At 40.8% G+C, this 230,686-nt stretch carries 215 protein-coding genes, 6 tRNA genes and 15 pseudogenes (2 of these 236 running past the window's edge); 104 read left to right on the forward strand and 132 right to left on the reverse strand.

Going from position 1 to position 230,686, the window contains the following annotated elements:
* The 20 genes and pseudogenes from rpsE to C3Y93_RS07800 all read right to left on the reverse strand — a co-directional run.
* On the reverse strand, positions 1–205 hold the beginning of the coding sequence (gene rpsE / locus C3Y93_RS07705; RefSeq protein ID WP_004974725.1) for a 30S ribosomal protein S5. It extends 293 nt beyond the left edge of the window; 205 of the gene's 498 nt are visible here — the first part of the coding sequence; the start codon lies at positions 203–205; its stop codon lies off the left edge, out of view.
* Between the two features lie 2 nt (positions 206–207).
* A complete protein-coding gene (rplR, locus tag C3Y93_RS07710; protein WP_004281497.1) occupies positions 208–558 on the reverse strand; it encodes a 50S ribosomal protein L18 in 351 nt (116 codons plus the stop codon).
* Positions 559–572: 14 nt separating this feature from the next.
* Positions 573–1,106: a 50S ribosomal protein L6 gene (gene rplF, locus C3Y93_RS07715; RefSeq protein ID WP_004974722.1), complete on the reverse strand. Its 534-nt coding sequence runs from the start codon at positions 1,104–1,106 to the stop codon at positions 573–575.
* Between the two features lie 16 nt (positions 1,107–1,122).
* Entirely contained in the window at positions 1,123–1,518 is a 396-nt protein-coding gene (rpsH, locus tag C3Y93_RS07720) for a 30S ribosomal protein S8 (RefSeq protein ID WP_004974720.1), read from the reverse strand.
* Between the two features lie 12 nt (positions 1,519–1,530).
* The gene (gene rpsN / locus C3Y93_RS07725; RefSeq protein WP_004825185.1) at positions 1,531–1,836 is read right to left on the reverse strand and encodes a 30S ribosomal protein S14; all 306 of its coding nucleotides are present in this window, start codon (positions 1,834–1,836) and stop codon (positions 1,531–1,533) included.
* A gap of 9 nt (positions 1,837–1,845) precedes the next feature.
* Positions 1,846–2,382 carry a 50S ribosomal protein L5 gene (gene rplE / locus C3Y93_RS07730; protein WP_004974719.1) on the reverse strand — a complete coding sequence of 179 codons (537 nt, stop codon included), beginning with the start codon at positions 2,380–2,382 and terminating at the stop codon, positions 1,846–1,848.
* A 16-nt stretch (positions 2,383–2,398) separates the two neighbouring features.
* A complete protein-coding gene (gene rplX, locus C3Y93_RS07735) occupies positions 2,399–2,716 on the reverse strand; it encodes a 50S ribosomal protein L24 (RefSeq protein WP_004974717.1) in 318 nt (105 codons plus the stop codon).
* Positions 2,717–2,725: 9 nt separating this feature from the next.
* Positions 2,726–3,094 carry a 50S ribosomal protein L14 gene (rplN, locus tag C3Y93_RS07740; RefSeq protein WP_001982634.1) on the reverse strand — a complete coding sequence of 123 codons (369 nt, stop codon included), beginning with the start codon at positions 3,092–3,094 and terminating at the stop codon, positions 2,726–2,728.
* A gap of 91 nt (positions 3,095–3,185) precedes the next feature.
* Complete coding sequence (rpsQ, locus tag C3Y93_RS07745; protein ID WP_004974714.1) at positions 3,186–3,443, reverse strand: 30S ribosomal protein S17; 258 nt, start codon at positions 3,441–3,443, stop codon at positions 3,186–3,188.
* The gene (gene rpmC / locus C3Y93_RS07750; protein ID WP_004650482.1) at positions 3,440–3,637 is read right to left on the reverse strand and encodes a 50S ribosomal protein L29; all 198 of its coding nucleotides are present in this window, start codon (positions 3,635–3,637) and stop codon (positions 3,440–3,442) included. Before rpmC ends, rpsQ begins: the two co-directional genes overlap by 4 nt.
* Positions 3,637–4,050: a 50S ribosomal protein L16 gene (rplP, locus tag C3Y93_RS07755; RefSeq protein WP_004691317.1), complete on the reverse strand. Its 414-nt coding sequence runs from the start codon at positions 4,048–4,050 to the stop codon at positions 3,637–3,639. Before rplP ends, rpmC begins: the two co-directional genes overlap by 1 nt.
* A pseudogene (rpsC, locus tag C3Y93_RS07760) lies at positions 3,990–4,806 on the reverse strand (30S ribosomal protein S3). Before rpsC ends, rplP begins: the two are co-directional and overlap by 61 nt.
* Position 4,807: 1 nt before the next feature.
* Positions 4,808–5,137, reverse strand: a complete 330-nt coding sequence (gene rplV / locus C3Y93_RS07765) for a 50S ribosomal protein L22 (RefSeq protein ID WP_001982638.1) — start codon at positions 5,135–5,137, stop codon at positions 4,808–4,810.
* An 11-nt stretch (positions 5,138–5,148) separates the two neighbouring features.
* Positions 5,149–5,424 carry a 30S ribosomal protein S19 gene (gene rpsS, locus C3Y93_RS07770; protein ID WP_004673001.1) on the reverse strand — a complete coding sequence of 92 codons (276 nt, stop codon included), beginning with the start codon at positions 5,422–5,424 and terminating at the stop codon, positions 5,149–5,151.
* A gap of 19 nt (positions 5,425–5,443) precedes the next feature.
* Positions 5,444–6,268 (reverse strand): 50S ribosomal protein L2, encoded by an 825-nt coding sequence (rplB, locus tag C3Y93_RS07775; RefSeq protein WP_004974706.1) that lies wholly within the window; start codon positions 6,266–6,268, stop codon positions 5,444–5,446.
* Positions 6,269–6,279: 11 nt separating this feature from the next.
* Complete coding sequence (gene rplW / locus C3Y93_RS07780) at positions 6,280–6,600, reverse strand: 50S ribosomal protein L23 (protein ID WP_004974703.1); 321 nt, start codon at positions 6,598–6,600, stop codon at positions 6,280–6,282.
* Positions 6,597–7,199 (reverse strand): 50S ribosomal protein L4, encoded by a 603-nt coding sequence (rplD, locus tag C3Y93_RS07785; RefSeq protein WP_070153323.1) that lies wholly within the window; start codon positions 7,197–7,199, stop codon positions 6,597–6,599. The genes rplW and rplD overlap by 4 nt, the downstream gene beginning before the upstream one ends.
* Positions 7,200–7,210: 11 nt before the next feature.
* On the reverse strand, positions 7,211–7,849 hold the full coding sequence (gene rplC, locus C3Y93_RS07790) for a 50S ribosomal protein L3 (protein WP_026438075.1): 639 nt from the start codon (positions 7,847–7,849) through the stop codon (positions 7,211–7,213).
* A 59-nt stretch (positions 7,850–7,908) separates the two neighbouring features.
* Positions 7,909–8,220 (reverse strand): 30S ribosomal protein S10, encoded by a 312-nt coding sequence (gene rpsJ / locus C3Y93_RS07795; RefSeq protein ID WP_000070912.1) that lies wholly within the window; start codon positions 8,218–8,220, stop codon positions 7,909–7,911.
* Between the two features lie 278 nt (positions 8,221–8,498).
* Positions 8,499–9,236, reverse strand: a complete 738-nt coding sequence (locus tag C3Y93_RS07800; protein ID WP_104852584.1) for a type 1 glutamine amidotransferase — start codon at positions 9,234–9,236, stop codon at positions 8,499–8,501.
* Positions 9,237–9,396: 160 nt separating this feature from the next.
* Here C3Y93_RS07800 and C3Y93_RS07805 point away from each other — a divergent pair, with 160 nt between their 5' ends.
* The 6 genes from C3Y93_RS07805 (at position 9,397) to C3Y93_RS07830 (ending at position 15,830) form a co-directional block, all read left to right on the forward strand.
* Complete coding sequence (locus C3Y93_RS07805; protein WP_104852585.1) at positions 9,397–10,590, forward strand: PLP-dependent transferase; 1,194 nt, start codon at positions 9,397–9,399, stop codon at positions 10,588–10,590.
* A 60-nt stretch (positions 10,591–10,650) separates the two neighbouring features.
* Positions 10,651–12,234, forward strand: a complete 1,584-nt coding sequence (locus C3Y93_RS07810; protein WP_104852586.1) for a helicase HerA-like domain-containing protein — start codon at positions 10,651–10,653, stop codon at positions 12,232–12,234.
* Positions 12,235–12,473: 239 nt separating this feature from the next.
* Positions 12,474–13,685: an NO-inducible flavohemoprotein gene (gene hmpA / locus C3Y93_RS07815; protein WP_004974691.1), complete on the forward strand. Its 1,212-nt coding sequence runs from the start codon at positions 12,474–12,476 to the stop codon at positions 13,683–13,685.
* A 92-nt stretch (positions 13,686–13,777) separates the two neighbouring features.
* A complete protein-coding gene (locus tag C3Y93_RS07820) occupies positions 13,778–14,221 on the forward strand; it encodes an RrF2 family transcriptional regulator (protein ID WP_004974689.1) in 444 nt (147 codons plus the stop codon).
* A gap of 130 nt (positions 14,222–14,351) precedes the next feature.
* Complete coding sequence (yihA, locus tag C3Y93_RS07825) at positions 14,352–15,200, forward strand: ribosome biogenesis GTP-binding protein YihA/YsxC (RefSeq protein ID WP_104852587.1); 849 nt, start codon at positions 14,352–14,354, stop codon at positions 15,198–15,200.
* Between the two features lie 216 nt (positions 15,201–15,416).
* Positions 15,417–15,830 (forward strand): VOC family protein, encoded by a 414-nt coding sequence (locus tag C3Y93_RS07830; protein WP_104852588.1) that lies wholly within the window; start codon positions 15,417–15,419, stop codon positions 15,828–15,830.
* A 78-nt stretch (positions 15,831–15,908) separates the two neighbouring features.
* On the opposite strand, the gene C3Y93_RS07835 is transcribed toward C3Y93_RS07830, so the two are convergent.
* Entirely contained in the window at positions 15,909–17,150 is a 1,242-nt protein-coding gene (locus tag C3Y93_RS07835; protein ID WP_104852589.1) for a dicarboxylate/amino acid:cation symporter, read from the reverse strand.
* Positions 17,151–17,315: 165 nt separating this feature from the next.
* The gene (locus tag C3Y93_RS07840; RefSeq protein WP_004974677.1) at positions 17,316–18,188 is read right to left on the reverse strand and encodes an acyl-CoA thioesterase; all 873 of its coding nucleotides are present in this window, start codon (positions 18,186–18,188) and stop codon (positions 17,316–17,318) included.
* Between the two features lie 304 nt (positions 18,189–18,492).
* Here C3Y93_RS07840 and plsB point away from each other — a divergent pair, with 304 nt between their 5' ends.
* A complete protein-coding gene (gene plsB / locus C3Y93_RS07845; RefSeq protein WP_104852590.1) occupies positions 18,493–21,057 on the forward strand; it encodes a glycerol-3-phosphate 1-O-acyltransferase PlsB in 2,565 nt (854 codons plus the stop codon).
* A 53-nt stretch (positions 21,058–21,110) separates the two neighbouring features.
* On the opposite strand, the gene C3Y93_RS07850 is transcribed toward plsB, so the two are convergent.
* Complete coding sequence (locus C3Y93_RS07850) at positions 21,111–21,932, reverse strand: NAD-dependent epimerase/dehydratase family protein (protein WP_104852591.1); 822 nt, start codon at positions 21,930–21,932, stop codon at positions 21,111–21,113.
* 36 nt (positions 21,933–21,968) lie between these two features.
* On the opposite strand from C3Y93_RS07850, the gene recG reads away from it, so the two are divergent.
* The gene (gene recG / locus C3Y93_RS07855; RefSeq protein ID WP_104852592.1) at positions 21,969–24,014 is read left to right on the forward strand and encodes an ATP-dependent DNA helicase RecG; all 2,046 of its coding nucleotides are present in this window, start codon (positions 21,969–21,971) and stop codon (positions 24,012–24,014) included.
* An 18-nt stretch (positions 24,015–24,032) separates the two neighbouring features.
* Entirely contained in the window at positions 24,033–24,668 is a 636-nt protein-coding gene (locus C3Y93_RS07860) for a ComF family protein (protein WP_104852593.1), read from the forward strand.
* A 74-nt stretch (positions 24,669–24,742) separates the two neighbouring features.
* Here the strand turns inward: C3Y93_RS07860 and C3Y93_RS07865 are convergent, their stop codons facing one another.
* Positions 24,743–25,153, reverse strand: coding sequence for an NUDIX hydrolase (locus C3Y93_RS07865; RefSeq protein ID WP_004974664.1), 411 nt, complete (start codon positions 25,151–25,153; stop codon positions 24,743–24,745).
* A 1-nt stretch (position 25,154) separates the two neighbouring features.
* Positions 25,155–25,757 (reverse strand): TIGR00730 family Rossman fold protein, encoded by a 603-nt coding sequence (locus tag C3Y93_RS07870; RefSeq protein WP_026438479.1) that lies wholly within the window; start codon positions 25,755–25,757, stop codon positions 25,155–25,157.
* Positions 25,758–25,911: 154 nt separating this feature from the next.
* On the opposite strand from C3Y93_RS07870, the gene C3Y93_RS07875 reads away from it, so the two are divergent.
* A complete protein-coding gene (locus C3Y93_RS07875; RefSeq protein ID WP_096901036.1) occupies positions 25,912–26,925 on the forward strand; it encodes a CorA family divalent cation transporter in 1,014 nt (337 codons plus the stop codon).
* 226 nt (positions 26,926–27,151) lie between these two features.
* Here the strand turns inward: C3Y93_RS07875 and C3Y93_RS07880 are convergent, their stop codons facing one another.
* From C3Y93_RS07880 to dxs, 8 genes are all read right to left on the reverse strand, one after another.
* Positions 27,152–27,439, reverse strand: a complete 288-nt coding sequence (locus C3Y93_RS07880) for an STAS domain-containing protein (protein WP_104852594.1) — start codon at positions 27,437–27,439, stop codon at positions 27,152–27,154.
* Positions 27,440–27,451: 12 nt separating this feature from the next.
* The gene (locus C3Y93_RS07885) at positions 27,452–28,087 is read right to left on the reverse strand and encodes an MlaC/ttg2D family ABC transporter substrate-binding protein (protein WP_004974651.1); all 636 of its coding nucleotides are present in this window, start codon (positions 28,085–28,087) and stop codon (positions 27,452–27,454) included.
* A gap of 15 nt (positions 28,088–28,102) precedes the next feature.
* Complete coding sequence (locus tag C3Y93_RS07890) at positions 28,103–28,780, reverse strand: outer membrane lipid asymmetry maintenance protein MlaD (protein ID WP_096901228.1); 678 nt, start codon at positions 28,778–28,780, stop codon at positions 28,103–28,105.
* Positions 28,780–29,559: a lipid asymmetry maintenance ABC transporter permease subunit MlaE gene (gene mlaE, locus C3Y93_RS07895; RefSeq protein WP_104852595.1), complete on the reverse strand. Its 780-nt coding sequence runs from the start codon at positions 29,557–29,559 to the stop codon at positions 28,780–28,782. The genes C3Y93_RS07890 and mlaE overlap by 1 nt, the downstream gene beginning before the upstream one ends.
* The gene (locus C3Y93_RS07900) at positions 29,556–30,374 is read right to left on the reverse strand and encodes an ABC transporter ATP-binding protein (protein WP_104852596.1); all 819 of its coding nucleotides are present in this window, start codon (positions 30,372–30,374) and stop codon (positions 29,556–29,558) included. Before C3Y93_RS07900 ends, mlaE begins: the two co-directional genes overlap by 4 nt.
* Before the next feature lie 389 nt (positions 30,375–30,763).
* Positions 30,764–32,614, reverse strand: a complete 1,851-nt coding sequence (locus C3Y93_RS07905; RefSeq protein ID WP_104852597.1) for a DEAD/DEAH box helicase — start codon at positions 32,612–32,614, stop codon at positions 30,764–30,766.
* 483 nt (positions 32,615–33,097) lie between these two features.
* Positions 33,098–33,928 carry an inositol monophosphatase family protein gene (locus tag C3Y93_RS07910; RefSeq protein ID WP_104852598.1) on the reverse strand — a complete coding sequence of 277 codons (831 nt, stop codon included), beginning with the start codon at positions 33,926–33,928 and terminating at the stop codon, positions 33,098–33,100.
* A gap of 104 nt (positions 33,929–34,032) precedes the next feature.
* The gene (gene dxs, locus C3Y93_RS07915) at positions 34,033–35,943 is read right to left on the reverse strand and encodes a 1-deoxy-D-xylulose-5-phosphate synthase (RefSeq protein ID WP_104852599.1); all 1,911 of its coding nucleotides are present in this window, start codon (positions 35,941–35,943) and stop codon (positions 34,033–34,035) included.
* Positions 35,944–36,250: 307 nt separating this feature from the next.
* On the opposite strand from dxs, the gene ribA reads away from it, so the two are divergent.
* The gene (gene ribA, locus C3Y93_RS07920) at positions 36,251–36,853 is read left to right on the forward strand and encodes a GTP cyclohydrolase II (protein ID WP_104852600.1); all 603 of its coding nucleotides are present in this window, start codon (positions 36,251–36,253) and stop codon (positions 36,851–36,853) included.
* Positions 36,854–36,898: 45 nt separating this feature from the next.
* Here the strand turns inward: ribA and hemN are convergent, their stop codons facing one another.
* Positions 36,899–38,272, reverse strand: coding sequence for an oxygen-independent coproporphyrinogen III oxidase (gene hemN, locus C3Y93_RS07925; protein WP_104852601.1), 1,374 nt, complete (start codon positions 38,270–38,272; stop codon positions 36,899–36,901).
* A gap of 236 nt (positions 38,273–38,508) precedes the next feature.
* Here hemN and hemF point away from each other — a divergent pair, with 236 nt between their 5' ends.
* From hemF to aroE, 3 genes are all read left to right on the forward strand, one after another.
* Positions 38,509–39,453 carry an oxygen-dependent coproporphyrinogen oxidase gene (hemF, locus tag C3Y93_RS07930; protein WP_104852602.1) on the forward strand — a complete coding sequence of 315 codons (945 nt, stop codon included), beginning with the start codon at positions 38,509–38,511 and terminating at the stop codon, positions 39,451–39,453.
* 318 nt (positions 39,454–39,771) lie between these two features.
* Positions 39,772–39,978 carry a hypothetical protein gene (locus C3Y93_RS07935; RefSeq protein WP_004974627.1) on the forward strand — a complete coding sequence of 69 codons (207 nt, stop codon included), beginning with the start codon at positions 39,772–39,774 and terminating at the stop codon, positions 39,976–39,978.
* Between the two features lie 96 nt (positions 39,979–40,074).
* Complete coding sequence (gene aroE / locus C3Y93_RS07940) at positions 40,075–40,863, forward strand: shikimate dehydrogenase (RefSeq protein ID WP_104852603.1); 789 nt, start codon at positions 40,075–40,077, stop codon at positions 40,861–40,863.
* Positions 40,864–40,965: 102 nt separating this feature from the next.
* Here the strand turns inward: aroE and C3Y93_RS07945 are convergent, their stop codons facing one another.
* Positions 40,966–43,356 (reverse strand): hypothetical protein, encoded by a 2,391-nt coding sequence (locus C3Y93_RS07945; protein ID WP_104852604.1) that lies wholly within the window; start codon positions 43,354–43,356, stop codon positions 40,966–40,968.
* A 225-nt stretch (positions 43,357–43,581) separates the two neighbouring features.
* Between C3Y93_RS07945 and C3Y93_RS07950 the strand changes: the two genes are divergently transcribed.
* On the forward strand, positions 43,582–45,405 hold the full coding sequence (locus C3Y93_RS07950) for an acyl-CoA dehydrogenase C-terminal domain-containing protein (protein ID WP_104852605.1): 1,824 nt from the start codon (positions 43,582–43,584) through the stop codon (positions 45,403–45,405).
* A gap of 95 nt (positions 45,406–45,500) precedes the next feature.
* On the opposite strand, the gene hemW is transcribed toward C3Y93_RS07950, so the two are convergent.
* Positions 45,501–46,607, reverse strand: a complete 1,107-nt coding sequence (hemW, locus tag C3Y93_RS07955; RefSeq protein WP_265735111.1) for a radical SAM family heme chaperone HemW — start codon at positions 46,605–46,607, stop codon at positions 45,501–45,503.
* A 169-nt stretch (positions 46,608–46,776) separates the two neighbouring features.
* Here hemW and C3Y93_RS07960 point away from each other — a divergent pair, with 169 nt between their 5' ends.
* From C3Y93_RS07960 to C3Y93_RS07970, 3 genes are all read left to right on the forward strand, one after another.
* Positions 46,777–47,238, forward strand: a complete 462-nt coding sequence (locus tag C3Y93_RS07960) for a DMT family transporter (protein ID WP_104852607.1) — start codon at positions 46,777–46,779, stop codon at positions 47,236–47,238.
* Between the two features lie 38 nt (positions 47,239–47,276).
* Complete coding sequence (locus tag C3Y93_RS07965) at positions 47,277–48,641, forward strand: MATE family efflux transporter (protein WP_004974603.1); 1,365 nt, start codon at positions 47,277–47,279, stop codon at positions 48,639–48,641.
* 145 nt (positions 48,642–48,786) lie between these two features.
* Positions 48,787–50,085: an ABC1 kinase family protein gene (locus tag C3Y93_RS07970; protein WP_004974602.1), complete on the forward strand. Its 1,299-nt coding sequence runs from the start codon at positions 48,787–48,789 to the stop codon at positions 50,083–50,085.
* 218 nt (positions 50,086–50,303) lie between these two features.
* Here C3Y93_RS07970 and C3Y93_RS07975 read toward each other — a convergent pair whose 3' ends face one another.
* Both C3Y93_RS07975 and C3Y93_RS07980 read right to left on the reverse strand, forming a co-directional pair.
* Positions 50,304–50,564, reverse strand: a complete 261-nt coding sequence (locus C3Y93_RS07975; protein ID WP_104852608.1) for a hypothetical protein — start codon at positions 50,562–50,564, stop codon at positions 50,304–50,306.
* Positions 50,564–50,845 (reverse strand): type II toxin-antitoxin system RelB/DinJ family antitoxin, encoded by a 282-nt coding sequence (locus C3Y93_RS07980; RefSeq protein ID WP_004974600.1) that lies wholly within the window; start codon positions 50,843–50,845, stop codon positions 50,564–50,566. Before C3Y93_RS07980 ends, C3Y93_RS07975 begins: the two co-directional genes overlap by 1 nt.
* Before the next feature lie 277 nt (positions 50,846–51,122).
* On the opposite strand from C3Y93_RS07980, the gene C3Y93_RS07985 reads away from it, so the two are divergent.
* Positions 51,123–51,371: a type B 50S ribosomal protein L31 gene (locus C3Y93_RS07985; protein ID WP_004974599.1), complete on the forward strand. Its 249-nt coding sequence runs from the start codon at positions 51,123–51,125 to the stop codon at positions 51,369–51,371.
* Between the two features lie 175 nt (positions 51,372–51,546).
* On the opposite strand, the gene crcB is transcribed toward C3Y93_RS07985, so the two are convergent.
* Positions 51,547–51,924: a fluoride efflux transporter CrcB gene (gene crcB, locus C3Y93_RS07990; protein WP_104852609.1), complete on the reverse strand. Its 378-nt coding sequence runs from the start codon at positions 51,922–51,924 to the stop codon at positions 51,547–51,549.
* Positions 51,925–52,158: 234 nt separating this feature from the next.
* Here crcB and C3Y93_RS07995 point away from each other — a divergent pair, with 234 nt between their 5' ends.
* Entirely contained in the window at positions 52,159–52,491 is a 333-nt protein-coding gene (locus C3Y93_RS07995; RefSeq protein WP_104852610.1) for a HopJ type III effector protein, read from the forward strand.
* A gap of 149 nt (positions 52,492–52,640) precedes the next feature.
* Here the strand turns inward: C3Y93_RS07995 and C3Y93_RS08000 are convergent, their stop codons facing one another.
* A complete protein-coding gene (locus C3Y93_RS08000) occupies positions 52,641–53,051 on the reverse strand; it encodes a protease inhibitor I42 family protein (RefSeq protein ID WP_104852611.1) in 411 nt (136 codons plus the stop codon).
* Between the two features lie 9 nt (positions 53,052–53,060).
* A complete protein-coding gene (locus C3Y93_RS08005; protein WP_171287417.1) occupies positions 53,061–53,627 on the reverse strand; it encodes a hypothetical protein in 567 nt (188 codons plus the stop codon).
* Positions 53,628–53,802: 175 nt separating this feature from the next.
* On the opposite strand from C3Y93_RS08005, the gene C3Y93_RS08010 reads away from it, so the two are divergent.
* On the forward strand, positions 53,803–54,429 hold the full coding sequence (locus C3Y93_RS08010) for a class I SAM-dependent methyltransferase (protein WP_104852612.1): 627 nt from the start codon (positions 53,803–53,805) through the stop codon (positions 54,427–54,429).
* 133 nt (positions 54,430–54,562) lie between these two features.
* Here C3Y93_RS08010 and C3Y93_RS08015 read toward each other — a convergent pair whose 3' ends face one another.
* Positions 54,563–55,036 carry a Holliday junction resolvase-like protein gene (locus C3Y93_RS08015; protein WP_096901246.1) on the reverse strand — a complete coding sequence of 158 codons (474 nt, stop codon included), beginning with the start codon at positions 55,034–55,036 and terminating at the stop codon, positions 54,563–54,565.
* A gap of 117 nt (positions 55,037–55,153) precedes the next feature.
* Here C3Y93_RS08015 and C3Y93_RS08020 point away from each other — a divergent pair, with 117 nt between their 5' ends.
* The 4 genes from C3Y93_RS08020 to C3Y93_RS08035 all read left to right on the forward strand — a co-directional run bounded on the left by C3Y93_RS08020 (position 55,154) and on the right by C3Y93_RS08035 (position 58,386).
* Positions 55,154–55,798 (forward strand): ParA family protein, encoded by a 645-nt coding sequence (locus tag C3Y93_RS08020; protein ID WP_004974554.1) that lies wholly within the window; start codon positions 55,154–55,156, stop codon positions 55,796–55,798.
* A 108-nt stretch (positions 55,799–55,906) separates the two neighbouring features.
* The gene (locus tag C3Y93_RS08025; protein ID WP_104852613.1) at positions 55,907–57,043 is read left to right on the forward strand and encodes an AI-2E family transporter; all 1,137 of its coding nucleotides are present in this window, start codon (positions 55,907–55,909) and stop codon (positions 57,041–57,043) included.
* 217 nt (positions 57,044–57,260) lie between these two features.
* Entirely contained in the window at positions 57,261–57,749 is a 489-nt protein-coding gene (gene sodC, locus C3Y93_RS08030; protein WP_265735112.1) for a superoxide dismutase [Cu-Zn] SodC, read from the forward strand.
* A 340-nt stretch (positions 57,750–58,089) separates the two neighbouring features.
* Positions 58,090–58,386, forward strand: a complete 297-nt coding sequence (locus C3Y93_RS08035) for a DUF3817 domain-containing protein (RefSeq protein WP_104853261.1) — start codon at positions 58,090–58,092, stop codon at positions 58,384–58,386.
* Between the two features lie 123 nt (positions 58,387–58,509).
* Here C3Y93_RS08035 and C3Y93_RS08040 read toward each other — a convergent pair whose 3' ends face one another.
* The 3 genes from C3Y93_RS08040 to C3Y93_RS08050 form a co-directional block, all read right to left on the reverse strand.
* Positions 58,510–59,739 carry an MFS transporter gene (locus C3Y93_RS08040; RefSeq protein WP_104852615.1) on the reverse strand — a complete coding sequence of 410 codons (1,230 nt, stop codon included), beginning with the start codon at positions 59,737–59,739 and terminating at the stop codon, positions 58,510–58,512.
* A 461-nt stretch (positions 59,740–60,200) separates the two neighbouring features.
* Positions 60,201–60,572 carry a hypothetical protein gene (locus C3Y93_RS08045; protein WP_104852616.1) on the reverse strand — a complete coding sequence of 124 codons (372 nt, stop codon included), beginning with the start codon at positions 60,570–60,572 and terminating at the stop codon, positions 60,201–60,203.
* Between the two features lie 157 nt (positions 60,573–60,729).
* Entirely contained in the window at positions 60,730–62,139 is a 1,410-nt protein-coding gene (locus C3Y93_RS08050; RefSeq protein WP_004974544.1) for an FAD-binding oxidoreductase, read from the reverse strand.
* Between the two features lie 341 nt (positions 62,140–62,480).
* Between C3Y93_RS08050 and serA the strand changes: the two genes are divergently transcribed.
* Positions 62,481–63,713 (forward strand): phosphoglycerate dehydrogenase, encoded by a 1,233-nt coding sequence (serA, locus tag C3Y93_RS08055; RefSeq protein ID WP_104852617.1) that lies wholly within the window; start codon positions 62,481–62,483, stop codon positions 63,711–63,713.
* Positions 63,714–63,871: 158 nt separating this feature from the next.
* Positions 63,872–64,750 (forward strand): EamA family transporter, encoded by an 879-nt coding sequence (locus C3Y93_RS08060; protein WP_104852618.1) that lies wholly within the window; start codon positions 63,872–63,874, stop codon positions 64,748–64,750.
* 13 nt (positions 64,751–64,763) lie between these two features.
* On the opposite strand, the gene C3Y93_RS08065 is transcribed toward C3Y93_RS08060, so the two are convergent.
* Both C3Y93_RS08065 and truB read right to left on the reverse strand, forming a co-directional pair.
* Positions 64,764–65,222, reverse strand: a complete 459-nt coding sequence (locus C3Y93_RS08065; protein ID WP_104852619.1) for a hemerythrin domain-containing protein — start codon at positions 65,220–65,222, stop codon at positions 64,764–64,766.
* Positions 65,223–65,430: 208 nt separating this feature from the next.
* On the reverse strand, positions 65,431–66,336 hold the full coding sequence (gene truB, locus C3Y93_RS08070) for a tRNA pseudouridine(55) synthase TruB (RefSeq protein ID WP_104852620.1): 906 nt from the start codon (positions 66,334–66,336) through the stop codon (positions 65,431–65,433).
* A gap of 144 nt (positions 66,337–66,480) precedes the next feature.
* Between truB and C3Y93_RS08075 the strand changes: the two genes are divergently transcribed.
* The 3 genes from C3Y93_RS08075 (at position 66,481) to C3Y93_RS08085 (ending at position 69,985) form a co-directional block, all read left to right on the forward strand.
* The gene (locus C3Y93_RS08075; RefSeq protein ID WP_104852621.1) at positions 66,481–67,509 is read left to right on the forward strand and encodes a lipase secretion chaperone; all 1,029 of its coding nucleotides are present in this window, start codon (positions 66,481–66,483) and stop codon (positions 67,507–67,509) included.
* Between the two features lie 413 nt (positions 67,510–67,922).
* Positions 67,923–68,840 carry an esterase/lipase family protein gene (locus tag C3Y93_RS08080; protein ID WP_225531238.1) on the forward strand — a complete coding sequence of 306 codons (918 nt, stop codon included), beginning with the start codon at positions 67,923–67,925 and terminating at the stop codon, positions 68,838–68,840.
* A gap of 176 nt (positions 68,841–69,016) precedes the next feature.
* The gene (locus C3Y93_RS08085; RefSeq protein ID WP_104852623.1) at positions 69,017–69,985 is read left to right on the forward strand and encodes a lipase family alpha/beta hydrolase; all 969 of its coding nucleotides are present in this window, start codon (positions 69,017–69,019) and stop codon (positions 69,983–69,985) included.
* Positions 69,986–70,052: 67 nt separating this feature from the next.
* Here C3Y93_RS08085 and rplS read toward each other — a convergent pair whose 3' ends face one another.
* From rplS to ispH, 12 genes are all read right to left on the reverse strand, one after another.
* The gene (rplS, locus tag C3Y93_RS08090) at positions 70,053–70,424 is read right to left on the reverse strand and encodes a 50S ribosomal protein L19 (protein ID WP_004974529.1); all 372 of its coding nucleotides are present in this window, start codon (positions 70,422–70,424) and stop codon (positions 70,053–70,055) included.
* Positions 70,425–70,600: 176 nt separating this feature from the next.
* Entirely contained in the window at positions 70,601–71,347 is a 747-nt protein-coding gene (gene trmD, locus C3Y93_RS08095) for a tRNA (guanosine(37)-N1)-methyltransferase TrmD (protein WP_104852624.1), read from the reverse strand.
* Between the two features lie 42 nt (positions 71,348–71,389).
* Positions 71,390–71,938 (reverse strand): ribosome maturation factor RimM, encoded by a 549-nt coding sequence (rimM, locus tag C3Y93_RS08100; protein WP_104852625.1) that lies wholly within the window; start codon positions 71,936–71,938, stop codon positions 71,390–71,392.
* A 28-nt stretch (positions 71,939–71,966) separates the two neighbouring features.
* Positions 71,967–72,224: a 30S ribosomal protein S16 gene (gene rpsP / locus C3Y93_RS08105; protein ID WP_104852626.1), complete on the reverse strand. Its 258-nt coding sequence runs from the start codon at positions 72,222–72,224 to the stop codon at positions 71,967–71,969.
* A gap of 138 nt (positions 72,225–72,362) precedes the next feature.
* Positions 72,363–72,821 carry a type IV pilin protein gene (locus C3Y93_RS08110; RefSeq protein WP_104852627.1) on the reverse strand — a complete coding sequence of 153 codons (459 nt, stop codon included), beginning with the start codon at positions 72,819–72,821 and terminating at the stop codon, positions 72,363–72,365.
* A 1-nt stretch (position 72,822) separates the two neighbouring features.
* Positions 72,823–73,320: a type IV pilin protein gene (locus C3Y93_RS08115; protein WP_104852628.1), complete on the reverse strand. Its 498-nt coding sequence runs from the start codon at positions 73,318–73,320 to the stop codon at positions 72,823–72,825.
* Positions 73,321–73,331: 11 nt separating this feature from the next.
* Entirely contained in the window at positions 73,332–77,576 is a 4,245-nt protein-coding gene (locus C3Y93_RS08120) for a PilC/PilY family type IV pilus protein (RefSeq protein WP_104852629.1), read from the reverse strand.
* Between the two features lie 25 nt (positions 77,577–77,601).
* Complete coding sequence (locus C3Y93_RS08125; RefSeq protein WP_104852630.1) at positions 77,602–78,411, reverse strand: hypothetical protein; 810 nt, start codon at positions 78,409–78,411, stop codon at positions 77,602–77,604.
* The gene (locus C3Y93_RS08130) at positions 78,411–79,379 is read right to left on the reverse strand and encodes a PilW family protein (RefSeq protein WP_104852631.1); all 969 of its coding nucleotides are present in this window, start codon (positions 79,377–79,379) and stop codon (positions 78,411–78,413) included. The genes C3Y93_RS08125 and C3Y93_RS08130 overlap by 1 nt, the downstream gene beginning before the upstream one ends.
* Positions 79,379–79,888, reverse strand: a complete 510-nt coding sequence (pilV, locus tag C3Y93_RS08135) for a type IV pilus modification protein PilV (protein ID WP_171287391.1) — start codon at positions 79,886–79,888, stop codon at positions 79,379–79,381. The genes C3Y93_RS08130 and pilV overlap by 1 nt, the downstream gene beginning before the upstream one ends.
* Positions 79,888–80,376, reverse strand: coding sequence for a pilus assembly FimT family protein (locus C3Y93_RS08140; RefSeq protein ID WP_104852633.1), 489 nt, complete (start codon positions 80,374–80,376; stop codon positions 79,888–79,890). Before C3Y93_RS08140 ends, pilV begins: the two co-directional genes overlap by 1 nt.
* Before the next feature lie 166 nt (positions 80,377–80,542).
* A complete protein-coding gene (gene ispH / locus C3Y93_RS08145) occupies positions 80,543–81,493 on the reverse strand; it encodes a 4-hydroxy-3-methylbut-2-enyl diphosphate reductase (protein WP_104852634.1) in 951 nt (316 codons plus the stop codon).
* Positions 81,494–81,627: 134 nt separating this feature from the next.
* On the opposite strand from ispH, the gene gmk reads away from it, so the two are divergent.
* The 6 genes from gmk (at position 81,628) to bfr (ending at position 86,518) form a co-directional block, all read left to right on the forward strand.
* Entirely contained in the window at positions 81,628–82,251 is a 624-nt protein-coding gene (gene gmk, locus C3Y93_RS08150; protein ID WP_004974513.1) for a guanylate kinase, read from the forward strand.
* A gap of 76 nt (positions 82,252–82,327) precedes the next feature.
* Positions 82,328–82,609 carry a DNA-directed RNA polymerase subunit omega gene (gene rpoZ / locus C3Y93_RS08155; RefSeq protein WP_004809957.1) on the forward strand — a complete coding sequence of 94 codons (282 nt, stop codon included), beginning with the start codon at positions 82,328–82,330 and terminating at the stop codon, positions 82,607–82,609.
* A gap of 222 nt (positions 82,610–82,831) precedes the next feature.
* Positions 82,832–84,934 carry a RelA/SpoT family protein gene (locus C3Y93_RS08160; RefSeq protein WP_104852635.1) on the forward strand — a complete coding sequence of 701 codons (2,103 nt, stop codon included), beginning with the start codon at positions 82,832–82,834 and terminating at the stop codon, positions 84,932–84,934.
* A 122-nt stretch (positions 84,935–85,056) separates the two neighbouring features.
* Positions 85,057–85,440: a RidA family protein gene (locus C3Y93_RS08165; protein ID WP_004809961.1), complete on the forward strand. Its 384-nt coding sequence runs from the start codon at positions 85,057–85,059 to the stop codon at positions 85,438–85,440.
* Positions 85,441–85,611: 171 nt separating this feature from the next.
* Positions 85,612–85,806 carry a bacterioferritin-associated ferredoxin gene (locus C3Y93_RS08170; protein ID WP_004974511.1) on the forward strand — a complete coding sequence of 65 codons (195 nt, stop codon included), beginning with the start codon at positions 85,612–85,614 and terminating at the stop codon, positions 85,804–85,806.
* Between the two features lie 247 nt (positions 85,807–86,053).
* Positions 86,054–86,518 (forward strand): heteropolymeric bacterioferritin subunit Bfr, encoded by a 465-nt coding sequence (bfr, locus tag C3Y93_RS08175; RefSeq protein ID WP_096901270.1) that lies wholly within the window; start codon positions 86,054–86,056, stop codon positions 86,516–86,518.
* 165 nt (positions 86,519–86,683) lie between these two features.
* Here the strand turns inward: bfr and C3Y93_RS08180 are convergent, their stop codons facing one another.
* The 21 genes from C3Y93_RS08180 to C3Y93_RS08290 all read right to left on the reverse strand — a co-directional run bounded on the left by C3Y93_RS08180 (position 86,684) and on the right by C3Y93_RS08290 (position 110,511).
* Positions 86,684–86,977, reverse strand: coding sequence for a type II toxin-antitoxin system RelE/ParE family toxin (locus tag C3Y93_RS08180; protein WP_070153485.1), 294 nt, complete (start codon positions 86,975–86,977; stop codon positions 86,684–86,686).
* Positions 86,970–87,212 (reverse strand): type II toxin-antitoxin system ParD family antitoxin, encoded by a 243-nt coding sequence (locus C3Y93_RS08185; protein WP_004974509.1) that lies wholly within the window; start codon positions 87,210–87,212, stop codon positions 86,970–86,972. Before C3Y93_RS08185 ends, C3Y93_RS08180 begins: the two co-directional genes overlap by 8 nt.
* Before the next feature lie 218 nt (positions 87,213–87,430).
* On the reverse strand, positions 87,431–89,062 hold the full coding sequence (locus C3Y93_RS08190; RefSeq protein ID WP_104852636.1) for a PglL family O-oligosaccharyltransferase: 1,632 nt from the start codon (positions 89,060–89,062) through the stop codon (positions 87,431–87,433).
* Positions 89,063–89,539: 477 nt separating this feature from the next.
* Complete coding sequence (locus C3Y93_RS08195) at positions 89,540–90,265, reverse strand: hypothetical protein (protein ID WP_104852637.1); 726 nt, start codon at positions 90,263–90,265, stop codon at positions 89,540–89,542.
* A 91-nt stretch (positions 90,266–90,356) separates the two neighbouring features.
* Positions 90,357–90,755, reverse strand: coding sequence for a hypothetical protein (locus C3Y93_RS08200; RefSeq protein WP_104852638.1), 399 nt, complete (start codon positions 90,753–90,755; stop codon positions 90,357–90,359).
* 236 nt (positions 90,756–90,991) lie between these two features.
* Positions 90,992–91,693, reverse strand: coding sequence for an IS1-like element ISPa14 family transposase (locus tag C3Y93_RS08210; RefSeq protein ID WP_104852640.1), 702 nt, complete (start codon positions 91,691–91,693; stop codon positions 90,992–90,994).
* A gap of 63 nt (positions 91,694–91,756) precedes the next feature.
* On the reverse strand, positions 91,757–92,491 hold the full coding sequence (gene tfpZ, locus C3Y93_RS08215; RefSeq protein ID WP_104852641.1) for a TfpX/TfpZ family type IV pilin accessory protein: 735 nt from the start codon (positions 92,489–92,491) through the stop codon (positions 91,757–91,759).
* A gap of 115 nt (positions 92,492–92,606) precedes the next feature.
* Positions 92,607–93,140: a pilin gene (locus C3Y93_RS08220; RefSeq protein WP_104852642.1), complete on the reverse strand. Its 534-nt coding sequence runs from the start codon at positions 93,138–93,140 to the stop codon at positions 92,607–92,609.
* Between the two features lie 618 nt (positions 93,141–93,758).
* Positions 93,759–94,319, reverse strand: a complete 561-nt coding sequence (locus tag C3Y93_RS08225) for a TPM domain-containing protein (RefSeq protein ID WP_104852643.1) — start codon at positions 94,317–94,319, stop codon at positions 93,759–93,761.
* Positions 94,313–95,419, reverse strand: a complete 1,107-nt coding sequence (locus tag C3Y93_RS08230; RefSeq protein WP_104852644.1) for a TPM domain-containing protein — start codon at positions 95,417–95,419, stop codon at positions 94,313–94,315. The genes C3Y93_RS08225 and C3Y93_RS08230 overlap by 7 nt, the downstream gene beginning before the upstream one ends.
* Positions 95,420–95,439: 20 nt before the next feature.
* Positions 95,440–96,030 carry a LemA family protein gene (locus tag C3Y93_RS08235; protein ID WP_019836149.1) on the reverse strand — a complete coding sequence of 197 codons (591 nt, stop codon included), beginning with the start codon at positions 96,028–96,030 and terminating at the stop codon, positions 95,440–95,442.
* 291 nt (positions 96,031–96,321) lie between these two features.
* Entirely contained in the window at positions 96,322–97,743 is a 1,422-nt protein-coding gene (locus tag C3Y93_RS08240; RefSeq protein WP_104853262.1) for an FAD-dependent oxidoreductase, read from the reverse strand.
* A 91-nt stretch (positions 97,744–97,834) separates the two neighbouring features.
* A complete protein-coding gene (gene gltB, locus C3Y93_RS08245; RefSeq protein WP_171287392.1) occupies positions 97,835–102,310 on the reverse strand; it encodes a glutamate synthase large subunit in 4,476 nt (1,491 codons plus the stop codon).
* Between the two features lie 543 nt (positions 102,311–102,853).
* Positions 102,854–103,699, reverse strand: a complete 846-nt coding sequence (locus C3Y93_RS08255) for a hypothetical protein (RefSeq protein WP_104852646.1) — start codon at positions 103,697–103,699, stop codon at positions 102,854–102,856.
* 10 nt (positions 103,700–103,709) lie between these two features.
* Positions 103,710–104,789 (reverse strand): 3-dehydroquinate synthase, encoded by a 1,080-nt coding sequence (gene aroB / locus C3Y93_RS08260; RefSeq protein ID WP_104852647.1) that lies wholly within the window; start codon positions 104,787–104,789, stop codon positions 103,710–103,712.
* Positions 104,790–104,819: 30 nt separating this feature from the next.
* The gene (gene aroK / locus C3Y93_RS14445) at positions 104,820–105,350 is read right to left on the reverse strand and encodes a shikimate kinase AroK (RefSeq protein ID WP_104852648.1); all 531 of its coding nucleotides are present in this window, start codon (positions 105,348–105,350) and stop codon (positions 104,820–104,822) included.
* A 37-nt stretch (positions 105,351–105,387) separates the two neighbouring features.
* Positions 105,388–107,526: a type IV pilus secretin PilQ family protein gene (pilQ, locus tag C3Y93_RS08270; protein WP_171287418.1), complete on the reverse strand. Its 2,139-nt coding sequence runs from the start codon at positions 107,524–107,526 to the stop codon at positions 105,388–105,390.
* Positions 107,527–107,586: 60 nt separating this feature from the next.
* On the reverse strand, positions 107,587–108,111 hold the full coding sequence (locus tag C3Y93_RS08275; RefSeq protein ID WP_104852650.1) for a pilus assembly protein PilP: 525 nt from the start codon (positions 108,109–108,111) through the stop codon (positions 107,587–107,589).
* Positions 108,111–108,821: a type 4a pilus biogenesis protein PilO gene (locus tag C3Y93_RS08280; RefSeq protein WP_104852651.1), complete on the reverse strand. Its 711-nt coding sequence runs from the start codon at positions 108,819–108,821 to the stop codon at positions 108,111–108,113. The genes C3Y93_RS08275 and C3Y93_RS08280 overlap by 1 nt, the downstream gene beginning before the upstream one ends.
* A complete protein-coding gene (locus C3Y93_RS08285) occupies positions 108,818–109,453 on the reverse strand; it encodes a PilN domain-containing protein (RefSeq protein WP_104852652.1) in 636 nt (211 codons plus the stop codon). The genes C3Y93_RS08280 and C3Y93_RS08285 overlap by 4 nt, the downstream gene beginning before the upstream one ends.
* Complete coding sequence (locus C3Y93_RS08290; RefSeq protein ID WP_104852653.1) at positions 109,453–110,511, reverse strand: pilus assembly protein PilM; 1,059 nt, start codon at positions 110,509–110,511, stop codon at positions 109,453–109,455. Before C3Y93_RS08290 ends, C3Y93_RS08285 begins: the two co-directional genes overlap by 1 nt.
* A gap of 169 nt (positions 110,512–110,680) precedes the next feature.
* Between C3Y93_RS08290 and ponA the strand changes: the two genes are divergently transcribed.
* Positions 110,681–113,233, forward strand: a complete 2,553-nt coding sequence (ponA, locus tag C3Y93_RS08295; RefSeq protein WP_104852654.1) for a penicillin-binding protein PBP1a — start codon at positions 110,681–110,683, stop codon at positions 113,231–113,233.
* A 123-nt stretch (positions 113,234–113,356) separates the two neighbouring features.
* Here ponA and C3Y93_RS08300 read toward each other — a convergent pair whose 3' ends face one another.
* From C3Y93_RS08300 to C3Y93_RS08335, 8 genes are all read right to left on the reverse strand, one after another.
* Complete coding sequence (locus C3Y93_RS08300; protein WP_104852655.1) at positions 113,357–114,160, reverse strand: putative RNA methyltransferase; 804 nt, start codon at positions 114,158–114,160, stop codon at positions 113,357–113,359.
* 71 nt (positions 114,161–114,231) lie between these two features.
* Positions 114,232–115,350, reverse strand: coding sequence for a phospho-N-acetylmuramoyl-pentapeptide-transferase (mraY, locus tag C3Y93_RS08305; RefSeq protein WP_019836136.1), 1,119 nt, complete (start codon positions 115,348–115,350; stop codon positions 114,232–114,234).
* Positions 115,351–116,760 (reverse strand): UDP-N-acetylmuramoyl-tripeptide--D-alanyl-D-alanine ligase, encoded by a 1,410-nt coding sequence (locus tag C3Y93_RS08310; RefSeq protein WP_104852656.1) that lies wholly within the window; start codon positions 116,758–116,760, stop codon positions 115,351–115,353.
* 9 nt (positions 116,761–116,769) lie between these two features.
* Complete coding sequence (locus C3Y93_RS08315) at positions 116,770–118,263, reverse strand: UDP-N-acetylmuramoyl-L-alanyl-D-glutamate--2,6-diaminopimelate ligase (RefSeq protein WP_104852657.1); 1,494 nt, start codon at positions 118,261–118,263, stop codon at positions 116,770–116,772.
* 10 nt (positions 118,264–118,273) lie between these two features.
* Positions 118,274–120,097, reverse strand: a complete 1,824-nt coding sequence (ftsI, locus tag C3Y93_RS08320; protein WP_104852658.1) for a penicillin-binding protein PBP3 — start codon at positions 120,095–120,097, stop codon at positions 118,274–118,276.
* Between the two features lie 12 nt (positions 120,098–120,109).
* The gene (ftsL, locus tag C3Y93_RS08325; protein WP_104852659.1) at positions 120,110–120,439 is read right to left on the reverse strand and encodes a cell division protein FtsL; all 330 of its coding nucleotides are present in this window, start codon (positions 120,437–120,439) and stop codon (positions 120,110–120,112) included.
* Positions 120,440–120,450: 11 nt separating this feature from the next.
* A complete protein-coding gene (gene rsmH / locus C3Y93_RS08330; protein WP_096901290.1) occupies positions 120,451–121,362 on the reverse strand; it encodes a 16S rRNA (cytosine(1402)-N(4))-methyltransferase RsmH in 912 nt (303 codons plus the stop codon).
* 197 nt (positions 121,363–121,559) lie between these two features.
* Positions 121,560–122,573 carry a sulfate ABC transporter substrate-binding protein gene (locus C3Y93_RS08335; protein WP_096901291.1) on the reverse strand — a complete coding sequence of 338 codons (1,014 nt, stop codon included), beginning with the start codon at positions 122,571–122,573 and terminating at the stop codon, positions 121,560–121,562.
* Between the two features lie 504 nt (positions 122,574–123,077).
* On the opposite strand from C3Y93_RS08335, the gene C3Y93_RS08340 reads away from it, so the two are divergent.
* The 5 genes from C3Y93_RS08340 (at position 123,078) to C3Y93_RS08360 (ending at position 125,756) form a co-directional block, all read left to right on the forward strand.
* Entirely contained in the window at positions 123,078–123,365 is a 288-nt protein-coding gene (locus C3Y93_RS08340) for a hypothetical protein (RefSeq protein ID WP_004974433.1), read from the forward strand.
* Positions 123,366–123,506: 141 nt separating this feature from the next.
* A complete protein-coding gene (gene gltX, locus C3Y93_RS08345; RefSeq protein WP_096901292.1) occupies positions 123,507–125,015 on the forward strand; it encodes a glutamate--tRNA ligase in 1,509 nt (502 codons plus the stop codon).
* A 57-nt stretch (positions 125,016–125,072) separates the two neighbouring features.
* Positions 125,073–125,148: transfer RNA gene (locus tag C3Y93_RS08350), tRNA-Ala, on the forward strand.
* Positions 125,149–125,184: 36 nt separating this feature from the next.
* A tRNA-Glu gene (locus tag C3Y93_RS08355) sits at positions 125,185–125,260 on the forward strand.
* 154 nt (positions 125,261–125,414) lie between these two features.
* Complete coding sequence (locus C3Y93_RS08360; RefSeq protein WP_004974430.1) at positions 125,415–125,756, forward strand: hypothetical protein; 342 nt, start codon at positions 125,415–125,417, stop codon at positions 125,754–125,756.
* A gap of 128 nt (positions 125,757–125,884) precedes the next feature.
* Here the strand turns inward: C3Y93_RS08360 and ettA are convergent, their stop codons facing one another.
* Entirely contained in the window at positions 125,885–127,546 is a 1,662-nt protein-coding gene (gene ettA / locus C3Y93_RS08365) for an energy-dependent translational throttle protein EttA (RefSeq protein WP_104852660.1), read from the reverse strand.
* A 281-nt stretch (positions 127,547–127,827) separates the two neighbouring features.
* On the opposite strand from ettA, the gene C3Y93_RS08370 reads away from it, so the two are divergent.
* The 4 genes from C3Y93_RS08370 to C3Y93_RS08385 all read left to right on the forward strand — a co-directional run bounded on the left by C3Y93_RS08370 (position 127,828) and on the right by C3Y93_RS08385 (position 131,207).
* Positions 127,828–129,105: an O-acetylhomoserine aminocarboxypropyltransferase/cysteine synthase family protein gene (locus C3Y93_RS08370; protein ID WP_004974425.1), complete on the forward strand. Its 1,278-nt coding sequence runs from the start codon at positions 127,828–127,830 to the stop codon at positions 129,103–129,105.
* A gap of 307 nt (positions 129,106–129,412) precedes the next feature.
* Positions 129,413–130,300 carry an SDR family NAD(P)-dependent oxidoreductase gene (locus tag C3Y93_RS08375; RefSeq protein WP_004974423.1) on the forward strand — a complete coding sequence of 296 codons (888 nt, stop codon included), beginning with the start codon at positions 129,413–129,415 and terminating at the stop codon, positions 130,298–130,300.
* 199 nt (positions 130,301–130,499) lie between these two features.
* Complete coding sequence (locus C3Y93_RS08380; RefSeq protein ID WP_004974421.1) at positions 130,500–130,796, forward strand: hypothetical protein; 297 nt, start codon at positions 130,500–130,502, stop codon at positions 130,794–130,796.
* Between the two features lie 99 nt (positions 130,797–130,895).
* Positions 130,896–131,207, forward strand: a complete 312-nt coding sequence (locus C3Y93_RS08385) for a hypothetical protein (protein WP_019838218.1) — start codon at positions 130,896–130,898, stop codon at positions 131,205–131,207.
* A gap of 88 nt (positions 131,208–131,295) precedes the next feature.
* On the opposite strand, the gene C3Y93_RS08390 is transcribed toward C3Y93_RS08385, so the two are convergent.
* Positions 131,296–133,647, reverse strand: coding sequence for a Tex family protein (locus C3Y93_RS08390; protein WP_096901295.1), 2,352 nt, complete (start codon positions 133,645–133,647; stop codon positions 131,296–131,298).
* Positions 133,648–133,994: 347 nt separating this feature from the next.
* Here C3Y93_RS08390 and ompR point away from each other — a divergent pair, with 347 nt between their 5' ends.
* From ompR to C3Y93_RS08405, 3 genes are all read left to right on the forward strand, one after another.
* On the forward strand, positions 133,995–134,759 hold the full coding sequence (ompR, locus tag C3Y93_RS08395; protein ID WP_104852661.1) for a two-component system response regulator OmpR: 765 nt from the start codon (positions 133,995–133,997) through the stop codon (positions 134,757–134,759).
* Positions 134,760–134,927: 168 nt separating this feature from the next.
* Positions 134,928–136,388 (forward strand): ATP-binding protein, encoded by a 1,461-nt coding sequence (locus C3Y93_RS08400; RefSeq protein WP_004974413.1) that lies wholly within the window; start codon positions 134,928–134,930, stop codon positions 136,386–136,388.
* Between the two features lie 308 nt (positions 136,389–136,696).
* Positions 136,697–138,220 carry an acetyl-CoA hydrolase/transferase family protein gene (locus C3Y93_RS08405; protein WP_004974412.1) on the forward strand — a complete coding sequence of 508 codons (1,524 nt, stop codon included), beginning with the start codon at positions 136,697–136,699 and terminating at the stop codon, positions 138,218–138,220.
* 106 nt (positions 138,221–138,326) lie between these two features.
* Here C3Y93_RS08405 and C3Y93_RS08410 read toward each other — a convergent pair whose 3' ends face one another.
* The 5 genes from C3Y93_RS08410 to C3Y93_RS08430 form a co-directional block, all read right to left on the reverse strand.
* On the reverse strand, positions 138,327–138,722 hold the full coding sequence (locus tag C3Y93_RS08410) for a hypothetical protein (RefSeq protein ID WP_104852662.1): 396 nt from the start codon (positions 138,720–138,722) through the stop codon (positions 138,327–138,329).
* Between the two features lie 98 nt (positions 138,723–138,820).
* Positions 138,821–139,405 (reverse strand): class I SAM-dependent methyltransferase, encoded by a 585-nt coding sequence (locus C3Y93_RS08415; protein ID WP_265735103.1) that lies wholly within the window; start codon positions 139,403–139,405, stop codon positions 138,821–138,823.
* Between the two features lie 191 nt (positions 139,406–139,596).
* A tRNA-Phe gene (locus C3Y93_RS08420) sits at positions 139,597–139,672 on the reverse strand.
* 134 nt (positions 139,673–139,806) lie between these two features.
* Positions 139,807–139,882, reverse strand: a tRNA-Phe gene (locus C3Y93_RS08425).
* A gap of 525 nt (positions 139,883–140,407) precedes the next feature.
* A complete protein-coding gene (locus C3Y93_RS08430) occupies positions 140,408–140,785 on the reverse strand; it encodes a GNAT family N-acetyltransferase (protein ID WP_096902643.1) in 378 nt (125 codons plus the stop codon).
* A 96-nt stretch (positions 140,786–140,881) separates the two neighbouring features.
* Between C3Y93_RS08430 and hisB the strand changes: the two genes are divergently transcribed.
* From hisB to C3Y93_RS08460, 6 genes are all read left to right on the forward strand, one after another.
* On the forward strand, positions 140,882–141,475 hold the full coding sequence (hisB, locus tag C3Y93_RS08435; protein ID WP_096902642.1) for an imidazoleglycerol-phosphate dehydratase HisB: 594 nt from the start codon (positions 140,882–140,884) through the stop codon (positions 141,473–141,475).
* Entirely contained in the window at positions 141,475–142,092 is a 618-nt protein-coding gene (gene hisH / locus C3Y93_RS08440; RefSeq protein WP_104852663.1) for an imidazole glycerol phosphate synthase subunit HisH, read from the forward strand. Before hisB ends, hisH begins: the two co-directional genes overlap by 1 nt.
* A gap of 169 nt (positions 142,093–142,261) precedes the next feature.
* Positions 142,262–142,726: a DUF805 domain-containing protein gene (locus C3Y93_RS08445; RefSeq protein WP_104852664.1), complete on the forward strand. Its 465-nt coding sequence runs from the start codon at positions 142,262–142,264 to the stop codon at positions 142,724–142,726.
* A 165-nt stretch (positions 142,727–142,891) separates the two neighbouring features.
* Entirely contained in the window at positions 142,892–143,569 is a 678-nt protein-coding gene (locus C3Y93_RS08450) for an exonuclease (protein WP_104852665.1), read from the forward strand.
* A 67-nt stretch (positions 143,570–143,636) separates the two neighbouring features.
* Positions 143,637–144,368: a 1-(5-phosphoribosyl)-5-[(5-phosphoribosylamino)methylideneamino]imidazole-4-carboxamide isomerase gene (gene hisA, locus C3Y93_RS08455; RefSeq protein ID WP_104852666.1), complete on the forward strand. Its 732-nt coding sequence runs from the start codon at positions 143,637–143,639 to the stop codon at positions 144,366–144,368.
* Between the two features lie 94 nt (positions 144,369–144,462).
* Positions 144,463–145,371, forward strand: coding sequence for a DMT family transporter (locus C3Y93_RS08460; RefSeq protein ID WP_104852667.1), 909 nt, complete (start codon positions 144,463–144,465; stop codon positions 145,369–145,371).
* A gap of 55 nt (positions 145,372–145,426) precedes the next feature.
* On the opposite strand, the gene C3Y93_RS08465 is transcribed toward C3Y93_RS08460, so the two are convergent.
* The 3 genes from C3Y93_RS08465 to C3Y93_RS08475 are packed head-to-tail and all read right to left on the reverse strand — an operon-like array spanning position 145,427 to position 147,464.
* A complete protein-coding gene (locus C3Y93_RS08465) occupies positions 145,427–145,831 on the reverse strand; it encodes a DUF4870 family protein (protein ID WP_004974391.1) in 405 nt (134 codons plus the stop codon).
* Positions 145,832–145,871: 40 nt separating this feature from the next.
* The gene (locus tag C3Y93_RS08470; protein ID WP_096902640.1) at positions 145,872–146,501 is read right to left on the reverse strand and encodes a DUF1294 domain-containing protein; all 630 of its coding nucleotides are present in this window, start codon (positions 146,499–146,501) and stop codon (positions 145,872–145,874) included.
* A gap of 12 nt (positions 146,502–146,513) precedes the next feature.
* On the reverse strand, positions 146,514–147,464 hold the full coding sequence (locus tag C3Y93_RS08475) for a homoserine kinase (RefSeq protein WP_104852668.1): 951 nt from the start codon (positions 147,462–147,464) through the stop codon (positions 146,514–146,516).
* Between the two features lie 113 nt (positions 147,465–147,577).
* Between C3Y93_RS08475 and hisF the strand changes: the two genes are divergently transcribed.
* Positions 147,578–148,336 (forward strand): imidazole glycerol phosphate synthase subunit HisF, encoded by a 759-nt coding sequence (hisF, locus tag C3Y93_RS08480; RefSeq protein ID WP_004974384.1) that lies wholly within the window; start codon positions 147,578–147,580, stop codon positions 148,334–148,336.
* Positions 148,337–148,680: 344 nt separating this feature from the next.
* Here the strand turns inward: hisF and C3Y93_RS08485 are convergent.
* From C3Y93_RS08485 to C3Y93_RS08495, 3 genes and pseudogenes are all read right to left on the reverse strand, one after another.
* Positions 148,681–149,031: pseudogene (locus C3Y93_RS08485) on the reverse strand (transposase); the annotation flags it as partial.
* Between the two features lie 411 nt (positions 149,032–149,442).
* Positions 149,443–151,146, reverse strand: coding sequence for a carboxypeptidase regulatory-like domain-containing protein (locus C3Y93_RS08490; RefSeq protein ID WP_158660396.1), 1,704 nt, complete (start codon positions 151,144–151,146; stop codon positions 149,443–149,445).
* Between the two features lie 234 nt (positions 151,147–151,380).
* Positions 151,381–151,752 (reverse strand): annotated as a pseudogene (locus C3Y93_RS08495) (transposase); the annotation flags it as partial.
* A 33-nt stretch (positions 151,753–151,785) separates the two neighbouring features.
* Between C3Y93_RS08495 and aqpZ the strand changes: the two are divergent.
* A pseudogene (gene aqpZ / locus C3Y93_RS08500) lies at positions 151,786–152,364 on the forward strand (aquaporin Z); the annotation flags it as partial.
* Positions 152,365–152,516: 152 nt separating this feature from the next.
* On the opposite strand, the gene C3Y93_RS08505 reads toward aqpZ, so the two are convergent.
* Positions 152,517–152,762, reverse strand: a complete 246-nt coding sequence (locus C3Y93_RS08505; protein ID WP_004974374.1) for a hypothetical protein — start codon at positions 152,760–152,762, stop codon at positions 152,517–152,519.
* Between the two features lie 49 nt (positions 152,763–152,811).
* The gene (locus C3Y93_RS08510) at positions 152,812–153,888 is read right to left on the reverse strand and encodes a DNA/RNA non-specific endonuclease (RefSeq protein WP_004974371.1); all 1,077 of its coding nucleotides are present in this window, start codon (positions 153,886–153,888) and stop codon (positions 152,812–152,814) included.
* A gap of 344 nt (positions 153,889–154,232) precedes the next feature.
* Here C3Y93_RS08510 and C3Y93_RS08515 point away from each other — a divergent pair, with 344 nt between their 5' ends.
* Positions 154,233–154,838 carry a hypothetical protein gene (locus tag C3Y93_RS08515; RefSeq protein ID WP_004974369.1) on the forward strand — a complete coding sequence of 202 codons (606 nt, stop codon included), beginning with the start codon at positions 154,233–154,235 and terminating at the stop codon, positions 154,836–154,838.
* 83 nt (positions 154,839–154,921) lie between these two features.
* On the opposite strand, the gene C3Y93_RS08520 is transcribed toward C3Y93_RS08515, so the two are convergent.
* On the reverse strand, positions 154,922–156,802 hold the full coding sequence (locus C3Y93_RS08520; RefSeq protein ID WP_104852671.1) for a potassium transporter Kup: 1,881 nt from the start codon (positions 156,800–156,802) through the stop codon (positions 154,922–154,924).
* 119 nt (positions 156,803–156,921) lie between these two features.
* Here C3Y93_RS08520 and C3Y93_RS08525 point away from each other — a divergent pair.
* Positions 156,922–157,012 (forward strand) — tRNA-Ser (locus tag C3Y93_RS08525).
* 853 nt (positions 157,013–157,865) lie between these two features.
* Here C3Y93_RS08525 and C3Y93_RS08530 read toward each other — a convergent pair.
* Complete coding sequence (locus C3Y93_RS08530) at positions 157,866–158,516, reverse strand: response regulator (RefSeq protein ID WP_004974358.1); 651 nt, start codon at positions 158,514–158,516, stop codon at positions 157,866–157,868.
* Between the two features lie 243 nt (positions 158,517–158,759).
* On the opposite strand from C3Y93_RS08530, the pseudogene C3Y93_RS08535 reads away from it, so the two are divergent.
* The 9 genes and pseudogenes from C3Y93_RS08535 to C3Y93_RS08575 form a co-directional block, all read left to right on the forward strand.
* A pseudogene (locus C3Y93_RS08535) lies at positions 158,760–158,930 on the forward strand (secretion protein HlyD); the annotation flags it as partial.
* 346 nt (positions 158,931–159,276) lie between these two features.
* Positions 159,277–160,398: a bifunctional 3,4-dihydroxy-2-butanone-4-phosphate synthase/GTP cyclohydrolase II gene (gene ribBA / locus C3Y93_RS08540; RefSeq protein WP_104852672.1), complete on the forward strand. Its 1,122-nt coding sequence runs from the start codon at positions 159,277–159,279 to the stop codon at positions 160,396–160,398.
* Between the two features lie 11 nt (positions 160,399–160,409).
* Positions 160,410–160,880, forward strand: a complete 471-nt coding sequence (gene ribE, locus C3Y93_RS08545) for a 6,7-dimethyl-8-ribityllumazine synthase (RefSeq protein WP_004974350.1) — start codon at positions 160,410–160,412, stop codon at positions 160,878–160,880.
* A gap of 4 nt (positions 160,881–160,884) precedes the next feature.
* Positions 160,885–161,334, forward strand: a complete 450-nt coding sequence (gene nusB, locus C3Y93_RS08550) for a transcription antitermination factor NusB (protein WP_104852673.1) — start codon at positions 160,885–160,887, stop codon at positions 161,332–161,334.
* A 25-nt stretch (positions 161,335–161,359) separates the two neighbouring features.
* On the forward strand, positions 161,360–162,289 hold the full coding sequence (thiL, locus tag C3Y93_RS08555; protein ID WP_104852674.1) for a thiamine-phosphate kinase: 930 nt from the start codon (positions 161,360–161,362) through the stop codon (positions 162,287–162,289).
* The gene (locus tag C3Y93_RS08560) at positions 162,255–162,776 is read left to right on the forward strand and encodes a phosphatidylglycerophosphatase A (protein WP_104852675.1); all 522 of its coding nucleotides are present in this window, start codon (positions 162,255–162,257) and stop codon (positions 162,774–162,776) included. The genes thiL and C3Y93_RS08560 overlap by 35 nt, the downstream gene beginning before the upstream one ends.
* Positions 162,777–162,794: 18 nt before the next feature.
* On the forward strand, positions 162,795–164,159 hold the full coding sequence (gene glmU, locus C3Y93_RS08565; RefSeq protein ID WP_104852676.1) for a bifunctional UDP-N-acetylglucosamine diphosphorylase/glucosamine-1-phosphate N-acetyltransferase GlmU: 1,365 nt from the start codon (positions 162,795–162,797) through the stop codon (positions 164,157–164,159).
* Between the two features lie 12 nt (positions 164,160–164,171).
* Positions 164,172–166,013 carry a glutamine--fructose-6-phosphate transaminase (isomerizing) gene (gene glmS / locus C3Y93_RS08570; protein ID WP_104852677.1) on the forward strand — a complete coding sequence of 614 codons (1,842 nt, stop codon included), beginning with the start codon at positions 164,172–164,174 and terminating at the stop codon, positions 166,011–166,013.
* A gap of 299 nt (positions 166,014–166,312) precedes the next feature.
* A tRNA-Gly gene (locus tag C3Y93_RS08575) sits at positions 166,313–166,388 on the forward strand.
* Between the two features lie 245 nt (positions 166,389–166,633).
* Here the strand turns inward: C3Y93_RS08575 and C3Y93_RS08580 are convergent.
* The gene (locus C3Y93_RS08580) at positions 166,634–166,882 is read right to left on the reverse strand and encodes a helix-turn-helix domain-containing protein (RefSeq protein WP_004644833.1); all 249 of its coding nucleotides are present in this window, start codon (positions 166,880–166,882) and stop codon (positions 166,634–166,636) included.
* A 116-nt stretch (positions 166,883–166,998) separates the two neighbouring features.
* Between C3Y93_RS08580 and C3Y93_RS08585 the strand changes: the two genes are divergently transcribed.
* The 9 genes from C3Y93_RS08585 to C3Y93_RS08625 all read left to right on the forward strand — a co-directional run bounded on the left by C3Y93_RS08585 (position 166,999) and on the right by C3Y93_RS08625 (position 176,277).
* Positions 166,999–167,208, forward strand: a complete 210-nt coding sequence (locus tag C3Y93_RS08585; RefSeq protein WP_004644831.1) for a hypothetical protein — start codon at positions 166,999–167,001, stop codon at positions 167,206–167,208.
* A 12-nt stretch (positions 167,209–167,220) separates the two neighbouring features.
* Positions 167,221–168,402, forward strand: coding sequence for an Arm DNA-binding domain-containing protein (locus C3Y93_RS08590; protein ID WP_104852678.1), 1,182 nt, complete (start codon positions 167,221–167,223; stop codon positions 168,400–168,402).
* On the forward strand, positions 168,395–168,640 hold the full coding sequence (locus C3Y93_RS08595; protein ID WP_104852679.1) for a hypothetical protein: 246 nt from the start codon (positions 168,395–168,397) through the stop codon (positions 168,638–168,640). The genes C3Y93_RS08590 and C3Y93_RS08595 overlap by 8 nt, the downstream gene beginning before the upstream one ends.
* Before the next feature lie 709 nt (positions 168,641–169,349).
* Complete coding sequence (gene dndB / locus C3Y93_RS08600) at positions 169,350–170,471, forward strand: DNA sulfur modification protein DndB (protein WP_104852680.1); 1,122 nt, start codon at positions 169,350–169,352, stop codon at positions 170,469–170,471.
* Positions 170,472–171,965 carry a DNA phosphorothioation system sulfurtransferase DndC gene (dndC, locus tag C3Y93_RS08605; protein WP_104852681.1) on the forward strand — a complete coding sequence of 498 codons (1,494 nt, stop codon included), beginning with the start codon at positions 170,472–170,474 and terminating at the stop codon, positions 171,963–171,965.
* Positions 171,962–173,968, forward strand: a complete 2,007-nt coding sequence (gene dndD, locus C3Y93_RS08610) for a DNA sulfur modification protein DndD (RefSeq protein WP_104852682.1) — start codon at positions 171,962–171,964, stop codon at positions 173,966–173,968. Before dndC ends, dndD begins: the two co-directional genes overlap by 4 nt.
* Positions 173,949–174,308, forward strand: coding sequence for a DNA sulfur modification protein DndE (gene dndE, locus C3Y93_RS08615; RefSeq protein ID WP_104852683.1), 360 nt, complete (start codon positions 173,949–173,951; stop codon positions 174,306–174,308). The genes dndD and dndE overlap by 20 nt, the downstream gene beginning before the upstream one ends.
* 134 nt (positions 174,309–174,442) lie before the next feature.
* Positions 174,443–174,985, forward strand: coding sequence for a hypothetical protein (locus C3Y93_RS08620; RefSeq protein WP_104852684.1), 543 nt, complete (start codon positions 174,443–174,445; stop codon positions 174,983–174,985).
* A gap of 17 nt (positions 174,986–175,002) precedes the next feature.
* On the forward strand, positions 175,003–176,277 hold the full coding sequence (locus C3Y93_RS08625; RefSeq protein WP_104852685.1) for a DNA phosphorothioation-associated DGQHR protein 1: 1,275 nt from the start codon (positions 175,003–175,005) through the stop codon (positions 176,275–176,277).
* 4 nt (positions 176,278–176,281) lie between these two features.
* Here C3Y93_RS08625 and C3Y93_RS08630 read toward each other — a convergent pair whose 3' ends face one another.
* From C3Y93_RS08630 to C3Y93_RS08650, 5 genes and pseudogenes are all read right to left on the reverse strand, one after another.
* Positions 176,282–176,608, reverse strand: a complete 327-nt coding sequence (locus C3Y93_RS08630; RefSeq protein ID WP_104852686.1) for a hypothetical protein — start codon at positions 176,606–176,608, stop codon at positions 176,282–176,284.
* 12 nt (positions 176,609–176,620) lie between these two features.
* On the reverse strand, positions 176,621–181,876 hold the full coding sequence (gene dptH / locus C3Y93_RS08635; RefSeq protein ID WP_104852687.1) for a DNA phosphorothioation-dependent restriction protein DptH: 5,256 nt from the start codon (positions 181,874–181,876) through the stop codon (positions 176,621–176,623).
* The gene (gene dptG, locus C3Y93_RS08640; protein ID WP_104852688.1) at positions 181,857–183,167 is read right to left on the reverse strand and encodes a DNA phosphorothioation-dependent restriction protein DptG; all 1,311 of its coding nucleotides are present in this window, start codon (positions 183,165–183,167) and stop codon (positions 181,857–181,859) included. The genes dptH and dptG overlap by 20 nt, the downstream gene beginning before the upstream one ends.
* Positions 183,168–183,169: 2 nt before the next feature.
* Entirely contained in the window at positions 183,170–184,774 is a 1,605-nt protein-coding gene (gene dptF / locus C3Y93_RS08645) for a DNA phosphorothioation-dependent restriction protein DptF (RefSeq protein WP_104852689.1), read from the reverse strand.
* Between the two features lie 328 nt (positions 184,775–185,102).
* Positions 185,103–185,940 (reverse strand): annotated as a pseudogene (locus C3Y93_RS08650) (IS5 family transposase); the annotation flags it as partial.
* 598 nt (positions 185,941–186,538) lie between these two features.
* On the opposite strand from C3Y93_RS08650, the gene C3Y93_RS08655 reads away from it, so the two are divergent.
* From C3Y93_RS08655 to C3Y93_RS08690, 9 genes and pseudogenes are all read left to right on the forward strand, one after another.
* Positions 186,539–187,036, forward strand: coding sequence for a hypothetical protein (locus C3Y93_RS08655; protein WP_104853263.1), 498 nt, complete (start codon positions 186,539–186,541; stop codon positions 187,034–187,036).
* The gene (locus tag C3Y93_RS08660; RefSeq protein ID WP_104852690.1) at positions 187,033–189,213 is read left to right on the forward strand and encodes a hypothetical protein; all 2,181 of its coding nucleotides are present in this window, start codon (positions 187,033–187,035) and stop codon (positions 189,211–189,213) included. Before C3Y93_RS08655 ends, C3Y93_RS08660 begins: the two co-directional genes overlap by 4 nt.
* Entirely contained in the window at positions 189,210–192,167 is a 2,958-nt protein-coding gene (locus tag C3Y93_RS08665) for a site-specific integrase (protein WP_104852691.1), read from the forward strand. Before C3Y93_RS08660 ends, C3Y93_RS08665 begins: the two co-directional genes overlap by 4 nt.
* A gap of 222 nt (positions 192,168–192,389) precedes the next feature.
* Positions 192,390–192,650, forward strand: a pseudogene (locus tag C3Y93_RS14450) (ISNCY family transposase); the annotation flags it as partial.
* Between the two features lie 220 nt (positions 192,651–192,870).
* Complete coding sequence (gene antA, locus C3Y93_RS08670) at positions 192,871–194,286, forward strand: anthranilate 1,2-dioxygenase large subunit (RefSeq protein WP_104852692.1); 1,416 nt, start codon at positions 192,871–192,873, stop codon at positions 194,284–194,286.
* Between the two features lie 2 nt (positions 194,287–194,288).
* Positions 194,289–194,780 (forward strand): anthranilate 1,2-dioxygenase small subunit, encoded by a 492-nt coding sequence (gene antB, locus C3Y93_RS08675; protein WP_104852693.1) that lies wholly within the window; start codon positions 194,289–194,291, stop codon positions 194,778–194,780.
* 11 nt (positions 194,781–194,791) lie between these two features.
* Positions 194,792–195,826, forward strand: a complete 1,035-nt coding sequence (gene antC, locus C3Y93_RS08680) for an anthranilate 1,2-dioxygenase electron transfer component AntC (protein ID WP_104852694.1) — start codon at positions 194,792–194,794, stop codon at positions 195,824–195,826.
* Positions 195,827–195,926: 100 nt separating this feature from the next.
* Positions 195,927–196,847: a catechol 1,2-dioxygenase gene (gene catA / locus C3Y93_RS08685; protein WP_104852695.1), complete on the forward strand. Its 921-nt coding sequence runs from the start codon at positions 195,927–195,929 to the stop codon at positions 196,845–196,847.
* Positions 196,848–197,309: 462 nt separating this feature from the next.
* On the forward strand, positions 197,310–198,518 hold the full coding sequence (locus tag C3Y93_RS08690; protein WP_228153795.1) for an OprD family outer membrane porin: 1,209 nt from the start codon (positions 197,310–197,312) through the stop codon (positions 198,516–198,518).
* Positions 198,519–198,882: 364 nt separating this feature from the next.
* Here C3Y93_RS08690 and C3Y93_RS08695 read toward each other — a convergent pair whose 3' ends face one another.
* Positions 198,883–199,815, reverse strand: coding sequence for an IS5-like element ISAha3 family transposase (locus C3Y93_RS08695; RefSeq protein ID WP_004812228.1), 933 nt, complete (start codon positions 199,813–199,815; stop codon positions 198,883–198,885).
* A gap of 850 nt (positions 199,816–200,665) precedes the next feature.
* Between C3Y93_RS08695 and C3Y93_RS08700 the strand changes: the two genes are divergently transcribed.
* Positions 200,666–201,652, forward strand: a complete 987-nt coding sequence (locus C3Y93_RS08700; RefSeq protein WP_104852697.1) for an AraC family transcriptional regulator — start codon at positions 200,666–200,668, stop codon at positions 201,650–201,652.
* Positions 201,653–201,720: 68 nt separating this feature from the next.
* On the opposite strand, the pseudogene C3Y93_RS14555 reads toward C3Y93_RS08700, so the two are convergent.
* From C3Y93_RS14555 to C3Y93_RS08715, 4 genes and pseudogenes are all read right to left on the reverse strand, one after another.
* Positions 201,721–202,038 (reverse strand): annotated as a pseudogene (locus tag C3Y93_RS14555) (IS3 family transposase); the annotation flags it as partial.
* 228 nt (positions 202,039–202,266) lie between these two features.
* Entirely contained in the window at positions 202,267–203,706 is a 1,440-nt protein-coding gene (locus C3Y93_RS08705; protein WP_104852698.1) for an MFS transporter, read from the reverse strand.
* Positions 203,703–204,779, reverse strand: coding sequence for an MBL fold metallo-hydrolase (locus tag C3Y93_RS08710; protein WP_104852699.1), 1,077 nt, complete (start codon positions 204,777–204,779; stop codon positions 203,703–203,705). The genes C3Y93_RS08705 and C3Y93_RS08710 overlap by 4 nt, the downstream gene beginning before the upstream one ends.
* 224 nt (positions 204,780–205,003) lie before the next feature.
* A complete protein-coding gene (locus C3Y93_RS08715) occupies positions 205,004–205,495 on the reverse strand; it encodes a cupin domain-containing protein (RefSeq protein WP_104852700.1) in 492 nt (163 codons plus the stop codon).
* 169 nt (positions 205,496–205,664) lie between these two features.
* On the opposite strand from C3Y93_RS08715, the gene C3Y93_RS08720 reads away from it, so the two are divergent.
* Together C3Y93_RS08720 and C3Y93_RS14560 are read left to right on the forward strand one after the other, a co-directional pair.
* Positions 205,665–206,021, forward strand: a complete 357-nt coding sequence (locus C3Y93_RS08720) for a YidH family protein (protein ID WP_104852701.1) — start codon at positions 205,665–205,667, stop codon at positions 206,019–206,021.
* A 3-nt stretch (positions 206,022–206,024) separates the two neighbouring features.
* Positions 206,025–206,354 (forward strand): DUF202 domain-containing protein, encoded by a 330-nt coding sequence (locus tag C3Y93_RS14560; RefSeq protein WP_104852702.1) that lies wholly within the window; start codon positions 206,025–206,027, stop codon positions 206,352–206,354.
* Between the two features lie 17 nt (positions 206,355–206,371).
* Here the strand turns inward: C3Y93_RS14560 and C3Y93_RS08730 are convergent, their stop codons facing one another.
* Positions 206,372–207,208 (reverse strand): alpha/beta hydrolase, encoded by an 837-nt coding sequence (locus C3Y93_RS08730; RefSeq protein WP_104852703.1) that lies wholly within the window; start codon positions 207,206–207,208, stop codon positions 206,372–206,374.
* 242 nt (positions 207,209–207,450) lie between these two features.
* On the opposite strand from C3Y93_RS08730, the pseudogene C3Y93_RS14580 reads away from it, so the two are divergent.
* A pseudogene (locus C3Y93_RS14580) lies at positions 207,451–207,573 on the forward strand (helix-turn-helix domain-containing protein); the annotation flags it as partial.
* Positions 207,574–207,674: 101 nt separating this feature from the next.
* Positions 207,675–208,397: an IS30 family transposase gene (locus C3Y93_RS08740; protein WP_104852704.1), complete on the forward strand. Its 723-nt coding sequence runs from the start codon at positions 207,675–207,677 to the stop codon at positions 208,395–208,397.
* A 261-nt stretch (positions 208,398–208,658) separates the two neighbouring features.
* On the opposite strand, the pseudogene C3Y93_RS08745 reads toward C3Y93_RS08740, so the two are convergent.
* The 3 genes and pseudogenes from C3Y93_RS08745 to tet(39) all read right to left on the reverse strand — a co-directional run.
* Positions 208,659–208,973: pseudogene (locus tag C3Y93_RS08745) on the reverse strand (exodeoxyribonuclease VII large subunit); the annotation flags it as partial.
* A gap of 258 nt (positions 208,974–209,231) precedes the next feature.
* Positions 209,232–209,819, reverse strand: a pseudogene (locus C3Y93_RS08750) (recombinase family protein); the annotation flags it as partial.
* 235 nt (positions 209,820–210,054) lie between these two features.
* A complete protein-coding gene (gene tet(39), locus C3Y93_RS08755) occupies positions 210,055–211,242 on the reverse strand; it encodes a tetracycline efflux MFS transporter Tet(39) (protein WP_087551687.1) in 1,188 nt (395 codons plus the stop codon).
* Between the two features lie 65 nt (positions 211,243–211,307).
* Here tet(39) and C3Y93_RS08760 point away from each other — a divergent pair, with 65 nt between their 5' ends.
* The 4 genes from C3Y93_RS08760 to C3Y93_RS14455 all read left to right on the forward strand — a co-directional run bounded on the left by C3Y93_RS08760 (position 211,308) and on the right by C3Y93_RS14455 (position 213,224).
* A complete protein-coding gene (locus C3Y93_RS08760; RefSeq protein ID WP_004787586.1) occupies positions 211,308–211,949 on the forward strand; it encodes a TetR/AcrR family transcriptional regulator C-terminal domain-containing protein in 642 nt (213 codons plus the stop codon).
* Between the two features lie 280 nt (positions 211,950–212,229).
* Positions 212,230–212,541 carry a BrnT family toxin gene (locus tag C3Y93_RS08765; RefSeq protein WP_104853265.1) on the forward strand — a complete coding sequence of 104 codons (312 nt, stop codon included), beginning with the start codon at positions 212,230–212,232 and terminating at the stop codon, positions 212,539–212,541.
* Positions 212,504–212,818, forward strand: a complete 315-nt coding sequence (locus C3Y93_RS08770) for a BrnA antitoxin family protein (RefSeq protein WP_038350244.1) — start codon at positions 212,504–212,506, stop codon at positions 212,816–212,818. The genes C3Y93_RS08765 and C3Y93_RS08770 overlap by 38 nt, the downstream gene beginning before the upstream one ends.
* Positions 212,819–213,026: 208 nt before the next feature.
* The gene (locus tag C3Y93_RS14455) at positions 213,027–213,224 is read left to right on the forward strand and encodes a hypothetical protein (protein ID WP_004897314.1); all 198 of its coding nucleotides are present in this window, start codon (positions 213,027–213,029) and stop codon (positions 213,222–213,224) included.
* 93 nt (positions 213,225–213,317) lie between these two features.
* On the opposite strand, the gene C3Y93_RS08780 is transcribed toward C3Y93_RS14455, so the two are convergent.
* Positions 213,318–213,608: an addiction module antidote protein gene (locus tag C3Y93_RS08780; protein WP_004969304.1), complete on the reverse strand. Its 291-nt coding sequence runs from the start codon at positions 213,606–213,608 to the stop codon at positions 213,318–213,320.
* A 1-nt stretch (position 213,609) separates the two neighbouring features.
* Positions 213,610–213,906, reverse strand: a complete 297-nt coding sequence (locus tag C3Y93_RS08785) for a type II toxin-antitoxin system RelE/ParE family toxin (protein ID WP_005175534.1) — start codon at positions 213,904–213,906, stop codon at positions 213,610–213,612.
* A 171-nt stretch (positions 213,907–214,077) separates the two neighbouring features.
* Between C3Y93_RS08785 and C3Y93_RS08790 the strand changes: the two genes are divergently transcribed.
* Both C3Y93_RS08790 and C3Y93_RS14585 read left to right on the forward strand, forming a co-directional pair.
* Positions 214,078–214,347, forward strand: coding sequence for a hypothetical protein (locus C3Y93_RS08790; RefSeq protein WP_039048204.1), 270 nt, complete (start codon positions 214,078–214,080; stop codon positions 214,345–214,347).
* Between the two features lie 70 nt (positions 214,348–214,417).
* Positions 214,418–214,534: pseudogene (locus C3Y93_RS14585) on the forward strand (transposase domain-containing protein); the annotation flags it as partial.
* A 341-nt stretch (positions 214,535–214,875) separates the two neighbouring features.
* Here the strand turns inward: C3Y93_RS14585 and C3Y93_RS08800 are convergent.
* From C3Y93_RS08800 to C3Y93_RS08820, 5 genes are all read right to left on the reverse strand, one after another.
* Complete coding sequence (locus C3Y93_RS08800) at positions 214,876–215,766, reverse strand: LysR family transcriptional regulator (protein WP_026438256.1); 891 nt, start codon at positions 215,764–215,766, stop codon at positions 214,876–214,878.
* A 52-nt stretch (positions 215,767–215,818) separates the two neighbouring features.
* Positions 215,819–217,171: an MFS transporter gene (locus C3Y93_RS08805; RefSeq protein ID WP_019838314.1), complete on the reverse strand. Its 1,353-nt coding sequence runs from the start codon at positions 217,169–217,171 to the stop codon at positions 215,819–215,821.
* Between the two features lie 268 nt (positions 217,172–217,439).
* The gene (gene catA / locus C3Y93_RS08810; RefSeq protein WP_033917443.1) at positions 217,440–218,360 is read right to left on the reverse strand and encodes a catechol 1,2-dioxygenase; all 921 of its coding nucleotides are present in this window, start codon (positions 218,358–218,360) and stop codon (positions 217,440–217,442) included.
* 99 nt (positions 218,361–218,459) lie between these two features.
* Positions 218,460–219,749, reverse strand: coding sequence for a salicylate 1-monooxygenase (gene salA, locus C3Y93_RS08815; protein ID WP_019838315.1), 1,290 nt, complete (start codon positions 219,747–219,749; stop codon positions 218,460–218,462).
* A 200-nt stretch (positions 219,750–219,949) separates the two neighbouring features.
* Positions 219,950–220,846: a LysR family transcriptional regulator gene (locus C3Y93_RS08820; protein ID WP_158660397.1), complete on the reverse strand. Its 897-nt coding sequence runs from the start codon at positions 220,844–220,846 to the stop codon at positions 219,950–219,952.
* Between the two features lie 105 nt (positions 220,847–220,951).
* Between C3Y93_RS08820 and C3Y93_RS08825 the strand changes: the two genes are divergently transcribed.
* Both C3Y93_RS08825 and C3Y93_RS08830 read left to right on the forward strand, forming a co-directional pair.
* Complete coding sequence (locus tag C3Y93_RS08825) at positions 220,952–222,481, forward strand: aldehyde dehydrogenase family protein (RefSeq protein WP_104852707.1); 1,530 nt, start codon at positions 220,952–220,954, stop codon at positions 222,479–222,481.
* Positions 222,482–222,553: 72 nt separating this feature from the next.
* The gene (locus C3Y93_RS08830) at positions 222,554–223,645 is read left to right on the forward strand and encodes an NAD(P)-dependent alcohol dehydrogenase (protein ID WP_019838318.1); all 1,092 of its coding nucleotides are present in this window, start codon (positions 222,554–222,556) and stop codon (positions 223,643–223,645) included.
* Between the two features lie 86 nt (positions 223,646–223,731).
* On the opposite strand, the pseudogene C3Y93_RS08835 reads toward C3Y93_RS08830, so the two are convergent.
* Positions 223,732–223,896: pseudogene (locus tag C3Y93_RS08835) on the reverse strand (S-(hydroxymethyl)glutathione dehydrogenase); the annotation flags it as partial.
* A gap of 62 nt (positions 223,897–223,958) precedes the next feature.
* Here C3Y93_RS08835 and C3Y93_RS08840 point away from each other — a divergent pair.
* Positions 223,959–224,663 carry an IS6 family transposase gene (locus C3Y93_RS08840; protein WP_019838320.1) on the forward strand — a complete coding sequence of 235 codons (705 nt, stop codon included), beginning with the start codon at positions 223,959–223,961 and terminating at the stop codon, positions 224,661–224,663.
* Positions 224,664–224,957: 294 nt separating this feature from the next.
* Here C3Y93_RS08840 and C3Y93_RS08845 read toward each other — a convergent pair whose 3' ends face one another.
* From C3Y93_RS08845 to C3Y93_RS08860, 4 genes and pseudogenes are all read right to left on the reverse strand, one after another.
* Positions 224,958–225,524 (reverse strand): recombinase family protein, encoded by a 567-nt coding sequence (locus tag C3Y93_RS08845; RefSeq protein ID WP_005102078.1) that lies wholly within the window; start codon positions 225,522–225,524, stop codon positions 224,958–224,960.
* 479 nt (positions 225,525–226,003) lie between these two features.
* Complete coding sequence (locus tag C3Y93_RS08850) at positions 226,004–226,318, reverse strand: hypothetical protein (RefSeq protein WP_000723215.1); 315 nt, start codon at positions 226,316–226,318, stop codon at positions 226,004–226,006.
* 2 nt (positions 226,319–226,320) lie between these two features.
* A complete protein-coding gene (locus tag C3Y93_RS08855) occupies positions 226,321–226,734 on the reverse strand; it encodes a hypothetical protein (RefSeq protein ID WP_005020944.1) in 414 nt (137 codons plus the stop codon).
* Between the two features lie 183 nt (positions 226,735–226,917).
* Positions 226,918–227,286: pseudogene (locus C3Y93_RS08860) on the reverse strand (IS1-like element ISAba3 family transposase); the annotation flags it as partial.
* A gap of 80 nt (positions 227,287–227,366) precedes the next feature.
* On the opposite strand from C3Y93_RS08860, the gene C3Y93_RS08865 reads away from it, so the two are divergent.
* The 4 genes and pseudogenes from C3Y93_RS08865 to aph(3'')-Ib form a co-directional block, all read left to right on the forward strand.
* Positions 227,367–228,209, forward strand: coding sequence for a carbapenem-hydrolyzing class D beta-lactamase OXA-58 (locus C3Y93_RS08865; protein WP_002002480.1), 843 nt, complete (start codon positions 227,367–227,369; stop codon positions 228,207–228,209).
* A gap of 90 nt (positions 228,210–228,299) precedes the next feature.
* Positions 228,300–229,006, forward strand: a pseudogene (locus C3Y93_RS08870) (IS1 family transposase).
* Between the two features lie 292 nt (positions 229,007–229,298).
* Positions 229,299–230,003, forward strand: a complete 705-nt coding sequence (locus C3Y93_RS08875) for an IS6-like element IS1008 family transposase (RefSeq protein ID WP_001067790.1) — start codon at positions 229,299–229,301, stop codon at positions 230,001–230,003.
* Between the two features lie 74 nt (positions 230,004–230,077).
* Positions 230,078–230,686: the 5' portion of an aminoglycoside O-phosphotransferase APH(3'')-Ib gene (gene aph(3'')-Ib, locus C3Y93_RS08880; protein WP_001082319.1), read on the forward strand. 195 nt of this gene lie beyond the right edge of the window; the window shows 609 of its 804 coding nt (coding positions 1–609); the start codon lies at positions 230,078–230,080; the stop codon falls past the right edge of the window.

Below are 230,686 nucleotides of genomic sequence, written 5' to 3' on the forward strand. Positions count from 1 at the left end.
TACGACGTGCAGCTTCAAGTGCTTTAGAAATAGCAGCTGGAACTTCACGTGCTTTACCACGACCAAAACCCACGCGACCATTACCATCACCCACAACAGTTAATGCTGTGAAAGAGAAGATACGACCACCTTTAACAACTTTGGCTACGCGATCAACGGCAACCAGCTTTTCAACAAGACCTTCGTTTTGTTCAACTTTAGCCATGATTAGAACTCCAAGCCGTTTTCACGAGCAGCATCAGCCAAGGCTTTGATACGACCATGATATTTAAAACCAGAACGGTCAAACGCAACTTTAGTTACGCCAGCTGCTTTCGCGCGTTCTGCAATTAAAGCACCTACTTTTTGAGCTGCTTCAACGTTACCAGTTGTACCAGCACGTAAAGTAGCATCTAAAGTTGAAGCTTGCGCTAAAACTTTGCCACCATCTGCTGAAATAACTTGAGCATAGATGTGACGCGGCGTGCGGTTTACACACAAACGAGTCGCACCCAATGCACGGATGTGCAAGCGTGTGCTTTTCGCACGACGCAAACGGGATTGTTTCTTTTCGTTCATAAGAACCTCGCGCCTTATTTCTTCTTAGCTTCTTTACGAAGAACAACTTCATCCGAATAACGAACACCTTTACCTTTATATGGCTCTGGTGGACGGTATCCACGGATATCCGCAGCAACTTGACCTAAAGCTGCTTTATCAGCAGATTTAAGGATAATTTCAGTTGCAGTTGGAGTTTCTGCAGTCACACCTTCAGGAAGGGTGTAATCGATTGGGTGTGAAAAACCAAGGTTAAGGTTAACAACGTTACCTTTTACCGCAGCTTTATAACCAACACCAATCAATTGCAACTTACGTTCGAAGCCTTCGCTCACACCTTTTACAAGGTTGTTAAGCACAGCGCGAGCAGTACCAGCTTGCATCCAAGCGTCTTTCGACTCAGCTTTAGGAGCAATAGCTAAAATACCGTCTTCCTGTTTTAGCTCGACCAGCGCATGCAGGTTGAAAGACAATGTACCTTTGCTGCCTTTCACTTCGACCTGCCGGCCGTTCTGAGTAACTGTAACACCGTTAGGTACAGTTACTGGGGCTTTAGCCACACGAGACATGAGGAATCACCTATTATTAAGAAACAAAAGCAATAACTTCACCACCGATACCTGCAGCACGTGCAGCGCGATCAGTCATGATGCCTTTGCTTGTAGAAACGATTGCAATACCTAAACCTTGCTTAACGCTTGGAAGTGCATCTTTACCGCGATACTGACGTAGACCTGGACGGCTTACGCGTTTCACAGTTTCGATAACTGGTTTGCCTTCATAGTATTTTAAAGTAATCGTTAATGTAGGTTTGCCTTCGTTGTCAGCCACTTCTACATTTGCAATATAACCTTCTTGTTGAAGTACGTTTGCAATAGCAACCTTCAACTTAGAATTAGGCATAGAAACAGTTTGTTTCTTTGCCATTTGGGCGTTACGAACACGCGTTAGCATGTCGGCAACGGTATCTTGCATACTCATTTATAGTGCTCCTTACCAGCTTGCCTTAACAACGCCCGGTACATCACCTTGCATTACTGTGTCACGTAATTTGTTACGGCTTAAACCGAACTTACGGAAGTAACCATGAGGACGACCAGTTAAACCACAACGGTTACGAAGACGTACTGGAGACGCATTACGTGGTAATGCTTGTAACTTCATCATCGCTTCGAAACGCTCTTCGTCGCTTGCATTTACGTTTGCAATCGTTGCTTTTAATTCAGCACGTTTTGCAGCGTATTTCGCAACAGTAGCTTCGCGTTTCAATTCGCGATTAATCATACCTTTCTTAGCCATATCGACCTCTTATTTGAACGGGAAGCCGAATGCACGCATAAGCGCACGGCCTTCGTCATCGGTGCGAGCAGTCGTAGTGATGGTGATGTCCATACCACGAATTTGATCAATCTTATCGAAATCGATTTCAGGGAACATGATTTGTTCCTTGAGACCCATAGAGTAGTTACCACGACCATCGAATGATTTCGAAGAGAAACCACGGAAGTCACGGATACGAGGGATCGCGATAGAGATCAAACGGTCTAAGAATTCGTACATACGTTCGCCGCGTAAAGTAACTTTACAACCAATCGGCCAACCATCACGGATTTTAAAACCAGCGATTGATTTACGAGCTAATGTTAAAACTGGTTTTTGACCAGCAATAGCTTGCATATCAGAAAGAGCGCCATCTAACAATTTCTTGTCAGCAGCTGCAGCACCAACACCCATGTTGATGGTAATTTTAGTGATGCGAGGGATCTCCATCACATTCTTAACGCCCAATTGTTCTTGTAATTGAGCCTTAAGTTCGTCGTTGTAACGTGTTTTAAGTCTGGCCATTGCCTATTTCAACCTATTACTTCGCCACCGCCACTGATTCACCATTCGATTTATAAACGCGAGTTTTCACGCCATCAATCGTTTGGTAACCAACACGGTCAGCCTTTTGGGTTGTAGCATTAAAAATTGCCACGTTTGAGATATGAAGCGAAGCTTCCTGCGTTACGATACCGCCTTCAGCGCCCGTAGCACGGTTTGGCTTCTGGTGCTTCTTAACCAAGTTAAGACCTTCGACCTTAACACGGTCATTAGAAACTGACAGAACAGTACCCTGTTTGCCTTTTTCTTTACCTGCGATCACAATTACTTGATCGCCTTTTTTAATCTTAGCCATGATTGCCTCTTATAGAACTTCAGGAGCCAATGAAATGATTTTCATGAACTGTTCAGTACGAAGTTCACGAGTCACTGGTCCGAAAATACGAGTTGCAATCGGTGCTTTGTTGTTATTCAAAATAACAGCAGCGTTATCATCAAAACGGATCACAGAACCGTCTGGACGACGAATACCGAACTTTGTACGTACAACAACAGCATTCATCACGTCACCTTTTTTAACACGTGCGCGTGGAATAGCTTCTTTTACAGTAACTTTAATAATGTCGCCAACAGAAGCATAACGACGATGTGAACCACCTAGTACTTTAATACATTGTACGCGGCGAGCACCACTGTTGTCAGCTACGTCAAGCATCGTTTCGGTTTGAATCATTGCCCTACTCCAAAACCGAGCATCACCGGTCACAATTTCGAAAGGCTCAAAGAGTACTCGAAATTGACCGATGATGCAACAAGAACGTTAATTACTCAGCAGCAGCTTCAACAACTTCAACTAAAGTCCATGACTTAGTTTTAGACATTGGGCGGCTTTCTTTGATGGTTACAACATCACCAATCTTGGCGGTATTGTTCTCATCATGAGCGTGTAATTTGGTTGAACGGCGAATCAATTTGCCATACAACGGGTGTTGAACTTGGCGTTCAATAAGGACAACAATAGATTTTTCCATTTTGTCGCTTACAACTTTGCCAGTTAACGTGCGGACTGTATTTTGACTCATTGCCCGTTCCCCTGTTTTTCGGTAAGGAGGGTCTTGATGCGTGCAATAGTTTTACGAGTAAGCGCAACTTCATGCGATTTACCCAATTGACCAGTTGCTTTCGCCATACGAAGACGGAATTGGTTAAGCTGTTGCTCATCAAGCAAAGCTGTCAACTCTTCTACCGACTTTTCACGTAGATCTTTAGTTTTCATTACATTACCGTCCGAGTCACGATAGTGGTTTTAAACGGAAGTTTAGCAGCAGCAAGCGTAAATGCTTCACGTGCCAATTCTTCGTTCACACCATCAATTTCGTACAAGACTTTACCTGGTTTGATTTGACAAACCCAATATTCCACAGAACCTTTACCTTTACCCATACGCACTTCAAGAGGCTTAGAAGTAATTGGTTTGTCTGGGAATACACGGATAAAGATCTTACCACCACGCTTAATACGACGGCTGATTGTACGACGTGCCGCTTCAATTTGACGCGCAGTCATTTGACCACGTTCAACTGATTTAAGAGCGATAGTACCGAAAGATACTGAGCTACCACGGTGCGCTAAGCCAGTGTTACGGCCTTTTTGCACCTTACGGAATTTAGTACGTTTAGGTTGCAACATGGATTATTCTCCTTTTTCAGCAGAACGATCATTGCGACGACCACGACGCTCTTGACCTTCACCACGACCGCGACCGCGTTTAGCTGGACGTTCTTCAGCAGGTGCTGGGTTCATGACTTGTTTCATGCCACCCAAGATTTCACCACGGAATACCCAAACTTTAACGCCAATCGTACCGTAAGTAGTTTCAGCACGCATAGTTGCATAGTCGATGTCCGCACGAAGTGTATGCAAAGGTACACGACCTTCACGATACCATTCAGTACGTGCAATCTCTGCACCACCTAAACGACCAGAAACTTCAACTTTGATACCTTTAGCACCAGCACGCATAGAGTTCTGTACCGCACGCTTCATAGCACGACGGAACATTACACGCTTTTCTAATTGAGAAGCGATTGCTTCAGCAACTAAACGAGCATCTAAGTCTGGACGGTCAATTTCGTTGATGCTTACTTGCGCAGGAACACCCATAATAGATGTTAATTCGCGTTGTAATTTCTCAATGTCTTCGCCTTTTTTACCGATTACGATACCAGGACGCGCAGTGCTAATTGTTACTTTAGCAGCACCCGTTGGACGTTCGATAAGAATATTGCTTACCATTGCGTTCTTAAGTTTTTTAGTTAAAAACTCACGAACTTGAAGGTCTTTAAGCAAGTATTCAGCGTATTGTTTCGGATTCGCATACCAGTTAGCGTTATGACGTTTCACAACACCTAGGCGGATACCGATTGGATGAACCTTCTGACCCATATCAAACCCCTACCTTAACGGTGATGTGACAAGTACGCTTAGTAATACGATCTGCACGGCCTTTCGCACGTGGCATAATACGTTTAAGGCTCATGCCTTCATCAACGTAAATCGTAGATACTTTCAAATCGTCTACATCTAAACTGTTATTGTGTTCAGCATTTGCAATTGCAGATTCCAATGCTTTCTTAACTAAAACAGCAGCTTTTTTGTTGCTGAAGTTTAAAATGTTAAGTGCATGCGCAACAGATTTGCCGCGGATAAGATCTGCAACCAAACGTGCTTTTTGTGCCGAGATAGCGGCACCGCGTAATTTAGCAGTTACTTCCATCATAGCACCTATTAACGTTTAGACTTCTTGTCAACACCGTGACCACGATAGGTACGAGTTGGCGCGAATTCACCGAGTTTATGACCAACCATATGTTCAGAGATAATCACTGGAACATGGTTACGACCATTGTGAACAGAAATTGTTAAACCAACAAAATCTGGGAGGATCATCGAACGACGCGACCAAGTTTTGATCGGCTTACGGTTATTAGCCGCGATTGCCGCTTCAACCTTAGCGAACAAGTGCGCATCGACGAATGGGCCTTTTTTCAGAGAACGAGGCATTGTCAGATTCCTTTACTTGTTACTTAACGCGACGGTCGCGAATAATCATCTTAGTCGTACGCTTGTTGGTACGTGTCTTGTACCCTTTAGCTTTTTGACCCCATGGGCTTACAGGTTGAATACCTTTAGTACGCCCTTCACCACCACCGTGTGGGTGATCAACCGGGTTCATCGCCATACCACGAACGGTAGGACGAACACCACGCCAGCGCGAAGCACCTGCTTTACCAAGTGAACGTAGGTTGCTTTCTGAGTTAGATACTTCACCTAACACAGCGCGGCATTCAACGTGCACTTTACGCATTTCGCCTGAACGTAGACGAACGATTGCGTATGAACCGTCACGACCCAACAATTGAACTGAAGTACCAGCAGAACGAGCTAATTGCGCGCCTTTACCGATTTTAAGTTCGATGTTGTGAAGAGTAGCACCGATAGGCATGTTACGAAGTGGTAAGCAGTTACCTGGACGAATTGGAGCATCGTTACCAGATTGAACTTGATCACCAGCACGTAAACCTTTAGGCGCAATGATATAACGACGTTCACCGTCAGCATACTTCAACAATGCGATGTGTGCAGTACGGTTTGGATCGTATTCAATACGCTCTACAACAGCAGGAATGCCATCTTTGTTACGTTTGAAGTCTACGATACGGTAGTGTTGCTTATGACCACCACCAACGTGACGTGTAGTAATGTGACCGTTGTTGTTACGACCACCAGTACGTTTTTTAGCTTCTACCAACGGCGCATAAGGCGCACCTTTGTGAAGATGGTCGTGAACGACTTTCTCTACAAAGCGACGTCCTGGAGACGTTGGCTTACATTTTTGAATCGGCATAAATTTCGTCCTTATTCCGCTGCGCTTTCAGCGGTATCGCCCAAGTCAGCCATTTCAACATCTTGGCCAGCTTTCAGGGTGACGTATGCTTTTTTAACATCAGAACGGCGTCCCAATGTACGACCAAAGCGCTTAGTCTTACCTTTAGTGATAGTCGTGTTAACTTTAACAACTTCCACACCAAATAATTGCTCAACTGCTTTTTTGATTTCAAGTTTGTTTGCATTTAATGCAACTTTGAATACTTGAACACCAGCAGTTTCACCTAAAACTTGTGCTTTTTCTGAAAATACAGGTCCTTGTAGGACTTGATATAAACGTTCGTTGTTCATCCGAGTTCTACCTCAATTTTCTTAGCAGCAGCAACAGACATGACAACTTTGTCGAACGCGATCAAGCTAACAGGATCGATTGCAGTAGCATCAACCACATCAACGTGTGGAAGGTTACGCGCTGCAAGATATAGATTCTCATCTACAGCTTCAGTTACGATCAATGCGCGAGTTGCATTCAAGTCGTTAAGTTTTGCAAGCAACTCTTTAGTTTTAGGAGCTTCAACAGCAAACTCTTCAACCAATACAAGACGATCTTGGCGAACAAGTTCAGCTAAGATACATTGCATTGCACCGCGGTACATTTTGCGGTTAACTTTTTGAGACCAATCTTGTGGACGAGCAGCAAAAGTTTTACCACCACCAACCCAGATTGGGCTACGAATAGAACCAGCACGAGCGCGGCCAGTACCTTTTTGACGGAATGGTTTTTTACCACCGCCAGAAACGTCTGCACGTGATTTCTGAGCTTTAGAGCCTTGACGACCACCAGCTAAGTAAGCTGTAACAACTTGGTGTACAAGTGCTTCATTGAATTCACGACCGAACGCAACTTCAGATAACTCAACAGCAGAGCCGGAAACAGTATTTAAATTCACGTTATTTCCCCTCAAGCCTTGATCGTAGGACGTACAGTTACGTCACCACCAGTCGCACCAGGAATCGCACCTTTAACAACAAGAACTGAACGCTCTGTGTCGATAGATACAATTTCAAGACCCTGTACAGTTACGCGTTCAGCACCTAAATGGCCAGCCATTTTTTTGCCTTTGAATACGCGACCAGGAGTCTGGTTTTGACCTGTAGAACCTAGAACACGGTGAGAAACAGAGTTACCGTGAGTAGCGTCTTGAGTACGGAAGTTCCAACGCTTAACACCACCTTGGAAACCCTTACCTTTAGACTGACCAGTAACGTCAACGATCTGACCTACTGTGAACAAATCTACACCGATAGTTCCGCCAACTTCACGACCTTCAAGGTCAGCTTCTGTAGCACGAAATTCTTGAACTAAACGACCAGCAGCAACACCCGCTTTAGCGAAGTGACCTTTCTGAGCGTTAGTTACGCGAGATTCGCGACGTTCACCAGTAGTAACCTGAATTGCTTGATAACCATCTGTTTCAAGCGTTTTGATTTGAGTGATGCGGTTAGGATCAACCTCAATCACTGTAACAGGTACAGAAACACCAGCATCTGTAAAGATACGGGTCATACCGCACTTGCGACCGACTAAACCAATAGCCATGTGCATAAACCTCTAAAAAAGCGGCCTAATTAACTTAGAGTGTTAATTAACCGAAAGCCTTAACCCAATGCAATCTGAACATCAACACCAGCTGCTAGATCTAATTTCATCAACGCATCAACAGTTTTATCTGTAGGTTGAACGATGTCGATCAAACGCTTGTAAGTACGGATTTCATACTGGTCGCGCGCATCTTTGTTTACGTGTGGTGATGTTAAAACGTTGAAGCGTTCGATGCGAGTTGGCATCGGGATTGGACCACAAACTTGTGCGCCAGTACGCTTAGCGGTTTCTACGATTTCTTGAGCAGATTGATCGATCAGACGATGATCAAAAGACTTCAAACGGATACGAATTCTCTGGTTAGACATACCAGTTAACTCCAAGCCAAATATATAAAGAATCACCCTTGACGCATCTCACCCCACTAATTTAAGGCAAGTGTCAAAGGCAGTGAATTATCACTAAGGTCATGATCGATGCCACGACTGTCACGATGTTAACTACTTTCTTCGCAGTTAACCCCCTTGCATAAAGGGTCGCCCATTATAACGATTGTTTAATGCATAAGCAAATCCCTTTTAGCCTTTATTGCTTTATTTTTCATGTTCTACCAATTTAATGATAGATCAATTCCAGCCATTAGCTCTCAAGTGTTTGTTTGTGCGAGTAAATAATCAATTGCTCGATTTAGTAATTGATTACCCGGCTGAAACTGACGACTTGTGCTGCGTTTCAATTCATCGGCCGCTTGTACATACGCGCCAGAAAAGATATTTTTCTCCGCATCATTATCTAAAAACAGTTGCAGTACCTGTGGGGTGATTTCAGGATGGAACTGAAAACCGAGGACATGGTTGCCTATTTGATAGAGCTGATTGGTACAAACGGGGTTAGTTGCTAAGCGTATAGCACCTTTAGGCAGTTCAAAGGTTTCACCGTGCCATTGCATCACCTTAATTTGGTCAGGCAACTCAAAACAGGAAGCAGGTACATCGCTGACCTTATACACATCATGCCAACCACGTTCTTGTTCAGGATTACGACTGACTGCTGCGCCAAGTGCGTTGGCAATTAATTGTCCCCCCAGACACAAGCCAATTGCAGGCTTACCCAAAGACAAATAGCGACGAATCCAGCGTTTTTCTATTTTCAACCATGGGAAATTGGCCTCATCGTTTACACTCATGGCACCACCCATCACTATCAACAAATCGACATCTTCTACCCGTGGCAAGGCTTCAATTTCGATATTTTGTTCTGGCGGCAAGGCAAAAAATTCTGTTGCACTGATTTGTGCCTGCATCTGCTTTAAATAGGAATAGCAACTTCCGAACCCTTCTCCAGCAATGTGCTGAAAATAATGCACTCTTAATGGCGCTTGCATTTTACTCACCCTTTCTCATGTCTACCCCTGAGCTTCTGCAAAAATAGCGCCAACTTCAACAGTCATGTTGTATTTTTAAACAGTTCCGCTTTTTTATAGCCTAAAGTCTGTGTTTCTCTTAAGCTAAAGCCAATACAGACTGATTTACCTGAGTGAACCTGTGAAAAAAAATGCTCAAACTGCTTTAATTCATGCACCAAGACGTGCCCCACAATATATTTCGAGTGTACAACCTCCCCTATTTCGTGCATCGACCATTATTTTTGAAAACACCGATGCCTTATTTAACCGCCATTGGACCGACGCTTATGACTATAGTTATGGTACGCATGGCACACCCACCACCTTTACGCTTGGTGATCAGATTGCACAAATAGAAGGCGGGCAATATTGCTTACTGGCGCCTAGCGGCTTGTCTGCAATCAATTTGGTCAATTCCTGTTTTTTAAGTTATGGCGATGAAGTTTGGGTGGCCGACAATATTTACGGCCCTAACATGGAGCATTTGCGTAATTTAGAGCAGCGTTACGGCATTACAGTTCAGGTGTATAACCCGATTGATGCCACAAGCTTTCAACCCTCTGAAAAAGCCAAACTCATTTGGCTGGAAGCAGCAGGCTCCGTCACACTGGAGTTTCCTGACCTCACCGCTTTAGTCAAAAAAGCCAAGGCACAGAATATCCTCACCGCTTTAGATAATACCTGGGGTGCGGGCTTAGCATTTAATGCTTTCGACTTTGGTGATGAACATTTAAGTATCGATATCAGCGTGCATGCCTTGACCAAATACCCAAGTGGTGGTGGCGATATTTTAATGGGGTCGGTGGTGACACGCGATCAGCATTTGCATCATCAATTATTCCGTATGCATGCAATTCAAGGCATTTGTGTGTCGGGCGATGATGTTGCACAAGTTCAGCGCAGTCTGGCATCTATGCAACTACGTTATGAGCACCAAGCAAAAAGTACGATTGATTTACTCAACTGGCTAAAAGTACAACCGCAATTTGCTCAGGTGTTGCATCCTGCCGATGCCACATCTGCAGGGCATGTGTATTGGAAAGAAATTTGTCGCGATGGGCACAGTGCAGGTTTGGTTAGCGTAATTTTTAAGCCTGAATATGATTTAGCCGCTGTACGTCAATTCTGCGATGCTTTATCTTTATTTAAGCTCGGCTTTAGCTGGGGCGGCCCTGTAAGCTTGGTGATGCTTTACGGTCTCAATTCCATGCGTACCCTAGCGCACTCTCACTTGGCTGAGGGATTATTAGTGCGTTTTTGTATTGGGCTAGAACATCCTGCAGATTTAATTCAAGATATTCAGCAAGCCTTGCAGCATTTGCCCAATCCCTAAAAATTAGGTCTGACGTCAATACTTTCAATTTTAATAATAGTGACAGATTAAGGATAAAATATGAGTACAGCCATCGTCATTGCTAAAAAAACTGCCGATGTTCAACAAGATGTGGTTTTACATTCTCAATTTGCCAACCGCCATGGGTTAATTGCAGGGGCAACAGGTACAGGTAAAACTGTCACGCTTAAAGTCTTAGCAGAAAACTTTTCCCGCATTGGCGTGCCTGTATTTTTGGCCGATGCTAAAGGTGATGTATCTAGTCTTGCCAAAGCAGGTAGCAGCAGTCCTAAGTTTGAAGCACGTATTCAAAGCTTAGGCATTGAAAGTATTCCATTTGCTGCATCACCTGTAGTGTTTTGGGACTTATTTGCCGAACAAGGCCACCCGATTCGCACCACCATTTCTGAAATTGGCCCATTATTATTGGCGCAAATGCTGAACTTGAATGACACCCAAGAGGGTGTGTTGTCTGCGGTATTCCGTATTGCCGATGATCAGGGTTTATTGCTGATCGATTTTAAAGATTTAAAAGCCATGCTGACCTATGTCAGTGAACATGCCAGTGAATTTAAAGCCGAGTATGGCAATCTTTCTCCAGCCAGTTTAGGTGCAATTCAGCGTAATTTACTGGCTTTAGCCGATCAGGGCGGTGACAAATTCTTTGGTGAGCCGAGTTTGGATATTTTGGATTTTATTCAGACCGATAGTCAGGGACGCGGCAATATTAATGTCTTGGCTGCAGACAAACTCATGAACACACCAAAACTGTACGCCACCTTTTTATTATGGATGTTATCGGAACTGTTTGAACAATTGCCTGAAGTGGGCGATATGGACAAGCCAAAACTGGTGTTCTTTTTTGATGAAGCACACTTGTTATTTGACAATGCCAGCAAAGCCCTGCAAGAAAAAATTGAGCAAGTGGTACGCCTGATTCGCTCTAAAGGCGTGGGGATTTATTTTGTGACCCAAAACCCGCTGGACTTGCCTGAAAGCGTATTGGGACAATTGGGTAACCGCGTTCAGCATGCCTTACGTGCTTTTACACCCAAAGACCAAAAAGCAGTAAAAACTGCCGCAGATACATTCCGCGCTAACCCAGATTTTAAAGTTGAACAAGCCATTACCGAACTTGCGGTAGGTGAAGCCTTAATTAGCTGCTTAGATGAACAAGGCACACCGCAAATTGTAGAACGTGCTTGGGTAATGCCGCCCTACTCATCGTTTAGCCCAATCAGCACAGAAGAACGACAAGCCTGTATCAGCCAAAGTGTCATTGCAGGCGTGTATGAGCAGCAGCTAGATCGTGAAAGTGCTTATGAAATGCTGCAACAAAAAGTTGAGCAACGTCAGCAACAAGCGGCAGCAGCAGAACAAGCAAAAATTGAAGCCAAGGAAGCTGAAGCTCGCGCCAAGCAAGAGACTAAAGAAGCCGAAGCACTCGCCAAACAACAAGCGCGCGAGCAAGAGCGTCTAGCCCGTGAACAGCAAAAAGAAGTAGAACGCGCTGCCAAACAGCGTGAAAAACTGACTCAGGATATTGTGGGAACCTTTGCCAAAAGTGCAGCACGTAGCTTAGGCGGTTCTACTGGGCAGAAAATTGTACGAGGTTTGTTAGGGTCATTATTTGGTAAGAAATAGCATGTTATAAACGATGAGGTTTGTATAAATTTCATTCATGGATGCACCACCCAAAACCTGAATGAACACTTAAAAACCTCTCGCTGTCACATCTACAAACTCCATAAAAACTTTAAAAATTATGGGATATTCTTATAATACATAATTTTTTTAAGGTTTTTCCAAAAATTGGTTGCAATCCTTATTTATAAGATATATTTTAAATACATCTTATAAATAACAGCCATGAGAGATCGAACATGACTCCACAGCAAATTGACCTTGTAAAAGCAACTGTTCCTGTACTGCGTGAAAATGGTGTCGCACTCACAGGTTATTTCTATAATCGCATGTTGGGGAATAATCCTGATCTAAAAGAAACCTTTAACATGGGTCACCAACGTAGTGGTGCGCAGGCTCAAGCGCTTGCAGGTGCTGTATTGGCTTATGCTGAAAATATTGAAGATCCATCTGTACTTGCACCTGTCATTGAGCTGATTGCCCACAAACACGTGAGCTTAAACATTCAAGCACCTGACTATAATATTGTGGGCGAAAACCTGCTGCATTCTATTAGTGAAGTGTTGAATATTTCGATGGAAGATCCTCTAATTGATGCATGGGCAGCTGCTTATGGTCAGTTAGCAGAAGTGTTTATTAATGCTGAACGTGCAATCTACGAACAACACGAACAAACTAAAGGCAGCTGGTTAGGCTGGCGTAATTTCAAAATTGCCAAGAAAGTTGTAGAAAGTGACGAAATCACTTCAATCTACTTCGAGCCAGTAGATGGTGGCGATTTACCAAAATACGAAGCAGGTCAATATATTTCAGTACGCGTATTTGTACCTGAACTTGGCTTGAAGCAACCACGTCAATACACGCTATCGACTAGCCCACAACAAGATTACTTACGTATTTCTGTAAAACGTGAGCCAGGCAATGGTGCAGATAAGGTTGCAGGTTGGGTATCGAACGTATTGCACCAATTACCAGAAGGTTCTGAAGTTGAAGTATCTGCACCAACAGGCAACTTCTTCCTCATCGACAGCAACAAACGTAATGTCTTCATTAGCGGCGGCGTTGGCTTAACCCCAATGATTGCGATGTTGAACCAATTGGTGACTTTAGATGTACCACAACCTGTGACATTCATTCACGCATGTCGTAGCAAACAAGTACATGCCATGAAACAGCATCTACAAGACTTAACTGCGAAATGTCCACGTATTCATACGTTGACTGCGTATGAGTTCCCGAACGAAGGTGATGTACTGGGTCAAGATTACGATGTTGCAGGTCGTTTAGACCTCAGCACTGTAGATGCAGCGCTGTTACCAGCCGATGCAGATTACTACTTATGTGGTCCAATGCCATTCATGGCAGAACAGCGTAAAGCTTTACTTGCGCGTGGCATCAAAGATGAGCAAATCCATAGCGAAGCGTTTGGTACAGGTGGTGTTCGCCACTAATCTAAAGCGTTAAAAGCTAATAGGTAAGGCTAGTCTAGTTATGCTAGACTAGCCTTAATTTATTTGTATTTTAAAAAAACATCTGTGCGATCATGCAATTAAATAAATTCACCGACTATGCGCTGCGTATTTTAATGTATATCTCGCGTCCTCGAGATGTACCCTATACCATTGCGGAAATTGCACAGGATTTGCATGTTTCCCAGAACCATCTGGTAAAAATCGTTCACTTTATGGGTAAGCAAGGATGGCTAATTACCACTCGTGGTAAAGGTGGCGGGATTCGCTTGCATCCTGAAGCATTGCCTTTGCGTTTAGGTCATGTGGTGAGAATCCTGCAAGGTGAAAATCAAATTGTAGAATGTAATACCCCGCCCTGCGTGCTGCGTGCGCAATGTGGACTAAAAGGCATTCTCAATCAGGCCATGGAACAGTTTTATCAAAGCTTAGATCAATACAGCTTGGGTGAAGTATTACAGCCTGTACCCAATTTACAGTTCAGTACACAATCTCCAATCCCACTGATTCATCTTTAAAGCAGCTTAAACCGCTAAAGCAACATCATCCTAGATGTTGCTTTTTTCGGACATTCAGAGCGCAAAGGTCGCTTGCCTGTATGACTTGCTTTATAATGCCTGTTTGTAGACCATGAATTGAAGTTAAGTTATGCACCATAGCAGAGGAAAATCGAAAAACAGTAAGGCAGCAGCACAGCCACGGCAGAAAATTAGCTACGAGAAAAAAGTAGATCCTGCCATTACTGAATACTCTGTTCGCGCCTTAAACTGGCTGCGTAAAGCCGAGTTTTTAATGAGTGCGCCTAAACTAAATTTATGTGTAGAAGATACTGGCTACGAAGTGGCTTTTGCAGGACGTTCCAATGCAGGTAAGTCCAGTGCAATTAATGCCCTAACTAATCAAAAACAATTGGCACGTGCTTCTAAAAAACCGGGGCGCACCCAAATGATCAACTTCTTTAGTTTGGGCAACCCCGAACAGCGTTTGGTCGATTTACCCGGTTATGGTTATGCAGCCGTACCTGAAGCCATGAAAATTGTGTGGCAAAAAGAACTCGAAAATTATTTGATTCATCGTAAAAGTTTACAAGGCTTGGTGTTACTGATGGATATTCGCCATCCCTTACAGCACTTTGATGTGATGATGCTGGAATGGGCGTATTCGCGTAAATTGTTCGTGCATGTATTGCTCACCAAATCGGACAAACTCAACCGCGGCCCTGCCAATAAAGTATTGCTTGAAGTCAAACAGCAGTTGAAAAAGATGAAACTAGATTTCTCGATTCAATTGTTTTCATCACTCAATAAGCAAGGTTTGGAAGAACTTGCGAGTGTGATGGGCGGACGTTTGAACTTTACCTTAGAACAAGCGCATCAATTTGATTTAGACAGCATTCCAGAAGCGACTGGCGATGATGTTGATGTTGATGTTGATGTTGATCAGCCTGAATTTTTAGAAACTGACGATTTAACCGCATCTGATACCGAAACCAAATAGTCCGTTAAATTACTGACTATTGGTCTATAACATAAAGTCCTATTCGCTCAATCTCGAATAGGACTTTTTATTTGTATGTCCACTTTCAGTTTTACGCCGTAATCACAATCTCCCTCTCCACCAAAGTTGCACTTTACAACGCAGCCAGAAATGCCCTACTGTCAAGATCATAACAATTAAACGTTTAAACAATTACATAAGATAAGGAGATCAAACATGCAGGCACACATTTCAGTGATTACCTTAGCGGTAGAAGATTTACAACGTGCACTCGATTTTTACCGCGACGGCTTAGGACTTGTAACTGAAGGCATTATTGGACAGGAATTTGAACCAGGTGCGGTGGTCTTTTTTGAACTGCAAGCAGGCTTAAAACTGGCTTTATGGTCTAAACAAAGTTTGCAACAAGATACAGGCTTAGCAGGTACAGCCAGCAGTGCTGCACAAATCACTTTAGGACATAATGTTCATAGCCCACTTGAGGTCGATCAGGTATTGAAACAAGCAAAAAATGCAGGTGCGAAAATTTTAAAACCTGCACAGAGCACCTTTTACGGCGGTTATGCAGGTTATTTTCAGGACTTAGATGGTCATATTTGGGAAGTGGCCTACAGCCCATGTTGGGATTAATCTGCTTTGGCTCATGTCTTTACATAGCACAATAAAACAGGATGATGCTGAAAACTTGATTCGATTTTAAACCCATTATCAGGAATGCAGTGCAGGGTCATCACGAGTATGCCGATCGACCACCACACTAATCATCATATCGCCCTGCACATTGACCACAGTACGCACAGTATCCAACAAACGGTCGATCGGCAATAAAATCGCAATCGCTTCTGCAGGCAAGCCCACCGATTGTAATACCATAATCATCGTCACCATACCTGCGCTTGGAATACCAGGCGCGCCCAAAGAAGCGATCATGGCTGTGGCACAGACAATTAATTGCTGTCCTAAACTTAAATCCAGCCCCATTAAATTGGCAACAAACAAAGCCGCTGCAGCTTCATACAATGCCGTTCCATCCATATTCAGTTGTGTACCTAACGGGATCACAAAGCCTGCAGTTTGCGGACGCACACCTAAATTTTCCTGCGCACATTTCATCGAAAGTGGCATAGTGGCAGAACTGGAACTGGTGGCAAAAGCCGTAATTAAGGCAGCACGTGTGCCTTTAAAAAAGGTGATCGGATCCATTTTGCCAAATATCCACAACAGCAAAGGCAAGACCACCACACCATGAAAAATCGTGGTGCCCGTGACCACTGCAGCAAACTCTGCCAAACGACTCAGGACTGAAATATCTTCGGTTGCAACCAACTTAGCCAATAAAGCAAAAATCCCCAAAGGTGCCAGTTTCATTACCCAGCCAATCATCAACATCATAATTTCAAAAAATTGCTGACTGAGTTTACGTACCGTTTTAAAGTGCTCCCCGCCTTTGACCAGCGTCACACCCACCAATAAGGCAAATATCACCACTGCCAAAACATTACCCTCGGCAAAAGCTTTAAACGGATTGATTAAGGTGTTTTGAATGAAATTGGTAAAAAACGAAGACGGCGTAAGCGTGTCTGGGCTTTGATGCTGCGCCATAGCATCTTGAAACATCACAATATCTACGCCTTTACCCACTGCAAATAAATGCGCACACGCCAAACCTAAAATTAAAGCCAAAGTCGTGGTGGTGACACAACACGCCAACGTAATTTTCCAGACTCGACTCAATTGCCCTACAGCCTGTAAGTTCGACACACCGACCACAATTGAGCTAAAAATTAGTGGGATCAGCAGCATTTTCAGTAAACCAATAAAAATACTGCTCATTAAACCAATGCCATACAAACTGGCGCTAAAAAATGTGCTGTCTGGAAATAGATTCAGAATAAAACCAAACACCACACCCAAAATTGCGGCAATTAGAATTTGTGTATTGAGGCTCATACGCAATTGAGTTTTTTAATGTGATGTGTGGACTATGCCATGTGGCTGAAATTGAATCGAGTATTATTTTTCTAGCGCACTTTGATTAGGTTCAGATCGTGCTTCAGGATGTAAAAAAGCCGACATGAATGTCGGCTGATGAATGTAGATTTTAAAGGCTATATTTTATTGCGTTTCGATTTCACGTAAACGAATCAAGCCTTCCTGACTGGTGCTACACACCAATTCACCATTTTGCCACATGCGCCCAAAGTTCAAACCACGCGAACTAGTGCTAATGGTGGCTTCCATGTCGTACAGCATCCAGTCATCCACACGGAACGGTTTATGGAAATACATGGCATGGTCAATACTGGCACACTGCAAACTTGGTGATAAATAGCTCAAACCATGCGGACGCAGTGCTGTGGTCATTAACGTGAAGTCTGAATAAAATGCCGCAATTGCCTGATGCAAAGACACTTCATCCACCTCTGGTGAAATGCTGTCATGGGTACGAATGTAGTGTGCATAAGCAGGTGCTTCAGGCTGCGGTAAAAATGGATTGCTCGGATTAATCGGGCGAATCTCCACCAAGCGATCACGCATAAAACTGGCACGCACATTTTCAGGTACAAACTCGACAATATGCTGTTTGAGTTCCGCTTCGTTTTTTAAAGCTTCTGCTGCAGGATAGTTTGGCTCTGAAATTTGATAATTCAGACCGTCTTCCAACGGCGCAAAGGACACCATCGCAGTAAAAATGGTACGCCCATGCTGAATGGCACGTACTTGACGGCTAGAAAAACTTTTACCATCACGCAAACGGTCAACTTCATAAATAATAGGTGCGTTGACATCGCCACCAAACAAGAAATAGGCATGCAATGAGTGCGCAGGACGATCAGTGGTATAAGATGCAGCACGTAAAGCCTGTCCCAAAACCTGTCCACCAAAAACACGTTTACCCACCAAGTTACGACTGATACCTCGGTAGATATTTTCTTCTAACTTTTCTAAACAAAGAAGTTCAACCAGCTCTTGTGTGAGTGCGTTCATAACTAACCTATGTATGGCGGAAATTGGGGATGCGGGATCGAAGTCGATGAAAAAATAAATCGTCAAAATAAACTGACTATTTTAAGCCTGCTATTTTGCCATAGATTCTGCATCTTTTACCCATCAAAGACTGACCGCTGTGTCACAACTTAGCCGATCAATTTTGCTAAAAATACGATTTTTAACGATAAAATCTAACAATATTCATGCAAATTATCTAAAAATGCAGCGCGATTATTAGATACAATGACGCAAAATAAATTCCCTACTGGCTAGGGACTTAGGTGATGAAGTAGGAGTGAGTATGTCCAAGCGTGGTTTTGGTCAAATGTATCGTCAGCTTTCTGGTAAGCTGCTTGACCTTGTGGTGACACCGCATGTTTTGGGTGAAGTCCCTGTCAAGGATGCGCAAAGTGTAGACTCAAATGCCACTCGCACCAAGATAACTTGCTACGTATTGCAAAATCACTCACGCAGCAATGCCTTGGTGGTCGATGGCGAAACACGTCGCTTAAAACTCACGCCTGCGCTTGATCCATTGGTGATGGGTTCACATAAAGAAAAAGCCTCGATTCTGTTTTTACAGCATCACGATGAGAACAACCTACTCAATCCACCACCTTATGCTTTTCCGCCACGCTTGTTACGTTTAATTGAACAATTAGAACAACACCCAGAACTTGATATTGAATTGGTACCTGTGACCGTGTTGTGGGGACGTTCTCCAGACAAAGAGGATTCGTGGTTTAAACTACTGTTTACCGATACGTGGGCAACGCCTGGCACAGTCAAGCAGTTAATGAATATTGGGGTGCATGGTCGTCAGTCTTATTTGGAATTTCACGAGCCACAATCATTACGCGCTTTAATTGAACATGCCAAAACTGAGCATCCGAACCTGTCGCCTGCGACCTTTATTGTTAACACTCTAAATAATTACTTAGATGGACAACGTGAAGTCGTACTTGGCCCAGACTTGTCTGACCGCCGCAATGTCATGCTCAGTCTGATTAAATCTCCCGATGTGCAAGATGCCATTCGTCGTGAAAGTTTACGCAGTAAAATTAGCGTGATTGAAGCCGAGCGTCGTGCGATTGGTTATTTAAATGAAATCGTGTCGGACTACTCTCATGCAGCGGTACGCTTTGCCGATATGGCACTGACCCGCTTATGGACACAATTGTACGATGGCGTGGAAGTGCATAATTTTAGTACCGTGCGCGAACTGGCCAAAGACTATGAAATTATCTATACCCCATGTCACCGCAGTCATATCGACTATTTATTGCTGTCTTATGTGATTTACAAACGCGGCATGATGGTGCCGTACATTGCTGCGGGCGATAACCTGAATATGCCATTTGTAGGTCAATTGCTTCGTGGTGGCGGTGCGTTTTTTATCCGTCGTACTTTCCGTGGCAACGGCTTATACACAACCGTCTTTAAAGAATATTTATTCAGTATTTTGTCGCGTAACACGCCGCTTGAATACTTTATTGAAGGTGGACGTTCACGTACAGGCCGCTTGTTGCCACCAAAAACAGGCATGCTCGCCATGACCATTCACAGTCATTTGCGTGGTCGTGCTAAACCGATTGCTTTTGTGCCAACTTATATTGGTTATGAACGCCTGATGGAAGGTTCAACCTATGTCGGTGAAATGCAAGGCAAGCCAAAAGAATCTGAATCGCTAATGGGCATTTTAAAAACCATGCGCAAGATTGAACGGATTTTTGGCAAGGTGCATGTCAATTTTGGCGAACCTGTGTTTTTAGATGATGTTCTAAAACAACACGATGCCGAACACATCAGCATTGAAAAAAATGATGATCCTATTCCACCACAAGTGTCAGATGCAGTGAATACTTCAGCACATGCGATTTTGGAAAACATTAACCGTGCTGCGGTAATTAACCCGGTATCTTTGTTATCGCTGATTTTACTGGCAACACCAAAACATACCTTGGATGAAGAAATTTGTGTGAAGCAGTTAGACACTTACCGTAATCTGCTCACTGCCCTGCCTTATGATGAGCGCACTCAAGTCACACCATTATCAGGTAAAGAAATTATTGCCTACGGCTTAAAACTCAAACTGATTAAACGCGTACAGCACGTATTGGGTGATATTATTGCAATTGCAGATAATCAGGCGGTACTGCTCACCTACTTCCGCAACAACATTTTGCATGCCTTTGTTTTGCCATCATTAATTGCGGCGTTGGTAGAACACAACGGTTCGATTCGTCGTGGCGATCTCATCAATGTCATTCGTACTTTATATCCATTCTTGAAAGCTGAATTGTTCTTAAAATGGCAAGATCAAGAGCTTAAAGAAAAAATTTGTGCCTATGTAGAAGCTCTAATTCAGGCCAAATTGATTTCTGAAGATGCTGAAGGCAATTTAATTTCTCCTGCACCAAACAGTGAAGATCATAACCAGTTGGTGGTCTTAGCTGCACCTGTAATGCAGAGTTTAGAACGTTATTACATGACCTTGGCTTTAATCACACAACGTGGTTCAGGCAATATTTCGGCACGTCAGGTCGAAGAATTGAGCCATTTGGTCGGTCAGCGTTTATCAGTTCTATATGAATTCAACTCACCTGAGTTCTTTGATAAAGCTTTATTCCAAAGCTTTATTAAAGTGCTGACGCAACAGGGTTATATCAGCACCAATAGCGACAATGCGATTGTGTTTGACGACAACTTTAAAAATGTCGCGCAATATGCCAACTTGGTTTTAGATGATGTGACTTTGCAAATGTTACAACACATCACCACCTTCAGTGATGAAGAGTTACGTGAAGCCTTAGATGCACTGGCTGCACAACAAGCGAAGAAACGTTTGAAACGTAAAAAGAAATAGTTTTTAAAGTTCCTTCTCTTGCACCCTATATGGCGCAAGAGAAGGAGTTTTTATTATTCTATTTCTGCGAATAACTTTGCATAATCCTCCAAGCAATCTACATATTCTAACTGAAATCCTATTTTCTCCATCCGCGTAGCAAAAATCCTTTTCCCTGTTTCACGCTCACTTTCCAGCACCAACTCAGCTAAAGCACATGCGCGCTGAATCTTTAAAATCATTTCATGCAAAGGCTGAGCTTGGTTATTGCTGCAAATATATGATGGTTCTGGATGTTCCACGTGAAGTAAATGTGCCAAAAAACCTGCCAAATCATCAATATGAATCCGATTTGACCAATGTATATTCGGGTAACTTTGTGTGCTTTCCGCAAGTTTGAGCATGCGTGCAGTCGAAGTGCCATAAATACCCGAAGGACGTACGATCACACATTGTTCAGGATAAGCCTGTTGCCACAAGTGTTCCATCTGCAACAACAACTGCCCTTGTACATCATTCGGCTTAGGCACAGTATCATCATCAATACATTCACCTGCGTTTTCGCCATAAACCCGTGTAGATGAAACCACAATAATTCGCTTTACAGGATGATCTTTTAATGCAGCGACAATCGGCTGCACAGAATCTACATAAGTCTGTTGATACGCTTCTACAGAACTCAAAACCGTATTCCGAGATGGTGCAAGTAATACATAAACGGCATCAACAGGTTGAGTCTGTGATAAATCGAGCTGTTGAATATCTTGAAGCAGATGCGTCATATCAGGATCTGTTTTCAGACTGCGGCTAATTGTGGTAATTTGATGACCGAGCGTAAATAGTTGTTTTGCAACACGCTGCGATGTTTTACCATAACCAATAAATAGAATATGCATTCAGCACCTAATCATAGCATTTGAAGTTGAGGGGACATGGCTGCAGTCCATCAGTTGCAAGGGGTAGGCTCTGCCTCTGCTGCATTACTCGAAAAACTAAATATTTTCACCACAGATGACTTGTTGTTTCATCTACCGCGTGACTATGAAGATCGTAGCACGATCATTCCCATGAACCAATTAAATGTGGGACGCAGCTATTTACTCGAAGGTGTGGTTAAAGGGGTCGATTTTCCACCGGGTAAACGCAAGTCAATGGCGGTCAATTTAGAAGATGAATTTGGCAAAATCACCTTACGTTTTTATCATATTTATAAAGGCATTACAGATCGTGCCAAACTCGGCAATCGTTTAAGAGTATTTGGCGAAGTACGGGTTGGAGCGCGTGGTCTGGAAATGTATCATCCCGAATTACAACTCATTACTGAACATACTGCACTGCCTAAAACCCAACTGACCGCTATTTACCCAAGCACCGATGGGCTGACCCAAGCCAAATTACGTGAATATGTCAAACAAGCTTTGGCACAGCATAGTGATGATTTACCTGAACTCTTGCCTGAAAAAATGACCAATGGTTATGCACTCAAACAGGCGCTAGATTATATTCACCATCCACCTTTAAATGCCAATATGCTGCAATTGGCACAAGGCTCTCACCCTGCACAGCAACGCTTGATTTTTGAAGAGTTGGTGGCGCATCAAGTCAGCTTGCTAACCCGACGGGCTTATATTCAGCAAATTTCCTCACCTGCATTTTCCCCAAGTCAAAAACTAGCGCCTGCGTTACTCGGCAACATGCCTTTTCAAATGACAGGCGCACAGCAACGGGTTTCGCAAGAAATCATGCAGGATTTGCAGGGTAATAAACCCATGCTGCGCTTGGTACAAGGTGATGTAGGTGCAGGTAAAACCTTGGTCGCTGCAGTCGCAGCTTGTCATGCCCTAGAAGAAGGCTGGCAAGTCGCGCTGATGGCACCCACTGAAATTTTGGCAGAACAACATTATCTGAACTTTCAAAAATGGTTTGAGCCGTTGGGCTTAACAGTGGCGTGGTTGTCTGGCAAACAAAAAGGCAAAGCACGCGCAGCGGCTGAACTGAGCATTCAAGATGGTAGCGCCAATTTGGTGGTTGGGACACATGCGTTATTTCAGGACAATGTGCAATTTGCCAAATTAGGTTTGGTGATTATTGATGAACAACACCGTTTTGGGGTCGATCAACGTCTGGCTTTGCGCAATAAAGGTGCCAATCACACTACACCGCATCAATTGGTGATGACTGCAACGCCTATTCCGCGAACTTTAGCCATGTCCGCCTATGGCGATTTGGACACTTCGGTGATTGATGAACTACCGCCAGGACGTACACCTATTCAAACGGTGACTATTCCGCTAGATCGGCGTGAAGAAGTCTTACAACGCATTGCCAGCAATTGTGCCGAAGGCAAACAAGCCTATTGGGTCTGTACCTTGGTGGAACAGTCGGAAACCTTAGATGCGCAAGCTGCCGAGGCGACTTTTGCTGAAATTAAAGAACGCTTTCCTGAACTGAATATTGGGCTGGTACACGGCAAAATGAAAGCCGATGAAAAACAAGCCGTCATGCAGCAATTTAAAGACAATCAATTACAGTTGCTGATTGCCACCACAGTAATTGAGGTCGGGGTCGATGTACCGAATGCTTCAATTATGGTGATCGAAAATGCCGAGCGTTTAGGACTTTCACAGCTACATCAGCTACGTGGACGAGTCGGACGGGGTGCCAAAGCCAGTTTTTGTGCCCTGTTGTATAAAAATCCACTTTCGCAAAATGGACAAGAACGCTTGCGGATTATGCGGGAAACCAACGATGGTTTTGTGATTGCAGAAAAAGATTTAGAACTGCGCGGCCCAGGTGAACTCTTGGGAACCAAACAAACGGGAGATATGGGCTTTCGGGTGGCTAAATTAGAACGGGATGATCATTTGCTGGCACAGGCGCATCATGTGGCACAGCAAATTTTAAACGATTATCCTACACATGCCGAAGCTTTGCTAAAACGCTGGCTGCCTGAGGCACCACGTTATGCCTATGTTTAAACGGATTGCAGTCCTAAGATGACTCAGCCGATCAATCTACTACAATGCGGCATACAATGGCTGCGCCAACTGCAACCGTGTCAGCTCTGCCATAGCGACACGCAATGGCAACATTCAGTCTGTCAAACCTGTTGGCAACAATTACCGTGGCGTAGCCAAGCGGTACAACGACAAGAAATACAGATTCAAGTCGCCTTTGATTATCACTATCCAATTAATCGCATCATTCAACAATTTAAATATGAACAGCAGTTACATTACCAACTGCTTTTAGTAGGCGCGCTAAAACAACTGTCTTATCCTAAAATCCAAGCCATTGTACCGATGCCAATTTCCACTGCCCGCTTGACTGAACGCGGCTACAATCAATCTTTATTGTTAGCAAAAGGACTAGCGCGGCATTTAAATGTCCCGATTTGGCAACCTGTGACCCGCTTACAACAGCACGCGCAAAAAGGCTTAAGTCGCTTAGAAAGATTGGAAGACATCCAACAGCAATTTCAAATTCAGAATGCGCCTAAAATCCGTTTTCGTCGGGTTTTAATTGTGGATGATGTGGTCACGACGGGCAGTTCAATTCATGCACTCAAACAGCAGTTGCTCAAGCTCGGCTGTCAAAAAGTCGAGGCGGTTTGTCTGGCCAGTGCTGAATAAAAAAACTATTCGGTTGAATATGCTCAACGCATTAAAAAGTTGAACTTAAAATATAGAAGAATGATCAACTGCTCTTAATTTTGTTGTAAATATTGTTTTAACCACGGCATCACCACTTCACGGGTCAGCGGTGCCAACAAAGTATCTTGATCATCCAAATCTACCCACTTCATTTCGGCAATTTCAGCAGCAATTTTTGGTGCCTGATCAAGCTGAACCCAATACACATAACTGACCAAACGGCAGTCGGGCTCATTGGCCGTTGCTGTTTCATAGCGTCCAATAAATTGTTGAATTTGCGCCTGACAGCCAATTTCTTCGGCAATTTCTCGCAACATGGTCGTTTCAGGCGCTTCATTGGGTTCTAATTTGCCACCGACCTGCATAAAACACGCGGTATGCTGTTTACGCACCACCAATAACTGCTGTTTGACATTTAAAATAATTGCAGCTGCAACGGTAATGATGTTGTTGATCTCAGCCATTTTATTTCGCCAGTTCCTGCTGCACCCACTCTAGCTCAGGCACTTCCCATTTCATTTCAGGAACACGGTATTGTTCAAATTGCTGCAAAATATTGTCAATACAATTCGATACAATCAATGCCTCACAAAAACGTGGCTGAGTAAAACCTTTTTCAGAGGTCTGTCTTAAAAACTTCAGCAAATCATCATAAAAGCCAGCTACATTAAAAAAGGCACAGGGTTTTGAGTGAATTCCTAATTGTGCCCACGTCCATTGCTCAAAAATTTCTTCTAAAGTTCCAGAACCACCCGGCAAAGCAATAAAGCCCTCGGCCAATTCTGACATTTTTATTTTGCGGGCATGCATGTTTTCTACGATGTGTAATTCGGTCAAATGCGGATGCGCCAATTCATGCTCTGCCAAACTTTCAGGCATGACACCAATTGCACGCCCACCTGCGGCCAAAGTACTATCTGCCACCACACCCATTAAGCCTGAGCGTCCACCGCCATAAATTAAAGTTTTGCCTTGTGCAGCCAATGTTTCACCCACTTTTCGTGCATTTTCAACAAAAACTGAATCTTTTCCTGGGGCAGAACCACAGAAAATAGCAATTGACGACATCATTTTTTCACCATGTTATCTGGCTGTCATGCCATAAAATTAAACTTCAGGGAGATTTTTAAATAAAATAGCATTCTGAGCAGTGTATTTAGTAAGATCCTTGTCTAAAATACACCCATCCACAAAACCCATACTGCGCAAGGAGAAAAGACGAATGCTTGAAGCCTTTTATGCCACAGAGCGCGGTAGTCTGGAAGATGCCACCATTAACGGTGGTTTTGATTTGCATCCAGATCTGGTCTGGATTGACCTGATTGCCCCTTCACAAGAAGAACAGCAATGGGTACTAGACGCATACTCACAAAATTTACCAACCTTAAAATCTTTGGAAGATATTTCATCTTCAGCGCGATTCTACCGTGATGATGACGGTATTTTACACATTAGTACCTATTTTTTAACTAAAAATAAAAACTATCAAGTCGATGGCGAAACTGAAGACAATTCCAGTATTTTAGCCACTGTGCAAACCGTCGCCTTTATTTTACATAAAGAACACTTGTTTACCCTACGTGGTGAAAAATTAGTGGCGTTTCGGGCATTTCGGGCGCGTGCACGACGTAACGACTACGAAATTGACTATAAAGACCCGACTTGGGTACTTTTGGGCTTGCTTGAAGCCAAACTGGACGAACTTGCGGATATCTTGGAAGATATCCACAAGGACTTGGAAAAGTATTCCACAGAAGTTCTGAATAACCGCCATCGTGAGCAAATTTTAGACCTCGATGACATGATTACCCGACTGGCACAATTAGAAGACATGCTTGGAAAAGCACAACTGTGTTTGATTGATTTACGTCGTGTCCTGACCTTTTTGGCACGTCCGCGTGCGTTGGGTAGTCATATTTACGATGCCGACATTCGAGAACTCAGTGAAGATGTACGCTCACTGGTCGAACACGATGCCTTCTTATTCCAAAAAGTGCGCTTCTTGCTCGATACCACTTCAGGCTTCATTAACACCGAACAGAACGACACGATTCGTCGATTCTCGATTTTGCCGAGTATGTTAGCGCCACCGATGTTAGTTGCCAGTGTTTATGGTATGAACACCGACGTGTTACCTTTTGCCAAAGGCACCACCAGTTTTATAGTGGTCAGTATTATTTTAATTGGCTTCTTTATTGGCCCATTAATTTACTTTAGATGGAAAAAATGGATTTGATGCCTTTTATTCCCTCTCTTTTTAGGTTTAGGAGAGGGTTAGGGAGAGGTTTGCAATCTTTTTTCTCTCCTTTTAGAAGCGGGTTAGAAAGGTTTGCAATCTTTCTTCTCCTTTTAGCAGCGGGTTAGAGAGCTTTGCAAGCCTACCTCACTTGAATAAAGCGGGAAACTAAACGCAATAAAAAAGCACCTTACAAGAAGGTGCTTTTTTGATGGTTTTTTCAGTTTTAGACGATTAGCTGCAAATCATCTTGCAAATGACAGGCTTGAATGATCTTCATCATTTTTTCAGGAACCGCTTTAAACTGTAAGCCCTTGGCTTCAGGCGTCTGACGCAACCATTGCACCAAAACGGCCAAAGCTAAAGTACTCTCGTGTTCTAGCTGCGCCAAATTAACCACCAAAGGCAACTGCTGCTTACGAATCAACTGCAGACCTTTTTGGTAATATTGCTCTGCATTACTGAAATCTATTTTTCCAGAAACACATAATTCCTGATTTGATAATTCAATCACGCCACACCTAACCTATTTTTTCTTTTCAACCGCAGCTTCTGCATCTGGCTTAAAGGTTGCAATGGCTTTATCAATATTGCCGCCATTACGCTTCACGTTCGCTGCAAACTGGTTACGGAATTGCAAACCTAAATCAATACCCGACACGTTAATGTTACGGATTTTCCATTGGCTGCCTTTGTCTGCCAACTGGAATGACACAGGAATTTTTTCACCATTATGCAAGAAATCAATGGTCACCACTGGGTTCTTGCTGTTGGTCGCCTTATAAGGACGCATGGTGTAGCTTTGGTTGCTAAATTTCGCAAACGCTGTGCCATAGTTCTCAATTAAGGTTTCACGGAAGTTTTTCTCAAACTGCGCGCGTTGTGCTGCTGAACTGTATTGGTTCGTCGCATAAGTCCCCATCACAATACGGGTAAATGCCTGCGCATCTACATACGGATCAAGGTTTTGACGCACAATCGTTTTGACCAATGCTGGATTGTTCTGCAATTTAGCATGATCTGCTTTTAAACGTGCAATCAAGCTATCGGCAACTTTTTTCACAAAAGCTGGTGGCGCTTCTGCAGGTGCAGCAAATGCAGTTCCTGCCAACATGGTTGAAAGTACACTTACCGCCAGAGTTTGCTTTAAAAGTGTTTTCACGGACAATCTCCTTCATTACTCAACAAATGACACTTCTGCATCTGTTGTTTCAGCTGTCGCTGTGTCTTTATCTGCGTCTGACGCTGCGTTGGATGTTTTCGCTGCACCGCCAGTAATAAACTTACTGATTAAATCTTCTAAATCCATGGTGCCTTGCGTGTTGGCAATACTTTCGCCACGCTTCACAAAGTTCAAACCACCACCTGGAACCACTTTGAGATATTTCTCACCCAATAAACCATTGGTTGCTACCATTATGTAAGCATCTTCATCAATACTGGTGATGGATTTCATGTTACCCAACAGTTGTTGTTCCATTTCTTTTTGTTGCTGAGGATTTGCTTCTTGGTATTCTGCACTGTAGCGCAATTCTTCAAGCGCATAATTTTGCACTGTTTTTAGTTGTTCAGGATTAAAACTGGTCAACTTGCCATCTAGTTCAAATTCAACTGTAGCCAAACGCGATACAGGGTCTAAAGTAATATCATTGACACGACCAATGGTGACACCGCTCATAGTAACTTTGGCGCGTGGTTTTAAACCATTCACGTTGTCAAATGTTGCTGTCATATTGTAACTGTCACGCAAATTGGTACCCACCAATCCACTGACTTTCATGGCCAAGAAAAACAATGCAATGCCTGTCAAAATGACAAATACACCTACGGCCAGCTCACTTGTACGTGATTTCATTAAACACCTCCGAACATGACCGCAGTCAACACAAAATCAAAACCTAAAACACATAATGAAGAATACACCACGGTTCGTGTGGTCGACGTCGCAATGCCTTCCGATGTTGGAACACAGGCATAGCCTTGATATACTGCAATCCAAGTACAAATTAATGCAAAAACAAAACTTTTAATAATTGTGCCATTAAAAATATCTTTAAAGAACTGCACGCTGCTTTGCATACCGCTCCAGAAAGAACCTTCATCGACACCTAGAAAATCGACCCCAACCATTTTGCCGCCCATAATGCCAACCGCAGCAAAAATAATGGAGAGCATTGGCAGGCTGACAATTCCTGCCCATAAACGTGGTGACACAATACGCTTGAGTGGGTCTACCCCAATCATTTCCATACTGGCCAATTGTTCTGTGGCTTTCATCAAACCAATTTCTGCAGTTAAGGCAGAGCCTGCACGTCCTGCAAATAACAGTGCAGCCACTACAGGTGCCAGTTCACGCAATAAAGTCAAAGACACCATGGTGCCTAACATGGCTTCTGAACCAATATTGACCAAAATAGAGTAGCCTTGTAAGCCCAATACCAAACCAATAAATAAACCCGACACCGCAATAATCAATAATGACATCACGCCAACACGGTACATTTGGTATATGAACAGCTTCACCCCAAGCAGAGTTGGCATGGAAAATAGAATTTGCAACAACATTTGGGTGGCGACACCAATGCCACGAACACGCTCAATGACGCGTTGACCTAATGCGGCAATAGCATTCATGAACGCACCTCATCACTTAAATAAGCCCGATGGCTAAATTGATAATCGACAGGCCCTTCGGCAGCGCCTGTTAAGAACTGACGTACAAATGCCGATTCATGCTGTTGTAATTCCGCTGGTGTACCCTCGCCCTGAATCACGCCTTCTGCGATAATGTAAATGTAGTCAGCAATCGACAGCGTTTCACCTACATCATGCGAGACGATGATGGTGGTTAAATCCAAAGCTTCACGTAAAGAACGAATTAAACGAGTCAGTACACCTTTTACAATCGGGTCTTGGCCTGCAAATGGCTCATCGTACATGATCAATTCAGGGTCTAACGCAATCGCACGTGCTAAGGCCACACGACGGTTCATCCCGCCCGATAATTCTGCAGGCATGAGTTGTTCAGTACCACGTAACCCCACTGCTTCAAGTTTCAACGCCACCAGTTCTGCAATTAAATGCTCCGGTAACTTGGTATGCGCACGCAATGGAAATGCTACATTTTCATACACGCTCATATCGGTAAATAACGCACCGCTTTGGAATAACATGCCCATACGTGCCCGTGCAGCAAACAACTCCTGACGTGACATATCTGCAAGGTTTTTTCCATCCAGTAAAATATCACCATGATCGGGTGCCAGTTGACCACCAATCAAGCGTAATAATGTGGTTTTACCTGTACCAGAAGGTCCCATAATGGCCGTAATTTGCCCACGGCGAATCTTTAAACTGACATTTTCAAAAATGACACGTTTCCCTCGTTTAAAGCTCAGTTCATTGACTTCAATCAATGACGGCTCATGTTGAGGCATTGGATTATTCATAGCTGAGGGTCTTCCTGCATTTTTTCAGCACGCATACTATAAAGGATCGAAGCATAAAATGTTATCTAGCAAATTTTTTAAAACTGTGCACGTATTGTTCAAGCAGTCTTATTATTGTTATTTAAATCACTTTTAGGACAGCAACAATTTAAAAGTAAGAAGAAATAATATAATACATTAAATTGCATAAGATGAGTGCTAAACCAATATACGGCATCATTCCCTCTCTCGTCTGCATGAGCAATCGTAAGCTATTGATGTTCATAATTAGCAAATAGAGTTAAAAACGTGACTTATTATACATTTTATTTATCTAAAACAAAAATATTTAACATAAAAAAACCAGTGCTGAGCACTGGTTTTTCTTTATACAAATTGCTATCGCGATCTTAGTCGTTAAATTTACGACGTGGGCGATCAAAACCACCTTCACGGCGTGGACGATCTGAATTGAACTCGCGACGTGGACGATCTTCACCACCAAAAGAACGCTTAGGACGATCATCAAACGAACGTGGTTGACGGTCACCAAAACCACCTTCACGACGTGCAGGACGATCACCAAAATCACGTTTTGGACGGTCACCGAAACCACCTTCGCGACGTGGTTTATAGTCTACGCGGTTGCCACGGTTGTCATCAGTCGCATCAAAGCGTGGTTTATCGTTGAAACCACCTTCGCGACGTGGACGGTCTGAATTAAATTCACGACGCGGACGATCTTCAAATGAACGTTGTGGACGGTCACCGAAACCACCTTCACGGCGTGGACGGTCTGAATTAAATTCACGGCGTGGACGGTCTTCAAATGAACGTTGTGGACGGTCACCAAAACCACCTTCACGGCGTGGACGATCTGAGTTGAACTCGCGACGTGGGCGATCTTCACCAAATGCAGGACGTTCACCACGTGGTTTGTCATCGAAGCTACGACGTGGACGATCATCACCACCTTCACGACGTTTAAAGTTGCTTTCGCCTTCAAAACGACGACCGCCACCAAAACCGCCACGACCACCGCGACCGCCATCACGACGACCACGACCACCGTCACGACCAGAACGTGCTGGTGGTGGAGATGGCTCTAAGCCTTCAATTTCAGAAACACTTAAACGTGCATCTAAGAAATCTTCCAAAGCACGGATTTTGCCACGCTCACGGTAAGTTGCCAAAGTAATGGCATTACCGGTACGACCCGCACGACCTGTACGACCAATACGGTGTACATAGTCTTCATTTTTCATTGGTAAACCAAAGTTGATCACGTGAGAAATCGTTGGTACGTCTAAACCACGTGCTGCTACGTCAGTTGCAACCAAAATTTTTGCACGACCTTCACGAATGCTACGTAAACGACGGTTACGTACAGTCTGTGGCATTGCACCGTGTAGAGCAACGACAGAGTGACCTGCTTCAGCCAATTCTTCAGCCAACATGTCGGTATCTTCTTGAGTCGATGCGAATACAACCGCTTGGTCTACACCTTCATCAGACAACCAGTGTGACAATAATTTTTTCTTGTGCTCAAAGCCATCTGTCCAGTGTAAAGTCTGGGTGATGTCCATGTTGGTTGAGTGACCTGTTTCAATTGCAATACGCACAGGTTCATTCATCATACGTTCTGCAAGCGTGATAATACGGCTTGCAAAAGTAGCAGAGAACATTAGTGTTTGTTTACGGTTAGCAGCCAAGTCGCTAATGGCTTCTAGGTCTTCAGAGAAACCTAGGTCAAGCATACGGTCAGCTTCGTCTACAATTAAAGCATCAACTTTATCGAGCTTAATTTGACGACGGTTCACCAAGTCAAGTAAACGACCTGGAGTCGCTACAACCACTTGTGCACCTTTTAATTGTTGGATTTGCTTACCAAAAGGCATACCACCCATAATTGCTGCAATACGTACACCTTTCATGTGACGTACAAATGCAATCGCATCTTGGCTCACTTGTTGCGCCAACTCACGTGTTGGGCAAAGTACCAAAATAGATGGCTGAGTAATGGCTTTCATGCGTTCTTTAAAAGGAACGAAAGTATCTTGGTTAGCAAGCGCGTTTAAAGTTGGGAGTAAGAACGCAGCAGTTTTACCAGAACCTGTTTGGCTAGACACCAATAAGTCTTTACCTTCAAGTGCCGCTGGAATCGATTGTTCTTGAACAGGAGTCGGCGTAGTAAAGTTCAAGCCTTCTAAAGCTTGTTGTAAAGATTCGTGTAAAGAAAAATCAGCAAAAGTTTTGCTCATAGAGATTTTCACCCTGAAAATGGGTGCTCCATTAAAATAAAGTCAGATGGACATCGGCAAAAAGCGGTACAGCAATTATCGCTGACAATTTAAGATTCAGCGGCGATCCGAGTAACGACGATGTGATATAACGCACGCATGATTACGGCTTAACCTGAAGGAATCGCTTTAGCGATTGGGGCGCGAGATATCGTCCTCTCTTTGGACCGCACGCGCATACACAATGATTAGAAGAGAAATGTTCAGGTAATGAACAGAAATTAAGTGCGTGGGCGGATTATAGCAGGATTATTTTAAAAGTCACCTTATTTAATCTACTTTTGCATTTTTTTGTGTAACCCGTGATATATCCTGCTTTTTAGCGAGTATACCCACAATCAAAATGGGTCTTAAATTAGCTATTTTAGACCAGTCGATAAAAGAAAAGCCCTCAAGATAGAGAGCTTTAATCATTTTTGCGATGGCGTAGATGGTGTGATCTGATTATTTAGCCGCTTCACCCCAAGCAGGTACAACGGCTTTCATAAGTGGTTTTAACATTTTCATTGAACATGCCAAAACTTGACCATTTTCCATAGAGTCGCTGCCACCACGTGCATCGACTACTGTACCACCCGCTTCTTTCACAATCAGCTCACCAGCAGCAATATCCCACGGTTTTAAGCCAAGTTCAAAATAACCATCTAAACGGCCTGCAGCCACATAAGCCAAGTCTAAAGCAGCAGAACCTGCGCGGCGGTATTGTGCGCCAGCTTCGGTTACATTCAATAAACTTTCAAAATGGTTTTTGGCATAAGAGATGATTTCACCATCACGCTTGGCACGATAAGCATGCCCAACGGCTAAGAAGGTGTTGTCTAAACTGTCTTTTACATTTACACGAATACGACGTTGATTCATCATCGCACCACGGCCACGGCTCGCAGAGAACAACTCATCTTTTACAGGATCGTAAATAACACCGTGCTGTGTCACACCTTTGTGTTGCACTGCAATCGAAATACAGAAATGAGGGAAACCGTGAACAAAGTTTAGCGTGCCATCTAAAGGATCAATCACCCAACACCAGTCGGCATCGTGACCTTTGCCTTCCTGCATGCCAAATTCTTCGCCCAGGAAGCTGTGATTTTTATAACTTTTGCGTAATGTATCAATGGTCAATTGCTCGAGGTAACGATCTACGCGCGTTACAGGACCATCAATGCCTTTTTCTTCGACTTGTAGATCGAGTTTATGACGATTCTGATGCGCTTTTAAAAGCTCTTGACCAACTGTTTGAGCCGCACGCGCAGCCATCACCACCATAGGTTCCATTGAACACCCACTACAAATTTGAAGAGTTTGATAAAGAATAATGCATGAAAGCCCCAATATTTTAGCAAATATTGAGGCTTTTGGGGAAGAAGTGTTGCTAAAAATTAATTCAATATAGATTGATGCAGTTTTTGCCAAGCATTTTGCATTGATTTTTCAATGCCTTGTGCATCTAAACCTGCCTGTTGCAGCATTTGACCATGTGTCGCTTGTTGCATAAAGCTATCTTCTAAACCTAAATGAATAATCGGTTTGACAATCTGGGCCTTCGCCAAGTATTCACTCACGGCACTGCCTGCACCACCCATAATCGCATGCTCTTCTACAGTGACGAATAATGCAGTGCTGTCTGCAATCTCAGCTAACAGTTTTTCATCCAATGGCTTCACAAAACGCATATTCACCACACGTACTGCGACATCATGCTGCTGAGCAAATGCTTCTGCCGCCTCAACTGCCGCTTGCACACGGCTACCAAAAGCCAGCACTGAAATATAGTCATCATACTGAGTATTGAACTGTGCCACAATTTCCGCTTGCCCTAATGGAATTGCGGTCATTTGTTGCTGAATTTCAACACCTAGGCCATTACCACGTGGGTAACGCACTGCTGCAGGACCGTTGTATAAATAGGCTGTATGCAGCATCTGACGACATTCATTTTCGTCTTTTGGCGCCATAATGACGATATTTGGCACAGTACGCATATAGGCATAATCGTATGCCCCCGCATGCGTTGGGCCATCTTCACCAACCAAACCTGCACGGTCAATACCAAAGGTCACATCTAAATTTTGTAAGGCCACATCATGAATGAGTTGGTCATAACCACGCTGTAAGAAGGTCGAATAAATTGCGACCACGGGCTTTAAGCCTTCACAGGCCATGCCTGCGGCCAAAGTCACTGCATGCTGTTCGGCAATGGCAACATCAAAAAAACGTTCAGGAAATTGTTTGGCAAACTGTACCATACCCGAACCTTCACACATGGCTGGCGTAATGGCCAACAAACGTGAATCCTGTTCGGCCTGATCGCATAACCACTGTCCAAACACATCGGAATATTTTGGTGCTGTAACAGCCGCAGCTTTGGCATGGATTTTAGTTATCGCGTGATATTTAATTTGATCGGCTTCTGCCGGAACAAAGCCTTTGCCTTTTTTTGTGTAAACGTGAATTAAACGTGGGCCTTTACGTTTTTTCAGGGCATTAAAAACTTGCGCCAATTGTTCAACATCATGCCCATCGAAAGGGCCGAAATAATCAAAACCGATGGCTTTAAATAAGTTGTCTGCAGCTTCGGTAGCAGCACAATGCAAACGTGAGTTGTACGTCCACTTCGGATGTGGCTGCACGTAGGCTTCACCTGTTTCACTCACATGAACGGATTCACCACGTTCCCAAATTGCAGCAAGGTGTTTGGCAAAGCCGCCTGTGCTGCATGAAATAGACATATCATTGTCATTCAGCACCACCATCATATCGGCCTGATGCGCAACTGCATCATTCATGGCTTCAAAGGCCATCCCTGCCGTCATAGCGCCATCACCAATAATTGCTACCACTTCACATGGGTTTTGCTGATAACGACGTGCCAATGCCATCCCCAAACCTGCAGAAATGGCTGTTGAGGAGTGACCAACACCAAAGGTATCGAATATAGATTCTTCACGTGCAGGAAATGCCGCTAAACCATCTTTTGCGCGAATGGTGGTGAGTTGTTCGCGGCGTCCTGTCAATGCTTTATGCGGATAAGCCTGATGACCGACATCCCAAATCAGGCGGTCTTTTGGGGTATTAAAACAATAATGCAGCGCAACGGTCAGTTCGATCACGCCTAAGTTTGCGCCAAAGTGTCCTCCACTTTGACCTGCGGCATACAAAATGAATTGACGTAACTCATCCGCCACTTGTGGAAGCTGGCTTTGCGCGAGTAAACGTAATTGCTGCGGATGGTCAATCGCATCGAGCAATGGTGTTACAGGGCGTTGAGTTGGAATTTCTGTATACAGCATATGTGGCAAAGCCTTCTAAAGCCTGGCAAATCCTAAGCTAGGTCAATGGGAATTACTCGATCATATAACCGAATGGTATCACCTTCAATCAGCCACATTTCTAGCGGTGTAGTTTTGAGCAATGATTTCAGTTGGGCACACGTTGGGTGCGTAGATTATCCTGAATAATCTAACTATTTATCAACCATTATCGTGTGCTTTATACAAAAAAGAAAATCTTCTGTATAAATTCGTGTTTGCTATTCTACTAATGTCTGAGCATTACGCTATACTTTAAACAATTTATCGACTATTCACGAGTTAAACAGTGCCGATTAAGTTTGTCGCAACCTCACGATTACCGACTGCATTTGGTGAGTTCAAGATTACGGTATTTCAAGATCCTGAAACTGGCGAAGAACATGTGGCATTATCCAAAGGTTTAGACACCGCACCTAGCGAACCTGTTTTAGTACGCATCCACTCAGAATGTTTAACTGGCGATGCTTTCGCGTCTTTGAAGTGCGATTGTGGCCCGCAGTTACAAGCTACTCAGCGCCTGATTAATGATGCAGGACAAGGGGTGATTTTATATTTACGCCAAGAAGGCCGCGGCATTGGCTTGACCAATAAAATTCGTGCTTATGCCCTGCAAGATCAAGGACATGACACCGTCGATGCCAATTTGATGCTGAATTTACCTGCCGATGCACGTCGCTATGACATGTGCAGCATTATGCTAGATCATTTGCAGGTCAAGGCTGTACGCCTAATTACCAATAACCCGTTGAAAATTCAAGCATTGCAAGAACAAGGAATTACTGTAGTAGACCGCGTACCACTCACTGTGGGTTTGAATCCATTCAATGAGGAGTATTTGCAAACCAAGCATGAGCGTATGGCGCACATGTATGATAAAGGTGACTTCTAAGTCACCTTTTTTAATTAGGGATGCCGCAATTTAGACCTGATTTACTTAAATCGTCATCGAAAAAATACGGTTATTTGGCATACGGCGTTTTAAGCGCAAATCAAAGGCCATACAAATATTGCGCACAAAGGGTTTGCCTTTTTCCAGAATTTGAATGCGCTGATCTTGAATCGACAGCAATTCATCTTCTTGCATTTCTTGCAATTGCTGTAATACCTGCTCAATTTCTGCAAAGTTCAGTTCGGGATTAGCCCAAGAGGTTTCAAAGCTGCACATTAAATTCAAAATATGCTGACGAATCACCAAATCTTCCCGATTCAACACATGCCCTTTAAACACAGGAATCTCGTTGCGTTCTAAACGTGCGTAATAATCTTCAATACTTTTTTCATTTTGGGCAAAGCTATACCAACTGTCGCTGATTGATGAAACACCTAAACCAATCATGACCTGTGTTTTAGACGCGGTATACCCCATAAAGTTACGATGCAAACTGCCATTTTTAAATGACTTATACATACCATCACTGGCTAAAGCAAAGTGATCCATGCCAATTTCATGGTAACCATGTGCCAAGAGTCGATTTTTGCCCTCTTCATAGCACTGACGTTTTAATTCATCTTTAGGCACATCTTCATCTTTAAAACCACGTTGACCATTGCCTTTAATCCAAGGCACATGTGCATAGCTATAAAATGCCAAGCGATCTGGCATTAAACGATGGGTCTGTTCAATGGTATTCAACACATCATCTAAATTCTGAAATGGCAAACCAAACACTAGATCATGTGAAATAGAATCATAGCCAATTTCACGCGCCCACTCGGTCACACGTTGTACATGCTCAAAAGGTTGCAGTCGGTGAATAGCACGTTGTACTTTTTCATTGTAGTCTTGCACACCATAACTGACCCGACGAAAACCCAAATCATATAAAGCCTGTAAATGTTCGCGGGTGGTGTTATTGGGATGACCTTCAAAACTGAATTCGTGTTGCTCAGCCACTTTGGCTTTAGCCAAAATGCCTTGAATCAACTGCGTCAGGTGTTCCACTGAAAAGAAAGTTGGTGTGCCACCGCCCAAGTGAATTTCTTTAATGATGGGAGTGCTTTCGAGTAATTGGCAATATAAGTCCCATTCTTTTAATACCGCCTGGATATAAGGCTGTTCAACCTCATGCCTCTTGGTAACCCGCTTATGACAGCCACAAAACGTACATAAACTTTCACAAAATGGCAAATGAATATACAGACTGATACCTTCACTGGCATTGGATTCATCAAAAGAACGCTTCAGGGTTTGCTGCCATGCCTCTGCTGAGAATGTTTCGTCATCCCAATATGGCACGGTTGGATAACTGGTATAGCGTGGTCCAGGCACATTGTATTTTTGAATTAAAGAATTTGCCTGCTGTGTCATCCCATCTGCCTCATCCAGTGAATTAGCGCCCTGCAAAATTTGCTTTGGCCTGCAAACTATTGTGCTGAGCTTGTAAGTGGAAATCAACCTAGTCTTTTGCTCGGAATACTCTGGATAAAATGCTCTATTTACCTCATTCACAGAATAGTTTGCTAAGACAATTCAGACAAAGCGCTTAATTTTTAGAGGCTTTTATGTTTTGATGTAAGCCATTTTATTTTTATGCTGAGGTGGTCATGTCGCATCCTACTCACGCGGATATTCAGCGGGTACGTGAATTTCTTCTCGATTTACAGGCGCGAATTTGTGCGGCTTTAGAACAACAAGAACAAGCAGGTGGCGGAAACGCACAGTTTGAAATTGATGACTGGCAACGTCCTGAAGGTGGCGGTGGTCGTTCCCGTGTCTTACAAAACGGTACGGTGATTGAAAAAGGCGGGGTGATGTTTTCGCACATCAATATTTCCAAACTGCCTGCTTCTGCAACTGAACGTCATCCAAATATTGCAGGTGCACCTGCGCAGGCGATGGGCGTGTCATTGGTGATTCACCCGAAAAACCCGAATGTGCCAACTTCACATGCCAATGTGCGTTTATTTGTCGCTGAACCTGAAGGACAGCCGCCAATTTGGTGGTTTGGTGGTGGTTTTGACCTGACACCATTTTATCCAAATGATGAAGATGTGTTGGCATGGCACCAAACAGCACATGACTTATGTGCGCCTTTTGGCGATCAAGTCTATGCAGAACATAAACAATGGTGTGATGACTATTTTTATTTAAAGCACCGTGATGAACAGCGTGGCGTGGGTGGTTTATTTTTTGATGATCTGAATCAATGGGACTTTGACACCTGTTTCAACTATATTCAGGCGGTGGGTAACGGTTATTTGGCTGCAATTCTGCCTATTTTTGAGCGTAATCGTGACAAAGCCTATACCGAAGCACAACGTGAGTTCCAGCTTTACCGTCGTGGACGTTATGTGGAATACAATCTGGTCTATGACCGTGGCACTTTATTTGGCTTGCAGACAGGTGGACGGATTGAGTCCATTTTAGTCAGCTTACCGAACTTGGCGGGATGGTCGTACCGTCCTGAATGGGCAGAAGATTCCGCAGAGAAAAAACTCACCGACTATTACTTAAAACCACGCGATTGGTTAAATCTCAAGACGAGTTAAAGCTCGCGACTGGTGAAACCTTGCGTACATCGCAGTGTAAAAAAGATCACATTCAAGGTTCAAAAAAGCGACTCTTCCACGAATCGCTTTTTTACTTACAAACTTTATTGCTTATTTTCAAATCAATAAATATGCACAGCATGAATTAACTGTCATGATAGTGCGGATGGATTTTAATAGATGATGTGACCGCGCACCCTATTCGACCATGCACAAATAGGATTTAACTATCCATACATCAAACCATGAGTCAAAGGCGAATTCATCAAACTGTCAAAGCCTTATGTTACACTGCGCCACATCTGTCAGGAGATCCGCATGTTTAGCCCGCTGTTCAAACACAAAATCTTTTTATTTTGGGCAACCTTTGCCATGTTACTTGGCTCAATTTGCATGACCTTTATTTTTGAAAGTCATCTTTCAGATGGCTTAGCCATTAGTAGCAGCATTTTAGCGGGCATTGCCATGTTCGTGATTGCCACTATTTTGGTATTAGAAACCGTTTTAGAGATTTGTAATCCTTAAGTCCAAAGACTCCCACCGTTTTATACCACCATAGGCTTTAGTCCGCGCTGAATTTGACGTATATTGATGCACATTTCAGCACATGGATTTTGGCAAATGCGCAAACAATTTGCCGTGATTGGCAACCCAATTGAACAATCACGTTCTCCTGAACTGCATCATGCCTTTGCAGAAAAAACAGGCATTGACCTGCAATACAGCAAACGCCTTGCCCCTCTTGATGGTTTTAGAGACAGTGTTGCAGACTTTTTTAATCAGGGCGGTGTAGGCATGAATGTAACCGTGCCTTTTAAAGAGCAAGCATTTGCCCAATGTGGCGTATTAACCGAACGTGCCAAAATTGCCAAAGCAGTCAATACCTTGTGGATGCAAGATGGTGTTTTGCATGGCGACAATACCGATGGTCAGGGTTTGGTTGATGCCATTCGTGCTTTGGGCTGGAATTTAGAGCACAGTGATATTTTGATTATTGGCGCTGGTGGTGCAACCCGCGGGGTAATTTATCCGTTGGTACAAGCAGGCGCAAAAAAAATTGTGATTGCCAACCGCACCCTTGCCCGTGCTGAACAACTGGTTGCTGACCTACAAGCTGCCGTACCGCAAGCAGAATTACAAGCCATGGCACTTACCGATTTAACAGGTCAATTTGATTTAGCCATTAATGCGACGTCTGCCAGCTTAACGGGAGATGCCCTCACCTTGCCTGAGTGTTTGCAGTTTAATTTTGCTTATGAAATGGCTTATGGCAAACCTTCGAGCTTTTTAGAACAAGCCAAAGCGCGTGGCGTACCGACATCGGAAGGTTTTGGCATGCTGGTCGGACAGGCGATTGAATCTTTTTATATTTGGAATGGCGTGAAACCTGAATTAAAAGATTTCCTCTAAATCATCACCAAATAAAAATAGCCCTTGAGCAGCAAAGGGCTATTTTTTTATTTAAACTGGGCAATCTTGTTGAACGCTGATTGCCCATTTTTCACCCACGGTTTATTTTACAAATTTCTGCATATCTTCATACACATCCATATATAACTCATAATCAATCTGTTCAGCCTGATCTTCAGTTAAAGTGCGAATTGAATTTTGGCTCAATTTGCCCTGCTGACGATCAACATACGTCTGCCCCAAAATGTGTGCCGTTTTCTTTAAATTCTCCAAGTCAGGCACATCCCAATCATAAGCTGCTTCATAGGCTTTTAAATATTGCTGAGCAAATATCTGTTGTGGTTGCTTGTATTGCTGTTTCAGCTTACGCCATTCAAGTGCGACTTTATTTTCATCGACTGCATCTTCAGTCAAATTATTGATACGACGACCAATTGCATTATTGAATTGCTCATCTTCTTCTAAATGATGCTTGGCTTGTAAAGCTTCAATCCGTTTTAGCGCGGCACCTTTCGGGTCATAGTAGCGCTCATCACTGAACCAATAGGCATACACTTCTGCCATTTCCTGCAAGGTTTGTGGACTAAGATTTTTTACCCACGTACTTTGCTCTGCTGCCATGTGCACTAAAAATAAAGTCTGATAAGTCTGACTAAAAGATTCTGTTTGTTGATAGGTTTTTTGCGCCAACTGCGCCAATTCTTCATCATAACTTAAGGCAGGTTTTACAGTGGTCTTATCTTTATTTTCTGCAGTTTCCTGCTCCAAAGTCCGCCCTAAATTTGTCACCCATTTTTCTAAAATTGAGTCTTTGCTGACCTCTTGAATGGATTTGGCTTGACGCAGCGCACTACGGTCAATTTTGCTGGCTTGCCCATAATTCGCAATGCTGACATCGTTATACACATGAATTGTGCCGTAATTTTCGCGTTTAAATTGCAACGCATAATCAATTTTTGCAGCACGCCCCTGATCATCTAAAGCCACATCAATTTGAATCGGTGTTTTTTTATCTTTAGGTGTAGCGTTCATAATCTGCTGAATTTCAGCCTGATGTTTTTGCCACAAAGCTGCAAAAGCGGCGGCATCGACCAATTGTTCCGAACGGTATGGTTCAAAAACTTTAGCTAGCTTTTCTTGCGGTGAAGCAAAGTGCTCATCTAAAACCGATTGTGCCTGCTCAGCACGACTTGGGCTAAATGCTTCTAATTCATAGGCATAAGCACAGTAGGTTAAATCTCCAACTTTGGCTGTTTTTGCTGTTTCGATCAAACGCTGACAGTCTTGTTCGCTTAGCATACTTGCGGTGCTTGCTGAATCTTCTGCCTGCTCAGCAGCCGCTTCAACGGCTTGTTCAGCTGCGATCATGGCATCTTCACTGGCATCTGCTGAATAATCTGCCACATTACTCACTGTCGTTTCAGTTGCATAAAATTTCTGACTGACCAAATCACGTAAAGCAAGGGTGGCTTGATACGCCACAAAAGCCTCTTGGCTCATGCCATAATCTTCAGCAGTTTCATTGTGTTTCAAGTAGTCTTCAACACTTTCTTTGGCCGATGTATCTTGCGTAATTTCAGCTTGTTCAGCAGCATCTTCGGTTGTGGTCGCCTGCCCCAATACAGTCTGTTGCAAATACGGTGCATTGACCTGATCAAACATGGCAAGCTGCAGCAACATATCTTCCAAGCTACTGTTCAAACGTATTTTTTCACTAATTTTTTGCTGACGTTCTTGTGCAGTTAAAGATAATTTTTGAATGTGATTAGAATCTGCCAATACATACGGCACCGCATTCATGGCTTTTAAGTATTCGGCAAATTGTGCCACTTTAATCCGCTCAAAATCGGCTTTGTATTTAGAAAAGTCGATATAGGCAAAGTCATTTTGACTGTCTTTATTCACCAAATAAGGCAACAAAGAAAAATAGTTGGTATAGAACTTATATTCATTAAAATCGACCACCATCGGTACTTTCATTTGCACCAAAAGTGTCGGTTTTTCATAGCGTGCTGCCACATTCAAAGCAGCAATTTTTTGCCGATAATGCACCGAGCCATCGTAGCTAAACTCAGTATCATTCAATACATTCAACAGAAAATTAAAAGGACTCGATTTTTCGATTGCCCCTGCAGCATAGGAAGCAGAGTTTTGTTCCTTAGCCATTGCCGTATATAAGTTTTGTTTTTCTTGTGTACTTAAACGGACTTTTTGCTGTTTTAAATACTGATCTAATTGCTTTTTAAGTACAGGATCAAGTGTGGTAGGAGCAATATCCGTTACTTTTGGTGTTGCTTCAACTAAATTGCTCTGTACCCGTAATTTGCCCTGAAAATCATAACTAGGTGTTTCAAAGATGGCATTTAACCCCGTAATTGCCTTTTGTTCTATACTTACCGTCTGATTGGAATTGGTCTTAATGACATGCTGCGAACAACCTGTAGCAGCTAAACTAAAAAGACATAAAGATAAATATTTTAATTGTATCTTCATTGCTAAACACCTTATATTCATTATAGATTGGTCTGTTCAAACGTACAGATTATGATACATTGTAACATAACACTTCATTCGTTTTTGTAAGGTGAATAATTTTCAGTATTCGCATTTCTGACATTTTTATTCGCTATTCTTATCAATGTTTTTTGATCATGAGTGTGAATAATCAACATATCGATACAGATAATCCAAAACTATTTCTAAATTAGGATTAAGACTATGCCAGCATATAAAGCCCCATTACACGATATTCGTTTCTTAATGAACGAAGTGCTTGATTACCCGACCCATTACAAAAATCTTTCTAACGGTGAACTTGCGGACGCAGATACAGTCGATATGATTTTGGAAGGTGCAGCAGATTTCTGTGAAAATGTACTTTCTCCACTCAATCAATCAGGCGATGAAGAAGGCTGTCATTTTGAAAATGGCAATGTGACCACACCGAAAGGCTTTAAAGAAGCCTATGACCAATTTGTGCAAGGTGGCTGGCAAGGTCTGTCTTATCCTGAACAATACGGCGGTCAAAACCTGCCAATGTCGCTAAACCTCATCAAATCTGAAATGATGGGTACAGCAAACTGGTCATTCCAAATGTATCCAGGTTTAAGCGTGGGTTGTATCAACACCATTATGCAATTTGGTACAGACGCGCAAAAAGATACCTATTTACCGCACTTGGTTGCAGGTACTTGGTCAGGCACCATGTGTTTGACTGAACCACAATGTGGTACCGACTTAGGTCAGGTCAAAACTAAAGCTGAACCTCAAGCCGATGGCACCTATGCTATTTCAGGCACCAAAATCTTTATTTCTGCAGGTGAACACGACCTGACTGAAAACATTATTCACATTGTTTTAGCACGTCTTCCAGATGCACCTGCGGGTACGAAAGGTATTTCGTTATTTATCGTACCGAAGTTCTTGCCGACTGCAGAAGGCGCTGTGGGTGAACGAAACCCTGTAACTTGTGGCTCTATTGAGCACAAAATGGGGATCCGTGCTTCTGCAACTGCGGTTTTAAACTTTGACAATGCGGTGGGTTATTTGATTGGTGAACCAAACAAAGGCTTACATGCCATGTTTACCTTTATGAATACTGCGCGTATTGGTACAGCAATCCAAGGGATTTGCCATGCAGAATTGGCTTTCCAAGGTGCTTTACCGTATGCCAAAGAACGTATGTCTATGCGTGCACTTTCAGGTAAAAAGGACCCTGAAAAAGCAGCTGATGCAATTATTCACCATGCCGATGTACGTCGTATGCTGTTGACTCAAAAAGCAGTAGCTGAAGGCGGTCGTGCCATGATTTATCATGCTGCACAATTGGCAGACAAAATGAATGATGCCTTAATGCGTGGCGATACCGCTGCCTTTGAAGCACATGATGACCATTTAGGTTTCTATACCCCTATCTTAAAAGGCTTCTTGACTGAAATGGGTTATGAAGCAGCCAACCACGGCATGCAAGTCTATGGCGGTCATGGCTATATTAAAGAATGGGGCATGGAGCAAATTGTACGTGACTCACGTATTTCAACACTTTACGAAGGTACCACTGGTGTTCAGGCACTCGATTTGATTGGTCGTAAAGTCTTATTAAGCTCTAAAGGCAAAGTAATTCGTGACTACACTGCTGAAATTTTAAAATTCTGTGGTCAGCACGCACGTAATAAATACATGCGTCGTTTTGCATGGGACTTGACTAAGCTATGTGCACAATGGAATGCATTAACCGTGCGTATTATGTTGGCAGCACGTAAAGACCGTGACATCGTTTCTAGTGCTTCGGTTGATTTCTTGATGTTCTCTGGCTATGTGATGATGGCTTATTTCTGGGCGCAACAAGCGGCTGTGGCTTCGACCAAATTGGCTGAAGGCAATGGTCAGGAAACACCTGAATTCTATAAAGCCAAAATCAAAGTTGCCGATTTCTACTTTGAGCGTTTATTGCCACGCACCCAAGGTCATGCAGAAGCAATGGTGAATCCATCTAAAACCATGACCGCTTTAGCACCAGAACATTTTAGTTTTGATTACTAAGATTTTCTAAATAGAAGCAAATAAAAGAGCGCAATATGCGCTCTTTTTTTATTTACATCACAATATCTCAGATCTGAATCTTTTTCGGCCACGCATCAAAGAAACGCTTCCAACACCGAATTTAAAAACACATGCCCTTGCGCAGTACATGCCAATCGCTTCGGATCATCCTGCAACAATTGCCGCTGACGCAATGTATTTAAAATATCCTGCAAATCATCCAAGTTTAAACCTGTGCGGGCAGTATACAAGTTTGCCTCACCCCCATCATTCAGGCGCAGTGCATTCATCATAAATTCAAATGGCAACTCATCGGCTGCAATTGCTTTAAACTGCAAGTTTTCCGCAGGTACTTTGGCTAAGTAATCTTTCGGCAAACGGGTTTTTTGGAAGCGATACACACCATCATGCAAAGTCACTTTGCCATGCGCCCCCGCACCTATCGCCAAATAATCGCCAAACTGCCAATAATTTAAATTATGTGCAGACGGCAACTCTTTACGCCATGCAGACACTTCATAATTCACAAAACCTTGCGCAGTTAAATAGGCTTCACCCTGCGCTTGAATTTCTTCCAAGACATCATCTACAGGTAAAATTGGCTGAGTGCGGAAAAAAACAGTATTAGGCTCAATAGTCAATTGATACCATGAAATATGCGTTGCACCATGTTCCACTGCCAGTTTTAAATCCTGCAGTGCTTGCTGCAAAGTCTGTTCAGGCAAGCCATGCATTAAATCGACATTAATTCGCTGAAAGCCCGCTTCACGCGCCAAGCCAATTGCGGCAATCGCATCATCATTGGAGTGAATACGCCCTAATTTTTTTAAATGCTCAGTATTAAAACTCTGCACGCCAATCGACAAACGGTTAATGCCTGCAGCCAAATAATCTGCAAAGGGATCATGCTCCACTGTACCTGGATTGGCTTCCAGCGTAATTTCGCAGTCATCCTCAAAAGCAAGCACGGCTTTCAGCTGTGTAAATAACCATTGATAACCCTGTGCTGAAATCAGCGAAGGTGTACCACCGCCAATAAAGACACTGTGGATTTTTCGACCCTGCGCAAACTGAGTCTGAGTTTTAAAATCTTCCAGCAAAGCCTGTAGATATTCCTGTTCTAAATCTAAACTCAACTTACCGTCAGGCACAGCATGTGAATTAAAATCACAATACGGACACTTACGCACGCACCACGGCATGTGAATATATAAAGATAAAGGAATATCAATGGGTTGAAGTGGATTCAAAGACAGACTCAATGCAAAATCAAAACAGTGATACAGATTTTAACATGACTACAGCAGGACACTGATGTATTCCCTAGAATTTGCTTTAGACTAGAGTCTATGAAATAAGAAAAATGTGCAAATGATGAAAATATCCAGCCAATTACTCTTAATTTTGCCACTGGCGATGGGCATCGGGATTGCAATGGCATTTCAAACTGCAATCAACAGCCAATTGCGTGAATATTTATATTCTCCGCTACAAGCTGCCCTTTTCTCTTTTTTCGTTGGTACAATAGTTTTAGCCATACTGGTATTTTTTCAACAAGTCGAGAAACCCAACCTCAGCACCTTGCTCAACATTCCTTGGTATTTATGGATTGGCGGATGTTTAGGAGTTTATGCTATCAGCATGAGTATTTATAGTGCTCCCAAACTAAGTTTGCTTACTTTGTCTGGGGTGATTATTTTTGGACAAATGGTCACCTCAATGCTGATTGATCATTTTGGGTTCCTGGGCACTGAAAAAGTTGCTATCAACTGGCAACGTCTTTTAGGTAGCGTGGTGATTTTTATTGGTGTGCTTCTCACTTTACAACGCTAATACCCAAACGCTAAGCACCTCAGGCATTGAGATTTTTTGTGTCAAATATACATTCTGTGACCACGACCCGTTTTGAATTAAAACAGCTTTTTCAACTGATGATTCCAATTTTGGTCACACAATTTGCGCAAGCAGGTTTAGGTCTGATTGATACCATTATGGCAGGTCACATGTCTGCCACCGACTTAGCTGCTATTGCCGTTGGGGTTGGTTTATGGATGCCCATTATGCTGCTGTTCAGTGGCATTATGATTGCCACCACACCCTTAGTCGCCGAAGCCAAAGGCGCACGTACCCCAGAAAAAATTGCCACCATCGCCCGTCAATCTTTATGGATTGCATTTATTTTAGGCGTGATTGCAGGACTGATTTTACAGCTCATGCCTGCACTATTACCGTTATTTGGTGTGCCTGAAAATTTACAGCCCAAAGCAGGCTTATTTTTACATGCCATCGGTTTTGGGATGCCTGCCGTGACCATGTATGCCGCTTTGCGCGGTTATTCAGAAGCACTGGGCTATCCACGCCCTGTGACCGTAATTAGTCTGTTGGCATTGGCTTTATTGGTTCCACTGAACTTTATGTTTATGTATGGTTGGGGGCCTCTGCCTGAACTGGGCAGTGCGGGTTGTGGTTTTGCCACTGCTATTTTGCAATGGTTAATGTTTATAACTTTGGCATTTTATATTTTTAAAAGTCGCGCCTATCAAAGCACACAGGTATTTAGCCAATGGGAAGCGATTGATGCGGTCTGGATTAAACGCATTTTGCTATTAGGACTACCAATTGGTTTAGCCATTTTCTTTGAAGTGAGTATTTTTAGTACTGCCGCCATTGTAATCAGTCCTTTGGGAGAAACCAAACTGGCAGCCCATCAAATTGCCATGTCAGTCACATCTCAGTTATTTATGATTCCCATGTCTTTGGCAATTGCCCTGACCATTCGTATTGGCACATATTATGGCGAACAAAATATTCACGCCATGCGTAAAGTACAAGGCTTAGGCTTTGCAACTGCAACTGTATTTGCCTTTTCTACAATGACGCTGATGTGGTTTTTCCGTCCTGAAATCATTTCAATTTACACCCGCGACCCGCAAGTGGCGCAAGTGACGATGTCTCTATTATTATTTGCGATTGCCTATCAACTCATGGATGCATGGCAAATTAGCGCAGCAGGTTGTTTGCGTGGCATGCAAGACACTCAGGGCCCAATGTGGATTACCATGCTTGCTTATTGGGTTGTGGCTTTCCCCATTGGCGTGTATTTAACTCGTTACAGCAGTATGGGCGCTGCAGGGGTTTGGGTCGGGCTGATTGTCGGTTTAAGCATTGCCTGTGTGTTACTTCTGACCCGTTTATATTTCAACAATCAACGACTGGAACGCCAATTTACAGCATAAACCTCAGCCTACTCACCTACATGCCAAAATACGTTTTGGCACGTGGGTCTTGTGATCAAAAAATACTTTAACAATTAAAAGTAGGCATTTTGCTCACGAACACTTATGATCAAAAGATAGTAAAGATGATCTTGAGGAACATCGCATGGCAAAAACGGCGCGTACACCTGGTCGTCGCTTTATGAAACTTGCGAGCATGACAGCAAGTATTGCAACCAAAACGGTATCGAACTCGATTAAAAACCTCACCGCAGATGAAGAACAAAAAAATGCGGCACGCAGCCAATTGTTTCAGGATATTGGTATCCAAATTGCTGATACCTTAGGCGAAATGAAAGGTGCGGTGATGAAAGTCGGGCAAATTGCCTCGCAATATAAAGATATTTTTCCGCCTGAAGTTGCCAAAGCCATCAGTAAATTACAGCGCCAAGCACCTGCCATGCCTTTTGCTGAAATTAAGGCACAAGTTGAAAAAGAACTCGGTAAACCGCTCGACAAAATTTTTAAACACTTTGATGAAACTCCGTTTGCAGCCGCATCTATTGGGCAAGTGCATAAAGCCATTTTACCCAATGGCGAGCAAGTGGTGGTCAAAGTGCAATATCCTGGGGTCGATGAAGCCTGCGAAAGTGACCTGAAACAAGTCCGTTTGGCACTGCGTTTAATGGGTGTACTTAAAATAGACCGTAAATTACAAGACCGTCTATTTCAGGAAATTCAGGAAAGTTTAGACAATGAGCTGAACTACCAGATTGAGGCACAAAACCTAGAAGTAGCGCGTACCTTTCACGCGGCTTTGGATGATAAAATTATTATCCCACAAGTGTTTAAAGACTATTCTTCGCGGCATATTCTCACCTTAAGTTTGGAACAAGGTGAAAATATAGAAACGGCAAGCACATGGTCACAGCGTACCCGCAACACTTTGGGACGACGTTTATTGCGTGCCATGGGTCAAGAAATCTTTTATTTAAAACGCTTTCATTGCGACCCGCATCCGGGCAACTTTGCGTTCCGCCAAGATGGTTCTGTGGTGATTTATGATTACGGCGGCGTCAAAACTCTATCGAATGATGTAGTGCATCATTTTCGACAACTGATTCATGCTGCGCGTGCGCAAGATATTGCCGAAATTGAACAGCATCTAGATGCACTGCAGGCAATTTCTGCATTGGGTAAATTCCCTGAAGATTTATATTTGCAATGGTTAGAAGTGCTGATGCGTCCGCTAACCACACATTATGATTTTGCTGAAAATTCTGCCCATCATGATGGCGTTGAGTTGGTCAAAAGTTCATTGAAATATTGGGATGTGTTTAAGCCTTCTCCCGATACCTTAATGGTGAATCGAACTGTTTCAGGGCATTATTGGAATTTAATTCATTTAAAAGTACATGATAATTTAAATGATATTTTTGAGGAGTTGGTTCCACCGCGAGCTTAGACTCAACTTTGGACTCAGCAAAGGATGCTGAAAATAAAGCCCAATCTGTTTTATGCTCCGTAACTAAAATTATAATCCAGACAAAAAATCCTCCCAAATGTAGGAGGATTTTTTGTTATCCAAACTGATTCATTCAAGTTGAAACGATGAAATTCAATTTATTGAATTTCAAGGTGTTTGATTAAGCGTGCCAGATCATCGGCAGACAGTTGTCCAATTTAAGTGAGTTGTGTTTTTTGGATAGGCAGCTGATATGTTTGTACTGTATCAATCCACGATGGCTTTTTTAAACCAGCCTGCTGCCAGTTTTTAATTTCCACATATTTGCTTTTAATAAAAGCAGACTTATTTTCGTACTGACTACTTAAACGGAATACAACATAGTCGGTGTCCGTTTGGCGAATATACAACACAGGTCTGGTCTTACCCTCGGCAATATCTGTAAAGCCAACATAAGCCCAATAGAGTTGTTGGGTCATTAGTAGCCGCCATCATCTTCTAAAAAAGCAGCAGCATCAGCAGCGCTAGACACTTTTACACTAGGAACATTATGGCTCATCGCGATTAATCTTGCTGTATTCAAATCCTCGTCACTCACCTGAGTCGTGACAGGTATTTTGCCAGTTCGTGCAATTTCAGCATAAACCATGCTCATTACAGTAGCAGGCGTCAGACCAACTTTTGTCATAATGTATTCTGCTGATTCCATAATTGCCTGATCAACCGTGTATTGAACCCGTTTTTTTACCAATGTTGTCATCATATGCTCCATTTACACCACTAAATGCCATTTTATGCCTTAAAATGGCACGGGTCAAACTTGTTCTTACGATGCCTTTTCACTTCAAATAGATAAAATTATTTAATCTGTGCAGACACTATTCCCTCAATGAAAGCCCTTATACAACGGGTTTAGAAAAAGATTGGATAATTTTTATGTAAAACTCACTAGAAAGAATGCATGTGGGTTTTATTTGCCAAATCAAATGTTATGTTATAACATTTACTTAAATATACACTTAGTTTGGAGAAATCTCATGCGTCCGAATATCCACCCAGAATATCGTGAAGTTTTATTTCACGACACCAACGCCAATGCCTATTTTGTGATTGGCAGCACCTTACAAAGCAGCCAAAGTAAAGAATATGAAGGCAAAGTATATCCTTATGTGACTTTGGATATTTCAAGCGCATCGCATCCGTTCTACACAGGCGAACAACGTCAAACCAGCAATGAAGGACGTGTGGCAAGCTTCAACAAACGCTTTGCACGTTTCAAACGCTAAGCTTGAGTTTTATTGCAAAATCTCACAATCACTTCATATTCAGTTAAGTTTTCTATTTTATAGTTTAATCATAGCCCAATTGCTTAGCGCCAAGCTGAGCAGTTCTCTATCTTCAAAGCCCAGGCACTCTCCTCCAGCTTGGGCTTCTTTTTATCTGAAAAGCAAATATAGGCAGTTAATGTTTTAACACTTGTTGAATACTATAAAAACCTACAGCCAGAAAAATTACGCCCAAAACCACGCTCGACATGGCATAGCCAAAAGCCAAACCGTGCTGTCCCTGTCGCAACAATTGCCAAGTTTCCAACCCAAAACTAGAAAATGTGGTAAAACCACCTAAAATTCCAACCATCAGCAATAAGCGGGCTTCCTGCTGCAACACAGGATATTTCTGACTCAATGCAAAAAATACACCCGCCAAAAAGCAGCCAAACAGATTGACCGACCACGTTGCCCATGGAAAATGCTGTGCCGATTTAAATAAATACAAGCTTGCGGCATAACGTAAACTTGCCCCCAATGCACCGCCAATTGCCACCAATAGCCAATTCATCTGTTCTACTGTCCTTTTTGCGGCTATGTCGTGTATTTCTCACAGCCATAATTTTTAGTCACACGTGATCTCACTCTGTATTTCAAGATATTCTTGCCCGAAGCATCCATATCTTTGCTCAGATTTTACATCTTCCTAAATAACATAAGTTAAATACACGAAAAAGTTTTCCACTCAAAACTAAATTGCGCTAGTCTGCATATTATTTCAATTTAGGCACATGTGGAGGATGTCATGGCAAAAGAATTATTGGCTCAACTTGAGGCAGGTAACGCAACATTTGCCGATGTGATTGCATTCATAGAAGCACACTATAACCACACCCCAACCGCATTTAAAAATGGACAACAAAACAATGCTGCCACTGAAAATCAGGGCAGCGCCAAAGTGTTTTCTTTTGCTCAGTTAAAAAGTTTAGATCAAGCACAAACCCTCAGTTTGTTTGCAGAACACTATGCCTCGGTACGTGCAAACCCGACAGGCAGTGACCACCAAAATATTCGCCAGTTTATGCAACATGGCTGGGATGGCATCAAATTTGAAGGACAAGCACTCAGCGCCAAATAATTTTGAGTATTTTAGTTTTAAATTTAGATAGGAAAGCCGTGCGATACTGATTATAAACAGCCTCACACGGCTTTTTATTTTAAGAAAATTATAGATTTTTTGCTGCTAAATCTCACAACAATTCAAGCTGTTTAGCATAATCAAACATATCAAGAAATACGCACCAGACATTGCCATTCTTGTATTGCGGTTTTTTCCCATGCACGGGCATGTTTCACGTGGAGCAATTCCTGACCAGCCTTGACTGCCTGAAAGTAGAATATTTTTTGTCCACCTTGTCCTACTTGAGCAGAAGATGAAGCTTCAGCAGTATGATAAATACTTTCTACATCAAATAGCTTCAGCAGCTCTACCAAACTCCATTGATAGCCTGTACTTAGGTTTTCATTCAATTGTAATTCTAAAGTTTGTCCGACATCCATCTCTAACAATGCGGGACATTGCTGCTGTGCCGTAAATTTAAAAGTTTGTCCATCAATGCTTGAATTCATACCTGTGCATGCACTTAAGCCCAATACCACAACACATCCACTCAAACACATGCGCAAATAGCAATTCATCACCCTGTCCTAACTTTTAACCTTTTCAATCCACTGAATTGAACTGACGCGAAATACCTCACAAGCACCATCCCCCGTATCGGTAGGAGTAAGCGATGATGTCCAGACCAAATCCTGATCTTTGACTTCCACCAACTCCCCTTTTAAACGTACCAAATCGCCACGTTTGACCTTCTTAATTTCTTTGGCAATTTGTGGGTTGGCAGGAATGATGTGCATATTGGAGACCATTTGCATGGCTTGTTCCGCAGGTACGGGCAAACGATCTATTTTCCAGTTTAAATAGCGGTCATATTGATTGACCGTGATATGACGGGCAATTTCAGGCTCAGCAAATAAGCCCCAACTTACCGCATAATCAATGGGGGAAAATTTGGCTTGGGCATCATGTTGATAGGTTTTAGAACCCAAAATCCGAAAATCACCTTTAAAAGGTTGTAAGACTTCAATCGACTGACCTTTCACCACAGGTGGTAAGCCTTTGGCAATATTACGCTCAACCGAAGCATAGCCAGAACATGGCAAAGCCAAAGTCAGCAATAATGCGGTCAGTTTGAGTGAAATATGCTTTTTCATCATGGTCAGCAGCCCATCAAATTCATGTATTCAGCTTTTTATCTTAGCGCCAGATCATGAATACAATAGTTGAAATTAGTAACAAAATGCAGTCTTTGGCATGTACTGACATAGCAAAAGTACAGACTTTTCAGCTAAGCTCAAAGGCAATAAAAAGGAATGATTAGATTAAAATATGCTGTACCGACTTTATCAAAAACATATTTTTCCGCACCTGCTCAATCAAGTCATGCAAACCCCATCGCTCATGGATTTGCGCCGTGAACTTTTATTGGGCGTGTCAGGTGAAGTGTTGGAAATAGGCTTTGGTACAGGGATCAATTTAGCTTTTTATCAAAATGTCGATACGGTTTATGCCTTAGAGCCCAATGCAGCCGTCTTTCAACTGGCACAGGAACGAATTGACGCAGTCCCCTTTTTAGTTGAGCACATTGCTGCAAGTGCAGAACAACTCCCTTTTGCCGATGAACAACTACAGCATGTGGTGTCTACTTGGACGCTGTGCAGCATCGCAGATTTGGCACAAAGTTTGCGGGAAATTTATCGAGTACTACAACCTGGTGGTACTTTGCATGTGGTGGAGCATGTGCTGAACCGACAAAGCCTAAGTATTCAGCGTTTACAGCACCTGCTCACCCCTATTCAAAAGAAAGTTGCAGATGGCTGCCATCTAAATCGTGATATTGAAGTCGCCCTACTCGAAACGGGTTTTGAATTAGGCGAAGTCCGCTATATCGATGTTGCAGGCATTCCAAGTCTTGCACAGCGTATGTTATTGGCACGGGTGCATAAACCTAAATGATAAATTGAAGTCATCACTTTAAAATCTAAATGCGAAGACTTTGCTTCAATAGCTAAAGCCAATTATGCCTCTTACATTACCATGCACCCCACAAAGATGACGTCATGTCACGTTGTTGCAGCGTGAATGATGTTTAATCATCATCTTGAAAATCAATGCGGATGGTTTCAAAACGAATTTTACCCTGCTGAATTGCCTGAGCGATGGCTTGCTGGCCTTTGGTCAGACGCGCACCACCACTTTTAATATCAATTAAGACAATGGCAATATCTTCGGCACGTCCGTTGCCATCCCGATAATCGGTATAACCATCAAACACCACATAATCGACAGGATCACCTAAAAATTTGGCGTCACTGGGTAAATACTGAAATTCAGGCATAATCGGTGCCAGCTGCTCTGCCATTTTGCCTTTTAACACCGCACGGCTGGTATTTACACTGCGCTTTTGCGCCTGCAATAACGCCTGCTGATGAGCCAGTTCAATTTCTGCAATATATTGCTCATACTCAGCTTTAATCCGCCCGTTACGGCTATTACTCAAAATCAGCGTGGTCAACACTACGCCTATACATGCCCCAATCAGCATGGCCATCCAAATTGACATTTAACCTTCTAATCCTGAATTTTTTCAGTTCTCTTTACGACTTTTGTCAACTGTCATATTCCGAGCATAAAACAATGCTATGCTAGGAGTGAGCAGCGTAAAATCGATTCGAGGGTCATGAAAACTATATTAATTGCCAACCAAAAAGGTGGCTGTGGTAAAACCATTACGGCTATTAGTTTAGCATCTGCACTTGCACAAAAAGGCTATAAAGTTGCCTTAGCTGATGCCGACAACCAAAAATCTGCGCTGCAATGGTTAAAACAACGACCAGAAACAGCCGCTCCAATTCAAAGTTTAGATTGGCGTCATGAAAAGTCGATTGGCGATGCACCCAAAAACATTGAATATTTAATTATTGATGCACCTGGTGCGTTATCGGGTGAGCATGCCGAGCAGCTGATTAGCGAAGCACATGCCATTATCACACCTCTACAGCCTTCATTTTTTGACATTGACTCCACCCGTCGCTTCTTAAAACACTTACAAGACATTAAGCGGATTCGTAAAGGCAAAGTCCAAATTTTGCTGTTGGCCAATCGGGTCAAACCCAACTCTGCCAGCTCTAAAGATATTCAGGATTTTTTCCAGAAAATCGAGCAACAGCCTGTGGCATGGATTTCAGAACGTGCCGCTTACGGACAATTGGCAATGCAAGGTTTAAGTATTTTTGATAAAACCCAAAAAACTTATCTGCAAATGCAAGATCAATGGCAGCCTGTACTGAATGCCATTGTAGATGACCCTGCTCAATGGTTTTAAAGCCTAGAATCGCCACAGTTTAGAACTTATTCACCAGAACTTACCAAGCTCTCGTTTTCGGGAGCTTTTTTTTCAGTTAATATGGCACATGACCTTAGGAATGTTTCAGTGAATTCAGTGCAACAGTACGCGCCAACATTACAAAAAATTTTATTGTTTGGACTGTTTTTTGTCCTGATCTTTTTGGGTTTTCACATACTCAAATATTTTATTGTTCCTGTTGTTTGGGCAGCAATCATTGCCTATATGAGCTGGCCACTATATCAGTCGGTGCTACGTTTATGCGGTCATCGTCCTACGCTTAGCGCAGCCTTAATGATGCTGATGGTCACGTTGGTGGTCGGCATTCCACTCACTTTTGCCATTTTTATCCTGCAACATGAAGGTCGCAACTTATATTACGAATTACAAAAACAGGTCTTTTCCGGACACTTAAATGTCCCTGATTTCATTCGCAATTTACCTATTATTGGTAAAGAAGTCACCCGCACTCTCAAAGAAATTAACCACGATCCCAACAGTATTGTGCAGTCGATTTCTTTATGGATTCAGGGACATTTAAACTACGGAAAAGTGGTCATTAATGAGGTCAGTAAAAATCTGATTAAACTGGGTTTTGCCCTGTTATCGCTCTTCTTTTTCTATCGTGATGGTCACACCATCTTGCATCAAGTCAGCAAGGCTTTAGAAATGGTGATTGGGCCACGTATTCACCACTATTTAGATACCATTTCTGAAACCACACGTGCCGTGGTGTATGGGGTTGGTCTTACGGCAATTGCACAGGCCTTATTGGCAGGTGTAAGTTATTTTGTGGCCGATGTACCTAACCCAATGGTACTGACAATTGTGACCTTCTTATTTGCGCTGATTCCCTTTGGCCCACCGCTGGCTTATGGTTCGGTGTCGCTGTGGTTATTTAGCCAAGGGCATACCATGGAAGCCATTGGTGTGATGGCGTGGGGCGTGTGTGTGGTCAGCACTGCTGATAACGTGATTCGTCCTTTGGTGATTTCGGGTGCCACTCAAATTCCATTCCTGTTGATCATGTTTGGAGTTTTAGGTGGAATTGCCAGTTTTGGTCTGATTGGTCTATTTATTGGCCCTGTGATTTTGGCAGTCTTACTCGCTATTTGGCGTGAGTGGTTGCATGAAAACAACAATGAAGGATTAATGATGCCCAAAGCTACCCTTGCGCATGATCTCCCTGAAGACGATTCATCATCCAATTCAAAGCTTGATTAAGCTTTCTTTCTGATCATATTGCTCACATGGCTGTGTTGATCTGAACAAATCAGCTCAACACAGTACATACATTCCACTACGCAAATGTTGTATTGTAACGTGGCTAACTTTGTTTCAATCAAGACATCCCTCAATATTATGCACAACAAACAGGATGTCTTTTATGCGCTCAATACTCCAATTTGCCAGTCTTGCTGCTTTTAGTGGTCTAGTACTCATGGGTTGCAGCACCACCGCAACCACACAAGAAAAATCAAAATTAGTGAAAATGCATGCTGTTTCAGCACAAGGTATTAGCAAAGAATTAGGTACGGTCGAACTGCGTGACAGTGCAGCAGGCTTAATCATTCACACCCAACTCCAACAACTCCCTGCAGGGGAACGAGGTTTTCATATCCATGAAAAAGGTTCATGTGCAGCAGCAGAAAAAGATGGAAAAATGGTTGCTGCTTTGGCAGCGGGCGGACATTTTAATCCCAAAAATATCCCGAATCATGGTACACCGCTGACAGGACATTTAGGGGACTTACCGGCTTTAAGTGTTGCAAACGACGGAACAGCCAAAGTGACCGTGATTGCACCCCGTTTAACATTGGCACAAGTTGAAGGATTGGCCTTGATGATTCATGCAGGCGGTGATAACTATGCCGACCATCCAAAACCATTGGGCGGCGGCGGTGAGCGAATTGCCTGTGGGATTATTTAAGCGAGCATGATGCATTTTCAATAAAACATTTATTACCAATTGTGGATAAGTTAAGGGTTATACACATGCCTTTCGACTTATCCGCAAAAAGTAAAATTTATCTTTTTGAGGATTATTCTCAAACGACGCTCAATGCAGGTCTTCTTGCTTTATATCGGTCGTCTTTCATAACCACACTTACTCGTTTTTGAATAACTTGCTACTAATTTGCAAAAAATTAGCTCAATTTTGCAGCCATCGTATCTAGCTCATCAATGTGCAGAGCTCCCAACAGCTCGTCTTTGCGATTGTCACTATTTGCGCTACACTGCTGTTTTATCGACATGAAAAAGATTTGGGCATGAACATTAAAACATTACGTTGGGTTGGGTTCCTAGAAGGTATTTCATTCTTATTGTTGTTATTTATTGCTATGCCCATGAAATATATGTTCGATAACCCAATTTTAGTGAAATATGTAGGTATGGGACACGGCGTATTGTTTATCGCATTTTTAGTGGTGCTTTTTCTGGTTTGTGAAAAACAAAAATGGTCTCTTAAAATGTTTATTTTGGGCTTAATTGCTTCAATTTTACCTTTTGGCCCATTTGTTTTTGATGCTAAATTGAAAAAGATGGAACAACCAGTACAAGCTTAATCTGCAAGTCCTTTTCAGCTTTCATCATATTACACATTTTCTCAACTTTAATTTATAAATCAAATGTTTGCAAGGTGATGCCACATCACCTTGTTTTATGATGCAGCTGAAAAATTTAACCCCTTAAAACTGCCCTGCAGCAACTCGCTCCTGCATCACCTGTTTAAGCATCATGCGTGGCAAACTAAACCAGAGCGTTATCAGCACCAAACAAGCCAAACTATACGCCCAAATATCAAACCGCATATATAAAACACGCACCAGTTCAATCACAATAAAAAAGCACAGCATCAATATCATTGAAACACTAGCAGCAACAGTACCTTTAGACACTTCCGATGACATTAAGGCGAAACGGTATAAGACTGAGAAGCTCATTCCCTCACCAAAACTGATCAAGCTCATACCAATCACTAAACACCAAACAAAATAGCTTTGCCAAATTGCCCCCAATACGATCAGCACACTACCCAACAACATTAAAGGTAAACCAATCAAGACTGTTTTTCCTAAAGGTAAACGGTCTATGACTTTCATCAGTACCAGATTGCCTAAAATCAAACCACCCAAAACAGGAAACTGCGCCAAACCGTATTGCAGACTACTAAAGCCTAACTCTTCTACCAACATCACAGGAGATAACGCAATCCACAACATTAAAGGCATGCTCAATAAGGGCAGCGCCAATGTCAAACCTAAGAATCTGGTATTTTGAAAAACTTGTTTAAAATCATCCCATACATCTCGAAATGGACGTTTAGGAATACTTTGCTGATTTTCAGGCATTTTGGCTTTCAGTCCAAACCAACTCAAAAATGCCAACAGTGCTATGCCGATAAAACCCCAATGCCAACAAATATGCTCAATCATAAATGCACCTAAGACTGGGCCGAGCAAGGGAGCAAGTAAAGACACGTTCGCCATGAGCGCCATGACTTTAATTGCATCACGTTCTGCAAAGTTTTCCTGAATAGCCGCATAACCGACTGCACTAATGACTGACAAACCAAAACCTTGAAAAAAACGAAGAACAAGGAAGCTTTCAATATTCTGAGTCAATAAGATCAATAAACAGGTTAGGGTAAAAAATGCCACGCCGCCCAATAATACTTTTTTGCGTCCCAAACGGTCAGAGAGTGGCCCCAATAACCACGCCACACAAGCACCGCCAAGCAAATAAAATGACATGGACGAAGCTGCCCATGCACTACTGACACCAAAATCTTGTGTGATGGCCAACATTGCAGGTTGAACCAAGTCATTGCCAATATAAACCGCGAACTCAAACAAGACCAAAGCCAAGGGAAACATGAGTGTGGCACGTTGAATGGTATTTTTTTGCTGCTGTGGCATGAGTTGTAAAGGACTAAACGATGCAAGTCAGCCACGTTTAGCCCATAAAATAGAAATTTGAACTGCAGTTTAACAGAGTTGAATGGCAAATTTGTGGCGCTTTTTTTAAGCCCGTTAAATAAATTGCGGCACTTGATGTGACATCAGACCAAGTTAGGCATCACCTCCTTCAGCGGGTTAAGGCGATACGGTGGCCAATTCATAATATGAAAATCTCGAAAGCACAGGATAAAATCACCCACGGCAAAAGGGCGATCATTGCGGTGTAAAGATGCTAGAGTTTTGATGCACATGCTGCGCTCGCACGTTTTCGAATAGAATTGAGTCATCCTAAATAAAAACTGTGGATAACATGCGTATTATCCACAAACGCTTTGTTGTATTTTTAGAACAACGTTCAAATTCCATTACAGTCCAATTGTCTGGGTTCAGATGCGGACTCACCTAAGCCCTACAGCAATTTAAGGACATTTTTTGCTTTGGAACGTCTTGGTATTTTTACCACGTGCACATAAATAAGCGGTTTGCACATCGCCCTGCTGCCATTGTCCATTCACATTTTTGAAGTGGTAGATGCTGCGAATAGAACGGACTGAATCATCCATTAAGCCTGTTTCAGTAATTTTCACTTCTGCCGCAGTTGGTGCTTCGACACGGTTAAAGTATTGACGAATCTCTACGGTAGCCAGTTCTTTACGCAAATCTGGACGTTGTTTGAGTACCTGCGCCAATGGTGTTTCTGCAGGCGTTACTTGTGAAATAATGTTTTGCGTGGTCGCACAACCTGACAACAACGCAACACCCAATGCGGAAACCGTGATTAAACGCAACATAACTCCTCCAAAATGTTGATTATTATTTATGCTTCTATGATGCCTTGTTCGAGCAGAAACGCTAGAACAGAAATGTAAAATTAAAACAGCGGCATAAAAAAACGCATCACGAGGATGCGTTTTTCAATTCACTTAAATAAATGAAAGGCGAAAGGAATTACAAATCAAATAATTTGCCTGGGTTCATAATGCCTTGAGGGTCAAAAACCTTTTTCAACGCTTTCATATATTCAATTTCTTCAGCTGAACGTGAATATTCCAAATATGGTTTTTTGGTCATGCCTACACCGTGTTCTGCAGAAATAGAACCATCATATTTCTTCACAGTATCAAATACATACTTATTTACCACCTGACATTTGGCAAAGAATTCGTCTTTGCTTAAATCGGCAGGTTTAAGAATGTTCAGGTGCAAGTTACCATCACCAATATGGCCGAACCAGCAAATTTCAAAGTCAGGATAGTTTTCTGCCACAATTGCATCAATTTCCTGAATAAATGCAGGAACATGAGTAATCAATACTGAAATATCGTTTTTATATGGAATAAACGGTGCAATCGACTCAGAAATGTCTTCACGCAAACGCCATAAACTTTCAACTTGGTCTAGGCTTTGGCTCAATACGCCATCCATCACCCAGCCTTGTTCCATACAGTGTTCAAAAATTTCCATCGCCTTGTCCATAATTGGCTCAAATGGCGCTTCAAATTCAAGTAACACGTAGAATGGACATTGGGTTTCAAATGGACGTTGCACATGACCATGATCCAAGACCTTTTGCATCGCCAATTCACCAAAGAATTCAAATGCAGTCAGATCAATTTTAGCTTGGAAAGCATGTAATACAGGCATCACCGAATTAAAATCAGGTACGCCCAACACCATCACTTGCAAATCTTGCGGTTGGCGTTCTAGCTTAATTTCAGCTTCGGTCACTAAGCCAAGTGTGCCTTCACCGCCAATAAATAAATGTTGCAGCGCATAACCTGTTGCGTTTTTGATCATGCCTTTGTTCAGACGCAGGATATCTCCTTTGCCTGTTACCACAGTCAGACCCAACACCCAGTTACGGGTCATGCCGTATTTAATGACTTTAATACCGCCCGCATTGGTACCAATATTACCGCCAATTTGTGAAGAACCTGAAGATGCAAAATCGACTGGATAATACATGCCTTGTTCTTCGGCATAGTTTTGTAGTTGCTCAGTCACCACACCCGCTTGCACACGTACCATACGGTCTGCAGGGAAAAATTCCAAGATTTGGTTCATCTTGTCCATGCTGACTACAATTTCACCATTGGCTGCCACCGCACCCGCAGATAAACCTGTACGTCCGCCCGATGGCGTAATGGCCACATTAAACTGATTCGCCAGTTTTACAATGGCTTGTACTTGCTCTGTGCTTGATGGGAAAACGATGACCGATGGGTTCGGATCAAAATGCTTTGTATGGTCACGACCCCAGTTTTGGAGGCTATCGGCATCCGTTTTAATACGGTTTTCACCGACTATTGCCGTTAATTGGGTCAATAACTCAGGGGTTAAAGCGACTGGAGCATTCATCGTTTGCAGACCTAGCAAGAATTAAACAGGAAGAAAAGCGACTGTCTGCATATCTTGATCAATTTGAAGATACTGCAGACTAAATATGTGCATCAAAGCAACAGCGTGGGTTGGCTTTCATGTGTGCCGCTTATTATAAGCGATTTTTTTGAAAAACCTGTGAATATTGGCAATTCCGATAATATAACGTGGTAAGAACAGGGGAATTTTGGGCAATATTTCTGAAAGAGATTATATCTGACAAAAAATACCTGCACTCTTGGTCATAAAGGAAATGTATATCGACCCATCTCCTATGTTATCATACCGCCACTAAATTTGGCCTTTGTAGCGGAGCCGTAATGAGCCAACATCTTTCACTACCTAAAGATAAAATTCGTTTCTTGTTGTTAGAAGGCGTACACCAGAACGCAATCGACGTGTTAAATGCAGCGGGTTATACCAACATCGATTATCGTAAAACGGCGCTTGAGGGCGATGCGTTAAAAGAAGCGATTAAAGATGCGCATTTCATCGGAATTCGTTCACGTACACAGCTAACTGAAGAAGTTTTTGAAGCTGCGAACAAACTAATTGCGGTAGGTTGTTTCTGTATTGGTACAAACCAAGTGAACTTAACTGCAGCAATGGAACGTGGTATTCCAGTTTTCAATGCCCCTTATTCAAACACCCGTTCGGTTGCAGAATTGGTATTGGCTGAAGCAATTTTATTGCTACGTCGCGTACCTGAAAAATCAACCGATACACATGCAGGTGGCTGGAACAAGTCTGCTGTAGGTTCATTTGAAACACGTGGTAAAACTTTAGGTATCGTGGGTTACGGTTCAATCGGTTCTCAACTTTCAGTATTGGCTGAAAGCTTGGGTATGCAGGTCATTTATTATGATGCTGTGACCAAGTTACCGTTAGGTAATGCACGTCAAGTTGGCTCTATGGGCGAATTATTGGCAAATGCTGACGTGGTTTCTTTACACGTTCCAGATGTACCATCTACCCGCAATTTCATGGCAAAAGAACAATTTGCACAAATGAAAGAAGGCGCAATTTTCATTAACGCGGCACGTGGTACTTGTGTGGTGATTGAAGATTTAGCAGATGCGATCAAGTCTGGTCATATTGCAGGTGCTGCAGTTGACGTGTTCCCGAAAGAACCAAAAGCCAATGGTGAAGAGTTTGTTTCTCCACTACGCAACCTGCCAAACGTGATTTTAACACCGCACGTGGGTGGTTCGACTATGGAAGCACAAGCGAACATTGGTTTAGAAGTTGCAGAGAAATTCGTTGCATATTCAGATAAAGGTATGACTTTATCTGCAGTGAACTTCCCAGAAATTGCACTGCCATTAACTGAAGGTAAACACCGTTTATTACACATTCACCAAAATATCCCTGGTGTATTGTCGAAAATCAACAACCTGTTTGCTGAACACGGCATCAACATCTCTGGTCAGTCACTTATGACCAAAGGTGACGTCGGTTACTTAGTAATGGACGTTGATGCAACGGCATCTAAAGAAGCGCTTGATACCTTGCATGAAGTTGAAGGCACAATTCGCGTACGTGTATTGTTCTAAGACCACACGCTGATGCTACAAAAAACCACAGTCTTAGCACTGTGGTTTTTTATGCCTGATCTATGAGTAACCTTGAGTTGCCACAGCCCTGTATTTTTAAACTTGCTATAATCTACCTGACCTTCCCATTTCCACACTGTTGAGTATTTTTCTGCCTCATGCCAAACGCCCAACTCACTGCGGTGTTGTTCATGGTTCTGTCCATGATCTCCTATCAAATCAGTGCTTCTTTTGCCAAACAATTGTTTCAGGTGCTTGACCCGCTTACTGTGACGATTTTGCGACTGTGCTTTGCCAGTGTAATTGTGGCAATCATGTTTCGCTCATGGCAAATTCTGTCGCGGCTCGCACATTTAAAATGGCGTGATTTATTGTGCTATAGCGCAGCCTTGGGCTTAATGAATATTCTGTTTTATCTGTCTTTGGGCAAGTTGCCGCAAGGTATTGCGGTGGGTTTAGAGTTTGTCGGGCCTTTGGGCTTAGCTTTATTGTCCATTCAAAACCGTAAAGATTATGTCTGGGTATTGTTGGCGATTTTAGGCATTATTCTTATGGTGCCTTGGGGACAAGCGCAGGGTGATCATTTTAGTCTGTTTGGTGCAGCGTGTGCCCTAGGTGCAGGATTGTGCTGGGCTTTTTATATTTATTTTGGGCAAAAAGTGGTGCAACAAAATATTGGCATGCACGCGCTGACCATCGCCATCAGTATTTCAGCTTTGGCTTTGATTCCCTTCGGACTGTATAACAATGCCCCCGCACTGTTTGAAACCCAGTATTGGGGTAAGGCGCTTGCCATTGCAGTACTTGCCACGGCCATTCCTTATGCGCTGGATTTACAAGCCTTAAAACAACTGAGCAAAATGAGTTATGGCACACTTTCCAGTTTATCGCCTGCTTTAGCCGCACTGACAGGCTTGGTGTTGTTGGGTGAGAAAATCACTTCACTGCAATGGATTGCCTTATGCTGCATTATGTTAGCTTCGGTTGGCGTTACTTTTAGAGCAGTAAAAAAATCCAAACAGCCGCAGAATGTTTAAATCAGAATAATGCTTAAACCAAACTGTCTTTAGACATCTGTTGGTATTTTTCATACTCTGCCAAATATTGCTTGGCTAGACTTTGTTTTTGCTGTTCAGACAAAATTTTGCCTGCCTGCTGAAAAAAGCCATGTTCTTCTTCTTTTAAATGATGATGCACTTTATCTGACAGTTGCTTTGCAATGGCCAACCAACCCGTGTTGCTCATTTCCGTTTCGGTTAATTGTTCGAGTAATTCATCCATTTGATGATGCTCTGCCAAAGCATGGCGAGTGATATTTAAACCCGCATCAGTCATCATTAAGGGAATATAAAAATAGCGATCTTCTGCCACTGCATGCGCAAATAATTCATTTTTAAGTTGTTCAAATACCGCTCTACGTTCAGGGCTATCACCTGAAGTTTGCGTCAGTTGGCGGGCTAAATCTCGTTGGATGTCGTGACTTTGGCGTAAAGCTTCAAAAATATTCATGTGCAGCCCTCTATTTTTAACCCATGCGCGGCGAACAGATTGATAAGAATCTACTCGCACATCCACATCGGTTTTGGAGTCAGTTTTGATTTCGTTTTTTAATCCTCTAGCTACTATATAGAGGATCAATCCAAATTCCTGCAACTATTTGTATAGAAAGCTTTAATTCACTTACCCACTTTATTCAAGTTATGTATCTGAGCAAAATTTAGAGATTTAAAACCCTTTTCGGTACCAAGCGCTTTTTATCTGTAATTTCAGCCAAACCTAAACACTTTTCACCATCAAAGACCAACACTTGCGCTGCTGCAGGATGGTCAATATTACTTTCCATGCCACGACTAAAATATTCAGCGCGTCCTTCAGGGACTTGTATGTGTAGCAAATGCTGCACAGGTGCATACGCAGGCAGCAATAAAGCCTCACGTTCTGCTTCACTTAAACTTTCTAAATATTCAATGCTATAGCTCGGAATCAGGTCAAAATGCCCCGTTTTAATCCGATGTAAATAGGTCAAATGTCCATAAGTGCCCAAGGCTTTGGCAATATCTTCACCTAAAACACGAATATACGTGCCTTTAGAACAAGTCACATCCAAAGTGATGCTCTGTTCAGTCAAAGAGAGCAACTCAATGGCATCAATGGTGACTGGACGTGCTTCACGTTGAATTTCAATGCCCTGTCGTGCCAATTCATACAACGGACGACCTTCTTTTTTTAAGGCAGAATACATAGGCGGAACTTGCATCAAATCGCCCTGAAATTGTGCCAATACCTGCTCAATGCGCTCTTGGCTTAATGCAGGTACAGCCTGCTGCAACAACACTTCCCCCTCCACATCTCCCGTGGTGGTGCTATGTCCCAATTGAATGGTGGTTTGATAGCGTTTCACCGAATCGAGTAAATAGTGCGAAAATTTGGTCGCTTCGCCCAAACAAATCGGCAGTAAACCCGAAGCTAATGGGTCTAATGCCCCCGTATGCCCTGCTTTTTGCGCCCGATATAACCAGCGCACTTTTTGTAATGCTGCATTGGAGCTGATGCCCAAAGGTTTATTCAATAAAAATACACCACTAATGGCACGACGCTGGATTTTAGCCGCAGATGATTTCATAGCACACATAAGTCAAAGCAAAACTGCGCCATGGTAACAATCTGCCGCGATAAATGACAACATTTCTAGAACAGCGATTTACTTTTATGGCATATTTGAGCGCTTATGATTAAAAAAATAAAATGGATATACAGGTGCATTGAAATGCAGAAACATAAAATATGGATTGTTTTAGGCGTAGTGATACTGCTGATTGCGGCTTTGGTGTATTGGCTGATGCCCCAATCAAACTCCCCCGATACATCACCCCAGCAAAGCTCAAATGATGAAACATCTCAAGCTTTGAGCATGCAGCAAGCCATGCAGAATCAACCTGCTGCAAATTTTTTAAGCCCAAGTCAGCAGGACACCGAAGTCAATTGTCAGCTTAAACTGGATGCAAGTAATCGTCTGATTGTGAATGAGCAAACCCGTAACTGTTTTGAATATTTTATTACCCAATATGGCGAAAAAAGCATTGAACAAATTCGTGGTGATTTTAAAAGCTATATTCAACAAGGACATAAAGAGCCTGCCTTATCGCAAATTTTAGATTTATGGCAGCGTTATTTGGACTATCGCAATGCGCTTGGACAACTGCAAGCACCGAATTTAAATCAGGAAGATCCGCAATATTACCGCAGCATTTTTAGCAGCATGCAAAATCTGCGTAAACAATATTTTTCTGATTATGAAATTGAAGGTTTATTTGGTACGGAAGATGCCTATCACGAATATACCCTAAAGCGCATGGCAGTCATGGATGATAAAAAATTATCTGAAGCTGAAAAAGCACGACAATTGCAGGAATTATTTAAACAATTACCTCAAGATTGGCAAGAAAATTTAGAACAGCTGAACACCTTGCAAGATTTACGCAGCTTGACTGCGGCAATTAAAGCACGTGGTGGTTCTGCTGCTGAAATCCGCCAAATGCGTTTAAATCTGGTTGGTCCTGAAGCAACTCAGCGTTTAGAACAATTAGATGGGCAACGCAGTCAGTGGAAATCACGAGTAGAGGATTATTTAAGTACGCGTGATCAAATCATGCAAAGTGGAATGAATGATCAAGCCAAGCAACAAACCGTGAAACAATTACGCGGACAGCATTTTCAAAATCCACAAGAGCAATTGCGTTTAGAAACCTTTGAACAGGTACATGATCAAGGTGGAAAATTACCTTTTGCTGACTAACATATCTACATAGGAAACTGGGGCATTCAACATGCCCTATTTTTATGCCTGAAAAGCTGTTTTAGTACAAACTCACCACAACGATTTAATATACAAATGTCTATAAATATTAATAGATATCAATATGCATGTAGATTTACAAATCTCTGGGACAATGCGCAATAACTGTCCCCAAATGATATGTTTTTTCTAAATTACGCATGAAAAAATACCTGAGCGTACAAAAAATAGTCGAGGATGACTCACAATAATGTGCCGTAACCAACGGCAATTTGCATATCTGAGCTTTCAGGAGGGAAGCGAAGCCACCACTTCACTAGTAATAAAAATAAAGAACACAGGATTGTTTTATGACCATCATCTCTAACATACGGGCAATTACATTGGCTGTCACTGGCTGCTTGCTCGGTTCAATGGGTGTCGCTCAAGCTGCTCCAAGCGTGTTGCCTATTCAGGAACAGGCCAAATCTGACTATGCCAAAACCAAATATCCATTGCTCATGGTACACGGCTGGCTCGGATGGTCACGCATTGGCAATGAAACCTTTAATATGGATTATTGGTATCAAATTTTGCCAGATATGGCACGTAATGGCGCAACCGTATTTGCCGCACAACTCTCCCCTGCACACCGTACTGAATTTCGAGGTGAGCAACTGATTGCCCAAGTCGAAGAAGTCATGGCAATCACTGGCAAATCCAAAGTCAATTTAATTGGTCACTCACATGGTGGCCCAACAGTACGTTATGTAGCTGCCACCAAACCTGAATATGTGGCATCAATTACGGGCGTTGCAGGTACATTCCGTGGCTCCAAAGTTGCCGATGATATTCAAAATAATCGTTTATCACGCACCGCGTTTAATATTTTAGGCGACTATATGGTGGCGCCTCTCATTACTTGGGCGCAGCAACAGCCAGACATGCCTGTCGATTTTGATGCATCGATGGCTTCTTTAACCGAAACAGCGTCTGCAGATTTTAACCGTCGTTTTCCAACCACAGCCTTGGCCGCAAATTGCAGCAGCAGCGGTGCCAAAGTAGATCGCGGAATTCATTACTATTCATGGACAGGTGTCGCTCAAGCCACCAATTTACTGGATATTGACACTGTTTTAATGCAACTCGGCCCACTGTCTTATGGCAATTTAGACAACGATGGCATGGTCGCACGTTGTAGTACCCACATTGGACACGTCATTCGTGACAACTACCGACTAAATCATACCGACCTTGCCAACATGATGTTTGGCTTAACGGGCTTGTTTGCACCTGACCCAGTTGCACTGTATCGACAACATGCCAACCGATTGAAATTACAAGGTTTGTAATAGTAAAGCTCATTTCAATCTTGGCAAAACCATCTTCCTGTGCTTGAAACTCAAGTGCAAGAAGTTTAATAACCATGAATCATTCAGAACTTGCAATCTAGCAAATTTCCTGAATAATGATATTTGACAATAGATATTGTCATGCTAGGAAAGCACAATAAAATAGAGGATGTTATATGAAATATGGATTATTCATTGCAGGCTTAATTGCGGCTAGTACCTTCAGTACCGCGCACGCATCCAATGCAGAACAGGTCAAATCTAACTTCGTGATCTCCAGTTATGCCAAAACCAAATATCCGATTGTGTTTACTCACGGTATGGCAGGCTTTATCAATATTGGTGGAGATCAGTTAGGTGTCGATTATTGGTACCAAATTTTACCCAATTTAGCACGTAACGGTGCTAACGCTTGGGCAACCCGCGTATCTCCATTTAACTCATCAGAAGTTCGTGGCGAACAATTGGCACAACAAGTCGATGAAATTCTTGCGATTACAGGCGCAAGCAAGGTCAACTTAATTGGTCACTCACATGGTGGACCAACCATTCGTTATGTTGCAGGCGTGATGCCATCTAAAGTCGCATCGCTGACTGCTGTCGGTGCACCGAATAAAGGCTCACCTGTGGCCGACTTTATTCTAAAAGTCCAAGGTTCGGCCTTAGAAAAACCATTAATCGATATGGTCAATTTAGTGTCTAAAACCATTACTTGGGCACAAGGTTTAGATCCAAATAGCTATCCACATGACTCATTGGCAGGTGCCAACAGTTTGAGCACCACAGGTTCAGCACAATTTAACAGCAAATTCCCAATGGGTATGCCAACGACAAGTTGTGGTGAGGGCGCTTATCAAGAAAAAGGCATCCAGTTCTATTCATTTACGGGCAATACGGCTGTCACCAATTTACTTGATCCAGACTCAGCCATGTTGGCAACCAGTTTATTGATTGATGCGGGTCGTGATAATGATGGTTTGGTATCACGCTGCAGCGCCAAATTTGGTAAAACCATTCGTGACAATTACTATTGGAATCATTTAGATGAAGTAAACCAACTGCTGGGTTTAAAAAGTATTTTTGCACCAGATCCTGTTGATGTCTATCGTCAACATGCCAATCGCTTAAAACTACAAGGTTTATAAACTCAAATACCAGACATAAAAAATGCGCCTAAACGGCGCATTTTTTAGCTGTAAAGCAAAGTTAAAATTAACCTTGTTTACGTGCTGGTAATTTCTCACGAATACGTGCAGCTTTACCAGACAATTCGCGTAGGTAGTAAAGTTTAGCACGACGAACGTCACCACGACGTTTCACTTCGATTTTCGCAACGATTGGAGAGTGAGTTTGGAAAACACGCTCAACACCAACACCGCTAGAAATTTTACGTACTGTGAACGCAGAGTTCAAACCACGGTTTTTCTTCGCAATTACCACACCTTCAAATGCTTGAAGACGTTCACGATCACCTTCTTTTACTTTTACTTGAACGATAACTGTATCGCCTGGTGCAAAAGCTGGGATGTCTTGCTTAAGCTGTGCATTTTCAACAGCTTGTACTAAAGGATGCTTACCACTCATGGGGTATCTCCAATATGTGTGGGTCAGAAGAGGTCTGATTTCCACTGGGTCTAGAGGCTAAAGCGCATAGACCCGATTGACTTTCCCTTTATGCCTGACCGCTTCAATGCATAAAGAGCCTATTTAAAAACTACAAACACACTGTCTGTAGCAATTTTGCTTAGACAAACCGATTACTAGGTCTGTCCTTGCGAATCTTTTAGCCATTTTTTTTGCTGCTTGCTCAACTCAACTTTTTCAATCAACTCAGGTCGACGCTCTAAAGTCCGTTGATAACGCTGCAAAAACCGCCATTTTTCAATATTGGCATGGTGTCCCGACTTTAGTACTTCAGGGACATCCAACCCTTCAAAATGGTCTGGCTTGGTATATTGTGGGCAATCTAAAAGACCATCCACAAAAGAGTCCTGCACATGTGATTGTTCATCAGACATCGCACCCGGAAGTCTCCGGATAATACTGTCTAACAACACCATCGCTGGTAGTTCACCGCCCGATAAAACGTAATCGCCAATCGACCATTCCTGATCGACATAATGCTGAATTAAACGCTCATCGACACCCTCATAACGACCACACAATACAATCAATCCATCATATTCAACGAATTGCTGTACTGCAGTTTCATTTAGGGTTTTGCCTTGTGGTGACATATACACCACTGGCACATGAACTGCACCCGCTTGCTGTGCAAGGTTTTTGGCATGGTGGATTGCTTGCGCCAACGGCTCCGCCATCATCACCATACCTGGACCACCACCAAATGGACGTTCATCCACCCGTTTGTAGTTGCCCTGTGCAAAATCACGTGGATTAATACAAGTAATTTGCATTAAATCGCGTTTTGCTGCGCGTCCGCTAATACCGTAAGCTGTAATCGCTTCAAACATTTCAGGAAAAAGCGTAATGACTGCAAAAAACACCGCAGACTCCTCTATTTTCCTGCTATGTGAATCCTGAAAGGATTAATAATCTACGCCCCAATTTACGTAGATACGACCCGCTTCGAGATCAACACGCTGTACCACATCTTTATGCCATGGAATCATGCGCTCTTCGCTATCGACACTGGCAGCAGTTGCGCGAACCACCATCACATCGTTAGCACCTGTTTCAAACAGTTCATGGATTTGACCGAGATTAATTTCCTGTTCGTCATCATCCAGACCTAACACTGTTAGACCTTTTAAATCAGACCAATAATACTCGTCCACGCCTGGTTGAGGCAGTTGCGCTTTTGAAATCCAGATATTTGCGCCAACCAAGTTGTCTGCTGCGGTGCGATCACTCACACCTTTTAAGCTGACCACCAAGCCTTTGCCATGTGGTTTCCAACGTTTTACATCAACCATTTGCCAACCTGCTTTGGTTTCAATGTACCAAGGCAGGTAGTCAAATATGTTGCTCATGGGTTCTGTATTGGAATAGACCCAGAGCCACCCATTTAATCCATAAGCTGAACGTAGCTGTCCAATCTGAATACGATCTTCGGGCACATTCTGTGTTGGTGTCATGGGCTACCTACGACTTAATTTGTAAAAATTATGCAGCAGCTGCAGCTTTTTTAGCTTGAGCAGCTAAAGAAGCAACACGTTCAGACGGTTGAGCGCCTTGAGCAACCCAGTGTGCAAAACGGCCAGCATCTAAACGAAGTTTTTCTGCTTTACCTTGAGCTGTTGGGTTAAAGAAACCGATACGTTCGATGAAACGACCGTCACGTGCATTGCGGCTGTCAGTTACAACGATTTGATAGAATGGACGCTTTTTAGCACCACCACGAGTAAGACGAATAACTACCATGATACAACCTTATAGTTTTTACGGATTATCCCTGTACCGACCATCGATACATTTCAAACCCCTTTCATAGAGGGCAATATTTTACGTGAAATTTGCCCTGAATGAAAGATCAAAAAGTGTTTATCCACAATTTTGAATTTATTTATCGGCCCAGCTTAAACAATTGCCCGTAGCATCATCTTTTTTGAACCAACACTGTGTTCCGGAATGTGTCAAAGTCAAAGCTCCGTTACTTTTCTGCATTCCTGTTGATATAGGTGTTGCTGTCATTGTCCAAGATGCATTTGGAGAAGCTGTTATCGTTAAATTGTACAATGCAGGACCACTTCTTGGTGATACTGTTTGCCCATAAATAGCTGGATTTTTTAATGGGTTAGTCGCATAACTCGACGTAGAATTACTTACCCCATAATCTCCATTGGTCAACTTATAGGATTGCAACCTTTGTGCAATTTCCATCATTGTACTCTGAGTCTCTAGACGATTTTTTCTTTTCACATAACTTTGATATGAAGGCAATGCAACTGCTGCTAATATTCCGATAATAACAACGATAATCAGCAACTCTAAAAGAGTGAATCCTTTAAACCCTCTCATACTATCTCCAATCTTCCCCATTTGTGCAGCTGGTGCTGGAAACTGTTAAAGCGTCTTTAGTCATGCATTTTACGCCGCGCGAATCCAATAATAAATATTGAGAAGCCCTCAGTGCATTTCCTTTTAATTGATTTGGAACCGCAATCATTTTCCACCCTTGCCCAACAGTAGAATCTTCCAAGGCAATGGTCGAATCATTGATATCGACTAATTTGATTTGATAATCAAAATCAGTTCCTGAATCATATGGAATATTGATTTCACCCTTCGTAGCCGTTTGATGATCTGGAACATAGCCCGCATAACTTAATTGCTTGCCTTTATAATTTTCCAACCGTTCAGCAATTTTGAGCATTTCTGACTGTGCTTTTGATTTATGCGCTCTAGCAACATATGCTTGATAACTGGGTATAGCGATAGCTGCAAAAATTGCAACTATCACCACAACAACCATCAATTCAAGCAAAGTGAAGCCTGCAGTATTTTTAATTTTATCCATACATGCTTCCCTTACCACTCAAACCAGCGGACAGGCTTAATCTTACGTGCCTGGCTATATTTATACAGATTTTGATCTGTTAAAGTTGTATTTGCAGGCTTACAATTTCCGACACAAGATTCTTGTGTCTCCGCAATAGGTCCAACCAACATGGTTGTTCTTGGATCAGTAGAGGAAACAGCACCAAAGGCAGGGCCATTAATACCTTGATAGCTAGTTTTAACATATGCAGCACAGTCACCATATGGCATGCAAATACGGTGAGTCGTAGAAATACCTGTCACACCACCACCACAACCACTTACAGTTCCAGTCAATGTCGCTTTCGGATCATACAGGCTGACATATAAATCACCAGTAATAAGCTGTGAATCTTCAAATGCACGCGCATAATTTCCTGAATCAACTGAACGTAGTTCAAAACTCCAACCACGAAGCATAGTATTACCAGTTGTTAATTTCATATTAGCGATATCAGCAGCAGAAATTTGCTTAGAAACCGTTTTGCCAAGTATGCCTGAATTAGCCAAATTCGCTGGCAAAATAGTCGCAGCAGATGTAAAACTCGAGTTTTCCAAACCATTGGCTGCTGCATCACGGTCAATTAAACCGTAGATTTTGTTTTTTCCGCCGACTTCCGCTTCCAAAGGAAAACTGCGATTACCTGAACCTGCTGTCACAAGTACAAAGCGGTTTTGCCCATCATCAAAAACTGCCGTAGATAAACGGTCATAGAAACGCGGTACAAATGTTCCATCTTTTAACTTCGCTATGGTTTGCACACGCACCGCAATATTAGTATTGTCAGTTGCAGACATTTGATTATTGTTATTCAAGTCTACACGGAAAATCTGTCCACCTAAATCTGCAAAATAAATCATGTCTGCAAGACCATCGGCATCATAATCACGTACCACAGGCTGCCCTACAACACTGTAATTTATATCACTATTAATCGTTTTCTTATAACTGTCACTAATTCCTGAGCCATTTGAGCTACTCATCCAGATCAAGTTACCATTTGCAGCATCTACTATATATAAAGCGTTGCCATAAGTTGAGGACGGCTCTGTAAAAGTAGCCGCTGGTTTTTCATAAACATCAGCATCGTAACCGCCGCCAAAAATTAAGACTTTTTTACGTTCGCCTTTGACACGAATTTCAGCAATAGTCGGTTTAGCCCAGATTTGAGCCATACGCTGAAATTCATTTGTTGATGTCGGTTTAATTTGGAATAATAGCTTCGGACTTGCTGGATTAAGTATATCCAATCCATAAAGCCCACTTCCCCCCATACGTAAACCGCCATAAATATTCATTTTATTGGCAACATATTTTGTGGTTGAAACTGTACCAGACTTAGTAATTTGCACCTTAAATGTATTGTCCGCTACCCATGGCGCATCTACACCATAAGCTATACCCGACAGGCTACCCACCCCTTTTGAATCTTTACCAGCCAACGTATCATATTGATTCGTTATAATTTCTGGCGGAACAAATACCGACTGCTCTTTACCTGTCGAAGCATCCACAATATGCAAGCCGCCATCCATTGACCCATAAACTGTATATTCTTTACGTGTATCCGCAACATTACTAGAAGTTACTGTTGACTCTTTTGTTACCATGAGCGGCGTTGAATGCACCACCCCACCAAGGAATCTATATGGGCTAGCCGGATTTACTGCGAGCGTATTAATTTCTGTAGAAGTTAAAGTTGTCTGTGTCGCGGCTGCAGGAAATACAGTTTGATAACCCATATAATTCAACAAAGCAAGGCGCTGGTTAATTGTGTAAGTCCCGCTCAATGCATCTGTACCAGTAGTATTCGTTGCTAAATTTGTCTTAGTCACTTTCTTTAACGAACTGCCATCTAAGATGTAGACTTTACGCTCACTATCTACATTGCTGATTGAGTCTGCTGCAGCCAAAGCTGTAGATGGAACAGGAATTTTATTCCATGCACCACCGCTATTAATTAATGAATGGTCAGAGCCTGAAGCCGCGGTAGACCATAAATCTTTTGCAGATGAGTTAATAACCTGCTGATTGTTTTCAACTTTATAAATCGCATTATTACTGCTGTCTTTTAGCGTACCGTCAAGAATTTTATATTTCTTTAAATTTCCCGCCCATGTACGAAAGGTAGAATCTTCCATAGGCATAATCATTGGGAAAAAACCTTCAGTCATAGATTTTGTCTGATCCAAAGGATCACGCGGGACGGAAATTGAACCTAAACTCGAAGGTGTAAACGACACCTCTACCTTTTTTACAAAATCAACAATACTATTCGCAATGTCATCCGAGTTCGTTGCTTGATAAAAACCACCATCTCCATAATCACTACTACCCCACTTACAAGCATTTTTAATATCTAAATCAGTCGTCGAGTCACAATCATAGGTGCCATCTGATTTTTTTGTTAAGCCTTCAAAAGATGCACCAAAGCCAACAACTGCTGTTCTAATTTTCATTCCTGCTGGGTTTGTAGTTGTATCTGCTAATTTTTTAGCATATGCGCCTATATATTCCCAACCACCTGTTTCACCAACAAATAAATTCGATTTTAAAGTTGGAGAGGCTAATACACCTGTTCCAGATGGTTTAGCAGAAAACTGATATGCAGTCTGGCTCAAGCTATAGTTCAATACAGAACGGGCAATATTATCTTTTGTAGAGTTAGGCGCTCCATCTGTGAGCATGTAAATACCATTACCATCACAAGAACTGGTACTCCCTCCCGCAATGTAATTTGTTTGAGCTGTATTTTTACTCGCTGCAACGGAATATTTAAAGCCACCGACTAAATTGTCTGTATATGAGTCAGCAGCATTGGTTGTCCCTTTTTCCACCAAAGCAAAAGGGTTCGTTCGATAAGCAACAATTCCGTACGCACTGCCATTTCCGTATGGTCCCCAGCTTTTTCCAACGATTGGCTCAATATCCAAAGGTTCATTTTCTACCTTCATCCATCCGCCATAACGCCATCCTGCAGGCAATTTACTAAACAAATCCCATCCACTCGTCATTTCACCGACTTCGGTTTTAAATTCAGCTTGCGTTACTTTAGTTCCATCTCTTCGATATACGCCAACATTAATAGTATTCTGAGAAATTAAAGGACTATTCCATTCTATTTCTTCTTTCTTGATATTCAATTTAGTTGCATCACGACTTGGCCAGTTATTTACACATTGCTTTACATCTTTTGAGACGCCGCTGGGCATAAAATCTGAACTCGTTGTAGCATTTGTACCTAATTCCACACAGATAAAATGAACTTGTTCGTCTGCACCTATTTTTTGCATTGTCATAGATCCATCATAGATCCAGTCAATTTTAGTTGCAGTGCTATTATTTATCCCTGTATTTGTACCCATCATATAAGCGCCTGCTTCAGCATAAGCTTGAACCGTGGGCGTACCGCCCGCCGTCTTATACTGATCAGTTCCTAATGGATAGGTAGTACTCGATTTTTTGACATTAATTGGACCAAGCGCAGTGCCTGTAACATACTCTCGATTATTTGCAGCGATCGATACATTTTGCTTACCATTACCATAGGTAATATTATCTAGTGACTGAAAAGATGCAATTTTTTGGGCTAACTTAATCCGTTGTGCTGAATTTAATGCAGCATTTTCAACCAAAATAGCTCCTGAATGGCTATCAATTAATTTAATTGGGGAACCAGAGATATTAAGATCTGTTTTAGTAGAAAATTGCCCCAATCCTATTTTATAAGTGTCTTTTAATTTATTTCCTGCCAACAATGGAATAATTGCATCTTTCAAACGTGATAGTCTGTCATATTGCCAAGCAGTGCCATTAGTACACCCTCTCAAATGATAAGTAATAGTGGTTCCGTTTATGACGACTGATTTTTCAATTGCTGTACTATTTGTCGAATTACTTGTTGTTTTGATCGGCGTACCATCAGCATTAAATCCACTTAAGTTATACGCCCAGCTATAGTAGTCTGCAGCTGGAGAACCCGTCTCTCGAATAGAAACACGGTCACATAATGAAGTACCACTAATATCACCAGGACTACCATATTTATTATTACGCGGAAGAACCAGTGAGCTAATCCCCATACTCCCTGACGTATCCAACATCAGTAAAATTGATATATTTCCAGTCGTATTTCCTCTATACAGGCTCAAGTCACTCGCAAGGACTGCCGTACTTGTTGGCACCGCCATCACTGGAAGCAAAGCCATCATTATTACAAGGGGTTTTAATCTCATTTCTATTCTCCCAATCTTCCAGTGCTTAATTTTTCGCTTCAGTTAAGCGGACTACATATTCTGCAACTTGCGTATTCAGCGGCACACCCAGCTGATTTAGGCATTCATGCAAAGTCTCTACCTTCACTTGGCCTGTAGAACTATTTGCACGGTTCTTTAATAGCAAATCATCCATTACACGCTCTTCCAAACAAGTTTCCATCTTTGTAAGAGTGACCGACGGCGCCATTGCTGGAGCAAACGATGTCGCAACTACACGAATGCGTTTGGTATCTACATCCGCTTTTAAATCTGTATTTTTATTGGTTAATTCAAATTTGCGCATTTCCACTGCAGGATCATCTGGATTAACAACGGAAACCTGCGTCACAATTGCTTTACGGCTGATAGAAAACATTGTTGCTGGATTACAAACCGCATCAATATCTCCAGAAAGTGCAGCGCTTACACCTGTAGCGGCAGTCGCCGAAGCACGCTCAATAATTCGAAAGTCGCCAAGATTAAAGAACATGTTATTTTTAGCCGCACTGCTTTCTATTTCTGTTGGTTTAAAACAAAACTGCAGCTCCTTACCTTGGTTGCCATCTAATAAAACTTGTCCAATTGGTGTACCCGCTAAATTCGTGCTTTCATTGGCATTAAAGTTTTTTTCTAAATGATCCAATGCCACGTCAGAAGTTTGCATTAATAAGGTTTGTACCTGAGCATTTGTCGCGAGCTTTAAGCTAAAAATACTGTTGCGGATAGCATACAAGCCAACAACAGTAATCAATATCAACAAAATCAATACTGTAATAAGGGTTACACCCTGCTGGTGTTTAGAATGATTTATCATTAAATATCCCCCAATCCACCATTACGGATTGCAATTGTTGTGGTGTAAACCTGACGCATGTAACCGTCTTTTGCCGCAGTAATCGTCTGATCTAAAACTTTGAATTCTGTTTTTTCAGCCATTGCGACTTTTTCTGAAGAACGTACAAGCCAGCCTAGATTCACCCCAATTACCGCTGGGCGCGGCAATGTCGTAATTGCTTTATAGTCATTCACACCTAAAGTGCGTGTAGTACCATTGGTATTGCGAACAACCAATTGCACTCTCATGTATTCAATATTTTTTGCAATAATTTCACCAGCATTTGCTGCATAATTTGCTGTCAGTGTATTTACAGCATTAATAGTTTGAGACTCATAAGTTTGTGGAACAGTTTCTCCATCTGCAAGAAACATACTTGAGGAGCAATTCAAGTTTGCTTCACTTTTAGAACTATCCTTACTAATGTAATAACGCTCAATGACATACCAGCCTTTGGCATAAGTTGTACTTGTTTTTATTGGCCCGCGTACTTTTTTACCATCACATGTAAAAGTATCCATAGGTGCTTGATACATAATCACCAGCTGATCACTTTTTGGAAAAGTACTAAATGCACTGTCATTATTCACACTTGCTGATTCTAAGTTATTACCCGTCAGCAACGCAGTTCCAAATTTCAAACCTTTTAAATTACCATCCGCAGGTGGGGTAGTACTGCTTGTTTGATTACTTAACACAATACCGCCATACAATGATGCATCATTAATAATGCTGGCATTGCCATGGTTTGCTAAGCGGATATTTTTCGTGACGTAATTAATCCCAAATAAACCGCTATCCTGCAAAGACGCAGCAGAGGATTGAATCCGATAGTTTTGCTGCCCACTGACAAGCATCTGAATTGCTACAGCAACCAATATCAGGCCCAATGTGATTGCAATCATTAACTCAATAAGTGTAAAACCAGCCTGTTTAAATGTTTTCATTAATATGCCTCCAGTACCAAACAACTAGAATCATCGACATATTTTCCATCTGTTTTTAAACATGCATTTTGAACTGCGGGAGCATCTGGAGTAGCTTTGGCATCAGTAATTGGCTGAGTCTCCCCCCAAGCCGCGATTAAACATAATCTCTCCTGACTTGCCGAAGTATTTAAACAATTCATTACGCCAACTTTCATCCCTTTTGATACCGCAACATCACTGTATTGTTTTAAGTCATAAAGCGCCTGATTCGCTGCATTACAGCCGCTATCACAGTTAGGCAAAGAACTCGGCACAGCTGCCTTGTAATCACCTGTCGGATTAAGCCTTACTTTTTCTGCGAGCCCATTCAGCAAAATAAGTGCATCTGCCCTTTTAATTGATTCTTCAGTAGCTGCTGTTGCTCTGACTTGCAGCGCCGCATAGCCCAAGATTGCGATAGCAAGGATTAACATCGCAACCAGGACCTCCATCAACCCAACACCTTTTTGGCTAGAAAAACCAATCATTAGCAGGCTCCTCCTTGTGTAATTTCAACTGTTCCGGGGATGCCAACCGTTAATACATATGATCCAGCAGAAGAGCAAAAAGTGATTGTTTGTGAAGCTGTTAAGTTTCCACGAGCCGAAAATACAAAAATATCATTCGACGTACTTTTAACATTAATTTTCTTTTCTACATTCACAATAAGAACGCTATCTTTTTTTAAAGAAGATGACATAGTTGTTGAATAATTCGCAAGATTTGCACCACATGTATCCGGAGAAACGGCAGAAGCAGATTTGCTCAACGATGTACATACAACAGTTGAGGCTCTGTTCAGTAATGCCCGACTACGGGCTTCTTTCAAAGTATCTCGCATATTAAAAGCTGTAGTTTTTAGATTCTCTTTAATCAATAAATTGTTAAATGAAGGCGCAGCCAAAGTCGCAATAATCGCCATCACAGCAATCGTCACCATCAACTCAATTAACGTAAACCCATTATTTTTCTGCATAGTCCCCCCAAGGCGCGCCAAACTTTACCCTATTAAAAATAATATCTAATTAAATTACAAAACAAACACAAATCAGGATAAAAGGCATAAAAAAGCAGATAACCGTCATGCAACAGTTATCTGCCTATTTTTCATCAATTTTTTAAAGTGTTATGTACTTCGCAGTTTAAGCCTGTATTATAGGAATACGTAACTCTTTTGGCAAACTAAAGGTAATATTTTCTTCACGGCCTGCAAGCTCTTCAGGGGCAGTTGCACCCCAGTCTTGCAAACGCTGAATCACTTGTTTAATTAAAATTTCTGGTGCAGATGCGCCCGCAGTTACACCAATTTTTGTATTCGGTTGAAACCATGCTTGTTCCAACTCGTCTGCATTATCCACCAAATAGGCGCGTTTCCCCATACGTTCAGCCAACTCTCGTAAACGGTTAGAGTTAGATGAATTTGGCGAACCCACCACCAACACCACATCACATTGATTGGCTAAGTCGCGCACTGCGTCCTGACGGTTTTGAGTGGCATAACAAATATCGTCTTTACGTGGTCCTTGAATATTCGGATATTTTTGGCGCAAGGCATCAATTACTTTGGCAGTATCATCAATCGACAAAGTAGTTTGCGTCACAAAAGCCACTTTATCTGGATGCTGAACCGCAAGTGCAGCCACATCATCTTCATCTTCCACCAAATAAATGTCACCGCCATTTTTCTTGTCGTACTGACCCATCGTCCCTTCAACTTCGGGGTGTCCTTCGTGACCAATTAAAATCGCCTCTGTGCCTTCACGCGCATATTTGGTGACTTCAATATGTACTTTGGTGACCAACGGACAAGTCGCATCAAATACTTTTAAGCCACGACGCTCCGCTTCTTGCTGCACTGCTTTAGATACGCCATGTGCACTAAAAATCACGATATTGTCATCTGGCACTTCATCCAGCTCATCGACAAAAATCGCACCGCGCTGACGCAAGTCATCTACCACAAATTTGTTGTGAACCACTTCGTGACGCACATAAATAGGTGGGTTAAAACACTCAAGGGCACGATTTACAATCGCAATTGCTCGGTCTACACCTGCACAAAAACCACGTGGATTCGCCAATACAATTTCCATAGAACCCTCTATGTTGAAGTTAAATAGGTGGGATGTTTTAAAATTTATGCCAACAAAAGCCATCTTGGCTATTTTGTTTAAGGGGCGTCTACTCTAAAATAGAGAAGATATTTTATCATATCAGGAAAAATATCATGTCGGGTCTATTGTTTGTCGTTTCTGCCGCTTCAGGAACAGGCAAAACATCCCTCGTTAAAGCCCTGCTTGAGCGTGTGAATAATTTACACGTTTCAGTTTCTCACACAACACGTGGTCAACGTCCCGGCGAACTCGATGGTGTGCATTATCACTTCACGCAAAAACAAGATTTTATCGACTTGGTAGAACAAGGCGGTTTTATTGAGTATGCAGAGGTGTTTGGCAATTATTACGGCACCGCGCAAGCGACGGTTAAAGAGCAGTTAGCCAAAGGTCACGATGTGTTACTTGAAATTGACTGGCAAGGCGCTCAGCAAGTACGCAATCTTTTTCCTGAATCGAAGCAAATTTTTATTCTTCCACCAAGTCAGTTTGATTTACGCGAGCGTTTGTCTAACCGTGGCACCGATGCTGTCGATGTGATTGAACATCGTCTAGGCTGCGCAGTTGAAGACATGCAACAATATGTCAATTTTGACTATGTGATTATTAATGATGACTTTAATAAGGCCCTGCACGATTTAGAATCTGTGATTACCGCCAATCGTTTGGTGATGGCGCAGCAGGCACATCGTCATCAAGCCTTGATTCAAAAGTTAATTAGCCCGCCAAGCGCGTGATTAAAACTTGAGTCTATAAGCAAAGCACCTTATACTGCACAGTCTGTTTAAATTTATTATTCGAACGAGAATTCTTATGGCACGCGTTACCGTTGAAGATTGTTTAGACCATGTAGACAACCGCTTTGAGCTTGTACTAGTGGCAAGCAAGCGCGCGCGTCAATTGGCACGTCAAGGCATAGAACCTACCGTTGAGTGGGACAACGACAAACCTACCGTTGTTGCTTTACGTGAAATTGCAGAAGGTCACGTTTCTAAAGACATTTTGAAACAACGTGACCAAGACTATCAAACTTCGAGTCTTGACCTTGCACTTTCTGCAAATAATTTGAATTTAGATGGTTTTTCTTTCCAATAAGAGCAACTTTCTAAAAAAGCCTAGTTTTTTACTAGGCTTTTTTGTTGTCTGAACTTTAATCTTGCGCTAAAAACCGTTATAACATAAGGATTAAGACCCTATTTATTAATGCCAAATTTATCACTATTTTGGCATAAAAAAAATTGACAAGTCATGCAATATGCTTTTCATTATAAGGTCTAACTGTAAATTCGTTATCACTTGTATTTTAAAGGGTGTTATATGCCAGGCACGATGGTCAGCCAAGCCAAACAACAGCTTCAAGCCATGATCGAACCTTACCTTAGCGTAAGTGAAGTCGAACAGGTGCTTACGGCTTGCGATTATGCTGAGCATGCGCATGATGGCGTTACCCGTAAAAGTGGTGAACCGTATGTGTTACACCCGATTGCGGTCAGTTGTATTTTGGCGCACATGCGTTTGGATGCCGACACGCTCATTGCTGCCCTATTGCATGACGTCATTGAAGATACTGACTACAGCAAAGATGACATCACGGAGAAATTCGGGCGTACCGTTGCCGAACTAGTCGATGGTGTAACCAAACTCAGCCATTCTAGCGACAAGGAATACAACAAAGCCGCATCGTTCCGTAAAATTCTGCAAGCGACCTTACAGGATCCACGTGTCATTATTGTGAAACTGGCAGACCGCTATCACAACATGACCACATTAGATGCGCTGCGACCAGATAAACGCGCACGCATCGCTCAAGAAACCTTTGATGTATTTGTACCCATGGCACGTATCGTGGGTATGAATGAAATGGCAGATAACCTTGAACATTTGTGTTATCAAAACCTTGATTTAGATATGTATAACGATGTGCAAGCTGCCCTGTTGCACACCAAGCCAAAACGCTGCGAATACCAATCTAAATGGGAACAAAACCTTGCCGACCTGCTGCAAGACAATCAAATTACCGGTCGGATTAAAAAGAAAAATAACAATATAGAATTACTGCGCCACTTTGTTAAAAACGATATTGATCTACAAGAACTGACCCACAGCCATGCGTTTGAAATTATTTTACAAAGCATTGCTGACTGTGACCGTTTGGCCGATATTTTACGTGACAGCTTTCAGGTCTTGCATTATGAAGACCATATCCGTCGTCCATTGCCAGGTGGTAACCAGTCACTCATGATGCGTCTAAAAGGTGAGCAAACCACCCTATCACTCACCATTCAAACTGAACTGATGCGTAAAGCCGCACGTTTTGGTGTGGTCTTGGGTGAAAACGCACCACAAGCTTGTCGTTCTGCCATTCAAGCCTCTATGAAAAGCTTAAATGTGTTGATTGATGGTGAATGCGCTAAAACCACATTTAGCGATTTACTGGATTATCTGCACCAAGAGAAAATTCATGTTTATACACCGCAGGGACATTTACATGAATTGCCGCAAGGCGCCACCGCGGTTGATTTTGCCTATGCAGCCAGTTTATTCTTAGGTAACCACGCCGTCGGTACAAAAATTAATGGTGAAAGTAAACCGCTTTCGACGCCACTCATCAGCGGGCAAGTGGTCGAAATCATCACCGATGTGTTAGCCACACCAAACCCAGACTGGCTAAGTTTTATTAATACCCAAAAGGCCCGTCGTGCCTTACAAAACATTCTGCGTGATCAGGATATTGAAGAACAGCGTTTGGTAGGTCAGCAAGCCCTGAACCGTGCGCTGAAATTGTTTAATCACTCGATTCAAGACTTGACCGAAGCAGATTGGTTAAATGTGTTGCAATGGCGTCATATCGACTCCAAAGACCGTTTATTTGAGCAAATTGCAGTCGGTGATTTATTACCGCAGTTGGTGGCGAACCACATTTACGCTCTCGATCAGGACAGCAACGAACATTCTGACCGTCTGATTCAAGGCACAGAAGGCATTGATGTGAAATATGCGCACTGTTGCAACCCTGTGCTAGGCGATCCGATTCAAGGCAACTTATCACGTCGTGGTTTGATTGTGCATCGTGCGCGCTGCAACAACTTACTGCATGAGCAGCATCAACATCCTGAAAACATCATGCCACTACAATGGACTTCAGAAGATGTCGATGACGTGAGTTTTACCGCTTACCTCAGCATTGATATGGATATGAATGACGAACAAATTTCCGATTTGATCTATCAATGTCGTAAGGCCAAAACGGGAGTAGAAATGGTGCGCAGCCATGATGGTAAAACCCACGTGAATATTGTGGTGAATAACCGTAAGCAAATTGCCAAAATTATTCGTGATTTGCGTATGCACTACGGTTTCCCACGAATTAGCCGCTTAGCGCGTCCAATTAGCATTGCCGAAGAAGCCAAAGCCTGTTAAGGGCTTGGCAAGGCAATTTGCCTACACAGTACAGACACTACTTTTCGCATTAGTTACCAATAAGACTACTGAAATGCAGTCGGATGGTCTATGATGTTCGTACATTATTTTAGGAGAAATCAATGTCTCGCCAAGTCATCCATACTGAAAATGCACCTGCAGCAATTGGTACTTACTCTCAAGCCATTTTAGTGGGCAATACTGTTTATTTATCAGGTCAAATTGGTTTAGACCCGTACAGCATGGAATTGGTAGAAGGCATTGAAGCGCAAATTCGCCGCGTATTTGATAACTTAAAGGCCGTTTGCGAAGCGGCGGGTGGCTCTTTGGCCGATATTGCCAAGCTCAATATTTTCCTGACGGATTTATCACACTTCCAATTGGTCAATCAGATTATGGGTGAATATTTTGCACAACCTTACCCTGCGCGTGCAGCCTTAGGTGTGGCCAGCTTACCTAAAGGTGCTTTAGTTGAAATGGATGGCGTTGTGATTATCAATTCATAAGTCATTATCATTCAAATACTTAAAAACAAATAAACGATGCCACCTATTAAGTGGCATTTTTTAATTCAAAAACCCAATTACAATAAATGGCTTTTCAAATGATTTTTATTGACAAACGATAATAATTATCAATAATAACACTTATCTTATTTCATTATTGTGGTTGCATTCATGTACGTTTGCTTATGCCGTGGTATTACAGATCAAGACATTAAAGAAGCCGTTGCCAATGGTGCAGACAGCTATCGTGAAATTCGCGATATGTTTGACTTGGGCACCTGTTGTGGTCGCTGTGCGCCTGAAACTCGCGCCATCATTAGCGATGAAATTGCACAAATTGCGTCTCGTCTTGCCGTTGCTGCCTAAAGCTGCCGTTTTATTGCTCTCCCGCATTTCAGTATTATAATTTTTACTCGGTGTTTCCTCTCCCGCTTTCGACTACAGCGGGTTTTTCTTGTCTTACATTTCTTCACACCACCTAGCTAATTGTTTTTGATTGCGATTTTCATTTGCCGTTCTATAAATCACTCGCCATTTTGCCCAGTCTTGTTTAAGATAGAAATATAGATTGCCTTAAGCGGTTTAAGGCAGAAATTGTTGATGGAGTGCTGCAATGAAAGGCAATCGTGATGTGATTAATCAACTCAACCAAGTTTTGTATCATCACCTGACTGCAATTAATCAATATTTTTTACATTCACGTATGTTTAATGATTGGGGCATTGAACAACTGGGTTCGGCTGAATATAAAGAATCGATTCGTCAAATGAAACATGCCGATAAAATTATTGAGCGTATTCTGTTTTTAGAAGGCCTGCCAAATTTACAACATTTGGGTAAATTGTATATTGGTCAGCACACTGCTGAAGTGCTGAATTGCGATGTACGCAAAGTCAAAGAGAATATTGAAGCGATTCAAAAAGCGGTGGTTTTGGCAGAGCAACAACTGGACTATGTAACCCGTGATTTGGTTCAGGAAATTCTAGAGAAAGAAGAAGAGTACTTAGACTGGGCAACGACACAACTTGATTTGGTTGAAACTGTGGGTATTGAAAACTATATTCAAAGTCAACTCTAAAATTCATCTCATTTCAATCGCACAAAAGACTGGTTTTCCAGTCTTTTGTTTTTTGGGGCACTTTACCTAAAATTCAGTATCTTGCCTATCTCTAATGAAGAAGCTCTCAATATCAATATATTTTACTTATGCGCATTTTAAATTCTTGGATTTATAAAAAAGTATTTATAACGCAAAAAAATGTTTCATGGGTTGCATCTGTTGATGCAATATCCGAATAATAAAAATTCCATAATCCTGTTTTTTATAAAAAATAGCATGTTGATGATGATCGTGACGGCGTATTCCCTCGCCAATATCTACACATGCATAACCAATCAGCGGTGAACTCACTAACAAATGAAAGGTATTTTCCAAATGTTGCGTGTATTGGTCAGCTTGAGCTACACCAAAATTAAGTAAGGTGTATTCATAAATAGCAGTGAAGTCGTCGACAGCTAAATTTGATAGCTTATACACGATGCTTCTGCTTCACTTGAGCCGCAATATCTTTTAGGCTAAGTGTACTTTCTCCACTGTTCTCACCTGCTTCAATCGCTTGCTTTAAAGCTGCAGTTTGATTTTCTTGCTGCTCCAATAATCTTAGTGCAGATCGCATCACTTCACTGGTTGAACCATAACGTCCAGATTCAATCAGTTTGCTCACAAAGTTATCGAGTTGTGGGCCAATTGTTACACTTGTAGTTCTCGCCATCAGCATGCCTTATTGTTTGAATAGATCATACAATTCTAACACAACTCCCTTTATCTGAACAAAAGTTCAGCATCTCTTTAAATTTTCGCACATGAAATCAATTTTATAATGAATACCCCCTCTCTTTTTAAAGAGAAGTTGGGAGAGATTTTCAACATTGAAAATTTTCACCATATTTGGCTCACTATTTTCAAATCGCCCTCCTTGCGCTACACAAATCAGCGCGGCTCCGCTTCACCCAATAAAGTCGCATAATCTACATTGACCTGCCACAAAGTGCTTAACAACCATAATTGCTTTTTGGCTTCTGCTTCATAACCGTTAAATGCTAATACGCGTGCATATTTCAATAAATCGTAGCGGGTTGGATAATTCAACACAATTTCATGAATATCCTGCAATTGTTCAGGCGTTTGTAGGCTATACGGATTTAAACAAATCCACTCAATGCGGCGGTTAAATTCTTCCAGTACAAAAATACGGTCTTGATGGGTAATTTTTTCAGGCGTTTGTTCATAGCGTACTGACTGATTCAATTTAGGCACCATCACTTCATAATCACGATAAATCAGCATCAACAACAATGCACCAATCACAAAAGTCGTGCGTAAATAAATTGCAGATAAAGTGAAGCTTTTTACCACACGTTGTGACTGAACCATGCCGATAATAAAACCTACAGGTAGCAAGAAGTAGGCATAGTTTTGTGGAAATTCCAGCATGGCATGCACACTAAATGCACCGACCATCAAAATACCCACAACCGATTCAGCCGACTGGGTATATTTATGTAACTGATAGCCCCAATAGCCCAAATACGCCAAAAATGGTACGCCTAGTATCACACCATTCCAAAGTACAAAGTCCAAAATAAAATTGTGTGCGCTACGAATCCACACAGGGCCTTGTACAAATTCACTAATGCTTACATAAGCCACACTGGTTTGATGCCAGCCATAACCCCACCACGGTTGATGCTCAATTGCAGCGAGCATTTGCTGCCAAATCGCCAAACGCGACATATCGCCTGTAGCGCGTTGTACCACATCACGAGATTGCACTGAAAGTTCCGCACTTTGCGAGAGCAATTGACTGAAAGAAGGCGTGATAAAAATAAGCCCGATAAATGCTGCAAACCACAGTAAGCTATAGCGCCATTTTATCCGCACCACGCCACGATATTGTTGATAGCTCAAATACGTCAAGATGCACAGCGATGCCAACCATGAAGTACGCGACTGACTCAGTACCACACCGACCAAAATCATGGCAGCGGCAATCACAATCCACACAGTTTTAAGTTTTTGTTTTTCGTATAAATACAGACATGCCATAAGCGACATCACCAAAAAGGTCGCCATATTATTTGGTTGTGCAAAGTTGGCATATGGGCGTTGTCCAATTTTTATATCCACCATAATAGGCAGGTATTGATCGAATGTGAGCCACTGGCAAATCGCCATGAATGCGGTAATACTTCCCGCACCCAATAGCACATAACTAAAACCAGTAAAGATGCGTTCACGTTCGATGCTATTTTGAGTGAGGTTATAGCCAAAAATGATCGCCAGCCAAAAACTAAAGATATACACGCTACTGAGCAAGGCTTTATCAAAGAAATAGACTAAGCCAAAGCCCCACTGAATAAAGGGAACACTACACAGTGCCAGTAATGGCAGGCTGATTTTGGGTATTTGTAATTTTTCTTTGAATAGGCAGGCTGCAAGGGCAAACAGAGCAAAAAATGCGTAAAGTTCGCCTGTATAAGTGACCCACGGGCGGTAGTGTATGGGCAATAGCCATGCAAGGGAGATGAGGATGGCAGCCAAAAATAGCAATGCAGATTTCATAAGAAAAATAGACCAAAAAACTGGCTCTATCTTATATTTTTTTTGTTCGTTTGGCGTCATTCTGAGTGAAGTTGATTTAAATAAAATAGCCCCACCTTTGATGTGCTTGCTTTAAACTCAAACTTGTCGCAATAGTTGTTTAAGTGTTATACTCTGAACCATGTATTATTCTATCTTGAATCATACTCACGAATTATCTGGCTTTTAGAGACGTAATTCCTAAAAGTTTTGCAATTAGTATTTATTTTATTTTGCAGTGTTTAATTCTGAATTTCTGCGAGATGGTCTTAGAGGGGCAACCTCAATTAATTGCAGTGTTGTTTCTGTAAGATTGCGAGATGGTCTTTTAGGGTTAGCCTCAAACAAAAAATAGAATACTAATGTAACGATATGCTAAGGCTTAGTAAAAATTACCATCTGTAACTTTATAAGACATTTAGCATAAGATATGACATAAAGGGCTACTTCGGTAGTCCTTTATGCTATGTAATCATTACTAAACACATTAATATGCGTTCTTTTTTTCACTATTTCTAGCTCACCATGACAATTTTTTAATGTGCAACTGATTAAATTCACACTACTTTTTTCATACGCAACATTAAAATGCTTGACTGGGTCAATAGCACAACCAAAACGAAACCTAGCATTTAAATCACAAATAATTTGATGTGGTGCGCCTGTTGCATGTTTTGCATGAATTTCTTTTCCCAAACTAAAAAACAGCGCATGATCATCTACATAATACTTTTTCTTATCTTGCGATCTTTTCATAGGTCTTCGATGCTGCTTTCGAATTGTAGCAATACAGCTTTCGAAAGCTTCTTTGAAATTTGTTTCCTTCGTAAGCATAACCTGCTTTAAACGAAGCAACGCGCCTGAGCGAAAGTTTTCTAACGGTAATCGCAATAACTCTACATCATCCGCATATACACAATTCATTTTGACTAAATTGAACTGTTTGATTCTATTAGCAATTTGTGAGCTTATATGTGCATTTGAAGTATGTGGATCAGACATATCTAAGTCCGCAATAAAAACTGACTTATATAAATGTGAGTTTAATGAAATATTGCTATCTTTTAAGATGATAATAAAATCCAAATTTTCAGCTTCTTTGTGTAATCGTTGCAACAATACTGATTCTGGACACTGCTCTTTGCACAAATATTGAATTTCGTATGTATTGGAAATTTTAGTCATTAAGTCCGAAGGAAAAAATGATTTTTCCGATTTACTCAAAATTTCACAATGGTATTTTTTGAAGTAATTAAATATTTTGAGCATTGAAATATCACAATAATTTTGTAAGAACTTTCAATGGAATATGAATTTGCTCTAACTCACTGGCGGTACATTTTTTTTGTAATAATTCAATAAATGCTAATGTTAGCTCTCTATCGGAAGCCTTCTGCTCAGTTTTTTGTTCAATGACTTCTTCATAAGTAAACTGTTCAGTTTTAGGGATTAGTCCAATTTTAGCTTTTTGGTTGGGATGTACAATTAACTTGAGTCCCATTGCATCTAAATTTTGTTTGATCCAAAAAATAATGCTTTGACTTTGGGTCTGTTCCTTGATTTCCTGTTTACTATAATCCTTACCAATAGAACTCAATAAAAAAGGAGTTTTCTGGTGTTGCCAGTGCAAATTTGTTTCCCGAACAACATATTCTTTTAAGCTTTCTTTTGTCATTGTTTTGGAACTCTATAAGCGGAATTTGCATATATTATAACAATATAAAAGACAAAAATAGTTTTATTCAGTCACAGGCTATCTTTTCTATAATTGAATATGAATTTCAAGGGAACAACTCATGTTTCAACAATTATTCTACAGCAGATTGGAAACAGAAAATTGCACGGGAAATACTTAAATTCCCCATTTTTAACTTAAGAAATTATGGTGGTGTTTCAAAAAGTATGCTGACATTAAATGAAGCCATTATTGATGTAAAAAAAGGTTAAGTCGAAAGCTTTAAAATGGTTTTCAATCTTTTTTGAAAAATTACAACTCCTTCTAAAACCGCGCCTAATTCGATGCCTTATTTTGCAATTATTACCTTCAATACCTACAGTAAAAAATTTACCAATACTTTGCTCGCAGTTTTTAAAAGCAGTTATGAAACTGTCCCAATGATCACTTGCAATTCGGGTGTAGTGAATACCTAATTGTTTAAGCTTTGTCTTCAATCGTTGAACTGTAGCTAAGTCTCTTTTACCCCAAACATAAGCAACAATCTCACCTGTTTCTCGATGGTAGGCGTAAATAAGCCATTGTTTATTATTTTTATTTCCCACAAAAGTCCAAAACTCATCAACTTCAAGAGACTCATAATGACTTTGTTTAGGCTGAATTTGGTAGGTCGATTCGGTTAAAGTACGTAAAACTTTACCGATACTGATTCGCTCAACTTCAGCGATATCTCGTATACCACTACCTCTGACCATCAACTGTAATATTTTTCGAGTAATGCCTGAATTACATCCTAGATAGCTCAGAGCATGGTCACCAATAAACTGACGTTTACAGTGTTTGCACTGATAGTTTTGTTTCCCATCTACTTTGATGCCATTTTTCTTTATACTGTCACTGAGGCAGGTTGGACATTTGATTTCTAGAGTTATTCGCATTTCTCTATTTTATCAAAATTCAACCTGCTTTGTTTCAGCATACTTTTTGAAACACCACCGAAATTATTTCCACGGTCTTAAATCTACTATTTTGATGATAGATGCGGATTCTTTATTGACTAAAACCACCATATCTACGGCATTGGCTTTTAAGGGTAGCCAAGCATCTGCTTTTGGATATTTTGCTAAAGTTTTTTCAACTTCAGTTTTTGAATTGTACTGTTCCAATTCTGCAAGTGGTAATGCGCGTTGTTGGATTTGGTTTTTAGCTTGAGTGAGCTCTACATAGCGTTCGGGGCGCTGCGCAATAGAAATACCGCTAAAAACCTCTGCAAACATTTCATCATTGCGTTGTTGTGTGTCTTTGGCAAATTCAGTGGCGACATATTGTGGTTTAAACCATGAAGGTTTTTGGAATTGTGATTGTGCTTGCTGAATATTACTATCAACCAATTCATTTTTTCTAACCAATTCAAAACGATCTACACTATAAACCAACCATGCGGGACGACCTTGTTCAATGCTAAATATGCCATAACATAAAGCTGCGATTTGAATTAGAATAATGACACTTAGGTCAAATTTTAGTGTTTTTTTACCTTCTTTATAGACCAATAAGCCTAAAAGTGGTCCTAAAATTACGTCGATGACCAATAGCATTAAAAAGATATGAGTCACACCAACTGCTGTAGCGAGCGGCGATGGATACCAAATAAAAAAGACTAATCCAACCACGAATAAAGCGATTAGGAAAGAGAGTGATAGATGACTGAGAAAAAATTTTAGGGGTTTAGACATATGTGAGAAAAACTACGTTTTTTTGATTGATAAAATAATTATATTCATTTTTATTTTTTCCAAAGAGAAACCGTACCTTCCGAAGAAAGCACGGTTTTTATAGACTAAAACTTCATTAAGATTTAGTTACACGGCAGTTAGATGGTACATATTTATAATCTTTAGCATCAGCTACAGCACAACCCCAAACAATTGGTTGACCTGGTAAAATTGCAGCAGTTGGTAATGCACCATTGGCAATAGTACCGCTACCTGGTTGTAGATAAACCTTATCACCAGTCATGGCACCTGCAATTTGACCAGCATAAGTAATCGTGATTAAGCCATCGCCTACTGCTGGAGTTGCAACATCTGCAACTTCAGCAATTTCAATTTTTGCTACATTTTCTGTTGCCGTAAACTCAAAGCCATAAGAACCATTTGCTGCTGCGCCAGTACCTGTATAAGCTGCAACACCACCAGAACTGCGTGAAGACAATGTTTCAGCAACTGCTGTCTTGGCAGCAGCAGCCAAAGATAAACCTTCAGTTACTTTTGCACGAATAGTGTAGCTTTGATAAGCAGGAATCGCAACTGCAGCCAAAATACCGATAATAGCGACGACAATCATAAGTTCGATGAGCGTAAAGCCCTTCTGGATTGTATTCATAACATTCTCCACAAATGTTGTTAATTTAGTTATAAGCTTTGTAAGCTATTTTATACTTAGCACTAAACGTGCCAGCTTTTATTATAGACAATTTACACAGAAAAACAGCACCTTATACATAAAAAAATTCAGACTATAAATTCATCTGTATATTTTTGTTAAAAAGTGACAATTATTGTCAGGCGTAAATTGAAAACTTAACAATTTTTGTCAATTTTAGATAAATAATTCACGTTTTTTAATTTTTAAAATAATCCTGTCACACATTTATTCAAATATTTGATCTAAATTTCAGCAAATTTAGCTTGTGTGCAATGGTTGTCTTTTGTACTCATACAAATTCCCACTTTGAAAAAATGAGTCAAATGTAATGAAAGCTGCCAATATTTAAAAATCTCTCCTAGCCTCTCTTTAAAAAAGAGAGGAACATTCATTATAAAATTGATTTCATGTGAAAAAAATTAAAAATACGCAAGTTTTCACTTTTTGGCACATCGCCAAATAAACTTGTGCAAACTTCCCCCTTTGAAAAAAGGGGGATTGAGGGGGATTTAAAAAAATTAAGCCATGTATGGCGCAAGAAGGAGGATTTAAAAAAGAAAAGAACGCTAACAGCACTCACCCCAAAATAATCGGAGCATTGCTCAATTCATTCTCACGATCTACCCACTGGCAGTCATAAAAAGCATCCAAAATCTCACCAATTTCTTGCACACCCGTCATCACCGCTTGTCGATACTGCTGCTGTGCCAAACCCTGCACAATATGCGCACAGACGTCATCCCACACCTGTTGCGTAGTCGCAGTTTTAATCCCACGGTCAATCACAATTTCCACTTTGCGCTCACACAAATTTAGGTACAGCAAAACCCCGCTATTCAGTTCAGTATCCCAAACACCCAATTCTGCAAATAACTGACGTGCGCGGGCATGCGTATCGACATAATAAGCCATACGCGATGGTAAACAGCCTTCAATCACCACCTGAATTTCACCCACATGCCCCTGCTCGGCAGCAGTCACCGCTTCTGCAATTGCATGTTGATCCTGCGTATTAAAAAAACGCTTGGTGGCAGGTAAATAAAAGAAATGCTTCAGCCAACGCTTCAAACAGGGTCGCGTCACCATTTCTGTTTTAGGTTGGGTAATAATTTCTGTTGTATCGGTTGTTGTTACCATGATCCTGATGCTCCTCCCCCACCAAAGCCACCGCCTCCGCCGCTATAGCCGCCTCCTCCACCAAAACCGCCACCGCCACGCCCACCACCACGCCCCGCAGAGGACAAGAAAATTTGGAAAATGGTCTGTGCAATGGCGGTAATGAGTAAAAAGAAAATCCCCGCACCAATCATTAAACTGGTGATTAAGCCTGCACCATTGACCAAACCTGCCACTGTACCTGCCACGGCAGCGGTTGAAGCACTTAAGCGTTTTCCAACAATCAGTGAGCCAATTACCCCTGCAATTAAAATAAATAAAGCAGTGCTCAAGGTTTTTTCACGCGCCTGTTGTTCTTGCAAGGCTTGTTCATGGCGTTGTTTCAGTTCTTGCGCCGCTTGTGCAGCAACTTCTGGATCTAGGTTTAAAATCCGTTCAATTTCTGCCAAGCCTGCATCTATGCCTTGTGCATATTGCGCTTGTTTAAAATACGGTGTAATGCGTTGGTTAATAATCCGACTGACTACAATATCGGGCAGCACGCCCTCTAAACCGTAACCCGTTAAAATCTGAATACGGCGGTCATTGACCGCAATTGCCATCAACACACCATTATCTTGCTTGGCAGAACCGAGCTGCCATTGTTCTGCGACCCGCATGGCAAAATCAAAAATATCTTCCTGCCCTGTAGTTGGAACAATCACCACGCCTATTTGTGCTTTGGCGTGTTGATGTAAATTTAAAATTCGCTGGCTGATTTGCTGTTTTTCTGCGGCAGTGAGCAAATTGGCTTGATCGACCACGGGCTGATTTAACGTCGGCAAAGTACGGATGGATTCACCCTCTGCCATATCACTCGCAATTTGTGGTTGCTGAACAGGCGTTTCTACAGGTGCTTGCTGAGTGCCAGATGTAGGCTGGCGTGAATTTACAAGATCAGGGATAGGGTTGGCAGTTTGAGGATACTGTTGCTGCACAATTTTACCTAGCACCACAGCTTCGGCAGTTTCATCGGTTGCTGTAGCAACTTCACTATTTGCCAAGCAACTGAAACACATAACTGCCATGAGCGGCAGCATCTGCGCTAGACTCATGTGGGTCTTGCTGTACGATAGCAGCATTCAGTCATCCTCCCTATGCATTATTCAAACGAAACTTTCGGTGCAGTTTGTGCGCTTTGCTCGGCACTGAAGTTTGGTTTGGTGTCCATGCCAATCACTTTAGCGGTCATCACTTGTGGGAACTGGCGTGCATAGCTGTTAAAGTCTTGCACTGTGCTGATGTAACGGTTACGCGCCACGGCAATACGGTTTTCTGTGCCTTCTAGTTGTACTTGTAAATCACGGAATTGCTCATTGGCTTTTAAGTCTGGATAATTTTCAGACACCGCAATTAAACGTGATAAGGCACTGGTCATTTGCGCCTGTGCTTCCTGATATTTCTGGAATAACGCAGGGTCTTCTAATACCGACTTATCCACTTTTAAGCCTGCGACATTGGCACGTGCCTGAGTGACTTCAGTCAAGACTTGTTCTTCATGTTTGGCATAGCCTTTGACCACATTCACCAAGTTTGGCACTAAATCGGCACGGCGTTGATATTGGTTTTGGACTTCTGACCAAGAAGCAGTCACGGCTTCATCTTTCACTTGTAAGGTGTTATAGCCGCAGCCGCTTAATGTCAAAGTACTGGTTAAAGCCACCGCGAGCATGGTTTTTTTTGTGAAATTCATATATTAACCTCTAAATTTTCTTTGTATTTGTTTGAAATGATTTCATTCTAACGTGAAATTCTGACCTGTTTGTGTATTTTGTTTAATCGAGCGAATCACCAAACTGTTTACATCAAACAATAACCTTGTACAGCAGATTGAATTGATATTGAAGTTTCAGCTCTTAAACCTTATAAGAATCTGGGATGGCAATATATTCCACAAGAAGATGAGCGGGATAAAATATCCAATAAAAAAGGACTGAATTCCTTAAAACTCAGCCCTTTTAAGATCTAAGCAAAACAAATTCGTTTAGATCTCTAAATAATCTAAAATACCTTCTGCCGCCTGACGACCTTCCCAAATTGCAGTCACGACCAAATCAGAACCACGCACCATATCGCCCCCTGCAAAAATTTTAGGGTTAGACGTTTGGAACTTAAATGTTTGCTGTTCTGCTGCCACTACACGACCTGAACCGTCTACCCCAACATTGGCAGAGGCAAACCAATCTGCAGGGCTGGCACGGAAACCAAAAGCAAGCAATACCGCATCAGCAGCTAAAATTTCTTCTGAACCTGGAACAGGCTCAGGACTACGACGACCACGGCTGTCAGGCTCACCCAACTGTGTTGTCACCACTTTAACGCCTGTGACTTTGCCATTTTCCCCGACGATTTCGATCGGTTGACGATTAAATAAGAAATTCACCCCTTCTTCACGGGCGTTGGTCACTTCACGACGTGAACCTGGCATATTGGCTTCATCACGACGATAAGCACAGGTCACTTCCTGCGCACCTTGACGAATAGAAGTACGGTTACAGTCCATGGCAGTATCCCCACCACCCAGTACAATCACTTTTTTGCCTTCAACACTGATGTATTCTGCAGGGTCTTTTTCCCAGCCTTGGCAACGGTTGACATTGGCAATCAAGAAATCCAGCGCATCATAAACACCATCTAAATCTTCACCAGCAAATCCACCTTTCATATAGGTATAAGTGCCCATGCCCATGAACACGGCATCGTAATCTGCAAGCAATTGTTCAATCGTGATATCTGTACCAATTTCGGTATTTAAACGGAATTCAACCCCCATGCCAGAAAAAATTTCTCGGCGGCGTTTCATCACGTCTTTTTCCATTTTAAATTCTGGAATACCAAAGGTGAGCAAGCCACCAATTTCAGGGCGTTTGTCAAAGACTACCGGTTTGACGCCATTACGCACCAAAATATCGGCACAGCCTAAACCTGCAGGGCCTGCACCAATAATCGCAACTTTTTTATCGGTCCATTTCACATGCGACATGTCTGGACGCCAGCCCAAGGCAAAAGCAGTATCGTTAATGTACTTTTCGGCATTGCCAATGGTCACTGCACCAAAACCATCATTTAAGGTACATGCGCCTTCACACAAACGATCTTGTGGACAAACTCGTCCACAGACTTCAGGCAAGGTATTGGTTTGATGACACAATTCTGCTGCCTGAAAAATACGACCTTCCGAAATTAGTTTGAGCCAGTTAGGAATGTAGTTATGCACAGGGCATTTCCATTCACAGTACGGGTTACCACAGCCCAAACAACGATGGGTCTGATTGGCCGCCACTTCTGCTGTAAATGGTTTATAAATTTCCACAAACTCATTTTTGCGGACATCGAGATCTTTTTTCTCTGGATCTTGTCGTGCTACATCCAGAAATTGAAAGTCATTATGTAGGCGTTCTGCCATGTCTTTCTCCGTAGGCGGATGTGGATAACGCGACATTTACACTGGGTATAAGTCTAAAGTTATCCACATCTGCCGAATGCTGAGTCGTGGATTATTGTGGATCTGCTTGGGTGGTTTTCAACAAAGTCTGCAAGTTGGCAGCTTTTGGTTTTACCAACCAGAATTTACGGCTATAGAAATCAAACTCATGGCGGATTTTGTATGCCCACGCACTGCCTGTTTCTTTAATATGTTCATCTAAAATACGGCACAAGAACTCTGTATGTTCTTCCATCGATTCAGTTGAGATACGGTTCAATTCAATGAGTTCGTGGTTGTAATGGTCAACGAAGTCATTATCTAAATCGAGTACATAAGCAAAACCACCGGTCATACCTGCACCGAAGTTATGACCCACTTTGCCCAATACAGTCACAATACCGCCTGTCATGTATTCACAGCAATGGTCGCCTGCGCCTTCAATGACTGCAAACGCGCCCGAGTTGCGCACCGCAAAACGCTCACCTGCCGTACCTGCAGCAAATAATTTACCACCGGTTGCACCATAGAGGCAGGTATTACCAATAATGGCAGTATTCTGCGTTTGGAAAGGTGAACCTTTTGGTGGGAAGATGGAAATACGTCCACCCGCCATGCCTTTACCCACATAGTCATTGGCATCACCTTCAAGTTTGATATGCAAACCACCTGCATTCCAAACACCCAAAGATTGTCCCGCAGTACCAATAAGATTCACTTTGACAGGATGATGTTCCATGCTCAAGTTACCATAACGACGCGCAATTTCACCTGAAATACGTGCACCAATAGAACGGTCACAGTTGCTCACGTTAAAGTAATACTCGCCGCCCGTACCTGCTTCAATTGCAGGCAACATCTCTGCAATCATTTTTTCAGCCAAAACGCCTTTGTCAAATGGTGCATTGCCTTCAACTTGGCAGTATTGCGCTTTGCCTTCTGCTGCAGGGTGTGATTCTAACAAGGCATTTAAATCAAGATGTGCATGTTTTTCAGTTTCACCCGGTAAAATTTCCAGTAAGTCGGTACGACCAATCAAGTCTTTTAAGCTCGCCACACCCAATGCTGCTAACCATTCACGAGTTTCTTCAGCAATAAATGTGAAGAAGTTGATCAGCATTTGTGGTTCACCAATATAGTGTTCCTGACGCAAATGATCTTGCTGCGTTGCTACACCAGTAGCACAGTTGTTTAAGTGGCAAATACGCAAGTATTTACAGCCTAAAGCAATCATTGGTGTTGAACCAAAACCGAAGCTTTCTGCACCTAAAATTGCAGCTTTAACCACATCTAGGCCAGTTTTTAAACCACCATCGGTTTGCACACGAACTTTGCCACGCAAATCATTCACACGTAAAGCTTGGTGCGCCTCGCTTAAACCTAATTCCCATGGCGAACCTGCATGGTGAATAGATGACAACGGCGATGCTGCTGTACCACCATCATAACCTGAGATGGTAATGAAGTCGGCATAGGCTTTAGCGACACCTGCTGCAATGGTCCCCACACCCGGTTCAGATACCAACTTGACCGATACCATGGCTTGTGGATTGACTTGTTTTAAATCAAAAATCAATTGTGACAAGTCTTCAATCGAATAAATATCGTGGTGTGGCGGTGGTGAAATCAAAGTCACACCCGGCACAGAGTAACGTAAACGGGCAATCAAGCCATTCACTTTACCACCCGGTAACTGACCACCCTCGCCTGGTTTTGCACCCTGTGCCACTTTAATCTGCAACACTTCTGCAGAGGTTAAGTAAGCAGGTGTGACCCCAAAACGTCCCGAAGCAATCTGTTTGATTTTCGAGTTACGAATTGTGCCGTAACGCGCAGGGTCTTCACCACCCTCACCTGAGTTTGAACGTCCACCAATGGTGTTCATGGCAATGGCAATGGCTTCATGCGCTTCTGGTGACAACGCACCCAAAGACATGCCCGCAGAGTCGAATCGCGGTAAAATTTGTTCAACCGATTCCACTTGATCTAAGGCAATGGAATTGTCTGTTTTTAACTTGAATAGATCACGAATGGTTGCGATTGGGCGATTATTCACGATTTCTGCATATTCTTTAAAATCTGCATAATTGCCTGAACGCACCGCTTTGTGTAAGGCATTGATCACATCTGGGTTAAAGGCATGGTATTCCTTGCCAAATACAAATTTCAGCAGACCGCCCTGATCAATTGGCTTACGCGATTTCCATGCAGTATCTGCCAATTTTTTCTGATCATTTTCCAGATCGGCAAAAGTTGCACCCTGAATACGACTCGGTACACCAATAAAGCAAGTATTCACCACTTCGGCAGATAAGCCGACTGCCTCAAACAACTGACCACCACGGTAAGATGCGACAGTTGAAATCCCCATTTTGGATAAGACTTTGAGCAAGCCTTTTTCAATGCCTTTGCGGAAATTGCTTTGCGCATAAACTGGATCGCCCAATAACTCGCCTTTGGCAATCAAGTCATTGATCACATCATAAGCCAAATATGGGTACACTGCAGTTGCACCAAAACCGAGCAATACTGCAAATTGGTGAGGATCGCGGGCAAAACCTGTTTCCACAATAATGTTAGCATCGGTACGTAAACCGACTTGAATTAAGTAGTGATGCACCGCACCAGTCGCCATGACTGCATTGGCAGGCAAGTAACCTTCACGGATTTTTTTATCGGTGAGTACCAATAAAGTTTTACCCTCACGCACCGCTTGTGCAGCAGTTTCACAAATCCGTTGAATCGCAGCTTGCAAACCTTCATTTTCGGCATAGTTCAGGTCGATGTCGGCAATTTCATAGCCTTTACGACCCAAAGTGCGAATTTGGTGCATTTTGGAATTGGTCAACACAGGACTTGAGATAATCAAGCGGTCTGCATGTTCTGGACCTTGCTCAAATACGTTTTGTTCACGCCCTAAACAGGTTTCCAAAGACATCACGATCGATTCACGCAATGGGTCAATCGGTGGATTGGTCACCTGCGCAAACTGCTGACGGAAATAATCCGACACATGGCGTACCTGGCGCGACAATACTGCCATTGGCGTATCATCACCCATGGAACCCACGGCTTCCTGACCACTTTCTGCGATTGGACGCAATAATTGATCACGCTCTTCAAAGGTCACCATAAACATTTTTTGTGCAGCTTTTAAGGCATCACCTTTTAAACCCTGATCACACAAATATTCTTCAAGCTCTGGGCTACCTTGTAAACGGATTGAATTTTCACGTAACCATTCACGATAAGGACGCATTCTTTTCAGATGGTTATTTACATCCTGCGTATCGAGCACTTTGCCAGTAAAGGTATCCACCACCAAAATTTGACCAGGACCAACACGTCCTTTAGAAATTACATCTTCAGGCTCATAACCCCACACCCCAATTTCAGAGGCCAAAGTAATGTAGCCATTTTTAGTGATCACCCAACGCGCAGGACGCAAACCATTACGGTCTAACATACAGATGGCATGACGACCATCTTGAATTACCAAACCAGCAGGGCCATCCCACGCTTCCATGTGTTTCGAGTTAAATTCATAGAAGGCGCGTAAATCGGCATCAATGGTTTCGACGTTCTGCCATGCAGGCGGAACCAACATGCGCAAGGCACGGAATAAATCCATTCCGCCACCCACCAGAATTTCCAGCATATTGTCCAAGCTAGATGAGTCTGAACCTGTACGGTTTACAATTGGCGTAAGCTCAGTCAAACCCGGTAATAATGGATTTTCAAATTTAGGAGTACGTGCCATTGCCCAGTTACGGTTGGCGGTAATGGTGTTGATTTCACCATTGTGTGCTAAATAACGGAACGGCTGCGCCAATGGCCAACGTGGCAAGGTGTTGGTCGAGAAACGCTGGTGGAACACCACAATATGTGATGCCAAACGCGCATCGGCAAGGTCGGTATAGAAGTCTGCAATCGCTGCAGGCATCATCAAACCTTTATAGCTGATCACGGTTGAGCATAACGTGGTCACATAAAAATATGGATCAGCAGTCAATTGCTGCTCGGCACGACGACGCGCCAAAAATAGTTTGCGGTTAAATTCAACCTCAGTCACACCCAATGGGCAATTGACAATAATTTGCTCAAAAGCAGGCAAAGACTGCATGGCGATTTCGCCCAATGCCTCATTATTGGTTGGCACCACACGCCAAGCCAATACTTTACAGCCTTCTGCTTCAATTTCTTTGGTCAGGATATTTTTAGCATGTGTCGCTAAGGCAGGGTCGAGGTTCAGAAAGACCGTACCCACTGCAAAAATTTCGCTCAGGGTAATGTCACTTAAGCGTTTTGCTTCTTCGCGGAAAAATTGCTTTGGCATCGCCAACAGCAAACCACATCCATCGCCCGTTTTACCGTCTGCGGCAATACCACCACGGTGGGTCATGCAACTTAAACTATGAATGGCAGTCTTGACGAGATCATGGCTTGCATCACCCTGCATATGGGCGATTAAACCGAAACCACAGTTATCTTTAAACTCATCTGGTTGGTATAAACCTTGAGTGGGAGCTACAGTATTAGGCGATGGCATGTGCATAGCGTACCCTTCTTTTACTTGCCCAATTGGGCCAATTAAACAATCTGTTTTTGCGATTTAACTCAATTTACAACTCTAAACATCAACTTAGAGTAAATGACCTATCTCTCATTTACGCAACTTTTACACTTGAATGTAGCAGGCAAATTTGACAGTTTCGCACAATCATTGAATTTTTTGCGCCAAAATAGGGACAACAACTCAATTCACGCACCAATAAAAGCAAAAACAATGCCAACTTTATTTTTTTATTCAACCATAACCAAATTTCAGCATTCACCGCATAAATGTAAAATAAAATCACATTTTTAAGTCAAATTCGCACTGTTTTTGTGCACTTCATTATTTTTATACACCATGCTGCGCCATTTTAGAACGCATTTATGTATGAGAAGAATAGTATTTTTAGATCAAATTGGTGCAACTAAGCCAGAATAGCTCAATGCGAATCATAGACAAAAAGAATAGAACAAATAAAGGCAAGCGATGGTTTGAATGACTAAAATGAAGCTAAAAGAATATTGGAAATGTTTATGATTAGTTAAAAGGATCGCGCACTTCAGGTTCAGGTGCATCTGGCTGAACAGGTGCAGTACCACTTTGTGATTTTTGTACATCCACGACATTACCCTCCTGATCACGGCGGGTAATCGTAGTACTGGTGGTACTATTTTGTAGGGCAACAGCCTGCGTAGTCGGTGCAGTCGTTGTGGTTGCAGGTGGACGCGCTAAAACACTTTCATCTATTTTAGGCACAGCTGCAGGACGTAAATTTACCGCATATAACTTGGTGCTCAGCCCCATTTCATCTGCACCTAAATCATTGACATAAGGACGATAGTCAGCAAATTGTACCACAACAGGCTGAATCGTTTCAGGAAATTTAAATGGCAATGCGGTCAAGGTTTGTGCGGCTTCGCGTTTATTGCCAAAACTGCCATATAACATCACATATTGTTCAGCCTGCCCCTCACCGCTTAAACGAATATAAAACAGCTTGCTCCGATCTGTTTGCTTTTTAATAAAACTTTTAATGATGTTTTCATCATTGACCCGAAACAGTTCAATCGTGCTGTTATTTTTTTGTTCCTGAATAAATTTAGTACCGCGATATTCAGCCTCATGCAAACCAGAAGCTGTTAAACGCGTGGTGAGTTCCAAAGGGCGGACTTCTTCTTGCAAACCACCCAAATAGGTGGTTGCAGCAACCTTTTCGGGTTGAATTTGTAATTCAATTTCAGACTCTGGTTGTTTTTCAATTTCAACCAGTTCTTCACGGTCAGTCATCGCCCAAAAAATCAGTGCCGCCAATAAACACAGCACCGCGCCCAGCAACCAAATTGACTGTTGAATTTTTTGCCAGTGTGTACGCAGTGCTGTCATATGCTGCCTTTTATGCTTGATTGGCTAAAATCGCCTGTTTCATCAATTCTAAGTCAAACTCTTTGGTGATGATGGCTTGACCCAATTGCTTCATGAGCACCAAACGTAATTGACCATTCAGCACTTTTTTATCGTGTGCCATATAAGCCAAAAACTGGTCCAGTGGAATTTGCGGACATACTATCGGTAAATTGGCGCGAGAAATGATATTTTTTGTACGCTCTACATCTTCGGCAGAAATCCAGCCCATACGCTGTGATAAATCGGCTGCCATTACCATCCCTGTCGCAACAGCTTCACCGTGTAACCATTCACCATAACCCAAATAAGATTCAATTGCGTGCCCAAAAGTATGCCCAAGATTCAATAAAGCGCGTTCACCTTGCTCTTTTTCATCATTGGCAACAATACGCGCTTTATGTGCACATGAACGATATACCGCTTCTGCCAGTACAGCAGGATCACGCGCCACTAATGCTTCCATGTGCGTTTCAAGCCATTCTAGAAACTCGACATCACCCAAAAGCGCATATTTAATGACTTCGGCTAGGCCTGCAGACAACTCACGCTCAGGTAAAGTATTCAGTTGCGACATATCGGCCAGCACCACTTGGGGCTGCTGAAATGCACCAATCATGTTTTTACCCAGCGGATGATTAATCCCTGTTTTGCCACCGACACTGGAATCGACTTGTGACAGTAAAGTAGTTGGTACTTGAACGAAGTACACCCCACGCTGAAAGCTTGCCGAAGCAAAACCTGCCATATCTCCAATCACGCCACCGCCCAAAGCCAGCACCGTACAATCACGGTTAAAACCAGCTTCCAGCAAGGCATCAAAAATAAGGGTGAGATGCTGAATATCTTTGTATTTTTCTCCATCAGGCAAAATACAGGTTGCCACTTTCTTGCCCAGTGCTTCAACAGCCGTCACATAGTGATTTAAATACAAAGGTGCAACCGTGGTATTGGTCACAATCATGACTTGCTGACCTTTAATATAAGGTGCAAGTAATTCTTGGGGCTGAAGATCACTGCCAATAAAAATTGGGTAACGGCGATCGCCAAGTTCAACGTGTAAAGTCTGCATGAAAAAGTCGCTTTCTACCTAAGATATTTGCTATGAAACAATCGTATTTAAGATTTTTTGCGCCAAATCACGCGCAGCACCCTGATTGGTTTCAATAATATAATGTGCCACCTCACGATACAACGGATCACGCACTGCAAGCAAATCACGTAATCTTTGTTCGGGGTTTTCGACTTGAAGTAAAGGACGGTTTTTATCGCGATAGGTTCGCTGAAGTTGAATTTCGACAGGGGTATATAGATAAACAACAATACCACGTTGTTTTAAGAAGTCTCGATTCGGGGCTTGAGTCACCGCACCGCCACCTGTAGCAAGTACAAGTTTATGCCGTGTGGTTAACTCATCAATAACCGCTGTTTCACGACTACGAAACCCTTGTTCGCCTTCTTTTTCAAAGATCCAAGGAATCGTAGCGCCAGTTTTGCGTTCAATTTCATGATCACTGTCTAGAAATTCACGCCCTAACAATTCCGCCAAATGGCGTCCTACAGTGGTCTTGCCTGCCCCCATCGGCCCTACCAAATAGATATTTGGTAGGGTGTCAAACTCTTTGCTTAGCAAGGAGTCACCTATAAATTTTGTTTAAATTGAAAATATATTAATGATTTCTTGAAACACTGTCATTAACAATTCGTGGTGTAACAAAAATCAGCAACTCACGTTTGTTTTCCGACTTAACATCTTTACGGAATAAACGTCCGATATAAGGAATATCGCCCAAGAATGGAACCTTGGTTTGAGAGTTAGCCGTTTGTTGCTCAAAAATACCCCCCAAGACTACAGTTTCACCATTGTCCACCAAAACGTTGGTATTCACGGCGTTCTTGTTAATCGTGAGCTGACCGGTTGGTGTAGGCGCACCTGGTGAGTCACTGGTGATATTCAATTGCATTTGGACTTTACCATCAGGCGTGATACTTGGGGTCACATCCAAACTTAAAGTCGCATCAATAAATTGTGTGGTCGAGACAGCATTAGCGCCCCCACCTTTAGAAGATTGGTATGGAATTTGAGTACCCGATGCAACTTTGGCATTTTGCTTATCTGCAGTCAGTACTTTTGGTGTTGAAATCACTTCACCATAGCCATCGGCTTGTAATGCAGACAATTCCAAATCTAGCATAAAGTCAGACAAACTGATTAAACCAAAGGCAATACGGCTGGCACCTGGACTGGTCACTCCTAAATCGACATTCAGGTTTTGTGGACGTTCAATTTCATACTTCCACCCCCCCATATCATCATCTTTTTCTGGCTCACGCAAGTTCCACAGAGTGGTATCACTACCACCCACCAACAAGTGATTATTGTTAGTGATCCCTTGAGACAAGATGCCCCACTTCACACCCATCTCTTTGGTGAAATCTGTGGTTGCACGTACGATACGTGCTTCAATCATCACTTGCTTCACAGACACATCAAGCAAATCTATCATCTGACGAATCTGATCAATTTTTGCTGAAGTATCATTAATAATTAAGGTATTGGTACGTGGATCTACAGACACTGTACCGCGAGGGCTGAGCAAGCTCCCCACGCTATCACCTAATGGGTCAGCTCCAGAACCTGTATTTGAACTACCACTACGTGATGCATTTTTACCTTCAGTAATAAGCTTCTCAATATCTGCGGCTTTAGCATAGTTCAACTGAATATATTCAGTTTGCAGTGGTGCCAATTTAACACTTTGTGCAATCGCTTTGGCTTCTTCTTCTTCCGCCTTAATCAACTCAGAAACTGGCGCAATCCAGATCACATTACCATTACGGCGCTTGTCTAAATTTTTGGTTTTCAGAATAATGTCTAAGGCTTGATCCCAAGGCACATCTTTTAAACGTAAGGTGATATTACCTTGTACTGTATCTGCAGCCACCATATTGATGCCTGTAAAGTCTGCCAACAGCTGTAATACACGACGCACTTCGATATCTTGGAAGTCCAATGAAATCTTTTTACCTGTGTAGCTTTGTGCTGCACGTGGCTTAAACGGGTTTTTATCAACTGGGCGTTTTAAGCTGATGGTGAGCTTGTCTTCTGCCTGATAGGCCATATATTCATAGCTACCTGCAGCCTGAATGGTGATCACGCCATTGCTACCATCATTATGCGCATCAATGGTTGATACTGGGGTTGCAAAGTCATTCACATTCAGGCGACGAGCCAAATGCGCAGGGACTTTATTGCCCAAAGTACGTACGACAATTTTGCTGCCTTGTTGCTGTACATCTACAGGTGTGTTGCTACCCAACAGGTCAATCACCACCTGACCTTCACCTTCACCACCACGTTGGAAACCAATATTGGAAATTCCTTGTGCGCTACGTTGTGCAGTCACTGCTGCAACAGGTGTGGCTGTAGTTGAGTTGATCTTTAAAATAAAGGTATTACCTTCAACACGTGTGGTAAATGCACCTGCATCAGCCAAGTTCACAGTTAAACGTGAACGCTGAGCATCTGAGCTGACCTCTACAGAACTGGCTTCTTTGGTCGCCACTGCAATACTGTTTTGTTTCAACGTTTGTTGTGCTTTATCAAAGTCTAGAATCAAACGCGCAGGTTGTTCCAACTGATATGCCGCTGGCTGTGGTGGTAAGCCATTGAACATGACACGAATTTCCGTGCCTTGTCCTGGAATTTGCATTGGTACAATATTGGTAATGCTCACTTGGGCATTAGCCACTTGCATCACCGCCATTGCGACTGCGCCCATTGAAAACTGACGGAACAAATTGTTCATTGTATTACCATCCCCAAAAATAAAATCTTTCACACTGTTATTCATTTTTATTCCTTTAATTTATGGCGCAGGCCCAATTAAAACCAAACTTCTTGGACGTTCTACATAACCTTCACGACCATCTGGAATAATCTCGATTAAATCAATTTGCGTTGGTGTAATGTTCACCACACGACCATGATTTACCCCCATATAACTGCCACGCTGGATACGCTCAATTTCACCATCTGGTGTTTGAATCAATGCCAAAATTTGACCATTTTGACGCATACTGCCTTTCATGGTCAGTGATTCAAGTGCGTAGTTTTCCAGTGGTTGTAACTGGCGAGCAAGGTTCGGATAAACACGCTTCCCTGCCATAATTTTAAGTTCAGCAGCCAAAGAACTTGGCATAAATGGGCTTTTCAGCTGATGCGCTGCATAGTTGAATGTTGGCGCAGGCTCAAACACGGGGGCAGGTTCAATCGGCAATGGTGGCTGATTACGGATTTCAGCCATTTGTGCATTGACTGCATCAATACGAGAATCACAACCCACCATTAACACAGTTGCCAGTAGAGCCAACGAAAGCTTTTCAATTTTCATTACTGTGCCCCTCCAGCAGTGTTAGCCGCAGTTTGTGTATCTGCACTACCCACGTAACGATATGTCTTCGCTTGCGCTTTATATGTCACTTGTGGAATATCTGTTTTCTTGTCTTTATTTTCAGTCGCCACAATTTCAAAATCATGCATAGTCACAATACGCGGCAATGCTGCAGTACCACTTACAAAAGAACCAAAAGCGTGATAGTCACCTGTTGCTTCAATCGAAATTGGCTGTTCAATAAAGAACTCTTGTTTGATCTCATTCTCTAAGCGAATGTTTTTAAACTTCAATCCTGAATTAACACCTGTAACGTTGATGTCTTCAACCAAGCCTGGAATTTCAGTTTCTTTCGGCAATTGCTCAAGCTGCTGGTTAAAGTTAGCTTCCATTTCTTGTAATTGCGCTTGATATTGTTGCAAATTACGCAATTTAGAATCTTTTTCACGGAACTCGTTTAATAAATTCTGTTCTTGTGCATGCGCTGCAGCAATGGCATCTAACTTCGGCTTAATTACAACAAAGTAACCTAGTGCCGCAATTAAGAAAATAATGAAAATCCAGCAGGTAATTTTGACCGAAAGTGGCCAACCACCATAGTTATTTGGATCAAGGGTATTAAACTGCTGAAAAAACTTCTCAACGGTCATTTTCTTTTTCGGAGCAACAGCAGCTTCCTGATTTACTTCATCAAATTCATCGAGACTCATTGTGCTGCCCCCGCTGCTGATGTTGAATTAGGATCTGTAGCGGTCACTGGAATTGCGATTTCTTCTAAATCAGAAGTCACCACAAATGTGCCATAACTTTCCTCAACACGAGGAACTACAGAACTTGGTGCTTTATCTTTATTTTCTTCTTTGGCTAAGAATGAATTCATAAATGCATTGCGATACCACGGCGATGCTTCCAAATTACGTAAGAATTCTGCAACCGTATTTGGACTTTCTGCCTTGCCTTCAAAGGTAAATTTATTGCCAGTACGCGTCACTTTAGTCAAATACATATTGCTTGGTGTCACACGCACAAGCTCATCCACCAAACGTACTGCAATTGGACGTTGGCTTTGTAAGCCCTGAATCAGCTTCATACGCTCTACAATTGCATTACGCTGTTCTTGTAAGCCTTCCAAAGATTTTAATTGTACATCTAGGTTTTGGTTGGTACTGATGACCAATTGATTGGCTTGTTCTTGATCTGCCAATTTTGCATTGTAGAAAAACCACGCCAATGCAACGGCCAACACCCCTACAGCAGCTGCTGCAATACAAAATACAATAAATTCTTTTTTACGTTTTTCTCTTAGCTCATCGCGCCAAGGGAGTAAGTTAATCTTTGCCATTAATCAAAACTCCTCATTGCTAAACCACATGCCACCATCAAAGATGGTGCATCACTTTCAATTCTTTTAATGTCGATTTGTGGAGAGAAGCCCATTTGCAAGAATGGATTGGCAATGGTCACACGGTAGCCCAGTTTTTGCTGCAACAACTTCGCAAGACCTGGAATATTGGCATTCCCCCCTGCCAATAAAATGTGATCAATTTCGTTAAATTGTGAAGATGAAAAGAAAAACTGCAGTGAGCGTGCAGCTTGTTGCACCACCGCCTCTAAGAACGGTTCGAGCACTTCTACATCGTAGTCATCTGGCAAAGTACGGCTTTTTTTCGCGCGACCTGCTTCTTCATAAGACAAACCATAACGGTTTTGAATTTCTTGTGTCAGCTGCTTACCACCAAAGGTTTGTTCGCGGGTGTAAATAATTTTGTTATTTTGCAGCACCGACAAGGTAGTCATGCTATGACCAATGTCCAAAATACCAATAGTGTTCACACCCATTGGCAGGGTATCGGAGAACACTTTAAAGGCATTTTCGATGGTAAAACTTTCGACATCGGCAATTTTGGCTTTCAAACCACCCAACTCTAATGCTTCTACTCGTGCTTCGACGTTTTCTAAACGTGTCGCAACGAGTAACACATTGACGCGGTTTGGATTGGCTAAACGGTCTGATTGGACTTCAAAGTCTAGGCTGACTTCATCTAATGGGAATGGAATATATTGCTCGGCGTCCATACGAATTTGAACTTCACGCTCATCACTGGTCATATCTGCATCCATTTCAATGATTTTGGTAATCACCATTGAGGTTGGAATTGCAAATGCTGCAGATGTAGATTGCGTGTTTGCTAAGTTCAATGCACGCTCAAGTGCATCCCCGACTGCTTCTGGATTGAGAATGTTTTTTTCAACCACACTGCCTTCTGAAAGTGGGACCAGCGCATAGCTTTCGACCCAATATCTCCCATTCTTAACAGAGAGTTCTAATAACTTAACAGAAGTAGAACTAATATCTACACCTATTAACCCCTTACTTGGCTTACGATATAACCTACGCACGATAATACCATTCCTATTATTTTTTTATCCCCAAAAAAATTTAACCTACTAATCCGCGCTGGTCTATAATTTTTTACGGATACAATAATTCATCTAACAATCCGTAAATCTACTCGCTATACTGACCAGCAATTAGTTTGCTATTAGCGCTTATTAAAACGCACTTGTTATGAAAAAGCTATCTTGTTCGGGTCGTGTTCATCCATTTTTTTTGATCATAATTATAATTTTGGTCGCAATACCGATGGGTTTCTATGGCATGTATCTCTATATTGCCCCATCTTTGCCAGAAATGACCACCTTAAAAAAAGCGCCATTATTAAAACCGTTGCAGGTTTATAGTGCCGATAATGAGCTGATTGCCGAGTATGGCGGCAAGCTTTCTGTGCCTGTCGATTATGAACATATTCCTGAAAAATTCATTTTTGCGTTCTTGGCAGCCGAAGATTCTGCCTTTTTTGAACACAGTGGGATTAGCTTTAAAGGCTTAGGGCGCGCGGTGAGCGAGGCGGTAACAGGCTCCAACGTGCAAACTGGTGGCTCTACCATTACCATGCAAGTAGCAAAAAATTATTATTTAAGCCCTGAACGCACCCTGAAACGCAAACTGACCGAAATTTTTTTAGCACGTAAAATTGAACAAAACCTGAGCAAAGAAGAAATTTTAACCTTATACGTTAATAAAATCTTTTTGGGTAAAAATGCTTATGGTATCGCGGCAGCTGCCAAAATTTATTACAACAAAAGCTTAGAAGAACTGTCGATTGCACAAATGGCGATGATTGCAGGCTTACCTAAAGCACCTTCACGCTACAATCCTGTGGTAAATCCTGAGCGTGCTTTGGAGCGTCGCAACTGGATTTTAGGACGCATGCTGCAACTGGGCTATATCAATCAAAATGAATATCAAAAAGCCATTGCTGAACCGATTAATTTAGATATGCCAGACCGTAGCATTAGCAATAAACATCCCTATATTGGAGAAATGGTACGTGCTGAACTGGTCAGTAAATTTGGCGAACAAGCTGTTGATTCAGGCTATAAAGTTTATACGACGGTAGACAGCAAACGTCAGATGTATGCAGAACAGGCGGTTCAAGAAGGCTTAGAAGCCTATGACCGTCGCCACGGTTGGCGTGGCGCAGAGGCACACGACAAACCGCTGAACGAGTTTCGTGCTTATGCCAACACCTACCCTGCGCAAGTCAGCAAAGTGCTGAATAATTCTTTTGAAGCGTTAATGCAAGATGGCACAACGGTTACTGTACCGTGGTCAGGTATGTCTTGGGCACGCCCCTATCGCAATGCCAACAGTGTAGGCAATGCGCCAAGTCGCGCGGCACAGATTGTAAAAGTCAAAGATATTGTCCGTTTACGTCCAAATGAAAATAAAACCGCTTGGTCATTGGTACAAGTACCGAAAGTGCAAGGTCAATTGGTCGCAATTAACCCAAATAATGGTGCCATTGAAGCGTTGGTCGGTGGATATAATTTCTATCAATCTAAGTTCAACCGTACTTTACAAGGTTGGCGTCAACCTGGTTCTACCATTAAACCTTTTGTGTATGCTCTGGCTTTAGAGCGTGGTATGACGCCACACACCATGGTCAATGACAGTCCAATCACCATTGGTAAATGGTCACCACGTAACTCCGATGGTCGCCATTTAGGCATGATTCCGTTACGTCGTGCTCTCTATTTATCTCGTAACACGGTTTCGGTACGCTTATTACAAGAAGTCGGTATTGAGCGTACCCGCCAACTATTCATGGATTTTGGTTTGCAGGAAGATCAGATTCCGCGTAACTACACCATTGCATTGGGTACACCACAAGTTTTGCCTATTCAAATGGCAACGGGCTATGCCACTTTTGCCAACGGTGGTTACCGTATTCAACCGCACTTCATTAACCGTATTGAAGATGCTTATGGCAAGGTGATTTATCAAGCCAATCCTGAATATGCGTGTATTGCTTGTATTAATGCCAAAGAACAAACGCTTGAAAGTGCCGAAGCCACTACACCAGATGATGAAGTGATTGAAGTCACCAATAAAAAACTGGCACAAGCTGAACAATATCCGAACTTATTGGCAGAGCGTAGTCAGTACAAACAGGCACAGCGTATTTTAAAATCTAGCTCGGCGTATGATATGTCCAATATTTTACGTGACGTAATTCAACACGGTACTGGACGTGCTGCGCTCAGAATTGGTCGTGGCGATATTGGCGGTAAAACAGGAACCACCAACGATGCCAAAGACGCTTGGTTCGCAGGTTTCAATGGTAAACTGGTGACCGTAGCTTGGGTCGGCTTTGACCAACCGACCACTTTAGGACGTCGTGAATACGGTGGTATCGCAGCGCTGCCAATTTGGACAGACTTTATGGGTAATGCACTCAAAGGCACACCTGAAGCATGGGTCAGTTTAGACAGCAAAGCCAAAGCGCCACAGCGTGAACTCAATCAAATGAGCGCAGAACAACAGCAGGATTATCGTGCTTCACCGCCATTGGCACGACCATTGTATCGACCTGCACCTGCAGCACCAGTACGCGCGCCTGAGCGTGATTTTGACGACTTACCAGGCGAGGAAGTGTTAATTCCTGACAATGCTGCACCGCCTGCCATGCAAGCGCCAAACAACAGCTCTGCCAAACCTAATGCGGCCCCCAAACCTGCTCCCGATGCATTAGAAAACTTAATTGATGAAGTCTTATAACCGCAGATAAGCAGTCAGAAAAAAGCCCTCATTTACAAAAATAAGGGCTTTTTTATGGGTACAACTTAAACTTTACTGACAGTCAGTTTTTCAAAAGTATGAGTTTGACAGAAGCACTCAAACTTACTTTTTCTGAAACAGATAAATTTGATGCTGTGCTGTCACATCAAATTGGGTTTGTTGTTCCAAGGTCTGACGACGCTCTGCTTTGGCTTTGTAAGCATAAGGTGTCATAGCAATTAAATGATTTAAATCGTTTTGATTGAGCTGTAACGGCGTTTCTACCACGCTAGCATCGACTAAATCAAAGTCATCTTGCAATTGAGCGATAAATTTTTCAGGTTCATGCGGCTTCACTTCTTCAAACAAAGCTTGACGCATCGCCAATAAATGCTCAGGCGCAGGCGTTACTACCAACAAATAGCCTTGTGGTTTTAAAACCCGCAAAATTTCCTGTTGTGGAATTGGGCTAAACAAGCTGGCACATAAATCAATACAATGTTCTAAAACAGGCAAAGTTGCCCCTGTCCCCACCACCCAAGTCACTGCGGGATTCAGTTTCGCCGCCACTTGTACGGCATTCTTGGCAATATCCACCCCGACACACTGCAACACTTCGCCTTGCATGGCAGCGGTGTAATAGCCTTCACCACAGCCAATATCCAACAAATTTTCGATGCGTAAGGTGCGAATTTTTTGCACCACTACCTGTTGCAAGGGCGCATAATGCCCTGCACTTAAAAATGCGCGACGTGCCTGCACCGAAGCAGGTGTATCCCCCGGATTTTTACTGTGCTTATGCTGCACCACATGCAAATTGACGTAGCCTTGTTTCGCAACATCATAGCTGTGATTGCTGGCACAACGCCACGTTCGATCATGCAGTTGCAATACCTGACGACACACAGGACACATCAGCAAATTCATCATTTTCTCCAGAGTGAACCACATAAAAAAGTCGGCGAGTGCCGACTTTTAAAATTTTCGGTTGGATAGGCTTAACGTAATTTTAAAGTCATTAAACCTAAAACCACCAGCATAATTGTGATAATCCAGAAACGAATCACCACTTGAGTTTCACGCCAGCCTTTCTTTTCATAGTGGTGATGCAACGGCGCCATTAAGAATACCCGTTTATTGCGCATACGTAGTGAGCCAATTTGCAGGAATACCGAAATCGCTTCAACCACAAACACTCCGCCCATAATCGCAAACACGATTTCCTGACGTACCATCACGGCAATCGTACCCAGCATTGCCCCCAAAGACAGTGCACCGACATCGCCCATAAAGACTTGTGCAGGATGCGCGTTATACCACAGGAAGGCTAAGCCCGCACCAATCATCGCGGCACAAATCACCACCAACTCAGATGCATATTTCACATAAGGGATATGCAGATAATCGGCAAAGCGAACATCCCCCGCCAAGTAGGCAAATACGCCCAAACCTGCAGCCACCAACACGATTGGCATAATCGCCAAACCGTCTAAACCATCGGTCAAGTTAACTGCATTCGAGGCACCGTTAATCACTAAATAGGTAAAGATAATAAAGCCAATACCCAATGGAATTAGTGACAAAGGAATACTGAAATCTTTAAAGAATGGAATCAAGACATCCAGCATATCTGCAGTTTGCGCAGGGTTTGGCTGTTGGGTTGCAATCACATACAACGCAATACCCGCCCCTAACGATGCCACCGAAGTCCAGAAAAACTTCTTACGTGCCGGCAAGCCAGCATTGTCTTTGTAGCGGATTTTAATCCAGTCATCCGCCCAACCTACTGCACCAAAGATCACCATGACCGCAAGTACAATCCAGACATAAGGGTTAGATAAGTCTGCCCACAACAAAGTGGAAATACCAATCGAGAGCAGGATTAATACCCCACCCATGGTAGGTGTACCCATCTTTTTAGCATGCCCTTCTGGTGCATAAGAACTGACTGCTTGACCGTATTTCAATGCTTGCAGTTTACGAATCATCACAGGGCCAAGCACCAAGCCAATGCCAAGTGCAGTCAATACACTCAGTAATGAACGTAATGTTAAATAACGAACCACTTGAAACGAGCTGTTATAGCCCGCCAGCTGTTCAAATAACCATAACAGCATTTAAATTTTCTCCATCAATGCAGCCATCAACGTTTCCATATGGGTATAACGAGAACCTTTAAATAGGAAACTCATGGACTGAGGTTGATGTGTTTTTACCAGATCAATTAAAAACGGCAAGGCTTGTTCTTGAGTGACAAAAGCCTGTAATTTTTTTCCATATTGGGTACTGCGCGCACCTTCTTGGGTCGCAGGTGCAAATTCACCGACCGCCACCACAAAGTTGATGCCACCAATAGACACCAAATCACGCCCCAACATATAGTGCTGTTGTGCTGCACTATTGCCCAGCTCACCAATATCACCAATGACCATAACTCGCACACCTGTTTGCTGTGCAAGGACTTCGCCTGCAGCACGCATAGAGGTTGGATTGGCATTATAGGTGTCGTCAATGAACAAATGTTTGCCTTGCTGAATAAAGTTCAAGCGCCCTTTTGCCCCCTGCGCCTGTTCTAAGCCTGCGACAATATCATCTAAACTTACGCCAATTGCCAGTGCAAAAGTAGCAGCAGCCGTAGCATTCTGAACATTGTGTTCACCCGCGAATGGCAAGTGAATCTGACGCACACCTTGGGCAGTATTTAAACAAAAACTTGCCGATTGTGGCTGCAACTGAATGTCTGTCGCAAACACATCACCGCCTGCACCAAAACTTAGACGCTGTTCTGACTGAACCGCTTGCTGAATCTGTTCGGCAAAATCATCGGCAGCAGGGACAATGGCCGTGCCTTGTGGGGCAATATGTGCATAAATTTCAGACTTAGCCCGACAAATGCCCTCACGTCCACCAAACTCACCCAAATGCGCAGTACCAATATTGATAATGCCTGCCACCTGCGGCTGCACCAAGTTTGAGGTGTAATCGATTTCACCTTGATGACTGGCGCCTAATTCCATCACTGCATATTGATGGCTTGCATTCAACTCCAACAACATCATCGGCACACCCAAGTCATTATTCAGGTTGCCACGGGTAATTAAAGTCGGTGCCAAACGTGACAAAATACTACCGAGCATTTCTTTAGTGGTGGTTTTACCGCTACTGCCTGTTAACGCAATCACTTTTAATTGAGGATGTTGCTGACGACGAAATGCGCCCAAGTGTCCTAAAGCTAAACGGGTATCAGGCACGACCAATTGGCAAATATCTGCGTCTACAGGCTGGCTGACAATTGCCATAGAACAGCCCTGAGTCGCTACTTGTGCCACAAAATCATGCGCATCAAAACGCTCACCTTTTAAAGCCAAAAAGGCATCGCCTGCTTCAGCATGGCGTGAATCGGTTAAAATACGTTTAATCTCGCCTTGCGGTGCTTGCCCATTGAACCAATAACCCTGTGTTGCCTGTTTGAGTTGTTCGGCAGTCCAAGGTTCTAAAATTGCGGTACTGGTGGTGGAAGTGTGCATACAAATTCCTTATTGGGCAGGATAAGCAGAAGGTGAACAATGCTGTGCATCTATCGCAGATTGCACTTCAACCACATCGTCAAACCAGTGTCTTACCCCATCTATTTCTTGATAGTTTTCATGACCTTTGCCTGCAATCAAGACAATATCGCCTGACTGTGCATGTTTGACTGCATATTTAATCGCTTCACGACGATCATGAATTTCATGGCTCTGTGCCACCGACAAATCGACACCTGTCTGCATATCGGCAAAAATTTGCAAAGGATCTTCTGTACGCGGGTTATCAGAAGTCAAAAGCACAACATTGGCATAGTCCAATGCCGCTTGGGTCATCAGTGGGCGTTTACCACGATCCCGATCTCCACCGCAGCCAAACACCGCCCAAAGCTGTGCGCTAACATGGCGTTTTAAGGTTTGCAACACTTGAATTAGGGCATCTGGCGTGTGTGCATAATCCACCACAAATAAACGCTCTGCATCACGCAACACTTGCATACGCCCCGGTGCGCCTTTGAGTTGTGCAGTCGTGTGTATTAAATCCTGTAATGCAAAACCTGCTTGCTCTGCTGCGATTAAACTCGCGACCAAGTTTTCAACATTAAAATGTCCGAGCAACGGACTTTGCACCACATATTCTGCCGTAGCAGTTTGTAGATGGAAACGTACACCATTCAGACTGTATTCAATCTGCTGTACTTGATAGTCTGCCGCTTGCTGCGTGGAATAAGTCAAAATTTTCGGTTGCGCAGGGTTCTGTTGCGCCGCTTGCAGCATGATCCCAGCATATTGATCATCTAAATTGATAATGGCAACTTTTAAACTTGAAAACTGAAACAGCATCGCTTTGGCTGCAGCATACGCCTCTAAAGTCCCGTGATAATCCAAATGGTCACGGCTCAGGTTGCTATATACCGCAATTTCAATATCGCAGCCATTTAAGCGCCCTTGCTCCAAACCATGTGAACTGGCTTCAATTGCGGCAAATTTTGCCCCCTGTTGTGCATAGCTGTATAAAGCATTTTGCAGTTGCAAGGCATCTAAAGTGGTATGTGTTGAAGCTTCCAAATTAGGCAAAATTCCGTTGCCTGTGGTGCCCATGACCGCACAGGGTTGATCTTGCAACACCAGTAATTCAGCAATTAAGCGGGAAATCGTGGTTTTACCATTGGTGCCCGTGACTGCAAGCATACGCGCTAAAGGTACAGGCTGTCGTGCTTGTAAATATTGTTTTTGCCACTGTCCCATGCGCTGACGCACATCTGGCACCACCAAATTATTGGCAACTGCCAGTTCAGTTTCCGAAATCACCGCCAAAGCACCTTGATCTAAAGCTGCTTGTGCAAATTGTGCGGTTTTTTCAGGCTGCGATAAACTGGTCAGGGCAATAAAAATTTGCCCTGCTGTCACATGGCGGCTGTCAAGTTGAAAGCCCTGAAAGTCTTGTGTCATCCAATCTGCAACGCGAGAACTGCGATAAATATGTTGAAAGCTGATAGACATGCGTCACCTGTTATTGGATGTTGGGAGTTTCTAAAGGTTTATCTAAAGGTACGTTCATTAAACGTAAAGATTCTTGCATCACACGAGCAAATACAGGCGCTGCCACCAAACCACCATAATACTGTCCTGTTGGATTTTCCACCACGACCACCATGGCTAAACGCGGATCACTGACCGGTGCAACCCCAGCAAACAAGGCACGATATTCAGTCTGTGAATAGCCTTTGCGGTCTGCGCGAAGTTTATGCGCTGTTCCCGATTTACCTGCAACCCGATAGCCTGGAATATTGGCTTGACGTGCCGTACCACCGGGTAACGTTACGGCTTCCATCATCAGTAGAACTTGATCGGCAATTTTAGCATCAACAATTTGTTCGCCTTTAGGCTGTTCTTCTAATTTGTATAAACTCAGCGGCATTTTTACGCCTTTATTGGCAAGCATGGCATAGGCATCTGCCAATTGCAGCACAGTGGCGTTCAAACCATAACCATAAGACATGGTCGCCACTTCCGACACATTCCACTTGCTTGGCGGCAAAATTAAACCTGCACTTTCACCCGGAAATTTCACTGCAGAACGCGCACCAAACCCTAAACGCTTATAAAAAGTCGGTAAGGTTGCATACGGTAAAGATAAAGCAATTTTCGCCACACCCACGTTTGACGATTTTTGGATAATTCCCGCCAAAGTCAGTGAGCCATAAATGTGGGTATCACGAATGGTGTGATTACCCACCCGCATTGAACCACCACTTAAATTGACCACGGTATTCGGTGAATATTTGCCACTTTCCAGTGCCATTGCCACCGTCATAGGCTTCATGGTCGAACCCGGTTCAAAAGAATCCACCGCACCACGGTTACGCATGGCATCTTTATTGGACAAACTTTTTTTGTCATTCGGGTTATACGACGGCCAACTGGTCATCGCCAAAATTTCACCCGTTTTCACATCTACCGCAATTGCTGTGGCTGAACGGGCATTATTTGCCACCCCTGCTGCAGTCAATTCACGATACATAATGTATTGCAAACGTGAGTCGATACTCAGGGTAATATTTTCGCCCGGTTCAACCTCTCTCACCACTTCTGGGTCTTTGACACGGTTACCCTTTTTATCGCGCACGATTTGCTGTTCGCCATCCACGCCTGCCAAGCGGGTATTTAGCTGCATTTCCAAGCCTTCAATGCCTGTGCCTTCACTATTGGTCAAACCAATAATTTGTGCATTCGGCTGTGGCTGCGGGTAATAACGCTTATAGTTTTTCTCGGTATATACCCCTTGGAAATTACGTTTTAGAATCAGCTCTGCCTGTTGCGGCGGCACTTCTTTTTGTAAAACCAAATAACGTGAACGCGGACGCTCGTTCATTTTATTTTTCAGTTCTTGGCGATCCATCCCAACTGCATCGGCAAGTTCATCTAAATTCAAGTTTTTATCTGGCAATTGACGCTGCAATTTACGACTGGTCGGATTTTTTTCCAACTCGGCTGTAATTTCTTCAAACAGTTTTTTATTGTCAAAATAATCACGTGGATCAATCACCACTTTCATTACAGGGGTACTAATTGCCAAAGGCACACCGTGGCGATCATAAATCACCCCGCGCATAGCTTTGAGCTTTTCTGTTCTTAAAATATTGGCATTGGCTTTGTTTTGTAAAAAGTCATGGTTCACAATTTGCACATAAAAAGCACGTCCCACCAGTGCCACGAACACCAGCAGTACCACAGCCCACATTAAGTAAAAACGCCACATTTCTACATGAATGGCATTTTTTCCAGTTACCGATTGCTGTTTCTTTCGGGTTTGCTTTTTACGCGTATCGACCATGTGCAACTCGCCTTATTGTTGTTCTGAGGTTGTAGGCAAAGAAATCACCACAGTTTGCGGTGCGGGCGGTGAATACATACGCAGTTGCGTCACCGCACGGGTGCCAATTTGTGCAGTTGCACCAAAGGTCTGCTGTTCAATTAACAAACGCCCCCATTCGGCATTTAAGTCATCTCGCTCGCGCATATAAGAACTCAGCTCACGATAATCATGGCGATATTCAAACACTTGAAACACCACCATAATCGCGCTGATAAATACCAGCGCCAATAAAATAAAATAGGCGACCATTTTTTTCAGTCGCACTTGAGATTGATTTTTTTCAACGGTTTCAGTTTTCATTATTGGCCTTTTCAAGCTAATCGTTCTGCAACACGTAGCCATGCGCTGCGTGAGCGTGGATTGGCTTTGACTTCTTCATCACTGGCACGCACACGTGAGATTTTTTTCAATCGACGTGTATCTTGTTGCTGTTGTGGCAAGCCCCAACCTGAATCTTCAGGCAGGCTCGATTCTTTTTGAATAAACTGTTTAATTAAACGATCTTCCAAAGAGTGGAAGCTAATTACCGCCAAACGACCTTCGGGTTTTAATACCTCAACCGCCTGCGGTAAGAAGTTTTCAATATCTTCTAATTCTTTATTAATCGCAATACGAATTGCCTGAAAAGTACGCGTTGCAGCGTGTTTGTTTTTTTCCCACTTCGGATGGGCAACTTTTACAATTTCAGCCAATTGTGCGGTGGTTTCAATATAACCCGCCTGTTTAATGGCTTTGGCAATACGGCGGCTATAACGTTCTTCACCATATTGAAAAATCACATTGGCTAAGGCTTCTTCTTCAATATCCACCAGCCATTCTGCTGCAGTCGGGCCTTGTGAATTGTCCATACGCATATCAAGCGGGCCGTCTTTCATAAAGCTAAAACCGCGTTCTGCCTGATCTAGCTGTGGTGACGACACGCCTAAATCGGCCATCACACCATCGACCTGAGTGACGCCCAAATCATTCAACGCTTGCTGCATATCAGCAAAACTGGCATGAATAATTTGAAATCGCGAATCTTGCTGTCCCAATTCTGCTGCCACGGCCAAAGCTTGTGGATCTTTATCAAAGGCATAAACTCGCGCCTGCGCATCCAATTTGGATAACAACAAACGCGTGTGTCCACCTCGTCCAAAGGTGGCATCGACATAAATTCCTGTATTGCGATCTGCCAACACGGCATCAACAGTTTCATGAAGTAATACAGAAATATGCGACATAAGGTTCAATCAATACAGCTAAAATGTAACTGCACATTATTACCTTGTTTTGGCAAAGCTCCAAACGTCTTTTTGTAGATAAATATTACTTTCCATAGGGAAAACCGTTTTTGACTTTTTTAAAGCACAAAAAAATCTCCGTAGAGATTTTTTTGTGTGCCAATCCAATAAAAGATTAGCCGAAAATGGATATCTGTTTAACGCTTAGTATTATAAATTTGGTCGAAAATCGCACCATTCACAAAATGTGTTTTTTGTGCATTTTCCCAGCCACCGAACACTTCATCAATCGTGAAGGTTTTTAATTTCGGGAATTGTGCTGCATATTTTGCAAGGACTTTTTCATTACGTGGACGGTAGAAATGCTTAGCCGCCATTTCCTGACCTAAAGGTGAATATAAATAGTTGATATAGCCTGTCGCTAACCATTTATTGCCATTTTTTTCTACTGTGCGGTCTACGATTGCCACCGAAGGTTCAGTCAAAATAGAAATAGATGGATAAACAATATCAAACTTGTCTTTGCCTAAGGTTTTTAAAGTTACAAGGGCTTCATTTTCCCAAGTCAACAACACATCACCAATGCCACGTTCAGCAAATGTAGTCATCGACGCACGTGCTGCCGAATCCATCACTTTTACATTGTGGTACATCTTGCCCACAAATTCTTGCGCTTTGGCCTTAGAGCCGCCCGGCTGCTTTTCTGCATAACCCCAAGCCGATAAATACACCCAACGTGGCAAACCACCTGTTTTCGGGTTAGGGGTAATAATTTGTACGCCTGGTTTGGTTAAGTCATTCCAGTCTTTAATGTTTTTCGGATTGCCTTTACGCACCATAAAGACGATGGTCGAGGTATAAGGCGCAGAGTTATGAGGAAATTCTTTTTGCCAACCTGCTTGGATTTGACCTGACTTTACAATTTCTTCAATGTCATTCGCCAATGCCAAAGTTACGACATCGCCCTTTAAACCATCGACCACAGAACGCGCTTGCTTGCCTGAACCACCATGTGATTGTTTAAAGTTGACGTCTAAACCTGTACGTTTTTTCCAGTACTGACCAAACGACTTGTTAAATTCATCATAAAATTCGCGGGTCGCATCATACGATACATTTAAAAACTGACGATCTGCAGCCTGAGCAGTCGTTGCAGCAAAACCTGTTGCCAATAGCGCAGCAGCCAATAAAGCTTTCAATTGAGTTTTCATTACAGCACACATCACCTTTAATCTGTCGCTCAATATATGCAATGCTCAGGCGCTGCGCAATTTGTAAAAAACATGCAAAAAATGATTAAATTCAAATAATTTAGCTTTAATTAATTGTTTTTAATCAATTTAATTCAAGATGCGGCGTTTATTCCAAATTTATACCTTTTTATGGATTAGATATATAAAAAGTGAATAAAACTTTGATCCGTTTTTAGACTCAACGGTAAAATAAGCGACATCACAGCAATCAAACCCGCTTCAAAACTATTTTATTGTGACTTTTGTAACAATCTTCACGATATCTCCACAGTTGTTTGTTACAACATGTTCTAAATCAAAGATCATCTGAAAAATCGGTATATAGTGAGTAAATGATGATAAAGATCTTATTAAGAGTGTGACGCAAATCTACTTTTGTTATGATTTTTGTGATTAAATATTAAAGTGATTAAAACAATTTATAAATTGTGAGTTCACTCATAAAGGAAAGGGGGAATCAAAATGAAATCTAAACTCATGTTCGCAGTATTACTCAGCTTAAGTACAGTCGGTCACAGTGCAGTGATCAAATCTGCTGAAAGCAAAACCAATTTAACTGAGGCAAAAGGCTCTTTAATTGAAAAAGCCATTACCCAGCAAAAACAGGCAGACAAGCAAAAGTTTGAATCGAATAATGATTTAAAAGTGCTGACTTCAATTAATCTTGCCCCAACTCAAAATTTCTTTGCCTTGCAAAATCAGCGTTTTAGCCGTTTCGTACAAGCCTTATTCCCGCAAGGTAACTCATAAGTCTGCATCAAACTCACTGCCTTTGATCCCCTTTTCAAATGCAGTTGAAACGCCCAAGTACAGAATGTTGAATTTAACATTAAGTACTTGGGCTTTTTCGTTATAATGGTTGCAATTTACATTTTGAATTAATTCTTGCTTATGACTGTTCGTACTCGTATCGCGCCTTCTCCTACTGGTTTCCCGCACGTGGGAACAGCGTATATCGCCTTGTTTAACTTATGTTTTGCCAAACAACACGGTGGTGAATTTATTCTTCGTATTGAAGATACTGACCAACTGCGCTCAACCCCTGAATCTGAAAAAATGATTTTGGATTCATTGCGTTGGTTAGGCTTAAATTGGGCAGAAGGTCCAGATATCGGCGGCCCACATGCACCGTATCGCCAATCTGAACGTATGGATATTTATAAGCAATACGCCTTGCAATTGGTTGAACAAGGGCATGCTTTCTATTGCTTCGCTACTAGCGAAGAACTCGATCAAATGCGTGCAGAACAACAAGCACGTGGTGAAAGCCCGCGCTACGATGGTCGTGGTTTAAACTTGTCTGCAGATGAAGTGCAGCGTCGTTTAGCGGCAGGCGAAGCGCATGTTATTCGTATGAAAGTGCCAACCGAAGGCGTATGTAAATTTAATGACATGCTGCGCGGTGAAGTGGAAATTCCATGGGCGCAAGTCGATATGCAAATTTTGCTGAAAACAGATGGCTTGCCAACTTACCATTTGGCCAACGTGGTCGATGACCATTTGATGCAAATCACTCACGTGATTCGTGGTGAAGAATGGATTCCATCGGCACCGAAACACCAATTGCTTTATCAATATTTTGGTTGGGATATGCCTGTGTTATGCCACATGCCATTGTTGCGTAACCCAGACAAATCAAAATTATCTAAACGTAAAAACCCAACTTCAATCAACTACTACAAAGACATTGGCGTATTACCTGAAGCTTTGCTGAACTATTTAGGTCGCATGGGTTGGTCAATGCCAGATGAAAGTGAAAAATTCACCTTAGCCGAAATGATTGAACACTTTGATATTCAACGTGTTTCACTAGGCGGCCCTATCTTTGATGTGGAAAAACTCAATTGGCTGAATGGTCAATGGATTAAAGCGCTTTCACCTGCTGAGCTGTTAGATACCTTATTGGCTTGGAAAGCAGATCGTGCCAAATTGGAAGAGATTGCTGCCGCGATTCAACCGCGTATTAATTTACTCTCAGAAGCGGTCAATTGGTCTGCACATTACTTCAACCATTTCCCAAGCTTGAGCAAGGAACAGTTTGAAAGTAAAAAACTGTCTGAAGAACAAGTGCGTCAAAGCCTACAATTTGCAATTTGGCGTTTAGAAAGTCTATTTACTTGGAACAACGACACGGTGAGCCAAACCCTAATGGATTTAGCCAACCAAATGGAAATCAAATTGCGTGATTTCATGCCTGCGTTCTTTATTGCAATTGCAGGTTCAACCGCATCTACACCTGTGATGCAAACCATGGTCACCATTGGTCCTGACCTGACCTTTGCGCGTTTGCGTCATGCCTTAGAAGTGGTTGGCGGACCAAGCAAAAAAGAAGTTAAAGTCTGGGAAAAACTGAATGAAAGCATCAAATTGCCGAAAAATGATGCAATTGATCCAGCTTAATTCATTTTTTTGTTGACGTGTGCGCGCAATAGCCCTAATATTGCGCTCACACAGACTGGGGTCATAGCTCAGTTGGTAGAGCGCTACAATGGCATTGTAGAGGTCAGCGGTTCGATCCCGCTTGACTCCACCAAGTTTAAATAAGGCTTTACCTGTGTTGCCTCATCAAGTCCCTATCGTCTAGAGGCCTAGGACATCGCCCTTTCACGGCGGTAACCGGGGTTCGAATCCCCGTAGGGACGCCATATTCAAGATGAATATAGATTCACTTATCTTCATCTTATAATAAAGCTCAAGCAATGACTTGGGCTTTTTTATTGCCCTGTTTTCTGACAGACTGTTTTTGATTTGCCGTACATTTGGTTAGAATAACGATCAGATTAGAATTTTGGAGTTGTAATGCAATACCGATGCCCTAAATGTCAAAGCCCAAAAATCATGCCTGTTGCGCAGGCAGGTCAAACAACACCGCGTCCTGTGGTGCCAAAAAGCTTGGTGATGCTTATTCCAGCGGTATTTGTCTTATTACTTCTTGTCTTGATCAGTATCGCCATGTGGATTTTTGGTGATGGTGCAGGCACAACCTTACAAAGCATTACTGTGGCGGTATTTGTGCTGTGTGTAATTGCAGGTTTCTTGTTTTATCGTGATTTGCCTGATTTCAAAATTTCTATGCAAGCCTTTATGCAGTCACAAAAAAAATGGAAGTGCCGTGAATGTGCACATGAGTGGGAAGTTTAAACCTCACTGGTCTACATCTAGATTAAGAAAAATGTTGCTAGGTTGATCACAAGACCACATCATCGAGCAAATATAAAAAAACCAGCCTTCTCGGCTGGTTTTTTTAATGAGAACTCAAGTTTTTAGACTTAAGCGCCAATTTTACGGTATTTGCTACGTTTGGTTGCCAGATCATCACCATATTTCTTACGGCGATATTCTTCAAACTCAGTATAGTTACCTGTAAAGAATTCTGGTTGCTCATCTTCGAATGACAAGATGTGCGTTGCAATACGGTCTAGGAACCAACGGTCGTGCGATACCACCATCACTGTACCTGGGAAGACTAAAATTGCATCTTCCAGTGCACGTAAAGTTTCAATATCCAAGTCGTTTGATGGCTCATCCAGCAAGATCACGTTTGAGCCCTGCTGTAGAATTTTTGCCAGTTGTAAACGGTTACGCTCACCACCCGACAATTCACCAACACGTTTTTGCTGATCCTGACCTTTAAAGTTAAAGCGACCAATATAAGCACGCGATGCAATTTCATAATCGCCCACTTTCAAAATGTCTAAACCGCCAGAAACTTCTTCCCAAACAGTTTTGTCATCATCTAGAGTATCACGAATCTGACCGACATAAGCCACTTTTACCGAGTCACCTAAAGTCACGCTGCCCGTATCAGGTTGCTGCTCGCCAGTCATCATACGGAATAAAGTCGTTTTACCCGCACCGTTTGGACCGACAATCCCCACAATCGCTGCAGGCGGCACAGTAAAGGAAAGGTTTTCGTAAAGTAAGCGATCACCAAATGACTTGCTGATGTTTTCCACTTCTACCACTTTGTTCCCTAAACGTGGGCCAGGTGGAATATAAATTTCAGAAGTTTCGTTACGCTGTTGGAATTCACGCGAGTTAAGCTCTTCAAAACGCTCCATACGCGCTTTGTTTTTCTTTTGCTGGCCTTTCGCATTGGAACGTACCCATTCCAATTCTTTTTTCAAGGCTTTAGCAAAAGATTCTTCTTGCTTCTGTTCTTGCTCTAAACGGTTATTTTTCTGCTCTAACCATGAAGAGTAGTTACCTTGATATGGAATACCATGTCCACGGTCAAGTTCTAAAATCCATTCTGCAACGTTATCCAAGAAGTAACGGTCGTGGGTAATTGCCACAATCGTACCCGGGAAGTCTTTTAAGAAACGCTCTAACCAAGATACAGATTCTGCATCCAAGTGGTTCGTCGGCTCGTCTAGAAGCAGCATGTCTGGTTTAGACAATAACAAACGGCATAAAGCCACACGACGACGCTCACCACCCGATAATTTGTTAACATCAGCATCCCAAGCTGGCAAATTTAATGCTGCCGCTGCTTGTTCAAGCTGATTGTTCAGGTTGTGTGCATCCCAAGTTTGGATAATCGCTTCTAACTTCTCTTGCTCTTTTGCAAGTTTGTCGAAATCTGCATCTGGATCTGCATATTCTGCAAAAACTTGGTCTAAACGCTCTAAAGCATCTAAAGCTTCACGCACACCATCTTCCACGTTGCCGCGTACATCTTTGCTCGGGTCTAGTGGTGGTTCTTGCTCAAGATAACCAATTTTGATGCCTGGCTGTGCACGAGCTTCACCAGAGAAATCTTTATCTACGCCCGCCATAATACGGAGCAAAGTCGATTTACCTGCACCGTTTAAACCAAGCACACCAATTTTCGCACCTGGGAAAAATGATAAGGAGATGTCTTTCAAGATTTCGCGCTTAGGCGGAACCATTTTCGACACTCGGTTCATCGTATAAATATATTGGGCCACGTAGGACTCCTCAATAGAAAACCAAATCTGGGGCTCAGATGAGCAGCCCCTGCTCTAATGAGCGAAAAAATAATCGGGTATTATACCTGAATACGGAGAAAAAATAAGACACCACAAACATCTTGCATGCTTTGTTACAACTCTAGCGATCAGCGGATAAGCACAGGACTTTTTGCCTGCTATATCAAATTTACAGCTATATAATGCAGCATTTTTACACTTTCTTTCATATTTAAAAATGCTAGACTCAAGCCAATTTAACTCACGAAGATGAAGTAAACATGACCTATAAAGACGAAACTTTGGCCATTCATGCAGGCTATAGCCCAGAACCAACCACCAAAGCCGTGGCTGTGCCTATTTACCAAACCACTTCTTATGCCTTTGATAATACGCAACATGGTGCCGATTTATTTGATTTAAAAGTACAAGGCAATATTTACACCCGTATTATGAACCCAACCACTGCAGTATTGGAGCAACGTGTTGCAGCACTTGAAGGCGGGATTGGCGCATTGGCTTTAGCATCGGGTATGGCTGCAATTACCTACGCAATTCAGACCATTACCGAAGCAGGCGATAACATTGCTTCAGTATCAACTTTATACGGCGGTACTTACAACTTATTTGCCCACACCTTGCCTAAACAAGGCATTGAAGTACGTTTCTTCGATTATCAACAGCCTGAAAGCTTACGCGACCTGATTGATGACAAAACCAAACTGGTCTTTGTAGAATCCATTGGTAACCCATTGGGCAATATTATTGACCTTGAAGCGATTGCGAAAATTGCGCACGAATACGGCATTCCAGTGGTGGTGGATAACACTGTAGCCACGCCTGTCTTGCAAAAATCATTTGATTTTGGCGCAGACATCATCATTCACTCACTGACCAAATATATTGGTGGTCACGGTACGTCTATTGGCGGCATTATTGTCGATAGCGGTAAATTCCCTTGGGGCAAATATCCTGAGCGTTTTAAAGCCTTAAATACACCTGACCCAAGTTACCATGGTGTGAACTATGTAGAAGCCTTAGGCGCTGCAGCATTTATTGCACGTGCACGTGTAGTACCACTACGCAATACAGGTGCAGCGATTAGCCCGCATAACGTATTCCTAATTTTACAAGGTTTAGAAACCTTAAGCCTGCGTATGGAACGCCATACTGAAAACGCGCAAAAAGTAGCGGAATATTTACAGGCACATCCAAAAGTGAAATGGGTCAATTACGCAGGTTTGAAAGATCACCCGCAACATGCGTTGGCACAAAAATATGTGAAAGGCAAACCTTCTGCAATTCTGTCTTTTGGTGTGCAAGATGGCCGTGAAGGCGGAACCCGCTTTATTGATGCACTGCAATTATTCACACGCTTGGTCAATATTGGCGATGCCAAGAGTCTGGCTTGCCACCCTGCAACCACCACTCACCGTCAGTTGAGTGCAGATGAACTCAAAGCGGCTGGTGTGAGTGAAGATATGGTGCGTTTATCCATCGGGATTGAACATGCCGATGACTTAATTGCCGATTTAGAGCAAGCTTTAGCAGCCGTATAAAAACTCATCAGTTCAAACTTTGTACTGGCATCCTGCTGATTAATTTTAACAGGATGCTTTTTTATTTTAATTTTTCTTTGTATGTCTTTGCATTAGCTTTATTTCATGATAAAAATAAAGATATACAGCTCACAAAAATAGAGCAATTACTCTAAATTCATTTTTAAATTCAACCACTTATTCCATAGCTTTTTTTGTGCAATCGGCTATCATAAAGCCAAGTAAAACAGTTCAAATTCAGTCTGAAATTTGAATCGTCAATCTCAATAAAAATGACAACTCAGGAATCTAAATCAGGAATATTAGCGTGAAGCCAAAATTAGAGAAACTTTTTCAACAGCGTGTAAATGGTAAAGTTGCCCTTATTACAGGTGCATCGAGTGGTATTGGTTTAACCGTGGCACATAAGCTAGCCGATGCAGGTGCGCATGTGCTTTTGGTGGCACGTACTCAGGAAACGCTCGAACAAGTCAAAGCTGAAATTGAAGCACGTGGTGGCAAGGCTTCAGTTTTCCCTTGTGATCTAAACGATATGGACTCTATTGATGCTGTATCGCAACAAATTCTTGCCTCTGTCGATCATATTGATATTTTAATTAACAACGCAGGCCGCTCAATCCGTCGTGCAGTACATGAGTCGGTTGATCGTTTCCACGACTTTGAACGTACCATGCAGCTCAACTATTTTGGTGCTGTGCGTTTGGTACTCAATATTTTGCCGCAGATGATGCACCGTAAAGATGGTCACATCATCAACATCAGCTCGATTGGTGTATTAGCCAACGCAACGCGTTTCTCGGCTTATGTGGCATCTAAAGCCGCATTGGATGCGTTTAGTCGCTGTCTATCTGCAGAAGCGCATACACACAAAATTGCGATTACTTCGGTGTATATGCCATTGGTTCGTACCCCAATGATCGCACCAACCAAAATTTATAAGTACGTGCCCACCCTTTCACCTGAGCAAGCGGCAGATTTAATTGCTTATGCGATTGTGAAACGTCCGAAGAAAATTGCGACACATTTGGGTCGTTTGGCTTCAATCACTTATGCGATTGCACCAGACATTAACAACAAACTCATGTCGATTGGTTATAACTTATTCCCAAGCTCTACCGCTTCTGTGGGCGAGCAGCAAAAACTGAACTGGGTACAAAAAGCGTATGCGCGCTTGTTCCCAGGTGAACACTGGTAATTTATACACAATTCAAGTTTTGCTTTAGGCGACCTACGGGTCGCCTATTTGTTTTTACAGCTTAGGTTGAACAGCGCACAACAATACAACATCACTTCAACAATTTTTAAATTGTGCAGCCGCAACTTTTCATGTGATTTTAATATTGGTTTAAGAAATAGCATTCAAAATGACATTACAATAATGAAAGGTACAACACATGAAAACTCTGTATCTGTTTAAGCTATTTTGTTTTTCTGCTGCGGGCTTAAGTTTTTATCACTTATATACTGAGCTTACGCGCAATCATGTAGACACATTTCAAGTGATGACACTGACAGGCCTGGTGGTCTTGTTAGTCGAATTGGGCTATCGCAGCCAACTTGCCGTGTCCATGTCGCATTCATCTGGTGCGATGTCCGAAGTTTCTGCCTCTTCTAATTACAGTTATTTCATGTCTAAATTGGCAGCAGGCAGTATTGCCACAAGTTTTGTTCTGCAAGGCTTAATCCGTTAATTGCTTATTTAAGATCCACAATCTCAACCATAACAAAACATTCAATTGCACCGCATTTTTATGCTATAACACAGCTGTTTTAAGTATTTTGAATGGATTATGCGAGCACTGGCCCTCATTTTACAGTATGGCTGTTTTGCCTTTGCCTTGTTTCTGAGTTATCAGGTTGCAACGGCGCTTTATCAGCAAGAATATGAACTTTTAGAGGTTGTTGCCGATGTCGGCACGATTTTAATTTGTATTGATTTGGGCGTATTTTTATTTAGCAGCAAAGCCTCACAAGGTTTAAATCTTCAGGAATATGCTCGCCAACTTGAAGCACCACCGTCAAAACTAGTCGCAGTGACTCGTAAACTTGGACATTTGGGAATCATGCTGATTTTGGTGAGTTGGATTGTACCGTTGATTTAAAATCCATCAAAAAATCTGTATATAAAAATGTTCCTGCAAAACAAAAAGCTCCCGAATTTCGGGAGCTTTTTGTTAGAGCAATTCAAAATTACTTCGAACCTTTAATCCCTGCTTGTAACAACAATGCACCTAAACCACCAATTTTATTTTCTTGTGGTTTAGCGGCTTGTGGTTTTTTCGCTTGTGGACGCTCAGTCTGAGGACGTGACTGCTGTGGACGTTTCGCTTGTGGCTTACGCTCTGTACGCTGTTCTTGATCACGACGTGGTGCACGCGCTGCTTTTGCAGGTGCAGCCGAACCTTCAGGACGCATCGATAAATTCACACGGTTACGCTCTACATCAACCTGCAACACACGCACTTGAACAATTTGACCTGGTTTCACCACTTTATGCGGATCAGCCACAAATTCATTGGCCAACTCAGAAATATGCACCAAACCATCCTGATGTACGCCCACATCCACGAAAGCACCAAAGTTGGTCACGTTGGTTACAACACCTTCAAGCTGCATGCCTTCAGTCAACTGCGCCACTTCAGTAATATCTTCACGGAATTTAGCCGTACGGAATTCAGGACGAGGGTCACGACCTGGTTTTTCCAATTCAGACAAAACATCCTGAATCGTTGGTAAACCGACTTGCTCATCTACAAATTCTTCCGCATTCACCGAACGAATAATTTCAGTATTGCCAATGATGTCTTTGACTGTGGTTGCTTTCGCTGCAACGATTTTTTCCACTAAACCATAAGATTCTGGGTGAACAGCAGAGGCATCTAAAGGCTCAGAACCGGCTTGAATACGCAAGAAACCTGCTGCTTGTTCAAAGGTACGTTCGCCTAAACGCGGTACGTTTTTCAAAGCTTGGCGATTGTCAAAACGGCCATGTTCTTTACGGTATTCAACAATTTGCTGTGCAATGGCTTTATTCAAACCTGCGATATAACCCAAAATTGCTGAAGATGCCGTGTTGACATCGACACCGACCGAGTTCACACAGTCTTCTACCACAGCTTCTAAGGTTTTTGCTAAACCTGCCTGATTCACGTCATGTTGATACTGACCCACACCGATTGATTTTGGATCAATTTTTACCAACTCTGCCAATGGGTCTTGCAAACGACGTGCAATCGACACTGCACCACGAATCGACACATCTAGTTCTGGCAACTCTTGCGATGCCAATTCAGAAGCTGAATACACAGATGCACCCGCTTCAGATACAGACACACGTGTTAATTTCAAGTCACTGTGCGCCGCCATCATTTCTGCCACAACCGCTTCAGTTTCACGGCTTGCAGTCCCGTTACCAATCGCGATTAAATCAACATTGTGCTCACGGCATAAACGAGCAAGTTCTTCAATCGCGCCTGCTTTGTCTTCTTTAGGTGCAAATGGATAAACCGTGCTATGTGCAACCACATCGCCAGATTGGTTCACCACAGCCAGTTTGACACCTGTACGGATGCCAGGGTCTACGCCCAGCGTACAACGCGCACCTGCAGGTGCAGAAAGCAATAAATGACGCAAGTTTTCTGCAAAGACATCCATCGCTTCAGCTTCAGCAGCCAAACGCTTTTCAGTCAATAATGAATGTTCGATTTGTGGACGCACTTTGCCCAACCAGAACAATTTTGCCGTTTGCTTTAAAAAGTCCTGACGTGCTTGCGGCTGAATCTGATCTAAATTGTATTCAGTTTCAATACGTGCCAAAGGCGCACTGTCTTCACCATCAACTTTTAAGCCCAAGACGTTTTCTTGGCGACCACGCAACATCGCCAATAGACGATGTGATGGTACTTTGTTGAGGTTTTCTGAAAAATCGAAGTAATCACGGAATTTTTTGCCCACTTCTTTTTTCTCTTCAGAAGCAACCAAGCTTTTTAATACCGCTGTTTTGGCAAAAATTTCTTTTAATTCTGTGGTTAAGGCAATATTTTGTGCCCATTCATCAATCAGAATGTGTTGTACCGCATCTAGCTGACTGTCTGCATCAGGATAGTCTGCATGACTAAAGCCTGCTAAAGCTTCGCTTGGCTCAACCTGTTCTGCAAAAATTTGCGCTGCAATTGGGCCTAAACCTGCTTCTTTAGCTTTAAACGATTTACTGGTGCGTTTTGGACGGTAAGGCGCGTAAATTTCTTCTAAAGCATTTTTGGTTTCAGCAGCGTTAACCCGTGCCAATAAATCATCAGATAATTTATCTTGTTCTTTGAGTGATTCTATTACTTTTTCGCGACGCTCATATAAATCACGTAAATACGATAAACGTGTATCGAGCTGACGTAGCTGCGTGTCATCTAAACCTTGCGTCACTTCTTTACGGTAACGTGCAATAAATGGAACGCTAGCACCTTCATCAATAAGTTTGATGGCAGCTTCTACTTGATTTGGTCGTACGGCAAGTTCTTTTGCTAACTGCTGAACTAAGTCAGTCATCGTGTGTGATCCTACAAGGATAAGTACTAAAAGCCATGATTATAAAGGCCAAGACTATAAAATCCACAATTGTTTTATGAATTTTATAAATGGTGGTTTTTTGGCGATTTTTGCCAATTCGGCTAAATTTTATAAATCTAAATAAAATTCAGGCTTATGTTAGACTCAAACGGACAAATATGTCAGTTTTTCGCATGGGAATGCTGTATATATTTGGTATCTATGTCTTGATTTTATCTGCAATATTTGTTGCTTTAGAGCATAGGCAATAGATACCAATGAATCGTATACTCAAAGCCAACTCAACTTTTTGTTTACGATGACAATAAAGAATAAAGGAGCACATCATGAGTTTAGTTGTACCTGCTGAAAAAACAGATGCCGTACACAGCGAAACTGACCGCGTTGAACGCATTCTCGTTGTCGATGATGATGTGCGTTTACGTACCCTGTTACAGCGTTTCTTGGAAGATAAGGGCTTTGTGGTCAAAACTGCCCACGATGCGACACAAATGGATCGTTTGTTACAGCGTGAACTGTTCTCTTTAATCGTGCTTGATTTTATGCTGCCTGTTGAAGATGGTTTAAGTATTTGCCGTCGTTTACGTCAATCTAACATCGACACGCCAATTATTATGCTGACGGCTCGCGGCAGTGACTCTGACCGTATTGCAGGACTTGAAGCAGGTGCAGATGATTATTTACCAAAACCGTTTAATCCAAATGAGCTGTTAGCGCGTATTCGTGCTGTATTGCGTCGTCAAGTGCGCGAGGTACCAGGTGCACCAAGTCAGCAAATGGAAGTGGTTGGTTTTGGCCCATGGTCACTAGATTTATCGACCCGTACTTTGACACGTGAAGGTCAGGTCGTGACCCTAACTACAGGTGAATTTGCAGTACTCAAAGCGTTGGTACAACATCCTCGTGAGCCTTTAACCCGTGACAAGTTAATGAATTTGGCGCGTGGTCGTGAATGGGGTGCGATGGAGCGTTCGATTGATGTTCAGGTTTCACGTTTACGTCGTTTAATTGAAGAAAACCCTGCCCGTGCACGTTATATTCAAACGGTTTGGGGTGTCGGTTATGTATTTGTTCCAGATGGTGCGGAATAAGTTGAAAATGATGTGAGGCTTCAGCCTCACATCTTCATGCAATGATCAACATTTATGCACACCGATCATTGTGCTAGATTTAAAGAACAGACATTCCAATAACAAGTATATTCATCATAAAATTTCACTTACTAAATTCGCTTTACAACCTCTGCCACAGGACAAGATGTGAAACTCGAACCCATCGACCCACAAGAATTTACCGACTATGTGGCGTATTCTGAAAAGAAACGTACCCGCTGGGAGCGTTTTCTGGACAAAATCAAACCACGCTCTGCAGCCATGCGCACCACGGTACTGGTGGTTTTTGTGGTGTTGTTTAGCCTGTTTATGTCGTTGTGGTTCTTTTGGCGCACCTTGTATTTACCTGAAATTCAACAACACGCCCGCTATTTAGCGGTTGAACTGGAAATTTTAAACAATCCAGATTTGCGCATTTTTCACAATGAAGCCGAAGTCGATGTCGATGCGTGGCTTAAAAATCGGGTCGGCATTGAATATGTAACCGATCCACGTGAGTTTCCTAATGTACGGGAAAAAGTCATTGCAGAGTTTTTTACCCAACAAATAGAAAAGAAACTGGCAACTGAATTAAAAATGCAGGATGTCACGGTCTATTTCCAGTTCAAACCAAGCCCGCGTATTTGGATTCAAACCCCAGAAATGAATGGCAACTGGGTACGTGAACCCCTTAAAACCTATGCCAACTACAGCCCTGAATTGGTCTTTGGCTGGCTTTTGGGTATTCCACTGTTAGCTGCAGCAATTATTTTAACTCTAGTACGTCAGCTGAATCGTCCTTTGCGTCGTCTGCAAAATGCCGCCAATAGCTACAGTAAAACAGGCAAAGCACCTTATTTGGAAACCAATCACGGTCCGCAGGAAATTCGTGAGGTCAACCAAGCCTTTAATCACATGATTTATACCTTGGAACAGACTGAACGTGACCGTCGTATCATGTTGGCAGGTATTTCACACGACCTGCGCACGCCACTGACACGGATTCGTTTAAGTGCCGAAATGATGCCCGATGATGATTTTTTAAAAGAAGGCTTAATTTACGATGTAGAAGATATGGATGCGATTTTAAATCAATTCATTTCTTATATGCGTGATGGTTCCGATGAAGAATTACAAGAAACCGATTTAAATGTTTTGCTGCAGGAATTGATTATTCAATTTAAACCGTTGGATATTCGCTTTAACGCACAAGAATTACCTTTAATTCAGGCGCGCAGTTTGTCGCTGAAACGTCTGATTGGCAACCTGATTAATAACTCGAAACGCTATGGTGCAGAGCCAATTGAGTTGTCTGCAGAAGTGCTGGATGAACACATTCGGATTAGCGTGGCAGACAACGGTACAGGCATTCCAGAAGACCAAATTGCCGATTTAATGCAGCCTTTTGTACGCGGCAATGAAGCACGTACTGTACAAGGCAGTGGCTTAGGTTTGGCAATTGTAAAACGTATTGTCGATATTCATCAGGGCGAGCTCACCATTCAAAACCGTGAACACGGTGGTCTTGAAGCCATCATTACCCTGCCGTTACAACCTGAAATCGTTGAAGAAAAAAATAATGTTGGCACGCTGGAAAAAATCAAACAAAGTTTGAGTGAACACTTCTAAACGGCTGACGCTTTTGATCTCTATCTGGCTTGCTATATACCAATTTCAGACCAACAGCAAATCGGATGGACGATCAAAGTAAAAAATTCAGATGGTGCATATCAAAATTGTATAAAAATATATCAAACAAATTGTAATATTTACCTTTTGATATATAAATAAACGATTAAATTCAATTATTTATGTATTATTTTATATTTTTATACCACCATTTAGGCAAAAAATTAGACCTTAGCCTAACACCTATGCAAAATACCTTTTTTGATCGGTACAATCGGTATCAGTCTAGTATTTTACGAGAGTTCGCCATGTCTTTAGATCGCATCCGTTTAGCCTCCCTCCACGACAAAGTAATCAGCGCAGAACAAGCTGCTGAATTCGTTCAAGATGGTATGACCGTAGGTATGAGTGGCTTTACTCGTGCGGGTGAAGCAAAAGCTGTTCCACTTGCATTGGTGGCACGCGCTAAAACCAACCCTTTAAAAATTGACTTAATTACTGGCGCAAGTCTTGGTAATGATTTAGACAAGCAATTGACTGAAGCAGGTGTTTTGGCTCGTCGTATGCCGTTCCAAGTAGACAACACCTTGCGTAAAGCAATTAACCAAGGTCAAGTTATGTTCATTGACCAACACTTGTCTGAAACTGTTGAGCAAATGCGTAACAACACGCTAAAACGCCCAGACATCGCGATTGTTGAAGCAGTTGCAATTACTGAAGACAGCTTAATTATTCCAACAACTTCTGTAGGTAACTCTGCAAGCTTTGTTGAATATGCAGATAAAGTCATTATCGAAATCAACACCACTGTAAGCACAGAATTTGAAGGCCTACACGACATTTATATTCCTGAAGCACGTCCAACACGTGGCCCAGTGCCATTAACTCACGTTGAACAACGTATTGGAACCAAAGGTATTCAGTTAGACCCTGCAAAAGTTGTGGGTATTGTATTTAACGATACCTTGCTTGACTCTCCATCTAACGTGACCGATCCAGATGACGAAACTCAAGCCATTGCAGATCACTTGATCGCATTCTTTGAAAACGAAGTAGCACAAGGTCGTTTACCGAAAAACTTGGCACCTTTACAAGCAGGTATCGGTTCAATTGCAAATGCAGTATTAACAGGCTTCAAACACTCTAACTTTGAAGACTTGGTGATGTACTCAGAAGTACTCCAAGACTGTACGTTTGAATTGATTGATGCAGGCAAAATGAAGTTCGCTTCTGGCTGTTCAATGACTTTGTCTGAAAAATGTGGCGATCGCGTATTTGGTAATCTTGCACACTACAAAGACAAATTCATTTTACGTCCACAAGAAATCTCTAACTTCCCTGAGTTAGTACGTCGTTTAGGCATCATTGGCATTAACACTGCACTTGAGTTTGATATTTACGGTAACGTGAACTCAACCCACGTATGCGGTACCAAAATGATGAACGGTATTGGTGGTTCAGGTGACTTCGCGCGTAACGCACACTTGGCGATTTTCGTGACTAAATCAATTGCGAAAGGCGGTGACATTTCATCTATCGTTCCAATGGCTGCGCACGTAGACCACAACGAACACGACGTTGACATTTTGGTTACTGAGCAAGGTTTAGCAGATTTACGCGGTCTTGCACCACGTGAACGCGCTCGTGCGATTATCGACAACTGTGTACACCCAATGTACCGCAATGCATTGAATGATTACTTTGAGCGTGCATGTGCAAAAGGTGGTCACACTCCTCACCTACTTCGTGAAGCATTATCTTGGCATGCAAACTTCGAAGAACACGGTCACATGTTGACTCCTGCACAACAAGAATCTGCGCAACCAGCATAATTCGCGTGCAATAAAAAAACGCCCTGATTTTTCAGGGCGTTTTTTTATGTCTTAAGTTTTTATGTCTTAGATTGTCACAAGGTCATTTGCGACAACGCACTCCATTTTACTCAAATGCCAAAGCTTTAAATTCATCTATAAAATGCTGTCCTAACTGACGCAAACCATCCACACTGAGTGTGGTTTCAATCACACCTAAAGACACGACATCACGTTGAATTTGCAGCACGGTTTGACCTTGCGGGTTGATATAAAAACGAGAACCCAAAGTTGCAAATTTGCTTGCTAAGTCTAGGTTTTGTTCAGCTCGAACTTGATTCACCACATCTTGCGCGGTAAAGCGGTATTGATCATGCAGCAAATTTAAGCTGTTGGATTGCCCATATTCTGCACTTAATGCACAATCATCCAAGACCTGTAAAGGCTGATCAAGATTGGCAAAAGCAGTCGCAGGGAGACTCTGCGCAAGACTGAATAAAATAGGGAGAGAAAATTTTAACATTGGACACCTCGCACATAGGTAAATTACACCTGTGGAGAAACATCCTTTTTTCACCAACTTATATTTTAAGTTCAAAAATCACTCAATACATTGACTTTTTATACCAAACGACCTAAACGCAGCAACACGGGGAACTGAATACCAAACACCTGAGTAGGCTGCTGCCGTAACAATTGCTGTAGTTCAAGCAAAGGCGTTTCTGTATGCTGCTTTAAATAATGCTGCAGCCCCGACCAAGTATTTAAATAATCCAACAACTGAGCTGCCGACCAACGATATTTCAGGCAAAGTTCGGGTGTCACGATTTCTTGAAATGGGAAAGGAATCGTGCGATATAAGTCATCAATATAACGACGTTCAGCATCCCAACAACCTTTTAAGGTCTGAAAATACAAGCGTTGAATTGCGGTATTCACCTCAGGATCTACAGCTTGAATCAGACCGTAGCCCACCGCAGCAAACACACCACTGGGTTTTAGCACCCGATGCACTTCGGCATAAAAGGCATCAAACTTGAACCAGTGAATCGCTTGTGCAACGGTAATTAAATCCACACTCGCATCTGCCAATCCGCTGTCTTGCGCCAAGCAGGTACGATAACTCACATTTGCCCACTGCGGTGCCAAATCCAACTGTGCTTGACTTAAATCTGTGGCTAAAATCTGCTGAAAATGTGGTACCAATAACTGGGTAAACTGCCCCGAACCGGCACCATTCCCTGACCATGATCGCTTGATTTTAATTCAGCTTGTTTAATACGTATTGTGGACTTTAGATGAAGATGCAAAGCGGGTTTGAATACAAGATTTTATTTTAGACATAAAAAATTTTGCGCATAAAAAAGCCCCAAACATTGTTTGAGGCTTTTTGAATATGGTGGCGAGACCCAGGATCGAACTGGGGACACACGGATTTTCAATCCGTTGCTCTACCGACTGAGCTATCACGCCAATGCCGTGTATTAAGCCGTATCTCGGCTGAATAGTCAATAAAAATCATCACTTTTTTATTTGATCGCATAAATTTTATGCAAAAAAAATCCCTGATGGGATCAGGGATTGAAAACGTTTAACCGTTTTGAATATGGTGGCGAGACCCAGGATCGAACTGGGGACACACGGATTTTCAATCCGTTGCTCTACCGACTGAGCTATCACGCCAATGACGCGTATTAAACAGTTTCAGCTGTAAATCGTCAATAGTCTTTTTCGCTTTTCAGTGCAAATGTTTACTTTTACAGCAACCTCATTCTATTTCTGCTGAAATATCACCCAAAAATTTAAAAATGAGTTCTTTTCCAATTAAATTTTGACAAACTTCCGATACGCGAATGTGGGGCACGGATGCCCCACGTTACCCATCACGACAAGGATGTCGTGTATGGGTAACAAAAGACTTTTGCCTACTTTGGGTCTTGCCAAAGTAGGAAGATGCCTACGCAAAGCTATTTAAACCTTAGCTAAAAATTGTGGCTGTGCAAGCACAAAAAACAATATAGGATTTAGATAAACTTCTTTCACAAATCCGATTAAAACCATACTTCAATCCCCCATCATCCTCTTACGGAAGATATTCCTCATCCCTGAGCCATATATGGCGCAAGAGAAGGGATTTTCGATACTAATTTAATTTTGACCTATACGGATAAACTGAAAAGACAGACACAACGTCAGCTTTTTAAAAACTCACAACTTACCCAAATGCGCCAAACAACGATGAATCGCACCACAACCCGGCTGAAAGTGCTGCACACCTTTGGCTTCTTCCATACGGCACACCTCACTCACCAAACGATCTGCCACACCTCGACCACGGTTTGCAGGATGCACCACAATATATTCAAGCGTACGATGATCATCTTGCCCTGTGCACCAAATCGCACCAATCACTTTAGTATTAAATTCTGCCGTGTAAAGTAGGGTATACTGAGCCAAGTTCTGCTCAAGTTGGCTTACCGCATCTTGCCCATCGCCAAATTCAGGGCTGGTATCATACAGTCGCTCAAGCTGGCTGCGCACTTCGGTATTTTCCAGTGAAGTATAGGCATGTACGGTAATAGGCATTGATTAACCCTCCTGAGCAATCTAATATGCTGAGACTTCGTCACAGCGAAAACATTTTACATCAATCATTTTTGACGTTTTTTGAGGAACGTGTCTATGACCCAACGTATCAGTGAAGTGGTGAGAAATACCAACGAAACTAAAATTCGAGTTCGTGTGAATCTGGACGGTACGGGTCAAGGCACACTCAACACTGGAGTTCCATTTTTAGACCATATGATTGATCAAATCAAGCGACACGGTTTGTTTGATATTGATATTCATTGTGATGGCGACTTGGAAATTGATGATCACCACACTGTAGAAGACTGTGGTATCACGCTTGGACAAGCTTTTGCTCAAGCTTTGGGCGATAAAAAAGGTTTACGACGCTACGGTCACTTTTACGCACCACTTGATGAATCTTTAAGCCGTGTGATTGTCGATTTATCGGGTCGTCCGGGTTTATTTATGGATATTCCATTTACCCGCGCACGTATTGGTACTTTTGATGTGGATTTATTCTCAGAATTCTTCCAAGGCTTTGTCAACCATGCATTAATGACACTGCACATCGACAACCTCAAAGGTAAAAACAGCCACCACCAAATTGAAAGCGTATTTAAAGCATTTGCACGTGCTTTACGCATGGCATGTGAAGTCGATCCGCGTGCTGAAAATACAGTGGCATCAACCAAAGGAACACTCTAATGACCCGAATTGCCCTTCTTGACTATGGCATGGGAAATTTACACTCTGCAGCGAAAGCTTTAGAGCATGTGGGTGCAACGGTAGATGTGACCAATGACCCAAAACTGATTGCACAAGCCGATAAAATTGTGTTTCCAGGTGTGGGTGCCATGCGTGACTGTATGCAAGGCATGCATGAAGCAGGAATTGATGAGGTAGTACGCAACGCAGTCTTTAATAAGCCTGTACTCGCTATTTGTGTGGGTATGCAGGCCTTGATGCAACGTTCTGAAGAAAATGGCGGTGCAGATGCGCTTGGTATTTTTGCAGGTACTGTTAAACGCTTTCCAGAAGTGGAAGGTTTAAAAGTACCGCACATGGGTTGGAATCAGGTACATCAACATGACCCGAGCCACCCAATGTGGAACAACATTGAACAAGACGCGCGTTTCTACTTCGTGCACAGTTTCTATGTTGAACCACAAGATGACAGCATTGTGGCTGCAACCTGTGATTATGGTCTGACCTTCTGTACTGCACTGCATCAAGATAACTTGTTTGCAACGCAGTTCCACCCTGAAAAGAGCCATACTGCGGGCTTACAGCTACTTAAAAATTTTGTGGAATGGAAAATTTAAGTTTTTCAAAGCACTGAATTTTTTCTAAAGCCGAGTGAATCTCGGCTTTATTTTTGCGTGAATGTTTTTCACTTTTCATCTGCTATTTTATTGTTTAAAATTAGCACGTTTTTTATACCTTTAATTCAAAAAAATTTTAACTCAATTTAAAAACCAAGGAATTACAACAATGAGTCAATATGTAGAAGATTCTGCACTGAGTGCAACGGGGCGTTTTGGTCGCATGTCTTTTTTAGCTTGGAACTGCTTACTCAGTTTCGCACTGACCCTACTTATTTTAGTCATTGCAATTATTGCACCTAATCTTTTGGTCGATCTAAGCTCAGGCTCTATGGGCATTGGCATGATCTTACTTGTTATTATTTATATCGTTGCATTCTACTTTAGCTTTATTTTTACCATCCGCCGCCTACATGACCGCAATCATACGGGTTGGTTGTCTTTGCTGATTTTAGTGCCTGTGGTCAATATTATTCTGGGTTTATATCTGATCTTTGCCCCGGGCGATGACCGTCAGAATAGCTATGGTGCGCCACGTCCAACCGCAGGTTGGGAAAAAGTACTGGCTTGGATTTTCATTGTCCTGATTATTTTGGCAATCCTTGGCGGCTTATTTTCTGGCTTTATGGCATAACAGCCTAAATCATACCCATTTGAAGTTTAAGAATAGTCCACACCGCTTGGGCTATTTTTTTAACTTTTAAAATTTTCAAGCAAAGAGATATTTCAATATTTTAGACTTTGCCAAATTCTGCAAAATTCTTTAGGCTAAAACGGCTTCTTTACCGCTTTGAATATTATGGATCAAACCCGTTTGCGCACCCTGCCAAGCCCTGAGCAAATTCAACAATTACCACGCTTTGAAAATCTGCCCCGCACGCAGATTATGCTGATTCAAACGCTGGAACAATTCCTTGAAGTGGAAGCAGAATTAAAAACCGCAGCCGTTTTGGGTTTTGACTCCGAATCCAAACCCACCTTTAATGTTGGTGAAGTGTCTACGGGCCCGCATTTAATTCAACTGGCAACGCTAGAAAAAGCCTATTTATTTCAGGTTAATGCCGATATTTGGCAATTTTTACAACCGATTTTTGCCAATCGGGATCAAATTAAAGTCGGTTTTGGACTTAAAAATGATGCCCATCTATTTCGTAAAAAAGGCATGCAGTTGAATAGCGTGATTGAATTATCCAAGTGTTTTGGCAGTTTTGGCTTTAAAAGTCCATTGGGGCTCAAAAATGCCATGGCCCTGTTATTTCATGTGAATTTTCCCAAAAGTAAAAGCATCAGCACCTCAAACTGGGCACGTCAATCACTTAGCGAAGCGCAAATTGCCTATGCCGCAGCCGATGCCTACGCACCTGTATTGGTATTTGAAGAATTAGGGCGTTTAGGTTTATTGCCCGATCACATTCCCAACAGCTCACTCAAATTGCGGATTCGCCCATCTAAAACAAAACCTGCAACAGATGCTTAGAGATTTAACAATACTTTGTTAAGATGCACAGATTGAATTCAATAAGTTTTTGGCAAGGAGCGAAAGCATGCTGATCATCCCTGCAATTGACCTGAAAGATGGCAAGTGTGTTCGTTTAAAACAAGGTCGTATGGAAGATGATACTGTATTTTCTGACGATCCAGTGGCGACTGCACAGCACTGGGTAAATGAAGGCGCGCGTCGCTTGCATTTAGTCGATTTAAACGGTGCTTTCGCAGGTACGCCAATCCATAAACCTGTGGTCGAAGCCATTGCAAAATCACAACCTGAGCTTCCAATTCAAATTGGTGGTGGTATTCGTTCACTCGAAACCATTGAACACTATTTAGATGCTGGCGTGTCTTTTGTGATTATTGGCACTAAAGCCGTGCAAGAGCCTGCTTTTGTAGAAGAAGCATGCAAAAAGTTTGCAGGACACATTATTGTCGGAATTGACGCCATGAATGGCATGGTAGCAACCGATGGCTGGGCCAACGTGACTGACGTCAAAGCGACTGATTTAGCCAAACGTTTTGCCGATGCAGGTGTATCTAGCATTGTTTATACCGATATTGCCCGTGATGGCATGATGCAAGGTGTGAACGTAGAACAAACCGTAAACTTGGCGCAATATTCAGGCTTACCCGTGATTGCTTCTGGCGGTGTGACCAATTTAGATGACGTACGCAATCTAAAAGGGCAGCCTGGCATTTTAGGTGCGATTACAGGTCGTGCAATTTACGAAGGCACGTTAAGCCTGCGTGAGGCACAGTTGCTTTTAGATGAGCAATCTTTGTAATTCTGCCGCGTATTTTTAAAGAGGTCTGCGGACCTCTTTTTTATTTTGATTTTATTTTACTCATTTTGAGTTTTCTTCATCTCCCACTGGTTCTATGTCTCAGCTTTCACCAATGCTTCGCAGTAAAGCCCCGCAACTGGCGCTCATTTTGATTACCCTAATTTGGGGTGCAACCTTCATTACCGTGCAATACGGTTTGAACTTCAGCAGCCCAGTACTGTTTGTAGGCTTACGTTTTGCCGCAGCCACGTTGGCCGTGGGGCTGATTTCATGGCGAAGCTTACGTGGTTTTAGCATCGATGAACTCTATGCAGGCTTTGCCATAGGCGCAGTCATTGCGCTAGGTTATGTCACTCAAACCATTGGCTTACAAAGTATCAGCAGTAGCGAATCGGCCTTTTTAACGGCGCTGTATGTCCCGCTTGTACCGCTATTGCTGTGGTTATGCTTTGATCAACGTCCGCATGTCATGACTTGGTTGGGTGCTATTTTGGCATTTGTAGGCTTGGTCTTTTTAACAGGCAATGGCTTAGGCGCAATTCAGTTAAGTTTTGGACAAGCCATTACTTTAATCGGTTCAATTGCGATTGCCTTTGAAATTATTTTAATTAGCTATTTTGCCAATCGGGTCAATTTAAAGCGCGTTACCCTCATCCAACTGGGTTGTGCATCGTTATTGTGTTTTGCGATTGCACCATGGGTTGGAGAAACTCAATTGCCCGAATTTCAGTGGTCACTCCTTGCTGTTTTGCTCGGCTTAGGCATTGCCAGTGCCGTGATTCAATTGGTGATGAACTGGGCGCAACGACAAGTAGACCCTGCGCAAGCTGCTATTATTTATGCAGGTGAGCCTGTTTGGGCCGCATTGATTGGACGTTTGGCAGGCGAGCGCTTGGCAGTTCTGGCGTTGTTCGGTGGACTACTGGTGGTTTTAGGCGTGCTGGTCAGCGAATGGCGACCAAAATTTTTAAAACGAAACACATCATCCCAAAAAGTTGAATGAACAGCATCTAGGCAAGATCGCTCAAAACATCTTAAAAAGACGAACGAACGTGAATTTAATGATACATCGGTAAATTATCATTCACGCGAATTAAACCGCGTATAGCACGGTAAACAATCCATAACCACGAAATAGCAACCACTGCGATACAGAAAAGTGTCGCAGCCAAAGTCATACTGGCAAAGCTTTGCGCATCTGGACTAAAGAACACCAAAAAGAACGGCACAAAGGCCACAATATTCCAAAACAGATACCACCAGAAGCTGCGAATTTGCCAAGTAAAATGACTGGCAAAAATTGAACCTTGTACATCACTACGTTTTAAATAGTTGATGATTAAGGCAATCACGGCCAATATCCCCGCAGAAAAAATCGCCACGATATACAGCACATATAAAATCATGGTCAATGAACGATGTGGGTCTTGATCTACTGAATATGAATGCTCTGCGTCTGACATAATGCACCTGATAAGCCTGTTACTGGAACAATATTCCCAATTAGATGTTAAGCTGATTCAACGGAGAAATCATCCATAAAATCAGAAAGATATTTAAGCCTATCGTACAAAAATAAATCTTACCAAAGGGTTGTTTTTGTGTTTTATGGCGTAATTTTTGTTGTGCTAACCATGCTGCAGGCCAACCCCCTAAAAAAGCCACAATATGCAAGTTATTTTCAGGAATACGACGTCCACCCTGCTGTGCAGCTTCTTTATCTTGTGCATACAGCCAATAACTCAGCGCATTCATCAAACTGATGAATAATAACAACATGCCGCTGAGCAATCCCAACAGCGTCAGCAAAGCCAAAGCAACAATATAAGCCACACATAATATTTGCATCGGCTGCATTTTTTGCGTGATGTTGGATGTTTTCGCACTCACAGCAGATGCCTTTGCCGCCTTGGTCTGCGAAGCTTTTAAATACACCGCTTGCTGCGCTCGGTAACGTCCACGCTCATCCACAGTCACGGTATATTCTAAGGCACAGCCCACAATTGGACGTGGACCTTGTCGGGCGAAGTCCTTAATGTGTAAAAACACGCGATCTTTTTGGTGGTCATTCGGCTGAATAAACCCATAACCCTGCTCATCAAACCATTCGACTAAACGCCCTTGATCACGCATGTTCTATATCCCTCAAGCTGTCACAAACTTTAAGCGTTCAATCAGCATATTCCGCATTTCATCTGGATTTTTCTGCAAAATATCTGCGCCTGTCCGCCCTTCTGCCGCATTTTTAGCAGCCACCTGCAAACGCATTAACCAAAAACGTCCTGCCGCCATTGCCAAATACAGTTCCAAACAGGCTTTTTCGTCTTGGGTTAAAGGACGCACCGTTTCGTAGGCATTTAAAAATGCAATCGCCTTACTTTCATTTAAGCTCAGCTCAGGAAAATCGGTACAAAAATCATTCAGCGTAATCGCGATATCAAACAGCAATTCATCTTGATTTAATTCATAAAAATCTAAAATGCCTTGCAACTGATCATCTACAAACAAGGTATTGTCACGGAATAAATCCGAGTGAATAAAACCTTTAGGACGCTGCGGATAGACTGCGGTTAAGGCTTCATACAAGCCCAAAAGTTTGGACAGTAAGGCTTGATCGGCCACATGCATGCTTGGTTTTAATTGGCGTGCGACCCCTGCCCAATAAGCGTGATCACGTACATGATCGCGCTGCAAAGGAAAATTTTGTAAGGCCACATGCATTTTGGCTTGTGCAATCGCAATCGCTTCCACTTGCGCCACTGTTGCCAGTGTCGGATGCTGCCCAATTAAACGCGGTGCAATTTGTGCAGGTTTTTCTTTTAATTGGTGAATGGCTTGTCCCGAATAGGATAAAGGCACTGCCACAGGCAAACCCGCTTGCCCCAAATGCTGTAATACAGGAATTAATTCGCCTGCCGCTTGCTGATCTAATTCTTCAAAAATGGTCAGCACGTACTCGTTTTGATTGTCGCAACGCAAAAAATAATTGGTATTTTGAATCCCCCCTTGAATGGGAATCAGCTCGACCACCTCCAATCCATAAGGCGCTGCAAAGACCTGAACTTCCTTTAAAGTCAAAGGAGTATAAACCGACATAGAAAACCTGCAAAAAACCTGAGCTAAGTTTGATAGAATACCCGCTCCATCTGCCAAGGTGTAGCGCTTGTGTGGGTGAGTTTCATAATCGGCTGTAATAATTGGAAAAATTTATGCTAGCGAAACGTATTATTCCTTGCCTAGACGTAGATAATGGTCGCGTGGTTAAGGGCGTGCAATTCCTTGATATTCGTGATGCGGGCGACCCTGTCGAAGTGGCGCGTCGTTATAATGAACAAGGTGCCGATGAAATCACCTTTTTAGACATTACCGCTACCCATCATGGTCGTGATACCACTTATCGTACCGTAGAACGTATGGCAGAAACCGTGTTCGTGCCCCTCACCGTTGGTGGTGGCGTGCGTAAGGTTGAGGACATCCGCCTGTTACTTAACGCAGGTGCAGATAAAGTCAGCATTAACTCTGCAGCCGTCTTTAACCCTGAATTTGTGCAAGAAGCCTCACAGCGTTTTGGCGCGCAATGTATTGTAGTTGCCATTGATGCGAAAAAAACGGGTGATAACAAATGGGAAATTTTCACCCACGGTGGTCGTAAACCAACAGGTATTGATGCCATTGAATGGGCAGTGAAAATGGCAGACTACGGCGCAGGCGAGCTATTGGTCACTTCAATGGATGCCGATGGTACCAAGGCAGGCTATGACTTGGCGCTCATGCGTGCCATCAATGACCGTGTAACTGTACCCACCATTGCGTCTGGCGGTGTAGGTAATTTACAGCACTTGGCAGATGGTATTTTAAAAGGCGGTGCAGATGCGGTACTAGCTGCCTCAATTTTCCACTTTGGTCAGCACACTATTCCAGAAGCCAAACAATATTTGGCAGCGCAAGGCATTGAAATGCGTTTGTAATTTCTAAAACAAAACTGTTTTAGACTTTAATTTTTGAGCTTTAAAAGTGTAATCTTCGGGTTACACTTTTTTATTTAGCCCCCAAAAAAGGCAGAAAAAAAGAGTCCGAATGCCACTACTGTCCCATATTTCGCTTTAAGAACCCCTTGTGTTCCATAGATACCCGTCAATATTGAGCTGACGTTTTCCTTATCTGGATGAGCCAAAGTTCAGGACTCAAAAAGCCAGCATGAAATTCAGTAAAGGATTGAATCACAGTCATCATACTCATAAGCTTATTGCAGTTGAAAATGGTGAAGAAAATGACAGGGTACAAGGCTGTAAATTCCAGTTTCCCTCTGGGAGCCTTTGGTATAAAGGGATAGAATCTGGCTATCCATTCGCGTGATAGCCTTGCGAAGTCGTGCTTCTCTTTCTTTTTAAACAGCTGTGACTGAAGTGTGTCATCACGATCTCCTGGTGTCGTGATCTGAATCTCACCATCATCCGTAAGGTCTTACTTGAATGACCATTGCGAGCATTAGAACCGCGCTTACGAGCTTTCTTTCATGTCCGAGGTGTAGGGTAAGTCTGGCATTGAGAGCCGCTAAAATAGTCAGTTTAGTCAACAATCGGCTGAATGGATTTAGATCATCTTCTGTTTTTATGGATTTAGCAAATTCTGCTATAAGGTCATTTAATTTTTGTTCTTCCAACATGATGCCTGACTTCGTTGTGACTATGAACATATAAAATTCAATCAATTACGCAATTTTATTTACAATCTCGTCTTCGACAAACTCACTATGATTCACTGTATGTTCTTAGTTTCTTGGCAAGAAATGCGATCAATGTCTGGTTATTTGTAGTCATAAAATTGAGTCGCCTGTTTTTTAAAGGGGATTGAATTAAGGCTTATAGGATGAATTCGTAAGATTGTGTTCAGCGAACGCTTACGCTTTAGTTACCGCTATGCTGAAGTGGCTGAATAAATTGCCCCTTTAAATATAAACAGCCCTCAATAGAGAGCTGTTTTTAGTATTCACCACGCTTGATGGTTGATTGATCGCGAATGCAATGTGTCTAAACCTATTCTATTCATTCATACTGCACCGCCATGTAAATCTTTATTTACGCTGTGGCTCGTCAGCCCACCGTGCATAACTCTTCGTGCTTTTCAACAAAACGCCCGCTTGTTTTGCAGCGACGCCACTATAGTCCTGAGAGAAACTATCTGAATTTTCATCAAAATTCGCACCTTCAAATAATGGGAAAGTTCCGGCTTTTTTCTGAATCACCACATCATCAATCATCCAGCCGCGGAAACCATTATAAAGTTCATCGACCGTTCTAAATTGGAATTTCAGCTGAACATTGGCCTTGCCTGCATATTCATCTAATGAAATTGCTTCTTGCTGAACAGCAGCCGGTGCGAGGTTAAAGCCTAAATTACTGTATGGAATAGGCGCGCGCTCATATTCAGAAGATGGATCTGCCAGCGGGTTTAATCGAGCCAAAGTCTTAAAACTGTTACCGCCGTCGGTAGAAACTAAAATATTCATCAAATCATACCCCTGATTATTTGGATTGACTGACTCAATTTCCCACCATGTTTTAAAGCTTAAACTCAAAGGCGCCTGATACTGGCTTAGATTAATCACAGGTGAAATCAATTCTCCCCTATTGTCATGCTGCGAGGTGCCGCCATCAAACTCTGGAGCCGTAGATGAATCACTTAAAGCACCAATAAAGTTACCATTTACTTTGTCACCATACCAATATGCCGTATTACCTTGCAGTGGCTCAGGTACCTTGCCTTGACTTTGGTCATTTGGCGCTAAGCGCACACGCTGATTCACTTGATTATTACGAATATTGTGACCTTTGTTTAGCAGCTGCCAATCGACATTCGCCACACTTGGCTGTGAGCTTGTCCATGCATTGCGAGTAGTAGAGTCCGCTTCAAAAGTTTCACGCCATACCGCATCTGCAGATGCCGTTTCAGGCAGCACTTCAAATTGATAGCCCGATGCAGAAGAAGCAATGACCGTAACTTTTTTTGTCATGGTATTAGTTCCTGCACTGCTAATAGTGAGCGTGGCATTTTTCAATGCTTCAAGCAGCGTATTGGACACGTTAAATGAAAGCGTGAAATAACCATTAGCATCGGTAATTGCACTGACAAATGCACCATTGGTCGCAGCACCGCCAGATAATGCGACTTGCGCATTCGCTAAAGGCTTTCCTTTATAAATGACCTGACCAGACAACGTACCGACTACTGCATCATTGACAGGTGCATCACTTAAGGTCTGACAGTCTTGGTCTAAGCAGTTGAGGACCACATTCAACACAATGCTCTTATTGGTATTTTTAGGATGGATCAAGAATGCCGAAACTGCAGACTGTCCATTTTTAGTGACCAAAACATAATATGTGCCTGCAGCCAATTTAGGCAGTTTAACGATGCCTTGAGCATTAGCAAGGTAACTTTGACCTTTAAAATGAGTCGCTGTCGGTAAACTATTGATCGGTGGAAATAGCTGTTCAGAATCATCTGCTGTACTTGCATTTGTTGCTGTTTTCAGACTGCCTGCTTGTACCTTCTTCCACTCTTCGTCACTTAAAATCTGAATCGACGCAGCATTTAAGGTAAGGTTATTCACATCCAACAGCGTCAGCTCTTCTACACTTTTTTGAACCATAGCCTCGGCAACTGGCTCTGATGGTACTGGTAAGTTTCCTGTTTCATCACTGCCACTACCGCCACATGCTGTTAAACCTAAGACACCCGTGACCATCATTATTTTTACAAATGCTCTATTTTGCATCTATTCTGCCCTCTGGATTTTCTATTTTAAAATTTTTATCTCTACTTAGAACTTTGACAGCCCAAACACACTGGTCAATATTCCAGCAAAACAATACCCAATTTCCACCAAATGCGCAAATTTCACATTTTATATTTTTATAGTTTTTTTCTCTATTTTTTTAGTTAATCTATAGCCAAATGGGCTTTGTTGCACAAAGATTTGAAAGATAAAGCACCCAGAAATGAACCAAATTTAAGGCGTAACTTGGGTAAGTGCTCTACCTAATTGCTTACATCTGTTGAGGACTGCTACACGTGCATGCATCTTAGTTTCAACCCAACTGCGCCGATGATAGCCTGATCATTTTTCCATAGTGTCCTACCTGAGATTAACTGTTCGAAGTCATTCATCTCGCTCTAGCGAGCTGCTCTTTGTATCTTTGTATGCTTTCGCATTTTTTCTAGGTGGAATCACCGCATGCGCTTGCCAATCTGCAATGACCTGGGGTCATTGCTTGGTGTCATAAGCTCCATCGGTATAAATAGAATCAATCTGCTCATCTTGTGGAATCTGATCAGGTAAATCACCAAGTACAAGTAGCTGTGAATCACTGACATGATGGGTAGGAGCTGAATAGTGCATATTTACAGAGTTTTAGTATCCCTTGCGTTCGGTCTGACCGTATTAACCGCGGCCTATGCACTTGGGCACATTTCAGGTGGTCAATTTAACCCTGCAGTCAGTATTGGTTTGTGGGCAGGTGGACGTTTTGAAGCCAAAGAACTCGCACCGTATATTATTTCACAAATTATTGGTGCGACTCTGGCCGCACTGGTGTTGTATCTGATTGTACAGGGTCAGGCAGGTTTTGCAGGCACAGGCGGTTTCGCGACCAACGGTTATGGTGATTTATCTCCAGGAAAATATGCCCTCAGTTCAGTATTATTGATTGAAGTGGTACTCACTGCTGGCTTTTTGATGGTGATTATGGGTGCAACCGCCAAACGTGCACCTGCAGGTTTTGCTCCAATTGCAATTGGTTTGGCACTGACCTTAATCCATCTGATCAGTATTCCTGTAACCAATACTTCCGTGAACCCTGCACGTAGTACAGGTGTGGCGTTCTTTGCTGAAACTGCAGCACTCAGCCAGCTTTGGGCTTTCTGGGTTGCACCGATTGTAGGTGCGGTGATTGGTGCGGTGCTGTATCGCGCTATGGCAAAAGCTGAAGACTGATCTTCAAAACTTTAAATCCACAGCTTTTCAAGATGTCTGGGATTTATCTAAAAACACACAAAACAACAAAGCCCGTTCAAGCGTTTGAGCGGGCTTTTTAATGGCTTAGATGAGCAGATTAAAGTAGATTTAATATCTTGAGATGGCATCCATTATAAAAATGGATTTTCAATTTCACCCGCTTCGGGACGATCTAACTTTTCAGGCAGATTCGGAGTCTGCTCCAAAGTTGCAACAACTTCATTCAAAAAAGCCTGTAGTGCTTTGGCTGCCTGTAAACCCGCCTGATCTTTGCTGATTTGCAAATTGCCATACACATTGATGCAATCTAAATCATTTTCTAAGGTTAAGTCATGAATCGCATGTGATTCAGTCCCATTTTGAAACGGTTTAAACATTGAATTCACCTTAGCATGAAGGATGCAATATCCATCATCTTAACCCAGTTTAAGATTTCAACAACTGTAAAATATATTGCAATAAAGCTTCAATCAATTGCTTCACAATTGCATCTTGGGTATCTGCATCAATGCTAGCACCCGATGCAGGACTACTGCCTGAGCGTTTAAATTCGGTTTGCAAGGCTTGTAATTGCTCAGCAGATACATCTTCTGCGCACTGGCTTTCTGCATCCCAATGTGAGTAGGCAATCGGTGTATTGGCTTTTACAGCATTTGCAGTCAAAGGCAATTTATAGGTATTGCGCTTTTGTTCTTCACTTAATTGTGGGAATAAATTAATGCCCAACTGTTCTTCTAAATAGCAGACACTCACCACTTGCACCTGTAACGAGTCGTTATTGGGCGCGTAATAAGCCCCTATCGCGCCTGTTTTGGGCATATACACAGCTTTATACACCGCAGTCGGCACAATAACGCCCTGCCCAATGGTTTTTAGACGCTTGGCATTAAAACTTGGCCCCGTAATCACATACACATCTTGCTTTTGCTTAGTCACCACCGCTCGGGTGGCTTCTTCAAGTTCACGCCAGACCTGCTGATTATTTTTAGGGGCTTGCGGCACCATATTTGCCAAAGAAAAACTGTCAAACTGGGCTGCCAAGTTGGTCATGTCGGCATTCGGTGCCATGTGTCCACGGTCATAACCCGAACCACGATAATCCAGCAAAGTCGCACGATGCTCGGCTTTGACGCGCGGTTCTTCGTGAAAGTTATCTTCACGTGGAATCCGCTGACTCAAACGCGCTGGTGTTAAGGCTTCTGCCACCCATAACGGGGTTTTGGATACCCCTGAATACATCACATTAAAGTCATTAAAACACAGCGGATAGCTGTCTTTTTGCAGGCTATTTTTCAGTAAATAGGGCGGCGTTTCTCGATAGAACTGGGTTAGGCAAGCACTATTTCCTGAACTCGGCACCAGTGAAGTCCACTGGCTAATTTTTTCTTGACCAAAAGCAATCACAAAACTCCCTGTTGCCACTACACCGAGTAGCACTTTCAAGCTGTTTTGATTGAAAATTTGAGTCCAAATGTTGTTGGAATTGCGCCGTTTTCTTGCCATAACCGTTACTGTGACTTCGCTCTAAATCCGCAGAGTTTGCCCGAGCTTAACAATCCACTCACAGCTTGTATATGAAGCACCTCTTGTTCGTCTAACAATTAAACAAAACCCGCGCCATAACACCACAAAAGCCATACACAGCCTGAGTTTTAAGCACTTTTGACATCAGTCTAGATCAAGTTTGGTAGATTTGATTGCATCCGTTTTAGCGAATCTGCCAAGCTAAATACACCTTAAAGACATCGCTCAGCGACACCCAAGCGCATTGCGCTGCTCTAGCTGGATGTCATTGACGATTTAAATTGGTTTTAACTTTATTTTTGCGATTTTTGATGGAGAAATACATGCGTTTTCATCTTTTTGCTTGTGCTTTGGTTGGTAGCAGTATCAGCATTTCTGCCTTTGCCGAACCACCCATTCAAGCAGGTGATACTTTAGAAAGTTTATCTAAAGTCAAAATAAGCACCACGATTAATGGGCAAGCAGGCTCACTACAAGAATTAATCGCCAATGGTCAGATACGCATTGTACCGAGTACAGATACAAACTTAACAAGTCCAGCAGAAAATATAGCGCAACAGCCTGCAAACCAAATTTCAGCCGAACAAGCCAATCTGGCTCAAGACAATGTACCGATGACGATGCCTGTCGGGACTGAATCCGAACTGCAACACGCAGCGCAGGCAGAGCAAGTGAGCGAACAACACATACAAGCCACCTCTGCGCCATTATTGTCATCTTCAGCCGATTTACCTGTAAATGCTGGCGATGATGTGGATGTCACCGCAGAAGCGCTAAATGCTGCACCACAAAACCCTGCTGCATCTGAACAAGCAGCAGTCAATCTGCCCACGACTGAACGGCTTGAAACCACAGCACCTGCGGCACAGGGCGCAGATGTAAACGATATAGATTTAAGCCATCTACAACCAAGTGATACGGAACAATAAGATCTGTTTAAGACCAATCTTGAGCTAAAAATAAAAAACCAGCACTTTATAATGCTGGTTTTTTAAAATCTATTGAGCAGTTTTTAAATTTCGATTTGACTACCCAATTCCACCACACGGTTGGTTGGAATTTGATAGAAATCACTCACAGGACTGGTATTGCGCTGCATTGAAATAAACAGTTTTTCACGCCACGGTGACATGCCATCGCCCACCGTATGCACAATTCGATCACGCGAAATAAAGAAGCTCATTTGCATCATATCGAATTCAAACTCAAGCTGTTCATAGGCTTGTTTCAAGGCATTTGGAATATTTGGCTGATCTTTAAAACCGTAATACATGGTAATTCGATAAAAACGATCATCCAGTTTTTCGACTTGAATCCGATCTTGCTGCGCCACAAATGGAATATCACGCGTGATGACCGTTACCATGATATTGCGTTCATGTAAGACCTTGTTGTGCTTAATATTATGCAACATGGCATGTGGCACAATGTTAGGCGTACCTGTCAAGAAAATCGCATCGCCAGGGACAAATTTGGTTTCATTGCCCATACTAATACTGTGAATGAATAGGTCTATCGGCAAGGCATCTTTTTCCAAACGATTGAAAACCAATGCACGACCATCTTTCCACGTCATTAAAATGGTATACATGATGGCGCCAATTAAAATTGGCACCCATCCCCCTGACACAATTTTGAGCGAGGTCGAAGCCACAAAAATTAAATCTAGGGTTAAAAATGGCACTGCAAAAAGGGCAACTTTCCACATCGGCCAACGCCAAAAACCATAGGCCAGCACTGAAATTAAAATCGTGCCACACAGCATGGTCATGGTCACTGCCACGCCATAAGCACTGGCAAGTCTGGCACTATTTTCAAATAATAAAATTAAGATAAGCACCGAAATAAATAAGGCCCAGTTAATGAATGGCAAATAGATTTGACCACGTTCAACATCGGACGTGTGACGTACAGTCAGGCGTGGTAAATAACGCAATTGAATGGCCTGATTGACCATTGAAAATACCCCTGTGATCACCGCTTGAGAAGCGATCACCGCTGCAGCTGTGGCTAAACCAATCATCGGGTACAAGCCCCATTCAGGCACCAACATATAGAACGGATTTTCAATCGCTGCAGGGTTACGTAGCAATAATGCCCCTTGTCCTGCGTAATTCAATAACAAGCAAGGTAAGACAATCAAAAACCACGCGAGGCGAATAGGCATCCGCCCAAAATGCCCCATATCGGCATAGAGTGCTTCGCCACCAGTCATGGTCAAAATCACCGCACCCATGGTGAGAAATGCAACAAAGGGTTGCTCTACTACAAAGTTAAACGCCCAGTGTGGACTGACCATGGCCAATACAAACGGGGTTTGGATGATACTGAACAGCCCTGCGCCACCAATTGCTAAAAACCACAGCAAAGTCAGTGGGCCAAAAAATTTGCCCATAGTGCCTGTACCATGACGCTGCACAATGAACAGTCCTGCCAAAATACCAATGGAGAGCGGTACGAGCCATTGATTAAAGATAGGCGTGGCAATACTTAGTCCTTCAATGGCAGACAATACTGAAATGGCGGGGGTGATAATGCCATCGCCAAAGAACAGGGATGCACCAATAAAGCCAAGTGCGATCAGGAAGATTTTTTTGTCTTCGGCAATACGGGTGGTGCGCAGGTTCAATGCCAATAATGACATGATCCCGCCTTCGCCATTGTTATCGGCACGCATAATAATGGTGACGTATTTGAAGCTGATGGTGAGCATCATGCACCAGAAAATTAGGGATAAAATTCCCAATACACTGGCTTGGGTAATTGCAAGATGCGCCGTTAAAAAAGTTTGTCTGAAGGCATACAGAGGACTGGTTCCGATATCCCCAAATACAACTCCGAGTGCAGCCAAGGTAATGACGGGTAAGGCTGCTTTTTTTGCAGTACTTTGCATAGGTGTCTTCGATTTAGACGGTATTTTTGAGAATCATAGCACTACGCTGAAAGTTTTTCTCTAAATCAAATTTTTCAACTTGGCTTTGTACTATTTTTTGGTTATTATCCACCGCCTATGGTGAAGTGTCCGAGTGGCTGAAGGAGCACGCCTGGAAAGTGTGTATACGTTAATAGCGTATCGAGGGTTCGAATCCCTCTTTCACCGCCAAATTAGTTGTTTACGGTATTATCCCGTAGTTTTAAGGGCTTGAATCTAAAGGGTTTAGGCCTTTTTTATGTTTAATGCAATCCACTTTATCTATTGCAAGCTTGATCTAGTTGGGGTTATAACTAGGGGTATAATAAATTACCCCCAAAACTATACCCCCAATTCTGTGGAATCATTGCAATGCTTACAGATGCTCAAGTCAGAAAAATAAAACCATCGGAAAAGAAAGCCAAATAATTACCTATGATCGAAATCTAGCACATATCACGGCTGGCGGGCTTGGTTATCGTGAATTCTAAAAGTTGAACCCATATAGGGGAAAGCCCCCTACTCACTTAGGTATGATTTATTCAAATCACCATTCATCTATTACTATTAAAACATATTCGTCCTTCTATGTATTTCTTATTAGTGGCGGGTTTTCCCGCTGCGGACAACTTCACACTATTGGATTTATGGGTACAGATACAATCAAAGCCTAAGAATCTGAAAGAACCATATCGCCTGCATTAGACTGATAGCTATTCAGCTCATGTTGATTTTTACCCATTTTATCGACATGACAACCTGAATATGTTTATGTCATCGACATGACAACTCTCTCATGTCGATTTTTGTCAGTTTTATCGACATGAAAGCCTGAATATGTTTATGCCATACAGCTAAAGGAATAAGACAATATTCCTTTTAGGTTTTAAGCACATCAACAACCTGAACGCTAAATGTCACATCCTAAAGTGAATTAGCTTTCTAAAAAGGTCATTATCAACCAAACACCCAATAAAAAACCACTGCTCAATCTTCCAGATCAACACAGCGGTTTTAAACTCATCTTTTACAGATCAGTCACATCTTACATTTTCTTTTCTTCAATATTTAACGCATTGATTGCCAATACCGCCTGAGTACGATTTTGCACACCCAATTTACGGAAAATTGCGGTCACATGCGCTTTAATCGTCGCTTCAGAAACATCTAATTCATAGGCAATTTGCTTATTCAACAAACCTTCTGCCACCATCATCAATACACGGAATTGCTGTGGTGTTAAAGACTGAATACGTTCAGCCAAAGCTGTTTCATCTGCAGCGCGAGGGTCAAAGTTAACATTCGCAGCCAAGTTTGGCGGCAACCAAATCTCACCTTCTAAAACTTGACGAATTGCTTCGCCAATATGGCTCGGATGTGCCGATTTTGGGATATAACCCATCGCCCCATGCGCAATTGAACGTTGAATAATCGATGCTTCTTCGTGAGCGGACACCACAATAATTGGGATAGATGGATATTGCGCACGCACATGCACCAATGCAGAAAAGCCCGATGCCCCTGGTAAATTCAAGTCCAATAAAACAAGATCAGGCTCAGGTCCATTTTCCAAACGTTCGTACAATTCATTCACTGCAGCAGTTTCATGAATTTGAGCTTGCGGTAAGCTATAACGAACCGCCTGAATTAAGGCATGGCGAAACAGCGGATGATCATCAACGATTAATATATTCATAACAGACGTGAGAGATCTTGGGCACAGTTGTTATATTCTAACCATACAAAGACAATTAAGGATATGCAAGACATGACTTTTTTGCATTTATTGTGCAATTAATCACAGAAAAGCGTTTATTTTTTATGTTTTCAGCGCTCAGTCAAAAAGGTTGATCATTTTGTGGATTTTTTAATCAGTTTTATTTTACAACCAAAACGCTCAAAACAAGATGTAATATGAAATAGAAAATATCCCAAGATAAGGGTTTATATCCGTACCGATTCAGACAAACTCAGCAACAAAGCAGGACAAGCGTTTGATATTACCCCAGGCATGGTCGCAACAGTCGATATTAAAACGGGTGAAAAAACGGTGTTGGATTATCTGATCAAACCATTCAACAAAGCCAAAGAAGCCTTACGTGAGCGCTAAACAGAAATTCGCTTATACCTGAATTTAATGAATTATCTCATCTCTGATTCTTGCCTTCTCCCAAAACCCAACTGGGCTCAAGTGAAGGCGAGAATGAGGGCGATAATATCCTATGCCCTCTACAGTTTTATTTTTCACAGATTTTGCATTTCATCTTAATTGCCTAAACAATCTACAGCAACGCAGCAAATCCTCCTTTTCACCTCTTTCCAAGCCTGATGACACTGTGTATAACCATAAGTCACGCAATGAAAATGATAAGCATAGGCAAAACAGGTAAAAAACCGTTAGACTATGCATCTCTCTCATTCAATGTCGTTTCAGACAAATAAGAAGGTGAAGGTTGATGCCGCTCAATACTGTCGAAGAGCTTGTAGCAGATATCCGTGCAGGAAAAATGGTCATCCTCATGGATGATGAAGATCGTGAAAATGAAGGTGATTTAGTCATTGCCGCAACCCACGTTCGCCCTGAAGATATCAACTTCATGATCACACACGCGCGTGGTCTTGTTTGCTTAACCTTAAGTCGTGACCGTTGCCAGCAATTAAACCTACCGTTAATGGTTGATGCCAATGGTGCACAACACGGTACGAACTTTACTTTGTCGATTGAAGCTGCTGAAGGCATTACCACGGGTATTTCTGCCGCAGAACGTGCGCATACCATTCAAACCGCTGTCGCTGCACATGCCAAGCCTGCCGATATTGTTCAGCCTGGGCATATTTTCCCACTCATGGCACAGCCAGGTGGTGTATTGCACCGTGCAGGACATACCGAAGCAGGTTGTGATCTTGCCCGTTTGGCAGGTTTAGAGCCTGCATCGGTAATTTGTGAAATCATCAATGAAGACGGCACGATGGCGCGTCGTCCAGATTTAGAAATTTTTGCTGAAAAGCACGGGTTAAAAATTGGTACTATTGCCGATTTAATCCACTATCGCATGACCAATGAACAAACTGTAGAGCGTTTGGATCAGCAAAGCATCGACACCGAATATGGTACTTTTGACTTATATCGCTACCGTGAACTGGGGAACCCAGACATTCACTTGGCATTGGTCAAAGGCGAGCCGAAAGAAGGCGTTACCACAGTACGTGTGCATGGTTTTAATCCAACCCGTGATTTGCTGAAGCTGAAAAAAGCAGATGGTTCGGCAACTTGGAATTTAGACCGTGCTTTAAAAGAAATTGCCAACAGTGAACGTAGTGTTTTGGTCTGGATTGGTCAAGCTCAATTGCAAGACTTGGGCCCTGCCCTAGACAGCCTTAAAACCCCGAAACAAGGCAAAGCCAATGCTGCATTGTCACAGCAATACCAAACCATTGGCGTGGGTGCACAAATTTTACGTGATTTAGGCGTTGAAAAAATGAAGCTACTCAGCTCACCATTACGTTTCAATGCTTTATCAGGCTTTAACTTAGAAGTGGTGGAATATATCACCGCAGATCCAACATCAGAGAAATAATCGAGGTTGCTATGGCAATTCGCCGTATTGAAGGTTTATTACATCTCGCTAGCGAAGGCCGTTATGCGATTTTAGTCGGTCGTTTTAATAGTTTTGTGGTTGAGCATTTGCTTGATGGCGCAATTGACACATTGAAACGTCATGGCGTATCAGAGGATAATATCACCGTTGTTCATGCACCAGGCGCTTGGGAACTTCCTGTTGTGGCTAAAAAATTAGCTGCATCGAATGGTTATGATGCCATTATTGCACTCGGCGCAGTGATTCGCGGTAGCACTCCACACTTTGACTTTGTTGCAGGCGAATGTGCCAAAGGCTTAGGTGTGGTTGGTTTAGATACTGGCTTACCTGTGATTAACGGTGTATTGACTACGGATAGTATTGAACAAGCAATTGAACGCTCTGGAACAAAAGCAGGTAATAAAGGAAGTGAAGCTGCCTTAACTGCAATTGAAATGGTTAACTTGTTAAAGGCTATTTAACGCTATGTCGCAAACACTTCAAGCAACTTATGCAGCAAAACGTAAAGCACGTCGTTTTGCTGTGCAAGGTATTTATGAATGGCAGATGAGCCACAATCCAGTACATGAAATTGAAGCACGTACCCGTGTGGAAAATGCCATGCACAAAGTGGATCTCGGCTATTATCATGAATTGTTGACTCAAGTGGTTGCCAATCATGAAGCATTGGATGCATTACTGGTGCCTGTTCTTGATCGTGACATTCAAGCACTCGATGGTGTTGAACTCGCCACCTTACGTTTAGGTGCTTATGAGTTAGAACAACATCTGGAAATTCCATACCGTGTCGTACTGGATGAAGCGATTGAACTGGCCAAACACTTTGGCGGTGCAGACAGCCATAAATACATCAATGGTGTATTAGACCGTCTTGCCAACAGCTTGCGTGCAGAAGAAAAGCAACAAAGCAACTAATTCAAAGTATTGAGTCGATTGTTGTATGGCTGAGTTTTCTATTATTGAGACCTATTTCAACAGACCGCATCCCGATGCTGTCGATTTAGGTGTCGGTGATGACTCAGCCTTGCTTACACCTCCACCCCAACAACAGTTGGTGATTTGTGCTGACACGCTGATTGCAGGACGACACTTTCCCCTCGACACCTCCCCGCATGCCATTGGCTGGAAAGCCGTCGCAGTAAATTTATCGGATATTGCGGCGATGGGTGCAACTCCGCACAGTATTTTATTGGCCTTGAGCCTACCCCAAATTGATCACGACTGGCTAAAAGGCTTTAGTCAGGGTTTACACGATTGTTGCGATCAATTTGGCGTGCGCTTAATTGGTGGCGACACGACTCAGAGTCCACATCTAACCATTACTGTTACCGCACTTGGCTGGATTGAACACGAGCAAGCCGTTGCTCGTTCAGGTGCTCAAGTGGGCGATTACATTTGTGTCAGTGGACAAGTTGGTGATGCAGCCTTTGGGCTCGACCATCTTGAACACCCTTTAAAACAGCGTTTGGACTATCCAACACCACGCTGCCAACTTGGCCGACAGCTCAAAGGACTGGCTTCAAGCATGATTGATGTTTCAGATGGCCTAGCTCAAGATTTGGGACATATTCTGAAAGCCTCTCAGGTGGGCGGATGTATTGAACTCGATCAACTGCCTATAGACCCTGCTTTAACCGAATTACCACAACAAAAGCAGTGGCAATATGCTTTGGCAGGTGGCGATGACTATGAGTTATGCTTTACAATAAGCCCGCAAAATTATCAACAACTTTTGCAACAAACCTTAGATACCCCTATTCATATTATCGGTAAAATTAACAATCAAGACCGCTTAAGCTTTGAACAGAATGGCGTAGATCGTTCACTTCATTTTCATGGATACCAACACTTTGCACAAACCCGCGATTAATTTCAAAGCCATGTCTTGGACTGACCGACTGATTGTATGCTGTGGTGTTGGTTTCGGTTCAGGTCTACTACCTAAAGCGCCTGGTACTTTTGGCTCAGCCTTTGCCCTGCTGTTTATTCCAATCTGGTTCTTTCTTGGTTTTATTCCAAGCCTTTTTGCCATTGCCATCATGTCGCTAGTTGGCATATATATCTGTGGACGTACCGCACAAGTCATGGGCGTGCATGATGATGGGCGCATTGTCTGGGATGAGTTTGCAGGACAATCCATCACCTTCCTCCCCCTGATTTTTATTGATCAAATCAACTGGGTTTGGGTGATTGCAGGATTTGCCCTGTTCCGACTATTTGATGTGTGGAAACCATGGCCGATTCGCGTGATTGACCGTAAAGTCGAAGGCGGTTTTGGCATCATGCTGGACGATATTATTGCGGGTCTTTGGGCCGCATTATGTATTTATATTTATTTATCATTTATTTTGGTTTAGCCATCACTAGGATTCAATATGTCTACCACCGTGATTATTCTTGCAGCAGGTAAAGGTACGCGCATGCGTTCAAATTTACCCAAAGTATTACAACCCCTTGCAGGACGCCCGCTATTAGGTCACGTGATTGAAACCGCGAAAAAACTACAAGCAGATCATATTATTACCATTTACGGTCACGGCGGCGCATTGGTACAAAATGCCTTTACACATGAACAAATCCAATGGGTTGAACAAGCAGAACAATTGGGTACAGGCCATGCAGTAAAAGTCACCTTGCCTGTTTTACCACAAGACGGCGTATCTCTGATTTTATCGGGTGATGTGCCTTGTATTACAGAGCAGACTCTGCAAAAGCTGCTCGACGTTTCACGTGAAACGCAAATTGGCTTAGTCACACTCACGCTTGCCGATGCAACAGGCTATGGTCGTATTGTACGTGAAAACGGTAAAATTCAAGCAATTGTTGAACATAAAGATGCCTCTGAAGCACAGCGTCAAATTCAGGAAATTAACACCGGTATTTATTGCGTCAGCAATGCCAAATTACACGAGTGGCTACCTCAACTGAGCAATAACAATGCCCAAGGTGAATATTACCTGACCGATATTGTGGCGATGGCAATTGCCGATGGTTTAGAAGTTGCATCGGTAGAACCTCAACTGGCTTTTGAAGTAGAAGGCGTGAATGACCGTGTGCAATTGGCTGCATTAGAACGCGAGTTCCAGAACTTCCAAGCCAAGCAACTCATGCAACAAGGTGTGCATTTAATTGACCCAACCCGTTTTGATTTACGTGGTAATCTCACTGCAGGTAAAGACGTTCGCATTGATATTAACGTAATTATTGAAGGCGATTGCGAACTGGGTGATGGCGTAGAAATTGGTGCAGGTTGTATCCTCAAAAACACCAAAATTGCTGCGGGCACTAAAGTTCAGCCGTATAGCGTATTTGACCAAGCGGTTGTAGGTGAAGCTGCGCAAATTGGTCCATTCTCACGTTTACGTCCGGGTGCGGTATTGGCCAATGAAGTGCATATTGGCAACTTTGTTGAAGTGAAAAACAGTCAAATTGGTTTAGGCTCCAAAGCCAACCACTTTACCTACTTAGGTGATGCCGAAGTGGGTGCAGGCAGCAATATTGGTGCAGGTACGATTACTTGCAATTATGATGGTGCCAATAAATTTAAAACCATTATTGGTGACCAAGTCTTTATTGGTTCAAATAGTTCATTGGTTGCACCTGTCACCATTGCCAATGGTGCAACGGTAGGCGCAGGCTCGACCATTACCCGTGATGTTGCAGAACAGTGTTTAGCTGTGGAACGTTCTAAACAGTTCACTAAAGAAAATTATCAACGTCCACAGAAATTGAAAAAATAAGAGGAAGTTCCTATGTGCGGTATTGTCGGTGGCGTTGCAGAACGTAGTATTACCAATATCCTCATTGAAGGTTTAAAGCGTTTAGAATATCGCGGTTATGATTCCGCAGGTTTGGCATTGATTAGTCAAGGTCAGGTCTTGCGTGAGCGTCGTGTCGGTAAAGTAGCAAATCTTGAGCAAGCAGTACTAGATTCTCAAGTCACAGGTTCACTCGGTATTGCCCATACACGTTGGGCAACACATGGCAAACCGACAGAAAACAATGCACATCCGCATATTTCTGGCAATGTTGCTGTCGTACACAACGGTATTATCGAAAATTATCAAGAACTGAAAGATGAGCTAGAAGCTTTAGGCTATATGTTCAGCTCTCAAACGGATACTGAAGTGGTTGCGCACTTGGTCAACCATGCTCTTAAAACTGCACCGAATTTATTGGTTGCGGTACAGCAAGTCGTGCCTCAACTGAAAGGTGCTTATGCTCTGGGAATTATCCATACCGATTATCCAGATGAATTGATCACGGTACGTGAAGGTTCTCCTTTGGTGATTGGTGTCGGTATTGGCGAAAACTTTATCAGTTCAGACCAATTGGCGTTATTGCCGATCACCAACCGTTTTATGTATTTGGAAGAAGGTGATATCGCACGCTTAACTCGCGACAGCATTGAAGTTTTTGTAAACGGTCAAACGGTTGAACGCCCTGTAAAAGAGTTGGATGCAACTGTAAGCAATGCATCGAAGGGTGAATATAAACACTACATGCTCAAAGAAATTTATGAGCAGCCTGAAGCAATTCAACAAACCATTTCACAAGCATTGAATGGCAACGCTTTACGTGAAGATTTCCTGAAAGATGCCGAGCTTGATTTTGCCAAGATTCAACAGGTACAGATTATTGCCTGCGGTACCAGCTACCATGCAGGGATGATTGCAAAATACTGGTTTGAACAGCTAATTAACTTGCCATGTCATGTGGAAATTGCCAGCGAATACCGTTATCGCACCCCAGTCATTGTGAATAACACATTGTATGTGTGCATTTCACAATCTGGTGAAACTGCAGATACTTTAGCTGCTTTACGTGATACGCAAAAACGTGCTGCTGCAAAAGGCTTAAATATTAGCACCATGACCATTTGTAACGTGGCAACTTCATCTATGGTGCGTGAAACCAATCATAGTTTGTTGACACTCGCAGGCCCTGAAATTGGTGTGGCATCGACCAAAGCCTTTACGACACAATTGGCAGCATTAATGCTATTGGTGCTCAAAATTGGTCAGGTGAAAAATGCAATTGCAGCGACAGAAACAGCTGAAATTATTGCAGGCTTATGGCACACACCAAAAGTGATTTTAGATACTTTGCAAAATGATACGGCAATTTTACGTTTGTCTGAATTGTTTGTAGAGAAAAATCACTGCTTGTTCTTGGGTCGTGGCACACAATTCCCAATCGCCTTGGAAGGTGCTTTGAAACTGAAAGAAATTTCATATATTCACGCAGAAGGTTATGCTGCGGGTGAATTAAAGCACGGCCCATTGGCATTGGTAGATAATGATATGCCTGTGGTAATTTTAGCACCGCAAGATGACATGCTAGATAAACTGAAATCCAATATGGAAGAAGTACAGGCACGTGGTGGTGAGCTGTTTGTATTTGCAGATGAACACAGCGGCATTCCTGCAGATAAAGAACGCCAGCATGTGGTTTATGTACCACAGGTCAGCACGTTGCTTGCGCCAATTGTGTATAGTATTCCTGTGCAGTTGCTGTCTTACCACGTTGCAGTGTTACGTGGTACAGATGTCGACCAGCCTAGAAACCTAGCAAAAAGTGTAACTGTAGAATAATATTCATATTATTTAATGATTTAAATTTAATTTATTAATTTTAAATCAATCTCAATCCGCAGCCTGCTTGTTAAAAAACCAGCCTGCGGATTTTTTATGTCTCCATCTTTTCTAAACAGGTGCATTTAGCGCAAGACTCAGAACCTGTCTGATTCATACCGTTTGCTCGATCCCCAAAATACAAGTTTAAAGTCTATAGCAGAATGAATTTTTAAAAATGTTGCTTATTTATGCAAACAATACAGACGAATGCAAAAAATGATTGACCCGATTTTTGCATCATGTATTATACACCGCATGCGGGAATAGCTCAGTTGGTAGAGCACAACCTTGCCAAGGTTGGGGTCGCGAGTTCGAGTCTCGTTTCCCGCTCCAGAATTTTAAAAGCCTCAGTCGAAAGATTGGGGCTTTTTTTGTTGATTTTAAATAGTATTATTATCTATCAGAATTTCTGATACTTAAAAAAGCAAGTTAACAGAACATTACATTTAAAATTGGTGACCAAATGGTGACCAAAAAGTGACTCTATTTTTTTACGCGCTACTTTCTAAGTTGGCCGAATCTGTATGACCAAGCCCCTATCATGTAATTACACAAAAAATTATTGATTATCTATTTTATTATTCATCATCGGTATCTCTATTATTTGACTGCGCTAACAAATCATTAGTCCGCTCAAATATAAATAACTCCCCAACCTGTATATCTAAAAAATCACATACCCGATCAATAGTATCAAAATCTATTCGTGTCAAATCTCCATTATAAAGCTTATGCAATGTGGTTTTATTAATACCAGTACCACGGATAAGATCTGCTACCCTCATCCTTCTTTCAGCCAAAAGAGTTGGAAGTTTACAAATAATCACAATAAATTCCTCTAATCCGATTACTTTTTCATTGCATTTGAGCAATTTTAGAGTTAATTTATCTTCAAGGATGTAATTTATCTCCACATCCGATGAAGTTTTACAGGAATATCATTATGACATACACCTATATGACAGCCCAACAGTTGGCTGAAAAAATTCATTACGACCCACGTACCATCCGTAACCAACTTAAGGACAGTATTTTCCTTGAGGGCATTCATTACATCCGCCCATTCGGTGGACGCAAAATTTTGTTTGTATGGGAACGTATCGAAGAAGATATGTTGAAATTCACCAGCCTAGGGCTAACCACTTTGCAATAAGGAGTCCTGCATATGGCGAATATTCAAGAACGTTATGGAAAGCTCGTTGTCGACTTCCGCTATCAAGGTGTACGGTGCAGAGAAACAACCAATCTCGAAGATACGGCCCAAAACCGTAAACTTTTAAAGAAACGTTTAGAACAGCTTGAAGCAGAAATTACTTTAGGGACTTTCGAGTATGCAAAGTATTTTCCTAAAAGCAAACGAGTTGCACAGTTTAGTGAGATACAGCAACGTAAAGCTGTACTGAGCTCATCAACACCCCTATTTAAGGATTTTGCGCATATTTGGTTTGATGAGAAAAAAATTGAATGGCGCAGTTCCTACCAGGAAAAGGTACTGATTATTTTAAATAATTATTTGATCCCTGTATTAGGCCATCAGTGCTTAGATCAGATAAAGAAGCCAGACTTGCTTGAATTCCGTTCCTCTCTCGGCAAAGTGAATTACGGTTTAAAACAAGCAAGCCTGAAGGCATCCCGAATCAATCAGATCATGACACCTTTACGTATGATACTTAATGAAGCAGCGGAACGATACAACTTTGTTTCGCCTTATAAAAATATTAAGAATCTCAAGGAAAGTCGAATAGATGTTACACCTTTCACTTTGCAAGAAGTGCAAAGAATTTTATCGACAGTTCGTGAAGATTTTAGACCTTATTATACGGTTCGCTTCTTTACTGGCATGCGTACCAGCGAAATTGATGGATTACGATGGAAAAACGTCAATTTTCAACGTCGTGAAATCTATATCAAAGAAGCATTGGTCAACGGCGAACTTGGTGAAACTAAGACCTATGGCTCTGATCGGGTTATTCAAATGTCTGAGCGAGTTTACCAAGCTCTTTTAGATCAAAAGAACATGATCAAAAATCATTCCGAATTTGTTTTCTCTACACGTGAGGGCAAACCCCTAGACTATCGCTTGGTGAACCGTCGTGTATGGCACCCTCTTTTAAGATATTTAGGTCTACAAAGTCGTAGAGCTTACCAAACACGACATACAGCAGCGACATTGTGGCTCTCAGCTGGAGAAAACCCAGAGTGGATTGCAAAGCAATTGGGACATTCAACCACTGAAATGTTATTCCGTGTCTACAGCCGTTATGTTCCCAATATGACTCGTCGTGATGGCAGTGCTTTCGAGCTTATGTTGGAAAAACTGGATGAAATGGAGCTAACCCATGAATAAAGCATTCTTAGGTGGTGTAGTTGTTTCGATTGAAGCCGACTCAGTCGCCCGTGAGTTAATTTTAGAGTACCAAATTCCAAGACTGCATAACTTAGCTTTTATACTGAACATCAATAAGTGCTTTGATGATCATCAAGCTTTACGTCTGTGGGTACAAAAGCTTTATGAAGAAAACTGTATCCACAAAAATGATCTTTTGAACGAGGCACGTAAAAGGCTAATTGAAAATTTTCAATAATTGAGACGAGGTGACTATTTCGGTAGTCACTTTTTAAATGCCTTACCTTACCCAAGAAAAGAATAACATCGTAAAAACCTATTGGGGGATATTCCTGTCGGCAATACGCTATATCATACAGCGTTAGTAGCAGTGTAAAAAACCCCTAACGGCATTTTAAAACTGCCTCCTTGGTTAATATAGCGCTCGAATAGAACAACTCTTTAGAAGCATCAAGACTAAATAAACTTCTAAGCAGAAATATTGCTATGCCTTAGTCCTTATGATGTTAAAAATATTTAAATCTGCGTACAAGATTTATTAGCCACTAGACCATCCCCTCTTGAAAAGTTGAAGAAGTGTAAAATTCCGTCATATTTAAGGAGAACAACTTTTCACATGTTAGCAGTAATAATTGGATAATGAAGGATAACACTATACTTCATCATAATAATCATAGTCTTAAAATTATGAAATAGTCTTTTCATACCAGACAGTCAATCCCATGCTTCAACCTATTAATTACTTATACGATTCTGTCTTATACCTTTTAATTTTACCGAATTTAATGAACCATCAAATGTCAGTCAAAGCCTAGAAATTCAATTCAAACTTCAAAAAAACCAGATCCAGTAGAATAATTCATAAAAACAAACTTCCAAAATATTAAAATAAACTTCCACACTATGATATACTTTCAAATATTTTGATTTTTATACGTGAAATATCTATGGATGGTAATTGGTTTGAATTTGTCGCTATGCAAGGTATCCAAGCTCGAAATGCTTTTTTTGTCATTATGGTACCTTTGAAATTCGTACCTAAATTTTTTAAATTTGATGATAATTCACTCCCCCCATCCTTAAGAGCACAGCGAACTTTAAATAAAAGTCGAATACCTCAAATTAGTAGATATATCACTGAAAACCCAAAAGAATATATTCTTTCGTCTTTGTGTGCCTGTGTTGATGGAGAAGTGAAATTTGAGCCGTCTGAGATCTCCAACAATATGGGTAAACTCAAGATTTCTATGGATGCAACGGTATTAATCAACGATGGCCAACATCGCCGCGCAGCCATTGAAGAGGCGATAAAAGTTAACCCACATCTCGGCGAAGAAACAATCTCTGTTGTGCTTTATGCGGATCAGGGCCTTAAACGCTCGCAACAGATGTTTGCAGATCTAAATATGCATGCTGTAAAGCCTGCTCAATCTATTAAATTATTGTTCAACCACAGAGATGAACAGACACATATCACCAAATCTGTTATTGAAGCGATTCCTTTATTCTCTGAATTCACTGACTTTGAAAAATCTAGTATTTCTAATCGCTCAACAAAAATATTTACCTTTAGCTCAATTCATCAAGCAACTAAGGAATTACTTTCCTATAAAAATAATAAACTGAATACTCAAGAATCCATTCAAATTGCGAGCCAATTTTGGCAAGAAGTAATACAATATATACCAGGTTGGCTTGATCTTCAGGAAGGTAAAACTTCATCATTTCATTTACGCCAAAACTATATTCACGCTCATGGAATTGCACTACAAGCACTAGCAAGAGTAGGCAACATGTTGCTTCAAAATTATTCTGAAAATTGGCAAAACCATCTTAGCAAACTCATTCATGTTGAATGGTCAAGGAAAAATCTAGCGATTTGGGATGGTAGAGCATTAGTCGCTGGTAAAATCAATAAATCCCGCAATAATTTGGTGTTAGTCACGAACTATATTCAAAAAGTTTTAGGTCTCCCGTTGAGTGATGAGTCACAAAATGTTGAAGAGCAATTCATCAACACACAGCAAGTTAAACACCATACTTATTCAAACATCAAGGAGATGGTCTAAATGAGTTTTTTTGAGACCAACTCACTAAAAAGCATTCATGCCTCAATTCAAGAAGTCTATCTTTCTGATCAACGACCTTGGGTTGTTGGTTACTCAGGTGGTAAAGATTCTACCTGCGCATTACAGTTAGTTTGGAATGCACTAGCACTTTTACCAGCAGAACAACGTCAGAAGCCAGTGTATGTGATTAGCTCAGATACGTTAGTTGAAACGCCGATTATTGTTCGCTATATCGATAAAAATCTTGAAAACATTCAGAGAAAATCTGATGAACAAGGTATGCCGTTTATTGTACAAAAGGTAAGCCCGCGTGTTGAACGTTCGTTTTGGGTGAACTTAATTGGTCGTGGTTATCCTGCTCCAAGTAATAAATTCCGTTGGTGTACAGAACGTTTAAAAATCGAACCTGCAAATGATTTTATTACGCAACGCGTAGCTGAGTTTGGTGAGGTTGTTGTTGTTTTAGGTGTGCGCTCTGCTGAAAGTGCAACACGTGCGCAAGTAATCGCAATGCACAAAATTAAAGGTACTAAGCTTGCTCGCCACTCATCACTTTTAAATGCCTTTGTCTTTGCACCAATTGAAGCTTTCACAACAGACGATGTTTGGAATTATTTACTCCAAAACAAATCTCCATGGAATAATGACAACCGTGAATTAGTCACCATGTATAGAAATGCTCAAGCTGGTGAATGTCCTCTTGTCGTCGACAAAACTACACCTAGCTGTGGTAACTCACGTTTTGGTTGCTGGGTATGTACTGTTGTTCAGCAAGATAAATCGATGGAAGCAATGGTTGAGTCTGGTGAAGAATGGCTAGAACCACTATTGGAATATCGTGACTTACTGTCGTCAACTCAGGACCCTGAGAAAAAATTCATTTATCGTGAATTTAAACGCCGTAATGGTCAAGTTGCTTTTAACCATGCTAACGGCAAATTGGTTCCTGGCCCTTACAAACTAGAATTCCGTAAAGAACTCCTTGGTAAGCTTTTGGAAATTCAAAAACAAGTACAAGTAGAAGCACCTATCGGTGAAGCACCTGTGCTTATTCATCCAGCAGAATTACATGAAATTCGTCGTTTATGGCGTTCTGAAAGTGGTGATTGGGCAGACTCAGTTCCTCAAATTGTCAAAAACACCCTTGGGATTGAACTCGATTGGGAAGTTGAGGATAGCGTTCTCTATAACACCCAAGACTTTGCTTTGCTAGATCGTATTTGCAAAGAACATGAACTTCCTACCGAGCTTATGGTTAAACTCATTGGAGTAGAAAAAGCCTCCCATGGTCTCAAACGACGTCATAATATTCATAATCAGCTTAGCAAAGTACTCAATGAAGAATGGCGGGATTTGAAAACCATTCTTGCTGATCGTAACTCAGATCAAACCATTGATGACATCATTGAAACAGAAGATGAAGAAGCATCTTTTGCTGAAGAAATCTCTTCAGGTCAGCTAGATTTACTCAATAACGCTGGAGCTAATCCATGATTATCAAATCATTAATTTTAGATAATGTTGGTTTATATAGTCAGCGTACCGAATTTTCTTTGGAACCTAAAAAATCATCAATTACCAATAAGCCAATCATACTCATTGGTGGTCGTAATGGTGCTGGTAAAACGACATTCTTAGATTCTGTTCGTTTGGCACTTTATGGTAAACGTGCTTTAGGTCTTGGCATTAGCACCAAAGATTACCATCAATATTTATTAAACAAGACAAATCAGAATCATCTCGAACGTGCTTCAAGTATAGAACTGACCTTCATCTATACCGAAGGCAGTATTCCTGCTGAATTCAAAATATGTCGCTCTTGGTCTTTAGCAGCAGATGGTCATATCCGTGAGAATTTGGACCTCCAAAAGAATGGTTCAACTGTTACGTCTGTACCAAAACAAGAATGGGAAAACTTCCTTTTAGAACTCATTCCAATCGGGGTTTCTCAGCTATTCTTCTTCGACGGCGAAAAAATTCAGGATATTGCTGAAGATAATAATGCTTCTTTATCAGATGCGATTAAAAATCTTCTTGGGATCGACTTAATTGAAAAGTTACGTCTCGACTTACATTCATATTTAACACGTAATAAATCTGATGATATTGAACAGAATGATGTAGCCCTTTTAACCCAACAGTTAACTGAGCTTAAATCTAAAGAAAATGACATTAAGAATGAGTATGCTCAGCTTAAGTTCGAACATCAGACCTTACTGAAAAACATTGAACAAAAAAGATTACGCTTTGTGTCTGAAGGTGGTGCAATTGCGTTGCAATATGATCAACTCAAAACCAAACTCTCTCAACTTAACAAAGAGATCAATACCTGTAAGCAAGAATTGGTAAATTTAGCGAACGGGTTACTCCCGTTCCTATTTGCACCTAAGCTTATCTCTAAATTTACAAATCATTTAAAAAGTTCGTCTGCTGATCAATCAGCTAACTATAAACTTGTTGAACAAGCTTTAAGCTCATTCCAAACAAGTCCTATTCAGAAAAAAGAACTCTGGAAAGATGAACATTGGCAAAATTTTAATGATTTCCTTTCAAGTTATTTTAATACAGAGTCAAAACATAGCTCTCATATCGCATTTGGCGAACTGGCTGAACCACAGCAAGCTTTGGCTAAATTATTAAGCCTAGATGCTGAAGTGAAGAAACAAGTTAAGTCAATCTATGAACGCTTTACTCACTTAAACCAAGAAAAGGAGGCAACGGAGTTTTCTATTGCTCGTGCTGAAAATGCTGAAGACTCTAATGCTTATCTAGATGAATTACTTCATAAAGAACGTAAGCTAGGCGAACTTGATCTAATCCTTAATCAAAAGGAAGAAGAGGTTCGTAAAATTAATTGGGATGTTGTGACAGCAGAACGAAACTTAAAAGCTGCGAGTGAAGCAGTGGCAGAGTTTGCTTTGCAGAATCACAAAAACTCATTAGCAGCTAAAGGGATTAAAGCCCTCATTGAGTTTGAGACAGCGCTTCTTGAGCAAAAAATCAATCAAGTCCGTCATAACTTTGTTGAAATTTTCAACTCTCTGCTACGCAAACGCAATTTCATCACTGACCTACAGATTGATCCAAAAAGCTTTAACACTCGCTTAATTAAAACCAATGGCAAAGTCGTTGAGAAATCTGCTTTATCTGCAGGTGAAAAACAGATCTATGCAATTGCCATGTTGTGGTCTTTAGCAAAAACAAGTGGTCGTCACCTACCTATGATTGTAGACACGCCACTTGGCCGTTTGGACCGAGAACATCGTGATAACCTGATGAAGTTTTACTTCCCTCATGTCAGCCATCAAGTCATTATTCTTTCGACTGACACAGAAATTGATGACTTATATGTGAATCAATTAGATCAGTTCATCTCTGAAAGTTACTTACTTGAATACAATCATGAGTTAAGTTCTACTCAGGCATTGCCAGGTTACTTTACTGATCTGAAACGCACCAATACGACGGAGAAGAGAATTGCATTACAGCAAGCTTAAAATTTCATCTGAGGCAACTACTCGTCTTCGTATGCTAAAACAACGTACAGGTCTGACACCAAACTTACTCTGTCGCATTGCCCTAATGATGTCTTTAGAAGAAGGGCCTTTAGGTAATATTCCATTACCTAATGAAGATGGTTCTGAGTTTAATGCCTATACACTTACAGGTGAAAATACAGACTTATTCTTCTCACTTCTAAGATATGTTGAAGACAATCATGAAGAACCCTTAGAAAATAAAGTTCTACTTGACCGCATGCGTGGGCATATTCATAGAGGTGTAGGCGCAATGTCTGTACGGCATAAATCACCAGAAAATCTCATTAGCAATATTTAATCATGTAAGCGGACTAATTTGATTGGTCCGCTTTCTTAAGCGTCTTCAATTTTCAACGAAATACATTTATAATCAAACAAATCAATACTTTTGAAATAATTAGATTTTTTACTTAATTTTTGAAAATCAATACTATGAATAAAAATCCACCACCAAAGCAAAATGGGTTTGTCTTAGCTTGGGAATTTATTTGGAAACAAACTAAAAAGCCTGCAGATCAATCTACATTTTGGATGTATTTATTTCTTGGCATTTTACTTCTAGGTGGTTTGGGATTTTGGTTCGAATTTTTAAAATTTTTAGCTAACAAAGCAACTGATTCGAGTGCAATGAAGACTGCATTAATATTATTTGCACCACCTATTATTAATACTTCTGCAATTCAACTTTGCTTATCCAAAAATGACGTAAAACTTCATACTAAGTCAACATTAATTATTTTTATTGTCCTGGTAAATTTAACATGTATTCTTTTATTATTCTTTGACCCACAATTTAGTAGCTATAAATTTTGGCTACCCATGATATTCATACTAATTTTTACTTTATGGGCCTCGTGGATCCAATCCTCTCTTAATACAGATTTATATGATACCCCTCCCAAACAAGCATCAATTGGTGGTACAGATTTAGATAAACCATTAAATGGTGATATTCCAGACGGCTTTAAATCATAATTTTGGATTAAAATAAAATGCAATTTCCAGTTACTGTTCCAGCGCTAAAAGTTAGTCAACCAATGGGGGATTTCTTTGCTGTTTCCCTTCCTGCTAAAATATTACTTGAGGTCTGTTTCAGTGATCGAATGAGAGCTGAAAAAACTTTATTCGGTTATGAACTAAAAGGAACTCAGCGCGACAAAAAAGATAATAGATTACAACAAATTGCCGAATATATTGACAGGGAAGACTCTGCATTTCCTAATGCTATTATTTTAGCAGCTAATTTTCATACTTCTGGATTCACAATCGATGAGTTTCTTGATTTAAGTAGTAAAGATGACCCCTCTTTAAATCAAAATGAATTAGATTTAGAAAAGCAAAAATTATTAAATGGTAGATGGTCTATAGACCAGTCAATAGATGGCAATAATAATATTAGCTATAATCTCACTATTCCTTCGAAGGAAAAGCTTGCAGCTATAATTGATGGACAACATCGATTGTTCGGATTCACAAATGATTATCTAAAAAATTCTGATAGATTAGAAATGCACCTGTTATGTTCAATTTATCTTGATTTACCTAAAGCATATCAAGCTGATTTATTTGCGACTATTAACTCTACGCAAAAACCAGTAGATAAAAGTCTTACTTATGAACTATATGGTTATAATATTTCAGAGGAAAAATCAGAAAATTGGACTCCTGATAAATTAGCAGTTTTTTTTACAAGAAAGTTAGCTACTCTTAGTGAATCTCCGCTAAAAGGCAGAATCAAAATTTCACCTAAAACTGACAATGCATTGTCAGCAATTATGGAAGAAGGTAAATGGTCTATCTCGACTGCTGTCATTGTTGAAGGAATAATGAAATTATTTTCTTCAAATCCAACACGTGACTCAAACTTCTTACTAAGTAATAAAAATTCAAGGAGAGAGATTTTAAAATATTCTCAACGAAAGGATAATTCGGTTCTCAGAGAATATTATTTATCAGGTAATGACACTTTTATATATACAATCGTCTTAAATTATTTAAATGCTTGTGATGTAACTTTTTGGAAAAATGCAATTCATAATTCATTTATTACGAAAACTGTTGGCGTACAGGCAATATTTGATATATTAAGACGGATTCTTCCTGAAGCACTTGCTCAGAAAGATATAAGCATAAATTTCTTCATACAAAAACTAGCACCAGCAAAAGATTTAAACTTTACTGAGGATAAATTTAAAAATGCCTCAGGCTCAGGTAGAAGCATTATCCGAAAAGCTATTGAAGAAAAGATCTCACCCATAGAAGCCTGATTAATCAGGCTTTTCTTATTTTCTCAAATACACATGCTACTGCACATAAAGGCCCCAAAAGGTCAAGCTCTCGTCTAACAAAAGTGGCTTCTACAAAGCCCACTTTTTTATCTTCAAGTAGCTCTGTTTCTCGTTTCACTCCACGTTTATGAAGCTCCCTCCCTAATCTCCCTAAATTAGAATAATGCTTAAAATATTCTTTTAGTTCATAACCATGCTGAGTTGAATCGTACCACTCACGTAGTGTCAAAATCTCTGCAGCTTTTTTAGCTGCAGAGATTTCCTGTTTACGTAATTGGACTTCACTCATTAAAGATCCATCATTACTCATTGCTATTACCTTTTAAGAAACTTCAAGCTGTTGACATAGCTCCCAAAAGGCTTTGTCTTTCATCTTCACTAGCTTCTTATGACCATCAATATACAAGCTATAATGCTTATCGAGTTTACGAACAGTTTCCATTAAATGTTCTTGCTCTGATTTATCATCGATATTAAAAATCGCCTTAATATCACCGTTGCTAATCTGTGCTACCCGATGTATTACCCAAGTCAAAATATACGCTGAGTAGTTATTTTCCCCAGTCTTAAAGTGCGTAATATCTTGCGTGGATAAAACTACACCTACACCATACTCACGCCCTTCTTTAAGAACTTTACGTAAACTTGGGAAGTCTTGCGACATAAAGTTATCAGCTTCATCAACGAGAATCATTTTTGTAATCTGTCTATAATCACCTTGAACCTGTGGTTTACCTTTTTTCTGCATCTGTGAATAGAACAGATCCAGTGTCAATGCCACGACAAGATTTTGCACTTGAGGTGGGTATCCAGCTAGCTCAACGACTAATACCCCATCCAGTAAGTCATATAGACTAGAACATTGACTATTATCTGACTCAAAGATTTCTAGTTCATTTAAGCTCTCAAGAGCCGCATACAATGAATCGATCGACGGGTCTGTTGCTTCAAATAAATTCCAAATATCTTTAATTGTTGGTGCTGGTAATTGCCATGTAGATGAATCGGCCTTATCAATTCCAGCATGCTCATAAACATCTAGCACTAATTTACGTAAGATTGCCTGCTGTTTGACACCTAATCCGAATGCTTTCGCCATAGTGTCTGAAAAACCACGTGCCGTATGTACCGGCAACATTGGTGTATCACCAAATAAGCTTAATGGGTTGTAAGGTAATTTATAAAGTTTATGTCTTTTTACAGCATTGATCTCTACAAACTCATCATCAACATAATCTGACTTATAGTCGAAAATTAACATACCTATAGATGCAGAATTCACATTGCTCGACTGATTCTGCATGAGCTGAGTAATGAGTGACTTGGTAAATTGAGTTTTACCTGTACCCATTGTGCCAATAATCCCTGTATTGGTATTCATAAACTTGGCAGTATTCGTTGGCTCCCAATATAGCTGCTCATGCGTGATGGCATTCTCACCAAAATGAATCTGCAGAGGTCTCACAACATTTGATTCAGGTTGCTCAGATTGCTCAGATTGCTCAGATTGCTCAGATTGCTCAGATTGCTCAGATTGCTCAGATTGCTCAGATTGCTCAGATTGCTCAGATTGCTCAGATTGCTCAGATTGCTCAGATTGCTCAGATTGCTCAGATTTAATCATATCCGTACTGAAGTCAAATAAAGTCGGTTGAAGATCTTGGGGAATAAACTCCAATAACCCCGTCTGTTCGCCACATTTATCCTGATCTTTATCAACTTCTTCTGTTGTATCGTTTGCATCGATCTCCACATATGATGTGTCGCCATTTAAAATATATCGCTCAGGAATATTAAATAAATTTTTACTATCCACTTGTTTAAACAGATCTTTCAATGGCGTAGAAATAAACTTATTTTGGCAAGCACCAGGAAGTTTGATGACTAGAATATCTTGTTCTAGGGTAAAGTCTTCTTGGAAGAATGTATCACTTTCTACAAACGCTAAAACAAAGCCTTTAGGGTACCTCTCGATATTTGCCAACTGATAATGCCCAGCTAACCACCACTCTCGATTATCAAGTAATTGATCAAAATAATGATCCGGGTAAGTTTGATAAAGCTGATACTTTTCAACCTGCATCATAATTTGACGAATGAATAAGCCTCGATACAAATGCCCTACTAAATCTTGACGGCCAAACAGACATGTTTCTAAGTATCTTTTTAATTTTTGTGCCTGAAGAATCCCTTTATCATGCTTTTGTTTTTGGCCTACTTTCACCTCTAAAGGAAGTAAAAACATCTGCCGGTCTTTAAATCCTACAAATAAAACATCATCAGAAATGACACCATATTTTTTGCCTTGGCAGTATGTACTAAAATCAGACTCGCTCATCTTAAGGCCAACGTTACCAGACACACGGATCATCTCGGCGACACTGAGTGGAACCCAAGTAATATCACTCTCATATAAGAGAGAATTCACATATTTATAAGCTGCGATAATACTTTTCTTTTCTCTACGATCCTTCTCAGGAAGAGTCAGCATTTTTAACAGCCATTCTCCATTAAAGGCATTAAATTCATCAATTCTCCCCGACTGACCTTGGCTCAAAATCTGATCATAAAGATCGCGGCGCTTCGTGACTGTAATCGCATCATAATGAGCAGAATTTGTATAGTTATCCGAGTAATGTATGAGAACTACATCTTGTTGAGTTTTAAAGAAGTCCAAGGTAACTTTTGGATCTATGATTACCGTCCATAAACTATCGTCATAAGCATGATCAAGAAGTCTCTGTAAATGATTTGAGACTTTCAGAGATAAACCATTAGACTCATAGAAATTCTGATTTTTCCATGCTGCATGACTTAAAGCACTATACCTCTGGACAATTTGAAGCACAGGTTTATCACACTGAATACCCTTTAAACCAGCAGTCGTAAAATATGTATCTTGCTGATGGTAAGAAGTCTCACCCGCTAACAAGGCATTACATGCGATTCCTGTTTTTTCTGCTCTTAAATCCACATTAGCAACTTCAACAGGCGTATTATTTCGAACAAAGGTTAAATGTGCATATTTGAAGTTTTCATCATCTTTGGTTTCAAATTTACTGTACGTCACCCTTCTTCGAATCAGGTCAGCAATCTGATCTGCGCTATTATCCAATAAAGACAATTTGCATAACTGTTTGAGCTTCATTTGGCTAACAGTATCAGCAACTTCATCAAAATAAGTTGTGATTAATTCATCATCATATAAATTGACATGAATATTAGGAACTTCGTTCGGTTTGAGTTTTTGTATAAAACCAACTAAACCTAAGAATACCTCCTGATTAAATCCATTATTAATAGAGTTAATTAATAAAGTATCTCGTTCTCCTTGATGGAAGAGAATTTTAAAAGCTTCCACAAATTCAGATGTTTTTTGGCGAACGAGAGGCCTTATATAATTTAATTGTGTTTGTTTTTGAGGAATAACCTGAAGCCACATAGGATGTTCGGATACCGCTTGACTATAGCTAAAGTCATGATCAGCATGCCAATTAAACGGAATGAGTCCTTCTGCACTTAACCTACGTAAAGTCGTATTGTGTAGAGTTTGAAAAGATCCGGAGGAATCAGCCAAATACTCATTCACTAAGTTAAGGAAATAAGAAAGGTTTAATGGATGAAATGGTGAGATATATTCCTTTCCATCCAAACTACAAAAACCTAAATTAACAAGATTTTTTGCATCATTTGAAAGTAAGCGTTCTGTAGGAATTTCATGTATACACTTCACATATTCAGTCACTACATTTTTTACAATTTCCCTAAACTCTGAGCCCCATGTGACTAAACTTAACACTGTATTTCTCGTCTTAAGATAATCATAAAGCTGTGTGTAGGCTTGGCTGAGATTTGAATATGCGGGTGCTAAATCCTTAAGATATATTTTTCCACCACGTACAGTTTCAGTTGAGAGTATTTGTTCTGAAATAAGATCGATTTCTAATTCCAGTAACTTCTTATACTCACCTTTTGATTTGTATTCTCGACCCAAGAATGAAATCCTAGAACTCTTGTTGTTATAAATACCGAAAAGTTCATCATCAAAGAAATATTTATAAGAGTCTAAATTAAAAATGACTGGTAGATTGAGGCTTGAGACCGAAAGAATACCTTGAATTTCAAATCTTAATGCATGCTCTCCTGCATTCAGTACGAAATTAACCTGCTCTTCTGTATTTAATAAACGCTCATAAACCACAGTCCCAAACTGATAGGCATCAACCTTTTCACCAGACTGAGATAAGGTATAAGTGGCCTCATTCGTAGTATTAAAAATAAATTCTGATTGATCAGTTTCTAAAATAATAAATTCTTTATTAGGAACCAATAAGAACTTATCCTGAAATGAATGTATAGGAAAAATATTCTGTGGAACCAATAGAACTCTAAATTTAAAGCATTCTTTAGGTTTTGATCTCTTAATCTCGAAATTAAGATATTTCGGTATTCCTTTAAACTCAGTCTCTAAACTTAAGGTTGTTTTTTTAGCGGAACGATTATTCACCTTATAACTCAATAACTTTCTAAATTTAGGTGAGATTTTTATTTCTTCTTCAGATAATTGTCCTTTAATAAAAATAAGTTCCAGATCGATCATTGTCTGAGTTGGACTAACTTCCAGTATTAAATGATGATCACGACTAGAGGAGCTGCCTTTTTGAGAAGCTACTCCCTTCGTACGATGATAATATTGGTTGGCTGAAGTATTTAAGTCAAAAAACTCTATAAGATCTACAGCATTTTTTTGTCTCTCTTGCTGACACTCACCAAAATCTAGCGTTGTTCTCCATGAATCTAAATCATTATCTGAAAAAAATTTATTGATGAATTTTTCACTAAAATCTAAATCAATTAACTTTTCAACGTACTCAGTTGGAAATTGTTCAATAATATACTCTATGTCTTCTTTAAGTCGTTTGTTCTCATCTAATCTTTTCTCAATTTGAGGAGTGCTTGCCTGATGCCAATTTTGTAATGCTGTATCATTCAAATAACCTAGTTCATTGAATTCTATTGTACCGTCCTGAACGGCATTAAATAACTCCCTAAAACCAAACATGGTTGCGCCATCAGCACAAATGAGCTCAAATTGATGGCTCAGTAATTGCTTGGAAATCTCATGATCTTTAAAGGAACTTTCATTGATGAAGCTCAATAAAGCATCATAAATAGCTTGAGGACTCCAAATATTATCCGTTAATGTCAAATCTTTAGATGAATTATTTAAAGTATCAAGAGATGAGTTATGAATGATCAACAAAATGGAATCTTTAAATTCGCCAATTTGGCTTGACACCTGATCTCGTAAATATGAAATATAGTTTTCTGAATATCCTGAGCCGGTATCTGAATGTAAGACTGGGATAATCCTGTGTTCATTTAAAACAAAATACTTGATCTGCTCATCATGTAAAAGAAAATAAAATTCAGATTTACGGCAAAAAGCTTGGAAAAGTTTTAAACTATTTTCATCATCAGGTGATTTGAAGTGCAGTTTTTCACCAGTCGTTAAGTTGTTTTGCGCCCAATCAAAAAATAACTCAACTAAAAAATCTTCATATTGTTTTTTTGACATAGATCGCATCCCCACTATCACTCATTTTTTCCACATTACCTAAACGTTCGTAAAAACCAACCAAAGCTTTTCTACTTTCTTTATCAAAGAAAATTCCTCTTCGCTCAAATTCTTTGATTACTTCATACAGACGTAATTTATCTCTTTCACCGATGACAAGATTTGTTAATAGCAATAAATATTCTTGGGTAAGTACAAAAACTGTACCTGCACTACCCCTAATTTGAGTAAATGGTTTTAAAATAATGTTTTTTACTGTACGTACAACATTTGAATTACGACTTGCTCTTGTTTCACCTTTTGCAAATTGAGCTTTATAAACCTGATGCAAAGCTTCTAAAATAGAATCAATTGTGTCGAATTTATCACTGTTTATTGTCAAGTTTCTATTTTCTATAAAAGTATGAAAATAGGCTTCCAAATTTGGAAAATCATCATCTTGTAACAGTGTAACTACTTTCCATAAGGGATATTTATGACCTTCACTACTTTCTAAACTTTCACAAAGTGCCAAGGTTGGAAAAATAGCATCTAAACCTTTCTCTACTAATTTATACCCACTTCTTTGTAGTGAAGCTCTTTCTCGACTTGCTTTTTCCGTATCTAATATAAAATAACAGTCTTTTATATCTGGCTCATTTGCTTCCTTCCAGCTATTTATCACAATCGATAATTGTGCGGTATATAAAAATGTATACATTTCCAGAAATAATTGTATATTCTCTAAAAAATATTTCGAATGATTAGTAAGAAAAATTAAATCATCGGAGAAAATTGAAGATAACTTCGGTAGATAAGTAATCAAACCATCGTAATTTGGATACTTACTTGGAAAGATACTTTCAAACTTTTCATAAATTTTTTTCTCTATGAAGTTTAAATTCGCAACATCATTACTATAGATAAATTCATTTTTAAAAAGTGTTTTTAACAGAGCGACTATTCTTTTCTCAGCTGATATCCCTTGAGATTCTTCAGTCAGTGAAAATATTCTTAATTTTGGTGAAATTTTAGCGATATTATTTTCTTTAAAATAAATATTATTAATCATCTCCCAAGCTTCTTCATTCAATAGATCTGCTTTAAACTGCTCTTCTATGTCTCTATAAAATTGATCAAGATTATCTTTCAATTTATTTAACTTTTTTTCAGCGAGCAATCCGTAAAGTTCACATAAGAATAAAGTCGTTACGACTTCCCAGTCAAAATCATTACTATTTTCGTTAGTACTTATAGGATAAAAACTTGCCATACTGTTACTAGCTGGCTTTAGATCAACTTTCAAATACATTTTCAGTACCCTACTTCTATACAGTCTTCTTCACGAATAAATTTAACTTCAGAAGAAGCTGACTTAAAACTAATTTGGTTTGATTGATTTGCAAAAACTAGTAATCGATTTACAATTTCATTCAATACAACTACGACACTTCTATCATTTTTATTTGGTCGATAACCCGCTCTTAATTTACTGAACAACTCGTAGAGATTGATATCAAGATTAAATTTCAAATTAGGATCATTCCCATCTTCTGAAAATCCTTTAATAGTAATATTCGCATCGAAGAACCCTCTACCCTTTTTAAATTTATTCTTCTGAATTTCAGAAAAATTTGGAGCCAACTTTAGATTGGAAATAACTTTATAATCACCATACTCGACCAAAAGAAATTGATTATCATCTAAGTACGGTGCTTTTTTATTAATATAACCTCTAATTGCACTAATTAATTCTTTATTATAAAAATTACGAAGTACTGGGCGAGATCTAACTGTATCATAGTAAATATGATGCCTATATATTTCTAAATAATCTATAAGTAAACTCTCTTCAAAATCATCAGAAAATTGTTTGTGATAATTATTCCCTAAATCCACTAATTTTAAGATGTAGAACAGTCTAATATACGCATTAGAGCAAATTAAATCACTGATCATTAAATCATTTTTTAAATCACCCTTAAACTCTTCAAACTTAGTAGAAAGACTATTTAACTCATACGCTATAATAAATCGATCAATAGCCTTTGTCCTTAATTTTGAAGGATCAAATTCAATTACCTTTTCCAAAATTTCATTTTCATTACAGGAAAATAGATTATTAAAAAGATAATCTTTCTTTGTTATTAACTCATAAATCAGATCAAGAAATGTTCTTGATGTAATAAATTGATTTCTAAATAATCTAACTTTTAACAATAACTCAATGAGGACTTCCTGAATTTTTAGATTACATAACATTTTATAATTTACAAATTTAAAATGATCAGAGCTACTTACTCCTTGCAGTTCATCTTTCATATAAAGCTTGTAGAGCATAGAACTAGGAGAAGTTATTTTTCTCAAAACTCTAGTAATAAACTCACTTTTATAGCCCTCTTCAGTAATTTCAAATTTTGGATAATCTTCAAAATTTACAAATTTAAAATCTTCCGTATTTTCATTTTTCTCTAAATAGTTTTTTAATTTATTTTTTATAATTTGTTGTTCTGCATCTTCTGCATAATTTCCCAACATTCCAATATTGATTCCAATGACCAATGAATGGTTACCATTTAGAAAGTCTTCAAAAACTCTATTTAAGGTGACTGTCGCATTGTCATGAGGTTCAAAACTATGTGTCGCATCTAAATGAAATTTTATAAATGGTTTCGCATACTTCTGCTTGGCTCTCAGCATCAGTTCAGACTTTCCATCTCCACTACTACCGCATAAAAAAATAACGCATCTAGAATTCGCATCAATTTGCTCTAATAACGAAAAAAAGTCCTCTTCTATAGGCATCTCAACATAAAGATCAGATTTGATTTTGGATAATTCTAGATCTCTATCGCTTTCAGTAGAAACAGCAAAGGATGATGATTTAGATAAAACACTTAAGGCCTCAACGAATTGCACTTAACTCCCCCTACATGATATTCAAGTTTTTCAAACAAACTTATGCTTAATAAAGACATATTTTCTGAATAGTTTTCTCTTTAGACTCTTCATTAGCCATTAATTTTTTAGGCTAGAACTTCTTTCTACCATATTATGATAAATTTATGATTTTTAATCCAATTCAATAGGACTAAAGATCTTTTATATTTTAAAATTTTTTCACTTAATGACGACTTTGTTGCATGAACATTCACAAGCTGGATTTACCTCAAACCATTGAAATTTAATTGATAAGTCTGCCTAATTCTGTAAACTGATTGAGTACTGCCACACGTGCATGAATCTAATTGACCTGGCTTTGCAAATTTCCGTGCACTGAGTTTCTCTCCCAATAATTTGATGCAATGCATCTTGGTTTCCACCAAACTTCGACCATGATAGCCTGACCATTTTTTCCATATGCTCCTGCCTAAATGTTTAACGGTTTGAAGTAACGCATTTCGTTCTCTTGAACTGATTTTAGAATCTTTCCAGGGCCAGGCATTCTTTCTAGCAGGAATCACCGCATAGGCCTGCCGATCGGCAATCACTTGTCTACATCGTTTTGTATCATAAGCTCCATCCGTATAGACTGAATCAATTTGCTCATCTTTAGGGATCTGATCGAGTAAATCCCCTAGTACCGGTGAATCACTGACATTATTCGTCGTCAGCTGAACAGCCTGTATTTGCAGCGTTTCGGCATCTATTCTAATATGCAGTTTTCGCCATTGGTGACGGTATTCAGGCTGATGTTTCTTACGCTTCCATTCACCTTCACCTAGAAACTTTAAGCTAGTAGAGTCTACGAATAGATGTAGTCCATCACGACTTTTCTGGTAACTAATTGCAATATCAATATGCTTTTGCCTTCTGCAAAGGGTGGAATAATCGGGTGCTGTCCAACTTAAACCGCAGAGCTGAATAAGACTTTGAACAAAGCCTGTGACCATACGCAAAGAGAGTCGAAATAGAGATTTCATCATGAGTCAGCATTGGATTGCTTTATCGGAATAGGTTTGATTTCGTCCTTGTTTACCTTGTGATTGGGTATACCACTGAGTATTAGGATCAAACCAGATCGAGAGATTTCCTCTATTAATTAAAGCTTGATTGTAGAAGGACCAGTTGGTTGTACGATAGATTTAAGGTGCGGGCTTATTCATCTAGGAATTATATTGCTGAATAAGCCTTTAGCAGAGATTTGTGCAACAAAGCCCTAAATCTTCTGATTTTTATATACAAGCAACGTAGTTAAATCTATCCATAAAATAATTTAGAGCAATCTCTCTTCAAGGTAACGTGTCTGAAAGTCTAGGTTGTCTTGTAACCCTCTGAGAGTTTTCAAGCATCTTTTTAATCTAGTTTTTATCTACGAATTAGATTACATAATAACCCAAGTTCTCGCTTTAAATAAAAATAAAAAGAATAAAATCAATATAACAACATATTATTCCAGTGTACACAAGCAATAAAAAATACTTCATAAAAAATATTTTTAAAATATAGAAAAATAAACCAAAAAATTATCAGAAAACAATATATTATAATTTTTACAAATTGACAACAAAATAAAAATTAAATTTTGAAAAACATAAAATCGAATAATATTAATATTATTTTACTCTTCGCCATTATGCACATCCAGGGGAGACATAATTTATGTCTATAAAAGAGAAAAATATTAAAAATTACCGTATAACTGCAACAAAAAATATGCAATTAATGTGTTATCCAAAATGCATGCATGCGTATCAAATCTGGATCTCTTTATTTTTCCAGCTTAATAAGAAACAGAAAAACTATCACTTGGATTTAACTTTTCAACAAAAAGTCGAAATTCCTATTTTTACAACAGACAAAGTTGATCTCTATTTTTTTAGCAGCCATTTTAGGTGGATCTATGCCCATTTTTACAACAAGAATAAAAATGAATTTAAGTTCAGAGCTTATGAAAAAAATAATTCCTACGAATTCACCATTCAGGCTTTAAGTGAAGTAAGGACATTACTGTGTTCTGGATTACATCACTCAATCCAAGGCTTAGATATATTTGCAGACTGGCTGAATGAACAATATTTAGCTGCACATCTTCAAGAAGTATTTGGTCAGAGAATTTTAACTATAAATCATCTACGAGAATTAGCAGAACTACCAAAATCGAAAAGCCCCGTCAGTTCTGTTTCAAATTATACAGGCTCACTATCATTAGATAAAATTCTAGCAGGAATTTTATCATGAATGGATATAGTTACTTAGAAGATACTCTGGAATTAAAACTTAAACCGTTTCGAAACTTCTATAGAGCACTTGCAGAAGCAAAGCTAGAAAATTTTCAAAATTCAATCAAACTCAATGACTTCATTAAACCTCCTGAAATTATTGAACTTCACAATATAATAAATCAAAAACTTGCAGAAAAATCAATCAGTGAGTATCCACTAGTTCACTATCTTATCGCAGTCATTAACACCCCTTCGGCATATCAAGCTAATGCCCTAAAATGGGCTATTTTCAATACTCAATGTATTGAATTGCTTGATAGCAAAGAACATGCAACCACCGTAGCTAATCTTTGTATGCGTTTTCGTTTAGCCAGCACAAAGCGGGAGTATCATTGGCTTTATAACTTCTTACCAGCTCTCCCTATGGAGTTAGAGGATCTGCTTGAGTTTTTAAATAAAGCTGAAACAGAGAATAAAGAGTTAGTTGAACGCTCCACACCAAATTTAACAACAAAGCAAATAGGTCAACTGGCAAATATCCGCGTTATTTATACCTATGCGCATACGCAATCAGATCGTCAAAAAAGGCATCGGGAAAGCAGTCCAAGCGCCCAAGAACCACCTCAAACTGATGTTAGAAAGACATCAAAAATAACGCTTGACGATGAAAAAACCTATCAAACTCATTTTGAACGTGGTGTGGCAAAATTGCCTATTGAAGAGAAAATCCTAGAAACTGTTGAAGATCATAATTTTGAGTTTAACTCACTAGAGCAATGCTCTATTACAGCTCAAATTAATAATCTCAAGAACAGGGTTTTACATAAAAACAAGAATGAGTTAATGAGTAAGCCAAATCCCCGAGTTTTCGATTTGCCTACTGCACAATATGTTATGCGCATTTTATTTGAACAAGCAGAAAACTCTCCAATTCATGCCTTACTTTTATTCTCAGTACTTAGTTTCACGCATTATGAAGAGCTACTAGTATTACGAACGCGTTTCTTTCTAAACTCAAAAAGTAAAGAAATCCGCTTTAGTCATGAAAACTGTTTTTTCCGTCAAAGTATTGATAGCTCTAAATTTAAAGATACATTTTTAAAAGAATATATGCTCAATATTGGTAATTCTTTTACTATTCCCTTACCTAAAGTTTATTTGGATCAGATACTTCGACTAAAGAAGTGGGATAAAGCCGATATTGCTTCTGAGGTACAGGAGTATCTACGTAGAATCAGTAATAATCTTACTTTTCCGTTAACAGCTCAAAATCTTCCGCGTTTAATCAGTGATATTACGCTGAATGAACTAGGATATGAGTTAGAAAGCAAATTAATGGCAGGAGAAAATGTCAACAACTACACACCATGCCATTACTTCTCAATAAGAATTACTGATATTCTAGATGTCTACATTCAAACCCTTGATCTGGTTTTTCCTCAGCTTGACAATAAATATATTGAGGAATTTAAATCTCCAATTACGTTTGGCAGTCAGCAAGTACCTGATCTTCCATTTGTCCAGTCCTTTTTTTACCAGCTTGACCATCAAGTTCGGAATAATCCAAATCCCTTTCAGACGTTAAATCATTATTCACTCTGGCTGTGGCATGTTTGTATGCTCATCACGTCGGCACGACCAAGCGAATCTTTCCCACCCAATCTAGATTATATTGACCTCGACAATCAATTGATGGCTGTTGCAGATAAAGAGCAGCGTTATTCGGGCACCATTGGGCGATATCTACCGTTTAATGATTATCTTCGTGATGAAATACAGTATTACCTAAAATATTTAAAACACTTTCTCTCCCTCACTAAAGCTTATCTACATCAAGAAAAAGTACAAGCAATTCATGAGGTCCTCGATGGCAAGCGTCTCTTACTCTTATTTTATGACTCAAAAGAATATATCAGAAATCTGGAACTCTCTGATATTCAAAAATACTGTACAGAAATAGCCTTACAACGTAATTGGACCCGTCATTTTACTCGTTATTTTTTTGCCCAATACTGTAATGAAGATGTAGTTAAGGGCATCTTTGGTCACGATGAGCCCATGCAAGAACTGTTTGACCGCTATTCAGCTTTTCAGACAACGGATTACGATCAAATTAGAGCAGCACAAGATAAGTTGGTCAAAACCTTAGCGCTTAAAAGCATGTCAAATTTCACGGGAATAATGATTACATGAGCAAACATCCTCACTCGCTCAAACGATTAAAGAAATATAGAGCAAAAAAAGCGTTTCATCTGCAACTATTTAGCGAAAAATGCTCAGAACTGACACCTGAAAATTATCCTGAAGTTTACCGGCAAGTTGATGACCGGCTTTTAGAGCACTGCAAATCCAATATCCGCAGCTATCAAATGGCACGTGTAGAATTTGCTAAATATATCAAGCGCTTTAATCTGTCAGCGAGTCAAAATTATCCAGTGCCGGCCGCACCCGTGAGACATGAAAGAACGTCACCACAGCAAAATATTGAAACCTTGAAATATGGTAAAAAGGTTACTCAATTTGTCAAAAATATGATTGATTATTGGGCAAAATCTAATAACTTCAGTCCAACCCAGTCACTCGGCTTCTGTTTGATTAGCTCCATCTTATTCAATGGCATTTACAACGATAAAGAATTGCAAAAATTTTTAAAAATTATTTTAAAAACTAATAAATTTCAAAGCTTCTTAGACTCGAATCATATTGTTTCGTTAGAAGTCCCAAATCAGCACTTTGGTAATCAGCGTATTAATAACCCTGAATTTTCAGTTAGCTATACCAAAACATTTGTACTGCACGATATTGTGAAATGCTGGATATTTAGATTAAAACACCAAAAATTTGATTTATTTTCGGACATTGATAACGCAGAACAACTGATTAATGCTTGTATTGTCGAATGTTTTCCTGAAGAAAAAGTTCGTTGTAAGGACCTGTTAAAATACGGTTTCTACTATACACAATTTCTGAAAAACAGTGGGCTGGATCAAATGTCCATTTGTATCTTAAAAAATGAAATTTACAGTTCCAGTCCTCTCGAAAAACAATTAGTAGCTTATTTTAATCAGCCTGAATCTATATCTCCCCATACGATTCAGAATATTTATGAAAGTCCTCAGGGGCAATCTACAACCTCCATGATAGTAGACGTCACAGACATTTTAGGAGAAATACGTCATGCTATTCGCGCAAAAAACTATAGCGATCAACTCATAGAATTATATGCCAAGAAACAACCTCCTAACTTGGAGCGTCTATTGTTCTGGACCATTCTTCGCTCAAAATTAACCAATCCCCAATTGGAGCATCTCAATCATATTATTGAGCAGCAGCAACGATTTAAGCGCAAGCTTATGCGAGCAGATTTTCAGCCGCTCCAACAAAGCTCTCTGAAGACTATGTTTTCACAATTTGCCGTCCATTGGCTGCAGGCAACACAAGGTAAAGAGATTACATCATTTACCAGCGCTGATTTTGAAGATCTCTATGGAGAAATGCTTTTACTAAAAGGAGAAATAGTTCGAGCAACTTTACAGAAACGTCTAAGTGAGTTTCATCACAAACAGACCGTATTTTTTCAAGCACCCGCTGTCACTCTAGATAATTTAATACAACCCAAAATATGTAAAACAGCATTAATCTCACCGCATCTTTTCCACAAGATGCTACAGCAGCTCGAACAGACGCAAAATATTCCAATTCGAGATAAAAATATATTTAAATTAATATTCATCCTAGGCTTTAGAGCCGGATTACGGATCAATGAAACACTGAATATTTTCGTACGCGATCTATTTATTACTGAAGATGCAGTGATACTCACTATTCGCAACAATCGTAATAAAAATCAAAAAAGCTATTCTGCCTATCGTAAAATCCCTCTCCATCACTTACTCAAAACTGAGGAATTACAGGCATTCAAAGCATATAGCCTGAATAGAAAACGTCTGCTAAAAGAACAAGGTAAATCAGTTGGACAACCACTATTTTTAAAACAATCACTGGAAGAAACTCATGAAAATGAAGTGAATTCTCTACTTAAAAATCTGGTTCAGATATTTTTTGGTGAGCATAATTTTACTTATCATAGTCTACGCCATTCCGCATTTAATCATCTCTATCTGATTTTAAAAAACTCAGCTCTTGCTGATGCGTTTACCGACTATACGCCAAGTGAACAGTTGCGCATCCGCTATGCCCTGTTACGAAACAAAAATACTCAGCAAACCTGGTGTGCATTTTCTCATTTTGCGGGACATTTAACACCTGAAACAACATGCTCAAGTTATTTACATTTCATGCACTTGGCAATTAGCTATCAGCTGAATCAAATTGAAAGTCCTCTTGCTAAAGAAGCTTATTTTAATATCATAAAACACGATGACTCCGTTAAATTTCCTGTTCAGCAACGTGCTATCAAACAGTTTTTATTTGACCAGCTCACTAAAGATCGCTACAAGCGACATGATCATCAATATCAACCAGAACAACAAAAAACTCCTGATTCGCTGATGCTGGGAGCTCATGACTCAGAGATGACTTTTGAACTATTACATCACATTCTTGCAGTAGAAAAAGAGGAGGAGCTTCAATTACCTGAATCCATTCCGTTGCAAATCGCACAAGAATTACGTGCTAGAGCGCTGCATTTGAAAACCTCCTGTATAAACCAAAAAAAATCATCAAGGTTATTTACCTCGGACTTTTTAAGGAAAAATCCTGCTGCATTAATTACCACGTTGCCAACCAATCAAGAAGAAAAAAAGGTCATTCACTATGTCCAGGAGCGTTATGCAAGTGCACAAAGTAAATATAAAAAACAGCTCAATGCAATCTACTCAATTTATCTTGAAAAAGTGCAACCCAATTCACCCCAGTTAATCTTTGAACTGAATGAAAAATGGCAACTGAAAAAATTTCTTACTTTTATCAGCTGCTTATTTCCTAAAAAATATCTCCATTTAGAACTGTCTCAGCAGAGCAAGACAAAGCTCCAAAAGACATTACAGGATTTAACACTTCAGGCAGAGAACTTCAGCTTAAATAAAGATGAGCAACGAATTATTTTTTGTTTTAAGTGTAAAGATGCGAAGGCACTAGGTGTATTTAAGCTACTGATGTATCTCATGATTATTTTCAACCTTTAGAGCTCTGTAACAGAAAGCTATATGTAAACCAGAGTACCACTCATAAGCTACTGTTTTTATATTAATATATACTTATTGTAAGCCCCAAATAGAAATTCCGATTTTTCCCAAGTAAAAATGTCCGATTTTAGAATACACACTTTTGCCATTTTATTAGCAGGCGGTTTGAGATGTTGGTGTTTATGTCGGGTAAAGAACAAACAATTGTCGATCTTGTAGGAAATCTGTACTCAACGCATAACCTAGTTCTAGACTGCTCAGCTATTACAATTTCAGAACGTCAGGTCATAAGCTTATTGCAAAAACATATAGCTCAAGGTCTGCTCGCGTGGCCAAACCAATATTGCTTAACTTCCTGAAGATCTCAGACTTAAATGTCTCTATCTGGTTGCTGAGCAATTTCATGGTTTTGGACCCACTTTAGTACCTGAAAAGCTGACTACCATTTATGGTTTTGATATTTCGATAGAAACCCTGCGTTCTTAGATGATAGCAGCCAATTTATAGATTATCCGTCATAAACATCTGAAATGCTCGTATCCTCAAAGTTAATTTTCTTTTAAAAAGCTCTTTAAAAATGAAATTCTATCAAAACTAATTAGAACCATAAAAAATGAATAAAGTTCTAAAGAATGTGGATAGTTCTTGAGGGTAATTTTCGCTTCAATGGGGGCAATACCCTAATGGACTAGAGGATATAACAATGACCTCACGCAGTATTACTGAATGGCAAGACTTCATTAAAAATTGTCTTGATTTTCGCCCCCACGATGGCGTGTATCGCATCTCTAGAGAAATGTTCACTGAAGCTGAACTATTTGACTTAGAGATGGAGCAAATTTTTGAAAAAGTCTGGATTTACGCCTGTCATGAAAGTGAAATACCCAATAATAATGATTTTGTAACAGTTCAAATTGGTCGCCAACCTCTGATTATTAGTCGTGATAGTAATGGTGAGCTACATGCGATGGTTAATGCATGTGAACATCGCGGTGCCACCCTGACACGTGTAAGTAAGGGAAATCAGGCTACATTTACCTGTCCTTTTCACGCCTGGACCTATAAATCAGATGGTCGCCTGATTAAAGTCAAGGCTCCAGGTGAATATTGTGAGCACTTTGATAAAACCACACGTGGTCTTAAACAAGGTCGAGTTTCCAGCTATCGTGGTTTTGTATTTGTCAGTTTAGATAGCCAAGCGACAGATTCTTTAGAAGATTTCTTGGGGGATGCTAAAGTCTTTCTCGATTTAATGGTAGAACAGTCACCAACAGGTGAGCTTGAAGTATTACAAGGTAAATCGACCTATACTTTTGCAGGCAACTGGAAACTACAAAATGAAAATGGCCTAGATGGTTATCACGTTAGTACTGTGCACTATAACTATGTCGCTACAGTGAAACATCGCCAACAAATGAATGTGGAAAATGGAGCCGATTTAGACACGCTGGATTACAGTAAACTTGGCGCTGGAGATTCTGAGACTGATGATGGCTGGTTTAGTTTTAAAAATGGACACAGTGTTCTTTTCAGTGATATGCCAAACCCGACCGTCCGCCCAGGTTATAGCACAGTAATGCCTTATCTTTTGGAAAAATATGGGAAAAAGCGTGCGGAATGGGCCATGCATCGTTTAAGAAATCTGAATTTGTATCCTAGCCTATTCTTTATGGATCAAATCAGCTCTCAGTTACGAATCATCCGTCCTGTGGCATGGAATAAAACAGAAGTGATTAGCCAATGTATTGGGGTTAAAGGAGAGTCTACCGAAGCGCGTCGTAACCGCATTCGCCAGTTTGAAGACTTTTTTAATGTGTCAGGTTTAGGTACACCAGATGATTTGGTGGAATTCCGTGAACAACAAAAAGGCTTTCAAGCACGTCTTGAACGCTGGAGTGATATTTCTCGAGGTCACCATACTTGGGAATACGGTATCACTAAAAATGCTCAAGATTTAAATATTAGACCTGTCATTACTGGACGTGAATTCACCCATGAAGGCTTATATGTCAACCAACACGGTCAATGGCAACGCTTGATGCTAAGCGGTTTAAATAAAAAAGCCTTAAAAATGAAAGATGTGACTTTTGAGCAAGATATTGCCAAGGAAGAGGTGTAATCATGACTGCTGAACTTAACTTCGCTGTTTCTCAGTTTTTAATTAAAAAAGCTGAGCTATGTGATACCTATGATTGGGATGCTTATCTTGAACTTTATGATGAAGATAGTGAATACCATATTCCGCAGTGGATCGATGACCATAACTATATCCAAGATCCCAATCAGGGCTTATCTTACATTTATTACGAGGATCGTACAGGCTTAGAAGACCGAATATTTCGTATTCGTACTGGTAAGGCTGCCTCTGCAACTCCTTTACCACGCACTTTGCACATGATTAAGAATGTGCGGGTCAAAGAACTGGATGATGGCTTAATTGAAGCAAAAGTGGCATGGCATACCCTATACAATCGTCAAGGTTTGGAAGGCAGTTTTTATGGTCATGCCACCTATACCTTACGTAGAAATGAAGACAGTTTCCGTATCTGCCGTCAGCATACGATCTTGCTGAATGACAAAATTGACTCTGTCTTAGACTTTTATCATGTTTAAGGATCAAAAGTATGACTCATTCAGTGGCGCTCAATTTTGCGGATGGTAAAACCTTTTTCATTTCTGTACATGATGACGAATTGCTGCTTGATGCAGCAATTCGTCAGGGTTTGACCCTGCCTGTGGACTGCCGTCAAGGTGTATGTGGAACTTGTAAAGGTCAGTGCGAAATTGGCTCCTATCAACAGGAGTATGTAGATGAAGAAGCATTAAGCACACGAGAATTGGACGAACGTAAAATATTGGCCTGCCAAACCCGGGTTAGCTCGAATGCAGTATTTTATTTTGATCACGATTCAGCCTTATGCAATGCTAGTAAATCACTCAAAATAGCTACCACAGTGACCGCAATAGAACTGATTTCTGAAACCATTGCTGTTCTGCATGTTGATGCAAGCAGTCATAAGTACCCCTTAAATTTTTTACCAGGTCAATATGCACGTTTGCAAATTCCTGATTCTCAGGACTGGCGTTCCTATTCTTTTGCCAATCGGCCCAATCCAACTAATCAGCTACAATTCTTAATTCGCCTACTGCCAAACGGTGTAATGAGTAATTATTTACGACAAGACTGTAAGATTGGGCAAACTATCTTCATGGAAGCCCCTTTAGGTAGTTTTTATTTACGTGAAGTAAAGCGTCCTTTGGTCTTTATTGCTGGTGGAACCGGCTTATCTGCATTTTTGGGAATGCTAGATAATATTGCCGAGAAACCTGATGCTCCTCCTGTATACCTTTATTATGGAGTAAATCAGGAAATGGATTTATGCGAGCAAGAGCGATTGCTCGAGTATTCCTCGCGTATTCCTCATTTTAATTATCAGCCGATTATTAGTCAGGCTTCAAAAAGTTGGACTGGTAAAACAGGCTATATTCAAGATCATTTAAATAGAGACCAACTTGCAGAACAAGCATTTGATATGTATCTGTGTGGCCCTCCCCCCATGATTGAAGCAGTAAAAGACTGGTTAGAAGATCATGATTTACAAGATTATCGCATTTATAGTGAAAAGTTCTTACAAAGTAATACGGTGAATCGTCTTTAAAACATTAATATTTCAAAAACAGTATCTGAAATTTAAAACACCTCATGGATAGAGCATCAGCTTTATAAATTTAATCAAATCTATACTTAAGGAACATAGTATGAATCGAGAACAAATTAGTGATCTAGTTAAGCAAATGAATGTTGACACAGCCACTGGTCCCGTCGACACACGTATACAGAAGATTATTGTGCGTCTAGTCACAGACCTATTTCAGGCGATTGATGAGCTGGATATTCAACCCTCTGAAGTATGGAAAGGTTTAGAATATTTGACCGATGCAGGACAATCCAATGAGTTAGGCTTGCTTGCCGCAGGTCTAGGATTAGAGCACTTTTTAGACCTGCGTGCTGATGAAATCGATTTACAAGCGGGCCTTACTGGCGGCACTCCGCGTACTATTGAAGGTCCGCTATATGTTGCTGGCGCACCAGAATCAGTCGGTTTTGCACGGATGGATGACGGTTCTGAATCCGAAGATGTAGAAACACTGATCATTGAGGGGACGGTAACTGACACGGAGGGGCAGCTCATTGAAAATGCCAAGGTGGAAATCTGGCATGCCAATGGTCTGGGTAATTATTCCTTTTTTGATAAGTCACAATCTGAGTTTAACTTGCGTCGTACTATCTTTACCGACCAAGTGGGCAAGTATGTCGCACAAACCACCATGCCCGTCGGCTATGGTTGCCCACCAGAAGGAACCACTCAGGCACTGCTGAACAAGCTTGGCCGTCATGGCAATCGTCCATCACATGTGCATTATTTTGTGTCAGCACCGGGTTACCGTAAACTCACCACACAATTTAATATCGAAGGTGACCAGTATCTGTGGGATGACTTTGCTTTTGCCACTCGAGAAGGTTTGGTAGCTACCGCTGTAGATGTGACTGATCCAGCTGAAATTCAGCGTCGTGGTCTAAACAAACCCTTTAAATTTATTTGCTTTAACTTCAAACTGCTGAAAGATGTTGAAAATGCCCCACCAGCTGAGGTAGAGCGTCGTCGCCTCTGTGCTTAAGCAATTTTAATCTTTCACTTGAATCAAGCACACTACTTGATTCAAGTATCTGTTATTAACAGGAAAACTCTGTTTTCCTATCTTTAGTTTAAGTTTAAAAGAAAAATTATATTTATTCCATTTTTATTATTCGCTCTGAAGCTCTGTCACAAACTTCTTTCCTAAAAAAAGCAGCTTAATTCTACTCATTAGCATTACTTTTTTAGTCTGTCTTAAGGTGAGACAGAGTGACCTTTTACTTGATTTGATCCGTTTGTTATCCAGCTAATTTGGAAAAAATGGATGATTTTTAGGAATTTCTGGATAGTTTATTTAAAGCAGAAAGCATTCAATAAGTCTTAGAGATAAGCCTATTTTTTTTAAGCTCACTCAAAATAATAGCAAAATTTTTTGATTCGCAAAGGAATGCAGATGATAACATCTAGACAAAAGTTAAATATCACGTTAACAAAAACATTTGCCATGCTTAGTCTTTTAAGTGGAGTCAGTCTCTCAGGGCAAGCACAGCCCGTAGAGCCAGAATGGAAGCTTACATTTAAAAATGCTTATATTGAACGGAACTTTGACTCTGAGGTGGTAAGAGATAGCGGGAGTTGGTCACAATCTGCCTCCCTTTTCTATACCTCTCACATGAAAGAAACACCGGTAAGCGTTGATGGTAATCCCGTTACCATCGGTGTTAATGCCTCAACTCAATATGCAGTCCGGCTCAGTTCTGACAAACATGTGTCTGATGGTATCCTGCCATTCGACCCTGTCACTCAGACACAGGCTGCTGATTATTTTAAATATGGTGCCACTTTAAAACTGGGCTATCAAGAGACTTTAGTGAGTTTGGGAGAACTGTGGTTAGATCTGCCACTCACCACAGTAGATGGTAGCCGCCAATTGCTCAATTCTTATTGGGGGGGAAATCTACGTTCACAGATAAATGACCAACTGCAACTTGAACTAGGACATATCACCAAGTTTTCCCCAAGAAATGAGGAAGATTTCCGTAAGTTTTCTTACACTTCTGGCGGGCTTACCTACTCTTCCGATGCGCTGAACTATATTGACTTGCGTTATCAATTCTCACCCCAGCTTAAAACAGAATACTATTTTGGTTATCTGGAAAACCTGTACCATAAGCATTATTTAGGAGTAGAACACCTATGGAAGGCTGAGGATTTTTCTTTAGTTTCAAAACTAAAATATTTTAATGCGCAAAAAGAAAATGACGAACTAAATATCGATGCACAAAATATAGGCATGCTAGAAACCCTAAAAATAAACAACCACAGCATAGGCTTAGGTTACCAGCAAATTATAGGAGATTCCGCCTATCCTTTATTAGATGGCCTTTTACCAGAACCATATTTTATTAACTGGAATGCAACTGGCTTCTTTAAAAAAGATGAAAAATCCTACCACTTCATTTATTCCTATGATTTTAAAGACTTCATTCCTGGATTAAACACCACTGTCAAATATGTAGCTGGCCGTGACTTTAAAACAGCCGATGGCCGTGAAAATAAAGAAAGCGAAACAAATTTAATAGGTAGTTATTCATTTCAGCAGCCTTACTTAAAAGGTCTGTCTTTGCAATATCTCCTGCTTGATTACAACGTTAAACATGGTACAGATTTTACAGAGAATCGTTTCTTTATAAATTACAGTAAAAAATTCTAATCTAAGAGGACTAAGTATGAATACTATCGTTATTCTTTTCAGATTGTCTTTAGCTTATTTTTGTGGTGGGTTTTCTGAATGCTAGACTACCTTTTTGGGGAATTACGATCTACTTGATTGATGTCCAGATCGCAATTGCTACCTTTAGCTGCTATTTCCTACCCTTCTTGTCGCACAGTAGGTATTCATGGAGACAAAGAATTGGTTGAATTGGAGCAATTCTAGGCGCTTTTTAGGAACACTAATTTTGATTTTTGGCCTGAGCTTAAAAGTGTTAAGTGAATGCTCAAAATCTCAAGACCAATTAGAAATGGCTTTGTTGCATAAACATTCAAAAGCTGAGTTCTCCCCAATCCATTCAAATTTAAGACACAACTTGGGTGCGAGGTCTACCTAATTCCGTAAATCTATTCAGAACTGCCACACGCGCATGAATTTCATTGACCTGACTTTGAAAATGTCTTGCCGTCAGCCTATCACCTAATAATTTGATGCAATGCATCTTGGTTTCCACCAAACTACGACGGTGATAACCCGACCATTTTTTCCATAGGGTTCTACCTAAATGTTTAACCGTTTGAAGTAACTCATTTCGTTCTATTGAACTTATTTTAGAATCTTTCCAGGGCTTGGCATTCTTTCTGGGTGGAATTACTGCATGTGCTTGACGATCTGAAATCACTTTTCTGCAGCACTTCGTGTCGTACGCGCCATCGGTATAGACAGAATCTATTCGCTCATCTAGTGGAATTTGATCCAGTAAATCACCTAGTACTTGTGAATCACTGACATTATTTGTAGTAAGCTGAACGGCACGTATTTGCAGTGTTTCAGCATCTATACCAATATGCAGTTTACGCCATTGCCGACGGTATTCAGGCTGATGTTTTTTACGCTTCCATTCGCCTTCACCTAAAAACTTTAAACCCGTAGAGTCGACAAGTAGGTGTAACCCATCATGACTTTTCTGATAGCTTATCGCAATATCAATATGCTTTTGTCGTCTACAAAGGGTGGAGTAATCTGGTGCTGTCCAATTCAAGCCACAGAGTTTAATCAGGCTTTGAACAAAGCCAGTAACCATACGTAAAGAAAGACGGAATAGAGATTTGATCATTAAACAGCATTGAATCGCTGTATCGGAATAAGTTTGATTTCGTCCTTGCTTGCCTTGTGGTTGTGCATACCATTGCGTCTTAGGATCAAACCAGATTGAAATATTTCCTCGCTTGATTAAAGCTTGGTTATACGAGGACCAATTGGTTGTACGATAGATTTTAGGTGTAGGCTTCTTCATCTGGAAATTATATTACTGAAGAAGCCTTCAAGAATAGCTTTGTGCAACAAAGCCATTAGAAATTAAAAAATAGCATATGTAACTCTACTCTTTATCTAAAGCTTGATCTAGATCAGGCTTTTTCTCATAAAATCATTAATTCACAGATTATTTAAACTTACTTTTGTTTCTCTTGATTTTTAACCAAATTCTTCATGATATTCTTGAGAGAATCGACCTAAATGCTTAGTCCCCATTGAAATGCTAGCTGTGAAATCAAAGTTTTTTATGGGTACTTGAGGATGAGAACACTTTATAGACTTGATACAAACGATATCTCCTTAAATAGGACAAAGAGCTGGTATCGCAATAGGTCTAAAATGCTTCATATGTATTTGATTTAGAAGATCTTAATAATTCCTTCAGAGTATCGGCACTGATTTCCTCGCTAGCATGAAACCGAATAAAATTATGGGTTTTCACTGAATATAGTGGCTTCTGCTGACTAGAGAATCGTCTCAGCTATTCAGAATAATTCTTCCTGACATAGCAACAAAGTTTTAATAATGTTCAGCCAATAGGTAAAGACCATTAAAATCAATCTACTGGATTTTAGAGTTTAAAATTTTTATAAACTTATAATATTATTTAACTGAAGGTAAATATTACTATTTTCTTTATTAAAAATAATATAGCATATTAACAACTTAACAATAGAATACTAATTACATATTTTATTATACTTTAAAAGCATAAATATTAATTAAAATTATGTTTTTAAAAAAATCATTATCTGCTATATATTGAAAATCACCTAGACAATAGTGTTTCTAGAAAAAAATATTTTTAATCAGTATATAAGGATATAGCTATGATTAATTTAGATAAATTTGAAAAAATTTCACCAAAACATTTTTCTACTAACCTGAAGTATCCAGATGAGATTCAAGCATGGATGAAAAAAGTAAACGGACCACATCATCTATATATACCTGACCCTAAAAAATTAGATTTTTTGCATGAAGGCGTGAGGGTCGGTGAAACCACCTTTGGAAATATTCAATATGCTACGCTAGCTAATATTAAAATTGATAATCTAAAAAATTGCTATATTTTTAATGTACCATTCTCGGGAACTCAAGAAATTAAACTCAATTCATCAACTATCTATTCTACTAATGAAGTCGCAGCTATATTTTCACCCAATCAACCCTTTTCAATGACTTTAGAGCCTCTTTGTCAAAAGAGAATGATTCGACTTTCCAAAGAAAAAGTCGAAAGCCATCTTTCTCAGTTATTGGGCTATAAATTGACTCAACCTTTAATTTTCGATATTCAAGCTCCTATGCAGGGTGCAATTAAAAAATGGTTTAACTTGGCAACGAGTTTTCAGGATTTTTTATTAGATGATTATACTTTTCTTGATTTTCAAAATATCTGGAATAGTTTTGAAAAAAACCTGATTTCTATTTTATTAAATTCCCAACCACATAATTATAGCCTCGAGCTCGAACGTAGACTCAGTGGAAAACCCTCCTATTTAAATTATCTTGAAATTGTTTTCAGAGAAAACTTAGCTCAACCGGTCACACTAAACGAACTTGAAAAAATGCTCGGAGTTTCACGCGAAAAACTCTATCATGATTTTAATCTTTATTATGGTCAGTCCCCAGTTGCATATCTACGTAATCTGCGTTTTGAAGAAAGCTATAAACGTTTAAAAAACATAAAACCTTGGGAAAATGTTTCCAGTATTGCTATGGATTGTGGTTTTCAACAATTAGGACGTTTTTCACAAGAATATAAAAACCGCTTTGGAGAACTTCCATCTGAAACTTTAAAAAAGTATAATGGCTAAAACCCTCTAATTTTTATAATACCTGTCTTATCCTGAAATAGATTGACGGTATTCAATTTCAAACCGAGTTAAGCAATTAGCTCGGTTTTAGTTTGCTCATACGTCTAATTCGGGAGGTTCATACTTAAACATTAAATAATATAGTCTATAATAGTTATAGATAATGATAGATTCCGCAATTAAGTGATCTAAGTCGTTCATTGTTTGACACCATGTAGTTAACCCCCTGCTTTAATATCTCATTAATTCACTCTACGAATGCATTCTGGTATGGGAAACACCGTTTCGCAAGACTCCATCTGTCATGGAAGATCTATCCCATAACGGTGCAATGCCGATTGATATAGCTCAGAACAATACTGAGAGCCTCTGTCTGAATAGTGTATCATTCTAGCCACTCGATCCGTCACATGCTGTATCGCCATCTGTAGTGCTCTGCACAATATTCTCTGCACGTATATCATTTGATAACTTATAACCTTTAATTTGCCAGACATAAGCATCTGTTACCAAGGATAAATATGTACGTCTTCAGCACTCGCAATATAACCTACAATGAAAAAAGAGCACCTAATATAAAAGTGCTCTTTTTTTTAATTCAACATGCTTCAATTCTATGTTTCACTACTTCCTGGCAGATTCTGTTGTAATTTTTTAGCTGTCTTATCAGGATTAAGAAAAATCATAGCCAATAAGCCAACGATCAACAAATAAACACCAATATAGGAGAAACTTAAATTCATTCCCATCACCAGCTTGCTCAGCATAGCAGCATCTGGAAGCATACCCTTCATCGGCTGAATATATCCAGCAGACTCCATAAACATACCCACCATAGTCGGTGAAATCATACCACCTAAAGATGCTAAGGCTGTTACTGTTGCCATTACAGCCGCTCGCTGTTTAGAACAAATACTATAAGCCAAGGTGATAGGAGCGAGAGGGAAAGTCATGGCTAGACCAGCGGCAAGTGTTAGGACGCAGACAGCAACAATACCAGTGGTATGCGGCAGCAGCAAGAAGAAACAGCCTGATAGCAAAATCAAAAGACCAAATATACAACCCAATGACTGGTGCACAGAACATCCCTTCTTCATCAAAATTTTGGATAAATAACCTGCCACCAATAAGGTCAGGGCGCCAAATATCCATGGAAAGGTAGAAATCATGCCGATCATTTGTGGAGAGGTGTCGACTACTGCCGAAAGATAGCGTGGAGACCAGGTCGTTAAAAAACCCATAGCCCAAAAGCACCCTGCACCTGACAGAAATGCCGAGATAAACATAGGTGAGAAAAAAACTTTGAATAATGGTACGATTTTTAACTGGTCTGAAAAGTCAGCAATACTTTTATTATTAATATAACTGGTATTAGGGTGTACCAATGGTTTAGGCTGACTTAGCTGTTGTTTAGCCTTTATATGGCTATATGGTCCCTCTCTAGCTACCAGAAACCACAGCAAACTCCAACCAAGTCCGACAAAACCCAGAAATCCAAACGCCCATCGCCATCCATAATCAGGATGTGCGATAATAGCCGCTAAAATTGGTGCAGCAATAATAGGGCCTAATGTTGATCCAATGGCCACCAAACTACTTGGCAGACCACGCTCTTTTGGCTCATACCAACCATGGATATGTTGTAAGGTAATAGGTGTTGCTGGACCTTCAGCCGCGCCTAAAATAATCCGTGTCACCAATAGCAGGGTAACCCCGCCACCCATTAGCATCGGAAACTGTAATACTGCCCATGCAATTCCCATGGTGAGAATGATCCAGCGGGTTTGTATTTTTGCGGCCAACAGTCCAACAACAATAGAAGAAATAGCGAATAGAAAGAAAAAGGAGCTACCAATAAAGCCGAACTGGCTACCCGACATTCCAAGTTCACGCATTGCAGGTTCAGCGACAAGACCAAGTACAGCCTTGTCGGCAAAATTCACCATTTGAAAAATAATCAGCAAGCCAGTAATCATCCAGGCTCTATTGGTAATTTTTTGAGTCTCTAATGACTCTATGAGTGTATTTGGGAGGACCTTAGTTTGTGTTTTCATGTATTGATCTCCCGAATAAACTCATGAGCTTCGTGCCCTGCCCCATGGGCTTTAATAATGTCGGTAACATTAAATGTATCGTTATCTTCTGCTGCAAAGACTAGACCATCAAAATCATTTTGAGCTGTATTTATCATTTTTTGAATATCGGCCGAGTCTGGAATATTCGGAACAATATGATGCAAAATAAGCGATTTTGCATTTGCTTCTTGGGCTACAAGGCCTACTTTTTCATAGGAGGTATGAGATTCTTCCAGGTGAACAGCAATCCCGTTACGTGTTGGTCCTTCAGGAAACGTCTCTAAAATTGCATCAAGATCAATAACCTCATGCATAAGTACATCCGCATCTTTAGCTAATAAGATACAGTTTTTCGAGTAGGTGGTATCGCCTGAAATAACGACAGAGCCATATTTAGAATCAAATCTAAAGCCAAAAGCAGGAAAGCATAAACGATGATCCACCAAAATAGTGCTCACTTTCACCAGTTCATCTTCATAAATGGTAAACGGCTCCATCTCAGGATGTCGATTGAGCACAGGATCAGCTTGAGCACTTTCAGGAATCTGAATATCAAAGGCTTTAATCCATTCCGTTGGGCTTGAACGTCCCTCATCCGCCATACGAATGGCAATATCAGATGCAAATACATTATGGATTAGAGCATCTACCATAGCTGCTGTACCCACCATAGGATGATCACCTCCACAGCATCCTTCAATTTTTGGATGGGAGTGCGTAGATAGAGCAGGATTACGAGGTGGCTTCCCAGGACCATAAATTTGAATTGGTTGACTAAATGATTCACCCGGAACTTGCCAGCCCGTAAATAAATACGAACCTAAATCATAAATATGATCAGAATGGTGATGGGTAATAAAAATGCCTCTTAATTCTCCCCATGTTGAGTGACTTCTATAATTTCTGATACTTCCCATACCACAGTCAACAATATAGGTGGCGCCATCAACACAGATCGCTGTCGAGATACCTGCTCTAGAGCTTGATACAATCGGACCACCCCCTGTACCTAAAGCAATAATTTTCATTCCCTGTTGATTATTAGTTTTCATTGAATATTCCCTTCCTATAAATTATCTTGGTGACACATCCTAAATATATTCAATCTACTATTTTCGAAATATACAGTTTTTATAAATTCACTATCCTTAATTTATTTTAATCAGTCACTTATTGTTATATTTTTTTATTTCAATATTAACATATAAAAAAGCCTTCAATTCATTGAAGGCTTAAAGAGTAAGGGTTAAAGAATATTAATTAAATATTTTGATCCTTAAAAATCACAATTAGGCAATTGTTCAGGTGCTATGAAGCGAATATTTCTTGCAGCTGAAACCTCAATTACTTTTTCAGGATTTGTTAAATTATGCAGCTCACTAAACAGACTTGCCAAGTCATTACCTGGACTGACCCAGAAAATTCCTTTCGCTGGCGTTTCTGAGCTTACTTTATACCCATGCACCGTACCCCGTGGCCAATATAAATAGTCGCCTGCTTTGGCAACAGTCCATTCTCCATCCAAATAAAGTGAATATTCTCCTTCCAAAATAAAGGCATGCTCATCTTGTACAGGATGCATATGAGGAGGAACGAATGTTCCAGGTGGATCATTCGAAATCCAGGCAAAACTTGACTGTTGATCTCCACCTAAAATAGGCTCATAGACATGACCGAGCACATTCCACTTTATCCGCTCAAAATCCTGCTTTAATCGTGTTTCAGTAAAAAGCAAACTTGCTGGATTAAAGTTACTTAACATATTCATTTCAAACTCCTTTTTTTATTATTAAATCACTGGTTCTATCCTAGAGATATGCATTTTTTCATTAAATTATATTCAAAATAAAATTATTAGTGGATAGATAAATCACAAGAAATACATAGCTAATCTCTGCCTAGCTTATATATTTAAGTTTTATTATTTTCAATTATCTATGAAAAACATTTTAAATATTATCAAACTGAAAAATGGTGAAGACCCAGACCCTCGCTTTACTCTTGCCAATGAACGAACTTTTCTGGCCTGGAACAGAACTGCGCTTGCGGTTCTAGTAGGAGCTGTTGCCTTACATACACTTAATAAAGGATTTTTCCTCGCTCCAATTGCAACTGAAATTTTTGTTGCTCTAATTTTTCTTTCTATTCTTTTGAGTATCAGCGCGATTTTTCGATGGTACCGAGTAGAATATGCCCTTCGGACCAAGCAATCTTTACCTTACCCTGGGATGGCTCCATTATTATCAATTTTCAGTCTAATTCTTATTATTTTTACTTATTTTTACTTAAAATAGTTTATGCAGAATGATCCTATACAGCCTGATAATGGGCTACAACCAGAACGAACATTTCTATCTTTAGAAAGAAGTTTTTTTTCTTATCTACTCGTAAACTTTACCCTTTTTAAAGTGTTTTTAAATAGTACAAAACCGTTATTCATTATTTCAGTTTTTATTATTATACTGGTTAATATTCATTATTTATCAGTTTTAAGTAATTTTAGAGAAGTAATCCAACTTCAGAAAAATAGAGCTTTCAAACACAGAGTTATCTTACTTTCTTCAGCTTTAATCAACATTCTTCTTGCTCTATTTTTCTTGCTCTTTATACTCACAACCACCAGCTAGCCAATGGTGTTTTTTTTTTAATGACTGAGGCGATAAAGCCTCTCAATAGACTTTAAAATCTCCCCATCGCCGAGAAAGTGAAATAGTATGCTGAAGTGATCATCAGTTTTTAAGACTTTAAAGTTTGAACTATTTCCTTTCAACTCCCATTGATCGCTCATATTTTTAGTCTGATAAATAAATGCCGCAGTTTCCTCTCCTCCTACAAAAAATTCAGCTGGGACTAAATTATTTGTGATCCGATAAATTGGAGAGTTTTTGAGTGCATTTTTTTGATCAAGCTTCAGGTTTTTATTTAAACTGGTGTCTAGCAAAGGATTAAGTTCATATATTCCGCTGATAGGAATAATTCCTTTGAGATTAAGTATATTCTTAATTTTTTCACTCGCATGCAAGACTAGCTCAGTAGTCAGGTGGGCTCCTGCAGAGTGTCCACTGAGATAAAGAGGTAGATCATCCTCTTTATCATTGTGTAAGAATGCTTTAACTGTTAACAATCCATAACTTAAAGACGTTCTTATACTCTCAATACTAACTTCAGGACATAAGGGATAATTCATAAGTACAACATGGTACCCTAGTTCTGACAAATGATCAGCAATAAAATAGAACTGGTCTTTGCCTCTAGACTGCCAATAACCTGCATGCAAATAAACTAAAATTGCCTTAGCTTTTCCTGATGAATAACAAATATCGAAGCATTCTCGCTCATGGAATCCATAGGAAATATTTTTCTCCCATTCTTTTTTAATTAACACTAAACAGTTCATCTCTTCTATTTTGGCCATGACCTCATTATAATTATTATTTTTTTGCCCTATCACATAATCATGTTCAAAATTATTTGCATCCATAACTATTACTCTATTTATTCCATAAAATTTTATTAGATCTATATTTATATATCCTTACTATGCAATTTTTTTGTGTTTCTATCCAATATCTCTAAATAGCCATTAGCTTTCTAAAAAGTGGCTATTTTGATTATTTTTGAACCTTAGACTCTCAAATGAAGTGCAACAGAGATTAAATTATTGGAAAGAAGCAAGATGAGCTAGCATTTTGCTTCCGACCGACCAAAGTCAAAGTTGCATTCATGAACTATACTCATCTCACTCTAGAAGAAAGATACCAGATTTATGCCTTGTTACGTGAAAGTTTTTCTAAGCGTCATATCGCCTGCAGACTGAATCGCTCACCTTCAACCATTTCTAGAGAAATTCAACGTAATCGAGCAAGAAACGGTTATTTTGCTAAACATGCTCATCAACTCACCCAAAGACGTCACTGCTACAATCCTAAAAGAATCCCTCATGAAATGTGGGTTCGCGTCATTTCTATCTCAAGCTTCAATGGAGTCCTGAACAGATCGCCTCATGTGTTTCTATCAGTTTGCATTCAATTTATCGTTTCATACGGCAAGATAAAGGCAAAGGTGGAAAACTGTTTCTTAATCTAAGTTTCATAAATCAAAGAAAGAGAAAATACGGTATTCCTGAAACCCGTAGTCAACTGAATAACCGTAAGAGTATTCATGACAGGCCTATTGTGGTTGAGCAACGCACCCGCTTTGGTGATTTAGAAATAGATACGATTGTAGGTAAGCACCACCAGCAATCATTAGTTTCTATCGTTGATCGTAAAACTGGCTATTTATGGCTTAAGAAATGCCAAACACGTAAGGCAGAAGAAATTTGCCAAACAACCATCAGTCTTCTCAAGCCGATCAAAGATCAACTCAAAACGATTACCGCAGATAATGGTAAAGATTTCAGCTTGCATGAGTATGCCGCTCAAGCATTAGAAATAGACTGGTATTTCGCTGATCCTTATAGTGCTTGGCAAAGAGGTACAAATGAAAATACGAATGGTTTAATCAGGCAATATATTAAGAAAGGCAGTGATTTGAATCTGTATACAGATGCTTATATTGCAGAAATCACTCAACGCCTGAATCATCGCCCAAGAAAAATACTCGGCTTTAAAAGTCCGAGTCAGGTATTATGGCAACAACATGGTGTTGCACTTCAAATGCTGATCTAAGAATATAAAAACTTTTTTACGAGAATTAAAAATCACTATATTAAATAATATATTGTTATTATCTCTCATCAAAGCAATAATCAAAATATAGGTGGATTTTTAAAACTAAAATTTATAAAATAAAGTGACCAAATTACATTAAAGCACCCAAATTGATCGAAATTTTACCCCATATAAAAACAAAATAAAGCAACTAAAATCATATATTTAAAGTTAAAGCAGTTTTATGTAATAAATCTCGGTGACCTTGCCAAGGTTGGGGTTTACTGAGAACCCATATTGTGGGCTAAAGCTGGCTTTGACTTTAATCAGAACATTCAGGTCCTTTGACAGCTCCATTCCACTTTCGTTCTGAAACTTGTACAGAAGCTTAGCTGCAGTGGACTTCCAAATGGTTCCTTTACAAGATGCAATGACTTTATCAGTGCCCTCTTCTTTTTCAGCAAGTTCTAGGTAGCAGTGACCACTCTTGGTGTTCAGGCTTCTAATTTCAGCTTTAACCCATACAGGATCACCAAAGGCAATCTTTACGATCTCTTGGACTGTTTCGAGGTATTCACTGTTCGAGGTATTCACTGAGGGAAAGCTGTTGATCAGGCATACTTAGTTTTTATGAATTGTAATTGTCAAAGACTATAGAAAGTTTGGCTTATAGGCAAACACCTATAGGTTATGAAGTAATAATGCCACTTCATGTATCGCAAGTCATGCCGGTTAGGACCAAAAAAGTGGCTAACATTTCAACTAAAGGTCTTCAATGGCTACTCGAATCCTGCCTTGTTGTGCACGAGATTCGACAAGCTGATTCAGCTCTGCATCTTCTCCTTGGTTCATTACTCGATACACAGTAGCTACCCCACAACCAACAGCTTTCGCAATTTCCTGCTTAGTCATGTTATTTGTAGCAAGCAACTCCTTGATTCTTTTGTGCTTGGCTTCATTTGGTTTCTTACCTGATGGTTTGTACCCTGAACGCTCTAAGCCTTGCTTGATCCTTTCTATACGTTTCTCGTTATCCAAACGAGCCATAGTAGCAAGTAGATCAATCAGCATATTGTTGATGAGATCTAGGATCGAACTTGTAATACTGTCATTGGTTTGGATTAGTTGATGAGTAGTCGGAAGGTCAGCAACTACTAAGCGAAGCCCCTTCTCTTGGATTCTACGCTTAAGTTCTTGGAAGTCTGCTTGGCTTAGACGGGACAGACGATCAACGCTTTCTACCAATAACGTGTCGCCTTGGTTTGCTTCTGTGAGCAACCTGTTTAGTTCAGGACGATCCAACTTCGTCCCTGAGAAATTCTCAATATAGGTAACCGATTCACCTAACTCGAGCCTTTGGTTTAAGTCATCTAATTGGTTTAGTGCTCTCTGTGCATCTTGATCTTTGGTTGAAGCTCTTAAGTAGATTCTAGTCGTCATGGTTTATCATTTGAGATTATTTAATATACTACAATGATACAGCTATCATTTAATCAACATAACAACTCTAATGATATTTCGTTGTAACTAACTGTTTCCTTATCATTCGGGTATAGTCTTTTGATAAAAAAAGCATGACTAAAAGCCATGCCTTGGGAATTCGTATAACGTGTATTATGTTAATTTTAGATAAACTATAGAATCCATTAGTTTTTAAACCAATAAATTAAATATTTTATGGAACTCCAGAATATTTATTCAGGCGATACTTAAGCAATAAGGGTAGGGTGATTACATAAAGTATTGCAGCTAATGCCCATACCATTCCAGGAGCTGATGCCTGAGTCATAAAATAGAGGCTAGTAACTAATACAGGACCAATTATAGCCCCCAGACTATTAAAACTGCTTAATAGCCCTTGTAATTCACCTTGTCTTTCATCACTAATACCTCTGGACATCATTGCTTGCAAAGCAGGAACGGCTACTCCACCAAGGGCAAACAATGGTAACAACGCAAAAGGCACCCATTCTTCAACAGCAATAGATAAAAGAAGTAAACCAATTGCATCGCAAGCTATTCCACATAACAACGTATTTTTCTCTCCAAACCTCTTTACCATAGGGGCGATAGCAAAAGCCTGTGCAATAGAATGGCATATTCCATAACTAGCAAGGGAAACACCTGCAATAAATATACTCCAGCCATAACGATCCTGCCCATAGATAACCCATAAAGTTGCGGGGACTTGTGAAACCAATGTGATAATTAAAAAGATACCAAGCAATGGAGCCATATTAGGTTGAGTGATCAAATAGGATAATTTCTTTAATATTGATTGCTCCTGAACCTTCTCAGTCATTTTATTGCTGTGTTTTGATTCTTTTAATAAGACTGCTGTCATTATTAAAAGAATCCCATTCATAAAAGCAGCAGCAAAGAACGGTGCATGTAAGTTCCATTCACCCAAAACTCCACCTATTACCGGACCCGCTATAAACCCAATACCAAAGACAGCTCCAAGGAGACCAAACCTTTTTGCACGCTCATGGGCTGGAGTAATATCTGAAACATAAGCTGTTGCAACAGCCATGTTGGCACCTGTAATTCCCGCAAAAATACGACCAATATATAGCCACAATAGAGAAGGAGCAGCAGCCATTAGGAGATAATCAGCCGTTGCACCAGCAATTGAAATAATTAATACAGGTCGACGTCCAAATCGGTCACTCAACGCTCCAAGGATAGGTGCAAAAATGAACTGCATCAGAGCATACACAGCTAATAAAGCACCATAGTGAACACCGCCTGCTTCAGCTCCAGCCAATGACCGTAATAATTCAGGCAAGATCGGCATAATTAAACCAATCCCAACAGCATCCAGAAATATAGTGATTAAAATCACGCTCAATGATTTCTTCACAAATGCCTTCTCTAGCAATGATAGAATTAATATTCTCTCACACACTCCCTATCAGTGATAGATTTATGAGTAAAAAAGATATTGCACCTCAACGTCTGACACGTGAAATAGTCCTGCGTACCGCATTGGATATGTTGAATGAAGAAGGCATAGATTCAATAACCACACGCAAGCTAGCTCAACGATTGGGTATTAAATCTCCAACTCTATATTGGCATTTCAAGAATAAATCCTTGTTAATGGAAGCAATGGCGGAAACCATTATAAATGAACACCATTTAGTTTCTTTACCCATCGATGGGATGACATGGCAAGATTGGTTGCTCGCTAATTCTGTAAGCTTTCGTCGAGCACTACTAGCTTACCGTGATGGTGCTCGTCTACATGCAAGAACTAGCCCCAGTCAAGGACATTTCAACACGATTGAGGCCCAAGTTGCGCTGTTATCTCATGCTGGGTTTTCTCCTGTTGAAGCAGTTGCATTACTTATGACATTAGGAAGGTTTATTGTTGGGTGGGTCCTTGAGGAGCAGCAAGAAGAAATAAGATCAGACCCACCATTCGAAGCCGATCCAACTATATATCCACTCATGCTCCAAGGAGTGAATACCTTACAAAATATGAATGCGGATGACATTTTTGAAAATGGGATTCGTATGGTGATTATCGGTGCTGAAAGACAACTTGATATTAAAATGCAAACTTAACTCTATACTGCTTTAAGCAACTGTTCTATTTAGTAATAAAGCTTTTATCCTTAATTATTTAACATAATGGTGGTTATACGCAATACACTTGTATATTAATATAAATATCAAACACTTAATAAAACCATAAAAATGTAAAAATGCCCAAAAAGCCGATTTTGAAACAAGTCGGCTTTTTTATGTTCGATTCTGTAATATTTTGCCAATAAAAAATGGAACAACTTTGCAAAATTTACAATTTTGTATTAACATTTTTGTATTAACAAAAAGCGATGCAACTATGGAAATTGAGTTTTCATGGGATGAGCATAAAGCAGAAACAAACCTCAAAAAACATGGTGTAGCTTTTGAAGATGCAATCTTAGTTTTTTATGATGCTGATGCCGTCTTCAAACAGGATCGCTTTGAAAATGGTGAATATCGTTGGCAAGCGATAGGTCTCGTACACGGGCAGACAGTTTTATTGGTGGCTCATACTGTACAAGATCATAATGGGATGGATCATATCCGCATTATTTCGGCACGACAGGCAGAGAAAAAAGAGAGGAAACAGTATGAGCAAAACCGTTACTTACAAAATGGATTTGAATAATCCTCCTGTTTTGTCTGAAGAACAAAAGGCAAGACTGGAAGCATTAGCTAAACGTCCAGACAGTGAAATCGATTTTTCAGATATTCCTGAACTTGATGACAGCTTCTGGAAAAATGCAGTGCAAAATCCATTTTACAAGCCGACTAAACAAGTAACTACGGTTCGCATCGATGCAGATGTCATGCAGTGGCTAAAAGCCCAAGGCAAAGGCTATCAAACACGAATGAATAAAATTTTACGGGATGCCATGCTTAAAGAATTAAAAAATCATCAATAAAAATGGGAGCTTAGGCTCCCATTTTTGACTGCGTATAACCTCCATTATGTTAAATAACATTGATTTTAGTTGATTATTCATCCTTATAGCTTTTGAAAACTTGCAGAACTTTTCTTAATTTGTAATCCTTGCTGCCAAGGGTGCCTAGCTAAGCTAAGGCAGGTATTTGTTGTAGTCGGGCCGCTATAACAGGATGAAGAGTACCTGTATGTTTAATCTAAATATTTTTAATAAGATTTCTACTGAAGTCTTAACCTATAAGAATGCCCTTGAACTGAATTCAGAGAATCAATTAATCATAAAATATAAGACCTCCAGTTCTGATGAATATAGAAAAGCTATTGTCTTGATTCTAAAAGAGCGAGGATATAGTAGGTTGGAAATAGGGCAGTTACTTGAGAGTTAATTCTTAAAATTTTCTAAAATTAACATAATACACGTTATACGAATCTAAAAACGGGAGCCTTTAGCTCCCATTTTTACTATATTTTTTAAAGTCTTAGGCATGTTGTACTGTGAGTTTTAGGCCTAAAGCATTCACAACACGATTAATCGTATCAAAACGTGGTGCTGAATCCTGACGTAGGGCTTTGTAGAGTGCCTCACGTCCAATCCCTGCTTCTTTAGCGATTTGAGTCATGCCACGAGCTTTAGCAATAACGCCAAGTGCATGGGCTAATTCAGCTGGATCATTCTCTTCAAGAACCATATTGAGATACATCACAATGTCTTCTTCAGTTTTGAGCGACTCAGCCATATCAAAACTTGGTAAATCAGCGACTTTAACCATTTTAATCCTCCAATGTTTTCGATAATTTGACTGCACGATCGATATCTTGTTGTTGAGTCGATTTATCTCCTCCACCAAGCATTACAATCACTACGTCACCATGTTGGATGTAATACATTCTCCATCCAGCACCGAAGAACTCTCTCATTTCCCAAACGCCATCTTGAAGAGGCTTAATGTCTCCCCAATTTCCACGTTGAACCTTATCCAATCTACGATTCAGGCGAATACGGGTCATATTGTCTTTAATGCCATCCAACCATTCATCAAACTCTGGCAGACGTTTAATTTCAATCATGAGGATTCCTTGTTTTCTCACCATATTGTATTCGATCGAATACAATATGCAAGTAATCTATATGGACATCCATTAATTTCTTATAATCGCCATTATGTTAAGTGATTAAAAAAGCCTTGAAATAGTTGTAAAATAGTTGTATATTAATTTCACACCTATGGAGGTTTTTATATGTCAAGAATGTCAAAAACAAGCGCCAGCTATATTCGTATTGCGGATAAGATTATTTTTACCTATGCGGAACTAGTACCTGGCAATCATCATGAGTTCAACAAAAAAAATAAAGGCGTACCAGTTGCCGCTGTGCATTATGAAAAATTAGACGAGTATATAATTTTACGTGATGGTCAGGAACAACCGCTGTGCATTGATGACCCGAAAAAATTTATCAGATCAATTCGCCGATTAAATAAAGATTGTGAAATCATAAATAAGCTATGACCATATTTAATGGAATACCTAGAATGACACTTTTAACGATAGTTTAAGCGTTTACACAGTTTTATTTACAGTCTCTGGCTTGGATCCGTATGCCTATTTAAGTGATGTGCTGAAAAGGCTGCCGACACATAAAGTGACCCAGATTGAAGAGTTACTGCCACACTGCTGGAAACCTAAATCGAATTAAAAAATAGGTATGGGATTCAGCGGACGCTTACAAATCTTTTAAGATCAATAGCATAATACTTTATGAAAAGCCCACTTCTACTCGAATTGTCTTTTTTATGACAACTTATGTGTCCTTCAGGCACTGTTGCAAATAATATTAGAAATGAATTGGGTTAGAAATTAAAAAATAATTTTCAGCAAGACTTTTATTTATCATAGTCTTGCTGAATTATTAAGATTAATTTATATATTTATAGTAAGAAACACATAACAAATAATAACCTCAAAGAGGTATTTGGTTATCGAGTATTTCTTTCAGAATATATAAGACTACTATCCTATATAATTCAATATTTGAGTTTAAAGAAGCTTAAAAATATTTTGTAAAGTTTGGATAAACCAAGTTCGAGCTTCTAAATCATCTCGATGGTTATACCAATTAACACTGACGTTAAAGGGTTTTACGGCAAAGGGTAATTCAAAAACATTTACCTCACTGTTTCGTTCATACACTTTTGCAGCACGTGAGGGTAAAGTAACCAACAATTCAGAACTGCTCACTACATCTTGTAAGACACTAAAATGTGGTAGCTCTAGCATAATTTCTCTTTTTAAACCTAACTCTTTCAGTCTTTGATCAATTTCAATATGCCCTGTAGAAGATTTAATAGCAGCATGTTTCTCCCGTAAATATTGTTTTAAACTGGGCTGCTGTTGTATACGGGGATGTTGTTTATGCGCTATACACATATACCGCTCTTCAAATACATTACGTGATTCAATTCTAGGCATAACGGTATAGCTACTATTAAACACGGCAACATCTAAAGAACCATCAACAAGCCATTCTTCAACTTTACTTGATCTGATTTCTTCGATTTCAATCTTAATAAAAGGTGCTTCTTTTGAAAGATACTGAATTAAAGATGGTAGCAAACATATTTCTCCCAAATCCGATAAACCCAGTCGAAATATTCGAGTGGAAGTTTTAGGATTGAAATTTTGAGAGGCAGTAATTGCTACTTCAATTTCTTCTATTGATTTGCTAAAGCTAGGATATAAGCTTTGTGCTAGTTTAGTTGGCTTAACTCCAAACTTATCACGTTCAAATAAAGGATCATTTAGAAATTTACGTAAACGATTTAGATTATAGGTCACAGAGGGCTGACTTAAATTCAATCGCTCAGCAGCATGACTGATATTTTTAGTCTCATAAACAATAATAAAAACTTTAATAAGGCTTAGATCAATCAATTTGAATATCTCGATGATATTAGGGAGGATTCCCCTCCCTGATTCACTTTTAGACTTGTACTACAGTGCGTTTCAATCTTGTTTTCTTTAAGCGGAAGTGGATCATCGATACACTGATAACAGCAATGATACAAGGAATTGCAAGAGCAATAAAATTATATTTGATCGGTAAACTTAAACTCAGTAACCAGCCACATAAAATTGGCCCTAGGATAGCTCCTAAACGTCCAATTCCTAAGGCCATGCCTAAACCCGTTGCACGTATATTAGATGAATAAAATTGAGACATATAAGCCAGTAATAAAATTTGTCCACCAATTGAAGCCGCTCCCGCAATTGCAATACAAATATAAAGAACAAAAGTCGGTAGACTGTAACTGAGGAGAAATAAGGCAATAGCGCCACTCATAAAGAGTGTACATAACACTTTGGCTAGATTAAAACGGTCAGCGAAATAACCACCACCAATTGCACCTAACATCCCCCCAATATTTAGAGCAAAAAGGAAAAACAAGCTCGTCGATAAATCATAACCTGCTTCAACCATCAGTTTTGGCAACCAGTTTCCTAAGGCGTATACCAAAACTAAGGCCATAAATACACTTCCCCAGAATAAAAGAGTGATTGGACCACGATTTTCTGTAAATAGATCTTTTACTGGGGTTTTAGAGGAAGTTTGATTAGCTTGATGCAGGCTAATGCTCGTTTGGGTAGTATAAGTAATATTACTGTCAATTTGCTTGAGAATATGAATTGCTTGTTCAGTTTTTTTGCGGCGTACCAAATAATCAATCGATTCAGGGAGTAGTAACCAAATCATAGGTAATAATAGAAGTGGTAATCCTCCTAAAATAAACATGATTTTCCAACCATATTGTGGAACCAGCCACATACCTAACAAGGCAGAACACATGCCTCCTACTGCATAGCCACTAAACATTAAAGAGACTAACGTAGCACGTAATTTTTTAGGGGCATATTCAGTCATAAGTGCAATAACATTGGGCATTACTCCACCTAAACCAAGGCCAGCAATAAAGCGGAAAATTCCAAAACTTTGCGGATTCGAAGCATAGCCACATAAAAGTGTGAAACTACTAAATAAACAAACACATAAGATAATTAATTTTTTTCGGCTAAATCCGTAAGCTTCTAATTTATCGCTCAGACTACCAAAAATTATCGCACCAAACATCATTCCAAATAAGGCGATACTACCCAGGAATCCTGCAGTAATGGAATCAATTTGCCATTCCACCATGAGCTTTGGCAGCGCCACACCATAAATAACCAAATCATATCCATCGAAGATAATGATGAGTGCGCTCAGTAAAATCACTCGCCAATGAATTGCTTTTAATGGAGCATGATCCATGACTTCATTTGCATTAATACTTTGCATTACAGACCTCCCTGGTCATATAGATTGCAATATTTTATTTGACAGACTTTAATAATTCACTACGTAATAACTGAAGTGAGAACGAGTAGATATCTATGCTCACTGTATTTATTTTCTGTACTTTCGCAGATCCATAATTTCCTTATCGGTATATTGTTACGATTAACAAATCTTTTATGCTAATTCGGATTAATTCTAAGTTTGTCTTTACATGAAGTTTGTAAAACGTCTATAGGATGGAGAGGATCAACCTATCCATCCTAAAAAATTATGCGCTAGCCCGTCGACGTTCAACATCAGAAGATGGAGTACATTCATGTTCTTTCACCAACTCAACATTAAATTGAATATGTTTAAATGGTTTATCTACATTCCGGCGTTCTATTTCAGCTTTATTAGTTACATCCACCGCGGTTGCCACTAGACCTTCACGTGTTGCAAACGCGAAGTCATCCCATAAGTACTTATCACCCTCAATATTGAACTGAGTCGTGAGCTTTCGGTAACCTGGTGCTGAAACAAAGTAATGAACATGAGAAGGACGATTACCGTGACGGCCTAATTTGTTGAGTAAAGCCTGTGTAGTACCCTCGGGAGGACAGCCATAACCGACCGGCATAGTCGTTTGAGCAGTATAATGACCATCTTGATCGGTAAAAATAGTACGACGAAGATTAAAATCAGATTGTGATTTATCGAAAAAGGAGTAGTTACCCAAGCTATTGGCATGCCAGACTTCCACTTTGGCACCTTCAATAATATTACCATCTGTATCGGTTACAGTACCTTCAATAAAAAGTAAGTCGACCTTATCAGATTCTGAACCATCATCCATGCGAGCGAAGCCGACAGATTCTGGTGCACCAGCGACATACAGTGGTCCTTCAATGGTACGTGGTGTTCCTTTCGTAATACCTGCTTTAATATCAGCTTCATCCGCACGTAAGTCTAGAAAATGTTCAAGACCAAGACCTGCAGCCAATAATCCTAATTCATTAGCTTGTCCAGCATCGGTAAGATATTCAAGACCTTTCCATACTTCACTCTGGGTCAGGTCAAGATCTTCAATCGCCTGGAATAGATCAGATACTAAACGTACCACAACTTGTTGAACGCGATCATCCACTGGACCTATTGCAGTGTCCACATTCATTTTTTTAACTAAAGTGTCAATTTCCTGACGGTTCATACTATTGCTCCTTAAGTATGTTTATTTGTTGGTGAATCATGCTTCTCTCATCATGTGAGAAACTTAGCGTCCTTTGCTTTTTCGATTTGACTTCTAATTTCAACCTACCAGTTTTAAATGCTGCTGAATGTCCAGCTGTAATGCTGTGTTAGCATCTTCAATATCCTTTTCAAGCGAGTGTTGCCATAACCAATCAAATCGATGTGCTAAATGTGCGCCTACTTCTTCAAAGCTTGGATAATCGGGTGAATAAAGTTCATAAATTTCCCCCGACTCATGGGAGGTATGTTGAACTTTAACTGCGCGATCTAAACGGATATCTTCATAAATTTTTGATACCAATTTAATATTTTCTGCTGTGAGCTGTGGATTGGCCAATAAGTTAGCCAAGATCAGTGCGTCTTCCAAGCCCTGCCCTGCGCCGGCACCCTGATGCGGTAACATGGCATGTGCTGCATCACCAATCACAATGACATTTTGGGTTTTATTTTTATAGGTGGTTAAAGGTGGTGTTTCATGTAATGCCCAAATCGTCGGCTGTTCAATCAGATTCAATAATGCCTGACAACTCTCACTCCAATCCGCAAAGTCATCTAACATTTCTTGTTTAGAAACGGATTTAGTCCAAGGCGTATTTTCAGGTAATGTCGTTTGGGTACGGTCTGATTTAAAGGCAACAATATTAATTTCTTCGCCCTGACGAATTGGGAAGGTTAAAATATGTTTATCTTTACCTAACAACATTTGAGGCACTTCAGCTAGTTCTGGATCATTACCAAGCTCTTTAATGGCTTGTTTAAAGTCCTCAAATTTAATGATTCCACGATAAGCCCAAGTTCCAGAAAATTCCGGACTTACACGTTTCAGCTGGTGAGAATCAAGTACATGGTTACGAACTACAGAATGGATACCATCACATCCAATCAGATAATCACATTCAACACGCTGACCATCTATAAATTGAATCGAAACCTGATGATCTGTAGCCTTAATTTCTTGTACTCGTTTGTTAAAATGCACATTTTTATGCGGAACCAAAGGAATCAGCGTATCCAAAAAATCTGCGCGATGTACAGAAGATTGCCCCACATTCGGAGCTATAGAAGCTGATAAGTATTCATCGGTATAACCATTACGCCATTGAAACCAGATATCGGTAAAAGGGGCTTTTACTTTGTCTGCGATACTTTCATATTCGTTCGCCAAGCCTAATAAGTGAATTGCTTTTACAGCATTTGCACCAAAAGAAATTCCTGCACCAATTTCAGAAAATTGCGGGGCTGCTTCATAAAGATGCACATCTAAATTTTGATTTTTCACCAATTGTGTAGTAAGTGCTAATCCTGCAATCCCACCACCAATCACCGCAACTTTAATCTTTTTGTCCATTTTTAGCATTCCTTACTAAACTGCTTAGATTTCCATCATTAGCGATTTTTCAGAATTTATCCAATTTATATTTTTTAACTTGAACTATCTAAATTTTTGATACTTATTATTTATAAGGACATGATCTAATTAAAAGATATTAAATATCTGATTCATAAGGATGGTGATTTAACTGAATCAGAATTTTGGATTAATCAATTTCACAAAACACTATTTCTTAATATTAAAAATTTATTTTTAATAAAATCAATGAAATACTTGTATTTTAGCTGTGTAGAATTATTTTCTCGATAAACCATATATAAGTTTCTATGCAGTGGATTAAACTCTGTCAAACATTCAACTATTTTTCCTGATGATAAATCAGCTTGAATGTCCCAATTCAATTTATAAGCAATGCCCTGGCCTGCTAATACCCATTGATGAACTATTTCACTACTACTACTAGACAATTGAGGTGAGACTTTTACTATTGTATTTTTACCATTCTCCATAAACGGCCACTCACTAAATGTATGCCGATTTCTGATCAAACAGAGACAGTGATGATCCGCCAAACTATACGGATTATCGGGTATTCCAAACTTTTTAAAATATTCAGGAGATGCGCAATAAATTTTTTTACCTTGTATAAGCGGGACAGAACAGTAATCAATCTCTAGAGGGACTTCAATCTGAAAGGAGAAATCGAGTTCCTGTTCCATTAAATCTACTTTTGAATCAGACAATAATAATTCAATGTTTAAATGAGGATATTGTTTTGCAAACTCTGCAATCCAACCAGCTAAATGCTGTTTCCCGAATTGATTGAGTGAACCAATTCGTAATCGTCCAGTCAAAAAGTCCTGTTCACCTTGTAAGTTATTTTCCATTTTTTCAAGTAAGGACAAAATATGCTGGGTATTTTCTAAAAAATATTCCCCTTTTTCAGTTAACTTGAAACGTCGAGAATTTCGATCAATTAACTTAACGCCGAATCTCTGTTCGATTTGAGATAGACGACGGCTCATTGATGGCAATGAGCTTTCCAACAAGACTGCAGCACGTGTAAGTGAACCTGCCTCTACAATTTTTAAAAAAAATTCTAGATCATTCACTTTATCTCTAATTTTCATTCTTTCATTTTATGAAACTTAAACTCTCATTTTAGCCTATTTTTTCTTCTTAAATATAGTTCATATTATCTAAATTCAAAATAAAGGATGCATTATTTTGAATTTTCAAATACTGAGAATCTATTCTTACACTACAGAATGAATCTGGGTGCTTTCAAGGAGAAATACATGTCACTAGTTCACATTTCAGGATTTATAAATGGCGATTTTTTACCCATTGCCACCCAGACTCAGCCTGTATATGATCCAGGGAATTTTACCCATCAAATTGGTTCTATTAGTAATACCAGTTTAAATGATGTCGAAAATGCTATTAATATTGCACATCAAGCTTTTCTTAGCTGGAAAGACAGTAGTATTGCTGAACGTCAAAACTGTTTAAAACAGGCTGCCGATCTCATTTTTCAAAAAAAAGATGAACTAAAAGAACTGCTTATTTCTGAACATGGTGGCATGCTTTGGGAAGCAGAAACTGATTTTTATTTGGGTTCAGGCGTAATGAGTATGTATGCTCAGGCTCCAGATGATCTTTTGATACCTAAAGAAATTTCAGAAGAAACAGGCTGGATACGAATTCATAAAAGACCTAAGGGTGTCATCTCTGCAATTGTGCCTTGGAATATGCCTATTGTATTAACAATGATGAAGTTAGGTCCTTTATTACTTGCAGGTAATACTGTGGTATTGAAGCCTTCTCCATTCTCAGCATTGGCTTTAACTCAATTGCTTGCCAAAATAGCAGCCGTATTTCCAAAAGGCGTGATTAACGTCGTACATGGCGATGCAGATGTAGGAAATATTTTAACGAGTCACCCTCTAGTTCGTAAAGTTGCATTTACTGGTGGCACAGCCACCGGTGCAGCCGTAATGGCAAGTGCAGCGCAAACAATTAAAGATGTCACTTTAGAATTAGGTGGAAATGATGCGGCAATTATTTTAGAAGATATCGATTTCCAATCTATCCTACCAAAATTATTAAAGGGTGTATTTACACGTAGTGGGCAAATTTGTTTTGCAGTTAAACGTATATATGTGCCGAAAGATAAGCTTGATCAATATTTCGATCTTTTCTGTGAAGAAGTGGATAAATATAAAGTTGGCCATGGCTTAAATTCAGCTGCCAATTTTGGCCCACTCAACAATAAAAAGCAGTGGGCTATCGTACAGAAATTTATTGAAAATGCTAAAGCCTCGGATCAATGTGAAGTACGTGAGTTAGGTCAAAAACTGAATCCAGAACAATGGGACAATGGATACTACGTTCTACCGCACGTCGTGAAAACCCTAGATAACTCATTAGAGATTGTTCAGCAGGAACAATTCGGACCCATTATTCCACTGATCGGTTATGAAACTGTAGAACAAGCGATTGAATATGCAAATGATAATGAGCAAGGTCTATGTTCATCTGTTTGGTCTGACAATATTGAGCTTGCCTATGATATTGCACAAAAGATAGAGGCGGGTAGTACATTTATTAATAGTCATAGTTTTGACTCTTTACAACTCGGCATGCCATTTGGTGGAATCAAGCAAAGTGGTATTGGTCGTGAATTAGACATCAATGAAACATTGAAATCATATCTAGAACCCCACTCTATTCGACTTATTAAATGAAGATCTAGACCATATTAATTTATAGGTTATCTAGCGAAAAGCTAGATAACACTTACATTTAAGGAAAAATGTATGAAAATCAAAGCTGCACTTGCGAAAGAAAAAAATTATCCATTAGTTATTGAAGAAATCGAAATTGAAGAACCTAAAGAAGATGAAGTTCTAATAAAAATAGTTGCATCTGGTATTTGTCATACTGATGCAGAATCAATAAAAGGAAATGGAACTCCTTTCCCAGCAGTATTAGGACACGAAGGCTCAGGAATTATTGAAAGAGTTGGTTCAAACGTTACTCATTTAAAAGTGGGTGATCATATCGTCCTATCTTATTCATACTGTAACTCTTGCTCCCAGTGTCTTACAGGGCACCACAATTTATGTATACGTACTGTTGAACTTAATTTTGGTGGAAAACTACAAGATCAAACCTATCGACTGCATAAGGATGGTCAAAATTACTCTACCTTTTTTGGACAGTCGTCTTTTGCCACCTATGCTGTAGCAAATATAAATAATATAGTCAAAGTGGATCATGATGTAGATCTGAGATTACTAGGTCCTTTAGGATGTGGTATTCAAACTGGTAGTGGTACGGTGATGAACAGCTTGAAACCCGAACCTGGAAGCTCTATTGCCATTTATGGAGCAGGTGCAGTTGGATTAAGTGCAGTGATGGCCGCTAATCTTTTAGGGCTAAAAAATATTATCGTTATTGATATACATGAAAATCGTCTTGAGTTAGCGAAAGAACTTGGAGCTACTCATGCTCTAAATAGTCAAAGTTTAAATGTAGTAGAAGAAGTGAAAAAAATTACAGATGGCGGTGTTCATTATGCAATTGAAACGACCGGTGTTCCTGTTGTCATTAAAAATGGAATAGATTCATTGAGAGTAGCAGGAAAAATCTCGATTGTCGGTATGGGAGGAGATGTAACTTTAAACTTTACAAATGATATTTTGATGGAAGGTAAAACGATTGTAGGTACGATACAAGGTGACTCTACTCCTCAAGTACATATTCCTAAAATCATTGAATATTATAAAGAAGGAAAATTTCCTTTCGACAAGCTTGTAAAATTTTATAATTTTAATGATATTAATCAAGCATTTGAAGATTCAAAAACTGGCATAACGATCAAGCCAGTAGTTATAATTGGCTCATAGCTTACTTATAGTTATAATTAAGCTAAAAAATATAACTCATTGTTAGTACAGTACTTCATTTATAAGTACTGTACTAATCAATATGATTATTCGTAATGAATTACTGTACGAATCGATTTACCTTCGTGCATGAGGTCAAAAGCTTCATTAATGTTGTCCAAGCCCATGGTATGGGTCACAAAAGGCTCAAGTTGAATTTCCCCCTTCATTGCATCTTCAACCATGTCCGGAAGTTGTGAACGACCTTTCACGGCACTGTTGCAAATAGCCATTGATGATAAGCTAAATAGTTTTTTAGCTAAAGGTTCAGTGTATGAATCCCTTCCATGGTCGGCATTTTCAGGGCGAAATCATTCTTTGGGCTGTACGCTGGTATTGTAAATATGGCATCAGCTATCGTGAACTTCAGGAAATGCTTTCCGAACCCGGTGTAAATGTTAATCACACTACTATTTACCGTTGGGTTCAACGTTATGCTCCTGAAATAGAAAAACGCTTACGCTGGTATTGGCGTAATCCTACACATCTCGGCACATGGCATATTGATGAAACTTATGTAAAAGTGAATGGAAGATGGTCTTATCTGTATCGTGCAGTCGATCAACGTGGCTTTACCATTGATTTTTACCTTTCTTCTAGACGTAATACCAAATCAGCATATTGTTTTCTTGGAAAAATTTTAAATAATGTGAAGAAGTGGCAAATTCCACAAGTGATCAATACGGATAAAGCACCCACATATGGAGGTGCTTTATCACGGTTAAAACGGGAAGGAAAATGTCCACCAGACCTTGAGCACAGGCAGGTTAAGTACAAAAATAACGTGATCGAATGTGATCATGGCAAGCTAAAGCGGATTATCAGGGCCACCTTAGGATTCAAATCTATGAAAACGGCTTATGCCACAATTAAAGGTATTGAAGTCATGCGTGCACTACGTAAAGGACAAGCTTCATCATTTTATTATGGTCAGCCTCAGGGTGAAGTGTATCTGGTGAATAGAGTTTTCGGTCTCTAAGCACTTTTTAAAGGGAACATCATCGACTCAGATCCCTATTTGCAACAGTGCCGTTATAACTTTAGGAATTTCTTTTAAGTTATTTCTATATTTTATGAAAAATAGTTTCTATTTAAGCTGTCCTAAAATTAGCCCAATGCAGCCTATATAAAATACATTTTATTTATATTTTAAAAATCAGCAACATAATACTTTGTAAAATCCCATTCAATTTCTAATAGGATTTTTTATTGATTTATCACGTTCTAAGGCTTTCATAATCTCAACTAAATATAGTCGCCAATTCAAATTGAGTTACTCACCTGCTTTTAAATACCGATATACCGCCTGGCGACTAATTCCAAATGCTTGGCCTAATGCCATTTTTGAAGAGTACTTCCCTTCCTTCCATGCTTGTCGTAAAGCTTCGGCCTGATCAGGTTTCAATTTGTGTACCCGGCCTTTATACTTCCCTTGAGCAGAGGCGAGTTTAATTCCTTCCTTTTGTCGCTCCAGAATAATCTCACGTTCAAACTGTGCAAAAGCCCCCATCAGTTGCAGCATCAAATTATCCATCGGGGTGGATTGGGCCGTAAAAGTAATATTTTCTTTTACAAACTGGATGGCGATCCCTCCTTTAACCAGTTTATCTACTTCGGTAACCAAATCTTTTAGGCTTCGTGCAAAACGATCCATGGAATGTACAACAACCCTGTCCCCTTCCCGGAGATAGTTCAACATTTCCTGAAATTTCGGCCGGTCGGTATTTTTACCCGAAGCTCGGTCAACAAAAATCCGGTCGACTTCAATTCCCTCAAGTTGACGTCCAGTATTTTGCTCGACTGAACTCACCCGGACATAGCCTACTTTTTGACCTTTCACTCTTTCATGCCCCAATTGGATAAAAATAAATAATTTCGTAAATTATAGACCTTAAATATCAATGTTACATGTTACATATGATTAAAAATCATTTAAATGATACATATTTTTACGAACTTTTAAAGTGTTACTTTAGGGTATACTCTATAGTTACATAATTCGTGATTTAAAGAGACCTAGAAAAAGAGAAATGGTATTTATTTGAGCTAATCAAAGTTGAGAAACTTTAGAATTCTTGCGTTAGTCAAATTTTAAGCAGCCAAAAGCTATATTTTATGAGGTTTTAGCCAATTCAAAAATTAGATAAACTATACTTTCGCAAGAGGTCTTTTGATTAAATAATAAGCGTGGAACGTGAAAAATCATAAAAAAAGCCCACCTTGGGGAAGATGGGCTATCAACTAGAAACTACAGCATTGGTTTCTAAAGAGAATTATAACGCATTTCGTATAAGGTGTATTATGTTAATTTTAGGAGATCTATACAATTCTGTACTTTTTCACAATCATAGAAAAAGCAAATAAAATACTTACCCAAAATAAATAATCAATAAAAAAATTGAGAAAAACAAATTGATCCATGCCGATGAAAATAAATAAAGGATTGATACTTATACTTCCGACTGGAGAGGTTTCACCATCTATAAGGAACTGTAGAGGAAATCCCCCAGCTATGACTTCAACTTTTTCAAGCTTATCTACAACTATGCGAGCAACTAATATATTTTTTTGATAAAGCAAAGATACATAAGTCAAAATAATCGCTAAGAAATTAAAATATAATATTTTTTTCATAACTATTCTTTATCTTTTAAATTAATTAAAAACAGCCAATAACATAAGCCAGGAAAGAGAGCCATAAAAATAGTCCATGTATTGGTATACATTTTCCACCACTCTTTCGAAATTTCTCCTGTGTGACTCCATTCAAAAAGAATAAAAAATGGAGTAGCAATAATTATAGAGGCAATACAGATAGTTAATAAATTAAGACTGTTATAACGATTTAAAAGAATTGAGAATATGAAGCTGAAAGGTACAGTCAAAATACAATAAGCCAAGTAGACAAGACCGTGCCCTACAAGAACCACTAAAATCGAGTATAGGCTGTATTCCTGATTCATTACGATAAACCGGACTGCTGTGAAAAAAAGTAGTGGTAAAGGAGAAAGTAAGAGAGCTTTTACTATTTTTTCATTTGAGTATTTCACTAATTTAATTCTCTTATCTACTCAATAAATAATAATACTATAACGATTTTATTGGAGGTTTTTTGATTCCATTTAACATAATGGTTGTTATACGAAACGAGAGTGTTAGAACCCATTTAAAGTGTCTATATTCTCACCAATAAAAATGTCCGGTTTCTCCGAGGTAAAATATGACTTTTGAACAAAAATAAGCCATTGTTTATTCTTTTTATTTCCAACAAAATTCCAGAACTCATCTACTTCGAGAGATTCATAATGACTTTGCTGAGGCTGAATTTCATAGGTTGATTCAGTTAAAGTACGTAAAACTTTACCGATACTGATGCGCTCAACTTCAGCAATATCTCGTATACCGCTGCCTCTGACCATCAACTGTAATATTTTACGAGTAATACCTGACTTACATCCTAGATAGCTCAGTGCATGATCACCAATAAACTGACGTTTACAGTCTTTGCACTGATAGTTTTGTTTCCCATCTACTTTGATACCATTTTTCTTTATACTATCACTGAGGCAGGTTGGACATTTGATTGCTAGAGTTATTTGCATTTCTCTATTTTATCAAAATCCAATCGGCTTTTTCTTCAGCATACTTTTTGAAACACTACCAAATTTTAAAGTTGTATATCATGAAATTATTAAAAATATTGAGTTTAGTTTGCTTAAGCATAAGTATTGGGGCTTGTGCTGAGCATAGTATGAGTCGAGCAAAAACAAGTACAATTCCACAAGTGAATAACTCAATCATCGATCAGAATGTTCAAGCGCTTTTTAATGAAATCTCAGCTGATGCTGTGTTTGTCACATATGATGGTCAAAATATTAAAAAATATGGCACGCATTTAGACCGAGCAAAAACAGCTTATATTCCTGCATCTACATTTAAAATTGCCAATGCACTAATTGGTTTAGAAAATCATAAAGCAACATCTACAGAAATATTTAAGTGGGATGGAAAGCCACGTTTTTTTAAAGCATGGGACAAAGATTTTACTTTGGGCGAAGCCATGCAAGCATCTACAGTGCCTGTATATCAAGAATTGGCACGTCGTATTGGTCCAAGCTTAATGCAAAGTGAATTGCAACGTATTGGTTATGGCAATATGCAAATAGGCACGGAAGTTGATCAATTTTGGTTGAAAGGGCCTTTGACAATTACACCTATACAAGAAGTAAAGTTTGTGTATGATTTAGCCCAAGGGCAATTGCCTTTTAAACCTGAAGTTCAGCAACAAGTGAAAGAGATGTTGTATGTAGAGCGCAGAGGGGAGAATCGTCTATATGCTAAAAGTGGCTGGGGAATGGCTGTAGACCCGCAAGTGGGTTGGTATGTGGGTTTTGTTGAAAAGGCAGATGGGCAAGTGGTGGCATTTGCTTTAAATATGCAAATGAAAGCTGGTGATGATATTGCTCTACGTAAACAATTGTCTTTAGATGTGCTAGATAAGTTGGGTGTTTTTCATTATTTATAAGAATTAGAAGTTTGAGGTTAATCTATTTTTGGTAGTGTTTCAAAAAGTATGCTGAAGAAAAAGCCGATTGGATTTTGATAAAATAGAGAAATGCAAATAACTCTAGCAATCAAATGTCCAACCTGCCTCAGTGATAGTATAAAGAAAAATGGTATCAAAGTAGATGGGAAACAAAACTATCAGTGCAAAGACTGTAAACGTCAGTTTATTGGTGATCATGCACTGAGCTATCTAGGATGTAAGTCAGGTATTACTCGTAAAATATTACAGTTGATGGTCAGAGGCAGCGGTATACGAGATATTGCTGAAGTTGAGCGCATCAGTATCGGTAAAGTTTTACGTACTTTAACTGAATCAACCTATGAAATTCAGCCTCAGCAAAGTCATTATGAATCTCTCGAAGTAGATGAGTTCTGGAATTTTGTTGGAAATAAAAAGAATAAACAATGGCTTATTTACGCCTATCATCGAGAAACAGGTGAAATTGTTGCTTATGTTTGGGGTAAACGAGATTTAGCTACAGTCTAACAATTGAAGACAAAGCTTAAACAATTAGATATTCACTACACCCGAATTGCAAGTGATCATTGGGACAGTTTCATCACTGCTTTTAAAAATGGTAAGCAAAGTATTGGTAAATTTTTTACTGTAGGTATTGAAGGCAATAATTGCAAAATAAGGCATAGAATTAGGCGTAGCTTCAGAAGAAGCTGTAATTTTTCAAAAAAGCTTGAAAACCATTTTAAAGCTTTTGATTTAGCCTTCTTTTCTTTTACATCAATAATGGCTTCATTTAAAGGCAGCATACTTTTTGAAGCACCACCAAAATTTTATGTTAAGTAGAGACTAAAAATGCCCTTGATTAAGGGCTTACAAGGGCATTTTGTATAAGGTGTATTATGTTAATTTTAGAATTTCTTCATTAGATAATTTTTGATAAGCTAAATCCATTAGGACTAATTAAGTAAATATGAGCAATTGGGTCAATGTCACACAGGATAAGTCTACAGGTATAGAACTAATTCAGGCACTGTTGCAAATAGGCTGACATGATAAGCTAAATATCTTATTTATTTCGAGATACAGCAGATGAATCCCTTCCATGGTCGGCACTTTCAAGGTGAAATCATTCTTTGGGCTGTTCGTTGGTATTGTAAATATGGCATCAGCTATCGTGAACTTCAAGAAATGCTCGCTGAACGGGGTGTGAATGTTGACCACACCACAATTTATCGTTGGGTTCAGCGTTATGCTCCAGAAATGGAAAAACGCTTACGCTGGTATTGGCGTAATCCTACAGATTTACATTCATGGCATATGGATGAGACTTATATCAAAGTGAAGGGGCGATGGACTTACCTGTATCGTGCAGTTGATCAACGTGGTCATACGATTGACTTTTACCTTTCCGCTAGACGGAACAGTAAATCAGCCTATTGTTTTTTAGGAAAAATCTTCAATACGGTGAAAAAATGGCAAATTCCACGGGTCATCAATACAGATAAAGCAGCGACCTATGGCCATGCTTTATCACGGTTAAAGCGAGAAGGAAAATGTCCAGTAGATATTGAGCACAGGCAGATTAAGTATAAAAATAATGTCATTGAATGTGATCATGGTAAGTTAAAGCGGATCATCAGGGCCACATTAGGATTCAAATCTATGAAGACGGCTTATGCCACAATTAAAGGTATTGAAGTCATGCGTGCACTACGTAAAGGACAAGCATCGTCATTTTATTATGGTCAGCCTCAAGGTGAAGTGTGTCTAATCAACAGGGTTTTCGGTCTCTAAGCACTTTTAAAAAGGAACTTCATCGACTAAAATCTCTATTTGCAACAGTGCCCAGAAAACTGAAGGAACCTCCATTGAATCGAACTAATATTTTTTTTGGTGAATCGCATTCTGACTGGTTGCCTGTCAGAGGCGGAGAATCTGGTGATTTTGTTTTTCGACGTGGTGACGGGCATGCCTTCGCGAAAATCGCACCTGCTTCCCGCCGCGGTGAGCTCGCTGGAGAGCGTGACCGCCTCATTTGGCTCAAAGGTCGAGGTGTGGCTTGCCCCGAGGTCATCAACTGGCAGGAGGAACAGGAGGGTGCATGCTTGGTGATAACGGCAATTCCGGGAGTACCGGCGGCTGATCTGTCTGGAGCGGATTTGCTCAAAGCGTGGCCGTCAATGGGGCAGCAACTTGGCGCTGTTCACAGCCTATCGGTTGATCAATGTCCGTTTGAGCGCAGGCTGTCGCGAATGTTCGGACGCGCCGTTGATGTGGTGTCCCGCAATGCCGTCAATCCCGACTTCTTACCGGACGAGGACAAGAGTACGCCGCAGCTCGATCTTTTGGCTCGTGTCGAACGAGAGCTACCGGTGCGGCTCGACCAAGAGCGCACCGATATGGTTGTTTGCCATGGTGATCCCTGCATGCCGAACTTCATGGTGGACCCTAAAACTCTTCAATGCACGGGTCTGATC

The sequence above is a fragment of the Acinetobacter sp. SWBY1 genome (assembly GCF_002946595.1).
Classification (GTDB): domain Bacteria; phylum Pseudomonadota; class Gammaproteobacteria; order Pseudomonadales; family Moraxellaceae; genus Acinetobacter; species Acinetobacter towneri.

Bases quoted from the DNA above. Each gene is read 5' to 3' on its own strand.
- rplR (WP_004281497.1), bottom strand. From the start codon at position 558: ATGAACGAAAAGAAACAATCCCGTTTGCGTCGTGCGAAAAGCACACGC.
- rplF (WP_004974722.1), bottom strand. From the start codon at position 1,106: ATGTCTCGTGTGGCTAAAGCCCCAGTAACTGTACCTAACGGTGTTACA.
- rpsH (WP_004974720.1), bottom strand. From the start codon at position 1,518: ATGAGTATGCAAGATACCGTTGCCGACATGCTAACGCGTGTTCGTAAC.
- rpsN (WP_004825185.1), bottom strand. From the start codon at position 1,836: ATGGCTAAGAAAGGTATGATTAATCGCGAATTGAAACGCGAAGCTACT.
- rplE (WP_004974719.1), bottom strand. From the start codon at position 2,382: ATGGCCAGACTTAAAACACGTTACAACGACGAACTTAAGGCTCAATTA.
- rplX (WP_004974717.1), bottom strand. From the start codon at position 2,716: ATGGCTAAGATTAAAAAAGGCGATCAAGTAATTGTGATCGCAGGTAAA.
- rplN (WP_001982634.1), bottom strand. From the start codon at position 3,094: ATGATTCAAACCGAAACGATGCTTGACGTAGCTGACAACAGTGGTGCT.
- rpsQ (WP_004974714.1), bottom strand. From the start codon at position 3,443: ATGAGTCAAAATACAGTCCGCACGTTAACTGGCAAAGTTGTAAGCGAC.
- rpmC (WP_004650482.1), bottom strand. From the start codon at position 3,637: ATGAAAACTAAAGATCTACGTGAAAAGTCGGTAGAAGAGTTGACAGCT.
- rplP (WP_004691317.1), bottom strand. From the start codon at position 4,050: ATGTTGCAACCTAAACGTACTAAATTCCGTAAGGTGCAAAAAGGCCGT.
- rplV (WP_001982638.1), bottom strand. From the start codon at position 5,137: ATGGAAGTAACTGCTAAATTACGCGGTGCCGCTATCTCGGCACAAAAA.
- rpsS (WP_004673001.1), bottom strand. From the start codon at position 5,424: ATGCCTCGTTCTCTGAAAAAAGGCCCATTCGTCGATGCGCACTTGTTC.
- rplB (WP_004974706.1), bottom strand. From the start codon at position 6,268: ATGCCGATTCAAAAATGTAAGCCAACGTCTCCAGGACGTCGCTTTGTA.
- rplW (WP_004974703.1), bottom strand. From the start codon at position 6,600: ATGAACAACGAACGTTTATATCAAGTCCTACAAGGACCTGTATTTTCA.
- rplC (WP_026438075.1), bottom strand. From the start codon at position 7,849: ATGGCTATTGGTTTAGTCGGTCGCAAGTGCGGTATGACCCGTATCTTT.
- rpsJ (WP_000070912.1), bottom strand. From the start codon at position 8,220: ATGTCTAACCAGAGAATTCGTATCCGTTTGAAGTCTTTTGATCATCGT.
- C3Y93_RS07800 (WP_104852584.1), bottom strand. From the start codon at position 9,236: ATGCAAGCGCCATTAAGAGTGCATTATTTTCAGCACATTGCTGGAGAA.
- C3Y93_RS07810 (WP_104852586.1), top strand. From the start codon at position 10,651: ATGAGTACAGCCATCGTCATTGCTAAAAAAACTGCCGATGTTCAACAA.
- hmpA (WP_004974691.1), top strand. From the start codon at position 12,474: ATGACTCCACAGCAAATTGACCTTGTAAAAGCAACTGTTCCTGTACTG.
- C3Y93_RS07820 (WP_004974689.1), top strand. From the start codon at position 13,778: ATGCAATTAAATAAATTCACCGACTATGCGCTGCGTATTTTAATGTAT.
- yihA (WP_104852587.1), top strand. From the start codon at position 14,352: ATGCACCATAGCAGAGGAAAATCGAAAAACAGTAAGGCAGCAGCACAG.
- C3Y93_RS07830 (WP_104852588.1), top strand. From the start codon at position 15,417: ATGCAGGCACACATTTCAGTGATTACCTTAGCGGTAGAAGATTTACAA.
- C3Y93_RS07835 (WP_104852589.1), bottom strand. From the start codon at position 17,150: ATGAGCCTCAATACACAAATTCTAATTGCCGCAATTTTGGGTGTGGTG.
- C3Y93_RS07840 (WP_004974677.1), bottom strand. From the start codon at position 18,188: ATGAACGCACTCACACAAGAGCTGGTTGAACTTCTTTGTTTAGAAAAG.
- plsB (WP_104852590.1), top strand. From the start codon at position 18,493: ATGTCCAAGCGTGGTTTTGGTCAAATGTATCGTCAGCTTTCTGGTAAG.
- C3Y93_RS07850 (WP_104852591.1), bottom strand. From the start codon at position 21,932: ATGCATATTCTATTTATTGGTTATGGTAAAACATCGCAGCGTGTTGCA.
- recG (WP_104852592.1), top strand. From the start codon at position 21,969: ATGGCTGCAGTCCATCAGTTGCAAGGGGTAGGCTCTGCCTCTGCTGCA.
- C3Y93_RS07860 (WP_104852593.1), top strand. From the start codon at position 24,033: ATGACTCAGCCGATCAATCTACTACAATGCGGCATACAATGGCTGCGC.
- C3Y93_RS07865 (WP_004974664.1), bottom strand. From the start codon at position 25,153: ATGGCTGAGATCAACAACATCATTACCGTTGCAGCTGCAATTATTTTA.
- C3Y93_RS07870 (WP_026438479.1), bottom strand. From the start codon at position 25,757: ATGTCGTCAATTGCTATTTTCTGTGGTTCTGCCCCAGGAAAAGATTCA.
- C3Y93_RS07875 (WP_096901036.1), top strand. From the start codon at position 25,912: ATGCTTGAAGCCTTTTATGCCACAGAGCGCGGTAGTCTGGAAGATGCC.
- C3Y93_RS07890 (WP_096901228.1), bottom strand. From the start codon at position 28,780: ATGAAATCACGTACAAGTGAGCTGGCCGTAGGTGTATTTGTCATTTTG.
- mlaE (WP_104852595.1), bottom strand. From the start codon at position 29,559: ATGAATGCTATTGCCGCATTAGGTCAACGCGTCATTGAGCGTGTTCGT.
- C3Y93_RS07900 (WP_104852596.1), bottom strand. From the start codon at position 30,374: ATGAATAATCCAATGCCTCAACATGAGCCGTCATTGATTGAAGTCAAT.
- C3Y93_RS07905 (WP_104852597.1), bottom strand. From the start codon at position 32,614: ATGAGCAAAACTTTTGCTGATTTTTCTTTACACGAATCTTTACAACAA.
- C3Y93_RS07910 (WP_104852598.1), bottom strand. From the start codon at position 33,928: ATGGAACCTATGGTGGTGATGGCTGCGCGTGCGGCTCAAACAGTTGGT.
- dxs (WP_104852599.1), bottom strand. From the start codon at position 35,943: ATGCTGTATACAGAAATTCCAACTCAACGCCCTGTAACACCATTGCTC.
- hemN (WP_104852601.1), bottom strand. From the start codon at position 38,272: ATGACACAGCAGGCAAATTCTTTAATTCAAAAATACAATGTGCCTGGA.
- hemF (WP_104852602.1), top strand. From the start codon at position 38,509: ATGTCGCATCCTACTCACGCGGATATTCAGCGGGTACGTGAATTTCTT.
- C3Y93_RS07935 (WP_004974627.1), top strand. From the start codon at position 39,772: ATGTTTAGCCCGCTGTTCAAACACAAAATCTTTTTATTTTGGGCAACC.
- aroE (WP_104852603.1), top strand. From the start codon at position 40,075: ATGCGCAAACAATTTGCCGTGATTGGCAACCCAATTGAACAATCACGT.
- C3Y93_RS07945 (WP_104852604.1), bottom strand. From the start codon at position 43,356: ATGAAGATACAATTAAAATATTTATCTTTATGTCTTTTTAGTTTAGCT.
- C3Y93_RS07950 (WP_104852605.1), top strand. From the start codon at position 43,582: ATGCCAGCATATAAAGCCCCATTACACGATATTCGTTTCTTAATGAAC.
- hemW (WP_265735111.1), bottom strand. From the start codon at position 46,607: ATGCCGTGGTGCGTGCGTAAGTGTCCGTATTGTGATTTTAATTCACAT.
- C3Y93_RS07960 (WP_104852607.1), top strand. From the start codon at position 46,777: ATGATGAAAATATCCAGCCAATTACTCTTAATTTTGCCACTGGCGATG.
- C3Y93_RS07970 (WP_004974602.1), top strand. From the start codon at position 48,787: ATGGCAAAAACGGCGCGTACACCTGGTCGTCGCTTTATGAAACTTGCG.
- C3Y93_RS07975 (WP_104852608.1), bottom strand. From the start codon at position 50,564: ATGACCCAACAACTCTATTGGGCTTATGTTGGCTTTACAGATATTGCC.
- C3Y93_RS07980 (WP_004974600.1), bottom strand. From the start codon at position 50,845: ATGACAACATTGGTAAAAAAACGGGTTCAATACACGGTTGATCAGGCA.
- C3Y93_RS07985 (WP_004974599.1), top strand. From the start codon at position 51,123: ATGCGTCCGAATATCCACCCAGAATATCGTGAAGTTTTATTTCACGAC.
- crcB (WP_104852609.1), bottom strand. From the start codon at position 51,924: ATGAATTGGCTATTGGTGGCAATTGGCGGTGCATTGGGGGCAAGTTTA.
- C3Y93_RS07995 (WP_104852610.1), top strand. From the start codon at position 52,159: ATGGCAAAAGAATTATTGGCTCAACTTGAGGCAGGTAACGCAACATTT.
- C3Y93_RS08000 (WP_104852611.1), bottom strand. From the start codon at position 53,051: ATGAATTGCTATTTGCGCATGTGTTTGAGTGGATGTGTTGTGGTATTG.
- C3Y93_RS08005 (WP_171287417.1), bottom strand. From the start codon at position 53,627: ATGAAAAAGCATATTTCACTCAAACTGACCGCATTATTGCTGACTTTG.
- C3Y93_RS08010 (WP_104852612.1), top strand. From the start codon at position 53,803: ATGCTGTACCGACTTTATCAAAAACATATTTTTCCGCACCTGCTCAAT.
- C3Y93_RS08015 (WP_096901246.1), bottom strand. From the start codon at position 55,036: ATGTCAATTTGGATGGCCATGCTGATTGGGGCATGTATAGGCGTAGTG.
- C3Y93_RS08020 (WP_004974554.1), top strand. From the start codon at position 55,154: ATGAAAACTATATTAATTGCCAACCAAAAAGGTGGCTGTGGTAAAACC.
- sodC (WP_265735112.1), top strand. From the start codon at position 57,261: ATGGGTTGCAGCACCACCGCAACCACACAAGAAAAATCAAAATTAGTG.
- C3Y93_RS08035 (WP_104853261.1), top strand. From the start codon at position 58,090: ATGAACATTAAAACATTACGTTGGGTTGGGTTCCTAGAAGGTATTTCA.
- C3Y93_RS08040 (WP_104852615.1), bottom strand. From the start codon at position 59,739: ATGCCACAGCAGCAAAAAAATACCATTCAACGTGCCACACTCATGTTT.
- C3Y93_RS08045 (WP_104852616.1), bottom strand. From the start codon at position 60,572: ATGTTGCGTTTAATCACGGTTTCCGCATTGGGTGTTGCGTTGTTGTCA.
- C3Y93_RS08050 (WP_004974544.1), bottom strand. From the start codon at position 62,139: ATGAATGCTCCAGTCGCTTTAACCCCTGAGTTATTGACCCAATTAACG.
- serA (WP_104852617.1), top strand. From the start codon at position 62,481: ATGAGCCAACATCTTTCACTACCTAAAGATAAAATTCGTTTCTTGTTG.
- C3Y93_RS08060 (WP_104852618.1), top strand. From the start codon at position 63,872: ATGCCAAACGCCCAACTCACTGCGGTGTTGTTCATGGTTCTGTCCATG.
- C3Y93_RS08065 (WP_104852619.1), bottom strand. From the start codon at position 65,222: ATGAATATTTTTGAAGCTTTACGCCAAAGTCACGACATCCAACGAGAT.
- truB (WP_104852620.1), bottom strand. From the start codon at position 66,336: ATGAAATCATCTGCGGCTAAAATCCAGCGTCGTGCCATTAGTGGTGTA.
- C3Y93_RS08075 (WP_104852621.1), top strand. From the start codon at position 66,481: ATGCAGAAACATAAAATATGGATTGTTTTAGGCGTAGTGATACTGCTG.
- C3Y93_RS08080 (WP_225531238.1), top strand. From the start codon at position 67,923: ATGGGTGTCGCTCAAGCTGCTCCAAGCGTGTTGCCTATTCAGGAACAG.
- C3Y93_RS08085 (WP_104852623.1), top strand. From the start codon at position 69,017: ATGAAATATGGATTATTCATTGCAGGCTTAATTGCGGCTAGTACCTTC.
- rplS (WP_004974529.1), bottom strand. From the start codon at position 70,424: ATGAGTGGTAAGCATCCTTTAGTACAAGCTGTTGAAAATGCACAGCTT.
- rimM (WP_104852625.1), bottom strand. From the start codon at position 71,938: ATGACACCAACACAGAATGTGCCCGAAGATCGTATTCAGATTGGACAG.
- rpsP (WP_104852626.1), bottom strand. From the start codon at position 72,224: ATGGTAGTTATTCGTCTTACTCGTGGTGGTGCTAAAAAGCGTCCATTC.
- C3Y93_RS08110 (WP_104852627.1), bottom strand. From the start codon at position 72,821: ATGAGAGGGTTTAAAGGATTCACTCTTTTAGAGTTGCTGATTATCGTT.
- C3Y93_RS08115 (WP_104852628.1), bottom strand. From the start codon at position 73,320: ATGGATAAAATTAAAAATACTGCAGGCTTCACTTTGCTTGAATTGATG.
- C3Y93_RS08120 (WP_104852629.1), bottom strand. From the start codon at position 77,576: ATGAGATTAAAACCCCTTGTAATAATGATGGCTTTGCTTCCAGTGATG.
- C3Y93_RS08125 (WP_104852630.1), bottom strand. From the start codon at position 78,411: ATGATAAATCATTCTAAACACCAGCAGGGTGTAACCCTTATTACAGTA.
- C3Y93_RS08130 (WP_104852631.1), bottom strand. From the start codon at position 79,379: ATGAAAACATTTAAACAGGCTGGTTTTACACTTATTGAGTTAATGATT.
- pilV (WP_171287391.1), bottom strand. From the start codon at position 79,888: ATGATTGGTTTTTCTAGCCAAAAAGGTGTTGGGTTGATGGAGGTCCTG.
- C3Y93_RS08140 (WP_104852633.1), bottom strand. From the start codon at position 80,376: ATGCAGAAAAATAATGGGTTTACGTTAATTGAGTTGATGGTGACGATT.
- ispH (WP_104852634.1), bottom strand. From the start codon at position 81,493: ATGGAAATTGTATTGGCGAATCCACGTGGTTTTTGTGCAGGTGTAGAC.
- gmk (WP_004974513.1), top strand. From the start codon at position 81,628: ATGTCGGGTCTATTGTTTGTCGTTTCTGCCGCTTCAGGAACAGGCAAA.
- rpoZ (WP_004809957.1), top strand. From the start codon at position 82,328: ATGGCACGCGTTACCGTTGAAGATTGTTTAGACCATGTAGACAACCGC.
- C3Y93_RS08160 (WP_104852635.1), top strand. From the start codon at position 82,832: ATGCCAGGCACGATGGTCAGCCAAGCCAAACAACAGCTTCAAGCCATG.
- C3Y93_RS08165 (WP_004809961.1), top strand. From the start codon at position 85,057: ATGTCTCGCCAAGTCATCCATACTGAAAATGCACCTGCAGCAATTGGT.
- C3Y93_RS08170 (WP_004974511.1), top strand. From the start codon at position 85,612: ATGTACGTTTGCTTATGCCGTGGTATTACAGATCAAGACATTAAAGAA.
- bfr (WP_096901270.1), top strand. From the start codon at position 86,054: ATGAAAGGCAATCGTGATGTGATTAATCAACTCAACCAAGTTTTGTAT.
- C3Y93_RS08185 (WP_004974509.1), bottom strand. From the start codon at position 87,212: ATGGCGAGAACTACAAGTGTAACAATTGGCCCACAACTCGATAACTTT.
- C3Y93_RS08190 (WP_104852636.1), bottom strand. From the start codon at position 89,062: ATGAAATCTGCATTGCTATTTTTGGCTGCCATCCTCATCTCCCTTGCA.
- C3Y93_RS08195 (WP_104852637.1), bottom strand. From the start codon at position 90,265: ATGACTAAAATTTCCAATACATACGAAATTCAATATTTGTGCAAAGAG.
- C3Y93_RS08200 (WP_104852638.1), bottom strand. From the start codon at position 90,755: ATGACAAAAGAAAGCTTAAAAGAATATGTTGTTCGGGAAACAAATTTG.
- C3Y93_RS08210 (WP_104852640.1), bottom strand. From the start codon at position 91,693: ATGCGAATAACTCTAGAAATCAAATGTCCAACCTGCCTCAGTGACAGT.
- tfpZ (WP_104852641.1), bottom strand. From the start codon at position 92,491: ATGTCTAAACCCCTAAAATTTTTTCTCAGTCATCTATCACTCTCTTTC.
- C3Y93_RS08220 (WP_104852642.1), bottom strand. From the start codon at position 93,140: ATGAATACAATCCAGAAGGGCTTTACGCTCATCGAACTTATGATTGTC.
- C3Y93_RS08225 (WP_104852643.1), bottom strand. From the start codon at position 94,319: ATGGTAACAACAACCGATACAACAGAAATTATTACCCAACCTAAAACA.
- C3Y93_RS08230 (WP_104852644.1), bottom strand. From the start codon at position 95,419: ATGCTGCTATCGTACAGCAAGACCCACATGAGTCTAGCGCAGATGCTG.
- C3Y93_RS08235 (WP_019836149.1), bottom strand. From the start codon at position 96,030: ATGAATTTCACAAAAAAAACCATGCTCGCGGTGGCTTTAACCAGTACT.
- C3Y93_RS08240 (WP_104853262.1), bottom strand. From the start codon at position 97,743: ATGGCAGAACGCCTACATAATGACTTTCAATTTCTGGATGTAGCACGA.
- gltB (WP_171287392.1), bottom strand. From the start codon at position 102,310: ATGCCATCGCCTAATACTGTAGCTCCCACTCAAGGTTTATACCAACCA.
- C3Y93_RS08255 (WP_104852646.1), bottom strand. From the start codon at position 103,699: ATGACAGCACTGCGTACACACTGGCAAAAAATTCAACAGTCAATTTGG.
- aroB (WP_104852647.1), bottom strand. From the start codon at position 104,789: ATGCAGACTTTACACGTTGAACTTGGCGATCGCCGTTACCCAATTTTT.
- pilQ (WP_171287418.1), bottom strand. From the start codon at position 107,526: ATGAACAATTTGTTCCGTCAGTTTTCAATGGGCGCAGTCGCAATGGCG.
- C3Y93_RS08275 (WP_104852650.1), bottom strand. From the start codon at position 108,111: ATGAAAATTGAAAAGCTTTCGTTGGCTCTACTGGCAACTGTGTTAATG.
- C3Y93_RS08280 (WP_104852651.1), bottom strand. From the start codon at position 108,821: ATGAGTCTCGATGAATTTGATGAAGTAAATCAGGAAGCTGCTGTTGCT.
- C3Y93_RS08285 (WP_104852652.1), bottom strand. From the start codon at position 109,453: ATGGCAAAGATTAACTTACTCCCTTGGCGCGATGAGCTAAGAGAAAAA.
- ponA (WP_104852654.1), top strand. From the start codon at position 110,681: ATGAAAAAGCTATCTTGTTCGGGTCGTGTTCATCCATTTTTTTTGATC.
- C3Y93_RS08300 (WP_104852655.1), bottom strand. From the start codon at position 114,160: ATGAATTTGCTGATGTGTCCTGTGTGTCGTCAGGTATTGCAACTGCAT.
- mraY (WP_019836136.1), bottom strand. From the start codon at position 115,350: ATGCTGTTATGGTTATTTGAACAGCTGGCGGGCTATAACAGCTCGTTT.
- C3Y93_RS08310 (WP_104852656.1), bottom strand. From the start codon at position 116,760: ATGCACACTTCCACCACCAGTACCGCAATTTTAGAACCTTGGACTGCC.
- C3Y93_RS08315 (WP_104852657.1), bottom strand. From the start codon at position 118,263: ATGTCTATCAGCTTTCAACATATTTATCGCAGTTCTCGCGTTGCAGAT.
- ftsI (WP_104852658.1), bottom strand. From the start codon at position 120,097: ATGGTCGATACGCGTAAAAAGCAAACCCGAAAGAAACAGCAATCGGTA.
- ftsL (WP_104852659.1), bottom strand. From the start codon at position 120,439: ATGAAAACTGAAACCGTTGAAAAAAATCAATCTCAAGTGCGACTGAAA.
- rsmH (WP_096901290.1), bottom strand. From the start codon at position 121,362: ATGTCGCATATTTCTGTATTACTTCATGAAACTGTTGATGCCGTGTTG.
- C3Y93_RS08335 (WP_096901291.1), bottom strand. From the start codon at position 122,573: ATGAAAACTCAATTGAAAGCTTTATTGGCTGCTGCGCTATTGGCAACA.
- C3Y93_RS08340 (WP_004974433.1), top strand. From the start codon at position 123,078: ATGAAATCTAAACTCATGTTCGCAGTATTACTCAGCTTAAGTACAGTC.
- gltX (WP_096901292.1), top strand. From the start codon at position 123,507: ATGACTGTTCGTACTCGTATCGCGCCTTCTCCTACTGGTTTCCCGCAC.
- C3Y93_RS08360 (WP_004974430.1), top strand. From the start codon at position 125,415: ATGCAATACCGATGCCCTAAATGTCAAAGCCCAAAAATCATGCCTGTT.
- C3Y93_RS08370 (WP_004974425.1), top strand. From the start codon at position 127,828: ATGACCTATAAAGACGAAACTTTGGCCATTCATGCAGGCTATAGCCCA.
- C3Y93_RS08380 (WP_004974421.1), top strand. From the start codon at position 130,500: ATGAAAACTCTGTATCTGTTTAAGCTATTTTGTTTTTCTGCTGCGGGC.
- C3Y93_RS08385 (WP_019838218.1), top strand. From the start codon at position 130,896: ATGCGAGCACTGGCCCTCATTTTACAGTATGGCTGTTTTGCCTTTGCC.
- C3Y93_RS08390 (WP_096901295.1), bottom strand. From the start codon at position 133,647: ATGACTGACTTAGTTCAGCAGTTAGCAAAAGAACTTGCCGTACGACCA.
- ompR (WP_104852661.1), top strand. From the start codon at position 133,995: ATGAGTTTAGTTGTACCTGCTGAAAAAACAGATGCCGTACACAGCGAA.
- C3Y93_RS08405 (WP_004974412.1), top strand. From the start codon at position 136,697: ATGTCTTTAGATCGCATCCGTTTAGCCTCCCTCCACGACAAAGTAATC.
- C3Y93_RS08410 (WP_104852662.1), bottom strand. From the start codon at position 138,722: ATGTTAAAATTTTCTCTCCCTATTTTATTCAGTCTTGCGCAGAGTCTC.
- C3Y93_RS08430 (WP_096902643.1), bottom strand. From the start codon at position 140,785: ATGCCTATTACCGTACATGCCTATACTTCACTGGAAAATACCGAAGTG.
- hisB (WP_096902642.1), top strand. From the start codon at position 140,882: ATGACCCAACGTATCAGTGAAGTGGTGAGAAATACCAACGAAACTAAA.
- hisH (WP_104852663.1), top strand. From the start codon at position 141,475: ATGACCCGAATTGCCCTTCTTGACTATGGCATGGGAAATTTACACTCT.
- C3Y93_RS08445 (WP_104852664.1), top strand. From the start codon at position 142,262: ATGAGTCAATATGTAGAAGATTCTGCACTGAGTGCAACGGGGCGTTTT.
- C3Y93_RS08450 (WP_104852665.1), top strand. From the start codon at position 142,892: ATGGATCAAACCCGTTTGCGCACCCTGCCAAGCCCTGAGCAAATTCAA.
- hisA (WP_104852666.1), top strand. From the start codon at position 143,637: ATGCTGATCATCCCTGCAATTGACCTGAAAGATGGCAAGTGTGTTCGT.
- C3Y93_RS08460 (WP_104852667.1), top strand. From the start codon at position 144,463: ATGTCTCAGCTTTCACCAATGCTTCGCAGTAAAGCCCCGCAACTGGCG.
- C3Y93_RS08465 (WP_004974391.1), bottom strand. From the start codon at position 145,831: ATGTCAGACGCAGAGCATTCATATTCAGTAGATCAAGACCCACATCGT.
- C3Y93_RS08470 (WP_096902640.1), bottom strand. From the start codon at position 146,501: ATGCGTGATCAAGGGCGTTTAGTCGAATGGTTTGATGAGCAGGGTTAT.
- C3Y93_RS08475 (WP_104852668.1), bottom strand. From the start codon at position 147,464: ATGTCGGTTTATACTCCTTTGACTTTAAAGGAAGTTCAGGTCTTTGCA.
- hisF (WP_004974384.1), top strand. From the start codon at position 147,578: ATGCTAGCGAAACGTATTATTCCTTGCCTAGACGTAGATAATGGTCGC.
- C3Y93_RS08490 (WP_158660396.1), bottom strand. From the start codon at position 151,146: ATGCAAAATAGAGCATTTGTAAAAATAATGATGGTCACGGGTGTCTTA.
- C3Y93_RS08505 (WP_004974374.1), bottom strand. From the start codon at position 152,762: ATGTTTAAACCGTTTCAAAATGGGACTGAATCACATGCGATTCATGAC.
- C3Y93_RS08510 (WP_004974371.1), bottom strand. From the start codon at position 153,888: ATGGCAAGAAAACGGCGCAATTCCAACAACATTTGGACTCAAATTTTC.
- C3Y93_RS08515 (WP_004974369.1), top strand. From the start codon at position 154,233: ATGCGTTTTCATCTTTTTGCTTGTGCTTTGGTTGGTAGCAGTATCAGC.
- C3Y93_RS08520 (WP_104852671.1), bottom strand. From the start codon at position 156,802: ATGCAAAGTACTGCAAAAAAAGCAGCCTTACCCGTCATTACCTTGGCT.
- C3Y93_RS08530 (WP_004974358.1), bottom strand. From the start codon at position 158,516: ATGAATATATTAATCGTTGATGATCATCCGCTGTTTCGCCATGCCTTA.
- ribBA (WP_104852672.1), top strand. From the start codon at position 159,277: ATGCCGCTCAATACTGTCGAAGAGCTTGTAGCAGATATCCGTGCAGGA.
- ribE (WP_004974350.1), top strand. From the start codon at position 160,410: ATGGCAATTCGCCGTATTGAAGGTTTATTACATCTCGCTAGCGAAGGC.
- nusB (WP_104852673.1), top strand. From the start codon at position 160,885: ATGTCGCAAACACTTCAAGCAACTTATGCAGCAAAACGTAAAGCACGT.
- thiL (WP_104852674.1), top strand. From the start codon at position 161,360: ATGGCTGAGTTTTCTATTATTGAGACCTATTTCAACAGACCGCATCCC.
- C3Y93_RS08560 (WP_104852675.1), top strand. From the start codon at position 162,255: ATGGATACCAACACTTTGCACAAACCCGCGATTAATTTCAAAGCCATG.
- glmU (WP_104852676.1), top strand. From the start codon at position 162,795: ATGTCTACCACCGTGATTATTCTTGCAGCAGGTAAAGGTACGCGCATG.
- glmS (WP_104852677.1), top strand. From the start codon at position 164,172: ATGTGCGGTATTGTCGGTGGCGTTGCAGAACGTAGTATTACCAATATC.
- C3Y93_RS08585 (WP_004644831.1), top strand. From the start codon at position 166,999: ATGACATACACCTATATGACAGCCCAACAGTTGGCTGAAAAAATTCAT.
- C3Y93_RS08590 (WP_104852678.1), top strand. From the start codon at position 167,221: ATGGCGAATATTCAAGAACGTTATGGAAAGCTCGTTGTCGACTTCCGC.
- C3Y93_RS08595 (WP_104852679.1), top strand. From the start codon at position 168,395: ATGAATAAAGCATTCTTAGGTGGTGTAGTTGTTTCGATTGAAGCCGAC.
- dndB (WP_104852680.1), top strand. From the start codon at position 169,350: ATGGATGGTAATTGGTTTGAATTTGTCGCTATGCAAGGTATCCAAGCT.
- dndC (WP_104852681.1), top strand. From the start codon at position 170,472: ATGAGTTTTTTTGAGACCAACTCACTAAAAAGCATTCATGCCTCAATT.
- dndD (WP_104852682.1), top strand. From the start codon at position 171,962: ATGATTATCAAATCATTAATTTTAGATAATGTTGGTTTATATAGTCAG.
- C3Y93_RS08620 (WP_104852684.1), top strand. From the start codon at position 174,443: ATGAATAAAAATCCACCACCAAAGCAAAATGGGTTTGTCTTAGCTTGG.
- C3Y93_RS08625 (WP_104852685.1), top strand. From the start codon at position 175,003: ATGCAATTTCCAGTTACTGTTCCAGCGCTAAAAGTTAGTCAACCAATG.
- C3Y93_RS08630 (WP_104852686.1), bottom strand. From the start codon at position 176,608: ATGAGTAATGATGGATCTTTAATGAGTGAAGTCCAATTACGTAAACAG.
- dptH (WP_104852687.1), bottom strand. From the start codon at position 181,876: ATGTCAAAAAAACAATATGAAGATTTTTTAGTTGAGTTATTTTTTGAT.
- dptG (WP_104852688.1), bottom strand. From the start codon at position 183,167: ATGTATTTGAAAGTTGATCTAAAGCCAGCTAGTAACAGTATGGCAAGT.
- C3Y93_RS08655 (WP_104853263.1), top strand. From the start codon at position 186,539: ATGCATGCGTATCAAATCTGGATCTCTTTATTTTTCCAGCTTAATAAG.
- C3Y93_RS08660 (WP_104852690.1), top strand. From the start codon at position 187,033: ATGAATGGATATAGTTACTTAGAAGATACTCTGGAATTAAAACTTAAA.
- C3Y93_RS08665 (WP_104852691.1), top strand. From the start codon at position 189,210: ATGAGCAAACATCCTCACTCGCTCAAACGATTAAAGAAATATAGAGCA.
- antA (WP_104852692.1), top strand. From the start codon at position 192,871: ATGACCTCACGCAGTATTACTGAATGGCAAGACTTCATTAAAAATTGT.
- antB (WP_104852693.1), top strand. From the start codon at position 194,289: ATGACTGCTGAACTTAACTTCGCTGTTTCTCAGTTTTTAATTAAAAAA.
- antC (WP_104852694.1), top strand. From the start codon at position 194,792: ATGACTCATTCAGTGGCGCTCAATTTTGCGGATGGTAAAACCTTTTTC.
- catA (WP_104852695.1), top strand. From the start codon at position 195,927: ATGAATCGAGAACAAATTAGTGATCTAGTTAAGCAAATGAATGTTGAC.
- C3Y93_RS08690 (WP_228153795.1), top strand. From the start codon at position 197,310: ATGCTTAGTCTTTTAAGTGGAGTCAGTCTCTCAGGGCAAGCACAGCCC.
- C3Y93_RS08695 (WP_004812228.1), bottom strand. From the start codon at position 199,815: ATGAAGAAGCCTACACCTAAAATCTATCGTACAACCAATTGGTCCTCG.
- C3Y93_RS08700 (WP_104852697.1), top strand. From the start codon at position 200,666: ATGATTAATTTAGATAAATTTGAAAAAATTTCACCAAAACATTTTTCT.
- C3Y93_RS08705 (WP_104852698.1), bottom strand. From the start codon at position 203,706: ATGAAAACACAAACTAAGGTCCTCCCAAATACACTCATAGAGTCATTA.
- C3Y93_RS08710 (WP_104852699.1), bottom strand. From the start codon at position 204,779: ATGAAAACTAATAATCAACAGGGAATGAAAATTATTGCTTTAGGTACA.
- C3Y93_RS08715 (WP_104852700.1), bottom strand. From the start codon at position 205,495: ATGAATATGTTAAGTAACTTTAATCCAGCAAGTTTGCTTTTTACTGAA.
- C3Y93_RS08720 (WP_104852701.1), top strand. From the start codon at position 205,665: ATGAAAAACATTTTAAATATTATCAAACTGAAAAATGGTGAAGACCCA.
- C3Y93_RS14560 (WP_104852702.1), top strand. From the start codon at position 206,025: ATGCAGAATGATCCTATACAGCCTGATAATGGGCTACAACCAGAACGA.
- C3Y93_RS08730 (WP_104852703.1), bottom strand. From the start codon at position 207,208: ATGGATGCAAATAATTTTGAACATGATTATGTGATAGGGCAAAAAAAT.
- C3Y93_RS08760 (WP_004787586.1), top strand. From the start codon at position 211,308: ATGAGTAAAAAAGATATTGCACCTCAACGTCTGACACGTGAAATAGTC.
- C3Y93_RS08765 (WP_104853265.1), top strand. From the start codon at position 212,230: ATGGAAATTGAGTTTTCATGGGATGAGCATAAAGCAGAAACAAACCTC.
- C3Y93_RS08770 (WP_038350244.1), top strand. From the start codon at position 212,504: ATGAGCAAAACCGTTACTTACAAAATGGATTTGAATAATCCTCCTGTT.
- C3Y93_RS14455 (WP_004897314.1), top strand. From the start codon at position 213,027: ATGTTTAATCTAAATATTTTTAATAAGATTTCTACTGAAGTCTTAACC.
- C3Y93_RS08780 (WP_004969304.1), bottom strand. From the start codon at position 213,608: ATGGTTAAAGTCGCTGATTTACCAAGTTTTGATATGGCTGAGTCGCTC.
- C3Y93_RS08785 (WP_005175534.1), bottom strand. From the start codon at position 213,906: ATGATTGAAATTAAACGTCTGCCAGAGTTTGATGAATGGTTGGATGGC.
- C3Y93_RS08790 (WP_039048204.1), top strand. From the start codon at position 214,078: ATGTCAAGAATGTCAAAAACAAGCGCCAGCTATATTCGTATTGCGGAT.
- C3Y93_RS08805 (WP_019838314.1), bottom strand. From the start codon at position 217,171: ATGCAAAGTATTAATGCAAATGAAGTCATGGATCATGCTCCATTAAAA.
- catA (WP_033917443.1), bottom strand. From the start codon at position 218,360: ATGAACCGTCAGGAAATTGACACTTTAGTTAAAAAAATGAATGTGGAC.
- salA (WP_019838315.1), bottom strand. From the start codon at position 219,749: ATGGACAAAAAGATTAAAGTTGCGGTGATTGGTGGTGGGATTGCAGGA.
- C3Y93_RS08825 (WP_104852707.1), top strand. From the start codon at position 220,952: ATGCATTATTTTGAATTTTCAAATACTGAGAATCTATTCTTACACTAC.
- C3Y93_RS08830 (WP_019838318.1), top strand. From the start codon at position 222,554: ATGAAAATCAAAGCTGCACTTGCGAAAGAAAAAAATTATCCATTAGTT.
- C3Y93_RS08840 (WP_019838320.1), top strand. From the start codon at position 223,959: ATGAATCCCTTCCATGGTCGGCATTTTCAGGGCGAAATCATTCTTTGG.
- C3Y93_RS08850 (WP_000723215.1), bottom strand. From the start codon at position 226,318: ATGAAAAAAATATTATATTTTAATTTCTTAGCGATTATTTTGACTTAT.
- C3Y93_RS08865 (WP_002002480.1), top strand. From the start codon at position 227,367: ATGAAATTATTAAAAATATTGAGTTTAGTTTGCTTAAGCATAAGTATT.
- C3Y93_RS08875 (WP_001067790.1), top strand. From the start codon at position 229,299: ATGAATCCCTTCCATGGTCGGCACTTTCAAGGTGAAATCATTCTTTGG.